The 218,207-nt window shown below is 67.0% G+C and carries 228 protein-coding genes and 3 tRNA genes (1 of these 231 running past the window's edge); 97 read left to right on the top strand and 134 right to left on the bottom strand.

Annotated elements, in window-relative coordinates; translation table 11 throughout:
* Positions 1-38 carry the end of a helix-turn-helix transcriptional regulator gene (locus tag AC3WLD_RS05235; RefSeq protein ID WP_492555874.1) on the top strand. 172 nt of this gene lie to the left of the window's left edge, so only the last 38 of its 210 coding nucleotides appear in the window; the start codon falls outside the window, past its left edge; it ends in the stop codon at positions 36-38.
* On the opposite strand, the gene ruvB is transcribed toward AC3WLD_RS05235, so the two are convergent.
* Both ruvB and AC3WLD_RS05225 read right to left on the bottom strand, forming a co-directional pair.
* The gene (gene ruvB, locus AC3WLD_RS05230) at positions 12-1,040 is read right to left on the bottom strand and encodes a Holliday junction branch migration DNA helicase RuvB (protein WP_492555873.1); all 1,029 of its coding nucleotides are present in this window, start codon (positions 1,038-1,040) and stop codon (positions 12-14) included. The genes AC3WLD_RS05235 and ruvB overlap by 27 nt on opposite strands.
* On the bottom strand, positions 1,037-1,501 hold the full coding sequence (locus AC3WLD_RS05225) for a hypothetical protein (RefSeq protein ID WP_492555872.1): 465 nt from the start codon (positions 1,499-1,501) through the stop codon (positions 1,037-1,039). Before AC3WLD_RS05225 ends, ruvB begins: the two co-directional genes overlap by 4 nt.
* A gap of 158 nt (positions 1,502-1,659) precedes the next feature.
* On the opposite strand from AC3WLD_RS05225, the gene AC3WLD_RS05220 reads away from it, so the two are divergent.
* Positions 1,660-1,995 (top strand): GIY-YIG nuclease family protein, encoded by a 336-nt coding sequence (locus tag AC3WLD_RS05220; RefSeq protein WP_492555871.1) that lies wholly within the window; start codon positions 1,660-1,662, stop codon positions 1,993-1,995.
* A gap of 215 nt (positions 1,996-2,210) precedes the next feature.
* Here AC3WLD_RS05220 and ruvA read toward each other — a convergent pair whose 3' ends face one another.
* The 3 genes from ruvA to AC3WLD_RS05205 all read right to left on the bottom strand — a co-directional run bounded on the left by ruvA (position 2,211) and on the right by AC3WLD_RS05205 (position 4,351).
* Positions 2,211-2,813 (bottom strand): Holliday junction branch migration protein RuvA, encoded by a 603-nt coding sequence (gene ruvA / locus AC3WLD_RS05215; RefSeq protein WP_492555870.1) that lies wholly within the window; start codon positions 2,811-2,813, stop codon positions 2,211-2,213.
* A gap of 179 nt (positions 2,814-2,992) precedes the next feature.
* Positions 2,993-3,469, bottom strand: coding sequence for a crossover junction endodeoxyribonuclease RuvC (gene ruvC, locus AC3WLD_RS05210; RefSeq protein WP_492555869.1), 477 nt, complete (start codon positions 3,467-3,469; stop codon positions 2,993-2,995).
* A gap of 120 nt (positions 3,470-3,589) precedes the next feature.
* Positions 3,590-4,351, bottom strand: coding sequence for a YebC/PmpR family DNA-binding transcriptional regulator (locus AC3WLD_RS05205; RefSeq protein WP_492555868.1), 762 nt, complete (start codon positions 4,349-4,351; stop codon positions 3,590-3,592).
* 119 nt (positions 4,352-4,470) lie between these two features.
* Here AC3WLD_RS05205 and AC3WLD_RS05200 point away from each other — a divergent pair, with 119 nt between their 5' ends.
* Positions 4,471-5,724: an acetyl-CoA C-acetyltransferase gene (locus AC3WLD_RS05200; RefSeq protein WP_492555867.1), complete on the top strand. Its 1,254-nt coding sequence runs from the start codon at positions 4,471-4,473 to the stop codon at positions 5,722-5,724.
* 14 nt (positions 5,725-5,738) lie between these two features.
* Here the strand turns inward: AC3WLD_RS05200 and AC3WLD_RS05195 are convergent, their stop codons facing one another.
* Positions 5,739-6,224 carry an arsinothricin resistance N-acetyltransferase ArsN1 family B gene (locus AC3WLD_RS05195; RefSeq protein ID WP_492555866.1) on the bottom strand — a complete coding sequence of 162 codons (486 nt, stop codon included), beginning with the start codon at positions 6,222-6,224 and terminating at the stop codon, positions 5,739-5,741.
* Between the two features lie 60 nt (positions 6,225-6,284).
* Between AC3WLD_RS05195 and AC3WLD_RS05190 the strand changes: the two genes are divergently transcribed.
* Entirely contained in the window at positions 6,285-7,061 is a 777-nt protein-coding gene (locus AC3WLD_RS05190; RefSeq protein WP_492555865.1) for a CPBP family glutamic-type intramembrane protease, read from the top strand.
* Here the strand turns inward: AC3WLD_RS05190 and AC3WLD_RS05185 are convergent.
* The 4 genes from AC3WLD_RS05185 to AC3WLD_RS05170 form a co-directional block, all read right to left on the bottom strand.
* On the bottom strand, positions 7,058-7,918 hold the full coding sequence (locus tag AC3WLD_RS05185) for an SDR family oxidoreductase (RefSeq protein ID WP_492555864.1): 861 nt from the start codon (positions 7,916-7,918) through the stop codon (positions 7,058-7,060). The two genes, AC3WLD_RS05190 and AC3WLD_RS05185, sit on opposite strands and share 4 nt — an antisense overlap.
* Positions 7,919-7,978: 60 nt before the next feature.
* On the bottom strand, positions 7,979-8,677 hold the full coding sequence (locus AC3WLD_RS05180; RefSeq protein WP_492555863.1) for a hypothetical protein: 699 nt from the start codon (positions 8,675-8,677) through the stop codon (positions 7,979-7,981).
* A gap of 82 nt (positions 8,678-8,759) precedes the next feature.
* The gene (locus AC3WLD_RS05175) at positions 8,760-8,996 is read right to left on the bottom strand and encodes a DUF2312 domain-containing protein (RefSeq protein ID WP_492555862.1); all 237 of its coding nucleotides are present in this window, start codon (positions 8,994-8,996) and stop codon (positions 8,760-8,762) included.
* 175 nt (positions 8,997-9,171) lie between these two features.
* Positions 9,172-9,480, bottom strand: coding sequence for a DUF1244 domain-containing protein (locus tag AC3WLD_RS05170; RefSeq protein ID WP_492555861.1), 309 nt, complete (start codon positions 9,478-9,480; stop codon positions 9,172-9,174).
* 62 nt (positions 9,481-9,542) lie between these two features.
* Between AC3WLD_RS05170 and pyk the strand changes: the two genes are divergently transcribed.
* On the top strand, positions 9,543-11,006 hold the full coding sequence (pyk, locus tag AC3WLD_RS05165; protein ID WP_492555860.1) for a pyruvate kinase: 1,464 nt from the start codon (positions 9,543-9,545) through the stop codon (positions 11,004-11,006).
* Positions 11,007-11,119: 113 nt separating this feature from the next.
* Here the strand turns inward: pyk and AC3WLD_RS05160 are convergent, their stop codons facing one another.
* Complete coding sequence (locus tag AC3WLD_RS05160) at positions 11,120-11,794, bottom strand: YggS family pyridoxal phosphate-dependent enzyme (protein WP_492555859.1); 675 nt, start codon at positions 11,792-11,794, stop codon at positions 11,120-11,122.
* Between AC3WLD_RS05160 and AC3WLD_RS05155 the strand changes: the two genes are divergently transcribed.
* The 3 genes from AC3WLD_RS05155 to AC3WLD_RS05145 all read left to right on the top strand — a co-directional run bounded on the left by AC3WLD_RS05155 (position 11,793) and on the right by AC3WLD_RS05145 (position 15,805).
* The gene (locus tag AC3WLD_RS05155) at positions 11,793-12,317 is read left to right on the top strand and encodes a thiamine phosphate synthase (RefSeq protein ID WP_492555858.1); all 525 of its coding nucleotides are present in this window, start codon (positions 11,793-11,795) and stop codon (positions 12,315-12,317) included. The genes AC3WLD_RS05160 and AC3WLD_RS05155 overlap by 2 nt on opposite strands.
* A 107-nt stretch (positions 12,318-12,424) precedes the next feature.
* On the top strand, positions 12,425-14,767 hold the full coding sequence (locus AC3WLD_RS05150) for an FtsK/SpoIIIE family DNA translocase (protein ID WP_492555857.1): 2,343 nt from the start codon (positions 12,425-12,427) through the stop codon (positions 14,765-14,767).
* Between the two features lie 75 nt (positions 14,768-14,842).
* Entirely contained in the window at positions 14,843-15,805 is a 963-nt protein-coding gene (locus AC3WLD_RS05145; RefSeq protein ID WP_492555856.1) for a hypothetical protein, read from the top strand.
* Between the two features lie 3 nt (positions 15,806-15,808).
* On the opposite strand, the gene AC3WLD_RS05140 is transcribed toward AC3WLD_RS05145, so the two are convergent.
* Together AC3WLD_RS05140 and AC3WLD_RS05135 are read right to left on the bottom strand one after the other, a co-directional pair.
* On the bottom strand, positions 15,809-17,557 hold the full coding sequence (locus AC3WLD_RS05140) for a class I adenylate-forming enzyme family protein (RefSeq protein WP_492555855.1): 1,749 nt from the start codon (positions 17,555-17,557) through the stop codon (positions 15,809-15,811).
* Between the two features lie 78 nt (positions 17,558-17,635).
* A complete protein-coding gene (locus AC3WLD_RS05135; RefSeq protein WP_492555854.1) occupies positions 17,636-18,283 on the bottom strand; it encodes a flavin reductase family protein in 648 nt (215 codons plus the stop codon).
* Between the two features lie 169 nt (positions 18,284-18,452).
* On the opposite strand from AC3WLD_RS05135, the gene AC3WLD_RS05130 reads away from it, so the two are divergent.
* Together AC3WLD_RS05130 and AC3WLD_RS05125 are read left to right on the top strand one after the other, a co-directional pair.
* Positions 18,453-21,233, top strand: a complete 2,781-nt coding sequence (locus tag AC3WLD_RS05130; RefSeq protein WP_492555853.1) for a TonB-dependent receptor plug domain-containing protein — start codon at positions 18,453-18,455, stop codon at positions 21,231-21,233.
* Between the two features lie 102 nt (positions 21,234-21,335).
* A complete protein-coding gene (locus AC3WLD_RS05125) occupies positions 21,336-23,060 on the top strand; it encodes a GGDEF domain-containing protein (protein ID WP_492555852.1) in 1,725 nt (574 codons plus the stop codon).
* Here AC3WLD_RS05125 and AC3WLD_RS05120 read toward each other — a convergent pair whose 3' ends face one another.
* The 3 genes from AC3WLD_RS05120 to AC3WLD_RS05110 are packed head-to-tail and all read right to left on the bottom strand — an operon-like array spanning position 23,061 to position 26,067.
* Positions 23,061-24,101 (bottom strand): AraC family transcriptional regulator ligand-binding domain-containing protein, encoded by a 1,041-nt coding sequence (locus tag AC3WLD_RS05120; protein WP_492555851.1) that lies wholly within the window; start codon positions 24,099-24,101, stop codon positions 23,061-23,063.
* Positions 24,098-24,895, bottom strand: coding sequence for a kinase (locus AC3WLD_RS05115; protein WP_492555971.1), 798 nt, complete (start codon positions 24,893-24,895; stop codon positions 24,098-24,100). Before AC3WLD_RS05115 ends, AC3WLD_RS05120 begins: the two co-directional genes overlap by 4 nt.
* Positions 24,896-24,906: 11 nt before the next feature.
* The gene (locus AC3WLD_RS05110) at positions 24,907-26,067 is read right to left on the bottom strand and encodes an acyl-CoA dehydrogenase family protein (RefSeq protein WP_492555850.1); all 1,161 of its coding nucleotides are present in this window, start codon (positions 26,065-26,067) and stop codon (positions 24,907-24,909) included.
* A 239-nt stretch (positions 26,068-26,306) separates the two neighbouring features.
* On the opposite strand from AC3WLD_RS05110, the gene AC3WLD_RS05105 reads away from it, so the two are divergent.
* A complete protein-coding gene (locus AC3WLD_RS05105) occupies positions 26,307-27,536 on the top strand; it encodes an acyl-CoA dehydrogenase family protein (RefSeq protein WP_492555849.1) in 1,230 nt (409 codons plus the stop codon).
* A gap of 12 nt (positions 27,537-27,548) precedes the next feature.
* Here AC3WLD_RS05105 and AC3WLD_RS05100 read toward each other — a convergent pair whose 3' ends face one another.
* Genes AC3WLD_RS05100 through AC3WLD_RS05085 form a run of 4 tightly spaced genes read right to left on the bottom strand, consistent with a single transcriptional unit; the run spans position 27,549 to position 31,422 of the window.
* Entirely contained in the window at positions 27,549-28,619 is a 1,071-nt protein-coding gene (locus AC3WLD_RS05100; protein WP_492555848.1) for an acyl-CoA dehydrogenase family protein, read from the bottom strand.
* A 47-nt stretch (positions 28,620-28,666) separates the two neighbouring features.
* Complete coding sequence (locus AC3WLD_RS05095; protein ID WP_492555847.1) at positions 28,667-29,299, bottom strand: TetR family transcriptional regulator; 633 nt, start codon at positions 29,297-29,299, stop codon at positions 28,667-28,669.
* A gap of 45 nt (positions 29,300-29,344) precedes the next feature.
* Entirely contained in the window at positions 29,345-30,094 is a 750-nt protein-coding gene (locus AC3WLD_RS05090) for a DUF1365 domain-containing protein (RefSeq protein ID WP_492555846.1), read from the bottom strand.
* Entirely contained in the window at positions 30,091-31,422 is a 1,332-nt protein-coding gene (locus AC3WLD_RS05085; protein ID WP_492555845.1) for an NAD(P)/FAD-dependent oxidoreductase, read from the bottom strand. The genes AC3WLD_RS05090 and AC3WLD_RS05085 overlap by 4 nt, the downstream gene beginning before the upstream one ends.
* A gap of 172 nt (positions 31,423-31,594) precedes the next feature.
* On the opposite strand from AC3WLD_RS05085, the gene AC3WLD_RS05080 reads away from it, so the two are divergent.
* Positions 31,595-32,617, top strand: a complete 1,023-nt coding sequence (locus AC3WLD_RS05080; RefSeq protein ID WP_492555844.1) for an SAM-dependent methyltransferase — start codon at positions 31,595-31,597, stop codon at positions 32,615-32,617.
* A gap of 92 nt (positions 32,618-32,709) precedes the next feature.
* Positions 32,710-33,147 carry a CHRD domain-containing protein gene (locus AC3WLD_RS05075; protein ID WP_492555843.1) on the top strand — a complete coding sequence of 146 codons (438 nt, stop codon included), beginning with the start codon at positions 32,710-32,712 and terminating at the stop codon, positions 33,145-33,147.
* 45 nt (positions 33,148-33,192) lie between these two features.
* Here AC3WLD_RS05075 and AC3WLD_RS05070 read toward each other — a convergent pair whose 3' ends face one another.
* Together AC3WLD_RS05070 and AC3WLD_RS05065 are read right to left on the bottom strand one after the other, a co-directional pair.
* Positions 33,193-35,934 carry a TonB-dependent receptor domain-containing protein gene (locus AC3WLD_RS05070; protein ID WP_492555842.1) on the bottom strand — a complete coding sequence of 914 codons (2,742 nt, stop codon included), beginning with the start codon at positions 35,932-35,934 and terminating at the stop codon, positions 33,193-33,195.
* A gap of 82 nt (positions 35,935-36,016) precedes the next feature.
* A complete protein-coding gene (locus AC3WLD_RS05065) occupies positions 36,017-37,594 on the bottom strand; it encodes a beta-helix domain-containing protein (RefSeq protein WP_492555970.1) in 1,578 nt (525 codons plus the stop codon).
* A 215-nt stretch (positions 37,595-37,809) separates the two neighbouring features.
* Here AC3WLD_RS05065 and AC3WLD_RS05060 point away from each other — a divergent pair, with 215 nt between their 5' ends.
* From AC3WLD_RS05060 to AC3WLD_RS05030, 7 genes are all read left to right on the top strand, one after another.
* Positions 37,810-38,268, top strand: coding sequence for a MarR family winged helix-turn-helix transcriptional regulator (locus AC3WLD_RS05060; protein ID WP_492555841.1), 459 nt, complete (start codon positions 37,810-37,812; stop codon positions 38,266-38,268).
* Positions 38,265-39,323 carry a phosphotransferase family protein gene (locus tag AC3WLD_RS05055; protein ID WP_492555840.1) on the top strand — a complete coding sequence of 353 codons (1,059 nt, stop codon included), beginning with the start codon at positions 38,265-38,267 and terminating at the stop codon, positions 39,321-39,323. Before AC3WLD_RS05060 ends, AC3WLD_RS05055 begins: the two co-directional genes overlap by 4 nt.
* Positions 39,324-39,338: 15 nt before the next feature.
* Positions 39,339-40,625 (top strand): acyl-CoA dehydrogenase family protein, encoded by a 1,287-nt coding sequence (locus AC3WLD_RS05050; protein WP_492555839.1) that lies wholly within the window; start codon positions 39,339-39,341, stop codon positions 40,623-40,625.
* Positions 40,626-40,672: 47 nt separating this feature from the next.
* The gene (locus tag AC3WLD_RS05045) at positions 40,673-41,416 is read left to right on the top strand and encodes an SDR family NAD(P)-dependent oxidoreductase (RefSeq protein WP_492555838.1); all 744 of its coding nucleotides are present in this window, start codon (positions 40,673-40,675) and stop codon (positions 41,414-41,416) included.
* Positions 41,413-42,390: an NADPH:quinone oxidoreductase family protein gene (locus AC3WLD_RS05040; protein WP_492555837.1), complete on the top strand. Its 978-nt coding sequence runs from the start codon at positions 41,413-41,415 to the stop codon at positions 42,388-42,390. The genes AC3WLD_RS05045 and AC3WLD_RS05040 overlap by 4 nt, the downstream gene beginning before the upstream one ends.
* Positions 42,391-42,452: 62 nt before the next feature.
* Positions 42,453-43,274 (top strand): helix-turn-helix domain-containing protein, encoded by an 822-nt coding sequence (locus tag AC3WLD_RS05035; protein WP_492555836.1) that lies wholly within the window; start codon positions 42,453-42,455, stop codon positions 43,272-43,274.
* Between the two features lie 411 nt (positions 43,275-43,685).
* Positions 43,686-44,690: an amidohydrolase family protein gene (locus tag AC3WLD_RS05030; protein WP_492555835.1), complete on the top strand. Its 1,005-nt coding sequence runs from the start codon at positions 43,686-43,688 to the stop codon at positions 44,688-44,690.
* Positions 44,691-44,883: 193 nt separating this feature from the next.
* Here AC3WLD_RS05030 and AC3WLD_RS05025 read toward each other — a convergent pair.
* The 6 genes from AC3WLD_RS05025 to AC3WLD_RS05000 all read right to left on the bottom strand — a co-directional run bounded on the left by AC3WLD_RS05025 (position 44,884) and on the right by AC3WLD_RS05000 (position 49,980).
* A tRNA-Cys gene (locus AC3WLD_RS05025) sits at positions 44,884-44,957 on the bottom strand.
* 81 nt (positions 44,958-45,038) lie between these two features.
* Entirely contained in the window at positions 45,039-46,418 is a 1,380-nt protein-coding gene (locus AC3WLD_RS05020; RefSeq protein WP_492555834.1) for an RNB domain-containing ribonuclease, read from the bottom strand.
* Between the two features lie 19 nt (positions 46,419-46,437).
* Complete coding sequence (locus AC3WLD_RS05015; protein ID WP_492555833.1) at positions 46,438-47,235, bottom strand: crotonase/enoyl-CoA hydratase family protein; 798 nt, start codon at positions 47,233-47,235, stop codon at positions 46,438-46,440.
* Between the two features lie 21 nt (positions 47,236-47,256).
* Positions 47,257-47,868 (bottom strand): winged helix-turn-helix domain-containing protein, encoded by a 612-nt coding sequence (locus AC3WLD_RS05010; RefSeq protein WP_492555832.1) that lies wholly within the window; start codon positions 47,866-47,868, stop codon positions 47,257-47,259.
* Between the two features lie 200 nt (positions 47,869-48,068).
* On the bottom strand, positions 48,069-49,268 hold the full coding sequence (locus AC3WLD_RS05005; protein WP_492555831.1) for an LL-diaminopimelate aminotransferase: 1,200 nt from the start codon (positions 49,266-49,268) through the stop codon (positions 48,069-48,071).
* A gap of 46 nt (positions 49,269-49,314) precedes the next feature.
* Positions 49,315-49,980, bottom strand: coding sequence for a DUF2306 domain-containing protein (locus AC3WLD_RS05000; RefSeq protein WP_492555830.1), 666 nt, complete (start codon positions 49,978-49,980; stop codon positions 49,315-49,317).
* A gap of 67 nt (positions 49,981-50,047) precedes the next feature.
* Between AC3WLD_RS05000 and AC3WLD_RS04995 the strand changes: the two genes are divergently transcribed.
* From AC3WLD_RS04995 to AC3WLD_RS04985, 3 genes are all read left to right on the top strand, one after another.
* Positions 50,048-50,464, top strand: a complete 417-nt coding sequence (locus AC3WLD_RS04995; protein ID WP_492555829.1) for a hypothetical protein — start codon at positions 50,048-50,050, stop codon at positions 50,462-50,464.
* Positions 50,465-50,584: 120 nt separating this feature from the next.
* Entirely contained in the window at positions 50,585-52,456 is a 1,872-nt protein-coding gene (locus AC3WLD_RS04990; protein ID WP_492555828.1) for a PHA/PHB synthase family protein, read from the top strand.
* A 213-nt stretch (positions 52,457-52,669) separates the two neighbouring features.
* Positions 52,670-53,158: an ankyrin repeat domain-containing protein gene (locus AC3WLD_RS04985; protein ID WP_492555827.1), complete on the top strand. Its 489-nt coding sequence runs from the start codon at positions 52,670-52,672 to the stop codon at positions 53,156-53,158.
* Positions 53,159-53,174: 16 nt separating this feature from the next.
* Here the strand turns inward: AC3WLD_RS04985 and AC3WLD_RS04980 are convergent, their stop codons facing one another.
* Positions 53,175-54,731 carry a class I adenylate-forming enzyme family protein gene (locus AC3WLD_RS04980; protein WP_492555826.1) on the bottom strand — a complete coding sequence of 519 codons (1,557 nt, stop codon included), beginning with the start codon at positions 54,729-54,731 and terminating at the stop codon, positions 53,175-53,177.
* Positions 54,732-55,076: 345 nt separating this feature from the next.
* Positions 55,077-56,489 (bottom strand): M20/M25/M40 family metallo-hydrolase, encoded by a 1,413-nt coding sequence (locus AC3WLD_RS04975; RefSeq protein WP_492555825.1) that lies wholly within the window; start codon positions 56,487-56,489, stop codon positions 55,077-55,079.
* A gap of 128 nt (positions 56,490-56,617) precedes the next feature.
* Here AC3WLD_RS04975 and gyrB point away from each other — a divergent pair, with 128 nt between their 5' ends.
* On the top strand, positions 56,618-59,134 hold the full coding sequence (gene gyrB, locus AC3WLD_RS04970) for a DNA topoisomerase (ATP-hydrolyzing) subunit B (protein ID WP_492555824.1): 2,517 nt from the start codon (positions 56,618-56,620) through the stop codon (positions 59,132-59,134).
* Positions 59,135-59,218: 84 nt separating this feature from the next.
* On the top strand, positions 59,219-59,785 hold the full coding sequence (locus tag AC3WLD_RS04965; protein WP_492555823.1) for a VOC family protein: 567 nt from the start codon (positions 59,219-59,221) through the stop codon (positions 59,783-59,785).
* Here AC3WLD_RS04965 and AC3WLD_RS04960 read toward each other — a convergent pair.
* The gene (locus AC3WLD_RS04960; protein WP_492555822.1) at positions 59,782-60,417 is read right to left on the bottom strand and encodes a TetR/AcrR family transcriptional regulator; all 636 of its coding nucleotides are present in this window, start codon (positions 60,415-60,417) and stop codon (positions 59,782-59,784) included. The two genes, AC3WLD_RS04965 and AC3WLD_RS04960, sit on opposite strands and share 4 nt — an antisense overlap.
* 153 nt (positions 60,418-60,570) lie before the next feature.
* Between AC3WLD_RS04960 and AC3WLD_RS04955 the strand changes: the two genes are divergently transcribed.
* On the top strand, positions 60,571-62,382 hold the full coding sequence (locus tag AC3WLD_RS04955; protein WP_492555821.1) for a bifunctional metallophosphatase/5'-nucleotidase: 1,812 nt from the start codon (positions 60,571-60,573) through the stop codon (positions 62,380-62,382).
* A 3-nt stretch (positions 62,383-62,385) separates the two neighbouring features.
* Here the strand turns inward: AC3WLD_RS04955 and AC3WLD_RS04950 are convergent, their stop codons facing one another.
* From AC3WLD_RS04950 to AC3WLD_RS04940, 3 genes are read right to left on the bottom strand one after another with little or no spacing between them, the layout of a single operon-like run.
* Positions 62,386-62,883: a DUF2306 domain-containing protein gene (locus AC3WLD_RS04950; protein WP_492555820.1), complete on the bottom strand. Its 498-nt coding sequence runs from the start codon at positions 62,881-62,883 to the stop codon at positions 62,386-62,388.
* 2 nt (positions 62,884-62,885) lie between these two features.
* On the bottom strand, positions 62,886-63,689 hold the full coding sequence (locus AC3WLD_RS04945; RefSeq protein ID WP_492555819.1) for a DUF1295 domain-containing protein: 804 nt from the start codon (positions 63,687-63,689) through the stop codon (positions 62,886-62,888).
* Positions 63,682-64,398, bottom strand: coding sequence for a lysophospholipid acyltransferase family protein (locus tag AC3WLD_RS04940; RefSeq protein WP_492555818.1), 717 nt, complete (start codon positions 64,396-64,398; stop codon positions 63,682-63,684). The genes AC3WLD_RS04945 and AC3WLD_RS04940 overlap by 8 nt, the downstream gene beginning before the upstream one ends.
* A 45-nt stretch (positions 64,399-64,443) precedes the next feature.
* Here AC3WLD_RS04940 and AC3WLD_RS04935 point away from each other — a divergent pair, with 45 nt between their 5' ends.
* Together AC3WLD_RS04935 and AC3WLD_RS04930 are read left to right on the top strand one after the other, a co-directional pair.
* Entirely contained in the window at positions 64,444-65,208 is a 765-nt protein-coding gene (locus AC3WLD_RS04935) for a histidine phosphatase family protein (RefSeq protein WP_492555817.1), read from the top strand.
* Positions 65,201-66,070 carry an NAD(P)H-hydrate dehydratase gene (locus tag AC3WLD_RS04930; protein WP_492555816.1) on the top strand — a complete coding sequence of 290 codons (870 nt, stop codon included), beginning with the start codon at positions 65,201-65,203 and terminating at the stop codon, positions 66,068-66,070. Before AC3WLD_RS04935 ends, AC3WLD_RS04930 begins: the two co-directional genes overlap by 8 nt.
* 120 nt (positions 66,071-66,190) lie before the next feature.
* Here the strand turns inward: AC3WLD_RS04930 and AC3WLD_RS04925 are convergent, their stop codons facing one another.
* The 6 genes from AC3WLD_RS04925 to AC3WLD_RS04900 all read right to left on the bottom strand — a co-directional run bounded on the left by AC3WLD_RS04925 (position 66,191) and on the right by AC3WLD_RS04900 (position 70,893).
* Complete coding sequence (locus AC3WLD_RS04925) at positions 66,191-66,856, bottom strand: ferritin-like domain-containing protein (RefSeq protein WP_492555815.1); 666 nt, start codon at positions 66,854-66,856, stop codon at positions 66,191-66,193.
* 25 nt (positions 66,857-66,881) lie between these two features.
* A complete protein-coding gene (locus AC3WLD_RS04920) occupies positions 66,882-67,430 on the bottom strand; it encodes a glutathione peroxidase (RefSeq protein WP_492555814.1) in 549 nt (182 codons plus the stop codon).
* 45 nt (positions 67,431-67,475) lie between these two features.
* On the bottom strand, positions 67,476-68,618 hold the full coding sequence (locus AC3WLD_RS04915) for a nitronate monooxygenase (RefSeq protein ID WP_492555813.1): 1,143 nt from the start codon (positions 68,616-68,618) through the stop codon (positions 67,476-67,478).
* A 96-nt stretch (positions 68,619-68,714) separates the two neighbouring features.
* Entirely contained in the window at positions 68,715-69,398 is a 684-nt protein-coding gene (locus tag AC3WLD_RS04910) for a glutathione S-transferase family protein (RefSeq protein ID WP_492555812.1), read from the bottom strand.
* A gap of 125 nt (positions 69,399-69,523) precedes the next feature.
* Positions 69,524-70,183 (bottom strand): 3-oxoacid CoA-transferase subunit B, encoded by a 660-nt coding sequence (locus AC3WLD_RS04905; RefSeq protein WP_492555811.1) that lies wholly within the window; start codon positions 70,181-70,183, stop codon positions 69,524-69,526.
* Positions 70,183-70,893: a CoA transferase subunit A gene (locus AC3WLD_RS04900; protein WP_492555810.1), complete on the bottom strand. Its 711-nt coding sequence runs from the start codon at positions 70,891-70,893 to the stop codon at positions 70,183-70,185. Before AC3WLD_RS04900 ends, AC3WLD_RS04905 begins: the two co-directional genes overlap by 1 nt.
* A 91-nt stretch (positions 70,894-70,984) precedes the next feature.
* On the opposite strand from AC3WLD_RS04900, the gene AC3WLD_RS04895 reads away from it, so the two are divergent.
* Entirely contained in the window at positions 70,985-71,896 is a 912-nt protein-coding gene (locus AC3WLD_RS04895) for a LysR family transcriptional regulator (protein WP_492555809.1), read from the top strand.
* 197 nt (positions 71,897-72,093) lie between these two features.
* On the opposite strand, the gene AC3WLD_RS04890 is transcribed toward AC3WLD_RS04895, so the two are convergent.
* Positions 72,094-72,741 carry an HAD-IA family hydrolase gene (locus AC3WLD_RS04890; protein ID WP_492555808.1) on the bottom strand — a complete coding sequence of 216 codons (648 nt, stop codon included), beginning with the start codon at positions 72,739-72,741 and terminating at the stop codon, positions 72,094-72,096.
* Between the two features lie 152 nt (positions 72,742-72,893).
* Between AC3WLD_RS04890 and AC3WLD_RS04885 the strand changes: the two genes are divergently transcribed.
* From AC3WLD_RS04885 to AC3WLD_RS04870, 4 genes are all read left to right on the top strand, one after another.
* Positions 72,894-73,673 (top strand): universal stress protein, encoded by a 780-nt coding sequence (locus tag AC3WLD_RS04885; RefSeq protein WP_492555807.1) that lies wholly within the window; start codon positions 72,894-72,896, stop codon positions 73,671-73,673.
* Between the two features lie 53 nt (positions 73,674-73,726).
* Positions 73,727-74,188, top strand: coding sequence for a COG3650 family protein (locus tag AC3WLD_RS04880; RefSeq protein WP_492555806.1), 462 nt, complete (start codon positions 73,727-73,729; stop codon positions 74,186-74,188).
* Between the two features lie 23 nt (positions 74,189-74,211).
* Positions 74,212-74,961, top strand: a complete 750-nt coding sequence (locus AC3WLD_RS04875) for a class I SAM-dependent methyltransferase (protein ID WP_492555805.1) — start codon at positions 74,212-74,214, stop codon at positions 74,959-74,961.
* A 314-nt stretch (positions 74,962-75,275) separates the two neighbouring features.
* Complete coding sequence (locus AC3WLD_RS04870) at positions 75,276-77,591, top strand: CDC48 family AAA ATPase (protein WP_492555804.1); 2,316 nt, start codon at positions 75,276-75,278, stop codon at positions 77,589-77,591.
* A 93-nt stretch (positions 77,592-77,684) separates the two neighbouring features.
* Here the strand turns inward: AC3WLD_RS04870 and AC3WLD_RS04865 are convergent, their stop codons facing one another.
* The gene (locus AC3WLD_RS04865; protein WP_492555803.1) at positions 77,685-78,992 is read right to left on the bottom strand and encodes a sensor histidine kinase; all 1,308 of its coding nucleotides are present in this window, start codon (positions 78,990-78,992) and stop codon (positions 77,685-77,687) included.
* A 156-nt stretch (positions 78,993-79,148) separates the two neighbouring features.
* On the opposite strand from AC3WLD_RS04865, the gene rpmH reads away from it, so the two are divergent.
* From rpmH to dapE, 7 genes are all read left to right on the top strand, one after another.
* Positions 79,149-79,283: a 50S ribosomal protein L34 gene (gene rpmH, locus AC3WLD_RS04860; protein ID WP_492555802.1), complete on the top strand. Its 135-nt coding sequence runs from the start codon at positions 79,149-79,151 to the stop codon at positions 79,281-79,283.
* Positions 79,280-79,681 carry a ribonuclease P protein component gene (gene rnpA, locus AC3WLD_RS04855; protein ID WP_492555969.1) on the top strand — a complete coding sequence of 134 codons (402 nt, stop codon included), beginning with the start codon at positions 79,280-79,282 and terminating at the stop codon, positions 79,679-79,681. Before rpmH ends, rnpA begins: the two co-directional genes overlap by 4 nt.
* 138 nt (positions 79,682-79,819) lie before the next feature.
* Positions 79,820-80,029 carry a membrane protein insertion efficiency factor YidD gene (gene yidD / locus AC3WLD_RS04850; protein WP_492555801.1) on the top strand — a complete coding sequence of 70 codons (210 nt, stop codon included), beginning with the start codon at positions 79,820-79,822 and terminating at the stop codon, positions 80,027-80,029.
* Between the two features lie 41 nt (positions 80,030-80,070).
* The gene (gene yidC, locus AC3WLD_RS04845) at positions 80,071-81,828 is read left to right on the top strand and encodes a membrane protein insertase YidC (RefSeq protein ID WP_492555800.1); all 1,758 of its coding nucleotides are present in this window, start codon (positions 80,071-80,073) and stop codon (positions 81,826-81,828) included.
* A gap of 6 nt (positions 81,829-81,834) precedes the next feature.
* A complete protein-coding gene (yihA, locus tag AC3WLD_RS04840; RefSeq protein WP_492555799.1) occupies positions 81,835-82,482 on the top strand; it encodes a ribosome biogenesis GTP-binding protein YihA/YsxC in 648 nt (215 codons plus the stop codon).
* A 280-nt stretch (positions 82,483-82,762) separates the two neighbouring features.
* Entirely contained in the window at positions 82,763-83,428 is a 666-nt protein-coding gene (locus AC3WLD_RS04835; protein ID WP_492555798.1) for a glutathione S-transferase family protein, read from the top strand.
* Positions 83,425-84,552 (top strand): succinyl-diaminopimelate desuccinylase, encoded by a 1,128-nt coding sequence (gene dapE / locus AC3WLD_RS04830; protein WP_492555797.1) that lies wholly within the window; start codon positions 83,425-83,427, stop codon positions 84,550-84,552. Before AC3WLD_RS04835 ends, dapE begins: the two co-directional genes overlap by 4 nt.
* A gap of 101 nt (positions 84,553-84,653) precedes the next feature.
* Here dapE and AC3WLD_RS04825 read toward each other — a convergent pair whose 3' ends face one another.
* The 3 genes from AC3WLD_RS04825 to AC3WLD_RS04815 form a co-directional block, all read right to left on the bottom strand.
* Positions 84,654-85,049, bottom strand: a complete 396-nt coding sequence (locus AC3WLD_RS04825; protein WP_492555796.1) for a Smr/MutS family protein — start codon at positions 85,047-85,049, stop codon at positions 84,654-84,656.
* A 185-nt stretch (positions 85,050-85,234) separates the two neighbouring features.
* Positions 85,235-86,446, bottom strand: coding sequence for a murein transglycosylase A (gene mltA, locus AC3WLD_RS04820; RefSeq protein WP_492555795.1), 1,212 nt, complete (start codon positions 86,444-86,446; stop codon positions 85,235-85,237).
* 10 nt (positions 86,447-86,456) lie between these two features.
* On the bottom strand, positions 86,457-87,110 hold the full coding sequence (locus AC3WLD_RS04815) for a Tim44/TimA family putative adaptor protein (protein ID WP_492555968.1): 654 nt from the start codon (positions 87,108-87,110) through the stop codon (positions 86,457-86,459).
* A 262-nt stretch (positions 87,111-87,372) separates the two neighbouring features.
* On the opposite strand from AC3WLD_RS04815, the gene secB reads away from it, so the two are divergent.
* From secB to AC3WLD_RS04795, 4 genes are all read left to right on the top strand, one after another.
* Entirely contained in the window at positions 87,373-87,891 is a 519-nt protein-coding gene (gene secB, locus AC3WLD_RS04810) for a protein-export chaperone SecB (protein ID WP_492555794.1), read from the top strand.
* A 113-nt stretch (positions 87,892-88,004) separates the two neighbouring features.
* Positions 88,005-89,573 (top strand): murein biosynthesis integral membrane protein MurJ, encoded by a 1,569-nt coding sequence (murJ, locus tag AC3WLD_RS04805; protein WP_492555793.1) that lies wholly within the window; start codon positions 88,005-88,007, stop codon positions 89,571-89,573.
* A gap of 20 nt (positions 89,574-89,593) precedes the next feature.
* Positions 89,594-90,607, top strand: a complete 1,014-nt coding sequence (trpS, locus tag AC3WLD_RS04800; RefSeq protein WP_492555792.1) for a tryptophan--tRNA ligase — start codon at positions 89,594-89,596, stop codon at positions 90,605-90,607.
* 149 nt (positions 90,608-90,756) lie between these two features.
* Positions 90,757-91,449, top strand: coding sequence for a DUF4136 domain-containing protein (locus tag AC3WLD_RS04795; RefSeq protein ID WP_492555791.1), 693 nt, complete (start codon positions 90,757-90,759; stop codon positions 91,447-91,449).
* Positions 91,450-91,744: 295 nt separating this feature from the next.
* Here AC3WLD_RS04795 and dut read toward each other — a convergent pair whose 3' ends face one another.
* A complete protein-coding gene (dut, locus tag AC3WLD_RS04790; RefSeq protein WP_492555790.1) occupies positions 91,745-92,218 on the bottom strand; it encodes a dUTP diphosphatase in 474 nt (157 codons plus the stop codon).
* On the bottom strand, positions 92,205-93,431 hold the full coding sequence (gene coaBC / locus AC3WLD_RS04785) for a bifunctional phosphopantothenoylcysteine decarboxylase/phosphopantothenate--cysteine ligase CoaBC (protein ID WP_492555789.1): 1,227 nt from the start codon (positions 93,429-93,431) through the stop codon (positions 92,205-92,207). The genes dut and coaBC overlap by 14 nt, the downstream gene beginning before the upstream one ends.
* Before the next feature lie 223 nt (positions 93,432-93,654).
* Between coaBC and AC3WLD_RS04780 the strand changes: the two genes are divergently transcribed.
* Positions 93,655-94,059 carry a hypothetical protein gene (locus AC3WLD_RS04780; protein ID WP_492555788.1) on the top strand — a complete coding sequence of 135 codons (405 nt, stop codon included), beginning with the start codon at positions 93,655-93,657 and terminating at the stop codon, positions 94,057-94,059.
* A 153-nt stretch (positions 94,060-94,212) separates the two neighbouring features.
* On the opposite strand, the gene ubiB is transcribed toward AC3WLD_RS04780, so the two are convergent.
* Together ubiB and AC3WLD_RS04770 are read right to left on the bottom strand one after the other, a co-directional pair.
* A complete protein-coding gene (gene ubiB / locus AC3WLD_RS04775; RefSeq protein ID WP_492555787.1) occupies positions 94,213-95,766 on the bottom strand; it encodes a 2-polyprenylphenol 6-hydroxylase in 1,554 nt (517 codons plus the stop codon).
* Between the two features lie 118 nt (positions 95,767-95,884).
* On the bottom strand, positions 95,885-96,619 hold the full coding sequence (locus AC3WLD_RS04770; protein WP_492555786.1) for a class I SAM-dependent methyltransferase: 735 nt from the start codon (positions 96,617-96,619) through the stop codon (positions 95,885-95,887).
* Between the two features lie 58 nt (positions 96,620-96,677).
* Between AC3WLD_RS04770 and mutM the strand changes: the two genes are divergently transcribed.
* The gene (gene mutM / locus AC3WLD_RS04765; protein ID WP_492555785.1) at positions 96,678-97,487 is read left to right on the top strand and encodes a bifunctional DNA-formamidopyrimidine glycosylase/DNA-(apurinic or apyrimidinic site) lyase; all 810 of its coding nucleotides are present in this window, start codon (positions 96,678-96,680) and stop codon (positions 97,485-97,487) included.
* Between the two features lie 125 nt (positions 97,488-97,612).
* Here mutM and AC3WLD_RS04760 read toward each other — a convergent pair.
* From AC3WLD_RS04760 to lgt, 9 genes are all read right to left on the bottom strand, one after another.
* A tRNA-Gly gene (locus AC3WLD_RS04760) sits at positions 97,613-97,686 on the bottom strand.
* Positions 97,687-97,737: 51 nt separating this feature from the next.
* Positions 97,738-98,355, bottom strand: a complete 618-nt coding sequence (locus tag AC3WLD_RS04755; RefSeq protein WP_492555784.1) for a 2-hydroxychromene-2-carboxylate isomerase — start codon at positions 98,353-98,355, stop codon at positions 97,738-97,740.
* Positions 98,352-99,053: a glutathione S-transferase N-terminal domain-containing protein gene (locus tag AC3WLD_RS04750; RefSeq protein ID WP_492555783.1), complete on the bottom strand. Its 702-nt coding sequence runs from the start codon at positions 99,051-99,053 to the stop codon at positions 98,352-98,354. The genes AC3WLD_RS04755 and AC3WLD_RS04750 overlap by 4 nt, the downstream gene beginning before the upstream one ends.
* Positions 99,054-99,120: 67 nt before the next feature.
* Positions 99,121-99,657: an adenine phosphoribosyltransferase gene (locus tag AC3WLD_RS04745; protein WP_492555782.1), complete on the bottom strand. Its 537-nt coding sequence runs from the start codon at positions 99,655-99,657 to the stop codon at positions 99,121-99,123.
* A 224-nt stretch (positions 99,658-99,881) separates the two neighbouring features.
* On the bottom strand, positions 99,882-100,745 hold the full coding sequence (locus AC3WLD_RS04740; RefSeq protein WP_492555781.1) for a cytochrome c1: 864 nt from the start codon (positions 100,743-100,745) through the stop codon (positions 99,882-99,884).
* Positions 100,746-100,772: 27 nt separating this feature from the next.
* Positions 100,773-102,053 carry a cytochrome b gene (locus AC3WLD_RS04735; protein WP_492555780.1) on the bottom strand — a complete coding sequence of 427 codons (1,281 nt, stop codon included), beginning with the start codon at positions 102,051-102,053 and terminating at the stop codon, positions 100,773-100,775.
* A gap of 11 nt (positions 102,054-102,064) precedes the next feature.
* The gene (petA, locus tag AC3WLD_RS04730) at positions 102,065-102,631 is read right to left on the bottom strand and encodes a ubiquinol-cytochrome c reductase iron-sulfur subunit (RefSeq protein WP_492555779.1); all 567 of its coding nucleotides are present in this window, start codon (positions 102,629-102,631) and stop codon (positions 102,065-102,067) included.
* A 277-nt stretch (positions 102,632-102,908) separates the two neighbouring features.
* A complete protein-coding gene (locus AC3WLD_RS04725; protein WP_492555778.1) occupies positions 102,909-103,979 on the bottom strand; it encodes a class I SAM-dependent methyltransferase in 1,071 nt (356 codons plus the stop codon).
* Positions 103,976-104,863 carry a prolipoprotein diacylglyceryl transferase gene (lgt, locus tag AC3WLD_RS04720; RefSeq protein WP_492555777.1) on the bottom strand — a complete coding sequence of 296 codons (888 nt, stop codon included), beginning with the start codon at positions 104,861-104,863 and terminating at the stop codon, positions 103,976-103,978. The genes AC3WLD_RS04725 and lgt overlap by 4 nt, the downstream gene beginning before the upstream one ends.
* 178 nt (positions 104,864-105,041) lie before the next feature.
* Between lgt and AC3WLD_RS04715 the strand changes: the two genes are divergently transcribed.
* The 4 genes from AC3WLD_RS04715 (at position 105,042) to AC3WLD_RS04700 (ending at position 111,160) form a co-directional block, all read left to right on the top strand.
* The gene (locus AC3WLD_RS04715) at positions 105,042-106,748 is read left to right on the top strand and encodes a class I adenylate-forming enzyme family protein (protein WP_492555776.1); all 1,707 of its coding nucleotides are present in this window, start codon (positions 105,042-105,044) and stop codon (positions 106,746-106,748) included.
* Positions 106,749-106,772: 24 nt separating this feature from the next.
* Positions 106,773-109,520, top strand: a complete 2,748-nt coding sequence (locus AC3WLD_RS04710) for a [protein-PII] uridylyltransferase (RefSeq protein WP_492555775.1) — start codon at positions 106,773-106,775, stop codon at positions 109,518-109,520.
* 51 nt (positions 109,521-109,571) lie between these two features.
* Positions 109,572-110,132: a YqgE/AlgH family protein gene (locus AC3WLD_RS04705; RefSeq protein ID WP_492555774.1), complete on the top strand. Its 561-nt coding sequence runs from the start codon at positions 109,572-109,574 to the stop codon at positions 110,130-110,132.
* 200 nt (positions 110,133-110,332) lie between these two features.
* Positions 110,333-111,160 carry a TIGR00266 family protein gene (locus AC3WLD_RS04700; RefSeq protein WP_492555773.1) on the top strand — a complete coding sequence of 276 codons (828 nt, stop codon included), beginning with the start codon at positions 110,333-110,335 and terminating at the stop codon, positions 111,158-111,160.
* Between the two features lie 3 nt (positions 111,161-111,163).
* Here the strand turns inward: AC3WLD_RS04700 and AC3WLD_RS04695 are convergent, their stop codons facing one another.
* Positions 111,164-112,207 carry a potassium channel family protein gene (locus tag AC3WLD_RS04695; RefSeq protein WP_492555772.1) on the bottom strand — a complete coding sequence of 348 codons (1,044 nt, stop codon included), beginning with the start codon at positions 112,205-112,207 and terminating at the stop codon, positions 111,164-111,166.
* A 111-nt stretch (positions 112,208-112,318) separates the two neighbouring features.
* On the opposite strand from AC3WLD_RS04695, the gene AC3WLD_RS04690 reads away from it, so the two are divergent.
* Positions 112,319-113,194 (top strand): MBL fold metallo-hydrolase, encoded by an 876-nt coding sequence (locus AC3WLD_RS04690; RefSeq protein ID WP_492555771.1) that lies wholly within the window; start codon positions 112,319-112,321, stop codon positions 113,192-113,194.
* A 115-nt stretch (positions 113,195-113,309) separates the two neighbouring features.
* Here AC3WLD_RS04690 and gltX read toward each other — a convergent pair whose 3' ends face one another.
* The 3 genes from gltX to AC3WLD_RS04675 form a co-directional block, all read right to left on the bottom strand.
* Complete coding sequence (gene gltX, locus AC3WLD_RS04685; RefSeq protein WP_492555770.1) at positions 113,310-114,653, bottom strand: glutamate--tRNA ligase; 1,344 nt, start codon at positions 114,651-114,653, stop codon at positions 113,310-113,312.
* Positions 114,654-114,684: 31 nt separating this feature from the next.
* Positions 114,685-115,122: a hypothetical protein gene (locus AC3WLD_RS04680; protein WP_492555769.1), complete on the bottom strand. Its 438-nt coding sequence runs from the start codon at positions 115,120-115,122 to the stop codon at positions 114,685-114,687.
* A 120-nt stretch (positions 115,123-115,242) separates the two neighbouring features.
* On the bottom strand, positions 115,243-116,898 hold the full coding sequence (locus AC3WLD_RS04675; protein WP_492555768.1) for an NAD+ synthase: 1,656 nt from the start codon (positions 116,896-116,898) through the stop codon (positions 115,243-115,245).
* Positions 116,899-117,000: 102 nt separating this feature from the next.
* Here AC3WLD_RS04675 and AC3WLD_RS04670 point away from each other — a divergent pair, with 102 nt between their 5' ends.
* Positions 117,001-117,936, top strand: a complete 936-nt coding sequence (locus AC3WLD_RS04670) for a ribose-phosphate pyrophosphokinase (protein WP_492555767.1) — start codon at positions 117,001-117,003, stop codon at positions 117,934-117,936.
* An 8-nt stretch (positions 117,937-117,944) separates the two neighbouring features.
* Here the strand turns inward: AC3WLD_RS04670 and AC3WLD_RS04665 are convergent, their stop codons facing one another.
* Genes AC3WLD_RS04665 through AC3WLD_RS04655 form a run of 3 tightly spaced genes read right to left on the bottom strand, consistent with a single transcriptional unit; the run spans position 117,945 to position 119,576 of the window.
* Positions 117,945-118,712, bottom strand: coding sequence for a sulfite exporter TauE/SafE family protein (locus AC3WLD_RS04665; protein ID WP_492555766.1), 768 nt, complete (start codon positions 118,710-118,712; stop codon positions 117,945-117,947).
* A 4-nt stretch (positions 118,713-118,716) separates the two neighbouring features.
* Positions 118,717-119,247: a rhodanese family protein gene (locus AC3WLD_RS04660; protein WP_492555765.1), complete on the bottom strand. Its 531-nt coding sequence runs from the start codon at positions 119,245-119,247 to the stop codon at positions 118,717-118,719.
* Positions 119,244-119,576: an ArsR/SmtB family transcription factor gene (locus AC3WLD_RS04655; RefSeq protein ID WP_492555764.1), complete on the bottom strand. Its 333-nt coding sequence runs from the start codon at positions 119,574-119,576 to the stop codon at positions 119,244-119,246. Before AC3WLD_RS04655 ends, AC3WLD_RS04660 begins: the two co-directional genes overlap by 4 nt.
* A gap of 66 nt (positions 119,577-119,642) precedes the next feature.
* Between AC3WLD_RS04655 and AC3WLD_RS04650 the strand changes: the two genes are divergently transcribed.
* Positions 119,643-120,509 carry an MBL fold metallo-hydrolase gene (locus tag AC3WLD_RS04650; protein ID WP_492555763.1) on the top strand — a complete coding sequence of 289 codons (867 nt, stop codon included), beginning with the start codon at positions 119,643-119,645 and terminating at the stop codon, positions 120,507-120,509.
* A gap of 12 nt (positions 120,510-120,521) precedes the next feature.
* Here the strand turns inward: AC3WLD_RS04650 and AC3WLD_RS04645 are convergent, their stop codons facing one another.
* The 5 genes from AC3WLD_RS04645 to AC3WLD_RS04625 form a co-directional block, all read right to left on the bottom strand.
* A complete protein-coding gene (locus AC3WLD_RS04645) occupies positions 120,522-121,784 on the bottom strand; it encodes an MFS transporter (protein WP_492555762.1) in 1,263 nt (420 codons plus the stop codon).
* Positions 121,785-121,846: 62 nt separating this feature from the next.
* Positions 121,847-124,009 (bottom strand): TonB-dependent receptor, encoded by a 2,163-nt coding sequence (locus AC3WLD_RS04640; protein ID WP_492555761.1) that lies wholly within the window; start codon positions 124,007-124,009, stop codon positions 121,847-121,849.
* 206 nt (positions 124,010-124,215) lie between these two features.
* A complete protein-coding gene (locus AC3WLD_RS04635; protein WP_492555760.1) occupies positions 124,216-124,803 on the bottom strand; it encodes a hypothetical protein in 588 nt (195 codons plus the stop codon).
* A 100-nt stretch (positions 124,804-124,903) separates the two neighbouring features.
* On the bottom strand, positions 124,904-125,521 hold the full coding sequence (locus tag AC3WLD_RS04630; protein ID WP_492555759.1) for a hypothetical protein: 618 nt from the start codon (positions 125,519-125,521) through the stop codon (positions 124,904-124,906).
* A gap of 23 nt (positions 125,522-125,544) precedes the next feature.
* Positions 125,545-126,489, bottom strand: coding sequence for a helix-turn-helix domain-containing protein (locus AC3WLD_RS04625; protein WP_492555758.1), 945 nt, complete (start codon positions 126,487-126,489; stop codon positions 125,545-125,547).
* 184 nt (positions 126,490-126,673) lie between these two features.
* Here AC3WLD_RS04625 and AC3WLD_RS04620 point away from each other — a divergent pair, with 184 nt between their 5' ends.
* Complete coding sequence (locus AC3WLD_RS04620; RefSeq protein ID WP_492555757.1) at positions 126,674-127,453, top strand: inositol monophosphatase family protein; 780 nt, start codon at positions 126,674-126,676, stop codon at positions 127,451-127,453.
* Between the two features lie 21 nt (positions 127,454-127,474).
* On the opposite strand, the gene AC3WLD_RS04615 is transcribed toward AC3WLD_RS04620, so the two are convergent.
* The 3 genes from AC3WLD_RS04615 to AC3WLD_RS04605 all read right to left on the bottom strand — a co-directional run bounded on the left by AC3WLD_RS04615 (position 127,475) and on the right by AC3WLD_RS04605 (position 128,498).
* The gene (locus AC3WLD_RS04615; protein WP_492555756.1) at positions 127,475-127,765 is read right to left on the bottom strand and encodes an antibiotic biosynthesis monooxygenase; all 291 of its coding nucleotides are present in this window, start codon (positions 127,763-127,765) and stop codon (positions 127,475-127,477) included.
* 4 nt (positions 127,766-127,769) lie between these two features.
* On the bottom strand, positions 127,770-128,249 hold the full coding sequence (gene bfr / locus AC3WLD_RS04610) for a bacterioferritin (protein WP_492555755.1): 480 nt from the start codon (positions 128,247-128,249) through the stop codon (positions 127,770-127,772).
* A 72-nt stretch (positions 128,250-128,321) separates the two neighbouring features.
* Positions 128,322-128,498 (bottom strand): (2Fe-2S)-binding protein, encoded by a 177-nt coding sequence (locus AC3WLD_RS04605; RefSeq protein ID WP_492555967.1) that lies wholly within the window; start codon positions 128,496-128,498, stop codon positions 128,322-128,324.
* Positions 128,499-128,554: 56 nt separating this feature from the next.
* Here AC3WLD_RS04605 and AC3WLD_RS04600 point away from each other — a divergent pair, with 56 nt between their 5' ends.
* Positions 128,555-128,995, top strand: a complete 441-nt coding sequence (locus AC3WLD_RS04600) for a gamma-glutamylcyclotransferase family protein (RefSeq protein WP_492555754.1) — start codon at positions 128,555-128,557, stop codon at positions 128,993-128,995.
* Here AC3WLD_RS04600 and AC3WLD_RS04595 read toward each other — a convergent pair.
* A complete protein-coding gene (locus AC3WLD_RS04595; protein ID WP_492555753.1) occupies positions 128,992-129,591 on the bottom strand; it encodes a DUF805 domain-containing protein in 600 nt (199 codons plus the stop codon). The two genes, AC3WLD_RS04600 and AC3WLD_RS04595, sit on opposite strands and share 4 nt — an antisense overlap.
* Positions 129,592-129,779: 188 nt before the next feature.
* On the opposite strand from AC3WLD_RS04595, the gene rpmI reads away from it, so the two are divergent.
* The 7 genes from rpmI to AC3WLD_RS04560 all read left to right on the top strand — a co-directional run bounded on the left by rpmI (position 129,780) and on the right by AC3WLD_RS04560 (position 136,551).
* Positions 129,780-129,983 carry a 50S ribosomal protein L35 gene (rpmI, locus tag AC3WLD_RS04590; protein WP_492555752.1) on the top strand — a complete coding sequence of 68 codons (204 nt, stop codon included), beginning with the start codon at positions 129,780-129,782 and terminating at the stop codon, positions 129,981-129,983.
* Between the two features lie 13 nt (positions 129,984-129,996).
* A complete protein-coding gene (rplT, locus tag AC3WLD_RS04585; protein ID WP_492555751.1) occupies positions 129,997-130,356 on the top strand; it encodes a 50S ribosomal protein L20 in 360 nt (119 codons plus the stop codon).
* Between the two features lie 165 nt (positions 130,357-130,521).
* Positions 130,522-131,406 (top strand): helix-turn-helix domain-containing protein, encoded by an 885-nt coding sequence (locus tag AC3WLD_RS04580; RefSeq protein WP_492555750.1) that lies wholly within the window; start codon positions 130,522-130,524, stop codon positions 131,404-131,406.
* A 39-nt stretch (positions 131,407-131,445) separates the two neighbouring features.
* Positions 131,446-132,546 (top strand): phenylalanine--tRNA ligase subunit alpha, encoded by a 1,101-nt coding sequence (gene pheS, locus AC3WLD_RS04575; RefSeq protein ID WP_492555749.1) that lies wholly within the window; start codon positions 131,446-131,448, stop codon positions 132,544-132,546.
* On the top strand, positions 132,543-134,918 hold the full coding sequence (gene pheT, locus AC3WLD_RS04570) for a phenylalanine--tRNA ligase subunit beta (protein ID WP_492555748.1): 2,376 nt from the start codon (positions 132,543-132,545) through the stop codon (positions 134,916-134,918). Before pheS ends, pheT begins: the two co-directional genes overlap by 4 nt.
* Positions 134,915-135,811 carry an aldose 1-epimerase family protein gene (locus AC3WLD_RS04565; protein ID WP_492555747.1) on the top strand — a complete coding sequence of 299 codons (897 nt, stop codon included), beginning with the start codon at positions 134,915-134,917 and terminating at the stop codon, positions 135,809-135,811. The genes pheT and AC3WLD_RS04565 overlap by 4 nt, the downstream gene beginning before the upstream one ends.
* Positions 135,808-136,551, top strand: coding sequence for an SDR family NAD(P)-dependent oxidoreductase (locus AC3WLD_RS04560; protein WP_492555746.1), 744 nt, complete (start codon positions 135,808-135,810; stop codon positions 136,549-136,551). Before AC3WLD_RS04565 ends, AC3WLD_RS04560 begins: the two co-directional genes overlap by 4 nt.
* Before the next feature lie 25 nt (positions 136,552-136,576).
* On the opposite strand, the gene AC3WLD_RS04555 is transcribed toward AC3WLD_RS04560, so the two are convergent.
* Positions 136,577-136,885 carry a hypothetical protein gene (locus AC3WLD_RS04555; protein ID WP_492555745.1) on the bottom strand — a complete coding sequence of 103 codons (309 nt, stop codon included), beginning with the start codon at positions 136,883-136,885 and terminating at the stop codon, positions 136,577-136,579.
* An 80-nt stretch (positions 136,886-136,965) separates the two neighbouring features.
* On the opposite strand from AC3WLD_RS04555, the gene AC3WLD_RS04550 reads away from it, so the two are divergent.
* From AC3WLD_RS04550 to AC3WLD_RS04525, 6 genes are all read left to right on the top strand, one after another.
* The gene (locus AC3WLD_RS04550; RefSeq protein WP_492555744.1) at positions 136,966-138,522 is read left to right on the top strand and encodes a peptide chain release factor 3; all 1,557 of its coding nucleotides are present in this window, start codon (positions 136,966-136,968) and stop codon (positions 138,520-138,522) included.
* Positions 138,523-138,569: 47 nt separating this feature from the next.
* The gene (locus tag AC3WLD_RS04545) at positions 138,570-139,439 is read left to right on the top strand and encodes an alpha/beta fold hydrolase (protein WP_492555743.1); all 870 of its coding nucleotides are present in this window, start codon (positions 138,570-138,572) and stop codon (positions 139,437-139,439) included.
* Positions 139,439-139,996, top strand: a complete 558-nt coding sequence (locus AC3WLD_RS04540) for a pyridoxamine 5'-phosphate oxidase family protein (RefSeq protein WP_492555742.1) — start codon at positions 139,439-139,441, stop codon at positions 139,994-139,996. Before AC3WLD_RS04545 ends, AC3WLD_RS04540 begins: the two co-directional genes overlap by 1 nt.
* A gap of 30 nt (positions 139,997-140,026) precedes the next feature.
* Positions 140,027-140,722, top strand: coding sequence for an endonuclease/exonuclease/phosphatase family protein (locus AC3WLD_RS04535; RefSeq protein ID WP_492555741.1), 696 nt, complete (start codon positions 140,027-140,029; stop codon positions 140,720-140,722).
* A 178-nt stretch (positions 140,723-140,900) separates the two neighbouring features.
* A complete protein-coding gene (locus AC3WLD_RS04530) occupies positions 140,901-141,239 on the top strand; it encodes a P-II family nitrogen regulator (RefSeq protein ID WP_492555740.1) in 339 nt (112 codons plus the stop codon).
* A gap of 47 nt (positions 141,240-141,286) precedes the next feature.
* A complete protein-coding gene (locus AC3WLD_RS04525) occupies positions 141,287-142,705 on the top strand; it encodes an ammonium transporter (RefSeq protein ID WP_492555739.1) in 1,419 nt (472 codons plus the stop codon).
* A gap of 178 nt (positions 142,706-142,883) precedes the next feature.
* Here the strand turns inward: AC3WLD_RS04525 and AC3WLD_RS04520 are convergent, their stop codons facing one another.
* The 4 genes from AC3WLD_RS04520 to AC3WLD_RS04505 are packed head-to-tail and all read right to left on the bottom strand — an operon-like array spanning position 142,884 to position 146,190.
* Positions 142,884-144,470 (bottom strand): GMC family oxidoreductase, encoded by a 1,587-nt coding sequence (locus AC3WLD_RS04520; RefSeq protein WP_492555738.1) that lies wholly within the window; start codon positions 144,468-144,470, stop codon positions 142,884-142,886.
* Complete coding sequence (locus AC3WLD_RS04515) at positions 144,463-145,386, bottom strand: sterol desaturase family protein (RefSeq protein WP_492555737.1); 924 nt, start codon at positions 145,384-145,386, stop codon at positions 144,463-144,465. Before AC3WLD_RS04515 ends, AC3WLD_RS04520 begins: the two co-directional genes overlap by 8 nt.
* A gap of 13 nt (positions 145,387-145,399) precedes the next feature.
* Positions 145,400-145,759, bottom strand: coding sequence for a hypothetical protein (locus AC3WLD_RS04510; protein ID WP_492555736.1), 360 nt, complete (start codon positions 145,757-145,759; stop codon positions 145,400-145,402).
* Positions 145,756-146,190 (bottom strand): protein tyrosine phosphatase family protein, encoded by a 435-nt coding sequence (locus tag AC3WLD_RS04505; RefSeq protein WP_492555735.1) that lies wholly within the window; start codon positions 146,188-146,190, stop codon positions 145,756-145,758. Before AC3WLD_RS04505 ends, AC3WLD_RS04510 begins: the two co-directional genes overlap by 4 nt.
* 274 nt (positions 146,191-146,464) lie before the next feature.
* Here AC3WLD_RS04505 and AC3WLD_RS04500 point away from each other — a divergent pair, with 274 nt between their 5' ends.
* The 7 genes from AC3WLD_RS04500 to AC3WLD_RS04470 all read left to right on the top strand — a co-directional run bounded on the left by AC3WLD_RS04500 (position 146,465) and on the right by AC3WLD_RS04470 (position 153,318).
* Positions 146,465-147,256, top strand: a complete 792-nt coding sequence (locus AC3WLD_RS04500; RefSeq protein ID WP_492555734.1) for a cold-shock protein — start codon at positions 146,465-146,467, stop codon at positions 147,254-147,256.
* Positions 147,257-147,401: 145 nt separating this feature from the next.
* Complete coding sequence (locus tag AC3WLD_RS04495) at positions 147,402-148,598, top strand: aspartate aminotransferase family protein (protein WP_492555733.1); 1,197 nt, start codon at positions 147,402-147,404, stop codon at positions 148,596-148,598.
* Positions 148,595-149,521 (top strand): ornithine carbamoyltransferase, encoded by a 927-nt coding sequence (gene argF / locus AC3WLD_RS04490; RefSeq protein ID WP_492555732.1) that lies wholly within the window; start codon positions 148,595-148,597, stop codon positions 149,519-149,521. Before AC3WLD_RS04495 ends, argF begins: the two co-directional genes overlap by 4 nt.
* Positions 149,518-150,423: an Hsp33 family molecular chaperone HslO gene (hslO, locus tag AC3WLD_RS04485; protein WP_492555731.1), complete on the top strand. Its 906-nt coding sequence runs from the start codon at positions 149,518-149,520 to the stop codon at positions 150,421-150,423. Before argF ends, hslO begins: the two co-directional genes overlap by 4 nt.
* Positions 150,424-150,573: 150 nt before the next feature.
* A complete protein-coding gene (locus tag AC3WLD_RS04480) occupies positions 150,574-150,975 on the top strand; it encodes a DUF3617 domain-containing protein (RefSeq protein WP_492555730.1) in 402 nt (133 codons plus the stop codon).
* A gap of 48 nt (positions 150,976-151,023) precedes the next feature.
* Positions 151,024-151,719 carry a 7-cyano-7-deazaguanine synthase QueC gene (gene queC / locus AC3WLD_RS04475; protein WP_492555729.1) on the top strand — a complete coding sequence of 232 codons (696 nt, stop codon included), beginning with the start codon at positions 151,024-151,026 and terminating at the stop codon, positions 151,717-151,719.
* A gap of 27 nt (positions 151,720-151,746) precedes the next feature.
* Positions 151,747-153,318, top strand: a complete 1,572-nt coding sequence (locus tag AC3WLD_RS04470) for an MFS transporter (protein ID WP_492555728.1) — start codon at positions 151,747-151,749, stop codon at positions 153,316-153,318.
* On the opposite strand, the gene AC3WLD_RS04465 is transcribed toward AC3WLD_RS04470, so the two are convergent.
* From AC3WLD_RS04465 to AC3WLD_RS04370, 20 genes are all read right to left on the bottom strand, one after another.
* Complete coding sequence (locus tag AC3WLD_RS04465) at positions 153,315-153,857, bottom strand: superoxide dismutase family protein (RefSeq protein WP_492555727.1); 543 nt, start codon at positions 153,855-153,857, stop codon at positions 153,315-153,317. The two genes, AC3WLD_RS04470 and AC3WLD_RS04465, sit on opposite strands and share 4 nt — an antisense overlap.
* A 107-nt stretch (positions 153,858-153,964) precedes the next feature.
* Positions 153,965-155,080 carry an OmpA family protein gene (locus AC3WLD_RS04460; RefSeq protein ID WP_492555726.1) on the bottom strand — a complete coding sequence of 372 codons (1,116 nt, stop codon included), beginning with the start codon at positions 155,078-155,080 and terminating at the stop codon, positions 153,965-153,967.
* Positions 155,081-155,274: 194 nt separating this feature from the next.
* Entirely contained in the window at positions 155,275-155,727 is a 453-nt protein-coding gene (locus AC3WLD_RS04455) for a DUF2793 domain-containing protein (protein WP_492555725.1), read from the bottom strand.
* 17 nt (positions 155,728-155,744) lie between these two features.
* Entirely contained in the window at positions 155,745-157,934 is a 2,190-nt protein-coding gene (locus AC3WLD_RS04450; RefSeq protein WP_492555724.1) for a phage tail protein, read from the bottom strand.
* Between the two features lie 6 nt (positions 157,935-157,940).
* Entirely contained in the window at positions 157,941-158,336 is a 396-nt protein-coding gene (locus AC3WLD_RS04445) for an NlpC/P60 family protein (protein ID WP_492555723.1), read from the bottom strand.
* Complete coding sequence (locus tag AC3WLD_RS04440) at positions 158,333-159,154, bottom strand: phage/gene transfer agent baseplate hub protein (RefSeq protein WP_492555722.1); 822 nt, start codon at positions 159,152-159,154, stop codon at positions 158,333-158,335. The genes AC3WLD_RS04445 and AC3WLD_RS04440 overlap by 4 nt, the downstream gene beginning before the upstream one ends.
* Complete coding sequence (locus AC3WLD_RS04435; protein WP_492555721.1) at positions 159,151-161,490, bottom strand: DUF2460 domain-containing protein; 2,340 nt, start codon at positions 161,488-161,490, stop codon at positions 159,151-159,153. The genes AC3WLD_RS04440 and AC3WLD_RS04435 overlap by 4 nt, the downstream gene beginning before the upstream one ends.
* A gap of 9 nt (positions 161,491-161,499) precedes the next feature.
* Complete coding sequence (locus tag AC3WLD_RS04430) at positions 161,500-162,081, bottom strand: tail tape measure protein (RefSeq protein WP_492555720.1); 582 nt, start codon at positions 162,079-162,081, stop codon at positions 161,500-161,502.
* Positions 162,074-162,271, bottom strand: a complete 198-nt coding sequence (locus tag AC3WLD_RS04425) for a phage tail assembly chaperone (RefSeq protein WP_492555719.1) — start codon at positions 162,269-162,271, stop codon at positions 162,074-162,076. Before AC3WLD_RS04425 ends, AC3WLD_RS04430 begins: the two co-directional genes overlap by 8 nt.
* Complete coding sequence (locus AC3WLD_RS04420) at positions 162,268-162,579, bottom strand: gene transfer agent family protein (protein WP_492555718.1); 312 nt, start codon at positions 162,577-162,579, stop codon at positions 162,268-162,270. The genes AC3WLD_RS04425 and AC3WLD_RS04420 overlap by 4 nt, the downstream gene beginning before the upstream one ends.
* Complete coding sequence (locus tag AC3WLD_RS04415) at positions 162,576-162,983, bottom strand: phage major tail protein, TP901-1 family (protein WP_492555717.1); 408 nt, start codon at positions 162,981-162,983, stop codon at positions 162,576-162,578. The genes AC3WLD_RS04420 and AC3WLD_RS04415 overlap by 4 nt, the downstream gene beginning before the upstream one ends.
* A gap of 23 nt (positions 162,984-163,006) precedes the next feature.
* On the bottom strand, positions 163,007-163,396 hold the full coding sequence (locus tag AC3WLD_RS04410; RefSeq protein WP_492555716.1) for a DUF3168 domain-containing protein: 390 nt from the start codon (positions 163,394-163,396) through the stop codon (positions 163,007-163,009).
* A gap of 3 nt (positions 163,397-163,399) precedes the next feature.
* Complete coding sequence (locus AC3WLD_RS04405) at positions 163,400-163,561, bottom strand: hypothetical protein (RefSeq protein ID WP_492555715.1); 162 nt, start codon at positions 163,559-163,561, stop codon at positions 163,400-163,402.
* Positions 163,558-164,103: a head-tail connector protein gene (locus tag AC3WLD_RS04400; RefSeq protein ID WP_492555714.1), complete on the bottom strand. Its 546-nt coding sequence runs from the start codon at positions 164,101-164,103 to the stop codon at positions 163,558-163,560. Before AC3WLD_RS04400 ends, AC3WLD_RS04405 begins: the two co-directional genes overlap by 4 nt.
* Before the next feature lie 125 nt (positions 164,104-164,228).
* A complete protein-coding gene (locus tag AC3WLD_RS04395; protein WP_492555713.1) occupies positions 164,229-165,368 on the bottom strand; it encodes a phage major capsid protein in 1,140 nt (379 codons plus the stop codon).
* A gap of 129 nt (positions 165,369-165,497) precedes the next feature.
* Positions 165,498-165,956 (bottom strand): HK97 family phage prohead protease, encoded by a 459-nt coding sequence (locus tag AC3WLD_RS04390; protein ID WP_492555712.1) that lies wholly within the window; start codon positions 165,954-165,956, stop codon positions 165,498-165,500.
* A complete protein-coding gene (locus tag AC3WLD_RS04385; RefSeq protein WP_492555711.1) occupies positions 165,953-166,261 on the bottom strand; it encodes a DUF6127 family protein in 309 nt (102 codons plus the stop codon). The genes AC3WLD_RS04390 and AC3WLD_RS04385 overlap by 4 nt, the downstream gene beginning before the upstream one ends.
* Entirely contained in the window at positions 166,258-167,418 is a 1,161-nt protein-coding gene (locus tag AC3WLD_RS04380; protein ID WP_492555710.1) for a phage portal protein, read from the bottom strand. The genes AC3WLD_RS04385 and AC3WLD_RS04380 overlap by 4 nt, the downstream gene beginning before the upstream one ends.
* A gap of 101 nt (positions 167,419-167,519) precedes the next feature.
* On the bottom strand, positions 167,520-168,869 hold the full coding sequence (locus AC3WLD_RS04375) for a DNA-packaging protein (RefSeq protein WP_492555709.1): 1,350 nt from the start codon (positions 168,867-168,869) through the stop codon (positions 167,520-167,522).
* A complete protein-coding gene (locus AC3WLD_RS04370) occupies positions 168,859-169,362 on the bottom strand; it encodes a hypothetical protein (RefSeq protein WP_492555708.1) in 504 nt (167 codons plus the stop codon). Before AC3WLD_RS04370 ends, AC3WLD_RS04375 begins: the two co-directional genes overlap by 11 nt.
* 209 nt (positions 169,363-169,571) lie before the next feature.
* On the opposite strand from AC3WLD_RS04370, the gene AC3WLD_RS04365 reads away from it, so the two are divergent.
* On the top strand, positions 169,572-170,207 hold the full coding sequence (locus AC3WLD_RS04365) for a YqaA family protein (RefSeq protein ID WP_492555707.1): 636 nt from the start codon (positions 169,572-169,574) through the stop codon (positions 170,205-170,207).
* A 63-nt stretch (positions 170,208-170,270) separates the two neighbouring features.
* Entirely contained in the window at positions 170,271-170,540 is a 270-nt protein-coding gene (locus AC3WLD_RS04360) for an usg protein (protein ID WP_492555706.1), read from the top strand.
* On the opposite strand, the gene AC3WLD_RS04355 is transcribed toward AC3WLD_RS04360, so the two are convergent.
* From AC3WLD_RS04355 to AC3WLD_RS04345, 3 genes are all read right to left on the bottom strand, one after another.
* The gene (locus AC3WLD_RS04355) at positions 170,533-172,134 is read right to left on the bottom strand and encodes a tetratricopeptide repeat protein (RefSeq protein WP_492555705.1); all 1,602 of its coding nucleotides are present in this window, start codon (positions 172,132-172,134) and stop codon (positions 170,533-170,535) included. The two genes, AC3WLD_RS04360 and AC3WLD_RS04355, sit on opposite strands and share 8 nt — an antisense overlap.
* 72 nt (positions 172,135-172,206) lie before the next feature.
* Entirely contained in the window at positions 172,207-173,457 is a 1,251-nt protein-coding gene (gene spt, locus AC3WLD_RS04350) for a serine palmitoyltransferase (protein WP_492555704.1), read from the bottom strand.
* 126 nt (positions 173,458-173,583) lie between these two features.
* On the bottom strand, positions 173,584-173,823 hold the full coding sequence (locus tag AC3WLD_RS04345) for an acyl carrier protein (protein ID WP_492555703.1): 240 nt from the start codon (positions 173,821-173,823) through the stop codon (positions 173,584-173,586).
* A 160-nt stretch (positions 173,824-173,983) separates the two neighbouring features.
* Here AC3WLD_RS04345 and AC3WLD_RS04340 point away from each other — a divergent pair, with 160 nt between their 5' ends.
* Both AC3WLD_RS04340 and AC3WLD_RS04335 read left to right on the top strand, forming a co-directional pair.
* The gene (locus AC3WLD_RS04340; RefSeq protein WP_492555702.1) at positions 173,984-174,574 is read left to right on the top strand and encodes a Pycsar system effector family protein; all 591 of its coding nucleotides are present in this window, start codon (positions 173,984-173,986) and stop codon (positions 174,572-174,574) included.
* Between the two features lie 22 nt (positions 174,575-174,596).
* Positions 174,597-174,905, top strand: a complete 309-nt coding sequence (locus tag AC3WLD_RS04335) for a hypothetical protein (RefSeq protein ID WP_492555701.1) — start codon at positions 174,597-174,599, stop codon at positions 174,903-174,905.
* Positions 174,906-174,957: 52 nt separating this feature from the next.
* On the opposite strand, the gene AC3WLD_RS04330 is transcribed toward AC3WLD_RS04335, so the two are convergent.
* The gene (locus AC3WLD_RS04330) at positions 174,958-175,320 is read right to left on the bottom strand and encodes a response regulator (RefSeq protein WP_492555700.1); all 363 of its coding nucleotides are present in this window, start codon (positions 175,318-175,320) and stop codon (positions 174,958-174,960) included.
* A 51-nt stretch (positions 175,321-175,371) separates the two neighbouring features.
* Here AC3WLD_RS04330 and AC3WLD_RS04325 point away from each other — a divergent pair, with 51 nt between their 5' ends.
* Genes AC3WLD_RS04325 through AC3WLD_RS04305 form a run of 5 tightly spaced genes read left to right on the top strand, consistent with a single transcriptional unit; the run spans position 175,372 to position 178,611 of the window.
* On the top strand, positions 175,372-175,644 hold the full coding sequence (locus AC3WLD_RS04325) for a DUF3572 family protein (protein ID WP_492555966.1): 273 nt from the start codon (positions 175,372-175,374) through the stop codon (positions 175,642-175,644).
* Positions 175,641-176,279 carry an HAD family hydrolase gene (locus tag AC3WLD_RS04320; protein WP_492555699.1) on the top strand — a complete coding sequence of 213 codons (639 nt, stop codon included), beginning with the start codon at positions 175,641-175,643 and terminating at the stop codon, positions 176,277-176,279. The genes AC3WLD_RS04325 and AC3WLD_RS04320 overlap by 4 nt, the downstream gene beginning before the upstream one ends.
* Positions 176,272-176,742 (top strand): RidA family protein, encoded by a 471-nt coding sequence (locus AC3WLD_RS04315; RefSeq protein WP_492555698.1) that lies wholly within the window; start codon positions 176,272-176,274, stop codon positions 176,740-176,742. The genes AC3WLD_RS04320 and AC3WLD_RS04315 overlap by 8 nt, the downstream gene beginning before the upstream one ends.
* On the top strand, positions 176,723-177,487 hold the full coding sequence (locus AC3WLD_RS04310) for a glycerophosphodiester phosphodiesterase family protein (RefSeq protein WP_492555697.1): 765 nt from the start codon (positions 176,723-176,725) through the stop codon (positions 177,485-177,487). Before AC3WLD_RS04315 ends, AC3WLD_RS04310 begins: the two co-directional genes overlap by 20 nt.
* Complete coding sequence (locus AC3WLD_RS04305) at positions 177,484-178,611, top strand: GNAT family N-acetyltransferase (protein ID WP_492555696.1); 1,128 nt, start codon at positions 177,484-177,486, stop codon at positions 178,609-178,611. The genes AC3WLD_RS04310 and AC3WLD_RS04305 overlap by 4 nt, the downstream gene beginning before the upstream one ends.
* Before the next feature lie 431 nt (positions 178,612-179,042).
* Here AC3WLD_RS04305 and AC3WLD_RS04300 read toward each other — a convergent pair whose 3' ends face one another.
* Entirely contained in the window at positions 179,043-179,345 is a 303-nt protein-coding gene (locus AC3WLD_RS04300; RefSeq protein ID WP_492555965.1) for an SEL1-like repeat protein, read from the bottom strand.
* A 332-nt stretch (positions 179,346-179,677) separates the two neighbouring features.
* On the opposite strand from AC3WLD_RS04300, the gene dksA reads away from it, so the two are divergent.
* The 4 genes from dksA (at position 179,678) to AC3WLD_RS04280 (ending at position 182,686) form a co-directional block, all read left to right on the top strand.
* Complete coding sequence (gene dksA, locus AC3WLD_RS04295) at positions 179,678-180,136, top strand: RNA polymerase-binding protein DksA (RefSeq protein ID WP_492555695.1); 459 nt, start codon at positions 179,678-179,680, stop codon at positions 180,134-180,136.
* A gap of 203 nt (positions 180,137-180,339) precedes the next feature.
* The gene (locus AC3WLD_RS04290; protein WP_492555694.1) at positions 180,340-180,702 is read left to right on the top strand and encodes a PilZ domain-containing protein; all 363 of its coding nucleotides are present in this window, start codon (positions 180,340-180,342) and stop codon (positions 180,700-180,702) included.
* 79 nt (positions 180,703-180,781) lie between these two features.
* Positions 180,782-182,263: an ABC transporter substrate-binding protein gene (locus AC3WLD_RS04285; protein WP_492555693.1), complete on the top strand. Its 1,482-nt coding sequence runs from the start codon at positions 180,782-180,784 to the stop codon at positions 182,261-182,263.
* 6 nt (positions 182,264-182,269) lie between these two features.
* Complete coding sequence (locus AC3WLD_RS04280) at positions 182,270-182,686, top strand: DUF4112 domain-containing protein (protein WP_492555692.1); 417 nt, start codon at positions 182,270-182,272, stop codon at positions 182,684-182,686.
* Here the strand turns inward: AC3WLD_RS04280 and AC3WLD_RS04275 are convergent.
* The gene (locus tag AC3WLD_RS04275) at positions 182,683-182,859 is read right to left on the bottom strand and encodes a DUF1674 domain-containing protein (RefSeq protein ID WP_492555691.1); all 177 of its coding nucleotides are present in this window, start codon (positions 182,857-182,859) and stop codon (positions 182,683-182,685) included. The two genes, AC3WLD_RS04280 and AC3WLD_RS04275, sit on opposite strands and share 4 nt — an antisense overlap.
* Positions 182,860-182,930: 71 nt before the next feature.
* On the opposite strand from AC3WLD_RS04275, the gene AC3WLD_RS04270 reads away from it, so the two are divergent.
* Positions 182,931-184,181 (top strand): RsmB/NOP family class I SAM-dependent RNA methyltransferase, encoded by a 1,251-nt coding sequence (locus AC3WLD_RS04270; RefSeq protein WP_492555690.1) that lies wholly within the window; start codon positions 182,931-182,933, stop codon positions 184,179-184,181.
* A 2-nt stretch (positions 184,182-184,183) separates the two neighbouring features.
* On the opposite strand, the gene msrA is transcribed toward AC3WLD_RS04270, so the two are convergent.
* Positions 184,184-184,714, bottom strand: a complete 531-nt coding sequence (msrA, locus tag AC3WLD_RS04265) for a peptide-methionine (S)-S-oxide reductase MsrA (RefSeq protein WP_492555689.1) — start codon at positions 184,712-184,714, stop codon at positions 184,184-184,186.
* A 74-nt stretch (positions 184,715-184,788) separates the two neighbouring features.
* Here msrA and aguB point away from each other — a divergent pair, with 74 nt between their 5' ends.
* The 4 genes from aguB (at position 184,789) to AC3WLD_RS04245 (ending at position 187,119) form a co-directional block, all read left to right on the top strand.
* Positions 184,789-185,649: an N-carbamoylputrescine amidase gene (aguB, locus tag AC3WLD_RS04260; protein ID WP_492555688.1), complete on the top strand. Its 861-nt coding sequence runs from the start codon at positions 184,789-184,791 to the stop codon at positions 185,647-185,649.
* Positions 185,634-186,122, top strand: coding sequence for a 2-amino-4-hydroxy-6-hydroxymethyldihydropteridine diphosphokinase (gene folK / locus AC3WLD_RS04255; protein ID WP_492555964.1), 489 nt, complete (start codon positions 185,634-185,636; stop codon positions 186,120-186,122). Before aguB ends, folK begins: the two co-directional genes overlap by 16 nt.
* 40 nt (positions 186,123-186,162) lie before the next feature.
* The gene (locus AC3WLD_RS04250) at positions 186,163-187,005 is read left to right on the top strand and encodes an SDR family NAD(P)-dependent oxidoreductase (RefSeq protein ID WP_492555687.1); all 843 of its coding nucleotides are present in this window, start codon (positions 186,163-186,165) and stop codon (positions 187,003-187,005) included.
* A 38-nt stretch (positions 187,006-187,043) separates the two neighbouring features.
* A tRNA-Lys gene (locus AC3WLD_RS04245) sits at positions 187,044-187,119 on the top strand.
* 116 nt (positions 187,120-187,235) lie between these two features.
* Here AC3WLD_RS04245 and AC3WLD_RS04240 read toward each other — a convergent pair.
* The 20 genes from AC3WLD_RS04240 to guaA form a co-directional block, all read right to left on the bottom strand.
* Entirely contained in the window at positions 187,236-188,624 is a 1,389-nt protein-coding gene (locus tag AC3WLD_RS04240) for a phage terminase large subunit (RefSeq protein WP_492555686.1), read from the bottom strand.
* Positions 188,621-189,316 (bottom strand): hypothetical protein, encoded by a 696-nt coding sequence (locus tag AC3WLD_RS04235; RefSeq protein WP_492555685.1) that lies wholly within the window; start codon positions 189,314-189,316, stop codon positions 188,621-188,623. Before AC3WLD_RS04235 ends, AC3WLD_RS04240 begins: the two co-directional genes overlap by 4 nt.
* Position 189,317: 1 nt before the next feature.
* Positions 189,318-189,554, bottom strand: a complete 237-nt coding sequence (locus AC3WLD_RS04230) for a hypothetical protein (protein ID WP_492555684.1) — start codon at positions 189,552-189,554, stop codon at positions 189,318-189,320.
* Positions 189,551-189,994 carry a hypothetical protein gene (locus AC3WLD_RS04225; RefSeq protein ID WP_492555683.1) on the bottom strand — a complete coding sequence of 148 codons (444 nt, stop codon included), beginning with the start codon at positions 189,992-189,994 and terminating at the stop codon, positions 189,551-189,553. Before AC3WLD_RS04225 ends, AC3WLD_RS04230 begins: the two co-directional genes overlap by 4 nt.
* On the bottom strand, positions 189,991-190,404 hold the full coding sequence (locus tag AC3WLD_RS04220; protein ID WP_492555682.1) for a hypothetical protein: 414 nt from the start codon (positions 190,402-190,404) through the stop codon (positions 189,991-189,993). Before AC3WLD_RS04220 ends, AC3WLD_RS04225 begins: the two co-directional genes overlap by 4 nt.
* A 26-nt stretch (positions 190,405-190,430) precedes the next feature.
* On the bottom strand, positions 190,431-191,000 hold the full coding sequence (locus tag AC3WLD_RS04215; RefSeq protein WP_492555681.1) for a hypothetical protein: 570 nt from the start codon (positions 190,998-191,000) through the stop codon (positions 190,431-190,433).
* Positions 191,001-191,004: 4 nt separating this feature from the next.
* Positions 191,005-193,047 carry an AAA family ATPase gene (locus AC3WLD_RS04210; RefSeq protein ID WP_492555680.1) on the bottom strand — a complete coding sequence of 681 codons (2,043 nt, stop codon included), beginning with the start codon at positions 193,045-193,047 and terminating at the stop codon, positions 191,005-191,007.
* Positions 193,044-193,289, bottom strand: a complete 246-nt coding sequence (locus AC3WLD_RS04205) for a hypothetical protein (RefSeq protein WP_492555679.1) — start codon at positions 193,287-193,289, stop codon at positions 193,044-193,046. The genes AC3WLD_RS04210 and AC3WLD_RS04205 overlap by 4 nt, the downstream gene beginning before the upstream one ends.
* Positions 193,290-193,296: 7 nt before the next feature.
* Positions 193,297-193,467, bottom strand: a complete 171-nt coding sequence (locus AC3WLD_RS04200; protein WP_492555678.1) for a helix-turn-helix domain-containing protein — start codon at positions 193,465-193,467, stop codon at positions 193,297-193,299.
* Between the two features lie 100 nt (positions 193,468-193,567).
* Positions 193,568-193,957: a hypothetical protein gene (locus tag AC3WLD_RS04195; protein WP_492555677.1), complete on the bottom strand. Its 390-nt coding sequence runs from the start codon at positions 193,955-193,957 to the stop codon at positions 193,568-193,570.
* A gap of 65 nt (positions 193,958-194,022) precedes the next feature.
* Positions 194,023-194,421 (bottom strand): hypothetical protein, encoded by a 399-nt coding sequence (locus AC3WLD_RS04190; protein ID WP_492555676.1) that lies wholly within the window; start codon positions 194,419-194,421, stop codon positions 194,023-194,025.
* Complete coding sequence (locus AC3WLD_RS04185) at positions 194,418-194,615, bottom strand: helix-turn-helix transcriptional regulator (protein ID WP_492555675.1); 198 nt, start codon at positions 194,613-194,615, stop codon at positions 194,418-194,420. Before AC3WLD_RS04185 ends, AC3WLD_RS04190 begins: the two co-directional genes overlap by 4 nt.
* Before the next feature lie 74 nt (positions 194,616-194,689).
* Positions 194,690-195,145, bottom strand: coding sequence for a hypothetical protein (locus tag AC3WLD_RS04180; protein WP_492555674.1), 456 nt, complete (start codon positions 195,143-195,145; stop codon positions 194,690-194,692).
* On the bottom strand, positions 195,142-196,371 hold the full coding sequence (locus AC3WLD_RS04175) for a tyrosine-type recombinase/integrase (RefSeq protein ID WP_492555673.1): 1,230 nt from the start codon (positions 196,369-196,371) through the stop codon (positions 195,142-195,144). Before AC3WLD_RS04175 ends, AC3WLD_RS04180 begins: the two co-directional genes overlap by 4 nt.
* 211 nt (positions 196,372-196,582) lie before the next feature.
* Complete coding sequence (locus AC3WLD_RS04170) at positions 196,583-196,969, bottom strand: DUF1622 domain-containing protein (RefSeq protein WP_492555672.1); 387 nt, start codon at positions 196,967-196,969, stop codon at positions 196,583-196,585.
* 146 nt (positions 196,970-197,115) lie between these two features.
* Positions 197,116-200,340 carry a beta strand repeat-containing protein gene (locus AC3WLD_RS04165; RefSeq protein WP_492555671.1) on the bottom strand — a complete coding sequence of 1,075 codons (3,225 nt, stop codon included), beginning with the start codon at positions 200,338-200,340 and terminating at the stop codon, positions 197,116-197,118.
* Between the two features lie 85 nt (positions 200,341-200,425).
* Positions 200,426-202,744, bottom strand: a complete 2,319-nt coding sequence (locus AC3WLD_RS04160) for a TonB-dependent receptor (protein WP_492555670.1) — start codon at positions 202,742-202,744, stop codon at positions 200,426-200,428.
* Positions 202,745-202,787: 43 nt separating this feature from the next.
* Positions 202,788-203,708, bottom strand: coding sequence for a FecR family protein (locus AC3WLD_RS04155; RefSeq protein ID WP_492555669.1), 921 nt, complete (start codon positions 203,706-203,708; stop codon positions 202,788-202,790).
* A gap of 51 nt (positions 203,709-203,759) precedes the next feature.
* Positions 203,760-204,293, bottom strand: coding sequence for an RNA polymerase sigma factor (locus AC3WLD_RS04150; RefSeq protein ID WP_492555668.1), 534 nt, complete (start codon positions 204,291-204,293; stop codon positions 203,760-203,762).
* A 110-nt stretch (positions 204,294-204,403) separates the two neighbouring features.
* A complete protein-coding gene (gene guaA, locus AC3WLD_RS04145) occupies positions 204,404-205,963 on the bottom strand; it encodes a glutamine-hydrolyzing GMP synthase (RefSeq protein ID WP_492555667.1) in 1,560 nt (519 codons plus the stop codon).
* A gap of 193 nt (positions 205,964-206,156) precedes the next feature.
* Here guaA and AC3WLD_RS04140 point away from each other — a divergent pair, with 193 nt between their 5' ends.
* From AC3WLD_RS04140 to lptG, 4 genes are all read left to right on the top strand, one after another.
* Complete coding sequence (locus tag AC3WLD_RS04140) at positions 206,157-206,960, top strand: phasin family protein (protein WP_492555666.1); 804 nt, start codon at positions 206,157-206,159, stop codon at positions 206,958-206,960.
* A gap of 166 nt (positions 206,961-207,126) precedes the next feature.
* Positions 207,127-207,525, top strand: coding sequence for an ATP-dependent Clp protease adapter ClpS (clpS, locus tag AC3WLD_RS04135; RefSeq protein WP_492555665.1), 399 nt, complete (start codon positions 207,127-207,129; stop codon positions 207,523-207,525).
* An 86-nt stretch (positions 207,526-207,611) separates the two neighbouring features.
* The gene (lptF, locus tag AC3WLD_RS04130; protein ID WP_492555664.1) at positions 207,612-208,859 is read left to right on the top strand and encodes an LPS export ABC transporter permease LptF; all 1,248 of its coding nucleotides are present in this window, start codon (positions 207,612-207,614) and stop codon (positions 208,857-208,859) included.
* Between the two features lie 19 nt (positions 208,860-208,878).
* Positions 208,879-209,949 carry an LPS export ABC transporter permease LptG gene (lptG, locus tag AC3WLD_RS04125; protein WP_492555663.1) on the top strand — a complete coding sequence of 357 codons (1,071 nt, stop codon included), beginning with the start codon at positions 208,879-208,881 and terminating at the stop codon, positions 209,947-209,949.
* A 197-nt stretch (positions 209,950-210,146) separates the two neighbouring features.
* Here lptG and AC3WLD_RS04120 read toward each other — a convergent pair whose 3' ends face one another.
* The 8 genes from AC3WLD_RS04120 to AC3WLD_RS04085 form a co-directional block, all read right to left on the bottom strand.
* Positions 210,147-210,428, bottom strand: a complete 282-nt coding sequence (locus AC3WLD_RS04120) for a helix-turn-helix transcriptional regulator (protein ID WP_492555662.1) — start codon at positions 210,426-210,428, stop codon at positions 210,147-210,149.
* Positions 210,425-210,745, bottom strand: a complete 321-nt coding sequence (locus AC3WLD_RS04115; RefSeq protein WP_492555661.1) for a hypothetical protein — start codon at positions 210,743-210,745, stop codon at positions 210,425-210,427. Before AC3WLD_RS04115 ends, AC3WLD_RS04120 begins: the two co-directional genes overlap by 4 nt.
* A 663-nt stretch (positions 210,746-211,408) precedes the next feature.
* Positions 211,409-212,047 carry an HNH endonuclease gene (locus AC3WLD_RS04110; RefSeq protein WP_492555660.1) on the bottom strand — a complete coding sequence of 213 codons (639 nt, stop codon included), beginning with the start codon at positions 212,045-212,047 and terminating at the stop codon, positions 211,409-211,411.
* Positions 212,044-214,086: an AAA family ATPase gene (locus AC3WLD_RS04105; RefSeq protein ID WP_492555659.1), complete on the bottom strand. Its 2,043-nt coding sequence runs from the start codon at positions 214,084-214,086 to the stop codon at positions 212,044-212,046. The genes AC3WLD_RS04110 and AC3WLD_RS04105 overlap by 4 nt, the downstream gene beginning before the upstream one ends.
* Before the next feature lie 156 nt (positions 214,087-214,242).
* The gene (locus AC3WLD_RS04100; protein WP_492555658.1) at positions 214,243-215,640 is read right to left on the bottom strand and encodes a restriction endonuclease; all 1,398 of its coding nucleotides are present in this window, start codon (positions 215,638-215,640) and stop codon (positions 214,243-214,245) included.
* Positions 215,637-216,686, bottom strand: coding sequence for a DNA cytosine methyltransferase (locus AC3WLD_RS04095; protein ID WP_492555657.1), 1,050 nt, complete (start codon positions 216,684-216,686; stop codon positions 215,637-215,639). The genes AC3WLD_RS04100 and AC3WLD_RS04095 overlap by 4 nt, the downstream gene beginning before the upstream one ends.
* A gap of 7 nt (positions 216,687-216,693) precedes the next feature.
* On the bottom strand, positions 216,694-217,872 hold the full coding sequence (locus AC3WLD_RS04090; protein WP_492555656.1) for a DNA cytosine methyltransferase: 1,179 nt from the start codon (positions 217,870-217,872) through the stop codon (positions 216,694-216,696).
* 2 nt (positions 217,873-217,874) lie between these two features.
* Positions 217,875-218,066 carry a hypothetical protein gene (locus tag AC3WLD_RS04085; protein ID WP_492555655.1) on the bottom strand — a complete coding sequence of 64 codons (192 nt, stop codon included), beginning with the start codon at positions 218,064-218,066 and terminating at the stop codon, positions 217,875-217,877.
* Positions 218,067-218,207: the final 141 nt, after the last annotated feature.

Here is a 218,207-nt window from a genome sequence, read left to right as displayed (position 1 = left end):
CGGTGGAGGTGCTATTCGCCCTGGTCGAACAACCCTGACTGCGATCCCGTCGGCGGAGTCAGGCCGAGGTGCTGCCAGCCCCGGTCGTTGAGGCATCGCCCCCGCGCCGTGCGGGCGATTAGGCCGAGCTGGATCAGGTACGGCTCGACCACGTCCTCGATCGTGTCGCGCGGTTCGGAGAGTCCCGCCGCGAGTGTTTCCACGCCCACCGGGCCGCCCTTGTAGATGTCCGCGATCATGTGGAGATAGCGCCGGTCCTGCGCGTCGAGGCCGAGGCTGTCGACCTCCAGCCGGGTCAGTGCCCCGTCCGCCACGGCGCGGGTGACGGCCGCGTCGCCCTCGACATGGGCGAAGTCGCGCACCCGGCGCAGCAGCCGCCCGGCGACGCGCGGCGTGCCCCGGGCGCGGCGGGCGATCTCGCGCGCGCCTTCGGGCTCCATCCCGATGCCGAGCAGCCCCGCGCCGCGGGTGACCACGCGTTCCAGCTCGGCCACGGTGTAGAACTGCAGCCGCACCGGGATGCCGAAGCGGTCGCGCAAGGGCGTGGTCAGCAACCCCTGCCGGGTCGTCGCGCCGACCAGCGTGAACGGCGGCAGGTCGATCCGCACCGACCGTGCCGAGGGCCCTTCGCCGATGATCAGGTCGAGCGCGCGGTCCTCCATCGCCGGGTAGAGCACCTCCTCGACCTGCGGATTGAGGCGGTGGATCTCGTCGATGAACAGCACGTCGTGCGGTTCGAGATTGGTGAGCAGCGCGGCGAGGTCGCCCGCCTTGGCGATCACCGGGCCGGAGGTGGCGCGAAAGCCCACGCCGAGCTCGCGCGCGACGATCTGCGCCAGCGTGGTCTTGCCGAGCCCCGGGGGCCCGTAGAACAGCACATGGTCCATCGCCTCCCCACGCGACTTCGCGCTCTCGATGAACACGCGAAGGTTGTCCTTCGCCGCCGCCTGCCCGACGAATTCGCCGAGGGTTTTCGGGCGCAGCGCGGCATCGGCGTCGTCCGCCGTGCGCTGGGGGGTGAGGAGGGGGTTATCGGTCATTGGGCCGAATCCCAGCGCACTGGCAGCCATTTGTAGTCACCCTCTGGCCGGGGGATTTGACCCGGAAGTTCGAGGATCATGACAGAGCCGCCAACAACTGGAATACCTTCCACCCAAGCAATCAAATGCCCATCCACGTACTCGTATTTGTCGGACGGGTAGAAGCAAGTGAATTGAAATCGAGAGCGGATCTCGATGGTCCGCGAGGTCAACCGTCCGTCCTTCAGCACCCGTCCTCGCAAGCCGAAATTTTCGCGCTCGAAAGGATAATGCGATTTGGCCCGCTCACTCGGTAGCGCGACTTCCTCCACCGCGATCTGAAAGACGAGCTGCTTGGCGTCGGGCGCAACCGGTGCTCGGGAACGCAGGACAGCATGCTCGCGGGTTGGGTACGAGCAAGCCACTGCTGGCGCGGCAGTTGCGGCGATAAGCATGGCAGCCAGAACCGAAGTGCGGATCATTGCGCGGGGCCCCGGAATTTGAACTGCCGGGATGCTGAAACAAGTTCAGCATGACGGGGTCTGAGTTGGAGAGGTTTGAAAGCAAACTCAACCATTCCCGAACCATCTTCGTCACCCTGAACTTGTTTCAGGGTCCCCTCGCCGCCACCCTCGGCCCCATGCGGGAAGAGCGCCAGCCTTGCGTTTACATCCTCGCGAGCGAGCCGCGCGGCACGCTTTACATCGGCGTCACGTCCAACCTTCCCGTGCGGCTGTGGCAGCACAGCGAGGGCAGGACCGGAGGGTTCACCGCGAAGTACGAAGTCCACCGCCTTGTCTACTTCGAGCGTTTCGGTGAGATGACCTTTGCCATCGCGCGGGAAAAGCAGCTCAAGCGCTGGCACAGGTCGTGGAAGCTCAACCTGATCAAGGCGCTGAATCCGCACTGGGTCGATCTTGCGGTGGGGCTGGGACTCGGCTCCGTCGGGCGGAGGGACGACGCTCCGGGACCCTGAAACGAGTTCAGGGTGACGGTGCCTGTGAGGTCTTACGTCTCGCGCAAAAACCTCGTCATGCTGAACTTGTTTCAGCATTCCGGCGCTGCCTGCTTCGAAACGTGGGACGGGAAACCGCGTCGCGGCGTGCGATTGCGACGGGCAGAGGGTGCCGAGAGGAGACCCTGAAACAAGTTCAGGGTGACGGTGCTTTCGGGGGAGTGCTTGCGCGCCAATCACCCCGCCGCCCTCTTCAGCGCCACCCTCACCAGCTCGTTCAGCCCTGCCCCGGCCCCCAGCTCGTCCAGTGCCGCCGCCACCGCGCTGGTTGCCACGGCGGGCTTGAAGCCGAGGTTCTGCAGGGCCGAAACCGCGTCCGCGCTGGCCGAGCCGGCGGGGGCCGCGGCCACCGCGCCCGCGCCGGGCGAGGTCGCCAACCCGCCGGCCTTGTCGCGCAGTTCGTTGACGATGCGGCTGGCGAGCTTCGGCCCGACGCCCTGCGCCCGCGACACCATCGCCGCGTCGCCGCCGGCGCAGGCGCGTTGCAGTTCCTCGGTCGAAAGCGCCGAGAGGATCGCCAGCGCGACCTTGCTGCCGACGCCCTGGACCTGTGTGAGCAGGCGGAACCAGTCTCGCTCGCTGCCGGAGGCGAAGCCGATCAGGCGCATGTCGTTTTCGGAGACCTGAAGCTCGGTAAACAACACCGCCTTGTCCCCGCGCACGCCGAGGCTGGCGAGCGTCTTGGCCGAGCAGTGGACGAGATAGCCCACGCCGGAAACGTCGATGACGGCCCAGTCGGGTCCGAAATCGTCGAGCAGGCCGGCGAGCTTTGCGATCATGGTTTGTTCCTATGCACCGGCTGGCGGGGCGTAGCAAGGGCAGGGGCTCACTTGCCCACCCCTAACCCCTGTTCGCTACGCGAACGCCTTCGGCTCCCCGCTTGCGGGAGGGGAACCAGACGTTGCGCCTTCACTCCCCTCCCGCAAGCGGGAGGGGTCGGGGGTGGGCCCAGCGCAACCTATCGATGCGCCCCGAGCAGATGCGCATGCGCGATCGCGACCGCCAGCGCGTCGGCCGCGTCCGCCCCGGCGAGCTTCACCCCCGGCAGCAGCACCTTGAGCATGGCCTGGACCTGCGCCTTCTCCGCCCCGCCGGTGCCTACGACGGCTTTCTTGACCAGCCGCGTCGCGTATTCGCTGACCGGCAACCCGCCCCGCGCCGCCGCGAGCAGGCACACGCCGCGGGCCTGGCCGAGCTTGAGCGTGGACTGGGCGTTCTTGTTGACGAACACCTCCTCCACCGCCGCGCAATCCGGGCGGTGGGCGAGAATTACGTCGGTCAGCTCGCGGTCGAGGACGACCAGCCGTTCGGGGAGGCTGGCCGCGGGGTCGGTCTTCACCTGGCCGTTGGCGATGTGGCTGATCCGGTTGCCGGACTTCGCAACGATGCCCCAGCCGGTGCAACTGAGCGAGGGGTCGAGGCCCAATATCAACATACGCGCATCAGCATTTCTCCCCCTCCTGCTCGCGGGAGGGGGCCGGGGGGTGGGCAGGCTCGGCGCGAGTCAGCGACAGGCCCACCCCCAGCCCCTCCCGCAAGCGGGAGGGGAGCGAGATCAACCCAGCTTCTCCATCACCGCGTCGGAGATCTCGTAGTTCCCCCACACGGTCTGGACGTCGTCGTCGTCGTCGAGCACGTCGATCAGCTTGAGCAGGGTCCGCGCGGTGTCCTCGTCGACGTCGGTCTTGAGGCTGGGCCGCCAGGCGAGCTTGACCGCCTCGGCCTCGCCGAGCACGGCTTCGAGCGCCTTGGCGACTTCGTGAAGCGAATCGACGCTGGTCCAGATCTGGTGGCTGCCGGCGTCGTCGTCGGAGGGGGCTTCGCTCTCGACGTCGTCGGCACCGGCCTCGATCGCGGCTTCGAGGACCTTCTCCTCGTCGCCGACCTTGCCCGGATACTCGATCAGGCCGAGCCGCTCGAACCCGTGGCTGACCGCGCCGCTCGCGCCGAGGTTGCCGCCGTTCTTGGCGAAGGCGGTGCGCACGTTGGTGGCGGTGCGGTTGCGGTTGTCGGTCAGCGCCTCGACGATGAGCGCGACGCCGCCCGGGCCATAGCCTTCGTAGCGCACTTCCTCGTAGTTCTCCGCGTCGCCCTTGCTCGCCTTGTCGATCGCGCGCTGGATGTTGTCCTTGGGCATCGACTGCGCCTTGGCGGCGTTGACCGCGGCGCGCAGGCGCGGGTTCATGTCGGGATCGGGCATGCCCATCTTCGCCGCGACGGTGATTTCGCGCGAAAGCTTGGAGAACTGCGCCGAGCGCTTCTTATCCTGCGCCCCCTTGCGGTGCATGATGTTCTTGAATTTGGAATGGCCTGCCATGGTCGCCCTGCAACATTTGTCCGGATGGGGCTTGCGCGGCCCCGAAATGATGGGCAGCGCCCTGCACCGGGCAGCCTGTCGCGGTCAAGCCCGCCAGTGGATTCGAGAGGACGGACAAGATGGGTGACGCCTGGATCGTGGACGCGGTGCGCACGCCGCGCGGCATCGGCAAGCAGGGCAAGGGCGCGCTGGCCCACCTCCACCCGCAGCACCTCGGCGCAACCGTCCTCAATGCGCTGAAGGAGCGCAACGCCATCGACACCGCGAGGGTGGACGACATCGTCTGGTCGACCAGCCAGCAGCGCGGCAAGCAGGGCGGCGACCTCGGCCGGCTGTCCGCGCTCGCCGCCGGATGGGACGTGAAGGCGAGCGGCGTCACGCTCGACCGGTTCTGCGGCGGCGGCATCTCCAGCGTGGCGTTCGCCGCCGGGCAGATCATGGCCGGGTTCGAGGACGTGGTCGTCGCCGGCGGGACCGAGATGATGAGCCACCACGCCGAAGCGGACGCATGGGAGCAGGGCACGCCCTATGCCGCGCTTGGCCGGGCGCGCGGCAACTACAAGCTCTATGAAACGCACCCGATCTCGGCCGTGGGCGTCGCTGCCGATGCGATCGCGGCGATGGAGGGGATCACGCGGGCCGAGCTCGAGGCGCTGGGTGTAGACAGCCAGCGCAAGGCCGCGATGGCGATCGCCGAGGGCCGCTTCGCGAAGAGCGTGGTTCCGGTCCACAACGACGACGGCACGGTCGCGCTCGACCATGACGAATACCCGCGCCCCGAAACCACCGCGGAGACACTCGCCGGGCTCAAGCCCGCGTTCGTGGCGATGGAGAACGTCGCCGCCGCGCCCGACGGCACGACCATGCGCCAGATGATCGAGCGCAAGTATCCCGACCTCCAGTGGGAACCGGTCCACCACGTCGGCACGTCCTCGGGCGTGGTCGACGGGTCCGCCGCGCTGCTGCTCGCCTCGGACGAGGGGCTGGCGGCGAACGGGTGGAAGGCCCGGGCGCGGATCGTCACCGCTGTCAACGCCGGCGACTGCCCGACGCTGATCCTCAACGCCCCGGTCCCGGCCGCGAAGAAGGCGCTGGAGCGCGCTGGCCTGACGGTCGAGGACATCGACGTGTGGGAGATCAACGAGGCGTTCGCGGTGGTCACCGAAAAGGCGATCCGCGACCTCGGCATCGACCGGGCCAGGGTCAACATCAACGGCGGCGCGATCGCGCTGGGCCATCCGATCGGGGCGACCGGCTCGTTCCTGATCGGGACCGCGCTCGACGAATTGGAGCGATCGGGCGGGCGCTATGCGCTGATCACGATGTGCGCGTTCGGCGGGATGGCCCCGGCGGTGATCATCGAGCGGGTCTAGAGCCGCGCGCGGCTCTAAAGCACCCGCTGCCACCAGCCGACGTCGCGCCAGCCGCCCATCTTCCACCCGACTTCGTGGTAGACGCCGACCGGGGTGAAGCCCATCGCCTCGTGCAGGCCGATGCTGGCGGGGTTCGGCAAGGCGATCCCGGCAAAGGCGGCGTGCAGGCCGCGCGCCTTCAGCGCCGGGAGCAGGGCTTCGTAGAGCCTGCGCCCCACCCCCTGCCCGGAAGCGTCGGCCGCGACATAGACCGCGACGTCGCATGAAGTGGCATAGGCCTCGCGGGTGCGGTGCGGCGAGCCATAGGCGTAGCCGATGACCGCGCCGTCCCGCTCCGCCACCAGCCAGGCGTGGCTCTGCGAATAGGCGGCGATGCGCCGCGCCATCTCGGCCTGATCGGGCGGATCGAGCTCAAAGCTGGTCCAGCCGCCCGTCACGTGGGGGCGGTAGATCGCGGCGCACGCGGCGGCGTCATCGGCGGTTGCGGCGCGGATCAGCATCTTGCTTCGTTCCGGCACGCGGTTACCAGTGCGGTAACCTGCCGGCGATAAGGACTGCGCATGACCGAAACCCTTTCCCAGCCGGCAAGCGGCGGAATCGTGCGCCAGGCGCTGGCGTTCATCAAGTCCCCGCACGCGATGCGCCCGGGTCCGCGTGGCCCGACGGCGGGCGAAGTGTTCGGCAGCGAACCGCCGGCGCCGCGCGAGACGCTTTCGCAGCAGCTCGCTCCGCTCCTCAAGCTGTGGCTGCTCAACCTCGGCGTCCTGTTCGCGCTCCTGCCGCTGCTGATGCTGTGGACGCGGGGCATGGGCATCCAACCGCCCAAGATGACGCAGGACATGCCGCAGGGCATCCTCCTCCTGCTCGCGGTCGCGATCCTCCCGCCGCTCGAGGAGATCGTGTTCCGCGGCTGGCTGACCGGCAAGCGCTGGCAGCTCGTACTGCTGGCAGGCCTGGTGCTCGCGCTGGGCGGCCTGCTCATTTCCCAGGCGACCGCGATCAGGGCGCTGGCGATCGCAGGGCTGGGTGCGGCCGTCGCGATGGTCGCCGCCGGGCTGTGGCTGACAAAGGACCGCAACGGAACGCCGGACTGGTTCGTGCGGCAGTTCCGCTGGTGGTTCTGGGCGTCGTGCGTGGTCTTCGCCGCCGCGCATTACAGCAACTACCCGGCCCTGACCCTCGCGCACCTGCCGGTGGTGCTGCCGCAGCTCTGGTCGGGCCTCGTCTTCGGCTTCGTCCGCCTGCGCTTCGGCATCCTGCGCTCGATGACGCTGCACGTCGCCTCGAATGCGTTCGTTCTCGGCGCGTTCTACCTCTTCGGCATTCCCGCCGCCTAGCCGTTGACGATGGTCCCGCCGTTCGGGTGGAGGACCTGCCCCGACATGTAGCTGGAATCGTCGCAGGCGAGGAACAGGAACGCGGGTGCGACCTCGTTGGGCTGGCCGGGGCGGCCCATCGGGGTGTCCTTGCCGAAGTGCGCCAGCTTCTCCGGGCTCGAGCCGCCCATCGGGTTGAGCGGCGTCCAGATCGGCCCCGGCGCGACGGCGTTGACCCGAATGCCCTCGCCGACGAGGTTCTCGCTCAACGAGCGGGTGAATGCGGTGATCGCGCCCTTGGTGCTCGAATAGTCGAGCAGTTCCTTCTCCCCGGTGTACATCGTGATCGACGTGCAATTGACGATCGCCGCGCCCTTCCCGAGGTGCCCGCGCGCTGCCTGGACCATGTAGAACATCGAAAAGATGTTGGTCTGGAAGGTCCGCTGGAGCTGGTCCGCGGTAATGTCGCGGATGTCCTTGTCGGGATGCTGCTCCCCGGCGTTGTTGACCAGCACGTCGAGCCGGCCCCACTCGCCCACCGCCAGTTCGACCAGCGCCCTGGCCGTTCCCGGATCGCCGAGATCGCCGGCAAAGGTCACCGCCTGCGCGCCCTCCGCCTCGCACAGCTCGCGCGTGCGGTTGGCGTCGTCGTGCTCGCAGAGATAGGCGATCGCGACGCTCGCCCCTTCCCGCGCGAACAGCACGGCCACCGCCCGCCCGATCCCGCTGTCGGCCCCGGTGACGATCGCGACCTTGCCCCTGAGACGTCCGGAACCGGGATAGCGCGGCTGCCATTCCGGCTTGGGGCTCAATTGCGATTCGTGGCCGGGCAGGCCGTCCTCGTGAATCGGCGGCTTGACGTCGGCGGCATGGGACATGAGGTAACTCCTTGAATACAAGGAGCGAACCGGTGGCTGGTGGTTAGGTTCCGAGCGACATCAGGCAAAGGCGTCGGCTGGCTCATCGACGCGCTGCGAGAGGACGGCGGCGACGGCGAACGTCACCGGGATCAGGCTTCGCACTGTGCGTTCCACAGCAGCCAGAAGCGTCAGTTGTGTAATCGAAAGGCTCTCGCGAAAGTCACCATAGGCGCCGCCGTTCAGGTATTGCTGGGCGAACAGGAAGGCCACGAAGACCAGGACATAGGCCGCGAACCACGCGGCAAATCCCGGCGAAAGGTCAAGTCTGCCCGGAAACTGCAATCGTCCTGACAGCGCGTATGCGGAAATCGCAGAGAGGATCAGGAATGTCGCGCAGCCTTCGATCATCGCGAACGCGAGCCAATACCATTCGCTCGTCGCCAGGGAACTGTTGGGCCGAACGAGATAGCCCGCGCCGCTGCCGACTAGGGCAATCGCCGCCCAGCTCCCCAGCCCCCATCCTGCAAGCCCGCCGCGCGACAGAGGCCAAGCGCTGGCCCCATCGGATCGCGTCAACCACACGAGAGTCGCGACGCTGACGAGCCACAAGAGAAGTGATGTGGAGAGGATAACCGCGAACGATGCAAAGTAACGTTCGGGCGGAAACACGCTGTCGCCGATCATCTTCAGCTTGATGTCGACAACCATTGCCACGACCATGACCATGAACGCGATCCACGTCGCCGAGCGCGCGAACTGCCGCGCCCAGATCCGCATCGCATCGAAAATCAGTCGCAAAAGCATGGTCCACCCCCGGCCAGACGGTTAGCCAGCAGATGTATCCTGATCAAGCGAGGCCTCAGCCGATCCCCAGCGCCGCTTTGTAGGTATCGAGGATCATTTCCATTTCGCGCCGGTCGTCGGGCTTCATCTTCCGCAGGCGGACGATCTGGCGCATTATCTTGACATCGTAGCCGACCGCCTTGGCCTCGGCATAGACGTCCTTGATGTCGTCGCCGATGCCCTTCTTTTCTTCCTCGAGACGCTCGATGCGTTCGATCAGGAGGCGCAGGCGGTCGTCGGCGGCATCGGCCATCGGGATATCTCCGGTGAAAGCGTGAATCGGTTGCGCGGGCGTTAGCGGGGCGCGTGGATTCGGGCAAAACCGGGGCTGTGGATAGCGGGGGCAACGTCGTCCCGGGCTCGACCCGGGACCGCTGTGAGGCTTGGCGCAAGGCGGCCAGCGGTCCCGGATCAGGTCCGGGACGACGTCAGCCGGCGTTCTTCTTCAGGCTCTCGTCCATCCGGGCGAGCTGTTCGGGTGTCGCCTCGGCCTGGAAGCGCGACTTCCATTCGCCCGCGGGCATCCCGTGGATCGCCTCGCGCGCGGCCGCCTTGTCCAGCGGGGCGCCGGCCTCGACGATCCAGTCGGCGAGGCAATTGCGGCAGAAGCCCGCCAGCCCCATCAGCTCGATGTTCTGTGCGTCGTGGCGGTGGCGCAAGTGGCGCACCAGCTTGCGGAAGGCCGCGGCGGCCACCGCATCGTCGAGGCTGTCCAGCGCGTCGGAATTCGTATCCATTGCAATCGTCCTTGGGTTTGTCGGCCCGCTTTGCCATAGCGGCACCGCGAAAGGGAAGCTGCGTGTCCAGATCAGAAGCGAAAACCCACGATCCCCGCGGCCGCAAGGTCAAGATCCTTGCGACGGTCGGCCCGGCCAGCCGCGAGCCGGAGATGCTCGAGAAGCTTTACCGCGCCGGGGTCGACGCTTTCCGCGTCAACATGAGCCACGGCGACCACGCCACCCACGCCGAAACCATCGCTCGCATCCGCGCACTGGAAAAGGCGGTCGGTCGGCCGATCACGATCCTGTGCGACCTCCAGGGCCCCAAGCTGCGCGTCGGTACATTCAAGGACGGTCGCGCGGTCATCCGCCATTCCGGCCACTTCACGCTCGACCGCAATCCCGAGCCGGGCGACGAAACCCGAGTCTGCCTGCCCCACCCCGAACTGTTCGGGATACTCGAGAAGGGCCAGCGCCTGCTGATCGACGACGGCAAGCTGCGCCTACGTGTGATCCGGGCGGACAAGGACGAGATCTTCTGCTCGGCCGAGGTCGGCGGGGTTATCTCCGACCGCAAGGGGGTCAACGTGCCCGACGCGGTCGTCCCGGTCCCGGCGCTGACCGAGAAGGACCGCCGCGACCTCGCCTTCGCGATCCAGCACCATGCCGACGTCGTCGCGCTGTCGTTCGTCCAGCGCCCCGAAGATGTCGCCGAGGCACGGCGGCTGATGGGCGGGTACGGGATGCTCATCGCCAAGATCGAGAAGCCCGCGGCGATCAGCCGGCTCGACGGGATCCTCGAACTCGCCGACGGCGTGATGGTCGCGCGCGGTGACCTCGGCGTCGAGCTCAATCCCGAGGAAGTGCCGCCGCTTCAGAAGCGCATCGTCGAAAGCGCCCGCCGCCTCGGCAAGCCGGTGATCGTGGCGACGCAGATGCTCGAATCGATGATCGAAAGCCCCGCCCCGACCCGCGCCGAAGTCTCCGACGTCGCCAACGCGGTCTACGACGGGGCCGACGCGGTCATGCTCTCGGCCGAAACCGCCGCGGGCGCGTGGCCCGAAGAGGCGGTGACGATCATGCACCGCATCGCCGCGCAAGTGGAGAACGATCCCGGCTATGCCGCACGCGTCCACTTCACCGAGACCGTGCCCGACGCGACCACCGCCGACGCGCTGTCGCAGGCCTGCGCGAGCATCGCCGAAACGCTGCCGATCGCCGGCATCGTCGTATTTACCGGCTCGGGCTCGACCGCCCGCCGGGTGGCGCGCGAGCGGCCGCGCGTGCCGGTGCTCGTCCTCACCCCGTCGCAGAAGACCGCGCGGCGCATGGGCCTCCTATGGGGCGCGCACGCCGTGAACACCCGCGACATCGGCTCGTTCGAGGAAATGATCGCCAAGGGCAAGCGCATGGCCTTGCGCCACGGCTTCGGCCAGGCCGGCTCGAAGCTGGTCATGCTGGCAGGCGTGCCGTTCGGGACTCCGGGGGCGACGAACCTGCTGCACGTGGTGACGCTGAGCGGGGACGAGCTGAAGGGGCGGTAGTCCGCTTTCAGCAAGGGCGTCCCCGCGAAGGCGGGGACCTCCATCAAACTAGCGGACCGTTAGCTGAACGAGGTCCCCGCCTTCGCGGGGACGCATTTTTTGGGGGATTGGCGCTACCCCCGCGCCCCGAACAGCGCGCTGCCGACCCGCACATGCGTTGCGCCCAGCATCACGGCGGTCTCGAAGTCGTCGCTCATGCCCATGCTGCGCCCCGCCAGCCCGTGATCGGCCGCCAGCTTGTCGAGCAGGGCAAAGAACGGCGCGGGCTCGATTCCTGCCGGCGGCACACACATCAGGCCGACGACTGGCAGCTCCGCGACCCGAGCCTCGCCCAGCAGCGCAGGCAGATCGGAAATCGCGCAGCCGCCCTTCTGCTCTTCCGCGCCGATGTTGACCTGCACGAACAGTTCTGGCCGGCGGCCGGTGCGGTCCATCGCCTTCGCCAGCGCCGCCAATAGCGACGGCCGGTCGAGCGAGTGGATCGCATCGAACAGCCGCACCGCCTCTTCGGCCTTGTTCGACTGGAGCTGGCCGACGAGGTGCAGCGCGACGTCCGGGTATGCCTCGCGCAGCGCCGGCCACTTGGCCTCGCTTTCCTGCACGCGGTTTTCGCCGAACACGCGCTGACCGGCGCGGATCAGCGGTTCGATCGCCTCTGCGGGATGCGTCTTCGACACCGCGACAAGGGTGACGTCCTCGGCCTTGCGCCCGGCGATCTTCGCGGCCTGGGCGATGCGGTCTTGAACGGCGGCGAGGGCGGCGGCTGGATCGGGCGCTGGATCGGGCATGGCGCGGTGCTATAGCGGCGCGGCGATGAAGCGCCACCCTCTCCCGAAGCTCTGGCTCCTGTCCGATGCGCGCAATGACGCGAGGCTGGAGCAGGCGCTGCGCCGCCTGCCGCGCGGGAGCGGGTTCGTGTTCCGGCATTATCACCTGCCGTCCGCCGAGCGCCGCGCCCGCTACGAGACGCTGCGGCGGCTGTGCCGGGCGCGGGGGATCACGGTCGCGCTGGCCGGATCGCCGCGCGAGGCCGGCCGCTGGCGCGCCGCCGCCAGCTATGGCGCACGCGGCACGGTCGCGACCGCCCATTCCCTGCGCGAGCTGCGGCGGGCCGGCGGGGCGAGCGCGGTAATGCTCTCGCCGGTGTACCCAACCCGCACCCATCCCGGCGCGGCGACGCTTGGTGCGGTGCGGTTCCTGTTGCTGGCGAGGCGATCGCCCGTGCCGGTCATCGCGCTCGGCGGCATGACCGCAAAGCGCGCCCGCACGCTCGGCGGCGTTCCGTGGGCGGCCATCGACGGACTTTCTTAGCGGCGAAATCAACCACATGAGTCTTTGGAATCCTTCGGGGAATCACGGGGATTCTTGACGCCGAGTCCGGTCAGGGCGCATTATGCGGCCGGAAGGGAATTCGGGTCATGGCAAGTCGCGCAATCACCTCATCGCGGACCAGCGCGGTCGACTGGCGGGTCGTGATGAAGCGCTCGCTGCGCAGGGCGGGCGAGATCGGCGGCGCGCTGCTGCTTTTCGGCGCGATGCTGTTTCTTACCCTGGCGCTGCTCAGCTACGACCAGACCGACCCCTCGGGCAGCACCGCCGCGGGCGGTCCCGCAACCAACTGGATGGGCGCCCCCGGCGCATGGGCGGCAGAGCGGGCGCTGTTCCTGTTCGGCGTGACCTCGGCCCTGCTGCTGCCGCTGCTCTACGTGCTGGCCCGCCGCCTGTGGGACCTCGCCGACGAAGGCGAGGACCTTGGCACCGTCCACTGGAGCCGCCCGGTGGTCGTGCTGCTGGTCGGCATGGGGCTGACCGGGACGGCCCTGTCGCTGTTCCTGTCGGGCGTGACCGGCCCCCTGCCCGCCGGCACGGGCGGGCTTTTCGGATTGATCGGCGCAACCGCGGTCCGGGCGCTCGCGGCGCTGGTCCCGGCGGCGGAGGGCTGGATCATCGGCGGGCTCGGTCTTGTCGCACTCGTTTGCGGACTGGTCGCGATCGGCCGCGTGTTCATGATCGACTGGCGCGTCCTGCTGAAGCTGCCCCACCTTCTCCTCCGCGAGCCGCGCGCGATTGGCGACGACGGCGCGGTAGCGGAGTTTGTCCCAGCCCAGCGCCGAAAGGCGCGCCGCGACGACAAGATCCAGCCGCTCACCGACACCCCGCGCAAGCCGCCGGAAATCACCGACCCGACCCGCGCCCCTGCTCCCGCGCAGCTGACCGCGAAGAGCCGCCAAGGCGACCTGTTCGACAAGTTCGAGCTGCCGAGCATCGAGCTGCTCGCCGAACCGCCGGCCCACTCCGGCCCGAAGATCGACAAGCTGGCGCTGGAACGCAACGCCCGCCTGCTCGAAACCGTGCTCGACGACTTCAACGTCAAGGGCGAGATCACCGCGGTCCGCACCGGACCCGTCGTGACGATGTACGAGCTCGAGCCCGCGCCCGGCATCAAGGCCAGCCGGGTGATCGGCCTCGCCGACGATATCGCCCGCAACATGAGCGCGGTCTCCGCGCGCGTCTCCTCGATCCCTGGGCGGACGGTCATGGGCATCGAACTGCCCAACGCTGACCGCCAGATGGTCTCGTTCCGCGAGATGGTGGCGAGCGAGACGTTCGTGAACTCGAAGGGCCTGCTGCCGATCATCCTCGGCAAGGACATCGCCGGGGAGCCCATCGTCGCCGACCTCGCGACGATGCCCCACCTGCTGGTCGCGGGCACCACTGGGTCGGGCAAGTCTGTGGGGCTCAACACGATCCTGCTCTCGCTGCTCTACCGCCTGACCCCGGCGCAGTGCCGCCTGATCCTCGTCGATCCCAAGGTGCTCGAGCTCAAGAGCTACGACGACATTCCCCACCTGCTTTCGCCGGTGGTGACCGAGCCGGCAAAGGCCGTTCGCGCCCTGAAGTGGGCGGTCGAGGAAATGGAGCGGCGCTACCGCCAGATGTCCTCGATCTCGGTCCGCAACATCTCCGGCTTCAACGAGAAGGTCCGCGCCGCGCAGGCCAAGGGCAAGCCGCTGGGCCGCCGCATCCAGACCGGGTTCGATCCAGACAGCGGCGAGGAACTGTACGAGGAACAGCAGCTCGACTACCAGGTCCTGCCGCAGATCGTGGTCATCGTCGACGAGCTGGCCGACCTCATGGTCACCGTCGGCAAGGAGATCGAAGTCCTGATCCAGCGCCTCTCCCAGAAGAGCCGCGCCGCCGGCATTCACCTGATCATGGCGACGCAGCGCCCCTCGGTCGACGTCATCACCGGCGTGATCAAGGCCAACCTGCCGACCCGGATCAGCTTTGCCGTGACCAGCCGGATCGACAGCCGCACGATCCTGGGCGAACAGGGCGCGGAGCAGCTCCTGGGCAAGGGCGACATGCTCTACAAGCCCAACACCGACCCGGTGAAGCGCGTCCACGGCCCGTTCGTTTCGGACGAGGAAGTCGAAAAGGTCGCCGATCACTGGCGCGCGCAGGGCTCGCCCGAATACGTCGATTCGGTCACCGAGGAGCCCGAGGATGGCGGGTTTGGTTTCGACGACCTCGACGCCACCGCCTCCGACAATCCCGAGGAGCGCAAGTACCGGCAGGTCTGCCAGCTGGTGTTCGAAAGCCAGAAGGCCAGCGCCAGCTGGGTCCAGCGGCAGATGGGCGTCGGCTACAACACCGCGTCCAAGTGGATCGAGCGGATGGAAGCGGACGGCCTCGTCGGCCCGGCCAACCACGTCGGGCGGCGCGAGATCTACCGCGACAAGGACGGCAACCCGCTCTGACCGGCCTGTGACGCACGTCAACGCACGCCTCCCCAGCCCCTGCTAGACGCGGCGGCGAAGGAGACGAAACGGCAGATGTGTGCAGTGTGCGAAATGCGCAACGTGGCGGCAGGCGGGCTCAGGCGGCTGGGCGTGATACCGATTGTCTTGGCGGTGCTGGCGGCCTTCAGCGTCACGGCCGACCATGCCGAGGCAAAGCCGGTCTCGAAGCATGTCGAAGCGCTCGGCGCGAAGAAGCCGCTCACGATCACGGCCGAAGGTGCCTCGATCGTCCTGACCCCGGCCAAGCGCCCGTGGACCGACGAGGAAACCGGCGAAAAGGACGAGATCGACGCGGTCGATGTCACCGTCACCCTGCCGGGCCTTGCCGCGTACCGGGTCCCCGACGACGAATGGCGGAGCGATGCCTATGGCCATTGGCTGTCGATCGGCCGCCTGTCGACGGGCGGCCCGATGGCAGCGATCATCGAGGGCTATTCGGGCGGAGCGCACTGCTGCGCGACATTCCAGTTGGTGACGGCGATCGGTGGCAGGGCGATCACCCTCACCCTGCCGCCGCAGGACGGCGAGCCGGGCGGGCACTTCCCGGCCGACATCGACAAGGACGGCATGGTCGATTTTTCGCGGCAGGACGATTCCTTCCGCTATGCCTTCGCCAGCGGCGCGGGCAGCTGGAGCCCGCCGCAGATCTGGAACTTGCGCGACGCGGCGATGGTCGACGTGAGCGCAGAGCCGAGATTCGCCAGGGTGTGGCAGGGCTATGCCAGGGTCACGCTCAAGGCCTGCAAGTCGGACAAGTACGAGCGCAACGGTGCCTGCGCCGCTTATGCCGCCGCCATGGCGCGGCTGGGCAAGGCGGAGGAAGGCATCTTGACCGCGAGCAAGCTCGCCGACACCGACCTCATGTTCCTGCCCGAAAGCTGCAAGGTCGCTTACGTCGACGACATGTGCCCCGAAGGCCAGGAGATCACCTTCACCGCCTTCGAACCCGCGCTGCGCTGGTTCCTGGGGGAGAACGGGTACACGCCCAAGCCGTAAGGATCAGTCGAACAGCGCTTTCAGGTCCTTCTTGAGGATCTTGCCGTTGGCGTTCCGCGGCAGGGTCTCGTCCATGAACAGGATCCGCACGGGGACCTTGAACGCCGCCAGCCGCTCGCCCACCCAGGCGCGCAGTTCGGCCTCTTCCACGTTGCTGCCCGGGGCGCAGTGGACCACCGCGGCGGGTTCCTCGCCCAGCGTGCGGTGGGGCACGCCGACCACCGCAGCGTCGGTCACCGCGGGATGTTCGTAGAGCGCGTTCTCGACTTCCGAGGAATAGATGTTCTCCCCGCCGCGGATGACCATGTCCTTGGCCCGGTCGACGATATAGACGAAGCCCTCCTCGTCGAGCCGGGCAAGGTCGCCGGTGCGGACCCAGCCATCGACAAATGTGGCCGCGCTCGCTTCCGGCTTGTTCCAGTATCCCTTCACGATCATCGGCCCGCGCGCCCACAGTTCGCCCACCTCGCCGACGGGTAGCACCGTGACGCCATCGTCGGCACGGATCTCGAGGTCGGCGACGGGGACCGGCGGCCCGGCGCTGGTCGGACGGTTGAGATAGTCCTCGCCCGAATGGGTGGTGACGGTCGCGGTGGTTTCGGTCATCCCCCAGCCGTTGCCGGGGAGCGCGCCGAACACCTCGTAGATCTTCTTCACCAGCTCCGGCGCGGAGGGTGCGCCGCCATAGCCGATCGATTCGAGGCTGGAGAGATCGTACTTCTCGCGGTCGGGATGCTCGATCAGCTGCCAGGCAATGGTCGGTACGCCGCCGGTGGCATGGACCTTCTCGCGCTCGATGATCTCCATCGCGCGCAGGGTGTCCCACTTGCGCATGAAGATCATCCGGTGCCCCGCGACCAGCACCCCCATCAGCGTCGCGCTGAGCGCGGTGGCGTGAAACAGCGGGATCACCGTGAGGATGTTGCGCGGCTCTGGCTCGGGGAGCGGCTCGCCCCGGCGCAGCACCGCGCGGGCCGCAGCATAGGCACCCGAGAAGATGTTGCTGAGGAAGTTGCGGTGCGTGATCAGCGCGCCCTTGGGGTGCCCGGTGGTCCCGCTGGTGTAGAGGATCGCGGCGTCGTCATCGAGGTCGACGGCAACCTCGGGTAACGCGGCATCGGGCAGGTCTGCCCAAGCGGCGGGCTGGCCGATCACGTCCTCCAGCGCGGACAGGCCTTGCGGCAGATCGCCGGGAAACCGCGAGACGATCACCCGCTCCAGCGCCGGGCAGTCCGCGCGGTGCGGCGCGATGCGCTCCAGCCGCTCCGGATCGCAGACCAGCAGCTTCGCGCCGGAGTCGGTCAGGCCATAGCAGAGCTCGGCCCCGGTCCACCACGCGTTGAGCGGCACGCAGATCGCCCCGATCGACACCGCCGCGAAGAAGATCACCGTCCATTCGGGCAGGTTGCGCATGGCCAGCGCGACGCGGTCGCCCTTCCTGATCCCGGCAGCGGTGAAGTGCGCGGCAAGTGCCGCCACGGCCCGGTTCCACGCCTCGTAAGTGACGCGCTCGTTCTCGTAGACGAGGAATTCGCGCTCGCCATGTGCCCGGCTGAGCGCGACCAAAGCGGCCAGATTGGGCGGCGTGTGCTTCCACACGCGGGTCGGGATTCCGCGGATTTGAACCGTTTCGATCTCGAACTTGCTACCGGGTACGCACAGCGCCTCGGCCACCCCGGCGACGCTCAGCGCCGGCCAGCCCTCGGGAAGCGCGGCGACGGCATCGCCCGAAATCGTCTCGGCAGCAGGCATGGTTTCTCCTCTCGGCCGGCCGGTGCTTTTCCGCGCACCGTACCGCCGGGTAGATTGAACCAGCCGCGCCGCTTCGCGTCAACGCCCTGTTTCGGCAGGACCTTCGGCCGGCCATGCCAGCCGCTTGAGATCGAAAGTGTCGTTGACGGTGCGGACGTACTTGCCGGACCCGTGAAGCCGACCGACGAGCTTCATCGCCCCGGTATCGATCCGCAGCTTTTCGGCATCGCTGACGAAGCGATCGGCGATGTGCATGACCTCGACCTTCCCCAGCACGATGCAGCTGCGCGGCGAAGGATCGAGGATCTGCCAGACCTTGCATTCGAAGCTGACCGGGGCCGAGGCGATCAGCGGCGGGGCGACCCGCAGTGACGGCACTGTGGCGACGCCGGCATATTCCAGCTCGTCCACCCCCGGCGGGGCGTTGATCGCGGTGACATTCATCTTCTCCGCGTCGTCCTCGCTGACGAGGCCGACGGTGAACTCGCCGGTCTCGCGGATGATCCGCGCGGTATCCTTGTCGCCCCCGTCGCGGCCGGCGCCCAGCAGGCCGAGCACGACCAGCACCGGGTCGTCCGACAGGGCGTTGAAGAACGAGTGCGGAGCACAGTTGCGCCGGCCCTCGCGGTCCTGTGTCACCGTCCACGCGATGGGGCGGGGCGTCACCGTGTTGACCACGAGCCGGTACCGATCGGCGGGGGAGAGGCCGTCCATGTCGAAGTGCATCACCGGGCGCTAACCCGGCGCGGCGACTTGGGCAAGCTACCATGAGGTAGTGGCAAGATTGCCACAAATTTCCAGCGATTTGCCGCAGCCGCGAGGAAGATTGTTGCTCGGAGACACAAGCGGGCTAGCTTTCGACAATCAATTACAAGACCAAAAAGGGGGTCCCATCATGTCCAAGCTCTCGATGCTTCGCAGCAGCGTCGCCGGTGCCGCGCTGGCGCTGTCTTTCGCCGCCGCGCCGCAGGTTTTTGCGCAAGACGGCGCGCAGGCCGATGAGGCGCCCGCGCCCGACCAGATGATTATCGTTACCGGTACGCGCACCACCTCCCGCACCGTCGAGAATTCCCCGGTCCCGGTCGATGTCCTCACCAGCGAGGCGCTGACCAACGGCGGCCAGATGGAAACCAACAAGATCCTCAACAAGCTGGTCCCCTCGTTCAACTTCCCGCAGCCGGCCATCGCCGACGGCTCCGACGCGCTGCGCCCGGCCACGCTGCGCGGCCTCTCGCCCGACCAGACACTGGTCCTGCTCAACGGCAAGCGCCGCCACGTCTCGGCGCTGCTCAACATCAACGGCACGGTCGGGCGCGGGAGCGCTGCGGTGGACATGAACTCGATCCCGGCACTGGCGATCGAGCGCATCGAAGTCCTGCGCGACGGTGCCTCGTCGCAGTACGGTTCCGACGCCATTGCCGGCGTCATCAACATCCGCCTGAAGACCGCCAGCGAGGGCGGCAAGGCGACCGTCTCCTATGGCAAGTACGTCACCACCATCGACGGCGTCGACAACGTCACCGGGCTGCAGCGTGACGTGAACGGCCAGCCGATCCTCAACCCGGCCGACACCCGCTATTTCCTCCCGACCGTCGACGGCAACCGCAAGGCCCGCGATGGCGAGAGCTACACCGTGGCCACGAACATCGGCCTGCCGTTCTTCGGCGCGGTCGGCGGGTACCTCAACCTGACCGCCGAGTATCGCCGCCGCGGCTACACCAACCGCCAAGGCTTCGACCTGCGGCCGAACTACATCCGCCCTTCGGGCACGACCTTCGATCCGCGCGAACTGACCTTCGACCGGCTCGAGTTCCGCTTCGGCGATCCGAAGTCGGACGATTACACGATCTTCCTCAACACGATGGTCCCGGTCGGCGACTTCGAAGCCTATGCCTTCGCCAGCTTCAACCAGCGCGATTCGCTGTCGGCCGCCAATTACCGCCAGCAGAACGGGTCGGCCAACCGCGACTTCTCGGTCCTTGCGCCGGACACGACCCCGACCAACGCCAACTTCGTGCCGCTGACTCCGGACGGGTTCCTGCCGTTCATCAAGACCGACCTGACCGACTATGCCGCGACCGGTGGGCTGCGCGGGATGATCGGCGGGTGGAATGCCGACTTCTCGGTCGGCTATGGCCACAACTCATTCGATTATCTCATCCAGAATTCGCTCAACACCTCGTTCGGACCGGCCAGCCAGCGCGTGTTCGACGCCGGTGGGCTGCGCTACGCCCAGTGGCTGGTCAACGCCGACTTCACGCATGACTACGAGATCGGCTTCGCCAAGCCGCTGTCGGTGGCGTTCGGCGCGGAATACCGTGACGAGAAGTTCCAGATCCGTCCGGGCGACCTCCAGTCCTATGCCCTCGGCCCTCTGTTCAAGGCGGCACAGGCGACCACCAGCGCCAACTGCGCAGCACAGTCGGGTGTCTACAACGCCGGGACCGGCATCTGCACCTTCCCGGGCCGCCAGGCCGGCGCGGGCGCGCAGGGCTTCCCCGGTATCCCGGCCTCGGCGGCGACCGATGCGGGCCGTCATTCGTACGCCGCCTATGTCGAGTTCGACACCGATCCGGTCGAAGGGCTGACCACCACGCTGGCCGGTCGCTACGAACATTACTCTGATTTCGGCGACACCTTCACCGGCAAGTTTGCTGCCCGGTTCGAGGTCGCGCCCGGCTATGCCCTGCGCGGCTCGATCTCGAACGGCTTCCGTGCGCCCTCGCTGCACCAGCAGTACTTCACGACCACCTCGACCAACTTCATCTCGGGCGTGCCGGTGGACATCAGCACGGTTGCGGTCGGCAGTCCGCTGGCCCGTGCGCTGGGCTCCAAGGACCTCAAGCCCGAAAAGTCGTTCAATCTCTCGGGCGGGTTCACCGCCAACCCGATGTCCGGTCTGACGCTGACGGTCGATTACTATAACATCAAGATCACCGACCGGGTCGTGCTCACCGAAAACCTCGGCGCGTCGGGCAGCGGTACCGCTGCGGTCAACGCCGCGGTCAAGGCGGTGCTCGATGCCAACGGGTTCAACTCGGTCGGTGCGGCGCGGTTCTTCATCAACGGCCTCGACACCCGCACCCAGGGTGTCGATGCGGTGCTGAGCTGGCGCCTCCCGCTGGGCGACGGCATGGGCAAGTGGAACCTCACCGCCGCCTACAACTACAACAAGACCGAAATCCTGAAGTACAAGAACGACCTCGGGCCGCTCGCCACGATTCCGGGGCTGATCCTGTTCGGGCGCACCGAATCGCTGCGCTTCACCAAGGGCCAGCCTCGCGACAAGATCGTGCTGAGCCTCGACGGCGATCTCGGCATGTTCGGCCTGACCGCACGGACCACCCGCTATGGCAAGGTGGTCTCGCCCGGAACCGCCGCGCCGCTCGCGCCCAATGCCGCCAGCCTGACCGCGTTCGGGCCGGACGACATCTTCCTCGGCGCGAAGTGGGTGACGGACCTCGAATTGCGGTTCGATCCGATCGACCGCCTCCACCTCGCGATCGGCGCGGACAACGTGTTCGACGTCTATCCCGACCGCTCGCCGTTCGGCCCGCGCCCGGCGTCGGTCGGCGGGGTCTATCCAGCGAACCAGGAATACATTCCGTTCTCGATCTTCTCGCCGTTCGGCTTCAACGGGCGTTATCTTTACGCCCGGGCGACGTTCGACTTCTGATCGCGGCGGATTGGAAAAAGCGGGGGCGGAACATCATGTTCCGCTCCTTTTTCGTGCCCGGCCTTAACCCTGCATAAGGCATCTCGGGATAGAGCTTGCGCGATGGAGCGGGGGTTCGAACGACTGGCGGCGGTGCTGGCCATGCTGTGGCTGGGCCTGTTCGCGTTGCCGGCGCTGGCCGCGACACCGTTCGAGCCGGGCTCCTCCTGCCACGCCGGCGCCGAACACTTCGAAAGCTACGAGCAGGTTGCCGCCGATCCGGCCCGCTGGACCTGCGACGCGGCCAACTGGCAGGCCTCGCCGGAAAAGACCTTCATCCGCTTCGACCTGCGCGGCGCGGCGGGCGCGGCCCCTACCCGATTCATCACCCGGCTGACGCGCTTCGCCGAGGTGACCCTGCGCGTCACGACGACCGACGGGCACACCGTGACGCGAATTGTCTCCCCGAATGACATGTCGCTCGCCACCGGCGACTGGCTGATGAGCGCCGCGCTGCCGCGAACGGACGAAGCAGTGCGCGATGTGGTCGTGGAAATCCACCGCCCGCGCTTCATCGGCATGCTTTCCGACGCACGGCTGGGCGATGACGCACAGGCGCAAGGCCACGGGACGGACTTCGAGCTGCTGCTCGCCGCGCTGTGCGGGATGCTGTGCATGCCGCTGCTGTTCAACCTCGCCTTCTACCGCGTGCTGCGCGAGCGCTTCCTGCTGTGGCACGCCGTCGCGGTCGCGTTCATGCTGGTGCAGACGCTGGTCACTTCCGGCCTCATCAATCGGCTGCTCACGCTTTCGATCTACGAGTTGTCCATTCTTTCCGCGGCCACGTTCGGCGGGGGCATCTCCGGCGCCCTGCTGTTCCTCGCCGACCTCATCGAGGAGGGCGCCGTCGATGAAATCCATCGCCGCCTCCTGCGCCTCACCGCGCTGGCGTGGATTCCGGCGTGGACGGCGTTCTATCTGTTCAGCAACGATGCCTTCCGGTCTGTCTCGGCGTCGGTCTATTACCTCTCCTGGCTCCCGGTGGTGGCCCTGATGGTCTGGGTGATGGTGACCGCACGGCTCCGAGGCAGCCGCGCGGTCAACTGGCAGATCGCCGCATGGATGCCGTTCATGCTCTCGGGCATGGTCCGCGTCGTATCCGCGCTGGGCGTTACCGAAGCGCCGCTCGAGATGCAGGGCGCGCAGCACCTTTCGCTCGCAATCGAGGTTCTGGTCACCGCACTCGGCGTGGCCGACCGGTTCCTGACCATCAAGCGTCAGCGCGACAGCGCCCTTGCGGAGGCTCGGATGCTGGAGGACCGCATCGAGCGCGATCCGCTGACCGGTCTGCTCAACCGCCACGCCATCGAGACCCGCTTCGCCGCGCTCCATGCCCAGGGATTCCGCACTGTGGCGGTGCTCGATCTCGACCGCTTCAAGGACATCAACGACACTTACGGCCACGGCGTCGGCGACATGGTCCTGCGCGCGGTAGGCAAGGCGCTGATGCCCGACGAGCGGACCATTGCGATCCGCCTCGGCGGTGAGGAATTCATGCTCGTGCTCGCCGGTGCGGATGCCACCGCACAGGCCGAGCGCCGGCGCCAGGCCATCGCGGTGCGCATCGCAGCCGATGTCCCCGGCCTCGACCGGCTGGTGACCGCGAGCATGGGGCTGGTCGAATACGGCGCGGGCACGCGGGTCGAGCCAGACTTCGCAGCCAGCTACCTCCACTGCGACCGCCTGCTCTACGATGCGAAGCGCGCCGGGCGAAACCGGACGATGAAGGAAAAGGTTCGAGGCTTCTCGATGCCGGCGCTGCCGCTGCGGGTGCGCGAGCGCGCCTGATCAGGCGGCGACCAGCGCCGCCTCGCCTTGGGCGGCAAGGTCGCGCAGCCCCATGTTCATCGCCGTGCGCAGGAACCGGCTCGCGGCGCTGGCGTCGCCATAGCCCAGCCTTCGCGCCAGATCCTCGAGCCCGTGGCGGTTGCGGCTCGCGAAATACTCGCGGGCGACCTGCATCCGCACGTCCATCAGGATCTCCGCAAAGGTGGTGCCGTGTTCCCCAAGGCGGCGCTGCAAGGTGCGCGGACTGAGCGCCAAGGTCGCAGCGACCTCCGCGAGCGAGGCTTCCCCGCCGGCGAGCTTCGCCCGAACGCTGCGCGTCACTTGCGCCAGCAGCCCCTCGACCGGGCCGCCGACATTGTCGAGCCGGTTGCTGACCAGCGCCAGCATCGCCGGGTTCGCGTGGGGCGCGCAGCGGTGCATGTCCTCGTGGCGGACGATCAGGGCGTTGCGCCCCGTTCCGAAGGCGATCGGACAGCGGAACAGCCGCCGCACCAGGCTCTGGTCGGCCAGCGGCGGGCCGTCCAGCTCCAACCGGAGCGGAGCCCACTCGCCGCCCAGCAAGCGCCGTGCGACGCGCAGTTGCAGGGTCAGCGTCGCCGACAGGAACTGGCGCCCTCCCTGCCGCGTCGGCACCGTCACGAACTGGCAAAGCGCGACCGCCGGGCCCTCGTCGAGCACTTCGGAGCCGAGCGCCGCCATTTCGAGGTGCATGTAGCGTCGCGAAACCGCCACCGATTCGGCGAGCGAACCGCAGTGATCCCACAGCAGGCTGAGCGGACCGTAGCCGCAAAGGTTGCTCCACGCGGCGAAGGCGAAGCCGAGATCGGGCCGCCCCGCCCGCTCGGCCGCGGCGTCGAGCGCATCGATGACCAGCGCGGCGGGAAGATAGTCGGGCATCGAGCCGCACGAGCGCAGCAGCTCGTCGGGGATCAGCCCGTCGAGAGCGATCCCCTCGCGCCGCGCAAAGCTGCGAATCTGGCGCATCGAGGCGGCGTGGGACGGCGCTTCACCCGCGCCGAACATGTCGTTGCAACCGGTCATCGGACTGCCATCCCGAGAATGGCCCGGTCGGCATCGAGCCGGGCGACAAGATCCGCACGCGCGGGAAGATCGGCCAGAAGGTGGCGGGTGAGCCGCTCGTAATGCGCAATGAACCGCGACAGCGCAGCGTCATCCATCGTCGCTGCACCGGGGCTGGTGGCGGCCAGTTCCCGCTCCTGCTGCCGCCGCCAGCCGAACACCGCTTCGAAACCCGGCGCGGCGAGCATGGCGAGATAGTCGATCCGCGCAAACAGCGTGCGGTAGTCGCGTTCGAGCATGCGGTTGGCATAGCCGCGCCAGCGCAGTTCCGGATCCTCCTCGCGTTCGAGCGCATTGACCGGCTCGGCCAGGGCCGGTGCATCCTGCGGCGCGGCGCCGACGCACCAGCCTTCGAGGATAAGCACCGGGGTGCCTTTCGCGACTTCGCTCCACGCGGCCTCGGGCCGCCGGTCGTCACGGACCTTGTCGAACCGCGGCAGCCGCGCCGCCTCACCGCGCTCCAGCGCCGCGATCGCCGCGAAGGCCAGCGAAAGGTCGTGCGTGCCGGGTACGCCGCGGGTCGCAAACAGCGGATGGACCTCCGCCGCAAGCCGCGCCCGTTCGGCCTGCGTCAGGTAGAGGTCGTCGAGCGAGAGGACTGCCGCCGCAACATCGCGCGCGCCCAGATCCTCGGCCAGGGCCGCCGCCAGCGTCGACTTGCCCGAGCCTTGCGCGCCCGAAATTCCGACGACCAGCGGCCGCCGCCCGCCCCGGTCCAGCCGCGAAAGAATGGCCTCCGCCAAGGTCTTCCGCAGCGCCTCCACGATCAGGCCATCCGGCTCTGGTATTTCTGCGAGAACACCTCGCGCCCGATAATCAGGCGCATGACCTCGCTCGATCCGGCGAGGATGCGGTTGATGCGGGCGTCGGTGAACATCCGGCTGATCGGGTACTCGTCCATGAACCCTGCCCCGCCGTGGAGCTGGACGCCAAGGTCGACCATCTTCCACTCGACTTCCGAGGCCATCATCTTGGCCTTTGCGCCCTGATTCGAGGTCAGCCGCCCGGCGTTGTGTTCGGCGACGAGGTGATCGACATAGACCTCGACCAGCTCGATCTCGCTGTCCATCTCGGCCATGCGGAACTGGGTGTTCTGCTGGTCTGACAGCGGCTTGCCGAAGACGTTGCGCTCCATCACGTAGTCGCGGGTGATGTCGAACGCCTTGCGGGCGTTGGCGACCTGGCCGACTGCGGCGATCAGGCGCTCCTCGGCCAGCCCCTCCATCAGGTAGTAGAACCCCTGCCCTGCCTGGCCGAGCTGGTTGGCCTTGGGCACCTTCACGTCCTTGAAGAACAGTTCGGCGGTATCCTGCGCGGGAAGACCCATCTTCTTGAGGTTCCGGCCGCGTTCGAACCCTTCCATGCCGCGCTCGACGATCAGCAGGACCATCGCGTGCTTCTTGTCCGCCCCGGCGACCTTCGCCGCGACGATCACCACGTCGGCGTTTATGCCGTTGGAGATGTAGGTCTTGGAGCCGTTGAGCAGCCAGTGGTCGCCCATGTCCTGCGCAGCTGTGCGCATGCCCGCAAGGTCCGATCCCGCACCCGGCTCAGTCATCGCGACCGCCAGGATGGTCTCGCCCGACACGCATTTCGGAAGGAAGCGCTGGCGCTGTTCCTCGTTGCCGAAGCGCTGGAAATAGGGACCGACGAGCCGGCTGTGCAGGGTGTTGTACCACTGTTTGCAACCGGCGCGGGCGGTTTCCTCGATGATGATCTGTTCATAGCGGAAGTCGTTGTCGCCCATCCCGCCGTACTTCTCGTCGGGCCAGATCATCAGGAAGCCCATGTCGCCGGCTTTCTTGAAGATGTTGCGATCGACGATGCCCGCCTCGCGCCATTCCTCCATGTGGGGCGCGACCTCGCTCTCGAGGAACTTGCGGTAGGCGTCGCGGAACATGGTCTGGTCTTCGGTAAAATTGCGCATCGGGAATCCTCTGGCCCTCGTCGGGGTGCGGGCGAGACTTTAATCGTGCGATTAAATGCGTCAACTGCCTTTCCGGACGAGCAATGCCGTCGGCCGGGTGGCCAGGGTCTGCTCCGCGCCGACTCCGGCCCACCACCGCACGAACGGAGGATGTTGTCACGGCAAGCCCGGGGTCGCTCCTTGCGCGCGCCCTGACAGTCAGTTATCAGGCCTGATAACATCATGGCTAGGGACAGGGCATGGATCTCGACTGGACAGCCAAAGACCTCGCGTTCGCCGAAGAGGCGCGCCAGTTCTTTGCCGACGCGCTGACGCCTGAACTGCGCGACGCGGGGCGGCTGATGACCAGCGTCTATGCCGACCATGACCTTGGCATGGCATGGCAGGCGAAGCTCCACGAGCGTGGCTGGGCGGCGCCGAACTGGCAGCCCGAACACGGCGGGACCGACTGGACCGACGCCCAGCACTACCTGTTCGAGCGCGAGCGGATTCTCGCTGGGGCGCCGCCGGTTTCGCCCATGGGCGTCCACATGGTCGCCTATGTGATTCAGGCGTTCGGGACCGATGCGCAGAAGGAATTCTTCCTCCCGCGCATTCTCACCGGCGAGGTGTTCTTCTGCCAGGGCTACAGCGAGCCCCAGTCCGGCTCCGATCTCGCCTCGCTGCAGCTGCGCGCCGATGCCGACGGCGACGACTTCGTCCTCAACGGCTCGAAGATCTGGACGACCCACGCGCAGCAGGCCAACTGGATGTTCTGCCTGGTGCGGACCACGCGCGGCTTGCGCCCGCAGCAGGGGATCACGTTCCTCCTCGTCGACATGACCAGCCCCGGCGTGCTGGTCCGCCCGCTGGTGATGACCTCGGGCGAGACGGTCCAGAACCAGGTGTTCTTCACCGACGTCCGGGTGCCCAGGGCCAACGCGGTCGGCGCGGTCGACGATGGCTGGACGGTCGCCAAGTACCTGCTCGAATTCGAGCGCGGCGCGCGCGGCTATTCGGCAGGGCTCAAGGTCCGCGCCGAGGCGCTGCGCGACAACGCCCGCAACACGCCCACCCCCGACGGCGCGCTGCTCGACGACCCGGTCTTCGCGCATCGCCTGGCCCGGCTGATGATGAAGCTCGACGTGCTCGAGGTGCTCGAGTTCAAGCTGCTGTCGGGCGCGAACGACGATGGTTCGGTCGGCGCGCTGTCGTCGATGATGAAGATCCTCGGCACCGAACTGGCGACCGAAATGACCGAGCTGACCTTCCGCGCGGCCGGGACGTCCGGAACACTCTACCAGCCGCACGCCACGCGCCCGGGCGGCGCGGTGCCGAACTACGAGGCGCCGGCCGATGGTTCGACGGTCGGCGAGGTGTGGCAGGCGCTGGCGCCCTTGCGCTACTTCAACGAGCGCGCCGGGCCGATCTATGCCGGCTCCAACGAGATCCAGCGGAACATCCTGGCAAAGCGGGTGCTGGGGCTATAGCGCACCCGAACCTCAAGCAAGCTTGAGATTGCGGTACCGCGCCACGTGCGCGTCGACGTCGCCGAACTGGTTCTCGATCGCGGTGGTGCGGCGGAAGTAGTGACCGACGCGCAGCTCCTCGGTCAGCCCCATCGCCCCGTGGAGCTGGACCGCCTGCTGGCCGACATAGCGCACCGCCTCGCCGACTTGCGCCTTGGCCGCCGAGACCGCCGCCGGATCACCGCCCCGCAGCGCCGCCAGCAGGGCTGCCGCGGCGCTCTGCTCGACGTGGATGCGCATGTCGACCATGCGGTGCTGGAGCACCTGGAACGAGGCCAGCGCCTGCCCGAACTGGGTGCGCTGCTTCGTGTAGTCGATGGTGTCGGCGAGCATCGTCCGCATCAGCCCGACCGCCTCCGAACAGACCGCCGCCGTTGCCGCGTCGACGGCCGCGGAGATCGCGGCGGCGACACCGTTCCCCGCGGCAATCAGCTCGGCGGGAGTATCCGAGAGCACGACATCGGCAGCGGGATGGTCGTCGATCAGTCGATAGGTCCGGAGCGGCACGACACCGGTCAGGCGGAAGACGCCCGGCCCGTCGGGCGTCATCGCGGTCACGAGCACCGAGTCGGCCTCTGCCGCCCAGCGCACGGCGCGTTTGGTACCGGCAAGGCGCCACCCTGACCCGTCAAGGCGCGCCTCGGTGCGGATCGAGAGCGCGTCTCCGCGGCTTTGTTCCTCTTCCCACGCCAGCACGACGACCTTGCCGGCCGCCAGATCGCGCCCCAGCGTTTCCTGGCCGCCGAGACGTTCGAGCAGGGTGCCGGCAGTCACCGGCCCTTCGATGTACGGCGTCGCCGCGAGCGCCCCGCCAAGTGCTTCCATGACGACGAGATGGGCCTCGGCCCCGCGACCGAAGCCGCCCCACGCCTCCGGCAAGCCCGCCCCGGCAAGGCCCATCGCAGCGTTGATCTCGTCCCAGAAGCCGCGCATCGCCGCCCCGCCGCGCTGTTCGCGGCGACGGTCGAACGGAAGATGCTGGGCGAGCCAGCCGGCCGCACTGTCGGCCAGAAGGCGCAGGTCTTCGTCGAGTTCGAGGTTCACCAGTGCTCTCCCGGCCGGTCAGTTATCAGTCCTGATAACAAACGCGTTCAGAGAAGCAAGCCGCGCATCAGCGTATCGACCGTCTGGTCGCGGTACCGGATATGGAGCTGCAGGTCGGCTCCCGGCAAGCCGCCGAACACGGCGGTCATGGTGAAGCGATTGGAATAGAGTCCGTCGGCCGCGCCGATGGTGTTGAAGTAGAACAGCTTGGGGTCGACCCCGCGAAACTGCCCTGCAGCAACCCCCTCTTCGATGATCCGCGCCTGAGCGTCCGCAATCGGGATCAGCAGCTCATCGGCTATGTGGCGCACCCGTTCCGGGTCGGCCTTGCGGACCATGACCTGGATCAGCCGGTTGAGCCAGGGAATGTCGAAATAGGTGTCGAGGATGCCGGTGAGATGGATCCGCATGCGTTCGGTGGGCGTCACCTCCAGCTTGAACAGGCGGTCGAGCTGGCTGATCCGCCGCTCCACCTCGCGGTCGAGCAGGGCGAACAGCAGCCCTTCCTTGCTGCCGAAGAAATAACGGATCATGGCGTGGTTGACCCCCGCGCGCGCGGCGATCTCGACGATACCGATCTCGATCGTGTCCTGCTCGCGCATCAGTGCACTGGCCGCGTCCAGCAGTGCCTCGCGGCTGTTCTCGCGCGGAGCGCGACGGGGAGCGGAGTAATCGGCCACGGCGTGCAATGGACTCGCAAGCGGCGGCAATTGCAAGCAGTCGTGTCAGCTGCGCGCCGCCTTGCGCGGGTGCGGCACGACGGGCACCCGCTTCAGCCACAGCAGAGCCGCCTCCCAAAGGATCGCAGCGACGACCTTGACCGTCACGAACGGCAGCAAAACCGCCGCGCGCACCAGCGCCGCGTCGGTCAGTTCGCGCCGTTCGGCGGTGTGGACCGCGCCGAGCAGGACGCCCTGCCCATCCGACACCTCGATCCCGATCATCAGCCGCTCGCCCGGCGGGACGACACGAAAGCGATACGCCATGTCCATCGCGATGAAGGGCGAGACGTGGAACGCCTTGGCGCAGGACTGCCGGACAGCACCCTCCCCTGCCACGGGAAGCAGGTAGTGATGCCGCTCCCCGAAGGTGTTGTTGACCTCGTACAGGATGGCGCGGAGCGTACCGCCCTCGTCCTCGATGAACCAGGTGGTCAGCGGGTTGAACGCGAAGCCGAATATGCGCGGCATCGTCAGCAGGCGGATGCGGCCGGGCGCGAAGCTCAATCCGGCACCTTCGACCTGCCGCGCAACAAAACCGCGCAAGTCGCCGCTGCCGTCGCCGACGTCCTGTTTCCGGAAGCTCGCCAAGGCGAACCGGCGCAGCGAAAACAGCCGCAGCCGCGCCGCCAGCGCATCGAGTTCGTCGATATCGAGGAGCAGCGAAAAGATCCGGTAGCGCAAGGCGTGCACGCGCGGCCGCAGGCGCCGGTGCATTACCCGGCCAAGGTAGAGCGCGGAGCCGCCGGTGCTCACGCCGGCTCGAGCAGGCGCGGGGCGGCATCGACGTGGATTCGGCCCGATTCTTCTGCCACGTCCCACGGCCGCCGCACCCCGCCCAGCTGCTCGGCCACCGCCAGCCCGGATTGCAGCCCGTCCTCGTGGAAGCCTGCGCCGAAGTGCGCACCGCAGAACCACGTCCGCGCCGCACCCTGGAGCGACCACAGAGCGCGCTGCGCCGCGCCGGCGGCCGCGTCGAACACGGGGTGGTAATAAACCTCCCGCGCATGGACCAGCGCCGGGTCCGGCTCGCGCACCGGGTTGAGGGTGACGAACAGCGGCTGCTCCTCGGGCAAGGACTGCAGCCGGTTCATCCAGTACGTTACCGACAGCCGCCGCGCCGCGTTGCGGCCTTCCGAAGCGTAATTCCAGCTCGACCACACCCGCCGCCTTTGCGGCATCAGCGCCGAGTCGGAGTGGAGCACCGCCTCGTTGCGGCGATAGCCGAAGGCGCCAAGCAGCCGGGTTTCCTCGGCGGACGGGTCGGCGAGCATTGCCAGCGCCTGGTCGGCATGTGCGGCGATGACGACATGGTCGAACCGCTCGGTCCCGGCGGCGCTGACGATCTCGACGTGGTCGGACCGGCGGCGCACGGCCTTGACCCGGCACCCGGTGCGGATGCGATCGGCGTAGGGCGCGGTCAGCCGATCGACATAGGCGCGGCTCCCGCCGCTCACCGTCCGCCAGATCGGCCGGCCGCGCAGCTTAAGCAGACCGTGGTTCTCGCAGAACCTGACGAATGCTGCTGCCGGATGGTGGGGTATGTCGTCCACCGGCGTCGACCAGATCGCCGCCGCCATCGGATAGAGGTGGTCGTCGCGGAACGCCGCCCCGCAGCCGAGCCCGTCGAGATAGTCGCCCAGCCCCTTGTCGCCCATCTCCGGCAGGTCGCGCGGGGCATTGCGATAGAACCGCACGAGGTCGCGCAGCATCGACCAGAACCGGGGCTTCAGCAGGTTGCGGCGCTGCGCGAACAGGCCCGAGAGATTCCCCGAATACTCGAGCCGGCCCCGATCGAGCGAGACGGCGAAGCTCATTTCGGTCGGCTGGGTCGGCACGCCAAGGTGATCGAACAGCGCGGTCAGGTTGGGGTATGTGTCCTGGTTGAAGACGATGAAGCCGGTATCGACCGGGGTTCCGCCGACGACGCGCGTGTTGCTGTGTCCGCCGATCCGCCCGTCCGCCTCGAGCAGGGTCACGCGGTGGCGCTGCGACAACAGCCACGCCGCCGACATTCCGGCGATGCCGCTCCCGACCACCGCGATGTCGAGCCCGCGCGCATCATCACCGACAAAAGCATCCATTGTGGCGAAATTCCCCCCGGAAGTTGCCGATCCGATTCCCGCTCGAGCCGAATTACGCATATATCGCAGCGTTGTATATTGTCGCAGCGCGCGGCGCTGTTCGAAAAATCACAGCAGAGTGGTGGATGAATAGGCAAGGCGGAGCGGTGAACGACGAAGGATCCTTGGCGCGATGAGCCTGTTTTCGGCGGCCACCCGCCTGGCCGAGGCGATGCCCCTGCCCGATCCGCTGGTGCGCACCGCGATCGACCGGTTCTGCGGCAAGCGCGCCCGCTCGTTCTGGGACATCGAGGCGGACGAAGCCGCTTTTGCCAGGAACATGGCGGATTTTCCGATCGCACAGTTCACCGATGAGGCCAACGAGCAGCATTACGAATTGCCGCCGCGTTTCTTCGAGCTGACCCTCGGGCCGCGGCGCAAGTATTCGTGCTGCTGGTACCCGACCGGGCAGGAAACACTCGCCCAGGCGGAGATGCTGGCGCTTGATCAGACGGTCTCCCACGCCGCGCTGGAAGATCACCAGAGAATTCTCGAACTAGGCTGCGGCTGGGGCTCGCTGACCCTCACCATGGCGGAACGGTTCCCCGGCGCTGAGATTGTCGCTGTCTCCAACTCCGCCCCGCAGCGCCAGCATATCGAAGCGGAGGCCAGGGCGCGCGGTTTTAGCAACGTCACGGTCATCACTGCGGACATGAACGCGTTCGAACCCGAGGGCCGCTTCGACCGGGTGGTCTCTGTCGAGATGTTCGAGCACATGGCGAACTGGGCCGAGCTGCTGCGTAGGGTGCGCGGTTGGCTCCATCCGGACGGGCGGCTGTTCCTCCACGTCTTCGCGCACCGCTCCCACCCCTATCGATTCGATCCGGCCGACAGTTCGAACTGGATTGCCCAGCATTTCTTCACCGGCGGGATCATGCCGAGCCATGGCCTCGTCCAGCATTTCCGCGAAAGCTTCGATGTCGAGGAGCAGTGGTGGTGGAACGGCACCCACTACCAGCGCACTGCCCGCCAGTGGCTCGAGAATTTCGACGCCAACCGCCGTGAGATCGATGTCGTGCTGCGCGAGGTCTATGGCCGCGATGCCGCGCTGTGGGGCCGGCGCTGGCGGCTGTTCTACCTCGCTACCGAGGGCCTGTGGGGTCATGCGAGGGGCCGCGAGTGGGGTGTCGGGCACTACCGGCTCGCGCCGACCTGAATCCGCGTTTCAGGAACCCCCGCGTCATCGAACGGTTAGTGCGGCACGGTCGCCGCTTGGGAAACGGGTGGGCTCAAGCAAAGAGCAACACCATGAAAAATCTTCTACTTCTCACCACCGTCGCGCTCGTTGGCGGTTCGCTTGGCGGATGCACCACGGTCCGTGAAACCGTGGTCGAGGCCATCGCCGGAACGCATCGGGCCACGCTCGATGCCTCGCAGGTCGTCGGTGCCAATCGCGATGCCGACGGATATGCCACCGCCGAGCTGACGGTGGCCGACAAGCTCGACCAGATCTGCTATGATATCAACGATCTTCGCAATGTCGGCAGCGTGACCCGCGCGACGATCAATCGCGGCGCCCCCGGCGCGACCGGTCCGGCGGTGCTGACCCTGACCACCTCGGGCGAGGGCGACTACAAGAACTGCGTCAACCGCAGCGAGTGGCTCGAAGACTCGTTCGATCGCAATCCGGGCAGCTACTACGTCCAGATCGACACCACCACGGGTTCGATCCGCGGCCAGTTCTGATCTGACAAGCCTCGCCCCGGTCTTTTTGCCGGGGCGAGGCCCGTTTCAGAACTTCACCGACGCCGACAGGCTGAACGAACGGCCCACGTCGTAGGTGTTGATGGTGATCCGGTTCGCGCCCGACTGCTGGAATTCCTCATGCTTCTGGCCGGTCAGGTTACGCGCCTCGAACTTCAGCTCGACCTCGGTCCCGGCGACCTTGATCCCCTCGCGCGCGACGAAATCGAGGCGCAGGCCGGGCTTTTCGAACACATCGGGCTGCGGCGGTGAGCCGATCACGCCCCGGCTGACCACGCGGTTGCTGGCGTAGGTGAGCAGGATCGTCTGCTGCGACAGCTTGTCCTCGTTCTCCAGCCCGAGCTCCACGTTGACGATATGGTCGGACTGGCCGGTGAGGCTGGCGCCGTCGGTGAAATAGTCGCTCGCCGCGGTCGAGAACGCGCCGAACACCTGCGTCTGATCGCCCGGGCGCACCTTCAGCTTCGACTGGGTGAAGGTGTAGTTGCCGATCACCACCAGCTTGCGCGGCGCGAAGAACCCGGAATCGCCGAGGCTGAAGTTTTTCTGCACTTCCGCTTCCACGCCATAGAGTTCCGCGCGCGGGGCGTTGGCATAGGAAGTGGTGAAGTTGCTGTTGAGGAATGCCTCGATCGGCTTGTCGATCCGCTTGTAGAAGCCCGCGACCGAGAACCGCTGCTGCGGCGCGAAGTACCACTCGAACCGCGCCTCGCCGTTATAGAGCTGGCTGTCGACGAGCAACGGGTTGCCGCGATACTCGCGGTTGCTTTCGGGATCGTAGTACGGCTGGTTGATCAGCTCGCGGAACTGCGGGCGGGCGATGGTCTTGGAGCCCGAGAGGCGGACCTGCATCTGCGGGCGCACTTCCCAGGTCAGCGTGGCGGCCGGCAGCCAGTAGCCCTTGGTCAGCGCGGTCCCGGCGGTCGAGGCACCCGGGACAGTGAAAACCTGGATCGGATCGACCGTCTGGCGCGCCCATTCATAGCGGACGCCGGCATCGAGCGTCACGCCTTCCGCGATCTGCCAGTTGGCCTTGGCATAGCCCGCGGCGTTTTCCAGCTTGGCGAGGAACGCCGGGTTGCCTTCGTCGGATTCGATCAGGCCGATGCCGAAGGTGTTAATGACGCTCGGCGAGAGCAGGTAGTCGGGACGCAGCAGGGTCACGCCCGCAGGCAGACACGACGCCGGGTTCTGCGGCACGCCTTCGCAGATCGCGGGCGCGAGGAACTGGAACTGGCGGCGCGAGCTGGTGCGCGTCGTGTCCGAGTACGCACCGCCGACCGTCACCGACAGCGCCGGGCTGGTCCGCCAGGTGAGGTCGCCGCTGCCCGACCACAGGTCTTCGTTGAGGTCCGAGAACGTCACGCTGGCGTCGCCGCCGTTGCCGTTGTTGAGGCGGTTGACGAAGAACGCGCCGAGCGGATCGGCCGCCGCGTTGCTGCGCAGGTATTCGTAGTAGAGCTCGAACGGGGCCTTGCGCTTGGAGTTGGCGTAGCCTCCGCGCAGGTCGAGGCTGACGTCGGGGGTGATCTTGAACTCGCCGACGATCTGGGTGTCGATCAGCTGGCGTTCGTACCACGCGGTGTTCTGGCGCATGCGGTCGACGGTGGTCTGGTTCGTCTGGCCCAGCGACAACCGCGCGAGCTTGAGCGTGTCGTGGATGTAGAGGTTGGTCCAGCGGATCTTGTTGTCGCCGAACTCGAGCCCGACACCGACCAGGCCGTTGGCAACCACCCGGTTTTCGGTGTTCAGGCCGAGGAAATCGGATTCGATGGTGGAAAGGTCGGCGGTCAGCGAGCGCTGCTGGCGCGGCTGCTTGGTCGACCACTTGTTGCTGAAACCGAACGCGGCGATCAGGCCGAGGTTGGTCGCGCCGATGTCCCACGACTTCGCGCCCGACAGCGAGGCGGAGAAGTTGGCCGGGATGTTGTTCCACCGCTGCAGCGCGGAGTTGCGCCCGGTGACGAGCTGCGCCGCGATCGCCTTGGTATCGACCGTGCCCGACGAGATCCGCTGGCCCGAGGCGAGGAACGCGGCGAGCGCGGGGGGCGTGCTGCGCGGGCCGTTGTCATAGCCGGTCCAGTCGCTGCCGCTGCCATAGTAGGTGTAGCCGAGCTGGCCGGTGGTCTCGGTGTCGCCCGAAACGCCGAACCCGATCGACAGGAACGGATCCTTCGGCACGGCCTTGGTCGTCAGGTTGATGACGCCGCCGCCGAATTCGCCCGGGTAGTTCGCCGAATAACTCTTCTGCACCAGCGACGAGGCGATCACGCTCGACGGGAACAGGTCGAGCGGGACGACGCGCTTCAAGGGCTCGGGACTCGGCAGCGGCGATCCGTTGAGCAGCGCCAGCGAGTAGCGGTCACCCAGCCCGCGGACATAGACGAAGCCCGAGCCGACCACGCTGAGCCCGGTGACGCGGCCGAGCGCGCCGGCGATGTTGCCTTCGCCGGTGCGTGCAATGTCGGCGCTGGAAAGGACACTGATCACTTGCGGGGCGGCCTTGGCGACGTTGCGGTCGCGCTGGCCGGTGACGACGATCTCCGCGCCGGGGGCCGAAACCTCGACCTGTTCCTGCGGCTGCTCGGCGGCCGCCATGTCCTGCGGCGCGGCCTCGCCCTCGGCCGGCGGTTCGGCCTGGTCGGCGGCGACCGTATCGACCGGCTCCGCCGCGGGTTCGTCGCTGACCGGCTGGGCGAAAGCCAGCGCCGGCGAGACGAGCGCGGTGGTCAGGAGCGCGGCGCACAGGATGCGCGGGCGGAAAGTCATCGGATGTCCCCCTCGGGTCTTCATGCAAGGCGGGGCAGCCACGCTGGTGGCTGCCCCGTTGGTGTGGTCAGGCAGCCGCGGCTCAGGTCGTCGGCAGCGAGGTGCAGGCCGTCGAGGTCGAGCCGAAGTTCGCCGTTGCGCTGTTGCAGGTCCAGCCGGCGTACCAGGTGTCCGAAGCGTTCTGGACCGCGCCGACATAAGTCGTGGCAGAGAAGAAGCTCGACAGAGCCGTGACGTTGAAGGCGCTCAGGGCCGTCTCGTTCGCACCGTTGATGAAGAGCCCGGTCAGCGTCGGCGAGAAGGTGTCGCTGTTGCCGTTCGAACCCGCACCGAACGCCGCCTGCACCTGCGCGGCGGTGTAGCTGCCGGTGCCGATGTACTTGGTGCTGTTGCACTGCATGGCGACCGAGCGCGCGGTCAGCGTCGCCGGGGTCGCGCCCGAACCGTTCATGCGGATGCATTCGTTGTTCGGCGCAAGGATTATGCCGTTGGCGAGCGTGACGTCCGAGTTGCCGCGGAACAGCGCCACCGCCTGGTCGTTCGATTCGTTATCGGCGCTGGTCTGCGACTGGATCGCGAGGAAGTTGCTGACCTTGAGGTTGGTGCGCGGGGTATCGGTTTCGGCACCGTTGCTGTCGATCTCGAACAGCGCGTCTCCCTTGGTCGCGCGCGGCAGGAGCATCGCGTACTGCACGTTCATCTGCGCGCCGGTGTCGACGTCCATCGAGTCGTCGTCCGCGCCCGTGGCGATATAGTACTTGAGGTTGACCGAGCCGCCGAAGAACTCGGCGCCGTCGTCCGAGCTGTTGTGCGACTGGATGTGATCGAGCACGGTGCCCGAACCGATGCCTTCGGTGGTCAATGCCTGGAGTTCGCGGCCCGCGCCGAGGACGAAGCCCGAGTAGCGGATCTGGACGAAGCTCATCCGGCCCGAATTGTCGGCCGCGTTGCTGCCGCCGAAGCGGGCGAGGTCGGCCGAACCTTCGGTGTCACGCTCGCAGGTGCCGCCGGCGACGGTGCCGACGTTGCAGTCGGTGACCGGGGCGCGGCCCATCAGCACGACGCCGCCCCACTGGCCCTGCGAGGTGTCGTCGTTGAGGCCGAGGACGTTGTCGCGGCTGGTGAACACGATCGGGGCGGTGGCGGTGCCGACTGCATTGATCTTGTTGCCGCGGTTGACCGCGAGCCACGACTGGCCGGTGTTGCCGAACAGGATCACGCCAGGCTGGATCGTCAGGGTGACGTTGGTGTCGGCGGTCAGCGCGGTGGTGCAGCCGGCGGTGGTCGAGGTCACCGGCGAGCCGGCGGTGGGGGCGTTGAACCCGCCGTCGCAGCCGACGTTGACGCGGCCGTTCATCGAATAGAGCAGGCCGGAGATCTTGGGCAGGCTGATCGAGCTCTTGATCGTGCTCGGCAGCTGGCAGACGCGGTAAGTGCCGGTCGGGCCGGAGATCGTGCCCGCATCGGTCAGGCCCTGCGGGTCGGCGATGGTCGGACAGCCCGAGGCCGGCGTCACGGTCGGGGCCGAAGTGGGCGTGGGAGTCGGCGTAGGAGTCGGCGCGGGATAGTTGATGGTCACGTTGCCGCCGCTGCCCGGCGAGGCGATGTCGCTGGGCCCGCAGCCCGTCAGGGCGAAAGCGGCGCAGCCGGCCAGGATCATGCTCTTGTGGCTAATCACGATAAGTCCCCTTCTTTTCGCCGCCAGGTGTTCGACGATTCGACTTGTGCAGCCGCGAAGTAGGACTTGCCGGTGACAGTTTATTTACATTCAAACTTCTGTTTTGATTGCAGTTTTATTGCATAATCGTGACGGACTTGCGACTTAGCAAGCGAAGACGCGTTGACAGCAGAGTTCCAATTTGACACCGATGTGTCATGATCCGCGAGCTCGACGAATTCTCCCGTTTCGCCGACGAGGTCGCCCGGCTGCGCGGCCGCATCCGCGCGCTGTTCGAGGAGGCGCGGGCGCAAGCCGGCCTCGCCGAGATGGAGCTGACCGTGCTCACCGCCATCGCCAACGCCCAGCGCCCGACCACCGTCGCGCAGATCGGCCGCAGCCTGGGTCACCCACGCCAGGTCGTCCAGCGCGCCGCCAACCGCCTGGTCGAGCTGGGCCTCGCCGAACTCGCCGAAAACCCGGACCACAAGCGCGCCTCGCTGCTCGTGCCGACGGAAACCGGGCGCAGGCTCAAGGCCGCTGACCATCGCCGCTCGGTCGCCGTGAGCGCCGCGCTGCTCGAGCGAATCGAGGCCAGCGCGTTCGCCGATGCAGCCGACCGGCTCCATGCGATCCGCACCGGGATCGAGGCTTTTCTCAAGGAACGGGCATCGTGACCGCAGACGTCGCGCCGATCGAGCCGCTGACCGCGTGGCTCGACGCCCACCTGCCCGACCTTGGCAGCGGCCCTCTCAAGGTCGGCCAGATCCACAACGGCACGTCGAACGTGATCCTCACCCTCAACCGCGGCGAAGGCGACGTGATCCTGCGCCGCCCGCCCGCAGTGCCGCCGCCGGGCAGCGAGAAGACCGTGCTGCGCGAGGCCCGCGTGCTCACCGCGCTGGCCGGCACCGCCGTTCCGCACCCGCACTGCCATGCTGCCTGCGCCGACCCCGCGGTGATCGGCGCGCCGTTCTATGTGATGGAACGCGTCCCTGGCTGGGCCGCCGAACTCACGGACGAGCGCATTTGGCACCGCCCGCCGTTCGACACCGCGCCCAGCGAGTACGGCATCGCCTATGCCATGGTCGACGGTCTCGTCGCGCTCGCCAACGTCGATTACAAGGCCGTCGGACTTGAAGGCTTGGGCAAGCCCGACAATTTCCTCGCCCGTCAGGTCGACCGCTGGGAAGGGCAGATCCGCTCCTATCCCGATCTTTACGGCAGCGAATGGCGCGAGCTTCCGGGCTTTGCCTATGCCCGCGACTGGCTGCGCGCCAATGTTCCCGGCGACTTTCGCGCGGGGATCATGCACGGCGACGTCGGCACCCCCAACGCGCTGTTCGCGTTCGACCGCCCCGCCCGCCTCACCGCCCTGATCGACTGGGAGCTCTCGACCATCGGCGATCCGCTGCTCGACCTCGCGTGGTTCACCGGGCGGCTGCGCGACGAGGACCAGCCGGACGCACGCATAGAGGCCGGGCTCTACAACGTCGCCAACTTCCCGACGCGGCAGGAGCTCGCCCGCTACTACGCCGCCGGCACCGGCCGCGACCTCGCCAGCTTCGACTATTTCTGCGTGCTCGCCGCGTACAAGAGCGGCTGCATCCTCGAATACAAGGTCGCGCAGAGCAGCGTGGGCATGATGTCGCCCGAAACCGGGCGGTTCTTCGACAAGCTGGTCCGCGCCGCGTTCGCGCGGGCCGAGGACATGGCCCGCAAGGCCGGATAATCACGGAGAGAGACGATGTGGGACTTCCAGACCGAACCCGAATTCCAGGACAAGCTCGACTGGATGCTCGACTTCGTGAAGCGCGAGGTCGAACCGCTCGACGTGCGCTTCCCCGGCCACGGCGCGCCCTACGATGTCGCCAATGCGACGAGCCGCGCCGCGATCCGCCCGCTCCAGGACGAGGTCAAGCGCCGGGGCCTGTGGGCCTGCCACCTCGGGCCGCACCTCGGCGGACCCGGATATGGCCAGGTCAAGCTCGCGCTGATGAACGAGATCCTCGGCCGGTCATATTGGGCGCCGACGGTGTTCGGCACCGCCGCACCCGACACCGGCAACGCCGAGATCCTCGCGATGTTCGGGACCGAGGAGCAGAAGGCCCGCTATCTCAAGCCGCTGATGGACGGCGACATCGTCTCGTGCTTCTCGATGACCGAGCCGCAGGCCGGAGCCGATCCCAAGGAGTTCGTCTGCCGCGCCTGGCAGGAAGGCAACGAATGGGTGATCGAGGGCGAGAAGTGGTTCTCCTCCAACGCCCGCTTTGCCGCGTTTCTCATCGTCATGGCGGTCACCAACCCGGACAACCCGCCGCACGGGCGGATGAGCATGTTCATCGTTCCGACCGACACGCCGGGCGTAAACATCCTCCGCAACATCCAGACCATCGGCGACTCGCGCGGCGAGGATGACGGGACGCACGCCTACATCCGCTACGAGAAGGTCCGCGTGCCGCTCGACGCAATGCTCGGCGGCCCCGGCGAAGGTTTCAAGGTCGCCCAGGCGCGTTTAGGTGGCGGCCGGGTCCACCACGCGATGCGCACCGTCGGCAAGTGCCAGCGCGCGCTCGACATGATGGTCGAGCGCGCCAACTCGCGCCGCACCCAAGGCAAGCTGCTGGCCGAGCATCAGTTCGTGCAAGGCATGATCGCAGACAGCTGGATGGAACTCGAGCAATACCGCCTGCTGGTGATGAAGACCGCCTGGACCATCGACCAGGCGGAGGCGGGCCGCTCCACCGCTGTCTCCCCGCGAACGTTGATCGCGATGTGCAAGGTGCAGATGCCCAAGGTCTACCACGACGTGATCCAGCGGGCGATCCACCTCCACGGCAGTCTCGGCGTGACGCTGGAACTGCCGCTGGCGGACTGGTGGGCGGGCGTCCCCAGCCTCGGCCTCGTCGACGGGCCGACCGAGGTTCACAAGGCGCAGGTCGCCAAGGCCCTGCTCAAGCGTGGACCGGAGCAGGCGGGCCTGTTCCCCGGCGAGCACATCCCCACCCGCTTTGCCGCGACGGCCCGGGCTTGACCCGTGGCCGCTCGCAGCCAGACTACCGAAAAGACTTGGAGAGGCAGATGATGGACCCGCTGTTCGATTTCACCGGCAAGGTCGCGCTTGTCACCGGCGGCTCGCGCGGGCTCGGCTACCGCATGGTCAAGGCGCTGGCCGAGAGGGGCGCGGACGTGATCGTCGCCAGCCGCAAGCTCGAGAACTGCGAAGCCGTGGCCGACGAATGCCGGGCGCTGGGCCGCAAGGCGATGGCGTTCTCGATGCACGCAGGTCGCTGGGCCGATTGCGATGCGCTGGTAGAGGCGGCCTATGGCGAGTTCGGCCGGGTCGACATCCTCATCAACAATGCCGGGATGAGCCCGCCCTGCCCGAGCCACGAAATGAGCGAGAGCCTGTTCGATTCGGTGCTCAACCTCAACTTCAAGGGACCGTTTCGCCTCGCCAGCCAGGTCGCGCACCGGATGAGCGAGGGTGACGGCGGCTGCATCATCAACATCTCCTCGTCGGGGGCGCTGATGGCCCTGCCGCAGGTTGTGCCCTATGGCTCGGCCAAGGCCGCACTCAACGCGATGACCGTTTCGCTGTGCCGCGAATACGCGCCGAAAGTGCGCGTCAACACGATCAGCCCCGGCCCGTTCCTCACCGACATTGCCGAGGCGTGGGACCCGAAGAAGCGGGAGAAGCAGCCGGTTGCCCTGGGCCGCCCCGGCTATCCGGAGGAGATCGTCACCGCCGCGCTGATGCTGGCGAGCCCGGCCTCGTCCTATACCACCGGCACGCTGCTGCGGGTGGACGGCGGCCAGCAATGAGCCTTGCGATCGTCGCCGATGCATTCGGGCCGCCCGAAAGCTATGCCTTGCGCGACATGCCTGCGGGGGTCCTCGGTCCCGCCGAGGTCCGCGTCCGGCTGAAAGCCGCGGGTATCAGCTATGTCGATGTGCTCACCGCCGCCGGCCAGTACCAGGTCAAGCCGCCGCTGCCGTTCGTTCCGGGCAGCGAGGGCGCGGGGATCGTCGCCGAGGTCGGCGCCGAGGTTACCGACCTCGCGGTGGGCGACGCTGTCGTCTGCAGCAACTGGGGCGGGCTGTTCGCGGAGGAAATCGTGCTGCCCCGCAAGGGCCTCACCCCCATCCCGGCGGGCCTCGGCCTCGTCGAGGCGGCCGTGCTTCCGGTCAGCTACGCCACCGCATGGCACGCGCTGGTCGATCGGGGCCAGGTCCGCGCGGGCGAAACCGTACTCGTGCTGGGCGCAGGCGGCGCGACCGGTTACGCCGCCGTTCAGGTGGCAAAGCACCTTGGTGCGTTTGTCATCGCCTCGGCCTCTTCCCCCGAAAAGCGCGCGCTGGCGCAGACCGGCGGAGCCGATGCCGCAGTCGATGCCCGCGCCGCCGACTGGCGCGAGGCAGTCAAGGCCGCGAACGGCGGAAAACCGGTCGATGTCGTGTTCGACCCCGTCGGCGGCGAGGCGACCGACCCGGCCTTCCGCTGCCTCGGCTGGGGCGGGCGGCACCTCGTCATCGGGTTTCCCGGCGGCATCGCCGCGCTGCGCACCAACCTGCCGCTGCTCAAGGGCGCAAGCCTCGTCGGCGTGGACATCCGCCAGTTCGGGGTGTTCGAACCCGATAAAAGCGCGGCCAACCGGGCGCGGGTGTTCGAGCTGGCAGCCGCCGGCATCCTCCGCCCCGCGATCGCCCGGGCCTACCCGCTCGCGGACTTCGCCGCCGCGATGGCTGACGCGGCCAGCGGCCGCAGCGCCGGGCGGATTGTCCTGACCATGGACTGACGCGGGCCGGGTACAAGAAATTCGGGATGGACCCATGGCGGCCACTGTGGTGACGTCCGGGCATGTCTGAAACGGCGCTCGAGCCTGCCGCCCTGGCCAACCTGACCGACAAGGAACTCGAGGCGCTGCGCCTGCTTGCCGCCGGGCACACCGCCAAGACGATCGCCGCACAGCTCGGCCGGTCGGAAGCCTCGGTCAACGAGCGCCTGCGCGACGCGCGGCGAAAGACCGGGATCGGCAGCAGCCGCGAACTGGCACGCATCGTCGCGGCCCAAAAAACCTGGGACAGGAATATCGACCTTTCGAAGCCGGACGCGCCCGCCGATGTCCAGCCGCAGCCCGCAACCGGCGGGTCCCATCGCTCGAAAGGAATCGCTGTCATGATCATTGCCGCTTCGGCCGCCGCACTCGGCCTCGCCCTCGCCCAGGCCCCTTCGATGGAAGCCGTCCCCTCTGCCGCAAGCCATGCGGCAACTTCGGGCCCTTCGCCGCTCTCCGGTGAGTGGTCGCTCGACGTCAGCCGCATCCCGGAGGCCGAACGTCCGCGGCAGGTCACCATCGCCTTCCGCGAAGCCGATGATGGAAAGTGGACGACCCGTGTGGCCATCGTCGCGCCGGACGGATCGACCATGCAGGCCGACTCCACCGGTGCGGCCGACGGCACCCCCTTCCGCATCGCGGGCAACATTCCCTCGTTCAACACCGTCGCGCTGCGCCATCCTTCTCCCGACACGCTGGTGATGACGCTGGGCATGGACAATGCGCCGGTTTCGACCCGGGTCTACACGGTGTCGAAAGACCGCAAGTCGATGACCGAAACGATCATCTGGGCTGCGCAAGGCTTGCCGAGGCTCGAAACGACCTATTTCAACCGGATTGGCTGAAGGGGGAATGTGGAGGTGTGGGCAGTCTTTGGCTAACCGGTTTCTGTGTGACCAAGTTGCCTGTTAAACGGGAAATGACTGGGGACTTGGCAGAAAACACCCCAGATTGGCTCTGCCGTATCCGCCCAAGATACTGGACACCTATGGCTTTGTTGATGAAATCCCTAAAAGCCGTAACGGGGAAATGCTCCGGCTTGGACGAAGGAGAGCAGAGCCCAGTGCTGCTGGAAGACCTCACCGAGTACAAGGCCACCTTCGGGCGCGGGGCCGCGACGTGCTGCAAGTGCTCAGCCACGCCAACGCGCACCTACGTGGTCTTCGCGGCGCACCGGGCGTCTAACTCTCCGAGCCCAATCTTGAAAAGGGACGAACCCAATTGACCATAGCCCCAAGTCATGAATCAAGGTTCTGATGGACAACCGTGATCACTGGCGCGCGGCTTGGATCGAGGAAATTCTCGATCCAAGCCGCCCGATCATCGATCCCCACCACCACCTCTGGCCGGGGACCGAGCACTATCAGGAAGGGCCCTACCGCCTCGACGAAATAAGGCGTGATGTGGAGAGCGGACATAATGTCGTTGCGACCGTCTATGTCGACGCCCACGCCAACTATGCCGAGGACGGGCCAGAGGAGTTTCGTCCCGTGGCGGAAACCGCCTACGCTGCAAGCGAGGGAGACGAAGCCGATCGCCAAGGCTGCAGGACTGGCGTGTGCCGAGGTATCATCTCAAATATAGACCTAGCGCATGGCAACGCCGAGGCAGTACTTGACGCACATCTCGCTGCGGCGCGGGGAAGAATGAAGGGTGTCCGCCAACTCGCCTGTACGGACCCGACCTTCATCAGGCGCGGCGATCCTGATCCGCTGATCTACGATCAGCAGCCCTTTCGCCGCGGCTTTCCATTGCTGGCGGCGCGCGGGCTGAGTTTCGACTCCTGCCTCTTCCACTACCAAATTCCCCAACTCGTCCGGCTGGCGCAAGACTTCCCCGAGACAACGATCGTAATGGATCACCTGGGCTCGCCACTGGCGATCGGGCCCTATGCCGGGATGCAGGCCGAGGCGATCGAGGAATGGCGGCCGCTCCTGGCCGAGATCGCCGCCTGCCCTAACGTGGTGGTAAAGCTTGGAGGACAAGGCATGTACCTTGCCGGCTACACCTTCCACGAAAGCCCGCTGCCACCCTCTTCCGACGAGCTGGTCGCCGCATGGGGGCCGCTGATCGAGGAAGCAATTCAACGCTTTGGGCCCGAACGATGCATGTTCGAGAGCAATTTTCCGGTCGATGGCCTGTCCTGCAGCTATCCGGTGCTGTGGAATGCATTCAAGAAGATGGCTCGAAGTTATTCGAACGAGGACAGGCATTCGCTGTTCTTTGGAACTGCCAACCGCATTTACCGACTTGGCCTTTGAGCCCGTAGCTTCCCCTTTCGGCCAATTCCGTCGCTGCTCCTTTGGCCACGGAGACTCTGGGTCATTATCCGCCAATTTCACCGGCAAACAGCGCAAGCGGAGACAGCAGAGACCAGCCGATCATCCGACAAACCCTGCGGAACCGCGCCGCTTCCAGGGTTCAGCTGTCACACATCGTTTTGTCGGAAACGGTTGGAGGCCCGAGCCGGAATCGAACCGGCGTAAACGGATTTGCAGTCCGGTGCGTAACCACTCCGCCATCGGGCCTTCGATCGCGTGGTCGTGCGAGAACGGCGCGGTTAGCCGGGATCGGCGGTTCGGGCAATCCGATTCTTTGGGTGCTCGCGCTCAGGCCGGGGCGAAGTGGAGCGTGCGCTTGTCGGCGTCGGCGCGCTCGAGCCTGACCGAGAGGCGGCTCCCCGGCGCCGCGGGCGCATTGACCCGTGCCACCACCGGCAGGTCGCAGAGCTGGATGCGTGCAGTCTTGCCGTCGCTGTCGGTTACCACCGCGGCGAAGCCCTCGCCTTCGCGGCCGCGCAGCATGACGGTTTCGGCAAGATCGACCACCGCGCGCTCGATCCGCCCGGCGACCGCGTCGGCGCGGGCCATGACTTCGGGCAGGCGCTGGAACGCGTTCGTGACCGCTTCCGGCACCGGCTCGCCGTTCGCCACCGCGAGCACGGCGCGCAGGACAAAGCGGTCGGCCAGCCGGCGCAAGGGTGCGGTGGCGTGGGCATAAGTCCCGGCAATCGCCGCATGCCAGGGCACTTCGCCCGCGCGGAACGGGGCATAGCCCGCGCCTTGCCCCGCCCGCCGGATCGCCAGCATCAGCGCGGCGTGCGCGGGCTGGCGGCGGTCAAGGGTCTGCTCGAAGTCCTTGAGGCCCTTCGCAGCGGGCCAGTCGATCCCGAAGGCGGCGGCGGTCTGGCGCAGGCGTGCGACTCCGGCCGCGTCGGGACCCGCCATCACCCGGAACAGGCCGGTGCTGTGGGAGAACAGCGCCTGCGCGACGGCGAGGTTCGCGGCGAGCGAAAGCGCGGCGTTGCGGTCTTCGGCCACCACGCGCGGGCGGAAGGCGAGCGCGAAGCGGCCGCCGCCGAGGCTCTCCACTTCCTGCTCAGGCGGATCGACACGGGCCGCGCCGCGCCGTTCTTCGGCGGCGGAAACACGGCGAGCGAACTCGGCGAAATGCGGCGGGAGCTCGACCTCGCGAACGCTGGCATAGGCTAGCTTGGCGCGGCTGCGGATCACCGCGCGCTCGGCCCCATCCAGACGCGCCTCGCCATCGGGACCGACCCTCACAGAGAGGATCACCGCGGCGCGCGGCCCCGCTGGCAGCAGGCTCGCCGCGTTTTCGGCCAGGACGGGCGGGTAAAGCCCGGCCTTGCCGTCCGGCAGGTAGAGCGTCTCGCCCCGCGCCCACGCCTCGGTGTCGAGCGCGCCGCCATCGTCGACGAACCAGGCAACGTCGGCGATCGCGTAACGCAGGATCAGGTCCGTGCCGTCCGCGTCGATCATGAAGGCCTGGTCAAGGTCGGTCGAACTCGCCGGGTCGAGCGTGACAAACGGCCAGTCGGTGCGGTCGGCATGCTGTGTGAAGGCGCGCTTAGCGACCGCCTCGGCCTCGGCCAGGACCTGGGGCGGGAAGCCTGAAGGCACCTGGAACTGTTCGCGGATCGCGGCCAGACCGCGCGCGAGCACGCCCTCGGGATCGTGAAGCGCCTTCATTCAGGCGTAACGCGCAAGGTCACGGATCGACGAACTCGCCCTTGCGCTTTTCGAGGCCGGCCTTGACCGCCTCTAGCTGGTTGCGGCTGCCGATCAGCTCGTGCTGCAGGCGGCTTTCGGCGAGCAGCAGCTCGTCCTCGCTGCTGTCGTACCACTTGTTGCTGATCGCCTTGGCGGCGCGGATCGCGAAGGGGTTCTTGCTGGCGATCTCGGCCGCGAGCGACAGCGCGCGCTCGACCGGGTTGGCGTCGACGTGGGTGGCGAAGCCGAAGCGGACCGCTTCCTCACCGTTGAATTCGCGGTGGGTGTAGGTCAGCTCGCGCAGCACGTCGTCGCGCACCGAGCCGCGCCACAGCGGGTATCCGGCCATGTCGGGAACGAGACCCCACTTGCTCTCCATCACCGCCATCCGCACGTCGGGCGCGACGATGCGGATTTCCGGGCCGCTGGCGATCTGCAGCCCGCCGCCGAAGCACACGCCGTGGATCGCCCCGATCACCGGCATCGGCAACTTGCGCCAGATCATCGCGGCATATTGCGGGCGGTTGCAGTTGCCATGCGTGCGCACCGGCAACGGCTGCGCATCATGGCGGCCGACTTTGGCCATCGACGACAGGTCGAGCCCCGCGCAGAACGAACGGCCCACGCCCGACAGCACCGCACAGCGCACCCCGCTCGCTTCGAAGAGCGACTGGCCGGCCTCGATGATCGCCTCGAACATGTCGTCGTCGAGCGCGTTCATCTTGTCCGGTCGGTTGAGCTGGACGTGGGCGACATGGTTTTCGATGGTCACGTCGACGCGGTCGCGAAAATTCATCAGGCAGCCTTTCCTCTCTCTTCACGCCCCTGTTCGCGCAAATGACCGCGCGGGTCCAGCGGCAATCCTGCGGAGCGGCGCTAGCACCGATACCATCCGGTAGCCACCTTCGCGCCCGGTCTCGACAAGACCGCCCGCCCCCGCCGCGGCAAGCTTTCGGCGCAGGCGGCTGACATGGACCTCGACCCGGTTGGTGCCGGGGTCGAACGGCAGCTGCCACACGTCGCGCAGCAGCTCGGCGCGGGGCACGACCCGGCCCGGCTCGCCCGCCAGCCGCCAAAGCAGCGCGAACTCCATCGGATGGAGCGCCAGCCGCCGGCCCTCGCTCCACCCGTCGCGGTGGGCGAGATCGAGCAGGACCGGGCCGGCCCGGCGCAGCAATGCCGCGTCCTCACGCACCCGCAACAGGCGCAGCGCGCGCTGTTCGATTTCGGCGAGGGCGGAATCAGGCGGGAGAACGTCGCCGAAACCGGCCGCAAGCAGCCTTGCGCGCTGGGCTCCGCCTTCGACTCCGAGCCAGAGGACGCGCGCCCGCGTTTCGGCCGCGGCGGCGGTGATGGTCAGGCGCTGGGCGGAGCTGATCCAGAGATGGTCGACAAGAATCGCGCAGCCCTCGGGCGCCGGGCCGGTCAAGTCGGGGTCCGGTGCCCGTCGCCACCCGCTCGGCGCAAGGTCACAGGCGGCCGGGAGGCGGCGGCTCGAATACCAGCAGAACGCAAGCATCCGGCCGCTCCCGTCGCCCGATCAGACCTTGGCGATGGCACGCAGGGGCGAGTCCCGCAAAAGCGAGACTGTTCGGAATCGGAATGAGTATCCTTCCAGACGGGGGAAGGTCATGCCGCCGAGGTGTTGACGCCCATGCTCTGGAGGTAGCGCTTGATGTTTCGCGCGGCCTGGCGGAGACGCTGCTCGTTCTCGACCATCGCGATCCGCACATACCCCTCGCCGTCCTCGCCGTAACCGACGCCCGGTGCAACCGCGACTTCGGCATGGGTCAGGAGCTGCTTGGAAAACTCCAGGCTGCCGAGGTGCATCAGCGCCGGCGGGAGCGGGGCCCAAGCGAACATCGAGGCCTTGGGGCTGGGAATCTCCCACCCGGCACGGCCGAAGCTTTCGACCATCACGTCGCGGCGCTTCTGGTAGAGCTCGCGGTTCTTCTGGACGATGTCCTGCGGGCCATTGAGCGCGGCGCAGGTCGCGGCCTGGATCGGGGTGAAGGCGCCGTAGTCGAGGTACGACTTGACCCGCTTGAGCGCCGCGATCAGCTTGCGATTGCCGACCGCGAAACCGACGCGCCAGCCGGCCATCGAGAAGGTCTTCGACATAGAGGTGAATTCCACCGCGACGTCCTTCGCCCCCGGCACTTCGAGGATCGAGCGGGTCGGGTTGCCGTCGTAGTAGAGCTCGGAATAGGCGAGGTCCGAGAGGATCCAGACCTTGTGCTCCTTCGCCCAGGCCACCAGTCGTTCGTAGAACGCAAGGTCGACCGTCTCGGCGGTCGGATTGCCCGGATAGTTGACGATCAGAACCGAGGGGCGCGGCACCGAATACTTCATCGCCCGCTCGAGCGATTCCCAGTAGCGTTCGTCGGGCGTCGTCGGCACCGAGCGGATCGTCGCCCCGGCGATGATAAAGCCGAAGGTGTGGATCGGATAGCTCGGGTTCGGGGCGAGCACGACGTCGCCGGGCGCGGTGATCGCGGTGGCGAGGCTGGCGAGCCCTTCCTTCGAACCCATCGTCATGACCACCTCGGTCTCGGGATCGAGGTCGACGTTGAAGCGGCGGCCATAGTAGTTCGCCTGCGCCTTGCGCACGCCGGGAATGCCCGAAGAGGCAGAGTAACCGTGGGCGTCCGGCTTCTGCGCCACCTCGCACAGCTTGTCGATCACGTGCTGCGGGGGCGGCAGGTCTGGATTGCCCATGCCGAGGTCGATGATGTCCCTACCGGCGGCGCGTGCTGCTGCCCGCATGCCGTTGACTTCGGCGATGACGTAGGGCGGCAGGCGCTTCATGCGGTAGAATTCTTCGTCCATCAGACCTTTTCCAAGAGTGACGGCCCCACTGCGGAGCCGGCGCGCCTTATCCGCGATCCGGCGCAAATGCGCCAGTCCGTTTGAGAAAAATCGCGGTCCCGGCGAGCGGCAGGGTCCATGCGGCGAAGGCATCGGCAGCATAAAACGCTTCGTAATGGCGAAAGTCGCCCCACAACGCCCACGCGCCCAGGTAGAGGCGGAAGAACACGGCGCCGCTGGTGACGGCGGCCATCATCAGCATGCAGGCGCGGTGCAACCGCACGCGACCGCGGCGGATCGCCAGCACGCCGAGGACGAGCAGCAACAGCCAGGCAAAGCCTTGCGCCGCGAACCCCCAGGCGGAAACCGGTGTGACCGGAGCCATCAGCGCGACCGGGAACGCCGTCACCCCGGCGATGGCGACATCGCCCGCGGCCACATAGCCGGCCCAGCGGTGCCAGCGCCGGGTCCGCGGAGAGATGCGGAGGGCCATGGCCAGCGGGACCAGCACCAGCGCCAGCCCGCCGCTCACCATGTGCAGCGGGAACACCGCCGGGAGGAGTTCCACCTTGACCGCCAGCGCCTCGGGAAAGTCGTCGACGAGGAACGGCGCATGCAGGGCCTTGAAGGCCACGATGCTTACAAGGACCACGATTCCTGCTAGGCTGAGCGCCGCCAGCGCCCGCCCGGCAAGCCGGGCCCACGGATACGCGGCAGAAGCGGAGAGTGCCATGCAGCCATTATCCCATTCCCTCGCGCTCCTGTCGATTGCCGCCGCCTCGCTTGCCTCGGCGCCAGCCTTGTCCGCCCCCGCCGCCAACAGTCCCTATTACGGGCGCTGGACGGTGAGCGAGGACCGGCCCGTTTTCACCGCGCGCGGCCGGGCCTACAAGACCATCGACATCGCCCCATGCGGCAACGATTTCTGCGGCGTGAGCGTCGCCGACAACGGAGCATGCGGCGGAGTTCTGTTCCGCTTCCTCTCGAAGCACGCCGATGGCCAGTCGGTACTTTTCGGACACGGCAAGTGGGGCAAGACCCGCAAGAACGTGCAGATCGCGAATTACGAAGGGTACGTCGAAGGGGGCGGCCCCGGCCCGCGGATGATCGAGCTCTACCTCGGCGACGGTTACGATTTCGGCGGACGTTCCGACAGCATGCCCACGTTCCATGCCGAATATCGCCGGACCGGCGGAGCGACCTGCCGCAGCCGCTGAGCGATTCGCCGCAACCCGGCCGGATGGCAGGACCGAAATCGTGATCGCGCCATGTCAGGGGGGTCACAGGGCGGTCATTGTGTGGTTATATCGGCAGCGAGGGACAACAAGGGACTGACCATGCCAGACCGCCCGGCCGGCGACGCGACCGTTTTCGAAGATCTTGTCCGCCAGCAGATGGACGCCGTGCAGTCGCTGTTCACGCAGGCCGTGCCTGGCACCGAGCTCAAGCTGCCCGACGCATCCGACCTTCAGCACTGGAGCCTCTCGGTCGCCAAGCTGCAGAAGATGTGGCTCGATTTCAGTGCAGAGCAGGCGGCCAAGGCCGAACCGGCAGCCATGAAGCTGATGGACCTCGGCAAATGGGGGACGATGGCCACCGACTGGATGAAGCTGCTGCCGGTCACGCAAGCCGAGACGCAGGTCAAGCTGTGGGAGGAAAGCCTCGCGCTGTGGACCGGGGTGCTGGGGGCCTATGGCATCGGCGGGGCGAAGAAGGAGGGCGAACCCGAGCTACCCCGCTCGGACAAGCGCTTCAAGGACCCGAAGTGGCGCGAGCAGCCGGTCTTCGCGCTGATCCATCAGACCTACCTGCTGCTGGCGGAACGGATCGCCGAGATGGTCGACGAGGTCGAGGGCCTGCCCGAGGACAAGCGCGCCCAGCTCCGCTTCGCGACCAAGACCATCACCGAGGCGCTGAGCCCGGCCAATTTCCCGCTGACCAACCCGGTGGTGCTGGAACGGACGCTGGCGACGAAGGGCGACAACCTCGTCAAGGGCGCGGAGCACCTTCTGGCGGACCTGCGCAAGGGCCAGCTCACCCACACCGATCCCAACGCCTTCGAGCTCGGCCGCAACATCGCGGCGACCCCTGGCAAGGTCGTTCACCAGACCGCGCTCTACCAGATCATCCAGTACTCACCGACCACGCCTGACGTGCTGGCAACGCCGCTGCTGATCTTCCCGCCGTGGATCAACCGCTTCTACATCCTCGACCTCAACCCGAAGAACAGCTTCATCCGCTGGGCGGTCGAGCAGGGGCTGACGGTGTTCGTGACATCGTGGAAGAGCGCCGACGCGAGCATGGCCGACGTCACCTGGGACGATTACATCCTGGGGCAAGTGGCGGCGATCGACTTCGTTCGCGATCGGCTCAAGGTGCGAAACGTCCACACCATCGGCTACTGCGTCGGCGGGACCACGCTGGCGGCGACGCTGGCACTGATGGCCCGGCGCGGACAGGCGGACAAGGTCGCCAGCGCCACCTTCTTCACCGCGCAGGTCGACTTCGAGAAGGCCGGCGATCTCAAGACGTTCCTCAGCGATCCCGCGCAGATCGCGTTTTATGAAAACATGACCAGCGACGGCTATCTCGACGGACGCTACATGGCGGCGACCTTCAACGCCCTGCGCAGCACCGACCTGATCTGGAACTACGTCGTCAACAACTACCTGCTGGGCGAGGACTATCCGGCATTCGACCTGCTCCACTGGAACGGCGACACCACCAACCTGCCGTTCAAGTGGCAGAAGGCGTACCTGCAGGAGCTTTACCGCGACAACCGGCTGGTCATCCCGGATTCGATCGTGATCGACGGCACCCCGATCGACCTCAAGCAGATCGAGACGCCGTGCTACATCCAGGCCGGGATCGACGACCACATCGCGCCCGCCGAAAGCGTGTGGAAACTCACCCGGCACCTGGCCGGCGAATGGAAGTTCATGCTCGCCGGGTCGGGTCACATCGCCGGCGTGGTCAACCCGCCGGCCGCGGGCAAGTACCAGTACTGGCTCAACGATAACGATCCCCAGAGCCTTGCGGAATTCAAGGCCGGCGCGACCGAGACCAAGGGCAGCTGGTGGCCCGACTGGATCGAGTGGATCCGTGCGCGCACGCCCGAAACGGTCAAGGCGACCGGCAAGCGCGCGCCCGGCGGCAAGGGGGACAGGGTGATCGAGGACGCGCCGGGGACGTATGTTAAGACGCGGTAGGGACTGCGCACGCTCATGCTACTCAGGGCATCGCTTCTTTCGCTTCTCACTTTGGTGTTCGCTCCACCGTGCTCGGCGGCAGAGGCGAGCAGGTGCAAGACCTGCAGTGAATTTGAGCCGTTTGTAGAGAGTGCGACTGTTGCGGAATGCCGCGCAACGCATTCGGACGTGCCCCAGAATAAGGCAGATCGGATCGCAGACCTCGCACGCTCAGTGCGTGGTAGTGACCTAGACACCTTTCGTCAGCTCCTCGACGACGGCGCCGATCCGAACGCCTTCCAACCCGGAGGCATTTCTGCAACCATAGCCTCTGCGGGACGGCGCGGTGGTTTTCTCTGCGAAGCGATCAGGCATGGCGGTGACCCTGATATGGCAGACGAGACGGATAATCATTACCCGCTCAGGGAGGCTCTGCGCCTCGGTATCGAGACAAGCGACTGGACCAATTTCTTCATATTGCTGGAAGCGGGCGCGAACGTGAACGCCATTCCTCGGAAAGGCCTGCCCATCGCTGAAGAAGCAGTCGCGCTTGGCAGGCCGGGACTAGCAATCCTGCTGCTTGAGCGCGGTTACAAGACCAACCTGGACGATCTACTCAAAACTTCGAATATTCGCGCCTTTCGTCATGGTTCGCCTGAAGCTTCGGACAACGAGAAGTTACAGGCGATCCTTTCTTCGGAATCGAAAGTGCGGGTTCGCTGATATACGACTCCGCGCGTCACCCCCCAACCATCGCCCGCAATTCCGTTTTCAGCAGCTTGCCGATGTGGCTGCGCGGCATCTCGTCGATGGCGTGGAGCGCTGACACCCGCTGGGTCTTGCCCAGCCGCGCGTTGGCGGTCTGGCGGATGTCCTCGAGCGAGTCCTCGCCCCCATTCTTCAGGACCACGAAGCCGACCGGGGTTTCGCCCCATTGGGGTGAGGGCACGCCGATCACCGCGGCCTCGGCGACGCGCTGGTCCTTGAGCAGTTCGGTTTCGAGGTCGACCGGAAAGATGTTGAACCCGCCGGAGATGATCACGTCTTTGGTTCGCCCGACGAGTTCAACGAACCCATCCGGATCAAGTCGCCCGACGTCGCCCATGCGTTGCCAGGTGAGGCCCCCGGCGCAGGTCCAGTAGCCTTCGCGAGTCTTCTCCGGCTGGTTGTGGTATCCCAGCATCATCACCGACGAGCGGCCGACCAGTTCCCCGGCCTCACCCGGCGGCAGTTCGTTGCCCGCCTCGTCGATCACCTTGAGCTCGTGCCCCGGCGCAGGCTGGCCGACGGTGTGGAGCTTGTCCGGGTGCTCGTGCGCCATCAGCACGCACGACACCCCGCCCTCGGTCATCCCGTAGTATTCGGTCAGCCCGCCCGGCATCCGCGCCAGCACCTGCCGCTTGAGATCGGCGGAGAACGGGGCCGAAGTGCAGAACTTGGCCCGGAGGCTCGACAGGTCGAAGTCGTCAAAGCCGGCGAAGTCCATCAGCCGCTGGTACTGCACCGGGACCAGCATCGCGTGGGTGATCTTGAGGTCCTGCACCCGGCCGAGCCACCCGGCAACGTCGAACTTCCCCATGATCGAAACGAAGCCGCCCGAGTACAGCGTCGGCAGGAAAGTGACGAGAGTGGTGTTCGAATAGAGCGGGGTCGAGAGCAGGGCCCGGGCATCGGTGCCATAGCTCATCGCCGCGCGCGCCCCGACCTGCCGCCAGCGCATCCCGTGCGAGTGGACGATGCCCTTGGGCGTACCGGTGGTGCCGGAGGAATAGATGATGTTGAACCGGTCGTCTTCGCCGGGTTCGAACGGCGGGGCGGCGGTTCCGGGCGAGGCCATGAACGCGTCGAGCTCCGCGTCGAGCACGATCCGCGCGGTGCCGGCCGGAACCGTGAAATCGGGATTGCCCGCCAGTTCCGCGATCTTGGCGCGGTCGATGAACAGGTGGATCGCGCCGCTGTCGGCCAGCATGGCATTCAGCTGCCCGGCGCTGGCGCTGGTGGTGAGCGGCGCGGCGCAGCCGCCCGCGCGGATCGCCGCAAGGTAGACGAGCGCGTAGGCCACGCTGCTCGTGCCAAGGATCGCCACCGCCTGCCCCCGCGCCAGCCCGTCCGCCTGGAGCCGCGCCGCGAGCCGCTCGACCCGGTCGGCAAGCCCGCCCCAGCTCAGCGTCGTCGCTTCGTCATGCAGGGCAGGCTTGCCGGGATGGATCTCCGCCCAGCCAGCGAGCATCGCGGGGAACGACCCCATCGGGTCGGAGAGTCGATCGAGCAGGTCTTCAGCAGCAGGCGTAGTCATCCCCGCTCCTTTCCAGAGGCGTGCGCCAGACGCAATCTCCGGCAATCACGATTGCGATTCCTGCAACTGGCCGAACCTTGTTCGCATTTGCAACATTTCATTGCGCCACTTATTTGCCCGCCAGCACCTCGGTGCGGAGGTCCTGGGGGGGACCCGCCTGCGAAGGCCGAACCTCAAGGGGAGAAAGCCCATGCGCAGCATTGCCAGCATTGTGCTGCCGATCATCATCGCCGCCGGAACCAGCGGCCTGATGTTCACCGCGACGCTCATCTGAGCCGCGGACACGCACAATCCACATGAAGCGGCCGCCGCGCCCGATGGCACGGCGGCCTCTTCACGTCGGCGCTACCTGAGCGCGGCGAGCGCCTTCACGAGGTCGAACAGATAATCGCGCCCATCGTACAGCGAGCGCACGGCGATGCGCTCGTTGAGCCCGTGCGCGCCGTTGCCATCGGGATCGCCCCACATGCCCGGCACGCCGTATGTCGGGATGCCCGCCGCACCGGTATAGACGGCGTCGGTCGCCCCGGTAGACATTGTCGGCACCAGCGGCACGCCGGGGAAATGCTGCGCGAGAAGCTTCTCCGCCGTCCCCACGATCCGTGGATCGAGCGGGGGTGACTTTGCGATCGGCTTGTCCCTGACCGCCGGTTCGATGCGGATCGCCGAATTGCCGATAGCCGCGGCAAGCGCGGCCTGGGTCTCCTCGGCGGTGCGCCCCGGGAACATCCGGCAGTTGACGTTGGCGGTGACCGTTTGCGGCAGGGCGTTGAGCGCGTGCCCGCCGTCGATCAGCGTCGCGACGCAGGTCGTGCGCAGCATCGAGTGCAGCATCTTGTCCTTGTCGACCACCGCCAGCGCAGACGCGTCAGCCGGGTTGGCGGCAAGCGCAACCATCGCCTTGCCCGTCTCGTCGGGCCGCAGTGCGCCGGCCTTGGCGAAGAACGCACGGGTCGTGTCGGTAAACTCGGCCGGGAACTCGTGTTCGCGAATGCGCACGAGCGCATCGGCCATGTCGTAGATCGCATTGGCGCGCACCGGCTGCGAGCTGTGCCCGCCGGGGTTGGTCGCGGTCAGGGTAAAGTCCTGGTAGGCCTTCTCGCCAACCTGCAGCGACTGGACGAGGAGCTTGCCCTTGCCGTCGCTGCGTCCGCCGCCACCTTCGTTGAGCGCGAATTCGGCATCGATCAGGGCGCGCTGGTTCTTCGCCAGCCACTCCGCCCCGTTGAACGCGCCCGAGGTTTCCTCGCCGCAGGTCAGCGCCATCTTCACGGTGCGGCGCGGCTTGTAGCCCGACTGCGCAAAGCGGGAGAGCGTATCGACCCAGACCGATGCCATCGCCTTGTCGTCGATCGCTCCGCGCGCATAGAAATAGCCGTTTTCCTCCACCAGCGTGAACGGGTCGCGGGTCCAGTCCTCGCGTTTGGCCTCGACCACGTCGATGTGCGCGAGCAGCAGGATCGGCTTCGCCTTCCTGGCGGTGCCCGGATATACCGCGACCAGCCCGCCTTCCTTCGGATGCGCCGGATCGGTGAAGATTGTCAGCTGGTCGTCCTTCATCCCCGCCGCCTTGAGCCGCGCCGCCATCCGCCGGGCGGCCAGCGTGCAGTCGCCGGCCGAGAGCGTGGTGTTGGTCTCCACCAGCTCGCGGTACGTCTCGCGGAAGGCTGCCTGGTCGGGCCGCAGCGGGGCGTCGGCGGCGTGGAGCGAGGCGGGAAGCGTGCAGCCCAGGGCGAGGGCGGCGAGGGTCTTGCGCATGCGGGTCTTTCTCCTTGAACCGGCGGCATTTCACCAGCTTTCGCGTACCTTGGAAAGGACCCTCGCCGCCTGTGCAAAAAGCGCCCGTTTCGCTTGGGTTTTGCGCCCGCAGTGCCTATAGGCTCGCTATGTCCGAAACACCCGAAAACACCCCGAACCAGAACGCATACGGCGCGGATTCGATCAAGGTCCTCAAGGGCCTCGACGCGGTCCGCAAGCGCCCCGGCATGTACATTGGCGACACCGACGATGGCTCGGGCCTGCACCACATGGTTTTCGAGGTGTCCGACAACGCCATCGACGAAGCACTGGCCGGGCACTGCGACCTGGTATTGATCGAACTCAACCCCGATGGCTCGGTCTCGGTCGAAGACAACGGCCGCGGCATTCCCACCGGCATCCACGCCGAGGAAGGCGTTTCGGCGGCGGAGGTCATCATGACCCAGCTCCACGCCGGCGGCAAGTTCGAGAACACCAGCGACGACAACGCCTACAAGGTCTCTGGCGGGCTTCACGGCGTCGGCGTCTCGGTGGTCAACGCGCTGTCGGAATGGCTCGAGCTGACCATCTGGCGCGACGGCGAGGAGCACTGGATGAAGTTCGCCCACGGCGACGCGGTGGAATCGCTGCGCGTCGTCGGTCCCGCGCCCGAAGGGAAGAAGGGCACCCGCGTGACCTTCCTCGCCAGCACGGACACATTCAAGAACGTCACCGAGTTCGATTTCGAGAAGCTCGAGCACCGGTACCGCGAGCTCGCCTTCCTCAATTCGGGCGTGCGCATCCTTCTGCGCGACAAGCGTCACGAGGAGATCAAGGAACACGACCTCTACTACGAGGGCGGGATCGCCGCGTTCGTCCGCTACCTCGACCGCAACAAGGTCGCCCTGCTGCCCGATCCGATCGCGATCAGCAGCGAGCGCGACGGCATCGGCATCGACGTCGCGCTCGAATGGAACGACAGCTATTACGAGAACGTCCTGTGCTTCACCAACAACATCCCGCAGCGTGACGGCGGCACCCACCTCGCTGCGTTCCGCGCCGCGCTGACCCGCACGCTCAACAGCTATGCGGAGAAATCGGGCCTGCTGAAGAAGGAAAAGGTCAACCTTTCCGGCGAGGACATGCGCGAAGGCCTGACCGCGATCGTCTCGGTCAAGCTGCCCGATCCCAAGTTCTCGTCGCAGACCAAGGACAAGCTGGTCAGCTCCGAGGTGCGCCAGCCGCTCGAAAGCCTGATGGCCGACCGGATGCTGCAGTGGCTCGAGGAGAACCCGGCCAACGCCAAGCAGGTCATCCAGAAGGTGATCGACGCCGCCGCGGCGCGCGAGGCGGCCCGCCGTGCCCGCGAACTGACCCGGCGCAAGGGGGCGATGGACATCGCCAGCCTGCCCGGCAAGCTCGCCGATTGCCAGGAGCGCGATCCGTCGAAGTGCGAACTGTTCCTGGTCGAGGGCGACTCGGCAGGCGGTTCGGCCAAGCAGGGGCGCGACCGCCATTACCAGGCGATCCTGCCGCTCAAGGGCAAGATCCTCAACGTCGAGCGCGCGCGGTTCGACCGGATCATCGGCTCGAAGGAAGTCGGCACGCTGATCCAGGCCATGGGCACCGGCATCCGCGACGAGTTCAATCTCGACAAGCTGCGCTATCACAAGATCGTCATCATGACCGACGCCGACGTCGACGGCGCGCACATCCGCACCCTGCTGCTGACGTTCTTCCACCGCCAGATGCCCGAGATCATCAAGGCCGGGCACCTCTTCATTGCCCAGCCGCCGCTGTACAAGGTCGCCAAGGGTCGCAGCGAGGTCTACCTTAAGGACAACGACGCGCTCGACCGCTACCTCGTCGAGGCAGGTCTCGCGGGACGGATCCTTGAGACTGCGGGCGGCGCGCGCAGCGGTGCGGACCTGGCCGAACTGGTCGAGCAGGCCCGGCGGATGCGCAGCCTGATGGCTTTTGTCCCCAACCGCTATGACCAGGGCATCGTCGAGGCGCTGGCGCTGGCCGGCGCGCTCGCCCCGGACCTCGACCGCGCCGGACGCGAAGCGGCGCTGGTGCTTTCGACCCAGTGGCTGGACCGCGGCGACCGCGAGGCGAAGTGGACCGCGCAGCTTTCCGAAGATGGCGGCTACCACATCCAGCGGCTGTGGCGCGGGGTCACCGACCACCACATCATCGAGGCCGCGTTCCTCACCAGCGCCGAGGCCCGCAAGCTCGCCCGCCTCTCCGCAGAGGTCGCCGAGGTCTATGCCCAGCCCGCGTTCCTCGTGAAGGGCGGCGCGGCGGCGGCAGAGCCCGAGCCGGCCGAAACCGAGGATGGCGAGGGCGATCTCCCCGCCGAAACCGCCACGCGCCGCGGGCCGGGTAAGGACGGCATCACCCGTCCTTCTCAGTTGCTCGATGCGGTGCTCGCCAGCGGGCGCAAGGGCCTCGCGATCTCGCGCTACAAGGGCCTCGGCGAAATGAACGCGGATCAGCTCTGGGCAACCACACTCGACCCGGAAAACCGCGTCTTCCTTCAGGTCAAGGTCGAGGATGCCGACGTCACCGACGAGATCTTCACCCGCCTGATGGGCGACGTCGTCGAACCGCGCCGCGACTTCATCCAGGAAAACGCGCTGAACGTGGCGAATTTGGACGTGTGATTGTGTCACGCAACCGCAAATTGCGGTTGCGTGACACGCACGATAGGCAGACGATCCGGGCCGTGAGGCAAGGGGAGATGCCGCATGGTCAAACCGGTCAAGTTCGCGCACGTGGTCTACCAGACGCGGCGCTATGACGAGATGATCGCCTGGTACGAGAACGTGTTCGAGGCGCGGGTCGTCCACCGCGATCCGGGGCTGGCGTTCCTCACTTACGACGACGAACACCACCGCTTCGCCTTCGCCAACCTCGACGTGATCAACCCCGGCGGCTCACCCGATGCGCGCGGGGAGATCGGCACCAACCACGTCGCCTACACCTATGCCGATACCGGCGCGCTGCTCGATACCTACGCGCGGCTCAAGGCGGCGGGGGTCGAGCCGTACTGGCGGATCCACCACGGCACCACGCTGTCGCTCTACTACCGCGATCCGGACGGCAACCGGATGGAGTTCCAGGTCGACGCGCTGCCGATGGAGAAGGCGATGCGGTTCATGGAGAGCGAGGCCTTCCACGCCAATCCGGTGGGGGTCGAGTGGGACCCGGAAGCGTGGATCGCCCGGCGTGCCGAAGGTGCGTCAGAGGCCGAACTGCTGGCGCTGCCCCCGGGTCCGCCAAGTCCGATCCCGGTGGCACACGGCTTCGGCTAAGCCGCCCGCAACCCCGCCACGCCCCTGGCCCCGCGGTCCTGCGCGGAAAGGCCGTCGAACACCGCGTCGATGATCCGGGCGAGCTTGTCTTCGTTCAGCTTGGGCATGATGGTCTCCATCGCCCCGATATTGACGTAGACCGAGACCATCTGGTTGACGAGGCTCAACGCCTCGTCGACCTCGAGCCCGGCGAAGTAACCTTCGCCCATCGCCTCGGCGATGATCTCGGACAGGTAATGGTCACCAAGGTCCACATAGGAGCGGACCAGCTCGAAATTCTCACGGCCGAGTTCGGCGTACGTGCCGAACGCGATCGGGTCGCGCTCCCATTCGGCCTTCATCCGGATAAAGCGGCGGGCGAAGAATTCGAACATCTTGCGCCGCGGGGGAAGGTCGCTGGCAATGACCTCTTCCATGATCGCGACCTTCGGCTGGAACCAGTGCTCGGCCACTGCCTCGATCAGATCCTCGCGGCTTTCGAAGTAACGCTGGAGACCGGACACGGCCATGCCGGCGCGGCCGGCGATCTCGGCCATGCTGAGGGCGGAGCTGCCGCGTTCCTCGATCATGGTGACGACGATACTGAGCAGCCGCTGCCGACCGGCTTCGAAATCAGATTGCTCGCGCGTCATGGCGGCGGCGTTCCTCCCTGGGGTTTCGCCAATCTAGGATAGGCTTCGCGCCGCTTCAATGACCGGTGGGCCATGAAGTTTGCCTTCAACTTGCAACCTCGCTCGGCTAGGCGGTTTCAGACGTTACCACTGCCTCGAGAGTCGCTTCCCCGCATGATCCGCACCCCCCGTTTTGCGCGCGCGCTCGCGCTCGCCGCTCCCGTGTTCCTTTCGGCCTGCGCCGCGCCGATGGCGGGCTCCTCCGCGAGCCGCCCGGTCGAAGTGGGAATCGTCGCGCTCAACGACTTTCACGGCGCGCTCGAAGCGCCGAACCAGTCGGTCCCGGCGGTCCAGCCCGACGGGACCGTGGTGCCCGTCCCGGCCGGCGGCGCAGCGTGGCTGGCGAGCGCGGTGGATACGGTACGGGCCAAGTATCCCAACCACGTGACCGTCGCGGCGGGTGACCTGATCGGCGGCTCGCAGCTGACCTCGTCACTGTTCCTCGATGAGCCGGCGGTGAGCGTGATGAGCCGCATCGGGCTCGACTTCAACGCGGTCGGCAACCACGAGTTCGACGCGGGCGTCGACGAGCTGGTCCGCAAGCAGACCGGCGGCTGTACCCAGTACACGATGAAAAAGCCGTGCCAGGTCGAACCGTTCAAGGGTGCGAGCTTCGCGTTCCTCGCCGCCAACGTCGTCAGGAAGGACGGCAGCGGCACCCTCTTCCCCGCGACCGCGCTGAGGAGCTTCGGCACCGGCAGGAACAAGGTCACCGTCGGCCTGATCGGCCTGACCCTCAAGGGCACCGACAGCCTCGTCTCGCCCGATGCGATCGCCAGCGTGCGTTTCGAGGACGAGGCGGCGACGATCAACGCGCTCGTTCCGCAGCTGAAGGCCAAGGGCGCCGACGCGATCGTCCTCCTGATCCACCAGGGCGGCCGCACTACCGGCAAGCCCGACCCATCCGGCTGCGAGGGCCTCAACGGCGATATCCTGCCGATCCTCGACCAGCTCAGCGCGCAAGTCGACGTGGTCGTATCGGGCCACACCCACTGGGCCTATGTCTGCGATTACGGCAAGATCAATCCGGCCAAGCCGTTCCTGCTGACCAGCGCCGGGGTGTTCGGCGAGCTGATCACCGACATCCGCATCGCGATCGATCCCAAGAGCGGCAAGGTCGTCGCCAAGGACGCGCGGCAGGTGATCGTGCAGAGCCCCGGGTATGCCAACGCGCGCGGCGATATCCGCGCCACCGCGCTCTACCCGCAGTTCCAGCCCCGCGCCGACATCGCCGAATACGTCGCCAAGTATAGCGCGGCGGCGAAGGAGTTCACCCAGCGCCCCGTGGGCAAGCTCGCCGGAATCGCCGAGCGCCCGAACGGCGACGCATCGCGCACTGGCGGACCGCTCGGCAACCTGATCGCCGACGCCCAGCTCGCAGCGACGAAATCGGCGGGCGCGCAGATCGCGTTCATGAACCCGTTCGGGATCCGCAGCCCGAGCATCCTGATCCCCGCGCCCGATGGCGGCCTCACCTTCGGCCAGCTCTATGCGATCCAGCCGTTCAACAACACGCTGGTGACCCAGTCGCTGACCGGTGCGGAGATCAAGACGGTGCTCGAGCAGGGGCTCGACGAAAACGGGCCGTTCCAGCTGCTCAGCCCGTCGCAGGGGTTCGCCTACAGCTTCGACGTGACCCGGCCCAAGGGCGAGCGGATCGTGTCGATCACCTTTCTCGGCGCGCCGCTCGACATGGCGAAGACCTACCGCGTCACCACCAACAGCTTCCTCGCCAGTGGTGGTGACAGTTACACCCTGCTCGCGCAGCAGCGGGCCGCCGTGCAGGGTATGCCCGACATCGACGCGCTCGAAGCCTGGCTGAAGGCGGAGCCCGCCCGCGCCGTTCCGATGGAAAACCGGGTAAGCGACCTCAACCCGGCCGCCACCCCGCCCAAGCCGCCGACGATCAACGGCATCATCAAGTAAGTCTTACCCGAACAGCCACCGGCCGAGCAGGCGGTCGAAGGGGAAGGTGAAAAACCCGGCGATCAGCAGCGCGCCGATCACCATGCCGCGCACCGCGCCGCGATGGCGCTTCCAGTCGTGCCGCCGTGCGGCGATGACGATCAGCGGCACTTGGATCAGCGTCCACACCGACAGGATATGGATCACGCTGAACCCGCCGCGCCCGATCAGGCGGATGAACAGGCTGTCGAACGCGGTCAGCGCCATCGCCGTGACCCAGACGTAGCCGAGCTTGCGATGGCGCGGCGTCCCTCGCCGCTGCCACAGCAGCACTGGGGTCAGGACCAGCGCGACGGCGATGGTCGCGAGGTGGAACCACACCACCGGCGGGATCTTCGCCCAATCGGCCGATCCACGGGCGATGGCGGCCAGCATCGCCGCGAGTACCACCAGCGCGCCTGCACCAAGAACGTAGTCGCTCCGCCCCGGCGCGAGAAGCGCGGTCTTCGACGAGTCGTGCATGGTCAGCCCTTCTTCGGCGGCCAGGGAATGAAGCCCGAGGTCCGCGCGACATACTCGGCGTAGCCCGGCCGCGACTTGGCTAGCCCCTTTTCGAGCAGAGGCTTGCCCGACCACTTCGTGAGGGTGAAGGTCAGGAACAGCGGCCCGATCACGCCAACCGCCGCCACCGGCCAGCCGGCATCGGCCGAGGCCATCCAGATCCCCCACCACACGCAGGCATCGCCGAAGTAGTTGGGATGTCGGGTGTAGCGCCACAGCCCCGTGTCGAGCACCTTGCCCTTGCATGCCGGGTCGTTGCGGAACCGGGTCAGCTGCGCATCGCCGACCGTCTCGAACACGATCCCGACGAGCCACAGCGCCCCGCCGGCCCAGGCCAGCGGCCCTAGCGGCGCGGGCGCCGTGCTCGCGAAGATGCCGAGCTGCGCAGGCAGGCAGGTCAGCCACAAGAGCAGCGCCTGCGTCGCGAACACCCCGAACGCCGCGCGGGCATAGCGGCCCTGCGCCTTGGCTTTGCCGAGCATCTTCGCATAGCGCGGGTCCTCACCCGCCTTCCGCCAGCGGATGAACAGGTGGGTGCCGAGCCTGATGCCCCAGATCGCCGCCATCGCCGCGATCACCCCGGCGCGGTGCCCCGGCTGCGGCACGAGGGTCCAGGCGAACAGCGCGGTCGCGGCCATGCCGTATCCCCACACCGCATCGATGAAGCTGACGTCCCTGATCCGCGCCGCGACCAGCCACAGCAGAGTCATGCCGACCGCGACGAACGCCGCGGTCGAGCCAAGCTGGACGAACAGAAGGTCATGCATCGGCGCGTTCTCCCTCGATGAGCTTGTCGAAGTCCTTGATCCCCTTGTCCGGGTGCTTCGGCGTGCAGCTCCGATAGAATTCGGCGATCTTGCGCATGTCGGCGGGGTAATCGCCCGTCGGCATGATCGCCGGCCCGAGCCCGCCGGTCTTGGTGCCGTAATCCATCAGCCCGCAGACCATCGGCACCTTCGCGGCCAGCGCAATGTGGTAGAACCCCGTCCGCCACGTACGCACGGCGCCGCGGGTGCCCTCCGGCGCGATGGTGAGCATGAAGCGCTTCCGGCGGGCGAACTCGTCGACCATCGCCTGGACATAGTTGTGTCCGCCGGAACGGTCGACCGCGACGCCGCCCATGTCGCGCATGAAGCGGCCCATCGGCCAGCGGAACAGGCTTTTCTTGGCCATGAAATGCGCCCGGATGCCGAGCGCGTCGGTCAGTCCGAGGTAGTAGAGGAAATCCCAGTTCGAGGTGTGCGGCGCGGCGATGATCACGCAGCGGCCATCGGCAGGCGGTGCGCCTACCGCCTTCCACCCGCGCGCCCGGTAGAGCCACAGCAGCAGGCGCCGCACCACCAGCGACAGCAGCATGGGCCGGCGGCTTTCCACCAGCGTGCCCGGTCCCGTCTCGGCCTCGTCCATCCCGTTGTCTCCCCGCCGCAATCTCTGCGCGAAGGCGGAGCGGCCCGCAAGTGGAACCGAGCGGCGCACGGCCGGTTGAACTCCAGTTATGCGACGTAATTTCAAGGCACTTCGTTGACCCCCCGCTGGCCCAGCGTGCTGTGGGTCGTGCGCCACGGGCAAAGCGCGGGCAACGTCGCCCGCGACCTCGCGACCGAGGCGGGCGAGCTGCGCATCGACCTGACCCACCGCGACGTCGACGTGCCGCTCTCCCCGCTGGGGCGCGAGCAGGCCGACGCGCTCGGCCGGTGGTTCGCCACCGCGCACGAGGATGGCCGGCCCGAAGTCATGCTTGCCTCGCCCTATGTCCGCGCGGTCGAGACCGCCGAACGCTTCCGCGCGGCCGGCGGGTGCCCGGCGGAGGAACGCATCTGCATCGACGAGCGGCTGCGCGAGAAGGAATTCGGCATCCTCGACGGGTTGACCCCGCAAGGCATCCACGCCCTGCAGCCCGATCAGGCGGCGTTCCGCAAGCTGCTCGGCAAGTTCTACCACCGCCCGCCCGGCGGCGAATCGTGGGCCGACGTGATCTTCCGTCTGCGCGCGCTGCTGGACACGGTTTCGCTCCACTACGGCGGACGGCGCGTGATGATCGTCGCCCACCAGGTCGTCGTATTGTGCCTGCGCTATGTGATCGAGAACCTCTCCGAGTCGGAGATCCTCGCGATCGACCGCGAGGCCGACGTCGCCAACTGCGCAATCACCGAATACCGCTTCGACCCCGCGCACGGCCGCGACGGCGGGCTGGTACTCGCCCGCTACAACATCACCGCCCCGATGGAGCGCGAGGATACCGAAGTCACCCAAGCCCCCGACAAGATGGTTGCCGCGCGTGGCTGAGGCGATTGCCCTCGACAGCGACTGGCTGCGCGAGAACCCGTTGCCCCGTCCCGACAACGGCGCCGACAAGAACGCGCGCGGCCGCGTGCTGGCGATCGGCGGGTGCCGGTTCGTGCCGGGCGGCATCCTCCTCACCGCCGAGGCCGCGCTGCGTGCAGGCGCGGGCAAGGTCCAGGTGGCGACGATCGAAAGCGCGGCAATTCCGGTCGGCATCGCCATGCCCGAGGTCGGGGTGATCGCGCTGGGCGAAAAGGACGGCGAGATCGCCGGAGATGGTTTCGTCGAAGGGCTTGCCCGCTGCGATGCGGTGATCGCCGGACCCGCGATGGGCTGCGCCACGGCGGCGGGGGCGCTCGCCGACATTCTTCTGGCCACCTCGGGCGAGGCCGAACTGGTGCTGGATGCCGCGGCCCTGATGTCCGCCACCGGGCGCCGGGCGGCCATCGCGAACCGCAGGACGCCAGCGGTACTCACGCCCCATGTCGGCGAAATGGCCGCGCTCTTGGGCGAAGACGGCGATGCCATCGAAGCCGACCGGGCCGGCGCGATCACCCGGGCGGCGCGGGATTATGGCGCGATCGTCGTTCTGAAGGGCCCGACCTCGCTGGTCGCCGAGCCCGGCGGGCGGCTGTTCGCCTATGCCGGCGGCGGCGTCGGCCTCGCCACCGGGGGTTCGGGCGACGTTCTCGCCGGGATCGTCGCAGGCCTTGCCGCGCGGGGGGCCGATCCGCTGTGCGCGACGCTGTGGGCGGTGTGGCTCCACGGCGAGGCCGGGCGGCGCTGTTCGGAGCAGATGGGCCCGCTCGGGTTCATGGCGCGCGAACTGCTCGCGCATGTGCCGGGGCTAATGCGGGCGTTTTGATGATTCGCCCACCCCCCGCCCCCTCCCGCAAGCGGGAGGGGGAGATCAGAAAGTGATTTTCAGGTTAGCCCGGCCAGTCCTCCTCCCGCTCGCGGGAGGGGTTAGGGGTGGGCCCGGACACTACGCCGCGTAAGCCGCTTCGTCCTCGTCCGGCCACCGCTCCAGCCGCGGCGCGCCCGCGTGGAGGAACAGCGCCGGAAGCTTTGCCAGCATCAGCGACTTGTGGATGCAGAAGTCGGCCCAGCGCTCCTGCCAGCGCGCGGTGACGCGGCCGTTGGCGGTAAGCCAGGTGTGGTAGGGGATCCAGTGATCGGGTTCATCCTTTTCGACGATCCGGAACAGCCGGGTCATGACCGGGTCGGAGAGGATATGCTTGTTCTTCAGCAGGATCTCGACCTGCGTCATGCCGCGCTGCTCGGTCAGCATGATCACCCGGCAGAGCTTCTCGAACTCGTCGCCGTCGGCAATGATCGCCTGGGTATCGAGGTCCTCGATAGTGCAGTTGAACACCCGCTGGATGAAGTGGTCGATATGCCCGCAGGTGCGATCGACCTTCAGCGGCATGCGCCCCTGTCGCTCGAACCAGCGGCGGAACATCGTGTAGTGCTTGCGCTCGTCACCGCGGTGCTTCTCGACCGCGGCAATGAATTCGTGCTCGTCAGGGCAGCGCGCTCGCACGGCTTCAAGCACCCGGTCGAGCGAGGTGTAGCCCCGGTGCTCGTTGTAGATGTAGATCGACGCGAGCACGTCGAGGAACCGTTCGCGGAACGACGCGATGACTGTCATTCCACGAAATCTGGCACGATTGCGGTTACTTGGCGAGTTCCGTTTCGATCGCCGCCACGAGCTCGGGATCGTCCGGCGTCACCGTCGGCGCGAAACGGGCGGCGACCGAACCGTCCTTCGCAATCAGGAACTTCTCGAAATTCCACAAAACCTCCGGGTCCGGGTTCGGGGTCATCCCGAATCCGCGCAGGCGCTCGCGAAACGCCTCGGGATTGCCGCGCTTGTCTGGCACTGCTGCCGTGAGCGCCGCGTAGAGCGGCTGCTTGCCTTCGCCGACGACGCTCGCCTTGGCGAACAGCGGAAACGAAACGTTGAACCCCGTCTCGCAGAACTTCGCGATCTCCTCGTCGGTTCCCGGCTCCTGCGCGCCGAAGTCGTTCGCGGGGAAGCCGAGCACCTCGAAGCCCTTGTCGCCATAGGTCTTCTGCAGCGATTCCAGCCCCGAGTATTGCGGGGTGAGGCCGCACTGCGAGGCGGTGTTGACCACCAGCAGGACCTTGCCGCGATGCGCGCCGATGCTGTCGGGCGAGCCGTCGTTACGGGTCAGGGCGATGTCGGGAAGCGGCTGGGCCATGGTGTCATCCTCTGAAGACTTGCGATTCGCTTTCGATGATACCGATCAATCGGCGGAAAGCATCGCGACAAGATGGCCCGCCGCGTCGGCGAAGTCCTCGCGGAATTCCTGCACCACCGCCCGGGCCGAGCGGACCTGCTCGACGAGGCCGACGCCCTGCCCGACGAAGTAACTGACCAGCGCCTTTGCCTCCCCGTTCCCGCCGGCCACGGACTTCTCGATCCGGGCGAAGGCGGGCTCGGAGACCATGCCCATCAGCGGCATCGGCAGCGTGCCGGGGCTGTCTGGCCCCTCCCACGCCTCATGCCACGCGGTCCTCAGCTGGCGTGCGGGCTTGCCGGTGCGGCTCTTCGAGCGGACGGTATCGCGCGAGCGGGCGGCGACCATCTTTTCGCGGAAAGTCTCGCTGGTTTCGGCCTCGGTGGTGGCGAGCCAGACCGACCCGGTCCACGCGCCCGCCGCGCCCATCGCCATCATCCCGGCCATCTGGCTCCCGGTCATGATCCCGCCTGCGGCGAGCACCGGGGTGACATAGCCGGCCCCGCGCAGCGCGCGCACGACCTCGGGGATGAGCACAATCGTCGCGACCTCGCCGCAGTGGCCGCCAGCCTCGCCGCCTTGCGCGACAATAATGTCGACCCCCGCTGCGGCCTGGCGCAGCGCGTGCTCCTTGGCCCCGACCAGCGCCGCGACGGGCACGCCGTGCTGGCGGCCCAGCCGGATCATCTCCGGCGGCGCGATGCCGAGCGCGTTGGCAATCAGCCTGATCGGATGGCGGAAGGCCACCTCGAGCAGGGCGAGGCCGTTCTCTGGCGTGATCCCGATTCGCTCGCGCAGCACCTCGGCGGCTTCCGCGTCGTCGGTGGTGACGCCGTACTGCGCGAGGATCCCCGCGGCGAAGTCCCGGTATTCGGGCGCAATCGCGGCCGAGCGGGACCTGTTGTCGGCCAGGTCGGCAACGCGCGGGTCGATGGTTTCTGGCACCAGTACATCGACGCCATAGGGCGCGCCGTCGATGTGTTCGTCGATCCAGGCGAGTTCGACCTCGAGCTGCTCGGGCGTGAATCGGGTCGCGCCGAGCACGCCGAAGCCGCCCGCCTTGCTTACCGCGACCACGACGTCGCGGCAGTGGCTGAACGCGAACAGCGGGAATTCGCAGCCGGTCATCCGGCAGATCGGGTTGTCCATCGCGGGGCTCGTCCTCTCGTCTCGCCGGCCCTCTGTCGGGGCATCGGCATCGGAAGGGATCAAATCATACCTTTGGGTATAATGCCAGCGCGATCGTCACCCGGTGCGGTAGTCCGCGGTGATCCGCCCGGCCGCCGCAAGCTCCTCCTCGTGGCTCGCCTCGCGCCAGGTTTCGGCAAGCGCCTCGGCCTCCCACTGGCGCATCGCCGGGTGATCGAGCACCCGCTCGACCCGAGCCGCGCCGTGGCCGACCTCGAGGCCGTAGGTCCGCACGCGGAACGCCACCGGCGCGAAAAATGCGTCAAGCGCGGTGAATGCCGGCCCTGCCAGCCACGGCCCGCCGAAGCGGGAAAGCCCATCCTCGAACAGCTCGCGCACCCGCGCGACATCGCGCTGCAGCGCCGGGCGCATCGGGTTGGGCGCGACGCGGACGCCGACGTTCATCGTGCAGTCGTTGCGCAAGGCCGAGAACCCGCCGTGCATCTCGGCCACGCCCGACATGGCAAATGCCCGCGCCGCCTCGTCCGCCGGCCACACGCCCGGATGGCGCTCGGCGAGGTAGAGGACGATGCCGAGCGAGTCCCACACGGTGCGCGCCCCATCGAGCAGCACGGGGACCTGGCCTGTCGGCGAGAACTCGCGAAACTCGTCGTAGTTGGTAGGCCTCGTGAACGGCTCGAGCCGGTCGGCGAAGGGGATGCCCAGTGCCTTCATCAGCATCCACGGGCGCAGCGACCAGCTCGAGTAGTTCCGGTTGGCGGTGATCAGGGTGTAGGTCATGCGGCCTCGCCGATGCGAACAAAGACCCTCGCTACTTGCCCACCCCCAGCCCCTCCCGCAAGCGGGAGGGGAGCGAGACTTGCGCTTGCGCAGCAAGCGCTAGTCGCAGCGGGGTGGGTCTGACCCTACTCCACGTAATGCGCAGTCGTCTTCGCGCGGACGTCTTCCGCGGTCACCCCCGGTGCGCATTCGACCAGGCGGAACGGCGAGTCGTGGTCGGGTCGCTGGAACACGGCGAGGTCGGTGATCACCATGTCGACCACGTTGCGCCCGGTCAGCGGCAGGGTGCACGCCGGGATGAACTTGGCCGAGCCGTCCTTGGCGACATGCTCCATCACCACGATGATCTTCTTGACCCCGGCAACGAGGTCCATCGCGCCGCCCATGCCCTTGATCATCTTGCCGGGCACCATCCAGTTGGCGATGTCCCCGGTTTCGGAGACTTCCATTCCGCCGAGCACGGTCAGGTCGATCTTGCCGCCGCGGATCATCGCGAAGCTCTGGGCGCTGTCGAAATAGGCCGAGTGGGGCAGCTGGCTGATCGTCTGCTTGCCGGCGTTGATCAGGTCGGCGTCGATCTCGTCCTCGGTCGGGAACGGGCCGATCCCGAGCATGCCGTTTTCCGACTGGAGCGTGACCATCATCCCCGCCGGGATGTGGTTCGCGACCAGCGTCGGGATGCCGATGCCGAGGTTGACGTAGTATCCGTCGCGCAGCTCCTTCGCGGCGCGCGCGGCCATCTCGTCGCGGGTCCAGCCCGCCTTCAGTCCATCGTGCCTGGTCATCAGCCCATATCCGTCGTGCGAGTGGTGCGGAACTCGATCTTCTTGTCATAGGGCGCGCCCACGATCATCCGGTGGACATAGACGCCCGGCAGGTGGATCGCATCGGCGTCGAGCGCCCCGGCAGGGACGACTTCCTCGACCTCGACCACGCAGACCTTGCCGCAGGTCGCGGCCGGCACGTTGAAATTGCGCGCGGTCTTGCGGAATACGACGTTGCCGGTCTCGTCCGCCTTCCACGCCTTGACCACCGCGAGGTCGGCGACGATCCCGCACTCGAGGATGTACTCCTGCCCGTCGAAGACCTTGCTCTCCTTGCCCTCGGCCACCAGCGTGCCGACGCCGGTCTTGGTATAGAAGCCCGGGATCCCCGCGCCGCCGGCGCGCATCCGTTCGGCCAGGGTGCCCTGCGGACAGAACTCGACTTCAAGCTCGCCGGCAAGGTACTGGCGCTCGAACTCCTTGTTCTCGCCGACGTAGCTGGCGATCATCTTCCTGACCTGCCGGGTTCGCAGCAGCTTCCCGATGCCTTCGTTGTCGATGCCGGCATTGTTCGATGCAAAGGTCAGGTCCTTGACCCCGCTGTCGCGGATTGCGTCGAGCAGGCGCTCGGGGATGCCGCAGAGGCCGAAGCCGCCGCTGGCGATGAGGAGCCCGTCGCGCAGCAGCCCGTCGAGGGCGGCGGCGGCATTCGGGTAGAGCTTGCTGGACATCGGGTCGTGTCTCCCTGTTCGCGCCAAGCCTAGCGTAATCGAGCAATCACGACTAATGATTGTTTTTTGGCTATTTCGATAAGGATTGGTGATGAAACGCATCGCCATCTACCATCTCGAGACGCTCCTCTGGATCGCCAGGCTCGGCACGTTCCGCGCGGCGGCGGAGCGGCTCGGCACGACCCAGCCGGCGATCTCGGCGCGGGTGCGCGAGATCGAGGCGCAGCTGGGGATCGAGGTGTTCCGCAAGGAGGGTCGCCGGATGGTCCTCACCGCGCGCGGGCGCAACCTCGTGCAGGACTGCGAACCGCTGTGGGCGGGCCTCGAAACCGCGCTGCTGCGCGCCGGGGGCTTTGCCGGGGCCAGCGGGGTGGTGCGCATCGCCACCGGGGAAATCGCGGCGGCGAGTTGTCTCCCGCGTTTCGTCGAGGGCGTGGAGCGCGACCTCCCCGGCGTGACCCTGGAAATCGAGCTCGACCTCACCGCACGGATGCTCCAGCAGCTCCTTTCGGCCACTTGCGACATTGCGTTCCTGGCCGGGCCGGTGGCGAGCCCCGGGGTGCGGACAACCGGGATCGGCGCGGTCGAGCTGGTCTGGGTCGCCAGCCGGGAGACCGCCGCGGCAGGCGGCTTCGCCCGGACCTTGCCGGTGTGGTCGATCCCCAGCCATTCGCCGATCCACGGGGCGATGCTCGATTCGCTGGAGAGCGGGGGCATCGCCTCCGGTCCCATCAACACCTGCAACAACGTTCGCACGCTCGTCGAGATCGTCCGCTGCGGCGGCGGCGCGGCCGTGCTGCCCGAGACCATGATCCGCGGCGAACTAGCACGCGGCGAGCTGGTCGAGGTGCTCCCCCGCCCAGCCCGCGCGATCCGCTTCGAAGCCGCGATCCGGGCCAGCGAACGCGACCCGGTGATCCTCGAGCTGTTCCGCCGCGCGGGCGAACTGCGGATCGACGGGGAGCCGCAGCAGCCACCGCCTTACAAAGCGCCGTCACCCTGAACTTGTTTCAGGGTCCCGTTGAGGGCGTCGGCGCGGCTTGAGACTGCGGGCGGCCTTTCGGCACGGTGGCGCCTCGGCTCCAGTTGGCAGGGCAGGTCTTTGAGGCGACCCTGAAACGAGTTCAGGGTGACGGAGGGTGAAAGGGAAACGCGCCTGCCGCTTCACCCGTGGTCCCGGACCCGATCCAGGACTTCGCGTCAGCCCAGCGCCAGCCCTACCGCCTTGCCCAGATCCGCCAGCGCCTGTTCGCCGCTGGTCACCTTGATCGCGTGCATCCCCAGCGCCGCCGCCGGCTTGCAGTTGATGCCGAGGTCGTCGAGGTAGACACAACTCGCCGGTTCCAGCCCCAGCTTCTCGCACATCATCAGGTAGATCCGCGGATCGGGCTTGCGCACCCCGGCTTTGCTCGATTCGATGACGTGCTCGAACCGGGCGAAGATCTGCTCGATTTCGTCGGCGCGGTCGGCGCTGCGGGCCATCCCGGCGCCATGGCCGGCAGGCACGTTGTTGGTGATGCAGCCGAGCCGGTAGCCCGCCGCCTTCAACTGGTCGAGCGCCCGCACCATTGCCGGGCGGACCGCGCCGGCGAGCACCCCCAGCACCGACGCGCCGTCAAGCTCGTGGCCGAGCGCCCGCGCCTCGGCGGCGAACAGTTCGTCGAAACGCGCGGCGTCGATCTCGGACCGTTCGAACAGCGCCCAGGCGTTGCTGTCGGGGTTGGCCGCGTTGATCCGGCGGATGAAGTCGCGCGGCAACCCGCGCTCGGCCTCCAGCCGGTTGAAAGCCTCGAACGGGGACGAGGTGATCACCCCGCCAAAATCGAACACCACCGCCGCGAACGCCATCAGCCTCTCCTTATTTCGGCTCGCCATAGCCGCGCCGCGCCCGTTCGCAACACCAAGGCCGCGAATTGACCTCGATCATTTCGCTTCGGTCCGATCCGGAGGATAACTGCCCTGCCCCCGACGCAAGGGGGCGGCTGATCCAGGAGGCCACGATGCGCTCGATCCTTTGCCCCGCCGATTCGGCCGACAGCTTCGACTGCCGGCTGGAAACCGCGCTCGCGCTTGCCCGCACCACCAGCGGGCACCTTACGCTGCAGATCGCGACGCCGCTCGCCCAGATCGCCGCATGGGAGCCGTTCGGCGGCGCGGCGCTGTCCGCGGCCGCGATCGCCCAGGCCCGCGACGACGACGACAAGCTGGCGGCGTCGCTCAACGCCAGGCTCGCGCCGCAGGACGTGCCGTTCGATGTCCAGCAGGCCGACGAAGGCCGGATCGACGCGCTTGCCAGTGCCTCGCGCCTCGCCGACGTCACGGTGATGAGCATCGCCGACCCGGCGCTCGAGGAAGTCGCGCTGACCGTGCGCTGCCCGGTCCTCGCCGTGCCGGGGGACCGGCCGATGACCGACTTCACCGGGCCGGCGCTGGTGGCGTGGGACGGCGGGCACGAATCCGCCAACGCCCTGCGCGCGGCGCTGCCGCTGCTCCGCCTCGCCCGCCCGGTCCATGTCCTGACCGTGCGCGAGAAAGCCAGCGACTTCCCGCCGACCGAGGCGCTGCGCTACCTCTCGCGCCACGAGGTTCACGCCGAATTGCACGAGGTTCCGGCGAACGGACCGATCTCCGCCACGATTGCCGAGACCGCCCAGCGTCTGGGCGCGGGGCTGATCGTGATGGGGGTGTTCGGGCACAGCCGCCTGCGCGAACTGCTGCTCGGCGGCGTCTCGCGCGAACTGCTCGAGCGAAGCAAGGTGCCGCTGCTGCTGGCGCATTGAGCAAGGCGGCGCTAGACCGCGTTCCCGAACACAGGGGCAAGGAAAGGCGTCGCATGAAACCGATCACCCCGCTCGTCCTTATTGCGCTGGCGCTGGCCGGCTGCTCGCGCGAACCCGCGCCGGAGCCCCTCCCCAGCGACAGCGCGGTCGAAGCGCCACCCGCCATGGCCTCGGCCCTGCCCTCTGAAACGCCGGAAAGCGCTCCGCCGCAAATCGCGGCGCCCAAGCTGCCGGAAAAGTTCCGCGCCACCGGGACTGAGCCGTTCTGGGGCGCCGAAGTCGCCGGAAGCACCTTGCGCTACAGTACGCCCGAGTTTCCGGAAGGCACGCCGGTCCCGGTCACCCGCAACGTGAAGGACGGCGCAGTGGTGTTTTCGGGCACGATCGACGGCAAGCCGATCGAACTCGCCGTTACCGCCGGTCCGTGCAGCGACGGGATGAGCGACACGATCTATCCGTGGAGCGCCTCGCGCACCATCGGCCCGGACATCGAACGCGGCTGCGCCCGCGAATGACAAACATCAAAAGGGGAGAGACCATGAAGAACGCCATCTTCGCCGCGCTGCTGCTGGCCTCGGCCGCAAGCCAGCCACTCGCGGCCAAGCCCGCCGACTACGCCGCGGTCGTCGCCGACCCGGCTCGGGGCAAGGCGAATATCGCGATGGACGAGGGGCGGATGCCCGCTGCGGTGCTTGACTTCGCCGGGTTCAAACGCGGCGACGTGGTGGCCGACTTCCAGGCCGGCGGCGGGTACTACACCGAACTCCTCTCGCGCGTGGTCGGGACCAGGGGCCGGGTCTACGCCATGAGCCAGCCCAACTTCTGGGAGGCGGAGACCTGGAACCCGCTCCTTGCCAGCCATCGCAATGTCACCCCGCTGGTCGCAGCGGGCGACGCGCTGCAGCTTGCCCCGGGCAGCGTCGACGGGATCTTCGCGCACCTCGTCTTCCACGATCTCTACTGGGTTTCGGAGAAGTACCAGCACCCCCGGCTCGACGTGAACGAGGTCGTCCGCGGCTGGTTCGCGGCAGTGCGACCCGGCGGGCGGGTGGTGATCGTCGACCATGCCGCCGATGCGGGCAGCAATCCGTGGGAGTCGGTCGACAAGCTGCACCGCATCGACCCGGCCGTGGTCCGCGCCGATCTTGAGCGCGCGGGTTTCGTGCTCGAGGCACAGAGCGACGTGTTGCACCGCAGCAGCGATGACCACAGCAAGGGTGTTTTTGACCAATCAGTTAGAGGTAAAACCGACCGGTTCATGATGCGATTCCGCAAACCTGTCCAGTAATTGCGGGGTTTTGCGACTTTGATTGCAAAATTTGCAACTCGGATTCCTCATTTCGCACTTGCACAAAAATCCGAGTCGGATCATAAAGAACCTGCCTTTCAGGCATCCTCTCCCAAAACTTCCAGGCCCGGACGGCAACGTCCGGGCCTTTTTTTGTCCATGATCCGAAGCGGTTACGCCTGAAACCAGACAGGCCGGACATTCGCGCGAATCGCAGCGGCTCCGATTTGCCGGCTCCTCGCCGTTTGTAATCGGGAACCGCCATCCCTAACTTTCATTCCGTCGGGATCATCCACGAAAAGGAATTACCCAGCATGGCGGACGCAGGCGCAGCGGCCGAAGCACGCACCACGGTGCGGCTCCAGGTCGCCGGATCGCGGCAGGAAGAGAGCGGCCACGGGATCGCCCGGATCGGTCGCGACGTGATGGCCCAGCTCGGCATCACCGAGGGCGACGTGATCGAGATCGTCGGCAAGCGCTCGACCCCCGCGCGCGCGGTCCAGCCCTATCCCGAGGACGAAGGCCTCCAGCTGATCCGCCTCGACGGGCTCCAGCGCGCCAACGCCGAAGTCGGCTCAGGCGAGCATGTCGAAGTGCGCAAGGCCGAATCGCGCCCCGCGCAGCGCGTGGTCTTCGCCCCCGCCCAGAAGGACCTGCGCCTGCAGGGCCCGGCCAATGCGCTGAAGCGCAACTTCGCCGGCCGCCCGCTGGTGACCGGCGACCTCGTCGCCACCGCCGGCCAGCAACAGGTCAGCCGCGACAACATGCCGCCGCAGCTCCAGCGGATGCTGAGCGCCCCGGCCTTCGCGCTCACGCAAATCCGCCTCTCGGTGGTGTCGACCAATCCCAAGGGCATCGTCCACATCGACGAGAACACCGAGGTCGAGCTGCGCGCCGAATACGAGGAGCCACGCGACTCGCGGGCCGAGATCAACTACGACGACGTCGGCGGAATGGGCGACACCATCAAGGCCCTGCGCGAGATGGTCGAGTTGCCGCTGCGCTATCCAGAACTGTTCACGCGCCTCGGTGTAGATCCGCCGAAGGGCGTGCTGCTCCATGGCCCGCCGGGCACCGGCAAGACCCGTCTCGCCCGCGCCGTCGCCAACGAAAGCGATGCCGAGTTCTTCTCGATCAACGGCCCGGAAATCATGGGCTCCGCTTATGGCGAGAGCGAGAAGCGCCTGCGCGAGGTGTTCGAGGAAGCGACCAAGGCCGCGCCTGCGATCATCTTCATCGACGAGATCGATTCGATCGCGCCCAAGCGGGACCAGGTCCACGGCGAGGCGGAAAAGCGCCTCGTCGCCCAGCTCCTGACCCTGATGGACGGCCTCCATGGCCGCTCCAACCTGGTCGTCATCGCCGCGACCAACCGGCCCGACGCGATTGACGAGGCGCTGCGCCGTCCCGGCCGCTTCGACCGCGAGATCATCGTCGGCGTGCCCGACGAGCCCGGCCGCCGCGAGATCATCGGCATCCACACCCGCGGCATGCCGCTGGGCGAGGGCGTCGACCTGGGTGAGCTGGCGCGGATCACCCACGGCTTCGTCGGCGCGGACCTGGCAGCCCTCGCCCGCGAGGCCGCGATTGAGGCGGTGCGGCGGATCATGCCGCACATCGACTTCGACCAGCAGACGATTCCCGCCGAAGTGCTCGATGACCTGCGCGTCGAACGCGACGACTTCTTCGAGGCCCTGAAGCGGGTCCAGCCAAGCGCGATGCGCGAGGTCATGGTCCAGGCCCCGACGGTCAGCTGGGGCGACGTCGGCGGGCTCGACGAGGCGCAGGAGAAGCTGCGCGAAGGCGTCGAACTGCCGCTCAAGAACCCCGAGGCGTTCCATCGGCTCGGCATCCGCCCGGCCAAGGGATTCCTGCTCTATGGGCCGCCGGGTACCGGCAAGACCCTGCTCGCGAAGGCCGTGGCCAAGGAGGCCGAGGCGAACTTCATCGCGATCAAGTCGAGCGACCTCCTGTCCAAGTGGTACGGCGAGAGCGAGCAGCAGATCGCGCGGCTGTTCGCCCGCGCCCGCCAGGTCGCGCCCTGCGTCGTGTTCATCGACGAGATCGACAGTCTCGTCCCCGCGCGCGGGTCGGGCGTCGGCGAACCGCAGGTCACGGCGCGGGTGGTCAACACCATCCTCGCCGAGATGGACGGGCTCGAGGAACTGCAGTCGGTCGTGCTGATCGGCGCGACCAACCGCCCGAACCTGGTCGACCCGGCGCTGCTGCGCCCCGGCCGGTTCGACGAGCTGGTCTATGTCGGCACTCCCAGCCGCGCGGGGCGCGAGCACATCCTCGGCATCCACACCAAGGCGATGCCGCTGGCGAGCGACGTCGACCTCGGCCGGATCGCCGCGGAGACCGACCGCTTCACCGGTGCCGATCTCGAGGACGTGGTGCGCCGCGCCGGGCTCAACGCGATTCGCCGCGCCGGCGGCGATGTCCGCGAGGTGACCGGGGCGGACTTCACGCAGGCCCTCGCCGATTCGCGGGCGACGGTGACGCCGGAGATGGAGGAAGAATACGGGCGGATGATGGGCGAGCTCAAGAAGCGCGCGATGGAACCGGGTCCGCTCGGATTCATCGTTCCGGGAATGGTGAGCTCGACCCGCGAACGGAAGCACGATTGATTGATGACGTCGTCCCGGGCTCGACCCGGGACCGCTGTGAGTCTCGACTTGAGGCCGCGAGCGGTCCCGGATCAAGTCCGGGACGACGTTTAGTCAGGCGCCCGTCCCCACCGGAAAGTCCATTCGCACCACGATCCCCTGCCCGCCGAACTCCCTAGTGATCGTGCCTTCGAGCTGCCGCGCTGCGCTTTCGATCAGCGCCGAGCCGAATCCGGTGCGCCCCGGCTCCCCGGCCGGCGCGCCGCCGGCTTCGGTCCATTCGAGCCGTACCCGGCCTTCCTCGAGCGTCCAGCGCACTGTCACCGTCCCGCCGGGCTGCGCCCAGGCGCCATACTTGACTGCGTTGGTCACCAGCTCGTGCATGACGAGGCCGATCGGCACCGCGTGCTCTTCGGGCAAAGTCAGGTCCGGCCCGTCGATGACGCAGGCCTCGCTCGCCGACAGGTACGGTGCCACCGCGGTCGAGACGAGGTCGCGCAGCGGAACCAGCGCGCGGCCGGTGTGACCCTGGCTGACTTCGTGCGCCCGGACCAGAGCGTGGATCCGGGCGGAAATGCGGTCGATCACCGGCTTGGCCTCGGGTGCGTCCTTGCCGGTCATGCGGACGATCGCGAGCGTGACCGCGAACAGGTTCTTGACCCGGTGGTTGAGCTCGCGCGCGAGCAGGTCGGCGCGGTCGCGGGCCTCGGCAATGGCGGAAGCGCCTGCCGCCTCGGCCTCGAACCGGGCGCTGCGCACGACCTGCCACAGCCCCAGCCCCAAAGCGCCGAGCAGGATCGCGAACAGCGCCAGCAGCGCCGGACCGATGCGCCGCTCTGCCGCCGCCGTGCGCGCCTCTGCTTGCGCGAGCTCGCCGCGCTCAATGGTCTCCAGCTCGCCGATCGCGCGGCGCAGCTTCATCATCGCCTCCTGCCCTTCGTCGGAGAGGATTCGATTGTGCGCGGCGGGAATGTCGCGCTGGTCGACGAGCGCGACGGTGTCGCTCATCTCAGTCCACTTGGCATCGGACAGGCGCGCGATCTCCGCCACCAGTTCGCGCTGGCGCGGGGTCGCCTGCTCGCCGAGCAGGTCCTTGAGCTTCGCCAGCGCCTTCGGATACTGCCGCTGGCCGACGACATAGGGCGCGAGATACCGCTGGTCATTGGTGATGAAATAGCCGCGCTGGCCATTCTCGCCGTTAACCGCAGCGCGCTCGATCTCGCCCATCGCCAGGAGGATCTCGTTGGTACGGGCGACGCGGGCGCGCTGGACACGTTCGGTCTCGACGGTCGAGAACAGCAGGAACACGGTGCCAAGCAATGCCGCCGCGACCACGCCGAACAGCAGCATGCTGATCCGCCCCGGGGTGCGGGCGAGGCGGCGGGGACGCCGGGGACTGTCCGATGAGGTTGCGACCTGCATCGCGGGGCTTCTAGTAAGTCCATGGTTTCGCGGCAAGTCGCGCGGCGGACGCGGCTCGCGGGTTGACGGCGGCGGCACTCTCCCCTATCGGCGGCCCCCTGATTCCATGCCCGTCGCTTGCGGCGGCATCTGCCATTTAGAAAAAGAGCTGTTCCGATGAAGCGCACCTTCCAGCCCAGCAACCTCGTCCGGGCCCGCCGCCACGGCTTCCGCGCCCGCACGGCGACCGCCGGTGGCCGAAAGGTGCTGCGCGCCCGCCGCGCCCGCGGCCGCAAGAACCTCTCGGCCTGAGCCTGACCGGCGCCGCTGCGCCCGGGTCGTCGCTCCAGACGATCCGCAAGCGCGCCGATTTCCTCGCCGCAAACCACGGGATCCGGGTCGCAAGGCCCGGATTCGTGCTGTTGGTGAACCGAGACGCCGCGCCTGGGGGCGAGATCCGCTTCGGCGTGACCGTCACCAAGAAGATCGGCAACGCCGTCGTTCGCAACCGGATGAAGCGGCGTTTTCGCGAACTGCTTCGCGCCGCGCTGCCGGGTGAAGGCATCCCCGGCGCCGACCATGTCCTGATCGGCCGCGAAGGTGGGATTGAACGGGACTTCGCCGCGCTGCGCAGCGAGCTGTCCGCAGCCCTCGCCCGCGCCGCTGCCGGCAAGGGTGATCCTCCACGCGGGGGGAGACGGAAGCGATGAACGCCTCGACAGCCAGCCCAATCGCCGTCATTGCGACCCCCGCGCAGGCGGGGGGAAGCAATCCAGCGGCGTGGCGCAACACCCTGGATTGCCGCGCGACTTCGTCGCTCGCAATGACGGGCGCATGAAGGCGCGACCATGAAACGCCTGCTCATCCTTATCGCCCGCGGCTGGCAGCTCGGTCCCTCGCGGATCCTGCCGCCGTCGTGCCGCTACGCCCCGTCGTGCTCGCAGTATGCGATCGAGGCGCTCGAAAAGCATGGTGCGATTAAGGGTGGCTGGCTGGCGGTGAAGCGGCTATTGCGCTGCCACCCGTGGGGTGGGCACGGCTACGACCCGGTGCCCTGAACGGATTTCCCGGCAAGAACGACGAAACGGACGCGCGACACGTGAACAATCAGCGGAACCTGATCCTGGCGGTGGTGCTCACCGGCCTGCTCCTCGTCGGCTGGGAAGCCGGGATGCGCTGGTTCTACCCGCAACCGGCCACGCCTGTTGCCACGCAGACCGCGGCGCCCGCCGCGTCCTCCTCGGCCAAGCCGACCCGCGAAGGCGGCCTGACCGATCCCGCTGCGATCGCGCTGGAGCAGAGGGACCTTGCCCAGGAACTCGCCGCGCCCGGCCGCGTCAAGATCGACGCGCCCGCCGTGAAGGGCTCCATCAACCTCGTCGGCGGGCTCATCGACGACCTCACGCTCAACCGCCACACCGCCACGGTCGAGAAGAACAGCGGCCCCGTGCGCCTGTTCTCCCCCGCCGGAACGCCGGCGCAGTACTACGCCCAGTTCGGCTGGGTCGGCGAGGGCGTCCAGGCGCCTGACGCGAAGAGCGTATGGCAGGCCGACGGCCAGGTCCTGACGCCGAAGACCCCGGTCACGCTGACCTGGGCCAATCCCACCGGACAGGTCTTCGCGATCCGCTATGCGATCGACGACAACTACCTGATCACCGCCACCCAGACCGTCGCCAACCGCGGCGGCGCGCCGGTCATCGTCACCCCGTTCGGGCTGCTCAACCGCACCAGCGCGACCGCCAGCCTCGATACGTGGAACGTCCACTCGGGCCCGATCGGTGCGTTCGACGGGTCGGTCGACTTCGGCAACAACTATTCCGACATCGACGAGGCCAGCGGCAAGCTCGTCAGCCCTGCGGGACAGACCAACTGGATCGGCTTCACCGACATCTACTGGCTGGCGACGCTGGTCCCCGATGCCGCTGGCCAGGGCAAGGGCGAGTTCCGCAACACCGCCGACAAGCAGTACCGGGCCGACCTGATCTATGCCGCCAAGCCGGTACAGCCGGGTCAGAGCCTGACCCGCACCACCCGCCTGTTTGCCGGCGCGAAGGAAAACAACGTGCTCGAAGCCTATGAGGCTTCGGGCATCCCGAACTTCTCGCTGTCGATCGACTGGGGCTGGTTCCGCTGGTTCGAGAAGCCGATCTTCTGGCTGCTCGACGCGCTGTTCCGCACCGTCGGCAACTTCGGCGTGGCAATCATCCTCCTGACCTTCGTCGTGCGCGGAATCATGTTCCCGATCGCCCAGCGCCAGTTCGCCTCGATGGCGGCGATGCGCGCGATCCAGCCGAAGATGAAGGCGCTGCAGGAGCGGTACAAGGACGACCGCCAGAAGCAGCAGGAAGAGATCATGGCGCTCTACAAGAAGGAAGGCGTCAACCCGCTCGCGGGCTGCCTGCCGATCTTCCTGCAGATCCCGGTGTTCTTCGCGCTGTACAAGGTGCTGGTCCTTGCGATCGAGATGCGCCACCAGCCGTTTGCGCTGTGGATCACCGACCTGTCCGCTCCCGATCCGCTGCACATCCTCAACCTGTTCGGTCTGCTCCCCTTCACCCCGCCGAGCTTCCTCGGGATCGGCATCCTGGCGATCCTGCTGGGCATCACCATGCACTTCCAGTTCAAGCTGAACCCGGCGCAGATGGACCCGATCCAGCAGCAGATGTTCGCGTTGATGCCGTGGATCATGATGTTCGTGATGGCGCCGTTCGCGGCCGGCCTGCTGCTGTACTGGATCACCTCGAACCTGCTCACCATTGCCCAGCAGAAGTACCTCTATTCGAAGCATCCGCAGCTTGCGGCCCAGGCCGAGAAGGAGGCGCAGGACAAGGATCGTGCGAAAGCGCGGAGCTGAAACCTGATGACCGACGACGCCGACATCGCAGAGCTCACTGAACGCGCCCGCAAACTGTTTGCGGGCCGCGTCGAATTCCTGCTGTCCGCGCCGCAGCTCAAGTTTCTGCCCGATCCGACGGTGCCGGAGATCGCCTTCGCCGGGCGCTCCAACGTCGGCAAGTCGTCGCTGCTCAACGCGCTCACCGGTCGCAAGTCGATCGCCCGCGCTTCGGTTACCCCGGGCCGCACGCAGGAGCTGAACTTCTTCGAAGTGGGCGAGCCGACCAGGCTGCGCCTTGTCGACATGCCCGGCTACGGCTTCGCCAAGGCCCCGTTGGCTGTGGTCGAGAAGTGGAAGCGGCTGGTCCGCGAATTCCTGCGCGGCCGCGTGGTGCTCAAGCGCACGCTCGTCCTGATCGACGCCCGCCACGGGATCAAGCCGGTCGACGAGGACATGATGAAGATGCTCGACGAGGCGGCGGTCGGCTATCGCATCGTCCTGACCAAGGCCGACAAGATCAAGGCCAGCGACCTCGAAAAGGTCGTCGCCGCGACCGAGGCCGCCGCCCGCAAGCGTACCGCCGCCTTCCCGCAGGTCCACGTCACCTCGGCCGAACTGAAGATGGGCATCGAGGAACTGCGCGCCGCGGTGCTTTCCGACAGCGAAACCTGAGCGGGGGCACACGCCCGTTTGCCTCATCCCGTCACCCTGAACTTGTTTCAGGGTCCAGCTGGCATGCGTCGGCAAAGCGTGGTGTCGCGCGCGAGCTATCGACACGGTGGCGCGACATCTCCACTCGCTCGGGGGAACCGGGCTGGACCCTGAAACGAGTTCAGGGTGACGTGGGTTTTAATTGAGAGTCCTGCTCAGGCCATTCACCCCGTTCAGTCTCGACACGCTCTGGCTGAATGCCTAGAGCCGAGCCGGGGACCACGCAGGGGCGTATGCGCGCATGAAGCTGATCATCGGCAACAAGAATTACTCAAGCTGGTCACTGCGCGGCTGGCTGGCCTGCAAGCAGTCCGGCATCGGCTTCGAGGAAATCCAGGTCCCGCTCTATGGCGAGGACTGGGATGAGGCCAGGAAGGCCGACGACCTCGCGCCCTCCTCGGGCAAGGTGCCGATCCTGTGGGACGGCGACACCGTGGTGTGGGACAGCCTCGCGATCATCGACTGGCTGGCCGACAAGGTCGGACGCGACCGCTTCTGGCCTAAGGACGAAACCGCGCGCGGCATGGCCCGCTCGATGGTCGCGGAAATGCACTCGAGCTACATCGCGCTGCGCCGCGAGCATTCGATGAACATCCGCGCCCGCTACACCGACGTGCCGGTGAGCGACGAGGCCCGCGCCGACGTGGTGCGCATCCTCACCCTGTGGGCCGAGGCCCGCGCCCGCTTCGGGCAGGGCGGGCCCTACCTGTTCGGCACGTTCGGCGCGGCGGACATCATCTATGCCCCCGTGGTCACCCGCTTCCTCACCTACGGGTTCCGCGTGCCGGGCTTCGCCGAGGCCTACATGGACGCGGTGTGGGAGCACGAGTGGATGCAGCAATGGATCCGCGCCGCCGAGGACGAGGACTGGGTGATCGAGAAGTTCGAAGGGCCGCAACAGGGATGAGCCTCGATCCGCTGGATCTCGCCGAACGGCTGATCGCATGCCCGAGCGTCACCCCGGCGGCGGGGCTGGTGTTCGACGCGCTCCAAGCCATGCTCGAACCGCTGGGTTTCTCCGTTCACCGCTTCGTCGCGGGTGAGGCGCCGGACGGGCCGGTCGAGAACCTCTTCGCCATCCGCCAGGGGCCGGAAGGCTCGCGCCACTTCGCCTTTGCCGGCCACGTCGACGTCGTCCCGCCCGGCGAAGGCTGGACCAGCGCGCCCTTCGCGCCCGAGCGGCGCGGCGAGCTGCTCTTTGGCCGCGGTGCGGTCGACATGAAGGGCGCAATCGCGGCGATGGTCGCGGCGGTGGCGGAGATTCCCGCCGAGGCCGGTACGATCAGCTTCATCATCACCGGCGACGAGGAAGGCCCGGCGCGCTTCGGCACGGTCAGCCTGATCGAGCACATGGGGAGCGTCGGCGCGCAGCCCGACCTGTGCCTCGTCGGCGAGCCGACCTCGGTCCACCGGCTGGGCGACATGGTCAAGATCGGGCGGCGCGGGTCGGTCAACATGTGGCTGACCGTGAGCGGGAGCCAGGGCCACGTCGCCTACCCCCACCTTGCGGACAACCCCTGCACAAAGCTGGTCGCGCTGCTCGGCGAACTCGACGCGCTGGTGCTCGACCAGGGCAGCGAGTGGTTCCAGGCCTCGAACCTCGAGATCACCGACATTTCGGTCGGCAACCCGGCCACGAACGTCATCCCGGCAGAGGCCCGGGCGCGCATCTCGATCCGCTTCAACGACCTCCACACCGGCAAGGGGCTGGTCGAAATGGTCGAGGCGATTGCGGCCAGGCATGACGGCAGCGTGCGCGCCGTGATCTCGGGCGAGAGCTTCGTGACGCTCCCCGGCGCGTTCTCCGACATGGTCAGCGCGGCGATTGTCGCCGAGACCGGGGTGACCCCTGAGCTCTCGACCACCGGCGGCACCTCTGACGCCCGGTTCCTGCGCGCCGTTTGCCCGGTGATCGAGTTCGGCCTGTCGAACGCTACCATGCACAAGACTGACGAGGCGGTGGCGATCCCCGACCTTGCGGTGCTGGCGCGGATTTACCGGCGCGTGGCGGAGGCAGCGCTGCGTTCCTGACAGGCCGCCCCCCGACCCCCCTCCCGCAAGCGGGAGGGGAGAGGAAGTGGCGCAACGTGGTTCCCCTCCCGCAAGCGGGAGGGGTCAGGGGTGGGCCCGAACTATCGTCCCTTCCTGAGCACGATATAGACCGCCCCCGCCCCTCCATGCCGCTGCTGCGCCGGGCGCACCGCGGCGATACTCGAGGCGTGCGGGCTCGCGGCCAGCCAGTCGAGCAGCTTCGCCCGGATCGCGCCGCGGCGTTCGCCCCGCTGGTCGTGGTGATCATGCGGGCGGTGCTTGCCGGCGATCAGCAGCACGACCCGCGCGCCCATCGCCAGCGCCTGCCCGATCCCGCCGACCAGACGCGCATAGGCGGCATCGAGCGTCATGCCGTGGAGGTCTATGGTGATATCCGGCGCGATCGCCCCGCGCGCGAGCTTGCGGTCCCACGAACCGTCGAGGTTCTGCCGCGAGAGATTCCCCTCCCGCTCGCGGGAAGGGTTAGGGGAGGGCATGTTAGCGGCGGGGCGAGGCTTGGGCGGGAACGCTATGGTTTCAACAGGCCCACCCCCGGCCCCTCCCGCAGGCGGGAGGGGAGAAGCGCGCTTCACCGGATGCAGTGGCACCACCGTGTCCGCGACCTTGCGCCACAGCGCGGCCTCCTCGGTCGACAACCCGTGTGGCGGCCTTCTGGGCGGCCTCATTGGACGCCGAGCCGCGCCAGCGTACCCTTGGGCAGAAGGACCAGCGCCTTGCCGCGCCCGGTCATCCCCCCGGCGATGCGGCGAGCCTCGTCGCCGGCGCCCCAGAAGCTGTCGAAGCGGTTGGCGCCCTTGATTGCCCCGCCGGTGTCCTGTGCGACCCACAGCCCGGTTGCCTCGGGCCGGTCGAGCCGCAGGAAAACCGGCGCGCCGAGCGGGACGAACGCCGGGTCGGCGGCCACTGTAGCACGGCCGCGCACGGGCACGTTGAGCGCACCCACGGGACCATCGCCGGTGATCTCGCGGAAGAACACGTAGCTGCGGTTCTGCCGCATCAGCGCCCGGCCTTCCTCGGGATGCTCGCGCAGGTAGCGCATCATGCCCTGCATCGAGCCGGGATACTGGCCGGGTCCGCTGCCGATCAAGCCCCGCTCCCGCATCAGCGAGCCGATCCCGGTGTACTCGAAACCGTTCTGCCCGGCGAAGCCGATGCGGATGACGCTGCCGTCTGGGGCGCGGAGGCGGCCCGAGCCCTGGATCTGGAGGAAAAAGAATTCGACCGGATCCGCCGCCCAGGCAATCTCCAGCCCCTTGCCGGCGAGCGCCCCGTCCTCAATCGCGGCGCGGTCGTAATAGCGCTGGAAGCGGCCCTGCTCATCGTAGCGGCCAAGCGGCTGGGCGCCATCGTCGTTAGGCGGGGCATCGCCCGGCGCGGCGCGGACGAGGTCGGCGGGCTTGGCATAGACCGGGACCGCAAAACCGTCGCGACGGGTGCGCACGCCCGCGATTTCCGGCTCGTAGTATCCGGTGACGAAAGCCTGCCCGTCGCCGACCTCGGCGGTTTCGAACCACGCGGCGAAGAAGTTCGCGGCATCGTCGGCCGGCCAGGTCCTGGCCGCGGTGCAGGCCGCCTGCCAGTCCTCGGGCCGGGTCAGGCCGCTGCCGTCGTTGCGCTTGGTCAGGCGCGGACAGCTGGTGACAAAAGCGCTCAGCGCGTTGGCGGCGTTGCTCTGGCTGAAGCCCAGTCCGGCCACCGGCCCGGCGCGCTTCACGCCGGTGAGCGCGGCGGTCTGCGGCGGCTGATACGTAGGCGATGGGGCAGGACGCGGCGCATGCCCGGTGGTCGGCCGGCCCGGCGGGATGATCTGGACGCAGGCACTCAGCAGCACCGATGCGACAAGCAGCGCCGTCCCGCGCCAGGCCCCCCGCACCGGACGGACCTTACGCTTCGTCGGTTTCGTCGAGCAGCCAGTCCGGATCGCGCGCGGTCAGGTCGCGCGAGAACGTCCACAGGTCGCGGCTCTCGACCGCGTCGTCGAGCGAACCGGCGATCACGTTGCCGTCGGCATCGCGGGTCACGGTGGCGACATCGGCAACGAAGCGAACGGTGATCCGCGCTATCGGAGCGTTGTACGAGGCCGATACGATGGTCGCCTCCTCGATCCGGATCAGGCGGTTGTCGAGCGTTTCGCCCGCGGCGGCACGGGCGTCGATCGCCGAGGCGAAACCTTCGTAGACGTCGCGGTCGCACAGCTGGCCCAGTTCGTCCTTGTCCCCGCGCCAGTAGGCCTCGAGGATCATGCCATAGGCGCCGCGCGCGCCGGCAAGGAACTGGGCGATGTCGAAGCGGCGGTCGGCGGCGACGATGGCCTGGATGCCGCCCTGCGCGCCGGGTGCGAAAGCGGGGTTCTGGACAGGCGCGGCATCGCGCAGGCGCGGGGCCGGGGCACCCTGCTCATCTGAGCGCGGGGCGGCCGGGCGAGCCGGACGCAGCGGATCGGGCTGTTCGACGCGCCGGGCTAGCGGTTCCTCGTTCTGTTCCGGACGGCGCCCGAGAACCGAGTAGAGCCGCAGGCCAAGGAAGGCCGCAATCATCGCGAGGATCACGATTTCGACAATTTCACCAGTCACGCCAGCAGTCCCGATGCTCCGGCACCGGCAGACTCGCGGCTGCGGGCCTGCCCATGCGCTGCAATACCGTGCCTCAAATAGGTACGATTGACAAATGAACAACCGATGGACGACGAGCCGGGTCCGGCTCGCGCCGTAATTTTTCGCTTCCAGTTGCGCGATTGCCGCACGCGCGGCGGGGTGCTAGGCGCGCGCCACGCGAAACCGTCACGAAAGCAGTCCGACAATGGCCGACGAAGGCAACATCGTTACCGACCTCAACCTCGACAGCCCCGCCCCCAACGGTGCCGACACCGCGCCCGCAATCGGGATCATCTCGCAGTACGTGAAGGACTTGTCGGTCGAGAACCCCAACGCCCCCGCCGTGTATCAGTGGCAGGACGCGCCTCAGGTCAGCGTCGACTTCAACATCGCCGCGCAGAGCGTCGGGCCGGACGTCCACGAGATCGAGCTGAAGATCAACGTCTCGAGCCGCGGCGAGGCCGGTGTCGCCTATGCGATCGAGCTTGCCTACTGCGGCCTGATCGGCATGCGCCATGTCCCCGACGACCAGGCCCACGCCTTCCTCTTCGCCGAGGGTCCGCGCATCCTGTTCCCGTTCGCCCGCCGGATCATCGCCGACGCCGTGCGCGACGCCGGGTTCCCGCCGCTGATGCTCGAGCCGATCGACTTCAACGGGCTTTATTTCCAGCAGCTCGCCCAGCGCCAGGCCGAACAGGGCGACGCGCCCGTCGGCCAGGCCTGAGCCTCGCCCAACACCGCTCGTGCTGAGCTTGTCGAAGCACCGCCCTTCTTCGCAAGGAAAAGCGGCCCTTCGACAGGCTCAGGGCGAACGTATCCCGGTTGGGGAGGTATGACATGAACCTCCTCAAGGCCACCGGCACGATCGGCGGGCTGACCCTGCTCAGCCGCGTGCTGGGGCTTGTCCGCGACAGCCTTTTTGCCCGCTACATCGGCGCGAGTTTCGCGTCGGACGCGTTCCTCGTCGCTTTCCGCCTGCCCAACATGTTCCGCGCGCTGTTCGCCGAAGGAGCGTTCTCGGCCGCGTTCATCCCGATGTTCAACCGCAAGGTCTCCGATCCCGAAGGACAGGGGCTGAAGGACGGGCTGGATTTCGCCGAGGCCGCGCTGTCCGTGCTGCTGCCGGTGCTGTTCGTGATGACCGTGATCCTCGAGGTCTTCGCCTGGCCGGTGACCTTCGCGCTGTCGGGCAAGTTCAACGGGGTCAGCCAGGAGCAGTTCGCCTTCGCGGTCGAACTCTCGCGGATCACCATCCCCTACCTCATGCTGATCAGCCTCGTTTCGCTGTTCGGCGGTATCCTCAATTCGCTGCACAAGTTCTGGGTCAACGCCGCCGCGCCGATCCTGCTGAACCTGACGCTGATCGCGGCGCTGCTGCTGTTCCATTCCGACGACCCGCTGATCACCGCGCGCAACCAGGCGATCGCGGTTTCGGTCTCGGGCCTGCTTCAGCTGATCTGGGTCGCCTGGGCCTGCCGCCGCAACGGGGTGAGCCTCCGCTTGCGCCGCCCGCGCCTTTCGCCCGAGGTCAAGCGCCTGCTCGCCCTGATCTGGCCGGCGGCGGCGGGCGCGGGGGCGGTGCAGATCAACCTCGTGATCTCGACCGCGCTCGCCGCCTCGCTGCTGGCGCACGGCAGCGTGACCTACATCTACATGGCCGACCGGCTGAACCAGCTGCCTTTGGGCCTCATCGGCATCGGCCTCGGCACCGTGCTGCTTCCGACGATCTCGCGCCAGCTCGGTGCGGGTGAGGACGCGGCAGCGATGGAGACGCAGAACCGCGGGATGGAGCTGGCCCTTCTGCTGACCCTTCCCGCCACGGTCGCGCTGGTGCTGTGCGGCGAGCCGATCGCTGCGGCGCTGTTCGGCTATGGCAAGTTTACGGCGGAAGACACCCACTACACCGCGCAGGCGCTTGCGGCGTTCTCGGTCGGACTGCCGAGCTACATCCTCGTCAAGGTGCTGACCCCCGGATTCTACGCGCGGCAGGATACCAAGACCCCGGTGCGCTACGCGACGATCTCGATGGTGGTGAACCTCGTCCTCAACCTCGCGCTGATCTTTCCGCTCGAGCACATGGGCCCGCCGCTGGCGACTGCGATCGCCTCGACCGTCAACGTCTGGCTGCTGTACCGGACGCTCGCCAGGCGCGGGCACTTCGTCGCCGATGCGCGACTGAAGCGGCGGTCGCTGCGGCTCGCGCTGGCGGCGCTGCTGATGGGCGTGGCGCTGTGGTTCGCACAAGGACTGCTCATGCCCTATGTCCACGGCACTTGGCTGGTCCGGATTGGCGCGATGGCGGCGCTGGTCACCTCCGGCGCGCTGGTCTATGGGCTCGCCACCCTGCTGATGGGCGCGTTCACCCGCGACGACATCCGGGTGTTCTTCCGGCGCAGGCGCGCCTGACCACACTGAAGAGAGCTTCCATGCGTATCGTTTCCGGCATCCAGCCCACCGGCAATCTCCACCTCGGCAACTACCTGGGGGCGATCCGCAACTGGGTGAAGATGCAGGACGAGCACGCCGCGGGGGAATGCCTCTATTTCCTTGCCGACCTTCACGCGATCTCGATGCCGCACGTGCCGGCGGACCTTTCGGGCAACACCCGCGAAATGGTCGCAGCGCTCGTCGCCTGCGGAATCGATCCCGACAAGTCGGTCCTGTTCAACCAGGCCCAGGTCCCGGCGCACGCCGAGCTGCAATGGCTGCTGAACGGCACCGCGCGGATGGGATGGCTCAACCGGATGACGCAGTTCAAGGACAAGTCGGGCAAGAACCGCGAGGGCGCCTCGATCGCGCTGTTCACCTATCCCGTGCTCCAGGCTGCCGACGTCCTGCTTTACCAGGCGACCCACGTCCCGGTGGGCGACGACCAGAAGCAGCACCTCGAACTCGCCCGCGACATCGCGCAGAAGTTCAACAACGACTTCGCCAGCGAAGCGGAACCGGTGTTCACCCTGCCCGACCCGATGATCCCGCCCGAAGCAGCGCGGATCATGTCCCTGCGCGACGGCAGTGCCAAGATGAGCAAGTCCGACCCCTCGGACATGAGCCGCATCAACCTGACCGACGACGCCGACACGATCATGCAGAAGGTCAAGAAGGCCAAGACCGATCCCGAGCCGCTGCCGTCGGACGCCGCCGGGCTCGCCGGACGGCCCGAAGCCGCCAACCTGGTCGGCGTCTATGCGGCGATGGCGGGTAGCAGTGTCGAAGCGGTGCTGGCCGAGTTCGGGGGCCACGGGTTCGGCAAGTTCAAGCCCGCGCTGGGCGAACTGCTGGTGGAAAGCCTCGCCCCGATCAACGCCCGCTTCGTTGAGCTTAGGCAAGACCGCACCGCGCTCGACGCGATCCTGCGCAAGGGTGCGGAAAAGGCGCGGGGGTTGGCGCAGCCGACACTGGAGAAAGCCTACGCGGCACTGGGGCTGGTGCGGGGCTGACAAGACACTGAATTGCAACGAAAAGCGTGAAAACGGTTCGTCGTCATTCACACTCAATTCAGCGACTCTTGCTTAGATCGGTTCCATGTTAAGACGCGTGCCACGTCCGCCGATCGGGGCGGGCTGGGACCGTCGCCAGGAGTCGCCGCATGAGTTCCGTCAACACTTCCAAGCGTAGCCGCCGCCTTTCGATGGTCGCCGTGCCGTTGCTGCTGGCGAGCCTTGCCGCCTGCGCGCCGTCTCTCACCGCCAACGTCTCGCGGTTCCAGAGCCAGTTGCCGGCCCCGCAGGGCCAGACGTTCGCCGTCGTCGCGGAAGACCCGCGCGATGCCGGGGGTCTCGAGTTCAGCCAGTACGCCGGCTACGTCCAGAGCCAGATGAGCAGGCTCGGCTACACCCCGGCCGCGCCCGAGGCGGCGGACCTGATCGTCCGCTTCGACTACGGCGTCGATCAGGGCCGCGACCGCGTCCGCTCGACCGGCTTCCGCGATCCGTTCTGGGATCCGTGGTACGGCCCGCGCGGGTTCGGGTACTGGGGCCGACCCTACGGGTTCCGCCACGGCGGCGCCTGGGGATATGGCTGGAACGATCCGTTCTTCTATGACAACGGGGTCGAGGTTACGACCGTCTACACCAGCGGTATCGACCTCAAGATCGACCGCCGCGCCGACGGCCAGCGCCTGTTCGAGGGCAAGGCCGAAGCGGCCTCATCGTCGAACCGCCTCCCTTACCTCGTCCCCAACCTGGTCGAAGCGATGTTCACCGACTTCCCCGGGAACTCGGGCGAGACCGTGCGCATTACCGTGGCACCAGAGAAAAAGACCGTTCGCCGCGCCGACTGAGTGGACTCGGTGCGGAGACGAAGGCGGGCCGGAAACGGCCCGCCTTTTGTTTTGCTGAACAGATGGGGCGGACCCGAAACGGCCTGCCTTTTGCGTGGCCCCGCGAAGGCGGGGATCTCCATCGTCCAGGCAAATTCCTGAAATCCTGCCCACCCCGCTGCGACTAAGCCGCTGCGCGGCCAAGTCTCGCGCCCCTCCCGCAAGCGGGAGGGGGTGTCCCTTCTTCTCCCCTCCCGCTTGCGGGGAGCCGCAGGCGTTCGCGCAGCGAACAGCGGTCGGGGGTGGGCCTGTCGGACTAGTTCCCCAGAGGCGTGACGAATCCGCCAGTCGACCCGAACCCGCCAGCGCCGCGTGCGGTGTCGTCGAGTTCTTCCACCTCCAGCCACCCGGCCCGCGTTACCGGGGCGAGCACCAGCTGCGCGACGCGGTCGCCGCGGCGGATCTGGAAGGGTTCGCCGCCGTGATTGATCAGGATGACCTTCAATTCGCCGCGGTAATCCGAATCGATCGTCCCCGGCGTGTTGGGCACAGTGATGCCGTGCTTCAGGGCAAGGCCCGAGCGGGGGCGGACCTGGATTTCGAATCCCGCGGGGATCGCCAGCGCAAGGCCCGTCGCCACCGCATGGCGCGCACCGGGAGCCAGCGTCACGTCCTCGGCCGAGACCACGTCCATCCCTGCCGCGCCGTCGGTCGCATAGGCGGGCAGCGGCAGGTCGTCGTTCCCTTCCAGCCGCTTGACGAGGACCGGAACGGGTTCAGGCGAGTGCATCGGCAATCCTTGTGGCTAGCGCCCGCGCAACCGCGCCCTTGGGCATTTCGGGGAGGCTTTCGACGCCCGCGGCGGTGACGATGTGCACCGCGTTCATCGTGCCCCCCATCACGTCACCCGAGACGTCGTTGGCGACGATCCAGTCCGCCCCCTTGCGCGCCAGCTTGGCGCGGGCATGGTCGACGACCTTTTCGGTCTCGGCCGCAAACCCGACCAGCAGGCGCGGCCTGTTCGCGGAATGGCCGAGCGTGGCGAGGATGTCGGGATTCTCGGTAAGGGCCAGCGCAGGCGGGCGGCCCGAACCGTCCTTCTTCATCTTCTGCCCGGCCGCATCCTCGGTGCGCCAGTCGGCCACCGCCGCGACCATCACCGCCGCATCGGCCGGCAGCGCGGCATCGACCGCCGCCGCCATCTCGCGCGCGGTCTCGACGTCGACGCGCTCGACCCCGGCGGGCGTCGGCAGCTGGACCGGCCCCGCGACCAGCGTCACCCGCGCGCCGAGCTCGGCGAGCGCCCCAGCGATAGCGAAACCCTGCTTCCCGCTCGAGCGGTTCGCGATGTAGCGGACCGGGTCGATCGGCTCGTGCGTCGGCCCGGCGGTGACCAGCACGTGCCTGCCATAGAGCCGGCGGTGCTGCGGCTCGGCAAAGTCCGGCTGCGCGGCGAGCGGATTGCCGCCGGTCATCCGCGCAATCGCTGCCCACACCGCCTCCGGTTCAGGCAGCCGGCCCGGGCCGTACTCGCCGCAGGCCATCGCGCCTTCGTCGGGATCGAGCACCGTCACGCCCGATGCGCGCAAAGTGGCGACGTTGCGCCGGGTCGCGGCGTGCTGCCACATCCGCACGTTCATCGCCGGCACGGCCAGGACCGGCTTGTCGGTGGCGAGCAGCAGCGTCGCCGCGAGGTCATCGGCGATCCCTGCTGCCATCCGCGCCATGAGGTCGGCCGTCGCCGGGCAGACCACCACGAGGTCGGCCTGCCGCGAGAGCTGGATATGGCCCATCTCGACCTCGTTCTTGAGGTCCCAGAGCGTGGTATGGACGGGGTTCTCGCTGAGCGCGGCGAGCGTCATCGCGGTGACGAAATGGCTGCCGCCCTCGGTCAGCACGCAGGTAACCTCGCCGCCGTTCTTGCGGATCAGGCGCACAAGTTCGCACGCCTTGTAGGCCGCGATCCCGCCGCCGACGATCAGGAGGATTCTGGGCCCGGCCATGCCGGAGGCTTGTGCAACGGGCGGGGGCGCGGCGCAAGGGGTGCGGGGTGGCCCACCCCGCTGCGACTAGCCTCGCTGCGCTCGGACAAGTCTCGCGGCCCTGCCGCATGCGGGAGGGCAAATCGTGACTCATTCTCCCCTCCCGCATGCGGGAGGGGTCGGGGGCGGGCCTGTTCATCCTCCAGCTTTGCGCTACACTCCTGCCAAACGGAGGGGAAAACCGATGCTGCGACTGATCCTGACTGCGCTGATCTTCCTGACGGGGCTGTTCGACCTGTTCATGGGCCTGAGCTTCTTCATCGACCCGCAGACCGCTGCCGCCGGGGCGGGCTTCTCGATCGAGCCGATCAACCTTACCGGACTCGCCACGATCCGCGCCGACATGACCGCGTTCTTCGTGGTCTCGGGCCTCGCGATGATGTGGGGGGCGTGGCGGCGCAACGCCGACCTGCTGATCGTCCCCGCCGCGCTGTTCGGCACCGCGATGGTCATCCGCAGCTTTACCGCGCTGACCGTGGGCCACGGGCCCGACTTCCTCATGCCGATCGTGGTCGAGGCGATCCACTTCGTGCTGCTGATGGCGGCGTGGAAGCTGCTCCCGCACCACAAGCTGCAAGAGATGGGGTAACCGACCGTCGCCAATCCACACTCGTCACCCTGAACTTGTTTCAGGGTCCCCCCTCGGTTGCCTCGGCCCTCACCGGAATGCTCCGGAGCTGAGGATAAAGTGGATGCTGAAACAAGTTCAGCATGACGAGTAACTGGCGCGCAGGCGGTTAGCCTACCACCACCCCGCCGCGTGGCTCGCCACCGCGAGCGCGCCGCCGAGTGCCAGGGTCAGCGCATGGCCCCACCAGGGCGCGCCTTTGCGCTCCTTGCGCTCCCACACCAGCCGCACGTCCTCGAGCGGCGGCGGTTCGGGGGCGCCGCCCTTGGGGGGGAAGCGGTCCTCGATCCGGCGGATGAGTTCGGGCAGGCGCAGCAGCGTGTCGGTGTCGCGCTTGATCCGGTCGGCGATCGCCGCCTCCGGCCCCAGCTCGTCGCGGATCCACCCGCGCACGAACGGCGCGGCGGTGTCCCACATGTTGATCTCGGGATCGAGCGCCTGGGCGATGCCCTCGACCATCACCATGGTCTTCTGCAGCAGCAGCAGGTGCGGCTGGGTCTGCATGTCGAAATCGCGGGTGATCGCGAACAGCCCATCGAGCATCTGCCCAACGGACAGCTCGCTCACCGGCTTGCCGCGCATCGGCTCGCCCACCGCGCGCAGTGCCGTCGCGAATTCATCGACCGAGTGGTAGCTGGGCACGTACTGCGCCTCGAAATGGATCTCGGCGACGCGGCGGTAATTGCCGGTGGTCAGGCCATAGAGGATCTCGGCCAGCCACAGCCGCGCCCGCCGGTCGATCCGCCCCATGATTCCGAAGTCGATTGCTGCAATCGTCCCGTCCGCTTCCACGAACAGGTTGCCCTGATGCATGTCGGCGTGGAAGTACCCGTGGCTGATCGCCTGGGTGAGGAAGGCGATGACAAGCCGCTCGGCCAGCTTCTTGCGGTCGTGCCCGGCCGCCTCAAGCGCGGCGGTGTCGCTGATCTTGACGCCGTCGATCCAGTCGAGCGTCATCACCTTGCCGTTGGTGCGGTCCCAGTCGATCCCGGGCACGCGGTACCCGGCAAACGCATGCATCGCCTCGGACAGCTCGCTGGCAGAGGCCGCCTCGCGCCGTAGGTCGAGCTCGCGCGCGGTCCAGCGCTTGAAGTTGGCGATGATCAGGCGCGGCCGCAGCCGCGCCGCCTCCCCGCCCATCGCCTCGACGTGGGCGGCGGCCCATTCGTAGGTCTCGATGTCGCGGGCGAACTTCTCGCGCACCCCGGGGCGCAGCACCTTGACCGCGACCTTGCGGCCCTCGGCTGTCACCGCACGGTGGACCTGCGCGATCGAGGCGGCGCCGACCGGCTCTTCCTCGAACGAGGCGTAGAGCGCGGAGAGCGGGCGTTCGAAGGTTGACTCGATCTGCTCGCGAATCGCGGCGAAAGGAACGGGGGGCAGACTGTCCTGCAGGGTCAGCAGGTTGTTCGCCGCCTCCGGCCCGACGAGGTCGGGCCGCGTCGCCAGCGTCTGGCCGAGCTTGATCGCCGCCGGGCCGATCGCGGTGAACGCGCCAGCATAGTCGGGAACGCGCGGCTGGCTTGTTCCGAACCGCGCGATCCGCACCAGCCGGCGCACCGGCGGCGGGGTGTTGAGATCGCGCTCGATCCCGCGGAGCGCGCCGTGCCGGGCGAGCGTGCGCCCCCAGCGCAGCAGGCGCAGGATGTGGGTGGCGTTGGTGGTCACCAGTTCCCCTCCTGCAGGCGGGAGGGGTTAGGGGTGGGCATGAATGCGGGAGCAGCCTTTGACATGACAGGCCCACCCCCGGCCCCTCCCGCATGCGGGAGGGGGGACGAAAGGGTTCTCACACCTTCCACCCCGAATGGATCGCGACCAGCCCGCCGAGGATCGGCTCGACCCGGGTGTTGGCGAAGCCGGCGTCGCGAATCATGCCCTCGAACTGCTTCATGGGCGGGAAGCGGCGGATCGATTCGATCAGGTAGCGGTACGATTCCGCGTCCCCGGCAATCGCCTGGCCAATTCGCGGGACCAGCTTGTGCGAATAGAAGTCATAGGCCTGGCTGAACCCCGGCCACTCGGTGGTCGAGAATTCGAGGCAGAAGAACCGCCCGCCGAACTTGAGCACCCGGTGCGCCTCGCGCAGCGCCCTGGGGATGTCGGTCACGTTGCGGATGCCGAAGGCGATTGTATAGGCGTCGAAGGTGCGGTCGGGGAACGCCAGTTCCTCGGCGTTCTGGCGCGACCAGACGAGGCCGTCGATCCCGCGCTCCATCGCCCGCTCGACGCCGACGTCGAGCATGTCCTGGTTGATGTCGGACACCGTGATCTCTGCGCCCGACGGGGCCATGCGGAAGGCGATGTCGCCGGTCCCGCCGGCCATGTCGAGGATCGCCTCGCCGGGCTGGGGGCGGACCTTGCGGACGAAGTGATCCTTCCACACCCGGTGCAGCCCGCCGCTCATCGCGTCGTTCATCACGTCGTACTTTTTCGCGACGCTGGAGAACACCGCGCCGACGCGCGCGGTCTTTTCCTCGGCCGGAATGTCCTCGTACCCGAAGGAGACGGTTTCTTGGCTCATGGCCGCGGCTTTAGTGGGGAATTGCGGGCGGCGCAAAGGCTGATAGGGGTGGCGGGCCATGCCCGAGCTTCCCGAAGTCGAAACCACCGTCCGCGGCCTCGCCACCGTCCTCGACGGAGAGCGGATCGAGCGCGTGAAGATCAACCGCGCCGACCTGCGCCGGCCCTTTCCCGAGGGGCTCGGCCAGGCGCTCACCGGGGCGCAGGTGACGGGACTCGGGCGGCGGGCCAAGTACGGCCTCGTCCATACGGACCGCGGGCAGACGATGGTGTTTCACCTCGGCATGTCGGGGCGCTGGCGGATCGATCCCGGGCAAATCGAAAAGCACGACCACCTGGTGCTGGAGACGGCCGGCCACGTCCTCGCGCTCAACGACGCGCGGCGGTTCGGCTCGGTCGACCTCGTCGAGACGGACAAGCTGGAAGCGTGGCCCGCCTTCGCCGCGCTCGGGCCGGAACCGCTCGGCGACGCGCTCACCCCCGCCCACCTTGCCGCCGCGTTCAGGGACCGCATCGCCGCGGTCAAGCTGCTGCTGCTCGACCAGCGGATCGTCGCGGGCCTCGGCAATATCTACGTCTGCGAGGCGCTCTTCCGCGCCCGGATCGATCCGCGCAAGGACGGCGGCAAGGTTTCCCAGGCGGCAATCAGGCGTCTGGTTCCGGCAATCCGCGATGTCCTGTGCGAATCGATCCTGGCGGGCGGTTCGACCTTGCGCGACTACGCCCGGCCCGATGGCGAACTCGGCTATTTCGCCAAGGACTTCGACGTCTACGGCCGCGAGGGCGAGCCCTGCAAATGCGGCGGCACCGTGCAGCGCATCGTCCAGGGCGGCCGCTCGACGTGGTTCTGCCCGAAGTGCCAGAAGTAAGCACAACACCCCACCGATCGTCATTGCGAGGCCGAAGGCCGCGGCAATCCGGGGCAACCGCGCGCTGCTGGATTGCTTCGTCGCTGCGCTCCTCGCAACGACGAGGGCTTGGGAAGGTTGGGGATTGGAGCGGGTAAGGGGAATCGAACCCCTCTAGCTAGCTTGGAAGGCTAGAGCATTACCACTATGCTATACCCGCCCAAGCGTGCCTGAGCGCGGAGCGGCGCTTGCCACGGACGGGGCGCTGCCGTCAACCGGGGATCATCTCCATCAGCTTCTGGCGAACCAGCGGAAGCTGGTCGTTGCCGAAGTACATCCGGTCGCCCACGAACAGCGTGGGCGAGCCGAACGCGCCCCGCGCGATCGCCTCGTCGGTGTTGGTGCGCAGCCGGTCCTTGACCTCCGGCGTCATCGAGCGGGCAACGAGGGCCGCCCCGTCCATGCCGATCTCGTCCGCGATGGCGGCGAGCACCGCCGGATCGTCGATGTTGCGCGCCGCGCCGAAATAGGCTTCGAACGCCGCCTCGGCGAAGCGGAACAGTGCGCCCTGGTCGTCCTCGAGGGCGCAGCAGCAGCGCATCGCCGCCACCGACTTCACCGGGTGGAATTCGCTGGGAAAGTTCATCGCCACCCCGGCGAGCCGCGCCCATTCCTTCAGCCATTCAAAGCTGCGCTTCATCGCCCTCTGCTCCGGGTCCGCACGCAATTCGTAGACCCGCGGGTTGACTGCGTTGAAAACCCCGCCGACGAGGAACGGCCGCCACCGCACCCCGGCCCCCGTCTCTGCCAGGATTGGCTGGACATTGTGGAACGCGAGCCGTGTCCAAGGCGAGGACAGGTCGAAAAAGAAGTCGACGGTCACGCTCATGCGAGGCCCTTTCCCGAGATGCCGAACAGGGTCCTCGCCGTGTCCGCATCGTCCTGCGGGCGGCGGTTGACGCGCTCCGCGCCGAGTGACACCCCGCGCCGCAGCCCGTCGCGCGCCTTCAGCGCGTCGTACCAGCGGCGGACATTCGGAAAGTCTTCGAGCGGGATTCCTTGCGCCTTCCACGTGCGGATCCACGGCCAGCAGGCCATGTCGGCGATGGTGTATTCGCCCGCCGCGATGAACTCCCGCCCCTCCAGCCGGCGGTCGAGCACGCCGTAGAGCCGCAGCGTCTCGCGCCGGTAGCGCTCCGTGGGGTACTCGAGCCGCTCGGGCGCATAGAGCGCGAAGTGCCCGTGCTGGCCGAGCATCGGCCCGAGCCCGGCGACCTGCCAGGCGAGCCACTCGTTCACCTCGGTCCGCCCGCGCAGGTCGGCGGGGTAGAACCGCCCGGCCTTGTCGCCGAGGTACATCAGGATCGCGGCGGTCTCGAACACCGAGACCGGCGCGCCGCCGCCTGCGGGTTGGGTGTCGACGATCGCCGGGATGCGGTTGTTGGGACTGATCGCGAGGAAATGGTCCGCGAACTGCTCGCCCGCGCCGATGTTTACCCAGCGCACCTCGTACGGCAGGCCGCACTCCTCGAGCATGATCGAGACCTTCCAGCCGTTCGGCGTGGGCGCGGTATGCAGTTCGATCATCGTGCGGCTCTCCCGGTCCCCATGTCAGCATGGAGCGTGGCCGAGGGCAAGGCGGTGGCGCGGACCGTCAGTGCCCCGGAAAGTCCATCAGCGCTTCCACGGTCAGCCCCGCCCCGCGCAGCCGTTCGGCCCCGTGGAGGTCGGGCAGGTCGATGACGAACAGCGCATGCTCGACCCGGGCTCCGGCCTGGCGGAGCAGTTCCGCAGCGGCCAGCGCGGTGCCTCCGGTGGCGATGAGATCGTCGATGATCACCACGCGCTGGCCGGGGTGGACCGCTTGCGGATCGATCTCCAGCCGGTCGCGCCCGTATTCGAGCGCGTAGTCGATGCCGATGGTCGGCACCGGCAGCTTGCCGGGCTTGCGCACAGGGACGAAGCCGAGCTCCATCTGCGCCGCGACCGCCGCACCGAAGATGAACCCGCGCGCCTCCATTCCCGCGATCGCCTCTGCCCCGGCGGTGCGGGCGCGGTCGGCCAAGTGGCGGACGCTCGCGGCGAGGCCTTCGCCGTGGCTGATCAGCGTGGTGATGTCGCGGAACAGGATGCCGGGCGAGGGAAAGTCCGGCACGGTGCGGACGAGCGCCTTGAGGTCGTCGGGGGTCATGCCCTTGGTTGTGCCGTGACGCGGGGCGCGGGGGAAGCATTTTCAGGCCAAGAAGGAACAGCCCACCCCTGCCCCCTCCCGCTTGCGGGAGGGGAATGACAGTGCTGCGCCAGACTCCCCTCCCGCATGCGGGAGGGGTTGGGGGTGGGCCTGTTTCAAAAGCAAAAGAAAAAGGCCGCCGTCACCGGCGACCTTGATCTTGTCCGAGAGCGGAAGCCTTCGCCTTACAGCGCCGACTTTTCGCCCTTGTCCTTCTTGCCGGCCCAGACCGTCTGCTTCGCAAGGTACGCGAGTACCGTGGCGAAGAGCAGGAAGCCGAGCACCGGCCAGCCCGTCTGCTTGCGCTTCTCGAGCTTCGGCTCGGCGGTCCAGGTCAGGAACGCGGCGACGTCGGTGGCCATCTGGTCGACGGTCGCCTTGGTGCCGTCGCCATAGGTCACCTGGCCTTCGCTGGTCAGCGGCGGGGCCATCGCGAGGTTCAGGTTGGCGAAGTACGGGTTGTAGTGAAGGCCCTTCGGCGTCTTCGCATCCGGGAACTTCTGGACCAGCTCGGCCGGCTGGTCGCGGAAGCCGGTGAGCAGCGAGTACACGTACTCCGGCCCTTCGTGGCGCGCCTTGGTCATCAGCGACAGGTCCGGCGGGATCGCGTTGTTGTTCGCGGCGCGCGCGGCGATGTCGTTGGCGTAGGGCTTGGGGAAGTAGTCGGTCGGCAGACCCGGGCGGGTGTTCGACTCACCGGTGTTCGGATCGACGCCGGGGACCTGGAAGCCCTTGGCGATCGCCTTCACTTCGGCTTCCGAGTAGCCGAGCTGGGCAAGGTCGCGGAAGGCGACGAGGCGCAGCGAGTGGCAGGCCGAGCAGACTTCCTTGTAGACCTGGAAGCCGCGCTGCAGCTGCTGCTTGTCGAACTTCCCGAACGGACCCTGGAAGCTGAATTCGTGCGCCGGCTCCTTGGGCAGCAGGTGGAACTCGTGCTCGGCGGTGACCGGCGCGGGTTCGGTGATCTGCTGGTAGGCGCCGTTGGCGAACGACCACAGCAGCGCGACCGCGAAGAAGAGGCCGACTAGGGGACCAAAAAGACGGACCATGGGTTCTCTCGTTCTATCCGGTTGCGCTTAGTTGGCCGGAGCCGCGGCCTTGTCGTCCGCGCCCAGCACGGCTTCGGTGATCGAGAACGGAAGCGGTTCCGGCTTCTCGATCGACGAGACGATCGGGAGAATGACAAGGAAGTGGAGGAAGTAGTAGGCCGAAGCCAGCTGGCTGATCATCACGAACGGCTCCGCCGCCGGCGCCCCGCCGCAGTACCCGAGGATCAGGGTGCAGGGGATCAGGCCGAACCAGAAGAACTTCCGGAACAGCGGACGGTAGTGGCCCGAACGGACCGGCGAGGTGTCGAGCCAGGGCAGGAAGAACCAGCACAGGATCGCGCTGAACATCGCGAGGACGCCCATCAGCTTCGCCGGAATGAACAGGAAGTCGAAGGTGAAGGCGCGCAGGATCGCGTAGAACGGCCAGAAGTACCATTCGGGGACGATGTGCGCCGGGGTCGAAAGCGGGTTCGCCGGGATGTAGTTGTCCGGGTGACCGAGGCTGTTCGGGAAGAAGAACAGCACCGCGCAGTAGAGGAACAGGAACACGCCCAGCCCGAAGCCGTCCTTCGCCGTGTAGTACGGGTGGAACGGCACGGTGTCGCTCTCAGCCTTGACCTCGACGCCGGTCGGGTTCGAGGAGCCCGGGATGTGCAGCGCCCAGATGTGCAGGATCACGACCGCCGCGATCACGAACGGCAGCAGGAAGTGCAGGCTGAAGAAGCGGTTGAGCGCGGCATTGTCGGGCGAGAAGCCGCCGAGCAGCCACTGCTGGATCGGCTCGCCGACCAGCGGGATCGCGCCGAACAGGCCGGTGATGACCTTGGCGCCCCAGAAGCTCATCTGCCCCCAGGGGAGCACGTAGCCCATGAACGCGGTCGCCATCATCAGCAGGAAGATGACCACGCCGAGCAGCCAGATCATCTCGCGCGGGGCCTTGTACGAACCGTAGAAGAAGCCGCGGAAGATGTGGGTGTAGACCACCACGAAGAACGCGCTGGCGCCGTTGGCGTGCGCATAGCGCAACAGCCAGCCCCAGTTGACGTCGCGCATGATGTGCTCGGTCGAATCGAAGGCGACCTGCGCGTTGGCGGCATAATGCATCGCCAGGACCACGCCGGTAACGATCTGCAGCACGAGGCAGAAGCCGGCGAGGACGCCGAAGTTCCACATGTAGCTGAGGTTGCGCGGCACCGGATAGCCGGCACCGACCGCGTTGTAGACGAAGCGCGGCAGAGGCAGCTTCTCGTCGACCCACTGCATCAGCGGGTGGGTCGGCTTGTATTCATTCGCCCAGGGGAAGCTCATCGGTTTTGCCCTCAGCCGATCTTGACGACAGTGTCGGAAGTGAACGCGTATTCCGGCACTTCCAGGTTCTTGGGCGCCGGGCCTTTGCGGATGCGCGCGGCGGTATCATAGGAAGAGCCGTGGCACGGGCAGAAATAGCCGCCGAACTCGCCCTTCACCTCGCCCTCGCCCGCGCCCAGCGGCACGCAGCCGAGGTGGGTGCAGACGCCCATGGTGATGAGCCAGTTCTTCTTGCCTTCCTTGGTCCGTTCCGCGAGCGTCTGCGGATCGCGCAGCGAGTTCACGTCGACCTTGTCCGCCGCGGCGATTTCCGCCGGGGTCAGGTTGCGGATGAACAGCGGCTGCTTGCGGAACACCGCCTTGATCGCCTGGCCCGGCTGGATCGCGCTGACATCGACCTCGGTCGAGCTTTCGGCGAGAACGTCGGCCGACGCGCTCATCTGCGAGATCAGCGGGTACAGCGTGGCGAGGCCGCCGATGCCGGCAAAGCTTACCGCCGCGATGTTGATAAAGTCACGCCGCCGCACGCCCTCCCCGGATTCGTCCGTCGGAGTGTCGATGCTCGGTTCGTCAGCCATGTGAAGTCCCTGCTTGCTGCCGCAGGAGGCCGGGAAAACCGCGCCCCCATGGAAATTTAGACCTGCCCCGCCCATGTCGGGACCGCTTGCTCGAGAAGCGCCCCCGCACGGCCCCTGTAACCGGGGAGCGGCGCGCGCCGAAACGCATGGTGCCGGACCCCACTTGGCGCGCCTGATAGACGCAAACCCGCCGCTTTGCCAACAGGCAATTTGGCGGCAATTTTTCGCCGGAATTGCGGGGCTTTCGGCGGGGAATCGGGGGAGCGGCGCGCCGCTTTCAGAATCCTGCGCCGTCGGGCCACGACGGTCCGGCGAGTCCCATCACCTTGAACAGCGCGCCCATCTGCCCCTCGCCGATCAGGCGGTCCTTCGCGGCGTGGATCGCCTCGGCATGGGCGGGTGAATAGGCGGAAAGCGCCTCGGCCCGTGCCTCGATCCCCAGCGCGCGCAGCCAGCGACCCTGCTCGGTGATCCCCAACACCCTCGCCTCGCGCGAGCGGGCGATCTGGGCGAGCGCAGCAAAATCGACGTGGGCGGTGAGGTCGGCCTCGCCCGGCATCGCGAAAGGATCGACCTTGCGGTGGCCGCGCACCGCCTGGAGCGTGCTGCCGAGCCGCGGCTCGGCGTGGCCGTAATCGAAGAACAGCGCCGCCCCGCCCTGCGCGGCGAGCCGCCCGGCGACCTCGAACAGCACCGCCGCCTGCGCCGGGCTGGTCTCGACGATCGCGCCTTCGGGTGCGGCGGCGAAGCCGGCCGGGACCGCCGCGTCCATCGGGTGCGATCCGGCGACCGGGGCGAGCCGGCCCTCCACCAGCCCCACCATCCGTTCGCGCCAGCCTGCCGCGGTGCGCACCAGCTGGCGCACCGGCAGCGCATCGAGAAATTCGTTGGCGACGATCAGCAGCGCCCCGTCCTGCGGCAGCGTCGACAGGTCGGCGTGCCACATCGCGGTGGGGTGACGGTCGAGCTGGACCGCCTTCAGCGCCGTACTGGTCTCGACGAAGTGCGGGCGCAGGTCGAGGCCATAGCGCCGCGCCGCGGTGAGCGCGTCGTGCGCGAGCGTCCCCCGCCCGGGCCCCAGTTCGACATAGTGGACCCGGTCGCTGCGCCCGGCGCGGATCCACATGTCGGTCAGCCACAGCCCGATCAGCTCGCCGAACATCTGGCTGATCTCGGGCGCGGTGACGAAGTCCCCGTCCGTGCCCAGCGGATCGCGGCTGTCGTAATAACGCGCGTTCGATTCGGCGAAATAATGGGCGAGGCTGATCGGCCCGGTGTTGCGGATCAGCCGTTCGAAGACTTTGTAATGCGCCGAGAAGGCCCCGTCCGCGTTCGCCTCTTCGCTCATGCCGGAGCGGGGCGACCCGCGAACAGGCCGGGGCGCATCAGCGCACGCAGGAAGAAGAACAGGCCGATCGCGATCAGCGGCATCGTCAGCCACTGGCCCATCGAGAACCCGGTCGCCGCGGCGAACTCCTTGAGCTGTTCGTCGGGCTCGCGGAAATACTCGACGGTGAAGCGCGACAGGCCATAGCCGAGCGTGAACAGCCCGACGAGCAGGCCCGGCCGCCAGCGCGCCTTCGTCTTCCAGAAGGTCACCAGCAGCACGATCAGCAGCACCAGCCCTTCGAGCAGCGCTTCATAGAGCTGGCTGGGGTGGCGCGGCGCGGGTCCGCCGCCCGGGAAAACCATGGCCCACGGCACGTTGCCTTCCGCCACGCGGCCCCACAGCTCGCCGTTCACGAAGTTGGCGAGGCGGCCGAACAGCAGCCCGAAGGGCACGCAAACCGCGATGTAGTCGCAGGTCCTGAGGAACGAGACCTGCCCGCGCCAAGCCACCCAGGCGATGGCGAGCACGGTGCCGATGAGCCCGCCATGGAAGCTCATGCCCCCTTCCCACAGCTTGAAGATCTCGAGCGGATGCGAGGCGAACTGCGCGGGATTGTAGAACAGGACGTAGCCGATCCGCCCGCCGAGGATGATTCCCAGCGTCGCATAGAAGAACAGGTCGTCGGCATGGCGCTGGGCGAGCGGGCTGCCGGGCGCCTTGATCATCCGGCTCAGGTGCCAGTAGCCGAGCAGGATCCCGGCGAGGTAGGCCAGCGAATACCACTTGAGCGTGAAGAACCCGAGATCGAGCGCGATCGGCGAGAGGCCGAGGTCCGTAAAGTAGAGCGGCCGCGAAACGTCTGCAGCGGCAGCGGCAAGGACATCGGGCAATAGTGACAGCAACGCGCTTACTCCCTAGTATCCGTCGAAACGGACGGTGCGGGTTCTGCTTGTCCCCTGCGCGGCGGCTTTTGGCATAGCCCGCCGCGCAAGCAAACCCGAAATGCCCCGGCGGCGTCCGTACCCTATCGAGCCCGGCAAACCGGGCCGCGCCAAGACCCTTTCGGGAGAGACGAAAGACATGCTGACCCAGCTCGACCGCGACATGAAACGGATCATGGATGCCCTCACCTCGCCCGGCGGGATGATGGAAACCGTGCCCGTCCGCGTCGACCGCTTCGGCCGCGACCTGCCGATGATCAAGGCCGCGCCGACCAACCTTGCCGACTACTTCGCCGCATTCTGCGCGCAGCAGGGCGACGCGACTTTCATCGTCGACGGCGACCAGCGCCTGTCGTTCAAGGACATCTACGCTGCCGCCCGAGTCGTCGCCGGCGGGCTGGTCGAAGGACACGGCGTGCAGAAGGGCGACCGCGTCGGCATCGCCGCGCGCAATTCGGCGAGCTGGGTCGTCGCCTACATGGCGGTGCTGATGGCCGGCGGCTGCGCCACGCTCATCAACGGCTGGTGGCAGGGCGAGGAGATGGCCGAGGGGATCTGCCTCGTCGGCTGCAAGCTGGTCATTGCCGACGCCGCCCGCGCCGCGCGGCTCGAAGGCCACGAGCAGTGTGCCGAGATCCTGCCGATGCTGCACGACTGCCCGCCGCTGCAAGGGCTGGCTGCGCTGACCGCGAAGGGCGGCGGCGCGGACACGCCGCTGCCGCAGCTCGCCGGCGAGGATCTTGCGACGATCCTCTACACCTCGGGCTCTACGGGCCGCTCAAAGGGCGCCTATTCGGACCACCGCGGGGTCGTCCAGGGCACCTTCAACTACCTCGCGCAGAGCCTGATGGCGCTGGGCCTTGCCACCGAGAAGGGCGAGCTGACCGGGATGCAGCCGACGACCATCGTCAACGTGCCGCTGTTCCACGTGACCGGCGAGGTCCCGGTGCTGCTCCAGAGCTTTGCGCTGGGGCGCAAGCTGGTGCTGATGCCCAAGTGGGACGCGGAAGAGGCGATGCGCCTGATCGAGCGCGAGAAGGTCACGTATTTCGTCGGCGTGCCGCTGATGAGCTTCGAGATCGCCACGCACCCGAACCGTGACAAATACGACCTGTCGAGCTGCGTGACGTTTGCGGCCGGCGGCGCGCCCCGCCCGGTCGAGCATGTCGACCGCATCCACGAGGCGCTGCCCCAAGGCTTTCCGATCATCGGCTATGGCCTGACCGAAACCAACGGCGTCGGCTGCGGCAACTTCAACGAAAACTACATCGCCAAGCCGAACAGCACCGGACCCGGCAGCCGCCCCCTGGTCGACCTCGCGATCCTCGACGACGACGGCAAGCCGCTCCCCGCAAATACTGTCGGCGAGGTCTCGATCCGCTCGATCGCCAACTTCCTCGGCTACTGGGACAATGACAAGGCGACCCGCGAGGCGATCATGCCCGACGGGTACTTCCGCAGCGGCGACCTCGGCTACCTCGACGACGAGGGCTACCTGTTCATCGTCGACCGCAAGAAGGACATCATCATCCGCGGCGGCGAGAACATCAGCTGCATCGAGGTCGAGGGCGCGATCTACGCCAACCCCAAGATCGCCGAAGCGAGCGTGTTCGGCCTGCCAGACGAAAAGTTCGGCGAAGTCCCGGCAGCGGTGTTCCTGGTGAATGAGGGCGAAACCCTGTCGCCGGCCGAGCTGCGCGCCTTCCTGTCGGAGCACCTCGCCCCGTTCAAGATTCCCGTCGCCTATTTCGAGGTTCACGAAGCGCTGCCCAGGCTCGGCACCGAGAAGGTCGACAAGCGATCGCTGCGCGAGAAATATACGAAGGAATGGGCCGCGACGGCGTAACCCTTTTCGGTTAAGGGCCGGGCGATGACGATCAACCGGATCACCAACCAGCGCGCCATCATCGACCGCCGCGCGCTCGCCGACGCCGTTGCCGCCGCCGTTGCCGACAAGGGCGCGGCGGCCGCGCGCCCGGTCGTGGTCGACCTGCTGCGCACCGCGCTCGCCGAAGGCCGCGCCGAGATCGCCCGCCGGCTCGAAGCCAGGCCCGCGGCAGGGCACGACTGCGCCGAGGCACAGGCCTTTCTTGTCGACCAGCTCGTCAGAGTGATCCACGACCATGTCGTCGGCGACGTCTATCGCTCGTCCAACCGCTCGACCGGCGAACGCCTCGCGGTCATGGCGGTCGGAGGCTACGGCCGAGGCGAGATGGCGCCGCATTCAGACGTCGATATCGCCTTCATCACCCCGATCAAGCAGACCCCGTGGTGCGAACAGGTCATTGAGGCGATGCTCTATTTCCTGTGGGACCTCAGCCTGAAGGTCGGGCAGTCGAGCCGTTCGCTCGACGAGGTCGTGCGCATGGCGAAGAGCGACCTGACGATCCGCACCGCGCTGCTCGAAGGGCGCTATGTATGGGGCGACCGCGATCTTTATGACGAGGCCAGCCGCCGTTTCTTCGCCGAAGTCGTCGCCGGGACCGAGCGCCAGTTCGTGGCCGAAAAGCTCGAGGAGCGCAACGAACGGCACAAGCGGCTGGGCGACAGCCGCTATGTCGTCGAGCCCAACGTCAAGGAGGGCAAGGGGGGCCTTCGCGACCTCCACACGCTCTACTGGATCGGCAAGTACATCCACAAGGTCCGCACCCCCGCCGAGCTGGTCGATGTCGGCCTGCTGACGCCGGTCGAGTACCGCGCCTTCCGCCGCGCCGAGAACTTCTTCTGGGCGGTGCGCTGCCACCTCCACACCATCACCCGGCGGGCGGAAGACCGCCTGACCTTCGACCTCCAGCGCGAGGTCGCGGCGCGGATGAACTTCTCCGACCGCCCCGGCCGCAGCGCGGTCGAGCGGTTCATGCAGTACTTCTTCCTCCAGGCGAAGCAGGTCGGCTCACTCACCGGCGTGTTCCTCGCCGGGCTCGACGAGCAGATGGCCAAGCAGAAGCGCGGCTTCCTCGCGACCTTCCGCAACCGCAAGCGCAAGGTGGGGGACTTCATCGTCGATTCGGGCAAGCTGACGGTCGCCGGCGACGATTTCTTCGCGAAGGACCCGGTGCGGCTGGTCGAGCTGTTCGCCGTTGCCGGGCGCGAAGGGCTGGAGATCCACCCCGAGGCGCTTCGCCTCGCCCGCCGCGACGCCGCCCTGATCGACGGCGCGGTGCGCAAGGACCCGCGCGCCAACGCACTGTTCCTCGAGGTGCTCACCGACAGGCGCGATCCCGAGCCGGTCCTGCGCTGGATGGGCGAGGCCGGCGTGTTCGGCCGCTTCGTACCCGACTTCGCCCGCGTCGTCGCGCAGATGCAGTTCGACATGTACCACCACTACACGGTCGACGAGCACACCATCCGCGCGATCGGCCTGCTCTCCCAGATCGACCGCGGCGAGAAGAAGGAGGATCACCCGCTCGCCAGCGAGGTCATGCCCAAGGTCGCCTCGCGCCGGGTGCTCTACGTCGCGACGATGCTCCACGACATCGCCAAGGGCCGCGGCGGAGACCATTCCGTGCTCGGCGCGGAAGTGGCGATCAAGCTGTGTCCGAGGCTGGGCCTGTCACCGGCGGAGACCGAGCTGGTCGCCTGGCTGGTCCGCTACCACCTGCTGATGAGCGCGACCGCGTTCAAGCGCGACCTCGCCGACTACAAGACCATCGCCGACTTCGCCGCGCAGGTGCAGTCGGTCGAGCGGCTGCGGCTGCTGCTGGTCCTGACCATCGTCGATATCCGCGCGGTCGGTCCGGGCGTGTGGAACTCGTGGAAGCGCCAGCTGCTGGGCGACCTGTTCATCGCCACCGAGGAAATGCTGCGGCTCGGCCACAAGGCGCGCGGCCGGCCCGAACGCATTGCCGCCAAGAAGAAGGCGGTCGCGGAGATCCTGCAGGAACGCGACGTCCTGATCGGCACGGTCGGCCGCCAGCTTGGCGACGCCTACTGGATCGCCGAGCCCGAGGACATCATCGCGCTGAACCTCCAGCAGATGGACCGGGCGCTGGGCGAGCCGCTGACCGTGGACGCGCAATGGTACCCGGCGCGCGGGGCGACGCTGGTGACGGTGCTCGCCGCCGACCATCCGGGGCTGTTCTACCGCATCGCCGGGGGCATTCACCTGGCCGGCGGCAACATCATCGATGCCCGCATCCACACCGCGCGCAACGGCATGGCGGTCGACAACTTCCTGGTGCAGGACCCCTTGGGCCGCCCCCTCAACGAAGCGAGCCAGATCGCACGGCTCAAGGCCGCGATCGGCGACGCGCTGGCCAACCGGGTCAAACTGGTGCCCCAGCTCGCCGCCCGCCCGCTCGCTCGCCCGCGCGCCGACGCGTTCGACGTGCGCCCGATCGTGATCTTCGACAACAAGGCCTCGAACCGCTTCACCGTGATCGAGGTCGGCGCGCGCGACCGCCCGGCGCTGCTCAACCGGCTCGCGCGAGCGCTGTTCGAGGCCCAGCTGATCGTCCATTCCGCTCACATCGCCACGTATGGCGAGCGCGCGGTCGACACGTTCTATGTCACCGACGTGCTGGGCGAGAAGATCCAGACCGAAAGCCGGATGCGCGCGATCGAGAAGCGCCTGCTTGACGCGGCAGAGGATCGCGGGACGAAGAAGGCCGCGGCGTAAGAGCGCGTCGAGCGGATTGCGCAGAGCGCCCCAGCCCCTATCTCTGAGGCGATGACCGACGCCCAGTACCTGTCCGGCCGCCTGCTGCTCGCCATGCCGGGCATGGGCGATCCCCGCTTCGATCACGCGACCATCGCGATGTGCGTGCATGACGAGAACGGCGCGCTCGGCATCGGGATCGGGCACTTGCGCGATGGCATCACGCTCCACCCGATGCTGGAGGAACTGGGGATCGACCCGGGCCAGGCGCCCGACTGCCCGATCCACAACGGCGGTCCGGTCGAACCGTCGCGCGGGTTCGTGCTTCACTCCAATGACTGGGGCGGCACCGGGACCATTGCGGTCGAACCGCTCGGCGCGCTGTCGGCCTCGCTCGACATTCTCAAAGCCATTGCCGACGGCCGAGGGCCGAGCCGCTTCCTGATCGCGCTCGGCTATGCCGGATGGGGCCCCGGCCAGCTCGACGGCGAGATGCGCCACCACGGCTGGTTTGCCGCAACCGGCCGTTCGTCGATCCTCTTCGACATCCCCGCCGAAAAGCGCTGGACTGCGGCGTGGCAGGCGGAAGGGATCGACCCCGCCCAGCTCGTCGGCCAGACCGGGCGGGCGTGATGAACGGACGAACGTAACGAGCGCTCCGGATTACCGCGCGACTTTCGTCGGTCGCAATGACGAAGCAAATGTGGAGCTTACCACCACCCCAAATCTCGTCATTGCGAGCGAAGCGAAGCAATCCAGTCTTGCACGCGGGCACAGGGATTGCTTCGCTACGCTCGCAATGACGTTGAATTCTTGAAAGGAGCCTGATTCCGATGCCCAGCCCATGGAGCCACCAGCGCAGCAGCGGCCTTGCCGACGACATCGACTTCGATATCAAGGGCCAGGAACTCCAGTTCCTCGAAATCGAGCTCGACCCCGGCGAGAGCGCCGTTGCCGAAGCCGGCGCGATGGTGTGGAAGGATGCAGCGGTCGGCATGACCACCGTGTTCGGCGACGGCAGCGGCGATTCCGGCGGCGGGTTCATGGGCAAGCTGCTCGGCGCAGGCAAGCGGCTGGTCACCGGCGAGAGCCTGTTCACCACCGTGTTCACCCACAACGGCCAGGGCAAGGCCCGCGTAGCCTTCTCCGCCCCCGTCCCCGGCGCGATCCTGCCGATCAAGCTCGACAGCGTCGGCGGCACGCTGATCTGCCAGAAGGACAGCTTCCTCGCCGCGGCCAAGGGCGTGGCGATCGGCATCGCCTTCCAGCGGCGGGTGATGACCGGGCTGTTCGGCGGCGAGGGCTTCATCATGCAGAAGCTCGACGGCGACGGCTGGGTCTTCGTCCAGATGGGCGGCACCATCGTCGAGAAGGATCTGCGCCCCGGCGAAGAGCTTCACGTCGATACGGGCTGCCTTGCCGCATACACCCCCTCGGTCGATTTCGATCTCGTCACCGCTGGCGGGGTGAAATCGATGCTGTTCGGCGGCGAGGGCGTGTTCTTCGCCCGGCTGCGCGGGCCCGGCAAGGTGTGGATCCAGTCGCTGCCGTTCGCCCGCCTCGCCGGCCGGGTGGTGGCCACCGCGGGCAGCGTCGGCGGCCAGAACCGCGGCGAGGGCTCGCTCCTCGGCGGGCTCGGCAACCTCCTCGACGGAGACTGAGGCTCAGGGCGCGCCGGGCGGCACGATCTCGAGAATGATGTCGCCCGGCTGCACTCGCTCGTCCTGCCCGTCGCCATGGAGGACGGGGGCGCCTGCGCGGAGCAGGCGCACCGCGTTGCCGCTGGCGATCCTGCCGAGCGGCTGGCCTATGTCCTCCGCCCGCGCCTCCCGCTGGCGCAGCAGCACGTCACCCCCGGCGGAGCTCAGGTCGGCGATGTATTCCACCGCGTAGTGCTGCTGCCCGGCGCGCGCCAGCAGGTGCCCGCCGATCCGCACGGGATTGAGCACGAAGCTGGCCCCCGCCTGGGTCAGCAGGTCCTCGTTCTCCTGCGCCCGCGCCGTCACGCTGATCGGGACCGCATGGTTGAGCTGGCGCGCCGAGAGTACGACCAGCGCCGCGGTATCGTCGCGGTTCGTCGAAATCAGCACCGCCCCGGCCGTTTCGATTCGCGCCGCCTTGAGCACCTCGTTCTGGGTCGCGTCTCCCGCGATCCCGAGCATTCCCGATGCCACCGCGCAATCGATCCGCGCCTGGTCGGGGTCGATCACGACGATCGATCCGGGGCTCGCGCCGCCGTCGACCAGTTCGCGCGCGGCAAATTCGCCCTTGGCCCCATAGCCGCAGATGACGGTGTGGCCAGACAGTCTGTTTCCGATCATGGCGGTGCGGATCCGTTGGAAGGTTCGCTTGAGAAGGAAGTCATAGGCGGTGCCAAGGAACAGCAGCCAGACAAAGATGCGGATGGGAGTAACAACGAACGTATCGAACATTCGCGCATGGTCGGACACCGGAATGATATCGCCATAGCCGACGGTGGTGACCGTGATCGCGGTAAAATAGACGACATCGCTGAACGAGATCGCGCCGTCGACGTTGTCGCGCAGGCCATCGCGGTCGAGCCAGTGCCCCGCCAGCGCCACACCGACCAGTGCCGCCACCAGCCCCGCGCGCAGCAGCAGCGATTGCCACACCGAGAGCGCCGAACGCCGCTGGAGCGGATGGAAACTGTCCGCCGGCGAGCGGTTCGGCGTTGCGGGGCGGATCATCGCGAGGAGCCTACAGGGCATCGACCGGGCGAGGCAATGCCAGGCCAGGGGAAATCCCCTTTCCCTCGTCCGCGCTTGCTGCTTCTATGCGGCAAAACAGGGGAGAGATGGATGGCGGAAGATCAGCAGTTCCTGTCGTGGCAAGTCGGTGCGGTCAAAGTAACCCGCATCGTCGAGATGGCGCTGCCGCTGAAGCTCGACGCGGAGAGGGGCTTCCTGCCCCAGGCGACGGCCGAGGAATTGCGCCGCCACCCGTGGCTCTACCCGCACTTCGTCACCGAGGCGGACGAGCTGGTCCTGTCGATCCACGCGCTGCTGGTGGAAACGCCGAGTTGCCGGCTTGTCGTCGACACCTGCGTCGGCAACGACAAGCCGCGCGCATTCACCCGCGGCGTGGCGCTCGCCACCCCGTTCCTCGCGCACATGGCGCAGGCGGGCTGGAGCCGCGAGAGCGTTGATGCCGTAGTCTGCACCCACCTCCACGTCGACCACGTCGGCTGGAACACGATGAAGGACGGCGACCGCTGGGTCCCGACCTTCCCCAATGCCCGCTACCTGATCGGACGGATCGAGCACGCCCATTGGTCGGCCGAGGAGGACGAGGGCCAGCAGCAGATCCTCGCCGATTCGGTCCAGCCGGTGTTCGATGCCGGCCTCGCCGAGCTGGTCGAGCTCGACCACGTGATTTGCCCCGAGGTGCGACTGGTGCCGACTACCGGCCACACTCCGGGCCACGTCAGCGTCGCGATCGAATCGGAAGGCCAGCGCGCGGTGATCACCGGCGACATGAGCCACCACCCCTGCCAGATGGCGCACCCCGAATGGTCGCCCAGCTTCGACAGCGACCCGGTCGCCGCCTCCGCCACCCGCGCCCGCATGTTCGGCGAATGGGCCGACGACGGACTGCTGGTGATCGGCACGCACTATGCCGGGCCGACGGCGGGGCGGATCAGGCGTGAGGGCGGAGCCTACCGGTTCGAGGTTTGAGCGAGACCGGACTCTTCGGGGGTCGTCATTGCGAGCGACGAAGTCGCGCGGCAATCCAGTGCACGGCGCGCCACCCTGGATTGCTTCGCTACGCTCGCAATTATGAGTTAAATTCTTAGTGGGAGCCGGCCGCCGCCTCTAGCCGCCGCAGCGCCTCGTCCCGCCCGATCAGCGGCAAGAGCGCGGCCATGTCGGGCCCGTGGTCCTTGCCGGTCAGCGCCTGCCGCAGCGGCAGGAACAGAGCCTTGCCCTTGCGCCCGGTCCGCTCCTTGAGCGCGCCGGTCAGCGCCCGCCACGGTTCCTCCGCCCAGTCGATCGCCGCGGCGGCCGTAACCGCTTCGGCGAGGTAAGGGGTCGTTTCGGCATCGAACGCCGGCGCCTCGACAGGGCCGGTGACCACCCGCCACCACGCCTGCACTTCGTCGATATGAGCGAGGTTCGGGCGGATCGCTTCCCACGCGGCCTCGCCCATGCCTTCCGGCAGGAGGTGCGAAACCCGCGCGAACGGCAGGCGGTGGACAATGGCGGCGTTAACCCGGTGCAGCTCCGCCTCGTCGAAGCGGGCCGGCGCGCGGCCGAAGTGGGACAGGTCGAAGGCCGCCGCCAGCGCTTTGGCATCCAGCGCCGGGTCGACCGGCTGCGACGTGCCCAGCCGCGCCAGCAGCGCGACCACCGCCTCGGGCTCGATCCCTGCCTCGCGCAGCTCCGCCATGCCGAGCGAGCCGAGCCGCTTCGACAGCTTGCCCTCGCTCCCCGTCAGCAGCGCCTCGTGCGCAAAGCGCGGCGGCTGGCTGCCGAGCGCGGTGAACATCTGCAGCTGCGATGCCGTGTTCGAGACATGGTCCTCGCCGCGCAGCACGTCGGTCACGCCCATCGCGATATCGTCGATCGCGCTCGGCAGCATGTAGAGCCACGAGCCGTCGGCGCGGCGGATGACGGGGTCGGAGAGCTGCGCCGGGTCGAAGTGCTGGCGGCCGCGGATGGCGTCTTGCCACTCGATCGCCTCGTCGCGGTCCAGCAGGAAGCGCCAGTGCGGCTTGTCCCCGGCCGCCGCGTTCGCGGCATGGTCGGCCTCGGTCAGCGAGACCGCGGCGCGGTCGTAGATCGGCGGCAAGCCGCGCCCGAGCAGGACCTTGCGCTTCAGCTCCAGTTCCTGCGGCGTTTCATAGCAGCGATAGACCCTGCCCGCCGCGACCAGCCGCTGGAACTCCCGCTCGTACAGATCGAAGCGCGCCGACTGCCGCTCCTCGCCGTCGGGATGCAAACCGAGCCAGGCAAGATCGGCGCGGATCGCGTCCACGTACTCCTCGCGGCTGCGCGCCGCATCGGTATCGTCGATCCGCAGCAGGAAGCGCCCGCCCTGCTGCTTCGCCAGCAACCAGTTATGCAGGGCGGTGCGGACGTTGCCGATATGGAGCCGCCCGGTGGGCGACGGGGCAAAGCGGGTCACGACGGTCATGCGCGCCCTATAGCGGCTGCGGCGCGGTGCGCTAGGCGTTCGCCGCCTCGAGCAAGGCCACGGCGCGAACGCTGGCGTCGTAGAGCCCTTCATGCCGCTCCGCGCGGACGAAGCCAGCGAGCGCCGAACCGAAGCCATCGCGGTCGCCCCGCCCTGCGGTGCGCAGCATCGCGGCCAGCGTCGCCTCGTCCGGGCTGAGCGCGAGGCAGCAGGGCCGGCTGGTGACGAACGGTTCTGGCCAGGCCCGGGTCACCGCGCGGACAAGGTCGAGCACCGCCTCCGCCGCCTCGAACGAGCGGAACCGCTGGGCGAGTTCGGCCAGCGGCTCGCGCTGGGCATGGTCGAACAGCGCGCACAGCCGCACCGCCATGACCCCGTGCAATGTCGCCAGGTTGAGCGCGCGCAGGTCCGGCCGGCGGGCGAGACCGGCGATCGTCGCGGCAAAGACGGGATTGGCGATAGAGGACATGATCGCTCCTTGTTGCGAATTATTCGCAACAAGGAGTAGCGCGGCGGACAAAGGAGTCAATGCGAATGATTCGCAATAAGCCGTGATTTCACCCCGCCCGGGCGACAGGCCCGCTCGCGCTCACGCCGTGCGGAAGCCGTGGGTAATCGGATAACGCCGGTCTCGGCCGAAGTTGCGCATGCCGAGCTTGACCCCCGGCGGGGCCTGGCGGCGCTTGTACTCGGCAATGTGGAGCAGCCGTTCGATCCGCATCACCGTCTCCCGCTCGAACCCCTGCGCGACGATCTGGTCGACGCTCTGCTCGTGTTCGACCAGCCCCATCAGGATCGCATCGAGCACCTCGTAGGGCGGCAGCGAGTCCGAATCCTTCTGGTCCGGGCGCAGTTCGGCGCTGGGCGGCTTGGTGATGATCCGTTCGGGCATGACCGGCCCGTCCGGCCCCAGCCCGATCTTCGGGCGCTTGAGGTTGCGCCACTTCGATACCGCGAAGACAGTCGTCTTGTAGGCATCCTTGAGCGGGTTGTAGCCGCCGTTCATGTCGCCATAGATCGTCGCGTAGCCGACGCTCATCTCGCTCTTGTTGCCGGTGGTGACCAGCATCGGCCCGAACTTGTTCGACAGCGCCATCAGCGTGGTCCCGCGGATGCGCGACTGGAGGTTCTCCTCGGTGATGTCGACCTCGCGGTCGGCAAAGGTGCCCGAGAGCATCGCATCGAAGCCTTCGACCGCCGGATTGATAGGGATCGTATCGAGCCGAACCCCCAACATCCGCGCGCATTCGGCGGCGTCGTCGAGGCTTTCCTGGCTGGTGAAGCGGCTGGGCATCATCACGCACCACACCCGCTCCGGCCCCAGCGCATCGACCGCGATCGCCGCGCAGATCGCCGAGTCGATCCCGCCCGACAGGCCCAGCACCACGCCGGGGAAGCGGTTCTTGTTCACGTAATCGCGCAGCGCCATGACCATCGCGCAGTAGATGTCCTCGGGATGCTCGGCGAGGTCCGCCACATCGCCGGGATTGCAGCGCCACATCCCGTTGGCATGGGTCCACACGGTATCGATCACCGCCTCTTCCCAGTCGGGCAGCTGGACCCACAGCGCGCCCTCGCGGCCAACGACGAAGCTGGCTCCGTCGAACACGATCTCGTCCTGCCCGCCGACGCGGTTGAGGTAGGCGAGCGGGATCCCGGTATCGATCGCCCGGCGCTTGGCGACACCGTCGATGCGCAGCTGGTCCTTGTCGATCTCGTAGGGGCTGCCGTTCACGCAGATGAAGATTTCCGCGCCCATTTCGGCGAGGTGGCGGCAGACGTCGGGCTGCCAGATGTCCTCGCAGATCGGCAGGCCGATCATCGCGCCCTTGAACAGAACCGGTTCGGGCAGCGGGCCGGGGAGGAAATAGCGCTTCTCGTCGAAGGTGCCGTAGTTGGGCAGCTCGAACTTGAAGCGGGTCGCGGCGATCCGCCCGCCCTCGAGCAGCGCCACCCCGTTGTGCAGCGCGCCGTCGCGGACGAACACCGAGCCGACCAGCATCGCCGGACCGCCGTCCGCCGTTACCGCCGCCATCCGTTCCAGCTCGGCCTGCGCGCGCTCGACCAGCGCCGGCTTCTGGATCAGGTCTTCGGGCGGATAGCCGATCAGCTGCATTTCCGGAAAGACGATCAGATCCGCGTGCATCCGGGCAATGCGCACCGCCAGCATCGCTTCGGCATTGGCGGCGAGGTTGCCGACGTTCTGGTTGAGCTGGGCGAGGGTGATGATGAGTTTGTCGGCCATGGACCCGGTCTAGGCTGGGGACGGACCGTGCCGCAAGCGTTGCAATCGCGGACAAGCGCACTAGAGGCGCAATTCGGAGCTTTCGAGGGAAGGGCGATTCCGATGAAGATCATGGCCGGCAACAGCAACCTGCCGCTTGCACGGGCGATCGCCGCCTATCTCGAACAGCCGCTGACTGACGCCAGCGTCCGCCGCTTCGCCGACGAGGAGGTCTTCGTCGAAATCCACGAGAACGTCCGCGGCGAGGACGTGTTCGTCATGCAGTCGACCGCCTTCCCGGCCAACGACAACCTGATGGAACTGCTGATCTGCATCGACGCGCTGCGCCGCGCCTCGGCCAAGCGGATCACCGCGGTGGTGCCCTACTTCGGCTACGCCCGACAAGACCGCAAGCCCGGGCCGCGCACCCCGATCTCGGCCAAGCTGGTCGCCAACCTGATCACCGAAGCCGGGGCCGACCGGGTGCTTTCGGTCGATCTCCACGCCGGGCAGATCCAGGGCTTCTTCGACATCCCGACCGACAACCTGTTTGCCGCGCCGGTTATGGCCGCGGACATCCAGACCCGGTACGGCACGCAGGAGCTGATGGTCGTGTCCCCCGACGTCGGCGGCGTGGTCCGCGCCCGCGCGCTCGCCAAGCGGCTTAACAACGCCCCGCTCGCCATCGTTGACAAGCGCCGCGACAAGCCGGGGCAGAGCGAGGTCATGAACATCATCGGCGACGTGAAGGGCCGGATGTGCATCCTGATCGACGACATCATCGATTCGGGCGGCACCTTGTGCAACGCCGCGCAGGCCCTGCTCGACGCCGGTGCGGCAGGGGTTTCCGCCTATATCACCCACGGCGTCCTCTCGGGCGGCGCGGTCGCCCGCGTGGCGAGCTCGGCGCTCAAGGAGCTGGTGATCACCGACACGATCATGCCAAACGAGGCGACCGCCACCTGCGACCGCATCCGCGTGCTGACGATCGCCCCGCTGATCGGCGAGGCGGTGCGCCGGATCGCGGATGAGAGTTCGGTCTCATCGCTGTTCGACTGAGGCGGGGCTCAGGCCTTCGCGAGCAGGATATAAAGCGCCACTGCGATCACCATGACCGCGAAGCCGCTGCGGGCAGCGCGCGGGTTGGCGGCGAGGCGCGGCGAGAGCGGGCGGGCGACCAGCGTGCCGATCGCACCCCCTGCCACCAGCGCGGCGAACAGCGGCCACAGCACCTGGCCCGACAGCGCGTAGGACGCGCTCGTCGCCGAGCCGAACAGGGCGACCGAGACGAGTGACGAAGCGCTCGCATTGGCCAGCGTCATGCCGGTCGCAGCCATCAGCCCCGGCGCGATCAGGAAGCCGCCGCCGATCCCGAAGAACCCGGCGGCGAGCCCGGTAATCAGCCCCACCGGCGCAAGCTTGAGCACCATGCCGGGCTGAAGGTGCACCGCCGGATCGCCCTCGCTGCGCCGGGGGAGCAGCATCGACACCGCGATCGCGATCATCGCAAAGGCGAACCAGCTCAATAGCGCGTGGCCGTCGATCTGCTTGGCGAAGTGCGCGCCTGTGAGCGCGCCGGCGAGGCCGGAGAGTGCGAAAACGACCGCGCAGGGCCACTTGACCTGCCCCGCCCGGGCCTGCGCCGCCAGCCCGGTCGCGGCGTTGACCGCGACCGCGGCGGCGGAGGTAGCGATAGCGACGTGGGTGTCGGCAACGCCCACGACATAGATCAGCCACGGCGTCGCCAGCACCGATCCGCCGCCGCCGAACAGGGTGAGCAGCAGGCCGACAATGGCGCCGCCAAGCAGCGCGAGCAGGAGCGCCGAGGTGGCCACGCCCTCAGGCCGCTTGCCGGTTCCACGGGGCCAGCATCAGCAGCCGCGCCATCGCGCAGGTCCCGGACACGCCGGCGAAAGTCAGCCCCGCGCCGACGAAGGCGGAGAGAACGAACCACGCCGGGGCAACCGCGAAGCCGAGGATCACCCCGGCCAGGATCATCAGGCCGGCGGTGATCTGGACCTGGCGGTTGAGCTCCATCGGCGCCTTGCGGTCCTCCGTGACGGGCAGGCCCGCCTTGGTCCAGCCATCGAGCCCGCCATCGAGGACGAACCCCTCTCCGTTCACCCGCGCGGCGAGCCGGTCGCAGGCCCCGGCGGTGCGCATGCCGGAACGGCAGGTGAACACCACGGCGGTGTCGGGATCGACCGCAAGGTGCGCCGCCTCGAACTTCGAGAGCGGCATCGACAGCGCGCCGGGGACGTGGGCGCGGGCGAATTCGTCCGCCTCGCGGATGTCGACGAGCACGGCCTGGCGGGCTTTCAGGCGCGCCGCGACTTCGGCCGGGGGCAGCTTGGTGAGCGTGGCAGTCATCGGTTCAGTCCTTGTTCGGGCGGGCAGAACAGCTCCGCCAGGGTCTGGATCACACGCAGCGCCGCGGGATCGGCGATGCGGTAGTGGATGGTCTGCCCCTCCCGCCGGGTGGCGACGATGCCGTGTTCGCGCAGCAGCGCGAGGTGCTGCGACAGAGCGGACTGCGACAGGCCGATCCGCGACTGGATCGCGCTGACAGAAAGCTCGCCATCGGCGAGCTGGCACAGCACCATCAGCCGCTTTTCGTTGCCGAGCAGCCGCAGGAGCGCGGCGGCGCGGCCAGCACTGTCCTCGAACAGGGCGAGGTCGAAACGGGAGAGATCGAACATGAGGTCAATATATTCATTGATTCTAATTTAGCAATGCCTAATATAGTGAGCAGAGGAGATTCCCCCATGCCGACCCGGCCCCACGTCCAGTCGTTCTTCGATCCGGCCACGTTCACCGTAACCTATGTCGTCCACGATCCCGCAACGAAGCAGGCGGCGGTGATCGACCCGGTGCTCGACTTCACCCCGCGCAACGCCCGCACCTCCACGCGCTCTGCCGACGCGGTGCTCGAATACGTCGCGCGCGAGGGGCTTACCCTTGCCTGGCTGCTGGAAACGCACGCCCATGCCGATCACCTTTCCGCCGCGCACTATATGCGCGAGAAGACCGGCGCGCCGGTGGTGATCGGCGGCGACATCGTGGCGGTGCAGCAGCACTTCGCCGCGCTTTTCGAAGCGGACGACGTGATCCCCGACGGCAGCCAGTTCGACCGGCTGGTTGCGGAGGACGACCGGCTGCCGCTCGGCGAACTGGAGATCGCGGTGCTCCACACCCCCGGCCACACCCCGGCCTGCGTGACCTATGTGATCGGCGACGCCGCGTTCGTCGGCGATACCCTGTTCATGCCGGACTACGGCACCGCCCGCAGCGACTTCCCCGGCGGCAGCGCGTCGAGCCTCTACCGCTCGATCCGCAGGATCCTGAGCCTGCCGGACGAAACCCGGATGTTCGTCGGCCACGACTACCTGCCCGATGGCCGGACCAGCTATGCCTGGGAAACCAGCGTCGCCGCCCAGCGCGCGGGCAACGTCCACATCCATGACGGCGTCAGCGAGGCCGAATTCGTCGCGCTGCGGCAGGCGCGCGACGCGAAGCTCGAGGCCCCGGTGCTGATCCTGCCTTCGCTGCAGGTCAACATCCGCGCCGGCGCACTACCCCCGCCGAGCGAGGGCGGGCACGTCTATCTGCGGCTGCCGGTGAATGCGATTTGAGGGGAGCGCCCGTCAGGTCGAACCGGACGTGGCGTGTACCGCACTGCGCATCGGTGCAAAGCCCGCCCGAAGGAAGAGCATCAGAATCGGCACCACGACGGCAAATGTCAGCGCCATGGCTCTGCCGATGTCCTGCCCGGCGAACAGCTCGCGCGATACCAGCGCGACGACGGCAGGCCCCAGGCCGAACCCGACGAGATTGTACACCATCAGGAATGTTGCGGATACGAGACCGCGACGCTCGGCCGGCGTGCCAAGTTGCAGGGCCGCGGCGGCGACGGCGATGAACGGAGAGCCAAGACCGAGGAGGGCCAAGCCGGCCAGCGTCGGGACGATCCCGAGCGACGAATAGGCCAGAATACCAGCTCCGGCCATCACCGGGGCGGCGAAGACATAAAGCCGCAAATGGGCGTCATGATAACCGCGCTTGAACAACCAGTCTGCGAGTGCCCCGCTTCCCAGCATTCCCAGGCCGCCACCGACGAGGCTGAACAGGGCAAGGACCCCGCCGATCTCCTGAACCTTCCAGCCGTAGGCGCGGCCGATGTACGTTGCAGACCACGCCTGACTCGCCGCCGAGACGAGGCAGAGCATGCTGAACCCGGCGATGTGAAACAGGTAGAAACGCCAGTGTCGCAGAAAATGCCCGGCATCCTCCGAGGGGACCCCCGCGACCGGCTGACTGCGGCGGCGCGGCGGTTCGGGCAAGGTAAATACGACGAGCGCCAGCGGTAGGCCGACTGCGCCGACGCAGAGAAACACCAGCTGCCAGGCACGGACCGCGCCAATGACGGGAAGGGCGATTCCGTCGAACTGACTGGCGAGCGCGACGATTGCTCCGCCAAGCCCGTAGGATAGCGAGCTGCCGATGATCGCGCCGAGCGAAAATACGGCCATGGCCTTGCCCAGCCGCGATTTCTCGACCGTGTCGCTGATCATGGAATAAGCTGCCGGCAGCAGCGCAGCTTCCCCCGCGCCGACTCCGAAACGTGCGAACAGGAGTTCGTGGTACGTGTCCGCCAGTCCTCCCGCCGCGGTAAACAGCGACCAGACCGATACGCCGCCCCAGATGATGAGACGCCGCGGATAGCGATCGACCATCCACCCCAGCAGCGGACCACACAACGCGAAGAACAGGACAAAGCCCAGTCCCTGCAGGAAACCCATATCGACGTCAGAGGCACCAAGATCGCGACCGATCGGGTCGATCAGTAGGGTGATGACCTGCCGGTCGAGGTATGCCAGCGCATAAAGCGCCAGCAAGACGAAAATCATCCGGCGCTCCGGCCCGAGGGCACGGGGAAGCGCCGGATCATTCTGCACGGGATGCGTCCGGCTCAGAAGCTGACCTGCGCGCTGACCCCGTAAGTTGCCGGACGGGCATAGGCGACGGAGTCGCCCGCAGCCGATTCCGTCTTGTAGATCGCGTAAAGTTCGTCCGCGAGATTCCGGCCCCAGACCGCGACGCGCAGCTGCTTGCCGGGAAATTCATAGGCAATTTCTGCGTTGAGCAGGATATAGGGCTCCTCGCGCAGGCGATTGTTCGGATCCCAGTAGAACGCGGCCGAGTAGTAGCCGTTGCCTGAAAGCTCGATCGCTCCGCCACTGGCCAGTTCGTGACGGTAACTGGCGGCCAGCGACGCGGTGAACTCCGGTGTCCGGATCAACTCGTTGCCGGTCGCACCGTCGGTATTGATTGTCCCGCGGCAGGGGTTGAGGACACCCAGCCCGATGTTGGCGTTTCCATAGGCCGGCGGCCCCTTCGGACAGAACACGGATGCGCCGGGGAAGTCCTTGTACTTGCTGTGGGTGTAAGCCGCCGTCGCACGCAGGGTGAGGCCCTGCACCGGCTCGATCGAGCCTTCGATTTCGCCGCCATAGATTTCCGCGGCGGCGGCGTTGAACACTTGGGTCAGCCCTCCGGCGTTCGGGTTGAAAGCCTGAAACTGGATGTTCGAGTAGTCATAGTAATAGCCGGATACAGACAGGCTGGTACCGCCGCGACCATACTTGTAGCCGACCTCCCAGGCGTCGACCTTTTCCGGGAAGATCGGGCTGACCACGAGCGCGCCCGACGCGAGTATTCCGTCGAACCCGCCGCTCTTGAAGCCCTTGCTGTACGTTGCATACACCATCGACGCGGGCGAGAGCTTGTAGCGAAGGCCCAGCCGCGGCGTGAAGGTCTTATAGGTAATGTCGCGAACCACCGAGGCCGCGCCGCGAACGATCGAGTAGTCCTTCTTCTCGATGTTGTAGCGCGCGCCGGCGATCAAGGTCAGGTCGCCGATGCTGTAGTTCACTTCGCCAAACGGAGCAAAGGCCTCGGTCCTGAGGGTGATGACGTTGAACACCGGGCCGAGGTTGACCTGTGTGAAGTTCGATGAATCGTCATGGTAGTAGAACCCGCCAAGGAACCACTTGAACTGATTGTTGCCTTGCGAAACGAGGTTCAGTTCCTGTGTCCAGGTCCGCTCCTTGCCGGGAATGTCGGCACGGCCAAGTGCAAGGTTGGTCCTGTCCGTGTCGGTCAACAAGAAGGTCTTGATGTCGGAAAAACTGGTGATCGAGGACAACTCGGCGAACCCGAGGTCGGCCTTGCCGGTCAGGCTCACCTGGTCGGTGTTAATGGTGATATAGGGGTCGAAGGTCAGGGAAACCTCGCGCGGACCGGTGGCCGGGATCGATCCCGGCAGGCGCAGCGAGGTGCTGTTGCCGTTCAGCACGCCGAGCGTGAATGCCGGGTTGCTGGTCCGCTCGCTGTGGCTCGCGGCAAGAGTGAACTCGATCGCGTCGCTCGCCTGCCACAGCGCCTTGCCGCGGACAGAAACCAGGTTGGCATCCGCCACCTTGTTGCCGGTGCCGAGGTTGCGGACATAGCCGTTGTCGTCGGCGTAGAGGAAGGCAAAGCTCACCGCGAGCTTGTCGGAGATCGGGCTGGTCCCATAAGCGGACAGGCGAACCTCGTCGAATCGGCCATAGGAGGCCGAGAGTCGCGCGGATGGTGTCCAGGACGGTGCCTTCGTCGTGACCCGTATCGCGCCGCCGGTCGCGTTCCGGCCGAAGAGTGTGCCCTGCGGGCCCTTAAGCACTTCGACCTGCTGGATGTCGGCGAGATCGGTGAAGTTGCCGACCTGGTTGGGCTGGTACACCCCATCGACATAGATCGCGACGTTGGCGTCGGCACCTGCCGCGGTGACGGTCGTGCCGATGCCGCGGATGGTCGGCTGGGCGAACGCCCCGTTGGTGGCGAAGTTCAGGCCGGGAACCGACGCGGTGAGATCCTCGGTCGAGCGGATGCCGCTCTTCTCGAGCGCGTCGCCCGAAAGCGCGGTGATCGAGATCGGAACGTCGGCAAGACGCTCGGAACGACGCTGCGCCGTCACGACGATCTCGCCCGACGCCGGTGCGGCATCCGGTGCTACTCCGTCCTCCGCTTGCGCGAAGACCGGAGTTGATAGCAGGCTCCCCATGCTCGCGAGCAAAATTATCCGTACAGACATCCAACCCTCCCGGCTTATCGTCCGGTAGAAGGATCATAATCATATATCTACGTCAACTGTATCCTGAGAAATGTCGCGATTTTGCGGAGGAACAGCCGAAGGATTCGTCGCGGCCTGGGAGAGTAATCGATTGCAGGAGGGGGTAGGGTTTCGGCGCGCTTATGCTCCTCGCCCTGCCAGCCACACGATCGGCTTACGTACGAGCCCTACGGCATAATCTGCACGATCGGCGTCGGATAGAACCTTGGCCCGTGCGCCGGGCCGGGGTCGAGGCCCGGGGTGTAGTCGGTCCGCCCTAGCGCCATAGTGCCGAATTCGAGGTCCTTGCTCGTCGCCGCGACCGGCACTTTGACCACGCCGATCGTCGTATCCTCGGTCAGCGCGCGGTGGCCCTTGCACAGGGCGCGGGTGTCGTCGGGCACGCGGTCGCGGCATTGCTCCGAATTGTCGCCATAGATCACCGGGCGCACGCCCGCGTTGAATGCCGTGTAGGATACCTGGACCTTGCGCCGCGGGCCCTGCTGGGTGTCGACGCAGATGAAGGCGTGGAGCAGTTTCAGCCGGTCGGCGGTGACAATGTAGACGGCGAGCGGACGCAGTTCGTCCGGCTGTTGGGGCGAAGGCTCCATCGTGTTGCCGGGGAGCGCGAGGCACGCCGCCTCGGCGATCTGGCGATAGTCCTCGCGCGTCTTCGCCGGCGCCCGGCTTTTCGCGTCGGCAGCGCCGGCGAGCGAAAGACTGGCGGCGGCCAGCGCCATTCCCAGCCGCGCGGTGGTTGTCCTGATCTGTCCCATGGCGTGCCCCCCTTTGTCCCCGCTGGCCAGGTTGGCGCAGCCGGGGCAGGCTGCAAAGCGGAACATGGACCGCTGCGGAGGGATTGCCTCGCAGCGGTGCTCACATCCCGCCGGCGCGGGCCTTGTTTTGGGGGATGACGCTGGCGGAGAGGCTTTCGGGGGCGAAGATGTCGCCCGGGGGCAGGGTCTTTTCGAGTGCGATGGTGGTCAGTTCCAGCAACGGCGGGGCGCCGGCTGCGGCGGGGGCGATGGTCTGGCCGACGATGACCCCGGCCGCGGTGACCTCGTACGTCCGGCGGTTGCTCGCATCGACCAGTTCGATCCGGTCGACCTTACCGAAGGAGCCGGTCGCCTGCCCGAGGTAGCGCGCCCAGATCAGGCGCGCCGTGCGGTCAATCCCGCAAGCGCTGGCGGCGGCGTTCGCCTCTGCCCGGACTTCGCCGGTCGTCGCCAGCCAGCGGAAGCCGGCCCCGCCCTTGCAGTCGGCAACCATGCGCATGTCCGGCGTGTCGACGCGGTGCTTGTCGCCCTCGTGGAACTCGGCGGTCACGAACGTCCGTTTGTCCGACGGCAGGTGCAGGACGATGCGGGTGTAGACGGCGTACGTCTGGCGCGTGGTCGCCGTCCGCTCGATGACCGCAATGGCGCGCGGATCGAGCGCTGGCGGCGGGTCGGCGGCGGTGGCAGGGGCGAGGAACACGACCAACAGCATCGCCATTGCGACTGCTGTCGGTCGAGCCTTCATTCCCACGGCCGGACTTCACCGGGCGCCAGCCGTTCGATCATCTCGAGCCGGCGGGCCTGGCGGGTCTCCAGCGACAGGGTCATCAGCGGCTGCGGCATCTCCACGAACTGGCGCGGACTCATCCCGAAGTAGTGGGCAAAGTCGCGGATCAGGTGGCTCTGGTCGTAATAGCGCAGCGCCAGCTCCTCCGCCTCGTCCTGGTCGGCGACCCCGCGCAGGTGGCTCGCCATGTCGAGCGCGCGGGCACGGCGCAGGACCTGCTTGGGCGGCAAGCCGAAGTCGCGGCGGACGATCCGTTCGAGCCGGCGCTGCTCGATCCCGCAATCGTCGGCGAAGCGGGCCACGCTGATCGTCGGATCGACATGGGCGACCGCCTCGAACCGGCGCGAGACCGGATCGGGCTCTCCGCCCCCGGCCTGCTCGACCATCTGGCGCACTCCGTCCTCGATGGCGAGGCACCATTCTTCGGGCGAGGCGTCAGGATCGAAGCGGGAGAGCCACCGGGCGCTGTCTCCGCCAAAGGTGTCGAGCGGGGTCAGCCGGTCCAGCCACTCGCCGATCTTCGGTCCGCGAAGGGCGTGGCATGCCCCGGGATTGAAGGCGAGCCCGGCACTGATGAACGGTCCGGTCACTGTGATCGGCATGCGGCGAGACTGGGGTCCGAAGAACAGAGCGCTGTTCCCCTTGGTGATCCTGCCGCTGGCGGTGTCAGCAACCCACTCGCCCCGGAGCTGTACGCGCAGCAAGGCGGTATCGTTGAGCAGTCCGCACTGGAGGACGTGGTCGTCGGGCGCGGCGACCTTGGTCACGTAGATCCGCCCCACCCACGGCGCGAGGTCGGCTGCGGGAGCGCGGTTATAAGAGAGCGGCTGGCCGTCGCGCGTTGCCCCGGCCATCGAAGCGATTGTCGGGTCCCTGCCCGGGCGGATCGGCCGGCTCATCTATGCTCCCCGTTCGGCATCATTGTGCCGGTCCCTAGCCCTCACCAGTTACCGTGCATGTGCGCTATGTCACGTCGGCAGTATCATGGCGAAGGCGCGAATTCAAAATGTTACGGGGGCAGTTCCGTCGACCACGGAGCAATCCGGTTGACCCGTCCACCACAGCGCGGGCAGAGGGCGACGGATGAACCTCGATAACGACATTGCCCTCGCCCTACGCCTCGCCGACGCTGCCGGCGCCGCGATCCGCCCGCATTTCCGCACCGTGACTGCCGAGCGCAAGGGCGATGCGACGCCGGTCACCCTGGCGGACCGCGCGGCGGAGGAAGCGATGCGCCGGATCCTTGCGGCAGAGGTGCCGCGCGACACGGTGATCGGGGAGGAATTCGGCACGGCCGCAGGGTCCTCGGGCCGGTCGTGGGTGCTCGATCCGATCGACGGGACGGCCGGGTTCCTCGCCGGGCGGGCGATGTTCGGGACGCTGATCGCGCTGGTCGTCGAAGGCTGGCCGGTGCTGGGGATCATCGACCAGCCGATCAGCGGCGAACGCTGGGTCGGCGCGAGCGGGCGCAGGACGACGCTCAATGGTGCCGAAGTGCGGACACGGGCGTGCCGGGAACTGTCCGACGCGACGCTGGCCACCACCGGCCCGCACTATTTCGACGACCACCAGGGCGCCCACTTCATGTCCCTCGCCGCGAAGACCGACCACAGGCGCATGGTCATGGGCGGCGATTGCTACAACTACGCGATGCTCGCCACCGGCCAGCTCGACGTGGTCTGCGAAGCGGGGCTCAAGCTCCACGACTGGGCGGCGCTGGTGCCGGTGGTCGAGGGCGCCGGGGGAACGATGGCGGACTGGAACGGCGACCCGCTCCATGCCGGCTCCGACGGACATGTAATTGCGCTGGGTGACCCGGCGCGGCTCGACGACGTGGTCGAGGCGCTGGCCTGCGGGCACTGAGCGAACGCGCGCCCGGGCGCGCTATTCCGCCAGCCGGTCGTAACCCGCCATCTGAATCGGCCCGCCGACGCTCGCCATCAGCCGGCCCATGACGTCCTTGGGAAGCTGCGAGCCGGCGGCATTCCGCGCGGCCTCGTCGGTCCAGAACTCGAGGAACTGGAATTTGGCGGAGTCCTTGCGGTCGCGCAGGACCATGGTCCCTTCCGAGCCGGCGATCCCTTTCACGGCCGCGCCGAGATCGCGCAGGGCCTGCTCCAGGTCGGCCCCGCTGCCGTCGCGTGCGGTCAGGACATAGCTGTGAACAAGGCCCATTGCGTCAGTCCTTCACCGCCTCGCTGTTGAGCTGGATGTAGTTCTGCAGCCCCATCCGGGCGATCATGTCGAACTGCTTCTCGAGCACGTCGACATGTTCCTCCTCGTTCTCGAGAATGCGCTCGAAGATCTCCCGGCTGACATAGTCGCGCGCGGTCTCGCAATGGGCGATCGCGTCGCGCAGCAGGGGGATCGCTTCGTGTTCCAGCGCCAGGTCGGCCTTGAGGATTTCCTCGACGTTCTCGCCAATCCGCAGCCGCCCGAGCGCCTGGAAGTTGGGCAACCCGTCGAGGAACAGGATGCGTTCCGCCAGCACGTCGGCGTGTTTCATCTCGTCGATCGATTCGTGGCGCTCGAATTCGGCCAGCTTCTTGACGCCCCAGTTGTCGAGCATCCGGTAGTGGAGCCAGTACTGGTTCACCGCCGTCAGTTCGTTGGACAGCGCCTTGTTGAGGAAATCGATGACTTGCGGATCGCCCTTCATGTCGCTGCTCCTTGCCGGCTGGGGCCCTGATCATGGACCCGCCGCGCGGACCGGGCAAGCGTTGCGGACGCGCTAGTGCACCAGAGCGGCGCGTTCCTCGCTGACGATGTCCTCGGCCTCGTCGAGGCACTGGCGGCACTGCGGCTCCTTGCCCATCGCCCGGTAGAGCGCCTCGGCCGAGCCGGCACCGCAGCGCGCGGCGCTGCGCAGGTCGCTTTCGCGGATGGCGTTGCAGATGCAGATGTACATGAGGCACACGACTCGCTGTTGCCTCACCTTCTTATTGCGAATGGGTTGCATTAGCAATGGGTCATCTGTTCTTTTACGGCACGCTTGCGCCCGAGCTTGGCGGTCCGTTGTTCAGCGCGCTTGAATCTAAAGTAGGGCCGGGGCGACAGGGCTTCGTGAAAGGCCGACTGCTGGCCATTGGCACGAACGAAGGGTGGTATCCTGGTCTCATCCCCGGAAACGGCCGGGTCGAAGGCTGGCTCTATCGGTGCAATGAGAGCTTCGATCGGGCGACGCTCAGGGCGCTGGACGAGTACGAAGACTTCAACCCGCACCAGATGCGGCGGTCGGAGTACCTGCGCCGCACGATGCCGGTCACCCTCGCAAGTGGCGGAACCGTGCGAGCGCAAGTGTACGTTTGGAACCGCCATCCCAGACACGCATCGCAGGAGATCGTCTCGGGAAGCTTCGGCCGGTTTATCGCGGAGACAGGACTGTTGCCGTATAGGCCGGCTTAAGGGCCAATCGATTCAGGACCATACCGGTTTTCACCTGGTGTCCCGCGACGAACGAGCAAGTAGATCAGCGCGCCGAGGCTCGCGAGATAGGCTAGGTTGACAGCGAAAATCCGGATGAATTCGGAGAAATCGGGCTCGGTCGCTCCGGAAGCGGTAACCGCCGCAAAGAGCCCGCTCATCAAGTGCAGGCCCATGAGCAGCAAGGTTAGCGGAACCAGGGCCACCCAGCCTCGCACGTTGCTGTCGTGCAACCGGCGGGTCACCGCCGCGGCCAACAAAAGGGCGAGGACAAGGACGATAAGCGTCATGGCCTGCAGCAGAAAGGTGAAGTCCGGCAACAGCTCCGGGTGAGAGCCGCGTACTTCAACGGAGTAATGGCCAGGGCCCTGAGATATGATCACGTCTTCCGGATGCTCGGCAGCGATGCGCTCTATTCGTCCGGACATGCCGACGATGGCCGATGCGAACACCACCATCCATGCCAGCATGCTCCCGCCGAGCAGCACACCGGCGTATGGCCAGAACAGGCCCGGCCGGTCTCGCCCGGAGAAGCGCAGAAGCCCACCAAAGCCATTCGCCAGCGATCGACCGAACATTGGCACTCCCTTTCGCTTGCCGAAGCTGCACGGCCATGTCGGTCGGTGCAACCCTTGCTGTGCGTACCCTTGCCTTCCCGGGCGTTTGCGACTAGGGGCGCGCACTTCCATCGACACGGATTCGAGGATCGGCCTGGCCAACTAGGGCTGCCACGGCAGATCGGACGTGTCTCAAACAGGAGACGAAAATGCCCAAGATGAAGACCAAGAGCGGCGTCAAGAAGCGCTTCAAGCTCACCGCCACCGGCAAGGTCAAGCATGGTGTGGTCGGCAAGCGCCACCGCCTCATCAGCCACAATGCCAAGTACATCCGCCAGAACCGCGGCACCGACGTGATCTCCGACGCTGATGCGAAGGTGATCAAGAAGTGGGCGCCCTACGGGCTGAACTGAGGAGTACTGAAGCATGTCCCGTGTCAAAAGGGGTGTAACCACCCGCGCCAAGCACAAGCGCATTCTGGAACAGGCCAAGGGCTACCGCGGCCGCCGCAAGAACACGATTCGCGTTGCGCGCCAGGCCGTCGAAAAGGCCGGCCAGTACGCCTACCGCGACCGCAAGGTGAAGAAGCGGACCTTCCGCGCCCTGTGGATCCAGCGCATCAATGCCGCCGTGCGCGAAGCCGGCATGACCTATTCGCAGTTCATCCACGGTGCCAAGCTCGCCGGGATCAGCCTCGACCGCAAGGTCATGGCCGACCTCGCGATGAACGAAGGTGCTGCGTTCTCGGCGGTCATCGCCCAGGCGAAGGCCGCGCTCCCGGCGTAAGCCGATCGCTGCATGGCCGAACACGAAAAGGCGCCGGGTCCACCCGGCGCCTTTTTGGCTTTCTGCGCCCCGGAACGAGGAAACGATTGCAGCGCCCGCTCGTTCATGGCTAGTTCTCCGCAATTGCTTTGCCGCAGGCAAAAAAAGCAGAATCAGGGGCGCACGTTGTCGGGCGAATGCACGGTCCAAGTCCGTTTCCATAAGCCGTCCCCGGCACTCTCGCGCTATTTCACCTCATTCTACCTGACCCGGATCGACGTCGCCGGCGGGGGCCGGGTGGAGGATCTCCTCCATCCCGAATGGGCCGGGATCCGCATGATTCGCGGTGCCACCTCCGAAACCCAGCAGCTTGGCCGCGAGGTCGTGTCGGGCATCGCCAATGTCGCCATGGCTCCCACCGCCAATTCGGTGCGCTTCACGATCGGCAGCAGCCGGATCTGGGGCATCGGCCTGCTTCCCGCAGGTTGGGCCAAGTTCGTCGGCATGCCGGCCAACCGCCTGGTCGGGGAGGTCCACGACATGACCACCCATCCCGCCTATGCCCGGGTGCGCGGGCTGGTCGCGGCCACCTATGCCGGCGAGAGCGACGAGGCGGCAGAGCTTGCCCGGATCGACCGGTTCTTTCTTGACCTCCTGGGCGAACCCTCGCCCGACGAGGAACGCATCGTCGCGATCCATTCGGCGCTGATCGATCCCGACGTCGGCACCGTCCACGACATGGTCGACGCCTGCCGGATCAAGCCCCACACCCTTGAACGGCTCTGCCGCCGCCACTTCGGTTTCGCACCCAGCCTGCTGCTGCGGCGCCAGCGGTTCATGCGCAGCCTCGCCGAATACATGCTGGACCCCTCGCTCCGCTGGATCGGAGCAATCGACGCGCATTACCACGACCAGGCGCAGTTCGTGCGCGACTTCCACCGCTTCATGGGGATGAGCCCGTCGGAATATGCGGCGAGGCCTCATCCGATCCTCGATGCCGTCATGCACGCCCGGGCCGCAGCCGCGGGCGCGGCGGTGCAGGCCCTGCATCCGCCGACGGCCGCAGCGTGACACTTTCATCGCGGGGCGAATCCCGCTAGCGGGCGGGCCATGAACAACCTCGACACCAAACAGGACGAGACGCTGGCCGCCATCGTCGCGGCGAAGACCGCCGATGCCGTGGAAGCGATCCGCGTCGCGGCACTCGGCAAGCAGGGCTGGGTCTCGGCGCTGCTCAAGACGCTCGGCACGATGACGCCCGAGCAGCGGCAGAGCGAAGGCCCGCGCATCCACGCCGCGCGCGAGCAGGTCACCGCCGCGCTGGCCGAGCGCAAGAGCGCGCTGGAGAACGCCGCGCTCGAAGCCCGCCTCGCCGTCGAAACGATCGACCTCTCGCTGCCCGCCGCCGCCATCCCGCGCGGCACCGTCCACCCGGTCAGCCAGGTCATGGACGAACTTGCGGAGATCTTCGCCGACATGGGCTTCGCGGTCGCGAGCGGCCCGGAGATCGAGGACGACTGGCACAACTTCACCGCGCTCAACATGCCGGAAACCCATCCGGCGCGGGCGATGCATGACACCTTCTATTTCCCCGAGCGCAATGCCGAGGGCCGCGAGATGCTGCTGCGCACGCACACCTCGCCGGTGCAGATCCGCTCGATGCTGGAACAAGGTGCGCCGCTGCGGATCATCGCGCCGGGGCGCGTCTATCGCTCCGACAGCGACGCCACGCACACCCCGATGTTCCATCAGATCGAGGGCCTCGTCATCGACAAGGGCATCCATCTCGGCCACCTCAAGTGGACGCTGGAGACCTTCCTCAAGGCGTTCTTCGAGCGCGACGACATCGTCCTGCGCCTGCGCCCGAGCTACTTCCCGTTCACCGAGCCGTCGGTCGAGGTCGATGTCGGCTACACGCTGGTGAACGGCAAACGGGTGATCGGCGGCGGCGGAGACGTCGAGGGTGGCGGCTGGATGGAGGTGCTCGGTTCGGGCATGGTCAACCGCAAGGTCATCGAGTTCGGCGGGCTCGACCCCGACCAGTGGTCGGGCTTCGCCTTCGGCACCGGCGTCGACCGGCTCGCCATGCTGAAATACGGGATGGACGACCTGCGGGCGTTCTTCGACGGCGATATCCGCTGGCTGCAGCATTACGGCTTCGCGGCGCTCGATGTGCCCACCCTCTCCGGCGGCGTGGGAGCACGCGCATGAAGTTCTCTTTGTCGTGGCTGAAGGACCACCTGGATACCGACGCTGACGCGGCGACGATCGCGGCGAAGCTGACCTCGCTCGGGCTCGAGATCGAGGGCGTGGAAGACGCCTCGGCGGCGCTCGGCAAGTTCCGCATCGCCCGCGTCCTCACCGCCGAACGCCATCCGCAGGCGGACAAGCTGCAGGTGCTGTCGGTCGATACCGGCGACGGCGCGCCCTTGCAGGTCGTGTGCGGCGCGCCCAACGCGCGGGCCGGGCTTGTCGGCGTGCTCGGCCTGCCGGGTGCGGTGGTGCCGGCCAACGGCATGGAGCTGCGCAAGAGCGCGATCCGCGGCGTCGAATCCAACGGCATGATGTGCTCGACCCGCGAACTCGGCCTCGGCGAGGATCACGAAGGCATCATCGAGCTGCCCGAGGGCGCGCCGGTCGGCACGAGCTATGCCGACTACATTGGTTCCGACCCGGTGTTCGACGTGGCGATCACCCCGAACCGGCCTGACTGCATGGGGGTTTACGGCATCGCCCGCGACCTCGCGGCGGCGGGACTCGGAACGCTCAAGGACATTGCCACCGGCGGCACCGCGGGCAGTTTCCCCTGCCCGGTCGAAATCCGCACCGATGACCCGGAAGGCTGCCCGGCGTTCCATGGCCGGGTCATCCGCGGGGTGCGCAACGGCGCCTCGCCCGACTGGATGCAGGCCCGGCTGAAGAGCGCGGGCCAGCGGCCGATCTCAGCGCTGGTCGACATCACCAACTACGTGATGCTCGCCTATGGCCGCCCGGCGCACGCCTATGACGTTGCCAGGCTGACCGGCGCGGTGGTCGCCCGCAAGGCCGTCGATGGCGAAGGCGTGACTGCGCTCAACGGCAAGCACTATGTGCTCGACAGCGGGATGACCGTGATCGCCGACGACAACGGCGTTCACGACATCGCCGGGATCATGGGCGGCGAGCATTCGGGCTGCTCGGAGACAACCACCGACGTCCTGCTCGAGGTCGCGTACTTCAATCCGGCGTCGATCGCCCGGACAGGACAGGCGCTGGCCCTGAGCTCCGACGCGCGCACCCGGTTCGAGCGCGGGGTCGACCCGGCGTTCCTCGATACCGGGCTCGACCTGCTCACCCGCCTGATCCTCGAGATCTGCGGCGGCGAGGCGAGCGAGGTCATCCGCGCCGGCACGCCGCCTTCGGCCCAGAAAGTCGTAGCCTACGACCCCGCGCTGGCCGGTCAGCTTGGCGGCGTCGACGTGAGCCACGGCGAGCAGCAGCGCATCCTCGCCGCGCTCGGCTTCTCGGCGGTCGATACCGGCGAGCACTGGGCCGTCTCTGTCCCGACCTGGCGGCCCGACATCGACGCCGCGCCCGACATCGTCGAGGAAGTGATCCGCGTCCACGGGCTGGACAAGGTGCCCTCCACCCCGCTGCCCCGCGCAGACGGCGTGGCCAAGCCGACGGCAACCGCGGCGCAGGCTCAGGAACGCAAGGTCCGTCGCACCGCCGCGGCGCTGGGGCTGAACGAGGCGGTGACCTGGTCGTTCATCTCCGAGGCGGAAGCGGCAGCGGTCGGCGGCGGGCACTGGAGCCTCGCCAACCCGATCAGCGAAGACCTCAAGGTCATGCGTCCATCGCTGCTGCCGGGGCTGCTCTCGGCGGTGCGCCGCAACCTCGATCGCGGGGCGACTTCGGTGCGCCTGTTCGAGATCGGGCGGCGCTACCTCGAGGACGGCGAGCACCCGACCCTGGTCCTCGTCCTCGCCGGCGAACGCACACCGCGCGGCTGGCAGTCGGGCAAGGCGCAGCCGTTCGACGCGTTCAACGCCAAGGCACTGTGCCTCGAACTGCTCGCCGCGGCGGGTGCGCCGGTTGAGAACCTGCAGGTCATGGGCGATGCCGGATGGGTGTTCCATCCTGGCCAGTCGGCCACCTTGCGGCTCGGGCCCAAGAACCAGCTCGCGAGCTTCGGGATGCTGCATCCCCGGACGCTGAAGGCATTCGACATCGACGTTCCGGTGGCGGTCGCGGGGATCCACCTCGACGCGATCCCGGCACGCAAGGCCAGCGGCTTCGCCCGTGCGGCGTTCGCTCCGCCCGCGCTGCAGGCGGTGACGCGCGACTTCGCGTTCCTCGTGCCGCTGGCGACACCAGCGGGCGACCTTGTCCGCGCGGTCAAGGGCGCGGACAAGGCCAACATCGTCGCAGTGCGGCTGTTCGACGACTTCCGCGGGGCCGGCGTGCCGGAAGGGCAGAAGTCGCTCGCGGTGGAGGTCACGCTCCAGCCGACCGACAAGAGCTATGACGAGGCCGCGCTCAAGGCGATTTTGGACAAGGTCGTGGCAGCGGCAGCGAAGCTCGGCGGAACACTGCGCGGGTGAGCGCGCTCGTCGTCATCGGCGGCGATGCGCTGACGGCGCGGATCAATCCCCTCGGGGCCGAATTGTGGTCGCTCGTCGATGCCGGCGGGGCGGAGTGGATGACCGATGCCGACCCGGCGTTCTGGGGCGGTCATGCGCCGCTGCTGTTCCCGATCGTCGGCTCGCTGGCGGGTGACGCACTGCGGGTGGACGGCACGGGCTATCCCCTTCCCCGCCACGGCTTCGCCCGGCGCAGCCCGTTCACGCTGGTCGAGCAGGGCACCGACATCGCGCTGTTCCGGCTGGCCGACAGTGCCGAGACGTGGGCGGTCTATCCCTTCGCGTTCGAACTCGACATGGCGTTCCGGGTCGACGGCCTGACGCTGGCGATGACCGCCAAGGTCCGCAATCCGGGAGCCGAAGCGCTGCCGTTCTCGCTGGGCTATCACCCTGCCTTCGCCTGGCCGCTGCCCGGCGGCGCGGACAAGGCCGCGCACCGGCTGGTGTTCGAACAGGGCGAGCCGCAGCCGATCCGCCGCGTCGACAAGGCGAGCGGGCTGCTGCTGGCGCAAGGCGAGCCGACGCCGGTCAAGGACCACGAACTGGCCCTGACAGAAGACTTGTTCCGCGCCGACGCGGTGATCTGGGACCATCTGGCCAGCCGCGCGGTGTCCTACGGCGCGCCCGGCGGCGGCTGGATCGACCTCGCCTTCCCCGACACCCCTATGCTGGGCCTGTGGCAGGTCCCCGGCGCGCGCTACATCTGCATCGAGCCGTGGCAGGGCCATGCCGATCCGCAAGGCTTCACCGGCGATTTCCGCGACAAGCCCGGCGTGGTCCTGCTTCCGCCCGGCGAAAGCCGCGCTTTCCGCCTCTCCGTCACCCTCCGCCCCGCACAAGGAGCCTCCGCATGAAGACCGCCCTCGTCACCGGCGCGACCTCGGGTATCGGCGAGGCCTGCGCCCGCGCCTTCGTCGCCGCTGGCTGGCGGGTGGTGGGGACCGGGCGGCGTCAGGAGCGGCTCGACGCGCTCTCGGCCGAACTGGGCGATGGCTTCCACGGCGCGGTCTTCGATGTCCGTGACGAGGCCGCCCGTGACGCCGCGCTCGCCGCCTTGCCCGACGCCTTCGCCGGGATCGACTGTCTCGTGAACAACGCCGGCCTCGCGCTCGGCACCGCGCCCGCGCAGACGGCCGATCTCGCGCAGTGGAAGACAATGGTCGACACCAACATCACCGCGCTGATCAGCCTGACGCACAAGCTCCTGCCCGCGCTGATCGAGCGCAAGGCGGGGATCGTCAACATCTCCTCGGTCGCGGCGACGTATCCCTATACCGGCGGCAACGTCTATGGCGGGACCAAGGCGTTCGTGCACCAGTTCAGCCTGGGCCTGCGCTCGGACCTCGCCGGGACCGGGGTGCGGGTCACCTCGATCGAACCGGGCATGGTCGAGACCGAGTTCACCCTCGTCCGCACCGGCGGCAACCGGCAGGCGCACGATGCGCTCTATGGCGGTGCGACCCCGATGACGGCGGAAGACATCGCCGCGACCGTGCTGTGGATCGCCACACTGCCGCCGCACCTCAACATCAACACCCTGGAATTGATGCCGGTCAGCCAGAGCTTCGCCGGCTTTCAGGTGGCCAGAGGCTGAGCTCCAACCTCGCCGAAGCGAAAGGTCATTGCCACCTCTCGCGACTTTCCTCTCGCTGCTTCTCGTATCGCTCGCTGTCGTGGTTCGGATTCACCTCGGCTTCCGAGGAGAAGCCGTCGCCCGTATCTCTTACGGTATCTTGCCTGATCTTTTCCGCCTGGCTGTCCTCGAAAGTGCGAACCGTTTCCTCGACCTCTTCATCCGAAGGCAACATGCCGTCGCAACCTGCCAGCACCAGCAGAACGGGAACGACGATCAGAGCACGGTTCGGGGTTGCTCTGCCAAAAACCTTCCCGGCACTGCCAACCAAATTCTTTGCGCAAGTGTGACGCATTGCCGACCTCCTCGGATGCAGCGTGGCAGCATTTCGTGAATTTGCCGTAAACCGGCCTGTCCGCCGACGGCTGGACGCAGATGCTTAAGGCAGCTAACCGCGCCCGCATGACCGCCGTTTCCTCCACCCGCCGCACCTTCGCGATCATTTCCCACCCCGACGCGGGCAAGACCACGTTGACCGAGAAGCTCCTCCTGCAGGGCGGGGCGATCCACCTTGCCGGCGAGGTCAAGGCGCGCGGCCAGGCGCGGCGGGCGCGGTCGGACTGGATGAAGATCGAGCAGCAGCGCGGGATCTCGGTCACCTCGTCGGTGATGACCTTCCAGAAGGACGGGATCGTCTTCAACCTGCTCGACACCCCGGGCCACGAGGACTTCTCGGAAGACACCTACCGCACGCTCACCGCGGTCGATTCCGCGATCATGGTGATCGACGCCGCCAAGGGCATCGAGCCGCAGACCCGCAAGCTGTTCGAGGTTTGCCGCCTGCGCTCGGTCCCGATTATCACCTTCGTCAACAAGGTCGACCGCGAGGGCCGCTCGCCGTTCGAGACATTGGACGAGGTCGCCGATGCGCTGGCGCTCGACGTCGTGCCGATGAGCTGGCCGGTCGGACTTGGCGGCCAGTTCCAGGGCGTGCTCGATTTCGCCAGCGGCATGGTCAGCAAGCCGCAGGGCGACAGCCGCGAGTTCCTCGGCCTCGTCGAGGAGATGGAACTCCCCGACGACATCGCCGACGAAGTCGAACTGGCGCAGGGCGGCTATCCCGAATTCGACATCGAGGCCTATCGCCACGGCGACCTGACCCCGGTCTATTTCGGCTCGGCGCTGAAGAACTTCGGGGTGGCCGAACTGATCGACGCGATCGCCAGGTTCGCACCGCCGCCGCGCCCCCAGCCGAGCGAGCAGGGCACGATCGAACCCGGCAACAGCGAGGTCACCGGCTTCGTGTTCAAGGTCCAGGCCAACATGGACCCGCAGCACCGCGACCGGATCGCCTTCATGCGGATGGTCTCAGGCACCTTCAAGCGCGGCATGAAGCTGACGCCCTCGGGCCTCGGCAAGCCGGTGGCGATCCATTCGCCGATCCTGTTCTTCGCGCAGGACCGCGAGATCGCCGACACCGCCGAGGCCGGCGACATCATCGGCATCCCCAACCACGGCACCCTTCGGGTCGGCGATACCCTGTCGGAAACCAACAAGGTCCGCTTCACCGGCCTGCCCAACTTCGCGCCGGAAATCCTGCGCCGGGTCGCGCTCAAGGACCCGACCAAGACCAAGCAGCTGAGGAAGGCGCTCGACGACCTGTCCGAAGAGGGCGTGATCCAGGTTTTCTACCCGGAGATCGGCGGGCAGTGGATCGTCGGCGTGGTCGGCCAGCTCCAGCTCGACGTGCTGATCTCGCGGCTCGAGGCCGAGTACAAGGTCGCCGCGGTGCTCGAAGCCTCGCCCTTCGACACCGCCCGCTGGCTCAAGGGCAGCGACGCCGCGCTGAAGGCGTTTGCCGACTTCAACCTGTCGAACCTCGCCAAGGACCGTGACGGCGACCCGGTGTTCATGGCCCGCTCGTCGTGGGACGTCGGCTACCAGCAGGACAAGAACCCCGACCTCGTATTCAGCGCCACCAAGGAGCGTTGACACCGACAGGGCTTGCATCGCCGGGGCTGCCGCGCAAGGGTCGGGCCATGACCCTTCTCGGCCCCACGTCCCGCAGCTTCATCTCCCAGCGCATGCGCCTGCACTATGTCGACTGGGGCAATGCGGACAAACCGCTGCTCCTGCTGATCCACGGCGGGCGCGATCATTGCCGCAGCTGGGACTGGACCGCCGAGGCGCTGCGGGACGACTGGCATGTCGTAGCCATGGATCACCGCGGACACGGTGACAGCGAATGGGTGTCGGACGGCAACTATGTCGCGACCGACATGATCTACGACGTGGTCCAGCTGATCCGCCAGTTCGACGAGAAGCCGGTGACCATCGTCTCGCACTCGATGGGCGGGCAGGTCTGCCTGCGGCTCGCCGCGACTTACCCGGACCTCGTCCGCAAGCTCGTGGCGATCGAGGGCCTGGGCCCTTCGCCCCAGGTCCAGGCGGAGGTTGAGGCAACGCCCTATCCCCAGCGCCTGCGCGAATGGATGGACCAGAAGCACCGCTCGTCGGGCCGGATGCCTCGGCGCTACGCCAGCATCGAGGATGCACTGGCTCGGATGCGCGAGGAAAACAGCTACCTGACCGAAGAGCAGGCCCACCATCTGACGATCCACGGCGTCAACCGGAACGAGGACGGCACCTATTCCTGGAAGTTCGACCCGCACCTGAACAACTGGAAGCCGCACGACGGCGAAATGGCCAAGGTCGAGGAGCTGTGGGGCGCGATCGAGTGCCCGGTGCTGATGCTCTATGGCGCCGACAGCTGGGCTTCCAATCCGGAAAAGGACGGGCGGATCGCGCCGTTCAGGACTGCTAGCGTCATGGAGTTCGAGAATGCCGGCCACTGGCTCCACCACGACCAGTTCGACCGCTTCATCGCGACCTTGAAGGACTTCCTCTGATGGCCACGTTCCACGACCGCATCCTGCCCGAGCACGAGGAAACGATCGGGCGGCAGTCGGTGTTCTTCGTGGCGACGGCGGCGGCCGAGGGGCGGATCAACCTTTCGCCCAAGGGCTATGACTGCTTCCGCGTGCTCGGGCCGAACCGGGTCGCGTGGCTCGATCTGGCCGGGTCGGGCAACGAGACTCACGCGCACCTCGTCGCCGACGGGCGGATCACCGTGATGATGACCAATTTCCAGCAGCCCGCGCTGATCCTGCGCCTTTATGGCCGTGGCCGCCCGGTGCTGCCCGCAGATCCCGAATGGGCGGAGCTCGCCGCGCACTTCACCCTGCTACCCGGCACCCGCCAGATCTTCGACGTCACGGTCGACAGCGTCCAGACCAGCTGCGGCTGGGGGGTCCCGCTGATGACCGTCGAGAAGGAGCGGGAAACGCTGATCAAATACCACCGGCAGGCCGATCCGGAGGCTTGGATGGTCAAGACGGCCGGTCGTGACCGCAGTATCGACGGCCTGCCGACGCGCCCGACCGACCGCTATATCCGCGGGAACTGAAGCGGCCCGGCAGCGCTTGGACCGGCGACGATGCAGCTGACCTTCGCCAGCTACAACATCCACAAGGGAGTCGGTCTCGACCGGCGCCGCGATCCCGACCGCATCCTCAGCGTGCTTCGCGAGATCGACGCCGACGTGATCGCCCTGCAGGAAGCCGACCAGCGCTTCGGGGAGCGTCACTCTGTCCTACCGCGGCAGGCGATCGACGATCACAGCCCATGGAAGGTCGTGCCTGTCGGCATGCGTCCCCTGAGCATGGGCTGGCACGGCAACGCGCTGCTGGTGCGGCGGGAGATCGAGGTGCTCGATGCCCGTGCGGTGCCGCTGCCGACGATCGAACCGCGCGGCGCGGTGGCGGCAGACCTGGCGATCGCCGGCCGGCGCTTCCGCGTCGTCGGGATGCACCTCGACCTGTCGGGCCTGCGCCGCCGCCATCAGGTCCGCGCGGTGTGCGATCACCTCGCCGGCGGCGACGGACCCGCCGTCCTGATGGGCGACCTCAACGAATGGTCGGTGCAAGGCGGAGCCCTGCGCGCGTTCGATGCATGCTTTTCGGTGCTGTCGCCAGGCCGCAGCTTCCCCTCGCGCCGGCCGCTCGCCCAGCTCGACCGGATCGTGGTCAGCGACCACTGGTCGGTCGAGGCGACGGGGGTCCATCACAGCGCCCTCGCCGCGGTCGGTTCGGACCACCTGCCGGTCTGGGCGCGGCTGCAAGTTCGCGGATAACCTGCCCAAATTTTAGGCAGTCATACCGCACTGCACAAGAATCGGGCGCACCTAAACGCGCATCCGGAAGGCTGGTTCCGCAGAAACGACTGATCCGGCAAGATTCTGCCGTTTGGCACGCCTCTTGCCTCCTTGGTTTAGCCGGGTCGTTCCGGCCAAAGCCGCAAAGGGGGCATGAATGAAATTCATCATCGCCATCATCAAGCCGTTCAAGCTCGACGAGGTGCGCGAGGCGCTCTCGGGGCTGGGCGTTGCCGGGATGACGGTTTCCGAGGTCAAGGGTTTCGGACGCCAGAAGGGCCAGACCGAGATTTACCGCGGGGCCGAATATTCGACCAACATGCTGCCGAAGGTGAAGATCGAGATCGCCGCGAGCGACGATCTTGCACCGCAGATCGTCGAGACGATCCAGCAAACCGCCAGCACCGAGGCCATCGGTGACGGCAAGGTCTTCGTCCTCGACCTCGCCGAAGCGGTCCGCATCCGCACCGGCGAAGCCGGAGACACCGCGCTGTGAGCGGTCCCAGCCACAACCCTTCCAAGCTTGAGACAGGGGGAAACACCATGATCCGTAAGCTGATCGGCGGCATGGCCGGCGTGGGAGCCTCGCTCTTCGCCACCACCGCCGCCTTTGCCCAGACCGCGATGGTCAAGGCGCCCGATGCCGCCGCCCAGGCCACGATGGTCAACAAGGGCGACACCGTGTGGATGCTGCTCTCCAGCACCCTCGTCCTGATGATGAGCGTGCCTGCGCTCGCATTGTTCTACGGCGGCCTCGTCCGCACCAAGAACATGCTGTCGGTGCTGATGCAGGTCTTCATGATCGTCTCGATCGCCGCACTCGTGTGGGTCAGCTGGGGCTATACGATGGCCTTCACCAGCGGGAACGCCTTCTTCGGCGGCTTCTCGAAGCTGTTCCTCGAGGGGGTCAGCGCGTCGACCTACGCCGCGACGTTCTCGAACAACGTCTACATCCCGGAATTCACCTTCGTGGTGTTCCAGATGACCTTCGCCTGCATCACCCCGGCCCTCATCGTCGGTGCGTTCGCAGAGCGCGTGAGGTTCACTCCGCTGATGATCTTCATGGTCCTGTGGCTGACGGTGATCTACTTCCCGATGGCGCACATGGTCTGGTACTGGGCCGGCCCGGACTTCCTGGTCGATGCTCCCACCGACTATGGCCTGCTGTGGGGCTGGGGCGCGCTGGACTTCGCCGGCGGCACCGTCGTCCACATCAACGCCGGTATCGCGGGCCTCGTCGGCTGCCTCATGATCGGCAAGCGCGTCGGCTTCGGCAAGGAAGCCACCCCGCCGCACTCGCTGACCATGACCATGATCGGCGCCTCGCTGCTGTGGGTGGGCTGGTTCGGCTTCAACGCCGGCTCCAACCTTGAAGCCAACGGCGTCGCCGCGGTCGCCTTCATCAACACCTTCGTCGCCACTGCCGCCGCCGCCGTTTCCTGGGCGATCGTCGAGCAGTTCCACCACGGCAAGCCGTCGATGCTGGGGGCCGCCACCGGTGCGGTCGCGGGTCTCGTCGCGATCACCCCGGCTTCGGGCTTCGGTGCACCGATGACCTCGATCGTCCTCGGTCTCGTCGTCTCGCCGATCTGCTACCTGTTCGTCAGCACGATCAAGAACAAGCTGAAGTACGACGACACGCTCGACGTCTTCGGCGTCCACTGCATCGGCGGCATCGTCGGCGCGATCGCGACGGGCATTGTCGCGGCTCCTTCGCTCGGCGGCCAGGGCGTGTTCGACTACACCGTGTTCCCGGCCGGGTTCGACGCGGCGAGCTACGACATGGGCAAGCAGGTCTTCATCCAGATCAAGGCTGTCCTGTTCACCCTACTCTTCTCGGGTATCGGCTCCGCGATCCTCTACTTCATCGTCGACAAGACCATCGGTCTCCGTCCGACCGAGGAAGCCGAGCGCGAGGGTCTCGATCTCTCCGAGCACGGCGAACGCGCCTACAACTACTAAGTCTCACAAGTTTGGCGGGCCGGGGGTTCATCCTCTCCCTCACATCTCCCGGTCCGCCACCCGATGTTCCTCCTGCGAACAGACTCAGGCCGGAGCTTTAGAGCTCCGGCCCTTTTTTTATGCGAAGCGCCCCCGCGCAGGCGGGGGTCTCATGCGTTTTACGGAACGGTCCGGGAGCCTATTGCAGCGCCTGCCGGACCCACTCGCCGCAGCGCCCGCCGATCATGATGCTGGGCGCATTGGTGTTGCCCGAAACCAGCCGCGGCATGATCGAGGCGTCGGCGACCCACAGCCCCTCGACCCCGCGAACTTTCAGCCGGGGGTCGACCACGTCGCTTTCGTCCGGCCCCATCCGGCAGGTGCCGACCGGGTGATAGATCGTGTCCGACACCTCGCGGATGCGGCGGTCGAGATCGTCATCGTCGTCGTAATTCGGGGCGAAACGCTCCTTCGCACCCATGTCCGACAGCGGCGGCGTGCTCGCGATCCGGTGCATCAGCCGCGCCCCGGCACGCATCAGCTCGAGGTCGCGCGGGTCCGACAGGAAGTTCGGGTTGATCGCGGGTGCCATCGCCGGATCGGGGCTCTTGAGCCTGACCCAGCCCCGGCTTTCCGGGCGCAGCACGCAGACATGGAGCGAGAACCCGTGCACGGCGAGCTTGTCGCGCCCGTGGTTCTGGATGATCGCGCGGATGAAATGGTACTGGACGTCCGGTGCGGGCGCATCGGGGCGGATCGTCACGAACCCGCCGCTTTCAGCAAAATTGGTGGTGAGCATCCCGGTGCGCTTGCGGCGGTGTTCGAGAAACGACTTCGCCACCTGCCAGATGCCCCGCAGCGAGCCGCCGAACAGGGTCAGGTCGTCGAGCTCGTAGCCGGCGAGGAAGTCGCAGTGGTCCTGCAGGTCGCCGCCGACCGCCGCGCAGTCACGCACCACGTCGATGCCCATTTCGGCGAGATGCGCGCCCGGCCCGATGCCCGACAGCATCATCACCTGCGGCGAGCCGAACGCGCCGGCGGAAAGGATCACCCCGCCGCGCGCCTTGAGCGCTTCGCTCTGCCCGCCGCGGCGGATCTGGACGCCGGTGGCACGGCCGTTCTCGATGACGATCCGTTCGACCAGCGCCCCGGTTTCGACATGGACGTTGGGCTTGCCCGTAAGCGGCTCGACGAACGCGCGCGCCGCGGACCACCTCTCGCCGCCGCGCTGGGTGACCTGGTACAGCCCGAAGCCTTCCTGCCGCGCGCCGTTGAAGTCGTCGTTGTGCGGGATCTGCAAGGCATTGGCGGCATCGACGAAGGCGCGCGCGACCGGGCTCGGCGCGATCTGCTCGCTGACCGTCAGCGGGCCATCGCCGCCGTGGAATTCGTCGCCCCCGCGCTGGTTGCCCTCCTGCTTGCGGAACACGGGAAGGACGTCGTCATAAGACCATCCGGTGCAGCCGAGCGCCGCCCAGTTGTCATAATCCCAGCGGTTGCCGCGGATATAGACCATGCCGTTGATCGCGCTGGACCCGCCGAGCCCGCGCCCGCGCGGCTGGTAGCCGACCCGCCCGCCCAGGGCCTCCATCGGCTCGGTATCGTAGGCCCAGTTCGTGGCCTTGGGGAGCATCGCCAGAAGCCCCGGGGTCTTGACGAAAACGTTGTCGTTGGTGCCGCCGGCCTCGAGCAGGCAGACCGACAGTCCGGGGTTCGCCGCCACTTCGGCTGTCGCGGCGCTGCCGGCGCTGCCGCCGCCGATCACGATGACGTCGAACTCACGCATTGACCTGGTGCTCCCCCACGCGGCGCGCTTCGCGCTCCGCCCATTTTCGTTTGATCGCGCCGCTGGAATCGCGGCTGTTGTCGTGGCTCCAGCCGGGCTCGCGCCACAGGTAGCCGCTCTTCGAGCCCCAAGGCGCGCTCCACACGTCGCGGGCGATGCCGATCCATTCGTGGAAGGCCGCCCACAGCAGGTTGAAGCTGCCGAGCTGCTTGACGATCCCATAGCGGATCGGGTCGCGGTCGTCCTCCGGCACGAAGGTGCCGAACATCCGGTCCCACACGATGAACACCCCGGCATAGTTGGAATCGAGGTAGCGCGGGTTGGTAGCGTGGTGGACGCGGTGGTGCGATGGCGTGTTCATCACTGCCTCGAACCAGCCGGGCATCCGCCGGACCAGCTCGGTGTGGATCCAGAACTGGTAGATCAGGTTGATCCCGCCGACGAACAGCACGAGTCCCGGGGGGAAGCCGATCAGCACCAGCGGCAGGCGGAACAGCACGCCGAAGGTGAAGAACCCGGTCCAGGTCTGCCGCAGCGCAGTCGACAGGTTATAGTGCTGGCTCGAGTGGTGGATGACATGCGCCGCCCAGAACCAGCGGCTGCGATGGCCGATGCGGTGGTACCAGTAATACGCCAGGTCGTCGGCAACGAAGGCCAGCACGAAGGCCCACCAGGCATAGCCAATCTCGAACAGGTGGAACTGATAGCCCCAGACCAGCAGCGCGACCGTCGCCGCGCCGAACAGCGCGCCCGCCACGGTGCTGCCGAGGCCGAGGAGCAGGGAGGTCAGCGTGTCGCGCGCCTCGTAACCCGCCGTCCCGGCCCGCCCGCGGATGCGATAGGCGACGATCTCGGCCAGCATGAGCAGCACGAACGCGGGCACCGCGTAGTCCACGGGGTTGGGCAGGTCATCCATCTCGGCGATGGACTTACAGCAATGTCAGCAGCCTGTCATTGACGATCCGCGTCAAACCGAAGCGGCGCTCTCCGGCATCGACGACGACGACGTCTCCATCCACGACCAGCGCCGGCCGGGACGCAAAACGGCGCGCGACCGGGTGGAGGCCCTGGATGCGCAGCACCGCCCAGCTGCCATCGCGCCCTCGCACCAGTGCGCTGCGGCCCTCGGCGTCGGAGAAGGCTTCGTCCGCCTCGAAATCCGGGAGCAGGTCTTCGGCCAGGGCCAGCGCGTCGTCGATTCGCCCGGCGCGGCCAAGCCCGAGCCATGCGACGATCCCGGCCGTTGCCAGGACTGCCACCAGCGAGCCGACCAGGAGCGGCAGGTTCACCGCGCCCCGGCGCTCAGCGAATCGAGCAGGGCGCGGATCGGCGAGAGATCGTATCCGCCCTGCGCGGCCGCAGCGGCCAGATCATCGGGATTGCGCCCTGCCTGCGCCTCCGCCAGCGACCACAGCAAGGTGGAGCGGGTGCCTGACCGGCAATAGGCGAGGACCGGCCGGTCGCCGGCCTTGTCCAGCGCCGCGCGCATCGCCGCGACCTGCGGACCGGAAAAGCCTGCGTGCGTGACGGGGATCGCGACGTATTCGATCCCGGCGGCGCGGGCGGCCGCCTCGATCGCGTCCCCGGGGGTCTGGTCGTCGGACTCGCCCTCGGGCCGGTTGTTGACGATCAGCGCGACGCCGAGCGCCTTCGCCTCGGCCACCTCGTCCACGGTGATCTGCGGGCTGGCGTAAAGCGTAGGCGTGATCTTGCGGAACATGATACGAGTCCTCGATGTGTCGATCGCTGCGTTTCTGCACAAGGACTTGGCCTGACGCAACTCGGCCAGGCGGCAGAAATGTCACAGCGGCAAGCGCGCTATCCCCGCTTTTCCGGAATCCGTTCGCCTTGCCCCTTTTTATGGTCTATACCCCGCGGCGCAATGGACAAAGCCGGCTTCGATCCGGATGATTCCTTGCCGTGCCTTCCGGTCTCCCGCGTCCGGCCGAAGGTGCGGACAAGATGTGGAGCGGATGTAAGGTTTACTGGTTTCTATGGGTTTTGACAGAGGGCGGCGGGGACGCGGACGCGACAAGCGGGACGGTTTCGGCGAAGAAGGCGGCGGTTTTGATCCGTACGGCGGCGGTGGTTTCGGCGGTGGTGACCGCGGCGGCTACGGCGGTGGCGGGTTTGGCGGCGGTGATCGCGGCGGCTACAGCGGTGGCGGCGGTGGTCGCGGCGGCTTCGGCGGCGGCGGCGACCGTGGCGGCTTCGGTGGCGGCGGTGGCGGCGGTGGCCGCTTCGGCGGCGGCGGCGGCGGCGGCGGTTTCCGCGGCGGCGGTGGCGGCGGCATGCCCGCCCAGGTCGTCGGCACCGGCAAGGGCGTCGTCAAGTTCTTCAACGGCCAGAAGGGCTTCGGCTTCATCCAGCGCGAAGACGGCGGCGAAGACGTGTTCGTCCACATCAGCGCGGTTGAGCGTGCCGGCCTCGAAGGCCTGGCCGAGGGCCAGCAGCTCGAGTTCAACCTTGTCGATCGCGGCGGGAAGATCTCGGCGGCCGACCTCCAGGTCGTCGGCGACGTCATCCCCGTGGCGGCCAAGCCCGCTGCCCCGCAGCGCGAGCTGACCGGCGAGAAGGCGACCGGCACGGTCAAGTTCTTCAACGCGATGAAGGGCTTCGGCTTCATCACGCGTGACGACGGCCAGCCGGACGCGTTCGTCCACATCAGCGCGGTCGAGCGTTCGGGCATGCGTGAGCTGAACGAAGGCGACAAGCTGGAATTCGACCTCGAAGTCGATCGACGAGGCAAGTACTCGGCGGTCAACCTCGTTCCGCGTCAGGGTTGACTTCAGCGCTTCGGCCCCCGGTTTGACCGGGTGCCGGCCACAGTCTAAAGACGCACGGATGGCGGCTCCTTTGGGAGCCGCCATTTCTCGTTTGCGTCGCGCTTTTCCGAAATACCCCGGATTTTTTCTGCAGAGGAGCAAGCCAATGTCGATCACCCCGCTGATGCCCGTGTACCCCCGGTGCGACGTGCGTCCGGTGCGAGGCGAGCATTGCCACCTGATCTCCGAAGACGGCCGTCGCTTTCTCGACTTTGCCAGCGGCATTGCCGTGAACCTGCTCGGTCACTCGCATCCCGGCCTGATCGGCGCGATCCAGAAGCAGGCGGAGACGCTGATGCATGTCTCCAACCTCTATGGCAGCCCGCAGGGCGAGGCGCTGGCGCAGCGGCTGGTCGACCTGACCTTTGCCGACACCGTGTTCTTCACCAACTCCGGCGCGGAAGCGGTGGAGTGCGCGATCAAGACCGCTCGTGCCTATCACCAGCACGCCGGCAACGATCACAAGTTCGAGCTGATCACCTTCAAGAACGCGTTCCACGGCCGGACGATGGCGACGATCAGCGCCTCGAACCAGGAGAAGATGCACAAGGGCTTTGCCCCGCTCCTGCCCGGCTTCAAGTACGTCGAATTCGACGATCTCGAAGGCGCGAAGGCGGCAATGGGCCCGAACACCGCGGGCTTCCTCGTCGAGCCGATCCAGGGCGAAGGCGGCATTCGTCCCGCCTCGGACGCGTTCATGAAGGGCCTGCGCGAGCTTTGCGACCAGAACGACCTGATGCTGATCCTCGACGAGGTCCAGTGCGGCGTCGCCCGCGCCGGTACGCTCTATGCCTATGAGCAGTACGGGATCGAGCCGGACATCCTCGCCACCGCCAAGGGCATCGGCGGCGGCTTCCCGGTCGGTGCCTGCCTCGCAACGGAGAAGGCGGCGCGCGGAATGGGCTTCGGCACCCACGGCTCGACCTATGGCGGCAACCCGCTGGCGATGGCCGCAGGCATGGCGGTGCTCGACGTGGTCGCCGACCCGGCGTTCCTCGCCGACGTGCGCGACAAGGGCGAACGCCTGCGGGGACGGCTCGAGCAGTTCATCGGCAATTACCCCGACCTGTTCGAACTCGTCCGGGGTCGCGGCTTGATGATCGGCGTCAAGATGAAGTCGGAAAGCCGCCCGTTCGTCGCGCACCTGCGCGATAACCATCACCTGCTCACCGTGGCGGCGGGCGACAACACCGTGCGGGTCATCCCCCCGCTGGTGATCGACGACAGCCACATCGAGGAGTTCATGGAGAAGCTTTCGGCCGCCGCCGCGAGCTACAAGATCGAGGAGCCCGCGGCCTCATGACCCGGCACTTCCTGAACCTGTCCGATGCCGGCGGCAATGCCGTCGCCGCGATGATCAATGACGCGATCGACCGGAAGGCGGCGCGGAAGGGCCTACCCAAGGGCAGCGCCGATCGCGATGCTCCGCTCGCCGGGCATGTCCTGGCCATGGTGTTCGAGAAGAACTCGACCCGCACCCGCGTCTCGTTCGACGTGGCGATGCGCCAGCTCGGCGGGTCGGCGCTGATCCTCGATGCGGGGACGACTCAGCTCGGTCGGGGCGAAACCATCGCCGATACCGCGCGCGTACTCAGCCGCATGGCCGATGCCATCATGCTGCGCACCGATGACCATGCCAAGGTCGAGGAACTGGCACACTATGCCGACGTTCCGGTGATCAATGGGCTTACCGACCTCTCCCACCCGTGCCAGATCATGGCCGACCTCCTGACCGTGATCGAGCATGGCAAGGCGCTGCCCGGCCTGGAAGTCGCGTGGCTGGGAGACGGCAACAATGTGCTCAACTCGATCGTCGAAGCGGCGGGGCTGATGAAGTTCAACGTCCGCGTCGGCGTGCCTGAGGGCTACGAGAGCGACGCTTCGTTCATCGAGGCGGCGCGCGCCGGCGGGGCCGGCATCTCGGTCACGCGCGACGCAGCCGAAGCAGTACGCGGCGCGGACGTGGTGGTAACGGACACGTGGATCTCGATGGGCCAGACCCATGCCGAGGCCAAGCTCGCCGCGATGGCGCCGTATCAGGTCAACGAAGCCCTGATCGCGCAGGCGAAACCCGACGCACTGTTCCTCCACTGCCTGCCCGCGCACCGTAACGAGGAAGTGACGGACGGGGTGATCGACGGTCCGCACTCCGTTGTATGGGACGAGGCGGAAAACCGCATCCATGCACAAAAGTCGGTCCTTCGCTGGGTGTTCGGTCAACTGTGAGCGAAGCGCAGAGAACCGACGGAGAGCACGGCTTCGACCAGCCGCTCTACTTCACGCTGCCCGACCGCGATGCGCGCGGCCGGGTGGTGCGGCTTGGCCCCGTCCTCGATGAAATCCTCTCGGCGCACGACTACCCGGTCCCGGTCAAGCATATCCTGGCGGAGGCGCTGACGATCACCGCGTTGCTCGGGACCTTGCTCAAGGACGACGCCGGCCAGTTGACTCTCCAGGCGCAGACGCAGGACGGCGTCATCGATCTCCTCGTCTGCGACTACCGTGGCGGCGAGCTGCGCGGCTACGTCCGCCACAACCGTTCGCGCCTCGACGAGCTTGGTCCGGTCCCGTCGCTGTTCTCACTGTTCGGCGACGGCTATCTGGCGATCACCTTCGACCTCGCGACGACCGGCCAGCGGTATCAGGGGATCGTTCCGCTTGAGGGCAATTCGCTGGCGGAGGCCTGCGAAAGCTATTTCTTCCAGTCCGAACAGGTGCCCACGCTGATTCGGGTCGGCGTGAGCAGCACCCGCGACGAATGCGTGGCTGGGGGATTGCTTGTCCAGCATCTGCCCGAAGGCGAGGAAGGGCGTGAGCGGCTCCACGCGCGGCTCGATCATCCGGAGTGGGAACACGTCTCCGCACTGGCTGGAAGCATGCGCCCCGAGGAACTGGTGGATCCGGCCTTGAGCCTCGAAGCGCTGGTCTGGCGCCTGTTTCACGAGGAACGGGAAGTGCGCGTCGAACCCGGCAGGCCGCTGGTCAAGGGTTGCCGCTGCAGCATCGCCCACTACCGCGAGCTTCTGGGACGGTTTTCGGAAGAAGATCGAGCGGAAATGCGCGATGATTCAGGGGCAATCGTGATCGACTGCGCCTTCTGCTCGCACGAGTTCGTGATCCACGACTGATCCAATTTCGAACGCTTCATCTACGCTATAGGGCGTTTCGTCGCAGCAGAAAATCTGCTATGAACTATGCGCCCGACCACATCGAGCATCCCGGACGGGCGCTAGGTGGCGAATATGCAAGTGAAAGCGGATAACCTGCCGACGAAGCGCATGGTCAGGCGCGTACTGTGGATCGCCGGCATCCTCGCGGCGGGAATTACTGCAGGTACCACGCTCGCCCAAGGCCCCGCCCTTGCGATGCTCGACAGGCTCCAGCCCGGACAGTGGGAGCTGCGTGACCGGAGCGGAAGCGATGTGCGTCGCTTGTGCGTGAGCTCGGGCCGCAAGCTGATCCAGGTCCGCCACTTCGGGGAGACCTGTCAGTCGTTCATCGTCCAGGACACGCCCGGCGAGGTGACGGTGCAATACACCTGCCCTGGTACAGGAAACGGCCGGACCCGCATCCGGTTCGAGAATCAGGCTCTCGCTCAGGTCGAGTCGCAAGGGATCGCTCGCGGCTTGCCATTCGAATTCGTGGCAGAAGCCCGCCGCGTCGGCGACTGCGGGCGTTGACGCCGCTTTCGTTTGCCTCGGCAACCTCGGCAAGCTAGCTCTGGGAGGATGGTTTCTCCCGATACGACCGACAGTTCCTCCGCCGCAGTCGTCCTCCTGTCGGGCGGGCTCGATTCAATGGTTTGTGCCGGACTGGCGCGCGAGCAGGGTTTCCGCATCCTGGCGCTGACCATCGATTACAACCAGCGCCACCGGGTGGAACTCGACCATGCGCGGCGAATTGCAGAGCGCATCGGGGTGGACCGCCACGTTGTGCTCCCGCTCGACCTCAGGCAGTTCGGCGGTTCCGCGCTGACCTCGGACCTCGCGGTTCCAAAAGACGGCCTTGGCCCGGATATCCCCGTGACCTACGTCCCGGCGCGAAACCTCGTATTTCTCTCGCTCGCACTGGCTTGGGGCGAAGCAGTCGGGGCCAGCGATCTGTTCATCGGGGTCAATGCGCTCGACTACTCGGGTTATCCGGACTGCCGGCCCGAATTCGTTTCGGGGTTTGAGCATCTTGCAAGGGTCGCGACCAAGTTCGGGAGCGGAGGCGGCACTGTCCGCATTCACGCGCCTTTGCAGAACCTGACGAAGGCTCAAATCGCCCGAGAAGCCCACCGGCTGGGGCTTGATCCGGGGGAGAGCTGGTCGTGCTACGATCCGCGGGTGGACGGTCGACCTTGCGGCCTTTGCGACTCTTGCCGGTTGCGAAAAGCGGGGTTCGCGGAAGCCGGGCTGCCCGATGGCAGCAACTACGCCTGACAACCAGATATAACCGGAGAGACCTGAATGACCCCCGATCAGCCCACCGAGGAGCGGATTCCGCCGTATAGCTGGTACGTCCTCGGCGTCCTGGTCGTGGTCTACATCCTCAATTTCATCGACCGGCAGATCCTCTCGATCCTCGCCAATGACATCAAGGCGGACCTCGACCTCACCGACGCGGATCTCGGGTTCCTGTACGGCACGGCGTTCGCGGTGTTCTACGCGTTGTTCGGTATCCCCCTCGGACGCCTCGCGGACAGCTGGCACCGGGTGAAGCTGATGAGCGCAGGACTTGCCTTGTGGTCGGTCATGACCGCCGCGTCCGGCTTCGCCCGAAACGGGGCGATGCTGACCGGCGCGCGGATCGGTGTGGGCGTGGGTGAAGCGACGGCCAGTCCGGCGGCCTACTCGCTGATTTCGGACTTGTTCCCCAAGCGGCTGCGCGCGACCGCGCTGGCGATCTACTCGTCCGGCCTGTATCTCGGCGGTGGTCTGTCGCTGCTGATCGGCGGGCTGATCGTTGAGCGATGGAACGCGGCTTATCCCGGTGGAGGACCGCTCGGCCTGGCCGGGTGGCAGGCAGCCTTCATGGCCGTCGGCATTCCCGGCATCCTTCTCGCGTTGTGGGTTGCGACGATCCGGGAGCCGATACGGGGCGCGATCGACGGCTTCCCGACTCCGCCAGATCCCCAGCCGTTCAAGGGCTTCTTCAACGAGTTGCTCGACGTGATTCCGCCCTTCACGCTGATCGGTGCCCTGCGTCGGGGCCCAATGGCGCTGGTTCTCAACCTTGTCGTGGCCGCCTTGATCGCATTGGCCGTCAAGCTGGCGACCTGGCTCGCGGGCGCATCGACCTTGCAGCAATGGCTGTTCGTCGGAGTGGGCGTCTATGCCGTGTACTGCTGGGCCGCTGCCCTTCGCTCTCGTGACCTGCCGACGTTCCGGCTGATCTGGGGTTCGCCCGCCTTCCTGTGCACCACGCTGGGTTATGGAATGGTGGCGTTCGTGTCGTACGCAGGATCCTACTGGGGCGCGCCCTATGCCGAGCGGACATTCGACATCGACAAGGCGGATCTCGGATGGCTGATCGGCGCCCCGGGCGCATTGGCCGGATTCCTTGGCGTGATTCTGGGGGGAAGAGTCGCCGATGCGTTGCAGGAACGATATCCGGCCGGGCGGATCATGGTTGTGCTCTTCGGATTGCTGGCACCAGTACCGGCGGTCTTCGGCGCATACACCACTGACTCGTTCGCGGTGTTCGTCGTCCTGAACTTCGCAGGGATCGCCCTGTCATCGTCCGCGCTCGGCGCAGCGGCGGCAGCGAGCCAATCGCTCGTCCTGCCGAGAATGCGCGGGACCGCCACGGCCTCGTTCTTCCTGGCGACGACGCTCGTCGCCTTGGCGCTGGGGCCATTCATGGCCGGCTATGTCTCGGCCCGCAACAACGACGACCTCGGGCTTGGCGTGCTCTCGACCCTCGCAGTTGTTCCGATCGGAACAGTGCTGCTGCTCCTGGCGATCAAGCTCGTTCCCGCAGCAGCCGCGACCGTTGCGGGTCGAGCGCATGCTGCGGGAGAAGCAGCGGTTTTCAGCTAGACCGCACGACGAAGCACGCCGCAGGCGACCCGGCCGCCACTGTTGCCTGACGGATCTGTGCGGTAATCGTCGGCCCCGGCATGGATGACGATGGCGGTTCCGTCAGCGTCGAAGAGTTGTGCCATGTCCAGGGTGGAAGACAGCGGCAGCGACACGCTGGCGGTCCCGTCCGCCCCGACCTCAAGGTTGGGTATGTCGCCCTGATGCATCCCGGCTGGATTGGCCGAGCCATGCTGGCGGCCATCGGGATTCAGGTGGCCTTTCGCCGACGCAAAGTCCGGCGCATCGCATGCGCCAACCGTGTGCAGATGGATGCCATGCGCACCCGAGGTCTGCCCCGACACGCCGATTGCAATCGACCATCCAGCCGCCTGGCGGAGTTCCGCCTTGCCGACCTCATGGCCAGCCACATCGCGCAGGGTAGCTGTCGCGACGATGGTTGTGGCGGCGGTCCTGGCCGGTTCGGCTGACGTCATCGCGCAGCCAGAAACGAAAATCAGAACTGAAACGGCGATGCAGGCTGTCTTGAAGGGTGTCACGTTACTCTCCGGCACTCCCCGTCCGGCGAGCATGGTAACGCCATCACGACAAAGAAAAAGGGGCCGGATTTCTCCGACCCCTCTTTCTGATTGGCGTGAGCCTTGGCTTACATGCCCGAGCCCGGACCGTAGGTGATTTCCACACGACGGTTCTGGGGTTCGCGCACGCCGTCCGCGGTCGGGACGCGCGGGTTGCTTTCGCCGAACGCCTGGCTGCTGATCGCACCATCCGGCACGCCATGCGTGGTCAGGTACGAACGGACCGAAGCGTTGCGGCGCTCCGACAGGCCCTGGTTGTACGTCACGGTACCCGAACGGTCAGTGTAACCGGCGAGCATGATCGGCACGCGGGCGCAGTTGCCGTAGGCGGTAACCGCGTTGTCGAGAACCGTCGCAGCTTCCGGCGTGATGTTCGACTTATCCCAGTCGAAGAACACGATGTACGGACCCTTGTTGCAGACCGGCGCAGGCTTGGGAGCCGGCGGCGGGGGCGGCGGGGGCGGCGGCGGGGGCGGCGGCGGCGGCAGAGCTTCCTCGACCGGGGCGGCGCCACCGAAGTTGTAGGTCAGCGTGCCGAGGATCGAGTGCGAGCGGAAACGGGTTTCCACGTCGCGGCCGGCGCTGTCGATCAGGTTGACGTTGTCGGCGTTGAAGAAGCGATACTTCAGGCCCACGTCCCAGTGATCGTCGATCGGAGCGCGGATGCCGGCGATCGCCTGCCAGGCGAAACCGGTGTCCGAATCGTCGAGGAACGGGACGGTCTGGTTCAGAGCGCCTTCGATGTTGACGCGGGCAACGCCCGCACCGCCGCCGACGAAGCCCTGGACGCCATCGTCAGGACCGAAGTCCAGCATGCCGTTCAGCATGAAGCTGAGCGCGTCGGCGTGGCCAGTCACGGCATCGATGTCGCGGTTGAAGAAGGTCGGATTCGCAAGATTGCCGATCGCGCTCCGGGTGTAGATCGAGTCGTTGCGAGCACGACGGTAGCTGGTTTCAGCTTCGAGGCGGAAGCCGCCGAAGTCGTAACCGACAATGCCACCGACGTCGAAACCGCCATCATAGTCAATGGAGGTGGCGTCGTTGACCGCGCCCACATCGAAATCCTGATCCTGGACAAGCATGGCACCGCCGTCGAGTTCGACATACCACGAATCGTCGCGGGCCACAGCCGGGGCTGCCAAGGCCGTCGAGGCCAGGGCCATCCCAATGACCAATTTCCGCATTATAGTTTCCCCTTTTTGCGATAGGTGCCACTTCGTGGCGAAGGTCTATCTTTTTAGTTGGTCACGTGCAAGCGGGCAAAATCGCCATGTGTTGCCGAAAAGCCACGGAATTTGGCCGGAAATCTGCAACAAATGAAGCGGAAACTACCCTCATGTGCCGGGGAAATGCCTTGTGGCGGGATCGGTTCCCGGTCCTATGTGAAAATACCGGCAGAGCGAAGCGCCGCGATCAGGCCAGACAGGCATGCCCGTGCCTCCACGTCGATGACCGCTCCGCCGCTGGCTTCCGTGGGTGAGACGATGACTCGCCACTCCCCGTCGTAGAGAAGAAACGCACCTCTCGCCCGGTCCAGCAGCCTCATGCCGAACTGTGGAGCGATGAATCGCCAGCCTCCCTCGCTCCAGCCGGCAAGCTTTCCGTCCTGACCCGCCCACGCACCCTGTGGCGAAGATGCCACTAGCCAGAGCGCGCCCACGTCCGGGTCGGCAGGCGGTGTCGCCAGTTCTGTCTCGATGGCCCCGTGGAGCAGGAAGTCTGCGCGCAGAAGCGCCTCGTTGACCGTGACCTCTTTCTGCGCCTGCCCGGCATAAAGCAGGGGCAAGGCAAGTCTTGGGGTGGTACCGGGGAAGGACAAGGGATCAGGCATGAGAGGTTCCAGTCAGGTTAGCCAGGCAGGCCAAAAACGAGGGGAAGCGAAAGCGCACTTCGCCCGACTTGCCGCACTTCGATGGTGGCGCCGATTGCAGCGGCTGCGACGTCTGCTGCAGGCAGGGTCAGGTTCGGCGATGTCGGCTGCCAGGACGAAAGCAGCTGGCCGGAAGAGATCAGCCGGACGTCCCAAAGCTCCGTTTCTTCGTTGAGCGGCACTTCGATCTGGTCAGGCCAGGTCCACGCTCCCCGCGCTCGCCGGATCCATTTAAGTTCGAGTCCACCATCGGAACGAACGACCAGCGATCCATGGACCGGCGACAGCGGACGAAGAGTTGCGCCTGCCGAGGTAATGGCCGCCATTGCCGGCGTCGGGTCTCCGACACCGCTCGCAAGCACCGTGGCGTGACCCGCGTCACCCACTGCCTGGGCTTCAATCGGAACGAGCGCATCGTCGAGCAAGACAAACGTCTCGCCCGGTTGGTGCGCCGCGATGGCATGTTCAGTTCCACCGCGACCGCGCAGAAGTCCGGACAGGATCCAGCGCCCGCCGCCCATTGGTTCGGCCTGGCCGAACTGCACGATCTCCTCTCCGACGAGCGCCTTGTTGCTGCCCGCGAAGAGCTGGGCGATATCCGCTTCGCCAAGCGACTGGTCTTGGCCGACCAGCTGGATATCGATGGCGGAGCGCAAGTCGAGAAAATGCGAACTGGCCGCTCCAAGGGGAGCCGCCGCAGTGCCGATGACGGCGCGGCGCCTTCCCGTCCCGCCGAGAGATACCAAGACCCCGCCAGGACGCTCGACCAGAAGCGCCGCGCCGCTCCAGCCCGCGCTTGCCGACGAAGCCGCTGCGAAGATCGCGGGTTCGCTCCCGCTGCCGCTCCCGTCCCAAGGCAACTCGAACGCCGCGAGGCGGGTCGCCCCGGCCACGAGATCCAGCGGCATATTGGCCCTGCCAGGGTCCGCCGCTCCAGCGGTGAATGCCGGCCGGGGCGGTAGGCGGGTCAGGCGCAGATCGACCCCGTCTGCTTGCCACTCCCACTGTTCGACCCGCCAGGCCCCCGGTCTCGAGGGCATCGCCACGATCGACCCAGGCGCGAACCGGCGGTCGATCGTCGCGATCCGGTACTGCGCCCCTTCACGGGCATCCGCAGTCCGGCGGCTCGCACCGTCGGCCAGTTCACGGGCGACTTCGGAAGACAGCGCGGCTGGCAAGTCGGTGACCGCAATGTCGCCGGGCGAAGCACGCCCCCTGCCCCGCTGCAGGCTCGGCTGATAATCGCGGCCCGTGTCGTAGTAACGCAGGGCACAGACCCGGGCCTTCGGGCGGGCGGCCCGTTTGCCGCTGGTCCCGGCAAAATGGCCGGGTTCGGAATCGTCGCGTGAACGCGCCGGCTCCGGCAGCATCGGCAAGACCCCCGCAGGGTGCACCTCGCCGCCAGAGATGGCGAAGTCTTCGCCCCAGGCATTGCACGACAGCGGGAAGGCCTGGGCCAAGGTGGCAATACTGTCGCCGACTGTGCCGCGATCGACCGTGAAACCCGTCATCGCCATCTCGAGCCCGTCCACCGAAACCTCGGGTGCGAGCGCATGGATCACGTCGGCCACGCTTGATCCGGCCGGATCCGCAAAAACCTCGAAGGTCAGCGAAGGTATGCGATTGCCGAATTCGGCGAGTTCGAGGTCCTCGAAGACGGCATAGGCCGTCCCGCGAAAGGCCGGGCAAAGCGTTGCCCCCTCTGCCTGGACGATGATCGGATCGGCAGCCTGGTCGCCAAAACCGGAGTGGAAACGCAGCACACCGCCGACCTTGAGGTCGCCGGCCGTCCCCCTCAGGAGGTTGCCGTCTGCCCAGACCCGGCCGATCGCACCGATCGGCCGGCTGCCCAAGGCAACCGCGAAAGATGCCGTATAGGTGTAGCTCGTGACCGACGGCCTCCCCTTGCCGCCACCCTGCTTCTTGCGGTGCTCGACCAGGTCGGTCGCCCAGATCACCGAGCCGGCGGTGCGCATGGTGCCGAAGTGAAGGGGAAGCGCCGAACCATAGCTGGAGGTCTGGACGCCCAGTTCCTTGAGCCGAGGCCCGTCCACGTTGCGTCCGCCAAAGATCGCCGCATCGACCTGACGGCCGACAAGCGCGCCGATTGCGCCGCCCAAAGGTCCACCGAAAACTGTTCCGACGGCGGTAAGGAGTAGCGTAGCCATGAAGCATCAGTCCTTGGAAGTCGCCAGCCGCCATTGCCGCAGCACCGGCCAAGGCAACGGTTCGGGCAGGAACGTCACCCGGCCGAGGGTGGCATGGGCGTGGACGTAGCCACCGGTGACGCGCACGAGCAGGTGCGGCTGGAGCGCGTGGACCGCGACCAGCACGATGTCTCCGTGGCTCACGGCCGGCTCGAGACCACTGGCGGCTGCAGCACCGAGGAATTGCTCGATCCGCGTGGTCCGCATCGAGTAGCCGCGCGGCGGGTGGACCGTCCTGCCGGTCATTTCGAGCGCGGCCGCGACCAATCCCACGCAATCGATACCGCTTTCCGGATCGCGCCCATGCAGCCGAAACGGCGAGCCGACGAGCGACACGGCCGCTTCGGCCAAGGTCATGCTCATGGCTGCGGAGACGGATAACGTGTCAGCAGGTCGTTGCCCGGCAGGAAGGGCTCGCCCTGGAAGTTGATGGCATTGCCGAAACGCCCGCTGCAGGTCTGCAGCGTATGGTCGCAACCTTCGCGCAGTTCCGCACGGGCGCCGGCTTGGATCGCGAGATCGATCTCGCGCTCGATCGACAGCCATTCGCCCGCGGCCCCTTCGATCCGCAGCGGGACGCCAGCGTCCGGTCCGTCGAGCCAACGCAAGGTCCCGTCTACGGCTTGCGAAGCCGCCACCGGCGATGAAAGCCTGAGCGACGCACGATCATCGGAAACCTCGAGAACCTCGACCTCATGGCTGAAGCGAGATGCCGACAACGTGCATCCCGGCCCGCAGAACTCGGCGCGGCAGGTGGGAGCCGTCCGGGCGACCGGTTCATGGTCGAGCAGGGCCTTGAGCGATTCCAGCTCGGCCGAGAAGCCGTTCCCGTCGCGGCTGACCGCGCCGATCGTGCCGGAATAGATCGTCTCGTGTTCGAGCGTCTCCCAGTCGACCAGTCCGGTCGCCACGCGCGCGCCATCGAAGCGGCCGCACGACAGTTCGTCCTCGCGGATCGCGTCATGAGACAGGCTGCCGCTGATTTCCGCGCTGTCAGGCTCGAGATCGGCCGACATCCGGATCGCCGACGGAACCATGCCCGGTGCCGAGCGATGGACCACGCCGGCGAAGGCGAGATCACGGTCGTGGCTGACAAAGCCCATCGCGACACCATCGGTCCGCTCGATCCGCCACCATGTCGCAACCGTCTCCAGCGAGCTGGCGAACCACGCGCGGGTCATGCGTCTTCCCTGATTTCGACGAGCATAACGCTGGGGGCTTCACCGGCAGCGAATGCGGCGCTGGAAATGTCGAGACGATCGTCGGCAAAGCGGACAGGTACGTCGAATTCGAAGCCGGCCCGGACTATGGCGCCGGCGGGCGGTGCGGTTTCGAGCCGGATCGTGCCGAGGGACTCCAGCGAGAAGGCGGTTGTCTCGACGCCGTCCACACTGACCCGGATCGTCCCGGCCCGCGGCCTCGTGATCCGCCGCGGCTGCGCATCCTCGCCCGCGCCGTAGGCTTTCACCAGCTCGAACCAAGCCCGTGCGCCGTCTCCGGTGCCCAGCACCTGATCCAGCGCGGACGGCGTCCCGGTCATGCCCGCTGAACTGAAGTCCGAAGGGTCAGCGAGCCGGAAGCCCCGCGCCATGCCGCGGCGAGCGCGGAAGAAAGCGACCAGCGTACCCAGTTCGGATTCCGAGCGGATGCCCGGCCCGACGTCGAAGCGAAGGCGGGCATTCGACCACAGGCTGTTGCGCCGTTCATGGCCCGACGCGGTGAGCATGACCTGGGTGGAGAATTCGGGCGCGATGGTCGTTCCCCGACCCAGCGGCAGGGGATAGGAAAGATCGTCGAAAGCTTGCATCTCGTCGTCCTCGGGAAGGTCGGGCAGGCGGGTAAAGCCGTCGCGGCAGACCTGTGGCAGCGCCCAGACGAACGTCTCGACCACGCCGAGGTCGCGGGCTTCGCTCGCGGCCCTGTCGATCGCCGCCCACTGCGCTTCGTCGGCGGGATCGAGGACAAAACCGGACAGGTAGTGCTGCCTGTTTCGGGGATACCCCAGCCGCGCCTCGGCGATCGCCCGGCCCTGTTCGTGCAAGGCCTCGAACTGACCGGTCACCCAGTCGTAGTCCTCGATCTGGAGGACGTCGAACGCGGGCGAAGCCCAGCCAGCCGGAAGGTTCGCCCGCCGCGCCTCCGGCATGGCTGGATCCAGCACGGTCGGCAGGTAAGCGAGCAGCAAGGCCTCGGCCGGTGCCGGGGCCGGTACGGCGCGCACCGCGGCGACAAGCGCAGCCGTCGATTGGGCAAGCAGCGAACCGGCCTCATCGAGCAGCGCGAGTTGCGCCGAGGAGAGCGAAGCATCGCGCAAGTCTGCAATTGCAGGCGGCGATCCCCCGAACGCGGACTTTGCCGCGTCGTCATAGAGCGCGATCCGCCCGTCGGATGCAGTCCACCACCACGGCTCGCCGACCTGGTATCGTACCGGCAAGCCCGCAGCCTTGAGCATGGCCGCCAGCGCGACCGCCACCTTGGCAAGCCATGCTTGCGCGGCGCTGTTGGCCGGGGAAAGCAGGGCCGAAGGCGGCACCCAGCCCGTGCGCGCCGGCGTTCCGTCCACGTAGCGCTGCTGCCACGCCGCCGGACAGTTCTGCGCCAGCACCTCGTACGACTGAGAGCCGATGACCGTATGTCCACGAGCCTTTGCGAGCCGGAAGAACTCGTCGTGCCAGGCCTCGGCTGCCGCGTTGAATGCCGGTAGAGCGGGATCGACGACGAACCCTCCCGCACCGTCCGGCGACAGGCGGTAGAAATGGCTCATGCCGATGTAGTGGTTGATCGACCCGCGATAGCCGAGCCCGCGGATCGTCCGCAGCAGCCGTGCCGGGGTCTGGTTATAGGCGTCGTCGTAGCCGGTGCAGATCGACAGGCCGTGCGGCGGGACCATGACGTCGCCGATGGCAAGCATCGGCTCGTGTCCCTGGCAGGACATCTCGCTGAGTTCCGCCCAGCCCACTGCGGCGACGGCGAACGGCGTCGGACTGGCCGGATCATAGCCCGGGGAAACCAGAGAGACGAACAGCCGGTCGATGTCGGCAGGGTGGACCGGGTCGGCTTCGCCAGGATGCAGGAAGCCGCCAGCGAGATCCGAGAACGGCAAAGTCACCCGCGCGTCGGTCGGCGAGCCCTCGGCATAGTTCCACAGCCGCACGTACCACGTCCGCGCCGCACCGGCGGCGTCGCGTCCCTCGATCGTCAGCGTGGGGCCGTTGACGGAATCGAGCGGGATCAGGCCTGCCGAACGCCAGCGAAACGACAGGGTCAGGCGCGAATAGTCGCTCCGCGTTTCGTAGGCGAGAAGCGGGTGATCCCACTTGTCCTCGCTTTCCCAGATGACCCCGACGAGGTCGTCGCTCTTCTGGAATACCGCGTCGATCCGCAGGGTGTCCGGAGCCGGCGTGGTGACCGCCGCAATGGCCGGACGCGGGAAGTTCACCGTCCAGAAGCGCGGGTCGAAGCGCTGGATGAAGTCCGCCTGCTGCACCGTGCGGCGCTTGGCGAGCCAGTAGGTCATCGGATTCCCTCAGTATTCGGAGAGCGCGCGCTTGACCGCCTGGGCGACCTGGCGGCTCGATCGGCGGAGGCTTTCCGGCGCGGAACTGCCTTGCGGCGAAACCACGCGGATCGAGACGTTGACGTCGCGCGCGCCGCCCGTTCCCGCGTTGGGCACCACCCGGCCGGACGACGTCGGGACAAACAGTTCCGGTCCACGCTCGCCGACGAGGTAGCCGCGGCCCGGTGCAACCGGCCCGCCGGTGGCCCGGCCGGGCAAGCCGAAGATCGAGCCGATCAGGCCGCCAAGGTTGAGTACCCCGCCAAGACCGCCGCCGCCGCTTCCACCGCCAAGTCCGATCGAACCGAGGCCGATCTGCAGCGCCTGTGCCGCGATCTCGTCGAGCGTGTTCAGGGCAATGCGCTTGAGGTCGTCGAAGCCGAGGCTGCCACGCCGGATCGCACCCAGAAGGCCGCGCTCGAGCGTATCCCCTGCGCGGGTAAACCCGTCGACCAGGATCGAATCGAAGCTGCTGCGCATCTGCGCGATGTCATTGGTGAAGCCGGACGTGCTGGCCCGCACCTCGACCACCAGTTGGGACAAGTCATCCATCGCGTTCGCGCTCCATCAGGGCATCGAGGGTCCGCCGGTCGAGACCGTCGCCGGCGGGCGGGGATAGGGCAGCGAGGACGGCGGCGAGCTCTGCCGGCGTCGCGGCCCAGAACAGAGGCGGCGTCCAGCCGAGCAGGATCGCCGCCTGGCCGGACAGCCGCGTCGCCGCCGTGCCGAACCGCTCGCTCATCCGCCGCCTTGGAGGATCTGGACGAGCACCGCACGCAGCGGCGCGGTGCAGCGGGCCAGCCCGGCGGCCGCCACCGCCTCGGCAAACGCCTCGCGGGTCATGTTCTCGCGGTCGCGCAGGCAGTGCCAGAACAGGGCGACCAGTTCGGAAAGGCGGAGCTGGCCCGCGCTGGCCCGTTCGACGAGCGCGAACAGCGGGCCCAGTTCCTCCTCGGCGGCGACAAGGGCCGCGAAAGTCGGCCGCAGGACGTGGCTCGTGCCGGCCAGGACCAGCACGGCCTCGCCGCGATGCGGGTTGGCTCCGCTCACGCCGGCGCCACCACGCCCGAGCTTTCGAGGGTCAGCGCGTAGTTGCGCTCGCCGTTGAAGTCGCCGGAGTAGTCGAGCCGCTGGATCAGGAACTGGCCGCGCAGCTTTTCGCCATCTTCGAACGACAGCTCGTAATTGTCGATGGTACCCGATAGCGCGTTGGACCGGATCTGCCCTTCTGCCGCACTGCCAAGAAAAATTCCCGCCGCGCTCACGGAGACCGAGCGGGTGCCTGCACCCGTCAGCAGCTCGCGCCAGCCGCCGGAATCCTTGGTCGTGATGACCACGGCCTCGCCGTTGATCGACATCTGGGTGGTGCGCAGCCCCGCCACGGTCGAAAAGACCGGCGGGGTCGCGCCGTCACTGATCTTGAGCAGGAAGGCGCTGCCTTTCTGGGCTGCCATAGGTGATTCTCCTTTGTGGAAGGTCAGGCCGCGAGGACGCGCGCCCGGTATTCGAGGACAAGCGCGCGGCGCGCTTCGCCGCGCTGCTCGGCGCGGGCGCGCAGGAAGGTGAGGCTGGCGATGCGGAAGCCGTCATGCGCCATCGGCAGGCTCTCGACCCGCCGCTCGACCGCACCGACGAGCGCCGCTTCCGACAGGGGATCGTCGCCGCGGTAGTTGAGTTCGAGCGCGACCCGGACCTCGCGGCCCGCGATATCCTTGGCGCTCCAGTCCGCACTGGCGCTCGCGGTCAGCGCCAGCCACGGCAAGGCCGTGCGCGAAGGCGCTTCCTCGACGATGGCATTGAGCGAGCCCGAAAGTGCAGGATCGGCGGCAAGCCACGCCAGCAGCGCGGCCCGAAAGACGAGTTCCATCGGTCACTCCAGTCCGAACAGCGGCCACAGCAGGCCGGGTGAGCGCCAGCGGCGGGCATCGCGGCGACGGCTCATCAGCACGGCGCGGGCACGGGCGAGTTCGCCCGCCTTCGCCGTCAGCCGTGCCGCTAGCGTCCCGAAATCGACGGCGGTCTCGATCATCATGCGAGGCGCATCCGCCGCCATGGCCGCCATAGCGCGGAGACGGCAGCCGGCATGCCGGTCGCGGCCTCGCTCTCGCGGGCGCGGTGCTGGAACGCGGCGAGCCGGATCAGTCCATGCCGCAGGGCTTCGGGAAGGTCGGTCCAGTCTGTGGCAAGGCCGGCCGTGAACCGGACCGCGATCCGGCCGGCCAGGTCCCCGCGCAGCAGCCGGACCCGTCCGGTCCCGTCGCGCAGCAGGTCGATCTCGTAATCGGCAGCGGCGAGCAGCACGCGCGCGCCGGTGAGGCCGACGCTCTCGACCGAAGTGATCGCCTGGACGGGCCTCGCCTGGAGGTCCTGCCACTCGCTCGACGGCGCGAGCAGTTCCTCGCATCCGGCCTGCAGCGGCAGGGTCCCGGTGAAACCCTCGCACAGCTCCAGCGCAGTGCCGAGCAGGCGGGTCAGTTCGGCGTCGTCGCGACTCGTCGAAATTCCAAGCCACGCCTTGAGTTCGGCCAGCGCCGCCGGGGACAGCGTTGGCGGTACGACAATTGCCCGCTTCATGGCAATCTCCGGTCAAAGGGAAGGGAAAGGGTGCCCGCGGCAGGCAAAGGGGGAGCCTGCCGCGGGCCGCGCCCGGGGGTCGCCCAGGGAGGGGCGGCGGACCGCGCCGGGCGCAAAGCGGGCTATCAGGTCGAGATTTTCAGGAGCTTGATCGCATCGCTGTCGAGCACCTGGCCGCCGATCCGCTTGGTCGCGTAGAAGTGGACGAACGGCTTGTTGGTGAACGGATCGCGCAGGATCGTGGTCGCGGAACGCTCGGCGATCAGGTAGCCGTTGCGGAAGTTGCCGAACGCGATGGGGAAGGCGTTCGCGGCGATGTCCGGCATGTCCTCAGCCTCGATCACCGGGTATCCGAGCAGCCGGTCGGGCTGGCCTTCGACCAGGCCCGGCTGCCAGATGAACGCGCCGTCGGCGGTCTTGAACTTGCGGACCTGGGCGAGGGTGGCCGAGTTCATCACCCAGCTCGCGCCCTGGCGATGCGCCGCGTTCATGGTGTGGACGAGGTCGATCAGCTTGGCGTCGGGGTTGGCGTCGAAGCCCGTCGCATTGCCGGAGCCGACGAACTGCAGCGTGCCGAAGGCACGGACGCTATCGCCGGTGCTGGCGACCGGCGCGCCGAGGAAGCCCTTGGGCTGGTTGACGCCGGTGCCGCTGATGAAGGCGGCCCCTTCGGCGCGGGCGAACTCGGTCGCGATCTCGCCGGCGAGCCACGCTTCGAGGTCGAACGCGGCGTCGTCGAGCATCGCCTGGCTGGCCGCCGGGTTGGCATAGAGCTCACCGGTCGGCGGGGCGATCTCGGCGAACTTGGGCGAGGCGGTTTCCGGGCGCGCGGCGGTTTCGCTGACCCAGCCCGAGGCGGTGCCGCCGGTCGAGACGAGCTTGCGATAGCCAGCCGAGCCGACCTGGACGACCTGGGCGATCGAGCGGATCGGGCTGATTTCGAGCAGGCGGCGGCCAATCATCGCGTCGATCTCGCGCGGCACGGCATAGCCGCCGTCGGCCGGGACGCTGCCCGACAGCGATTTCAGCTCGGTCTCGCGGCCCGTGCGAAGGTAGCCGTCGACGAAGCCCTTGAGTTCGGGGCTCGGCTGGCCGGCGGCCCCGGCAAGCGGCGGACGGGCCGCGGCACGGCTGACGCGGTCGAGCCGGCCCTTGACCTCGTCCACGTCGGACTTGATCGCAGCGATCGCGTTGTCCTGCGCGTCCTGGCGGGCGACGATGTCGAACGAAGCCGCGAGCGGCTCGGCGGGGATGAAATTATCCATGTGTGGGTTGGTCCTTTTCAGTGGGCATGCGGACACACCGCGCCCCCGCCAGAACGAGGGCCTCGGTCGGCTTTGCGCCCCGCTGGTGGCAGGGCAGGTGAGGCCCCCGCTTTCGCGGGGGCGCGGTCTTCAGGCGATCAGGTGGACCCGGGCGAGCGGCTGCATCGGGTGTGTGACCAGGCTGACCTCGAACAGGTCGACCTGGCGCAGCTCGCGGGTCCGGCCGTTCTGGACGGCCTCGGTGGCGCGGTAGCCGAAGCTGATCCCGCTGACCGCGCCGTCCTTCAGCGCTTTGGCGGCGGGGTGCTCGGGATTGTCGAACCGGCCGATCACGCGCAGGCCCTTTTCGTCTTCGGCGATGTAGTCGACCCAGCCGATCCGGCGGTCGGGGCGGTGCTGCCAGAACAGCGGGAACGGCTCGCCGCTCGCCGCGCGCTGGGCAAGCGCATGGGCGAAGGCGCCGCGGCGGATCACGTCGCCGCCGGCGTCGCGCTTGTCGAACAGCGCGGCATAGCCGGCAAAGCGCACCGGCGCGGCATCGGGACCGGCCACCGGCTGGTCGGAAACTCGGGTAAAGACAGGGTTCATCGCAGCATCTCCACCGCGCCGAAGCGCACGGCCATGGTCACCAGCAGCAGCGCGAGAATGCCCCGCACCGCCCATTCGATCGCCGCCTTCCACGCGCTCGCCTTGGCATCGCGCCACGCCTGGAGCAGTTCGCGCAGTTCGGAGAGGTCGTCCTTGGCGCCCGCATCCGACAGCCCCATCCGGGCAAGGACGCGGGCCGCGCCGAGGTCGCTGGCTTCCTCGACGACCGCCCGAAGCGTAACGAGATCGCCGCCTTCCGACTGGGCCTGCGCGATCAGACGGGCGAGCATGTCCTCGCGGGTCATGGCGTCACCTCGCCGATGCCAAGAAGCGCGCGCTTTTCATCGGCGGAGAGGAAGTCGGCGGCAGAAACCTGCGCCCACAGTCTTTCGCGGTCTTCGGCCAGCGCCGGCACCCGGTCGAGGTCCACGGCCAGCGAAGCCTGCGGGAACCATGGGGCGAGCCCCTCAGCAAGCGCCGAGAGGATCTTGCCCGACAGCGGCAGCAGGGTCAGCCGCCAGAGCGCGCGGTTGGCCTCGCGGTAGTTGGCATACGTCGCGTCCCCGGGCAGCCCCAGCAGCATTGGCGGCACCCCGAAGGCGAGCGCGATGTCGCGCGCGGCGGCGGCCTTGAGCGTGGCGAAGTCCATGTCCGCCGGGGTCAGCGCCATCGCCTGCCACTTGAGCCCGCCCTCGAGCAGCATCGGCCGCCCGGCGTTGGCCTGCCCGGCATAGGCGGCGGTGAGCTCGCCCTTGACCCGCTCGAATTGCTCGGTCGTCAGCGTCGCCCCGGCGTCGCCCGGGTCATAGACCAGCGCGCCGGAGGGCCGCGCCGCGTTTTCCAGCAGTGCGCGGTTCCACATCGAGGCCGCATTGTGGATCGCCACCGCCTCGTCGGCGGCGTCGAGGCAGCCCGCGCCGTAGTGGTCGTCCGATGGGTGGTAGCCCTTGATGTGAATGAGGTTGGGCTCGCCCATCTCATCCACCGCGTCGATCGTCAGGCCCTTCTCACCGACCTTGTAGGCGAAGGCGGCCGGCCAGCCGTCGGCATCGGGAAGGATCGTCACCCGCTCGGGTCGCAGCGCGAACAGCTCGACCGGCTTGCCGTCCGCGTCCCGCAGCACCTGGACATAGCCGTTGCCGTGCAGAAGAAGCTGCGCGGCGAGAGTTTCGATCAGCGATTGCCCGGCGCTCGTCGCCGAAACCAGGGCGAGCAGCTTGTCGTCCGACGATGCCAGCGGCGCGCCGCCGACACCTTCCGCCACCAGCCGAACCGCGCGCTGCGCCACGGGGTTGCGCAAATACCCCTCGCGCACCGCCGCGCCATAGTTGAACGGCAAGGGGGCTTGGCCGGAGCGCCAGTCGGCGGACAGCCAGGGCGAGACGAAACTGCGTCCCAGCGGCGGACGCTGTGGCGCCTCGCCGCCCTTGAACGCGGCGGCGAGCGATTGGAGGAAGGACATGTGCATCCTTTCGATGTGAAATCGTCGTCCCGGGCTCGACCCGGGACCGAAAGCAAAGTCGCGCCGGCGGCCAGCGGTCCCGAATCAGGTCCGGGATGACATCAGTCGAACCACACGCGCGGTTCGCCCGCGCGGCCGAGCATCAGCTCGGTGAGGGCCCAGACGCAGGCATCGGCCCGGTCCGGCGACCGGCCGGGGCCGTGGTACGATCCGCCCGGGAGCAGTCCGCACAGCTCGTCCTCGAGCCGCGCGAACAACCCCGAATGGCGCACCCGGCCCGCTTCATAGAGCGCCGCGACCGGCTCGGCCCGGGCGACCTTGCCGCGGCTGGCATGGACCAGCCGCAGCGGCAGCGCGGCGTCGGCGGCACGCAGCACCGCCTCGACCATTGCCCCGCCCTGGTTGGCTTCGGCGACGACCCGGTCGGCCTGCCAGCACCGCGCCGCCTCGGCGACGGCGCGGGCCCAGCGCTCCGGGCTCGGCTTCTCGACCGAGGCGTCCGCGAGCACGCGGGCATGACCGTCTTCGCCCAGCCCGCAGACCACGATGCCGCAGGCGTCACCCGCCGCGCTGGCCGGCGGATCGACCCCGACCACGACCCGCCGCATCGGCGGCGGGGCCGGTTCGCGGCATCGCTCGATCAATGCCCGCGTCCACAGCGCGCCGGGCAGGTCCTCGATCATCTCGCCGTCGAGCTCCTGCCGACCAAGCGTGGTTGCCCCGAAATTCTTGCGCATGGCCGCGATAAAGCGCGCCGGCAGATGAGCGGCGTTGTCGTAAGTCGATCCCCGGGTGACCACGACGCTTCCGTCCTTCGCCTCACGGAGCAATCGCGCGACCAGCGCTACGGCGCGCGGCGTCGTTGTCGCCAGCACGCGCGGGTCGTCGCCAAGCCGCAGGCCCATCTGCAGATTGTCCCATGCGGCGAGCGCCTTGCCGTTGGAGTTGTCCCATTTGGCAATCTCGTCGCACCAGGCATGACTGTGTTGCGGTCCGCGCAGGGCTTCGGGTTCGCCGGCCGAATAAAGGAAGGCCTGCGCCCCGTTCGGCCAGACCAGTCGCCGCAGCGACGGTTCGAAGTCGGGACACCGCCAGGGAGCCGAAGCGGTCAGAATACCGCTTTCACCCTCGACCATGACCGCACGGGCTTCGCCCAGGTTTCCGGCCACCAATGCGATCCGCGCTGCGGGATCCGCTTCCGCGATGCATTGCACCCACTGCGCTCCGGCCCGGGTCTTGCCGAACCCGCGACCCGCCATAAGCAGCCACACGCGCCAATCGCCCGGCGGATGCACCTGGGCATCACGACCCCAGAGCTTCCAGCTGAAGTGAAACTCGCGGTTCTCGGCCGGCTCGAACAGCTTGAGCAAATCTTCCTTTTCGCCCTCGTTCATCAAGGCAAACCAGCCGAGCGGATCGCCTTCGATCTCCCAGTGCTGGTCATCCGCCATTGGCAATGCCCTGCTGTGAGGCCGCCTCGGCTGCGCGCCGGGCCATGACCTGGGCCTTGATCTGCGCGATCTTGCGATCGATCGAGGCACGGACGGCCTCGACGTCCTCATGTTCGCGCATCGCCCGCTCGCGGACCACGATCTCGCGGTGCTGGGCAAGCAGGCGCATGGCCGTGGCATTGTCGAATTTGCGGTCTGCATCCTTGGGCTCGCCGAACCGCAGCCGATGAAGGACCTCCATCTCAAGGTTATCATAACCTTCGATCAGCGCGCCCAGCCAATCGCGGGCGAAGTCGGGCTCCAGCCGCTTGACCTTGTAGGCACGACTGGGGTGAATGCCTGCCGCCTGCGCCGCCGCAGTCACGTTCGATGTCTCGGCCAGCGCCGAGATAAATTCGCTACGCCAATGGCGGTTGCTCTTGGTCTCCTCGCTCGCAAGTTTGGCGCTGATCTTCGTCCGGCGCTTGCCGGGCGTCGATGATGGCATGGCCATGCAAGGTTTGTCCTAGTTCTGGGAAACGCTGCCGGAGCCGCAAAGGCGACTCGGTCTATCGCGATGTTCCGCTTCTCTAACCAAACAGCGTGACGATGTCAATGATAAAGTGCCTATTTGGTTAAACGACTTTTCGCGGGTGCAGCAATTGGGTTGCTGACAGACTGCCGAAGCGCCGCTAGTCACTGGCGCAAACGACGGGAGTTCCCATGCTGCGCCGCCTTTACGACTGGACCATGGCCAAGGCCGCCCACCCCCATGCCGAATGGTGGCTGGCGCTGTTCAGCTTCATGGAAGCGAGCTTCTTCCCGATACCGCCGCATCCGCTGCTCGGCCTGATGTGCCTGGCCGAACCGAAGAAGGCGATCCGCTTTGCCGCGGTCGCCACGCTGGCCTCCGTCGCCGGCGGCCTGCTCGGCTACGCCATCGGGCATTTCCTCTACGACACGATCGGCACCCAGCTGCTCGCCCTGCTCGGCCTGACCGAAAGCTTCCCCAAGGCGGCCTGCTACCTGCGCGAGTACGGGGCCGAGATCATCATGATCAAGGGTGCGACCCCGATCCCGTTCAAGCTGCTGACGATCACCGCCGGGTTCATCGCGATGCCGCTGGGCACCTTCATCCTCGCGAGCATCGTCTCCCGCTCGATCAGCTTCATGATCGTGGGCGTGCTGTTCCGCCTGTTCGGGGCGCCGATCAAGCGCTTCATCGACAAGTACCTCGGCCTCGTCACCGCCGCGTTCGTGGTCCTGGTGATCGGCGGGTTCATCGCCGCGACGATGCTGTCGGGCGGAAGCAGCAGCACCAGCAGCAAGTGCGAGGCGGTCGCCCACGCCGCCCCTTGACGGCGAGTCCGCTTTGGCAAATCATCCGGTCGGACATGGCTTTCACCCGAACGGAGGAGGACTATGGCGAACGGCGATTTCCTGATGCAGATGAAGGGCTACGGCCTCTCGACCGTGGAAATCCACTACTACATGCCCGATCACCCCAACCTGCTGCAGATGTTCCTCTGGCAGCAGTACGACGTGGCCCCGCGCTTCCCCCGGCTCGAGCGGTTCCTCGACCATTGGCGGCGCGAGATCGAGGCCGCGATCCATTCGGTCCGCGTCGCCCACAACCACCTGATCGGCCCGCAGGAATGGCGCGCGGTCGACGGGGTGATCCGGATCAATTGAGCCGGGACTGAAGCTCCAGGGCCACGGGATCCTTCGGCCGCAGCTTCAGCGAGGCTTCGACCGCTCGCCTCGCGCCATCGCGGTCCCCGGCCGCCAGCAGGGCCGCCGCCTCGTCGCGCCGGACCGGGTACCAGAAGGCGGGCGGGTCGGAGAATTGCGAGAAGTCCGGCGTCTCCTCGATCTCGGCCCCCCTGGCGAAGTCCTTTGCGGCATCCGCAGGGCGACCTTCGATCATCGCGATCCGGCCCGAAAGGACGGAGCGGACGATGCCGATCATCTGCTCTGGCGCGCGGTGGGCACGGTCCGGTTCGCCAGTCACGGCAGTTTCCGGAATTGCTGCCAGTTCGGCTTTCACCCCTGCCGCGTCGCCCTTGCGCGCCAGAGCCTCGCCGCGGGCATAGTGCCATGCCGCCCGGTAATAGGGCAGCTTCGGCTCGGGGAGCGCCATGATCTCCGCTTCGCCGGCAAAGCGGCCAAGCGCCCAGTAGCCCGCGGAAGCAAGGAGTTGGCGGATCGGTCCGCCTTCCTCGTCTGTCCCGGCGCGCTCGGCGAGCGGCCGGCCGAGTTCGAGCGCGATGTCGGCGTTCCCTGCCATCAGGGCGCCGCCCAGTCCGAAGATCACGTTGTGCGCATGGTACGGCAGGTCCCACACCCCGGTCGGGTCGGACAAGCCGAGCCTCCGGGCATTGGCCTTGCCGATCTCGACTGCGGCACGGTTGGTCTGCGCCGCATCCTCGTACCGTCCCAGCCAATACCAGGTGTGCGAGGGCATGTGGACGAGGTGGCTCGCGTTGGGGGCGAGCCGGGCGAGCCTGTCGGCATAGGGCTCGGCCTTGGCGTTGGCTTCCAGGACCTCCTCGGCGTGGATGTAGAAATGGATCGCCGGGGTGTGATCGGGGGCGCGGGCCAGCACGGCCTCGAGCAGTCGCTCGGCATCGGCCATCAGCGGTTTCTCGTAGCCCTCGCCCTGGTACTGGAATGATGCGACCATCAGCGCGTCCGCCGCCAGCACCGCGATCTCGTTGTCGGTCGGATACTTCGCGGCGAGGTCGCGCATCACGAGCGCATAGGCGCGGTCGGCTTTGACCGGATCGCCGTGGTAGCGCTTGTCCAGCGCGGCGATGAGAACGCGCTCGCGAGGGGTGCCGGATTTCTTCGCCAGCTTCTTCGCCCGCCTGACCAGCGCAGCGAGCGGCTTGCGCTCGGCCTTGTCCTTGCCGAAGTTGATCGTCGGCCCCTTCACCAGCGCCTCGCCCCACAGGCACATGGCGCATGCCGGGTCGAGCCGCACCGCCTCTTCCATCGCCTCGCCGGCGGCGGTGTGGGCAAAGGCCGCGCCCAGTTCCAACCCGTTGGAAAAGAACGCCTGCGCCTGCGGCACCGACGTGGTGATCGCAAACCCGCCGTCACCATAGCCGGTGAGCAGCGTCGCCACCCTGGGCGCGATCATGTCCCCATGGTTATGGTCGTCGCCGTGCCCCGCGGCGGCATGGTCGACATGCTCGGGCATCGGCACCGGCGCCGCGTCCTGCGCCAACGCGGCGAATGGCAGGACGGCGCCGGCCAGTAACGGCAGCACACGGTGCAGGTTCATCGCTGGTACCCCCCGACCAAAAAACTCCGGGGCGAGGATGACAGATTGCGCTGAGCGCGCAACCGGCCGGGATCAGATGATCCCCACGGCCTTCCCCGCCCGCTCGAACATGCCGATGATCGTCTGGACCTGCTCCGCCGTATGCTCCGCGCAGAGCGAGCAGCGCAGCAGGGTCATGTTGGCCGGCGTGGCCGGGGGCCGGGCGAGGTTGACGTAGAGGCCCTCCTTGAGCAGCGCCTCCCACATGCCTGCGCCGCGCTCGAGGTCGGGCATGATGACCGAGATGATCGCGCTCTGCGGGGTTTCGGTGCCGAGCTGGAAGCCGCGGTCCTTGAGCCCCTTGTGCAGGGTCCTTGAATTCTCCCACAGGTGGGCGCGCTTGTTCTGGCCGTGCATCAGCTTGCGGATCGAGGTCGCCGCAGTGTGGACGACGCTCGGCGGGAGCGAGGCGGTGAAGACATAGGGCCGACAAACCAGCCGCAGGATCTCGAACTTCGGGTGGTTCGAAACGCAGAAGCCGCCGACCGTGCCGACAGACTTGGAAAACGTGCCGATCACGAAGTCGACCTGGTCGAGCACGCCCTGGTCTTCCGCCACGCCGCGCCCGTTGGGGCCGATGAAGCCCATCGAGTGCGCCTCGTCGACCAGCACCATTGCGCCATGCTTCCTGGCGACGGCGATCATCTCCTTGAGCGGGGCGATGTCGCCCAGCATCGAGTAGACGCCTTCGAGGATCACCAGCTTGCCCGCGCCCTCGGGAATGCGGCGCAGGCGCTTCTCCATGGCCTCGATGTCGTTATGCTTGAACGGCACGACTTCGGCATCGCCCAGCTTGCAGCCGTCCCAGATCGAGGCGTGGCTGTCGATGTCGAGGACGATGTAGTCGCCCTTGCCCGCCATCGTCGAGATGATCCCGAGGTTGGCCTGGTACCCGGTGGAGAACACCATGGCATGATCCATGCCATAGAACTCCTTGAGCGCCTCCTCGACCGCGCGGTGGCCAGCATAGGTTCCGTTGAGCACGCGGCTGCCGGTCGTGCCCGAACCGAAGTCCTCGAGCGCCTGCTTGCCGGCAGCGACCACGTCCGGGTCGAAAGTCATGCCCATGTAGTTGTAGGTGCCGAGCAGGATCGTCTCGCGCCCGTTGCACACTGCCACGGTCGGCGAGAGCACGCGCTCCATCACCAGGTTGAACGGATCCTCGACCCCGGTCGCGAGAAGCGCGCGGCGCTGCTCGATCAGGGGATCGAACTTCGCGAACAGATCAGGCGCGCCGCCGGTCACGGGCTGCGGGCGGTCGGCTTCGTCGATGCCTTCGGTCATGGTCTTCCTGCCGGTTGTTTCGTTACGCCATCATTGCGAGCGCAGCGAAGCAGTCCACAGCGGCGCGCTGGATTGCCGCGGCCCTGCGGACCTCGCAATGACGATTGAAGAGGGGCATGGCAGGGCTCACCCCTGCAGCTTCACCACCGCGTCGACGAGCTGGCCATAGTTCTCGATCTCGGCCTGCTGGTTCATGCTGATGATGATGTCGAACTCGTCCTCGATCGCCGCGACGAAGTCCATCACGGTCAGGCTGTCCCATTCGAGGTCGCCGGCAAAGGTCGTGGCGTCGGTGATGGCAACGCCCTTCTTGTTGAAGGGGCCGATCAGCTCGGCGATCTTTTCGGCGGTAGCGGCGCGATCCATCGTGTTCTCCATGCGGTCCTTTAGACAGAACGCGCGGGTGGAAGCGCGCCCTGCCAGACGATTGCGGCTGAAAAGCGGCCAGCGCGCGTCCTTGTCAACCGTTACGGTTCTGTGTCATCCCCTTGACCCGAAGCGAAAAGCGGGAAAACGGGGGAATATCATGGCGGATGCAGGCTCTGGCCCGGGCACGGATGCACCCAAGCCGGTGGCGGCGCCCTCGATGCCCAGCCCCAGCGGCTATTCGAACCACGCGATCCACCTCGTCCGCACCTCGCAGCAGATCAACCTGACGCTGAGCCAGATGGCCGATGCGAAAGCCTCGCTGCTGATGGGCGCGACGTTCCTCGTCTTCACCATCTCGATCGGCCAGGCCAAGAACGGCTCGATGCCGTGGTCGCTCTCGGTGCTCGCGCTCTTCGCATTCCTCTCGGCGATGAGCGCGGTCTATGCGGTGCTCCCCTCGGTCAGCCGCCCCGGCGCGAAGAACGTCGCGGGTTCCACGCCGAACAAGCTCTTCTTCGGCTATTTCACGCACATGGACGAGAACGAGTGGGTCGGCTCGATCCTCGACGAGCTGAAGGCCGACGAGACCATTTTCCGCACGATGCTCCACGACATCTACCAGAACGGCCAGGTCCTCCAGCGCAAGAAATACAAGTACCTCGCCTATGCCTACAAGCTGTTCATGACGGGACTGTGCCTGACGGTGGTGACGTTTGTGCTGGAGCATGCGCTGCCGTTGATGGGGTGACGCGTAAAGGTGCAATCACCAGATGGTCGATATCCTTGTCTCTGTGATTGTAACGGCCATTGAGATTATCGTTGTTGAATATGTGATGCCGGCGCAAACCCGCATCCAGTACCGGCACTTGACGGGGATCGACCTTCCGAAAGTAAAAATCCTTCACGAAGCGTTGTGGACCTATACGTTTATATTTCCACTATACGGCGTTTTGTTGTTCCTGTCTCACGGGACGGTAATTGGAAACGAAGCGCAGGCGGTAGCCTTGGGAGTGACCCTGCTCATTTATTCTATATATTGCGGTTACGTGAAGTCGGTTAAGTTTTTCAGGTGGAAGTGAAGCGCACTGATCCAGCGCCCCCGATGCACACCGCCGATCTACGGATGTATCCTCAAACCAGCCGGTTCACCGCCGCCATGAACGGCCCGATCGACACCGGCTTGGCGAGGTACCCCTCCGCGCCTGCATCGCGGATCCGCTCCTCGTCGCCCTTGCCGGCATAGGCGGTCACCGCCAGCACGGGAATCGCGCGCAGGTCCTTGTCCTTCTTCATCGCCTCGATCAGGTCGAGCCCCGAAACCTCGGGCATCTGGATGTCCATGATGACGAGGTTGGGGACGAAATCGCGGGCGCGGTCCAGCGCCTCGCGGCCGTCGGCCAGCGGATCCACGACGAAGCCGTTCGCCTTCAGGAGGTCACAGAACAGCTTGCGATTGAGGTCGTTGTCCTCGACAACCAATATTCTCTTTGCCACTGAGCCATCCTACATCCGCCCCATGCCGCCCGCTACCCGCAAAAGGCCCCCATCCTGATCCGCGCTCCTGCCCCTTCCGCAGATTCCCACGCCATCGCGCTCTCCGCGCTCGGCTGGGTGCTGTCCGATGGCCAGCGGGCCGACCGGCTGCTGGCGCTGACCGGCCTCACGCCGGACGCCCTGCGCGCCGGGCTCGGCGATTCCGCGGTGCTGGGGGCGGTCATCGAATTCCTCTGCGCCAACGAGGCCGATCTCGTCGCCGCGGCGGAGGCCCTCGCCATCTCGCCGCAGCAGCTCGCCGCGGTCCAAGGAGACCTTTCATGAGCGAGCGCCCGCTCGTCATCAGCGATTGCGACGAAGTGCTGCTGCACATGGTCGCGCCGTTCCGCGACTTCCTGAGCGAGGCGCACGACGTCGAATTCTCGATGGTCGGGGCGGACTTCGGCAATGCGCTGCGCTGGCGATCGAACGGAGAGCTGGTTTCGGGCCCGGACGTCTGGCGCCTGCTCAACCTGTTCTTCGACACAGAGATGCACCGGCAGAAGCCGATCGCCGGGGCGGTCGAGGGGGTCAACACGCTCGGCCGGCACGCGGACGTGGTGATCCTCACCAACCTCACCGACCACCGCGCCGAGCATCGGGCGGAACAGCTCCGCAACGTCGGGATTGAGGCGCGGGTGTTCACCAACCAGGGGCCGAAGGGCCCGGCGCTGAAGGCGATCCTCGACGAGTACGGCCACGGCCGGCGGACGTTCTTCATCGACGACCTGCCCCAGCACCACGGCTCGGTCGCGGAGGTGACGCCCCATGTCACCCGCCTCCACCTCTGCGGCGAGCCGATGCTTGCCCCGCACATCGACTGCGCGCACAAGGCCGGCCACGCCCATGCGCGGATCGACGACTGGGCCACCGCGCTGCCGTGGCTGCTCGAACGGATACACGGAGAAAACGATGACTGACGCCGTCACGGCCAAGCTTGCCGAACTCGGCCTGACCCTTCCTGAAGCTGCCGCGCCGGTCGCCGCCTATGTGCCGGTGGTCGAGGTCGGCGGCCTGCTCCATGTGTCGGGACAGCTCCCGTTCGTGGACGGCAAGCTGGTGCGCGGGCGGCTGGGTGAGGACGTTTCGCTGGAGGACGGGCAGAAGGCGGCGCAGGCCTGCGCGCTTATGATACTGGCGCAGGTCAAGGCCGCGCTCGGCGGCTCGCTCGACAGGGTCGAGCGGATCGTCAAGCTCGGCGCGTTTATCAGCTCGACCGGCGATTTCACCGACCAGCCCAAGGTTGCGAACGGCGCGTCCGAGCTGATGGTTTCGGTGCTGGGCGAAGCGGGCAAGCACGCCCGCAGCGCGGTCGGCGTGCCCGTGCTCCCGCTCGGCGCGGCGGTGGAGGTCGACGCGATTGTTGCCGTTCGCGCTGCTTGACCGCTGGCTGAGCCCGGCCCCGCAGGAGGCGGAGGTCGGCTGGCTGCGCGGGGTGACCTATGCCCACCGCGGACTGCATGGAGCCGGCGTGCCGGAGAATTCCCCGGCCGCCTTCGCCGCGGCGATCGAGCACGGCTACGGCATCGAATGCGACGTCCAGCGATCGAGCGACGGGCAGGCGATGGTGTTCCACGACTGGACGCTCGAGCGGCTGACCGGCGAGGACGGCGCGGTGATCGAGCGCAGCGCGCCGCAGCTCGGCAAGATCGTGCTCAAGGGCGGCAGCGACACGATCCCGACGCTGCGCCAGTTGCTCGACCAGATCGCCGGGCGGGTTCCGCTATTGGTCGAGGTCAAGTCGAAGCGCGACTTGCGGGTGGCCCCGCTGTGCCTCGCGGTGCGGCGCGTGCTTGAAGGCTATCGCGGGCCGGTCGCGGTGATGAGCTTCGACCCCCGCGTGTCGCGCTGGTTCCATCGCTATTCGCCGCGGATCGTCCACGGGCTGGTGGTCACCGAGGACGGCAAGCGGACCGTGCTGGCGCAGGCGAAGCGGCACTGGTCGCTGTGGCTGGGGAAGCCGCAGTTCCTCGCCTATGACGTCCGCGACCTGCCGAGCCGGTTCGCTTCCGCCCAGCGCAGGCGCGGGCTGCCGGTGCTGACCTGGACCGTCCGCGATGCCGAGCTGGCTAGCCGCGCCGCCGCCCACGCCGACGCGCCGATCGCCGAGGGCGCGGGTATCGCGTGAGCCTCGTCGCGCGCATCCACAAGGCGGTGAAGGAGGTCCCGCCGGCGGACTGGGACCGCCTCGCCGGCAGCGGCAACCCGTTCGTCTCTCACGATTTCCTCGCTTTGCTCGAAGACTCGGGAAGCGTCGGCGGGCGCAGCGGGTGGAGCCCGCTGCCGATCGTGATCGAGGACGAAGCCGGTGCTCCCGCCGCCGCGCTCCCCGCCTATCTCAAGTCACACAGCCAGGGCGAATACGTGTTCGACCATAGCTGGGCCGACGCATGGCACCGCGCGGGCGGCAATTACTATCCCAAGCTCCAGATCAGCGCGCCGTTCACCCCGGCCACCGGACCGCGCCTGCTGCTGGGCGGGCGCGAGGATCTGGCCCTGCCCCTGCTCCGCGCGGCCGAGCAGCTGTGCGAAAGCAACGGCCTGTCATCCGCCCACGCGACCTTCATCGAGCCGGCGCAACTCCCCTACTTCGAGGAGGCTGGCTGGCTCCTGCGCAGCGACATCCAGTTCCACTGGGAGAATCGCAGTTACGCCACTTTCGATGATTTCCTCGCCGCGCTGTCGTCGGAAAAGCGCAAGAACCTGCGCAAGGAGCGCAGCAGGGCGCAGGACGGTGTCGAGATTCGCCGCCTGACCGGCGCGGACATCCAGCCCGAGCACTGGGACGCGTTCTGGGAATTCTACCAGGACACGGGCGCACGCAAGTGGGGCCGCCCTTACCTGACCCGCGCCGCGTTCGACCTGATCGGCGAGCGGATGGCGGACAAGGTCCTGCTGGTCCTCGCCTTCGACGGCGACATGCCGATCGCCGGCGCGCTCAATTTCATCGGGGAGCAGGCGCTCTACGGCCGATATTGGGGCTCGGTGGTGGACAAGCCCTTCCTCCACTTCGAGCTGTGCTATTACCAGGCGATCGACGCGGCCATCGAACTGGGGCTGCCGCGGGTCGAAGCCGGGGCGCAGGGCGGGCACAAGCTGGCGCGGGGCTATGAACCCGTCGAAACCTGGTCGGCCCACTTCATCGCCGACCCGAACTTCCGCGCCGCCGTCGCCGATTTCCTCGAGCGTGAGCGGGCAGGAGTCGCGCAGGACCGGCTCTATCTGGCCGGGCGCGCGCCGTTCAGGAAGTAGTAAGGAATTGACTCCGGGCGATCGGGCGCAATGATGATTTGGTGACAGTCGACCGACCAGCCAGCTACGATGCAGCTCAGATCGGGCACCTTCGTGCCGTAGAAAAGGAATTTGGGGTAACTCTCGACTACACTGAAGCCGGAGACTGGGCCACAGTAGGTGACGTTTACGAGGCCCTGCTAGGACAACTTCCGCAAGCCGATCTCGGCACGCCAGACATTTGGAACCGGTTCAGGCTAGCAATTAGCTGCGACACCGGAATTCCGTGCTCTGAACTCAAACCGCATACCGGCCTCGTGGCTGAGGATGGTGATTGGGTTCACGTGGGCAGTGCATGGGATTTAGCGGTACCGCTAATCGGCTTGACTGGCGTTGCGTACATGGTCGTTTCGAAGCTGTTTTAGCTCGAAAGCCTTCGTAGCTGCACGCCCTCAAGCAGCCCGGCGGGTTTCGGCGCGCAGCCATTCGCGGGCGCGGCGCTGGGCTTCGGCGATCTCGCGGGCGGTCATTTCCTCGGCCACGTCGTGGCGGCACATCGCGGCGTCTTCGTGGCCGGCGACGGCGGCGAGGTTGAACCACTTGTGCGCCTCGACCAGGTCGCAATCGACTCCGTGGCTGCCGGTCGAATAGGCGACGCCGAGGTCGAAATAGGCGGAATGGTCCCCCTGCGCCGCCGCGGCGAGGCAGGTGGCGACGAGCATGTCGCCGCCCGAAAGGTGATCGCCGTCGATCATCGAGAACGTGGCGGGCTGGCTCGGAACGAGGTGGATGGAACCCTGCTGCATCGGACTTACCCCCGGTCAGGCCATCCCCCTGTGGCGGCCTGGTAAAGCGAAGGTCACCGATCACGGTCAACAAATGGTTAACGGCGAAACCGGATTCGGTCCGCAATGCAAGGAATCGTGCGGTGCACCCGTTCTGCCGCGCTTCATCTTTCTCCACCTAAGAGGCACGGCGACGGCTTGTGCCTCTCAGGGCCCGCCCTTATAGGCGCGGCCAACGAGTTCCGCCCGGCCAGGTGGCAAGGGCGGACCAGCGCAGAGGAACGGACCACGTGGAGGGCCCGGTGACAACGATGTTGAGCGACGAGATCGACGTTCTGGCGAAGGCGAAACGCGCGATCGCCAGCGATTACCAACCCAGCGACAACGAACCCTACATGTCAGAGGCACAGCAGGATTACTTCCGCCGCCTGCTGCTTGAGTGGAAGAAGTCGATTCTCTCTGCGGCGGCGGGCACCCTCGCCTCGCTGCAGGATGGCCCGATCCGCGAGCCCGACCTCAACGACCGCGCCTCGAGCGAGACCGACTGGGGCATCGAACTTCGCACCCGCGACCGCCAGCGCAAGCTGATCGCCAAGATCGACGCGGCCATCCGCCGGATCGACGAGGGCGAGTATGGTTATTGCGAAGTGACGGGCGAACCGATCGGCCTTGGCCGCCTCATTGCCCGCCCGATCGCGACGATGACGGTCGAAGCACAGCAGGCCCACGAGCGCCGCGAGAAGATTTCCCGCGACATGTAAGGCGCTTGGCCGGGTCCGCCGGCCAGCGCCCGCCGGATGCCGCGCGCGCCGCGACACCGTTAATCGCCGCCTGCCTTAAGCGTTTGTTTGCCAATTGCGTTTAGCGAAAGGCCAGACACTTTTGCGAATCTTGCGGTCGATCCGGAGTTCCCCGCGCGCGAGGGCTTCCGGTCCGGCCAATCGAGGACAGCGGACAACTACAGGTGAACGAACTCGACCATCGGCAACTGGGGCGGGACAGCTTCTTCCTGATGGCCGACGTGCGCCTTGATGGCTCAGCCGAGGAGTTCCGCGTCAAGGTCCGCAATCTCTCCGCCGGCGGGATGATGGCCGAAGGCCCGGTGCGGGTGCTGCGCGGGACGCCGCTCAAGATCAATATCCGCAACATCGGCTGGATCGAGGGTGTCGTCGCCTGGATCCAGGACAACCGGTTCGGGGTCGCGTTCCTCGAAGACATCGACCCCCAGGGAGCCCGCGCCCAGCAGATTGCCGGCGAATCGGCCCCGCGCTTCGTCCGCCCGCCTATCGCCGCGCCGGAAGAGCCGCGCCAGGTCCGCAAGATCTGATCCCCGGCGAAGCCGCGATCCACATTTCTCCGCCGCGTGAACGCTGACCCGGCGCTCGCGATCTGCTAGCGCTCGGCCAATGGCCCGTGCGCTTCGCCAAGCCTGCCTATTCCTGCTGGCCGCAGCGGCGACCGCCAGCCTCGCCGCGTGCGGCAGCAGCAGCGACGGCACGGTCCGCATTTCCATCGTCGGCAGCGAATCCGCGACCCGTGAAAGCGGGGCGCGGCTCTCGTCCGCAGCCCGGGTGCTGCGCGCCGCGACGGTCGAGGGGCTGGTCGGCTTCGACGAAGAAGGTCGCGTGATCCCGGCACTGGCCGACCGCTGGATCGTCACCGACGACGGCCGCAGCTACATCTTCCGCCTGCGCGACGCGAACTGGGCCGACGGCAGTCCGATCACCGGCGAAGTGGCCGCCGCCACGCTCCGCCGCACCATCGCGGGGCTGCGCGGCACGGCGCTCGCGCTCGACCTCGCCGAAATCGACGAGATCCGCGCAATGGCGGGCCGCGTCGTCGAAGTCAGGCTGCGCAGCCCCGTGCCCGACCTCCTCACCCTGCTCGCCCAGCCCGAACTGGGCATCGCCTTCAAGCAGCGGGGCACCGGGCCGATGGCAATGCAGCGCGAGGGACAGGAACTGGCGCTCCGCCTGATCCCGCCCGAGCAGATGGGCCTGCCTGCGATCCGCGATTTCAAGGACCGCTCGCTGGTCGTGCGCGTGCGGCTGGAGGACGCGGCCGGTGCGGTCGAGCGGTTCAACAACGGCGACAGCGACGCGGTGGTCGGCGGCCGGATCGATTCGCTTCCGCTTGCCGGCGCGAGCGGCCTGATCCGCGGCAATGTCAGGCTCGATCCGGTGATCGGCCTGTTCGGCCTCTCGGTGGAACGGGGCGACGGCTTCCTCGCCAATCCGGCCAACCGTGAAGCGCTCGCCATGGCGATTGACCGTGACGGCCTGCTCGGGGCGTTCAACATCTCCGGCTGGCAGCCGACCACCCGCATCGTCTCGCCTGATGTGGAGGACGACCTCGGCACCGTCGGCGAACGGTGGACCGGAATGAGCCTCGACGAGCGCAGGTCCGACGCCGTGGCCCGGGTTGCGCGGTGGAAGGCTGGGGGCAACGCCGGTCCGGTGCTGCGCCTCGCCCTGCCCCAGGGGCCCGGCAGCCGAATCATCCTCGATCACCTTTCCGCCGACTTCGCCGCGATCGGCGTGACCGTGCGGGCGGTGGGCGAGAATGCCCCGGCAGAACTCCGGCTCGTCGATGTCGTCGCCCGCTACGGCCGCGCCACCTGGTTCCTCAACCAGCTGAGCTGCGCCGCCGGGCGCGCCGTCTGCAGCGAGATTGCGGATGCCCGCCTGCTCGAAGCGCGCGCCGCGACCGATCCGGAACAGCGCTCCGCCCTTCTGGCCGAGGCGGAGGCCGAACTGACCTCGACCAACAGCTTCATCCCGTTCGCCCGGCCGCTGCGCTGGTCGCTGGTCCGCAGCTCGGTTTCCGGGTTCGCGCCCAGCCCGTGGGGCTGGCATCCCTTGCCGCCGATGGCACTGCTTCCCAGATAAGGGAGCATGGACAGCACCGGCAGCGGTTTCGACCGCACGAACATACCTGGCTTCGGCCGCGATCCCGCCTCGGTCCGCCAGCGGATCGAGGCCATGGAGCGGATCCTGGAGCGCAGCATCACGATCCCGGGGATTAACCGACAGGTCGGGCTAGACGCCATCGGCGGGCTGGTTCCGGTGTTCGGCGATGTCATGACCGCCGCCCTGGGCGCTTGGCTGGTGTGGGAGGCGAAGAACCTCGGCTTGCCCAAGTGGAAGCTGTGGCGGATGGGCGGCAATGTCGGCTTCGACATGCTCTTGGGCTTCATCCCGTTCGTGGGCGACGCAGCGGACTTCCTGTTCCGCTCGAACACGCGGAACCTCAGGATTATCCGCCAGCACCTCGACAAGCATCACCCGGAAACGCGGGTGATCGACCTCTAGAAATCGATGGCGATACCCTTGAGGGTCCAGTCGCCGAACCGGGTCGGATCGACCTCCTCGGGATCGCCGTCGGTCCGGATCGGTTCCGGTTGCGGCGCCGGATCGTTGGTCCAGTGATCAGGACGGCGGAATTCAGCCGGGCGGCGGGTCGCGCGTTCGAAGGGCTTGGTCATGCCCGACATGATGGTGGTTCGAGAATGCTCTGGCAATTGCCAACTGGGCTGCAAGTCCCGATAGGCGGATAATGCCCGCTCCCGAAGAGACCGCCGGCCACGCCACCCGCAAGGTGGCGCTTCGCCTGATCGATGCCGTGCTCAACCGCGGCGAGCCGCTCGACCAGGTCGCCCCGCCGCAACTGCGCGCGCTCGAGCGCGGCGACGATCGCGCGCTGGCGGTCGCGATCGCGAGCGAAGTGCTGCGCCGCCTGCCCGATCTCGATACGCTGATCGACTCGGCAACGCGCCAGCCGCTTCCGGCAGACGCCAAGGCGCGCAGCGTGCTGCGGTTGATGCTGGTCCAGGCGCTGCGGCTGGGCCTGCCGCCGCACGCGGTGATCGCGACCGGCCTGCCGCTGCTGATGGGCGGACCGCGGCGGCTGGCGCACGGCGTGTTTTCGGCCCTCCTGAAGCGCCAGCCGGAGCTGCCTGCTATTCCCACCCTGCCCGCCCCGGTATCAGCCAGATGGGACATCTCCTGGCCCGGGCGCACCGCGATGATCGCCGCCGGGATCGCCGAGCCGCCGCCGCTCGACCTCGCGCTGCGCGACCCGGCCTCCACGGCGGAGTGGGCCGAGCGGCTGGGCGGAAGCTCGCTGCTGCCGGGTCATGTCCGGTTGGCCCGCGCCGGCTCCGTCGAGGCGCTGCCGGGCTTCGGCGAGGGCGCGTGGTGGGTGCAGGATCTCGCCGCCAGCCTGCCGGCCCGACTCCTCGGCCAGGGCGAGGGCCGCCGCGCGCTCGATCTCTGCGCCGCGCCGGGGGGCAAGACGATGCAGCTCGCCGCCGCTGGGTGGGCCGTGACCGCGCTCGACAAGTCCGCGCGCCGGCTCGAGCGGCTCTCGGCCAACCTCGTCCGCACCGGGCTCTCCGCCGAAATCGTCGCCGCCGATGCCTTGACCTGGGAGCCCGACGCGCCGTTCGACGCGGTCCTGCTCGATGCGCCGTGCAGCGCCACCGGCACCTGCCGCCGCCACCCGGACGTGCTCCACCGCATTCCCGACCTCGCCGGACTGGCCGAACTGCAAGGCAGGATGCTTGAGCGGGCCGCCGGCTGGCTCGCACCCGGCGGGCGGCTGGTCTACGCGGTGTGTTCGCTGGAACGCGAGGAAGGAGAGGACCGGGCGGGCGTCCCGAACGGCCTCGAACCCGACCCGATCGGCACCGAAGAGCTGCCTCAGGGCATCGAACCGACCCCGGAAGGGTGGCTTCGCACCGATCCGGGGATGCTCGCCGACGCGGGCGGGCTCGACGGCTTCTTTGCGGCGCGGTTTCGGCGCTAGCCTTACGCCTTTACCTTTGCGGCAAAGCTCTTGCGCAGCTTGGCCAGCTTGGGCGGGATCACCGCGAGGCAGTAGGGATTCCGCTGGCCTTCGCCTTCCCAGTACTCCTGGTGATAGTCCTCGGCCGGATACCAGGTCGCCGGACCCTCGATCGTGGTGACCGCGGTTTGCCCCGGGTGCTCGGCGTTCCACCGCGCGATCGCCGCTTCGGCCTCGGCCCGCTGGGCGTCGTCCAGCGGGAAGATCGCCGAACGGTACTGCGTGCCGATGTCTCCGCCCTGGCGGTTGAGCTGCGTCGGATCGTGCGTCCCCATGAACACGTCGAGCAGGTCGCCAAGCGAGATCGCGTCCGGATCGAAGCCCACGCGGATGGCCTCTGCATGGCCGGTATTTCCCGAGCACACCTGCTTGTAGGTCGGGTTCGGCACGCTGCCGCCGATGTATCCGCTTTCGACCGAGCTCACCCCGATCACGTCGCGGAACACCGCCTCCACGCACCAGAAGCAACCGCCCGCGAAAATCGCCTGTTCCATCGTATCATCCTGCAATAGCTGGACTGGAAAGATAGGGTGGCCCCCGCCATCTGTCATCGGCTAGGAGGCCAGCCATGCCAACTGACCGTAAAATCACCGTCGCCGCGCTTCAGCTGGCCCTGGGCGATGCCGACCCGGCGGCCAACATCGCCGCGGTCGCCGCTCTGGTCGAGGAAGCGGCAGGCCAAGGCGCGCAGGTGATCCTGCCGCCCGAACTCTTTGCCGGCCCCTATTTCTGCAAGGTCGAGGAAGAAGCCCTGTTCGCCCTCGCCGCCCCGCTGGCCGAGGATGCCTCGGTGCGCGAGATGCAGCGGCTGGCGAAGTCGCTGAAGGTCGCGATCCCGACCAGCTTCTTCGAGCGCGACGGGCAGCATTACTACAACACCCTCGCAATGATCGGCCCCGACGGCGAGATCATGGGCACTTACCGCAAGAGCCACATTCCCGACGGGCCGGGATACGAGGAGAAGTACTACTTCCGCCCCGGCAACTCGGGGTTCAAGGTGTGGGATGTCTTCGGCACCCGCATCGGCGTCGGCGTCTGCTGGGACCAGTGGTATCCCGAATGCGCGCGGGTCATGGCGCTGATGGGGGCAGAGCTGCTGTTCTATCCCACCGCGATCGGCTCCGAGCCCTATGACGCCGATCTCGACACCAGCCGGATGTGGCGGCGGGCGATGCTGGGCCATGCGGTGTCGAACTGCATGCCGGTGATCGCCGCCAACCGGATCGATACCGAGGACGGCCAGCGCTTCTATGGCCACAGCTTCATCACCGACGAATGGGGCGACTATCTCGCCGAGTTCGGCGGCGCTGAGACCGGCGTGCTGGTTCAGACGCTCGACCTTGCCCGCGCCGCAACCCACCGCGCCGGGATGGGCTTCTTCCGAGACCGCCGGCCGCAGCTTTACGGCCGGATCTGCGAGGACGTCTGAGCCGCCACCGCTACCTCGTCGCGCTCGGTTCGAACCAGCGGCATCCGCGCTGGGGTGACCCGCGGCGGGTCCTCGGCGCCAGTCTCGAGCGGCTGGCGGCAGAGGTCACGATCCTCGCGGTCGCCCCGGTGATTGCGAGCGCACCGCTTGGCCACTCGCTGCGCCGCTACGCCAACACCGCCGCCGTGATCGAGAGCGAGCGCGAGCCGGAGGCGATGCTTGCCCTGCTCCACGCCATCGAGGACGCCTTCGGCCGCCAGCGCCGCGGCCGGGCGTGGAGTGCGCGCACGCTGGATCTCGACATCGTGCTGTGGAGCGGCGGGGCTTTCACCGCAGACCGGCTCGTCATCCCCCACCCGCATTTCCGCACGCGCGACTTCGTACTGGGACCGGCCACGCGCATCGCCGCGACCTGGCGCGACCCCCTGACCAGCCTGACGATCCGTCAACTTTTTTTCCGCCTGCGCCGCTGAACCCCTTTCCGACTCGCCCGCCGCGTGGTCCAATGCCCGCATGGCAAGGATCTGGATGATATCGGGCGTCGGCAGCGGACTGGGCAAGGCCGTCGCCGACGCGGTGCTCGACAGCGGCGATACCGTGTTCGGGCTGCTCAGGCGGGAAGCCGCGGCGCGCGAATTCGAGGCCCATCCGTCGGGCCGCGCGCACGCGTGCCTTGCTGACGTGACCGACCGCGACGCGGTGTTCGCCGCCGTCGCCCGGGCCGAGGCGGCCGGGGGAATCGACATCCTCGTCAACAACGCCGGCAACGCGCTCGAAGGCTATGTCGAGCACGTTTCGCCGGAGGCGGTGCGCGCGGTGATGGAGAGCAACCTCATAGGTCCGCTTCACGCCATCCAGGCGGTGCTTCCGCACATGCGGGCGCGCGGTCGCGGGCGGATCCTGAACGTCAGTTCCGGCGGCGGGATCCTGGGGGTGCCATGGGTCGGCCTCTACAGCGCCAGCAAGTTCGCGCTCGAAGGCATGAGCGAGGCGCTGGCAGGGGAGGTCGGCCCGCTTGGCATCGGAGTGACGATCGTCGAGCCCGGTGCATTCCGGACCGCGCTGCTCACCCGCGACCACCCGGCCAGCACCGCGCCCGATCCCGCCTATGACGAGAGCGCCGGCGGCATCCGCCGCAAGCAGATCAGCGCGATGGGCGGCAAGGAGCCGGGCGACCCGGCAAAGTTCGCACAGGCCTTGCTCAAGATCGCCGCGATGGACCCGGCCCCGCTGCGCGCGCCGCTCGGCGATGACGCGCTGTTCATGGCGAATGCCAAGGCCGAAAGCCTGCGCACCGACGTCGAGGCCTTGCGCGCGATCGGCAGCGGACTGTCGTTCGCACCCGCCGACGCTTGACCACCCCCGCCCCGCCCCCTAGGTGACGCGCCTTGGTCGGGCCCGTAGCTCAGTAGGTAGAGCAGCTGACTTTTAATCAGCGGGTCACAGGTTCGAATCCTGTCGGGCTCACCATAACTCCCTGATTTTGCTGAATTATTTGGAGCCGCAAAGGGAGGGATTTGGCCGCTCGCGCACCCGAGTTAACATCCTGTCTAACTCGAAAATAATTTTGCGACCCCGGCTTTTTGCTACCAGCCGCCCAGCTTCATCCGCTTGATTCCGTAGTCGCGGCGCAGACAGCCGTAGCGAACCGCGTCCGCGCCATGGTCCGGACCGGATGAATCCACGTCCTCCACCCGCTTCTGGTCGCGAGCGAGGTAAGGCACGGTGGCCCAGAAATATTCGCACGTCCGCGCGATGTAGAGCCCCGGCACGTCCGGCTTGCCCGCGTCGGACAGCAGCCGGCGCATGATGTTCCACCCGGTCAGCCGATCGGCCTTTTGCGCCGGGTGGAAATGGACCCCCGCCCGCATGAATTCCGCGGCGATGCTCCCCGCCCCGCTGCCGGTGTTCGCAAAGATCGCGTCGTCCGCCACGCCGCGCGCTGCCACACCCCAGCGCTTGCACATGGCGACGATTTCCTCGGAGAGAATCGGGACAGTCCATCCCAAGCCCTCGTTCATCCGGTCGCGCTTGTTGGTCGCCAGCTCGTCCAACAGGATCAGGCTGTCGCGAGGGTAAAATTTGCCGTCCGGACCTTCGGCGCCGGGTGACAGCGCGACAAGATAGGTCACGCTCGGGGCGCTGCTTCCGAAGTCGTGCGCGAGGTAGGTTGTCCAGGAGCGACCTGGCCCATAGCCGGCCAAAACTCGGGGGACCGCTTGCCATGGATCGACCGCGTTGCGCGCTTCGTCCAGAACGCTCGCGAAGTAGGCCCCGCGCGCAATGGCCCAATCGCCATGAACCCATGCGCGGAGCAATTCGGGATCGTCGGGACAGCTCGACCGCAATTGCTCCCCATACTGGTCGCGATCGATGAATTGGTTCCCCTCGTATGTGGAAGGGCAGTAGGCCCACAGGCGTCCCGATTTCTCCTCCGTGAAGGGCGTCCAGGGCGCGGACTTGAACACGTAGCGTTTGGCAAGCCAGTGGTGACCAACGCCGCCCGGGTTCGCCGCGACGATCATCCGGATCGGCACGTCCTTTGGACCGCGCAAGTTCGATCGGAGAATGTCGAGCAAGCCGGGATCTGGATATTGGCCGGCTTCGTCCACCATGAGGAGCGTGAAGGTCCGGCCTTGATACTTGGTATAATCCGCAGCCGTCTCGAGCTGCCCGAATTCCATGTAGCCGCCGTTGGGGAAGCGCCACACATGCTCCGAAGCGTTGTAGCGCGCCGCGCCGCCATAGACGGTCCCGAACAGGTCGCGGGCGATCAATTCGAAGTCGCCAAGCCCCTTATAGGTCCGGCGAATGTAGAGGATGCGCGCCGCGTTCCCGTATTGCTCGACGTGGCGGAGCGCGAGGAGGGCAAGGGCGTATGACTTGCCGCCGCCTCGCCCGCCCCCGAGAAAGGCGTCAACCTCCTCGGGCAACTCCATCGCGCGAATCTGGAATTCGTTGAAGTCCAGCGTCATTGCTGCAGGGACTGGTTGAACCCTTCCCCAGCCTCATTCGCTGCGGCCGCGCTGGCCTCGATCGCCGCGAGCTTGCCCGGATCGGTCATCTCGCGGACCAATCTGCTTGCCGCGCGGGTCGCCACGGAAACCGCGTCGTAGATTTCCGCGATATGATCGATTTCTTGCATCTCCGCCTCAGCGTGCTTCGAGACGATCGCCTTCTCGAAATTGGCAAGCTGTTCCTTCGACAGCCCGGTCAATGAGGGCGGAGCCTTCACGATCGCGGCCAGTTCCGGCCCCCGGTTTTCGTCAATGAGGCGCGCGATCTCCTTGATCCTTGCAGTGCCATTCATCGCCCGAAACGCGGTCCGGATTTCCTGCGCGAAAGCGTCGGGGCGAAGGTTGATCTTGTCCTCAATCCGGCGCTGCGTATCGGCGTAGGCGTCCGCCCAGGTCTTTGTCGCGCGATTCAACGCCGCCGTATTCTCTTCACCCAGCTTGCGCGCCATCTTGGCGACCTTCATCGCGTGCGCCGCCTCGGTATCGAGCGGGCTGCGGTTTGCCCGCACCCGGTCAAGCGCCTCCGCAGCCTGTCGGAGCCGGTGGACCTCGCCACGCATTTTTACCGTGGCAGGGTGATCGCCGCCCATGCGTTCGACGATCGCTTCCATGGCCTTCACCATGGGGTCGCGGGTGTCCGGCTTCGCCATCTCACCAGCCCTCCGTCATGAGCCGCAAGGCCGGCGCGCGCATGGCTTCCAGTGAGGCAGCAAGCCCATCGTGCCCGATGCCGCGGAGCCGCGCGCACTCGCCTCTCAGGCACGAATCGAAGTGCTCGGCATGCGTAGAGCTGGGATGGTTCGCCACGTCCGCGCGGACGCATTCGGCGATGCTGCCGGCGATATTGGCGAGGGCTTCGCCAAGGATTCGAAGGGTGTCGTTGCTCATTTCTTGGACTCCTGGACTGCCGTTGCGATCACGTTGTCGAATTGCAGGAGGGTCAGACCGACCATCCCCTCAGGCGCTTGCCGCGACCATCCCTCCTCCAGCCGTTGCGCGTATGGGAGGTTGTTCGCGATGAAGTAGGTTTTGCCCGCCGCTTCCTCGGGGATCGCGGCCTGAATCGTGGCGATCGTGTGCCCGCCGCTCGGGTCGATATTCGGGACGATTCCCTCGGGCTTCTCCCCGATGCCTAAGCGCCAGTTGGCCCGAAAATGGCCCCCAACATAGCCCTTGGGGGGAGGATGCTTCCAATAGTCGCCATCGCCCACCGGGCTGCGGAGGATGACGGATTCCGCCATCTTGAACACGGTGAGCGCCACCACGTCGTCAAGCTGTTCCTTCGTCTTGTCGGCGAACGCCTTTAGCTGCGCCTCGAAACTGCTCATTGCCCGCCCTCTTTGCCCGCGCCGTTGAATTGCTGCAGCGTCATCGCGCCGGGCAGGGCGATCGTGACATTCACCCGGTTGCCGTGCTCGCTCTGGTCGCCCTCGCGGTAGCCGTGGCGGGCTTTGAGGAGGAACATGGCCGCAGGGGCGTTGTCCTTCTCCATGGCCAGCCGAAAGAGCTTGTTGTGCAGGGCGCGGCGCTCGATCTCGCGGCCCTGATCGAACGCCTCTTTGAGCGCCGGGTCGCGGTCCATCCATGCCGCTAGCTGGTCCTTCCCGATGCCAAGCGAGAAGGCGACGCCCACCATTGAAAAGCCATCGCCCGCGAGGGCGCGAATGCGGTCCGGCATTGCGACCGGGATCATGGCCGCGACCTCGGGGGCGGGCTTGGGCTTGCGCCCGCGCTTCATGAGCGGCCTGTGCGTGATCGGCGCTGTCATGGCCGCTGCGTAACGGAGCGGGATCGATCGGCAGAAATTCGGCAAGTGACTGCGAATGCCTCGGGCAGCGCATACCAGTGCGAGCCCTGCCGATAGAAGCCAGCGCGCCCTTGCGTCGCACCGCTCATGATCCTGTAGCGCGCCGTTCGCTCCGGCACTCCGAACGCCGCCGCGAGCTGTCTGGCATTGCGGGCCTCGGCCGGCACCGCTGATGATTGATCAGCGGGGGAAGGCTGCGAAACGGCGGAATTTCGTTGTTCAATCCGACGCGAGCCTTCGCTGTCTAACTCCACGTCAACAGGATCAGGCAATTCGAGCGGTTCGCCATCATAGGAGCGCGCAACTGCCAGCCTAATCCGCAGCAAGCGAAGGCGCTGCAGCCGGTCCAATTCGTCCAGGCCCCGCATGATCGCAGTCCGCCGCGCGCTGTCCGCGATCGAATGATACTGGCCTCGCGCCTCCTCGCTGTCCGATCGGCGCGCGCGCTCCTCGCAATCGTCCGCGAGTTGCCGCAGCCTGTCCGCAGCGACGCCCTTTTTAGCGAGCGTCAAAATCGGGGTGGCCACCCTCTCACTCATAAGGCGCGTCGGCCCCAAGGGACGCGCCTTCTGGATACGTAGTATCTAGGGTGTGTGTGGTGCGGGGTTGTGCCGGGGGTTGTGCGCCGTTGTGCGAGTGTGTTGTGCTGCCGTTGTGCGCTGCGTTGTGCAAGGGCTCCACGGCTTCCACGATGATGATTTTGTCGCGGTTGGCCTTGCGATCTCGGAGTGTTGCGGAGCGGATTGCGCCGATCGCAAAGAGGCGTTCCATCGCGCGTTTCAGCGCCGGTTTGCGATAGCCCTTGGCTTCGGCCATGCCCTCGAATTGTGCGGGTGCGTAGTTGGGCCCCGGCGAAGGTCCGACTTCTCGGCCATCCCCCTGCGACGCGCGGGCGCGAAGGCAGGCGAGGAACGCGGCGTTCTCCCCGTTCGCAACCGACACCTCCCGGAGTTGGCGAGCGGTGTCGGCGGACAAGTCCTGATCTCGAACGAATGCGCCCTCGTGCCAGCGGAATGCAATCTGGTTGCCGGTCTGGCTATAGTTCGCCTTGGGGTTCTCGATGATCCGCGCATCGGGGTCGCCGCCATCCGGACGCTTGATAATGAGGCGTGATCGAACCTTGTTGTGCCACCCGATCGAACCCAGCCAATCGTCGCCGTTCTTGTTCGGATGGTGCAGGATCATGGAAACGCCGTCGCGATCGATAGCGAAGCCGGTGAGCAGGTTCACGAAGCCCGCGACCTGGTGAACGTCATTGTGCTCGCCGGCCATCATATCGGTGGCATTGTCGAAAGCGCCGAAACGGATGTTTTCCGCCTCCGCGACCTCGCGGACCTGTTGCCAACGGTCCGTGACCTTCATGCGGCCGTCATGGTCGAAGCTGGCTAGAGCGGTCTCGGCTTCACCCGCGAGCGAAACGAGATGCAGCCGGCCCGAAAGCGACTGCAAGGGAACGCCCAGCGACAAGCAAATTGAGTGCTGTCGCCGCCACAGCTCCTCCGCGTCGTCCTCTGCGGTGACGTAGAGCGCGTTCATGCCGCGCGTATCCATCCCCAGGAATGGGCGGCCGATCGCAATGCACGTCGAAAGCATCTGGGTGAGAAGCGATTTCCCCGTCCCGCCTGAGCCGGTGAGCATTGTGGTTTGCCGCAGGGGAAGCCAGTCACCCCAGGCAGATTCCCGCGCCGGCGGCGGTCCGCCCCAGTGGGCGAAGTCGATGACCGGCAAGCGTGATCGCGCGCTCGCCTCGCGGTCTGCAAGCCGTTGCAGATCCTCCAGCGTGCCGGCCCAGTCGAGAATATCCTCGCCCTCTCCAAGCCCGGGCAACTCGATCCTGTGTGCCTTCCCGCCTGCGGTTTCGACGCCCTCCTGTGCGCGTCGCGCTTGCTGATCGCCTGTCGTGTCATTGTCGGGCAGGATGAAAACCGTCCGCCCGCGGACGTAGCCGCTAAACTCGAACCCCTTCCAATCTTTGAGCGAAGTCGCGAGAAGCCCCCAACTGGCGAGCTTGTCCGCCTTGCGCTCACCTTCGGCCATGAACAGCGGAACGTCCTTTGGCGCGGACGCAAGATCGCGAAGGCGATAGGGGACGGCCTCTCCTCCGGTGCCGGGGAGCCATGAGCCAGCACCATTTGGCCGATCGAACCTGAAGCTCTTGCTTCGTCCGTCCTCACCCGGCTCAATACGGTGCTTGCGGTAGAGCAGCCGCCCGTCGCCGTCCTCATAGAGAAAGGTCGCGACAATGCGCTGCCCGGTCTCGAGCCTCACCGCGTGCCGTTCGGCAGGGCGCGTCTCTGCAGCCACAGGACCGGACCACACTGGCCTGCCGTTGTGTTCGCGATCAGGAAGGAAGCCGTCGCGGCGAAGCATGTCCTTCACCGCGAGGGCGTCCGCCTCAGTGCCATTGTGGCAGTGAATCAACACACCATCCGGCGCGCCGGCCTTGAGAGTTATCGATGTTCCAAGGTCGCGCTTGCCGTGCCCAGGCGTCGGGATGTTGCATTGGCCGCCGTGCGACTTGCCGCCGTAGTGAGCGGCGACCTGCCTAAGATCGATGACGGTTTGCGCGTTCATGCGGCGCGCCCCCGCCCGCGCGGATCGTCCGCCTGGACAATCACAGGCAAGCCGAAGTGCGCCGGGTGCTCGCGCGCGTTCCGAATGGCCCAATAGCGGAAATTGGGGGGGATTTCGGGCGCGTCTCCCTCGAAATCATCGAACGGGCCAAAGTAGTCGGCGCGCCAAAGGTCTGCGCTGCCGATCGGGCTGACGTGCCAGAATCGCAATGGGGATGCCGGAAAGGGGACGATCTCGCCCATGGGAGAATCATGCCCCCAGTTCGTCGATGAATTTCCGCAGTGACGCGGTGAGCACGAGACGACGCCTGCCAGCCTTGCGGGTTTCGAGCCGGCCATCGGCCATCGCTTGGCGCAGGAAGGTCCGCGAAAGCCCCGAGATTTTGCCGGCCTCTTCGAATGAAATGGTAATCGGTTCCATAGTGCCTACTCCGACCGCACGGCGGTATCGCCGGTGCGCGTGGAAGGGTTTAGCGAGCGTGTCGCGGCCCGATGATTGGCGTTAAGCGAGGGCGCGAATGTCAGCAGTCGAGCCCTGCAGTCCCTTCGCCCTGGTCCTCGATGCCGAAGTCCGGATCGGCGATCGGGCAACCCGGCCCATAGCCAGCCAGCGCCCATCGCTCGGTGTTGACGCCATCCTCGTCTGATACGCCGGAAGGATCGTCCTCCTCGTCGTCCTCATGCGCTGGCCCCCAGCCATTGACCGCTCCAAGTGACGCATGCCCCGCACGGCGGCCGGCAGCGGGAAGCGTATGCCATTCCGGCCAAGCCTGATCGCCGCGCTCGTCTCCGTCGCTGTCCTCTTCGGTCCCGTCCGGCTCCGCGTCGGGATCTCCTCCCATGAGGTCCAACAGGTCCATCAGAATCTCCACCGCATCGGCGATCTCGCGCGGACTGTGCTTGTTCAGCATCCGGGCCGCGATCAGTGCAGCCGCAGCGGGTGGAAATTGCGAGGGGGTTATGGGCGCAGTCGCCATCACGCGCCCCCCAGGAAGCGGCGATAGTCCGCAACGGCCTGTGCGATGAATTCAGCGGACCATGCGCCCGTCGCGCCCTTGCCTTCGTCGTTGAGCAGAAAGTCGAGCTTCCACCGGACAGCCGCAGCGGGCATGGCCATGAGCGCCGCAGCAAGCTCCCCTGCAGCTTCGATCGTGTCGTCGCTGGCTTCGTTTGCCGGAGTGGCCTCAACAGCCTCCAGACCGGCTAGCAGGGCATCCCAGCGCCCTTGCTCCGCGTCCGGCGCGGACGGACTTGCCGAAGCGCCGTCAAAGCGCTGCAGGAGGGCGGACAGCGCCGCCCCTTCGGCATGGCGGGCGCGGACCATATCCTCGATGACGGTCCGATCCAGCGCGACCAATTGCGCGCGCGGGCTCATTGCGACGCGTCCCGGCTGGCGGCGCGATCGGCGAGCCACTTATCGACCTCGTGCGCGAGGTGGCCCACGGCCCTGCCGCCGTTCGGATTGAGGAGGAAGCGCTTGGGGAAAAGTCCCTGCGCTTCAAGGTCGCGAAGTTGGCGATCGCAAAGACCGACCTTCGCCGCAGTCTCACTTGGCCGTAATATCTGCATGAGTGCCTCCAATGTTTGCCGGAGAACACTCGCCGCTGCCGCTCACTCGCGCACGGTAAGCGGATCGGATTTGCTTACAGCTTCAACCGCCTGAACCTGCGGCGCGGTCCGCGCGGGTCGAAAATGCCCGGTTTCGTCCGCCGGAACGCATTGTTCAGCTCGTCCTCCGTCACCTGCAAGCCGTAATGCTCGGCGAGGAAGTCGAGCGCCTCGCGGTCGCTGATTCCGTCAAGTGCGCCATAGATCGTGTGATCGTCCGCCTCCTCCCCGAATTGGCGCATGGCAAGGTGCAGCTTCGCGCCATGGACACGAAACAGGAGCAGCCTGTCAGCCTCGCGGACCTCCAGGCTCCCGCTCCGTTGCCGGCGAAAGCGCTTGTCCGGAGCCCGCTCGATTTCATCCGCGATGTAGTCCCGGGTCTGCTTCGTAAGCGGGTCGCCCGAGCGGAGAAGCTCGATCAACGGCCGCAAGTTACCGTGCAAGGCTTGCTCGATCTGCGACCATTGCTCGAAGTCGGAAAGGTCCGTCATCGCGCCGCCGCCATCTGCACCACGTTCGCCGGGTCGCCCTGCAGAATGCGCTCCACAAGCGCCGCCAGAGCCGCGAGGGCTGCGCCCTTCTCCTCCCGGTAGTCGTGGCGGTCATAGACGCCCTCAACGCCCTGTATGACGTGCCCTAGCGCCCTCTCGGCCACGTCGGAACGAACCCCGGCGCGCGCCATGAGCGAGCGCGCCGTCCGCCGCAGGTCATGGACTACCCAAGCGGCGATCGGAGCCTTTTCGGCCAGCAGCTCTTTGCCATCGGAGAAGCTGTTGAACGCCTTCTTGCCGCGACCGGCGAACACAAAGGGATTGCCGTCAATCCGCGGTTGCGCCTCGATGATCGCCAGCGCCAGCTTCGGCAGCTTCAATTCGCCGGCGTTTACCTTCTCGCGCGCCTCGGCGGGGATCTTCCAAATCCCGTTCTCGATATCCTCCCAGCGCATTGCCGCGACCTTGGCACGGCGCTGGCCAGTGAGAAGCGCGACCTTCACGAAGGCTCCGAACGTGCCTGCCTGATCGCATGCGGTCCACACGGCGCGGATTTCCTCGTCGGACAGGATGCGCTTGCGAGCGCGGTCCTTAGCTTGACTGACACGCATGCCGCGCACGATCGGCGACGAATATTCCTCGTCGCGGACCTCATACCAGTTGAACAGCTTCCGAAGCGTCGCGAGGACTCGATCGGCCATGACCGGCCCGCCCATGTCGCCTGTCGCGCCCGCCTTGCGGTCCTCGATCCTGTCGAGCAGTTCGATAACGCGCGCCCGGCGGATCGATGCGAAAGGCAGTTCGCCCCATTCCGGATAGACATAGGATTCGAGCTGACGCTCAATCTCCGCCTTGGACCGCAGCTCGCGCTTTTCGACGTGGCGCTCGACAAAGCGCTCGGCAACCGCCTTGAACGTCTCAGGAGCGACCTCAGGAAGCGCAGGGGGCAGCAGCGGGGCAACGCCCGCCTTCACGCGCGCAACGACCTGTGCGGCCTCTGTGCGGGCCTCTGCGACTCCCATGAGCGCCGGGTCGCCAATGCGCTTCCACACTTGCTTGCCCGAGGGGTCGCGGGCGACGATCGAAAACGACTTCTTGCCCTTCGGCGAAACGATCAGGGCAAGGCCGGTTGTCGCCTCGTCAAAGATGACCTGGCGCTTCGCTGTCGGCTTGGCTTTATCGACCGCGCGCTCGAAGCCTTTCAGGAGGGCCGCTGGCTTGGGCATCTGTCCGCCTTTCGTCTAACATTGGTCTAACCAGCGGAGTTCCTGTTGCGTTAGCTAGGTTCCGCTCTGTTCCACACAATGCTAGCATTTCTGCGGGTTTGCAACCCCTCCCCTCCTGATAGTTCCCCTTGGTTCCGGCTGGCAATGCTGACTTTTAATCAGCGGGTCACAGGTTCGAATCCTGTCGGGCTCACCATTTCCACCAGATACGTCAGCGTTCGGATGGGCCCGATGCTCTTCCCGAACCGTCGGCGCGCCGTCGCTGCCATGGCCAGCAGCCTTCGATCTCGGTTTCCAGCGAAAAGCTCAGTAATGTCCGGATAAGCACGATGACCGCCAGCAGACCCACGCTCGAAAACGTCAGCGGGGCGGTGATGGTGCCGATGATGTCGGCGCCGACCAGCAGTTCCAGACCAAGCAGGATGCCGCGGCCAAGGTTTGCCCGGTAAGTTTCGTAAGCAAGCCGCCAGTCGCGGGTGCGACGCCCTTGGGCCATGAACCATCCGGTCGCGAAGATCACTCCGCCGAGGATGATCGCGACGCCGGCAATCTCAAGCAGCTTGGCGAGTTGCTCGATCACGACATGAACCTGTTCCATAGGGCCGCAACCCAGCCGGGCGCGGGCTGTTCCGTTGTGGCCGATGGGATTAACCCCGCGCCCGGGGGATTGGGGTTCCGGGGTTTCCGGGCGCGGGGCGGTGCCGGCTGCTTCTTGCGGCAGCCTTGGCAGGGGGTTTCACAAACTCAGAACGGCATCCGGATCGTGCCGCGCAGCGAGAGGCCGACGCGGCCGTTCTGGTCTTCGGCACCGAATTCACCGCCCAGCTGGAAGCCGCTGCTGCCGCCCAGCGCGCGCAGGCGGGCGTACCAGCCGCTGTCGATCTGTTCGGCGGCGAGGGTGAACGGCGTGCCGTTGCCGAACCGGGCGGTCGTCGCGCCGATCTGCCCGTCGACGATCTCGCGCCAGCCGCCTTCGGCCTCGACGCGGAACCAGTTTTCGTCGCGCTTGGCTGTGCCGGTGAAGTCGATGCCTAGCGTCAGCCCGCCTTCGACCGCGACTTCCTTGCTAGTCCGTTCGGCCACGGTGAGGTTGAGCGCGGTGCCGCCGCCGGTTTCGGTGTAGCCGTCTTCCTTGAGGCGGGTATAGTCGAGCGAGACTGCCGGGCGGAAAAACAGGTAGCGCCCGCCGCCTTCGTATGCCGCGCCGGCGGTGAAGGTGGTCAGCGTGCCGTTCCACTTGCCGACGGTGGTGCGCTCGACCCGCGTGCCGGCGTTCATGCCGGTGAACACCCGCTTGCCCTCGAAGTTGCTGCGCCCGATCGAGCCGCGCGCGAAACCCGAGAAGCCGCCCCACTTGCCCCGCCAGAACCCGGCGAGCTCGTAGGTATTCGAAATGACCGAACTGTCGTCCGAACCGTTCGAGTTGCTCTCGTTCCAGATCCACGAAGCGGTCGCGCCGAAGCTGCCCAGCCCGGTCTCGATCTCCGCCGAGGCCGAGGCACCGAGGCCGTTCACGTCATAAGCGGCGCTGGTCCCGCGCGGCTTGGTCGTGCCCCAGCCCGCGGCGGAGAGGAACACGCGCAGGTTACCGGCCATCGCGATCGGCCCGGTCGGCTCCTCGACCTGCCGTGCCAGGGTGCGGCTGCCGAGGCTGATACCGCGGAAAGTGCCGCCGGCATGGTCAGGCAGGACCTGGTCGAGGGCGCTGCGGAACGCATCGCCGCCGGTCAGGCCGAGGAACACGCCCGCAATCGCCTGGTCGGTGCCGAGCGCGGTAACGAAGGCGTTGTAGGCGCTCGCCTGGCTGGTGTTGAGGCCGAGCTCGGTGGTCGACTTGCGGGCAATGTCGATGGCGAGCGTGCCCGTCGGAGCGTTGGTCGCCAGCGCCGCCTTGTACATGAACGGGATCAGGTCGGTCTTGGTGGTGATCCCCGACGCGCCCTGCAGCGAGCCCGCCGTGAGGATCGTGTAACGCCCTTCGGCGCTGGTCACGTCGGCAAGCTTGACCTGAAGTACGGACCCGCTGGCGAACGCCGCAGTCCCGCCGACGGTGATCGCCGTGCCCTGCCCGGCGTCCTTGTCGAGCGTGACGAGCAGCGTGCTGCCCGAAGCCATGCTCAGTGAGCCGATCGTCGTCGGTGCGGACAGGTCGAGCGTGCCGCCGTTCACCGCCACCGCCAGCGCGCCGGCATTGGCGAGCGTGCCGGAAAAGCGCGCGGTGCCGCCCAGCGTCAGGGTATCAACGCCGCCACCCGCGAAGTCGGCGGTTCCGTTGAACACCGAGGATCCGGCCAGCGTCAGCGCATCGTCTCCCGCGCCGAAGAAGGCCTTGCCGGTGTGAACCGCGTCGCCCAAGAGCTGGAGCCGGTCGTTGCCCGCGCCGAGATAGGCATCGCCGGTCAGCGTGCCGTCGGCGAGGTCGAGCAGGTCGTTGCCGCTGCCGGTGCGGATGTCGCCGGTGATCTCGGGCGCGGTCACGCCGCTGGCGACGGCGATCTGCTTGACGGTGACGCCCGCGGTGTTGGCCGAGAGGTCGATGGCGATGTTGCGTCCCGAACCGGCGGTCGCGCCGCTGGCGGTGATCTTGCCGCTGTTCTCGACCAGCGACACCCCGCCCGAGGAATCGCGGATGGCGATCGCGGTGCCGGTGCCGGCGACTGCCGAAGCCTTGACCGTCCCGCTGTTGCGGATCGTCGCGACGCTGGCGCCGCTGTCCACGAGGATGCCGGTGGCGCTCGTCCCTGCCGGCGAGGCCCCCGTGGCGGCGACGGTTCCGGAGACGCGGATTTCGGGAACGGTCGCGCCCGCGCCGATGCGCAGGGCGGTGGCATTCGCGTCCCTGGAGGTCGCGCCGACCGTGCCGGAAATACCGATGCCGCCGGCGATGCTCACCGCGCCGCCGCGTCCGCCGACCTGGAGGCCGTTGGCGGCGACCCCGGCGTACACCCCGTTGCCGTTGACCGCGCCGTCGATCTGCAGCCCGAAGCCGGTGCCGCTGCCCGCGATCGCGCCGATGGTCACGGTGCGGTCGGCCGCGCCGATCACCATTGCGGGGGCCGCCCCGAACGAGGTGATGCTGGCCGAGCCTTCCTTGTCGTCGGGAATGCCGTCCTTGTCCTCGTCGTTGTCGGTCGTGCTGGCGTCCTTGGGCGGCACGGCGAGCACGATCCCGCCGCTGACGTTACCCTCGATGACCAGCGCCGAGCCGCCCTGGAGGAGGTCGTCGGCGTCGAGCTTCGAGGCATCGCTCGGGAGCGTGGTCGAGCGGTAGCCGGTGCTGGTGATCGTGCCCTGCACGACCATCGCGCCGGTGATGTCGCCGGTGAAGCGTGCCGCGACGGCGTCCTTGCCGACCGCGCTGACCTGTCCGGCGAGACGGACATTGCCGGTGATCGAACCCGCCTGCACGCCGACCGCGCGGTCGCCGAGCACGGTGATCTTGCCGTCCTGGACGAAGTTGCCGGTCAGCGGACCGCCCAGCACGATGCCTGCGCTGTCGTTGCCTTCGATGGTGATCGTCCCGCTGTTCTGGACCTTGCCGGTGTGCGCGCCGAGCGTGCGGATGCCGGTGCGGTTCGATCCGGTGGCGAACGGCCCGTCGAGGTCGCCGTCGTTGTCGATGTCGGTCGCGGTGTAGGTTTCGTCGATGGTGATCGTGCCGGTCGCGGCATTGACGATGTCGCCGCTGGTCCCGGCATTGGCGACGATGCCCGCCGCCCCATTCGAGTTGGTGACAACGATCTTGCCCTCGTTGGTCACCGAGTTGTTGCTGTCGATCGTGATCGCGACGCCCGACGTCGGCTCGACAGACCCGGCGCTCGAGATCGTGATGTTGTCGGCCGCGCCGGCCTTGATCGTCGAAGTGCGGACGTTGTCGGTGCGCTTGGTGGCGATCGTCTCGGCCGCGGCGGGCAGTGCGATCAGCGTGGAAGTGACAAGCGCGGTGGTAACCAGGAGGCGTCGCTGCATGGGGATATGGCTCTCGTTCTTGCAGGGTTGTCGACCTGCATGACGGAGCGGTGCGCGAGGAGCCTTGGCGGCGAGCGCGATTTTTTCAGAACGAGGCGTCGAAGCCCAAGCGCACGGTCAGCGGGCGCAGCGGCGTCACCTGGTCGCGGCCCACCGCGAACGGGGTGCCCAGCGCGAAGCGATTGCCGGCGGTATCCGCGAGGTTGGTCACCCCTAGCGTTACGCCCATACGCTCGCGCCCGAGCCGCGCGGTCAACCCGCTGTCGACGTAGTCACCCTGGAGTTCGCCAAGTTCCGGCCCGACTCCAAGCCGCGACTTGCCGACATAGCGGACATAGCCCTGGACCTTCAGCTCGAGCCCTGCGCCAACCGGGTGCTGCCAGTCGAACCCGGCCCGCGCCGCGACCTTGGCGACGTTGGGCACCTCGCTGATCGGCACCAGCGAGGCGAGGCGCATCAGGAGGTTGGGGCGGCTAATTCGGCTGTGGTTATAGACCAGCCCGGCGTCGAAGCGCAGCGAAGGCGTTGCGGCGACACTGCCGGCGAGCGAGAAAGTCCAGATCTTGCCATCGCCGACATTCGCAGTGGTCGGCAGGCCCGCCCCGTCGATGAAATCCGCCTGGATGTCGCGCCAGTCGGTGTACGACACGCTCCCCGCGATATCCCACGGCCCGCGCCCCGGCCGCCCGTGTCGCCCGCCCAGCTCGAAGGTCCGGATGCGGTCGTTGCGGAAGCGGCGCACGAAGTCGCCGTCGATGGCGAGGCCGCCCGGACGGAAGCCTTCCTGATAGCGCAGGTACAGCGTGCTCGCCGGGGCGAAGGTCGCGGTCAGCGAAGCGGAGGGCAGGAACATCGTCTCGCGGCGGCTGGCGGTGACGTCGGCGCGGGCGAGCGCGATCGAGGGCAGAACGTCCTGCCCCTCGCCGCCGATGCCGGAGCGGGTGAAGCGGCCGCCGAGGGTCCCGATCAGTCCCGGCACGATCCGCACCGAGCCCTCGCCGTAGACCGTGAGCTCGTCGATCACGTTGCGCACGCCGGTGGTCTTGGCCGGCATGTCCGGCAGACCGAGCGCGCGGGTCAGCGTCGTGCGATTGTGGGTATAGCTGACGCCTGCAACCCATCCGAACCGGTCGCCGAGCGGCATCCACGCCCGCGTCTCGTTGGCAAGCATCCGGGTGCGGTTGGCCTGCGTGAACAGGCGCGGATCGCCGCCGGGCAGCGTGGCGTCATAGCGCTCGGTCAGTTCCTGCCAGGCGATCCCGGTCGAGGATTTGACGCTGACCGCGCCGATTTCCCCGGTCACCACGAACTGTCCGAGCGCATAGTCCGCGCGGTAGCCTTCCGTCACCCGGCTCATCCGCACCAGCGGCGGACCATCGCGGTCGGCGTACTGGCTGTCGCGCCCGTCGGTGCGCTGGGCGACGCCGATGAGGTCGAGTGTCCACCCTCCGCCCGCATCCCAGCGCAAGGCCGCGCGTCCCCCGCCGATCTCGCTCCGGTTGACGTCGCGCCGACCGAGCAGCGGCTTGTCGATATAGCCGCCGGCAATCTCGCCATCGGCGGAAAGGCGCAGGGCCACGTTGCCCGAAAGCGGCGCGTTGAGCGAGAACGAGCCGTCGACCCCCGGCTTGCCATGCGCGGTCGCGCTGCCGCCGACCTGGCCACTGGCCACGAACGCGGACGTGTCGGGTGCATTGGGCACCAGCCGGATGATCCCGCCGAGCGCGCCCGCGCCGTACAGCGTCCCCTGCGGGCCCTCCAGCACCTCGACCGAGGCGAGGTCCGAGAGGCGCAGGTCCGGGTCCGGCGCATTGTAACTCAGCCGCAGGTCGCCGAGGTACAGCCCGACGGTCGACTGGGTCGGGCCGGTGAAGCTCGAATCGGCGATGCCGCGGATGAACAGCTTGTTGCGCCCGCTGCCGAGGTGGGTGGTGGTCAGGCTGGCGATCCGCGCCGCGACCCGGTCGGTCCCGCCGACCCCGCCGAAGGTCAGGTCCGCACCGTCCACGCGGTTGAAGCCACCAGGGAAGTCTCGCAGCCGCAGGTCCTGCTTGGAACCGACGATCACGATGTCCTGCGTCGCCACCATTTCCGGCGGCGGAGCTACAGGCTCCGGCTGGCGCGGCGGCCGGGCCGAGGGCCTGGGCCTTCGCGGCGCATCGACCAGCCGCCAAGCATTCGGTCCGGCCTCGACCAGTCTCGCGTCGGCGGCGCGGGCCAGCGCTTCTGCAGCGGAACGCGGGGAGTGCCGCCCCCGGATCGGTCCTATGCGCCGGATCGCCACCACAGGATCGGCGATGACGATGCTCGCCCCCGTCGCCCGCGCCACGGCCACCGCGCTGTCGGCTGCGCGCCCCGCAGGCACGTCGAGCCGCGCCTCGCCGGCCAGGGCCGGGGACGCCACCAGAGCCGTGGCGGCAAGGAGGGGGCGCAGGCGCGGCATGGGTTCAGGGTTCGATCGTCCAGTCCTTTCCGGAGCCCCTGACCGTCACGCCGAGCAGCGCGCCGAGCGAGGCCGGGTCTTTGCGGATGGGATCCAGCGCCACGCTGCCGGAGATGGTCCGGCCCGCCGCGCCGGGTGCAACCCGGTACGAGACACCCGTTGCACGCGACAGGTCGGCGGCGACATCGCCGAGCGTTGCCTCGCGGAACGTCAGCCGCCCCTCACGCCATTCGCCGACCAGCGCCGCGGGGCTTTCGCTCAAGTCGATCCTGCTGCCGCGCACCACCAGCTTGCGGCCGGGATCGACCCGCACCGCCTCGGCGTCGGGATTGAACATCACCGCACCTTCGGACACCGTGACGCTCATGGCGGCGGAATCCTTGCGCACTTCGAAGACCGTGCCGATGTCGACCAGCGTATCGTCGCCGACCCGGACCGCGAACTCGCGCGATTCGTCATGGCGGACGGTGAACAATGCCTGCCCCTCGACAAGCTCGACATGGCGGTGGTCGGGATCGACCGAAAGCACGCTCGCCCCGGCCATCGCCACCGTCGTACCGTCGGCCAGGGCCAGCTCGCGCATCTCGCCCGGTGCGGTGCGCCAGGTGACCGGTGCCTCGCGCATCTGCCACAGACCGAACGTGAGCGCGCCAGCAAGACACGCGGCGACCGCCCCACCGATCCACATCCCGGGGCGGCGGCGCAAGGGGACGACGTCGTCCTCGATTTCGAACATCGGCGCGAGCTCGGGCAAGCCGGCCCCGGCGACCTCGTCCACCGCCGCCATGACCCGGTCATAGGCTTCGGCGCGGGCGGGATGGCCTTCGAGCCAGGCGGTAAAGCCGTCCCAGTCGGCGAACGCGGGATCGCTCGTGCGCGCGGCCCACAGCGCGGCTTCGTCCAGCATTGTCCGGTCGATCGCCATCAACGGCCTCCTGATCGCAAGACGGAGCCGCCACGCGCCAGCCTTGGCAATTCATGCGTCATCGCCGTCCTCCCGCATTTCGGCGATCGCCCGGTAGGCGACCCGAAGGTCGGCCTCGACGGTGCTGAGGCTCACGCCCTCCTCCGCCGCGACCTCGCGCTGGGGCACCCCGTCGATACGGTGGCGACGGAACACCCGGTCGATCCGCGGACCCAGCGCAGCGAGCCGCTGCGCCACTCGCGCCAGCTGGTCACGGCCGATCAGCACGCGCTCGGCCGAGGGGGCATCAGAGGCTTCCGGATCCGCGCCGCCGCCGGCTTCGACCCAGTCCTGCTCGCGCTGCGCGGCCTGCCGGAGCGAGCGGTAGCGGTCGATCATCAGCCGGTTGGCGACGGCATGAAGATAGGCGAGCGGATTGCCGACCGGCCCGCTCGGCGCACCGGCGATCTTGAGCCAGATTTCCTGCAACAGGTCTTCCGCCGCGTCGCCCGCGCCGCGCGCGCCAAGGAAACGCAGCAGCGTCTCGCGATTTGCGAGGAACGCGGCTTCGAGGCCGGTCGGGGGCGAGGACGGGGCGGGGCTCACGGGCGATCCGGTTTCTGGGACCGCGGCGCTTTAGTGGAGATTGCAACCAAATGGAATGACGCGGCGCACATCGGCACGCCGCCGGTCGGGCGGCCGGCGCCGCCCGTCGATCATTCCCACTCGATCGTGCCGGGCGGCTTCGAGGTATAGTCGTAGACGACCCGGTTGATGCCCTTGACCTCGTTGACGATCCGCGTGGCGACGCGAGAGAGGAACCCGGCATCGAAGGGATAGACGTCTGCCGTCATCCCGTCGGTCGAGGTCACGGCGCGCAGGGCGCAGACCGAATCGTAGGTCCGCCCGTCGCCCATCACGCCCACGGTCTTGACCGGCAGCAGCACCGCGAATGCCTGCCAGATTGCGTCGTAGAGGCCCGCATTGCGAATCTCCTCGAGGTAGATCGCGTCGGCCTTGCGGAGGATGTCGCAGCGTTCGCGGGTGACCTCGCCGGGGATACGGATGGCAAGGCCCGGCCCTGGGAACGGATGGCGGCCGACGAACACGTCAGGCAGGCCGAGTTCGCGGCCCAGGGCCCGGACCTCGTCCTTGAACAGTTCGCGCAAAGGCTCGACCAGCTTCATGTTCATGCGTTCGGGAAGGCCGCCGACGTTGTGGTGGCTCTTGATCGTCACCGAGGGTCCGCCGGTGAAGCTGACGCTCTCGATCACGTCGGGATAAAGCGTCCCCTGGGCGAGGAAGTCTGCCCCGCCGACCTGCTTGGCCTCGGCCTCGAACACGTCGATGAAGGTCTTGCCGATGAACTTGCGCTTGGCCTCGGGATCGGTGACCCCGGCGAGACCGCCGAGGAACAGCGCCGAAACGTCCTTGTGGACCAGCGGGATGTTGTAGTGGCCGCGGAACAGGCTGACGACCTGCTCGGCCTCGCCCATCCGCATCAGACCGTGGTCGACGAACACGCAGGTCAGCTGGTCGCCGATCGCTTCATGGATCAGCACCGCCGCGACCGCCGAGTCGACTCCGCCCGAAAGACCACAGATCACCCGGCTGTCGCCGACCTGCTCGCGGATTTCGGCAATCTTGGTGCGGCGGAACTCGGCCATCGTCCAGTCTCCGGCACAGCCGCAGACATGGCGGACGAAGTTGGCGATCAGCTTGCCGCCGTCGGGGGTGTGGACCACCTCGGGATGGAACTGGGTGCCGTAGTACTTGCGCTCGTCGTCGGCGATCAGTGCGAACGGCGCGCCGTCGGACACTGCGACGATGCGGAAGCCGGGGGCGAACTGGGTGACCTTGTCGCCGTGGCTCATCCACACCTGGTGGCGCTCGCCGACCGACCAGAGGCCGTCGAACAGCACGCAGGGCTCGGTGACGGTGAGGAAGGCGCGGCCGAACTCGCCGGAATCGCCGGGCTCGACCTTGCCGCCGAGCTGCTCGCTCATCACCTGCTGGCCATAGCAGATGCCGAGGATCGGCAGGCCGCTGTCGAACAGGACCTGCGGCGCGCGCGGGCTGCCGTCCGCCGGGACGCTCGCCGGCGAGCCGGACAGGATGATGCCCTTCGGCTTCATCCGGTGGAACGCGGCTTCGGCCTGGGTGAAGGGGGCAATCTCGGAGTAGACCCCGGCTTCGCGCACGCGGCGGGCGATCAGCTGGGTCACCTGGCTGCCGAAATCGACAATCAGGATCGATTCTGAGGGCTGGATGCTCATGCGCCGCCGTTAGGGACGCGAGCCGCGCAACGCAAGGCTGGCCGGGGAATTCTCCCCTTCGGACAACTCCGGGATGTCACTTATGTTGCACTGCACAAAAATCGGTTGACTTCGCATCCGCACACACTATTTGTGCACTGCAGCAAAAGTGGACGAAGTCGAATCGTCCGCTGTCAGTTGGATACGATACACGATGATGGCCGATACCGAGCAAGATCCTGTGCCCACCGCCGAAATGGAAACGGTCGCCGACGCGCCCGTCGCCGAGCCGGTGGTCGAGCCTGCGGCAGAGCTCACCGCCGCCCCGGAAGCGCCGGTGGCGAAAGCCCCCGCCAAGATCCGCAAGCCGCGGACTCCCAAGGCGAAGGCCCCGGTGGTGACGGAAGTCGCGGTCAAGGTCCGCAAGCCGCGGACCGTCAAGGCCAAGCCGCCCGTCGCGGCCGAAGCCCCGGCCAAGGCCAAGTTCGAACCGATCAAGAAGAAGAGTGCCAAGCTCACCGTGAAACGCGCCGCTGCGCCCAAGGCGCCGGCTCCGCAGAAGGAAACCGTCAAGATGGCTACCAAGACCAAGACGCCGGAAATCACCGCCAAGATCCAGGAAACGTTCAAGGACGCCTCGGAGAAGGCCAAGGCCGCTTTCGAGAAGAGCCAGGCCGCGTTCGGCGATGCCGGCGAGTTCGCCAAGGGCAACGTCGAAGCGATGGTCGCGTCGACCAAGATTCTCGCCTCGGGCATGAAGACCATGGGCGAGACCTATGTCGCCGAAACCAAGTCGGCTTACGAGACGATGACCGCCGACATCAAGGAACTCGCGGCCGTCAAGTCGCCGACCGAGTTCTTCGAAGTGCAGTCGAAGCTGTTCCGCAAGAACTTCGACGCCGCGGTCGCCTCGTCGTCGAAGAAGAGCGAAGAGATGCTGAAGCTCGCCAACGAGGCGTTTCAGCCGCTGTCGACCCGCGTCAGCCTCGCGGTCGAGAAGTTCAAGAAGGCCGCCTGAGCCTTTGACCGGGCGGTCTGGAGCCGCCCGGACAGGTACTGGCGATCCGCGACGGGCCGGACGGCGAAAGCTGTCCGGCCCGTTTGCTGTCCGCCGTTTGCGTTCGAACCGAGGGGGAGCCCCCACCCCTTGTGCCCGCGGCCCCGCGATGCGATATTGGCGATCGATGTCCCTTCGCAGTGAAACCCATCCCGGATTCGCGTCCGGCCCGCTTCCCGTTGTGCCGCGACTTGCGGGCGACGACGAACGCGGCCCCGGCAACGGCGGCGAGGACCAGGTCGGGGTCGCCACCAAGACCCGGGCCAAGCCCAAGAAGCCCAGCATGTTCAAGGTGCTGATGCTCAACGATGACTACACCCCGATGGAATTCGTGGTGATGGTCCTCAAGCGCTTCTTCAACATGGACCTCGAACAGGCCACCCGCGTGATGCTCCACGTCCACCAGAAGGGCGTCGGCGTGTGCGGCATATTCCCCTACGAAATCGCCGAGACCAAGGTGAACCAGGTGATGGATTTCGCCCGGCAGAACCAGCACCCGCTCCAGTGCACGCTGGAAAAGGCCTGATCCCTCCCTTTGCTTTCCGCCTTTCCCCGCGCCCGCAGCTTGGCTAAAGCCCTGTCCTTGCAAGCCGCGCGCAGGGCGATACTTCGTTGAAATTCCTCACCGCCATCGACCGTTACATCGCCCGGCTGGTGTTCATGCCGATGATCGCGGTGTTCGTGCTGGCGGCGTCGCTGCTCATCCTCGACAAGATGCTCAAGCTGTTCGAGTTCGTTGGCAGCGAGGGCGGACCGGTCAGCGTCGTGTTCAAGATGCTGGCGAACCTGCTGCCCGAATACGCCAGCCTCGCCATCCCGCTCGGGCTGATGCTCGGCATCCTTTTCGCGTTCCGCAAGCTGGCGACATCGAGCGAGCTCGACGTCATGCGCGGCGTCGGGCTGTCGTACACCCGGCTTCTGCGCGTGCCCTACATCTTCGCGATCGCGCTCGCCGCGCTCAACCTCGTGATCGTCGGCTACCTCCAGCCGCTGTCGCGCTATTATTACGAGCAGCTCCAGTTCGAATTGCGCTCGGGCGCGCTCGGCGCGTCGATCAAGGTCGGCGAATTCACCACGCTGCAGGACAAGACCGCGCTGCGGATCGAAGCGAGCAAGGACGAGGGCCGCCAGCTGCAGGGCATTTTCGCCCGCGTTGCCAACGACAAGGGCATGAACCTGGCGATCTCGGCCCGTGAAGGCCGCTTCTTCGCCAATCGCGAGAACCCGGACACGATCATCCTGCGCCTGACCGACGGGCAGATCGTCCAGGATGGCCCCGGCATCCGCAGTCCCCGCGTCCTCAGCTTCGCCACCCACGACCTGCCGATCGACCTGCCCAAGGTCGAGCAGTTCCGCCGCCGCGGCGGGATGGAGCGCGAATACCTTCTTCCCGAGCTGCTCCGCATCGGCTGGAACGACCGCTATTCCGAAGCCGTGCGCAACGAAAGCAAGGCCAGCCTCAACTATCGCCTCGTCGAGGTCGTCATGATGCTGCTGCTGCCCCTGCTGGCGGTGGCGCTGGCGGTCCCGCCCAAGCGCTCGACCTCGGCGCTCGGCGTGTTCCTCTCGATCGTCATGGTCGTCGCCTACCACAAGGTGAACCAGTACGGGCAGGACGTCGCCGCGCTTGGCCGGATCGATCCGACGCTGGCGCTGTGGGGGCCATTCGCGATCTTCGCTGCGCTGATCCTGTGGATGTACTACCAGCTCGCCTACGTCCCCGGCGGGCAGCCGATCGGCGGGCTCGAGCGCGTCTTCGTCAAGGCGACGGCGCTGTTCCGCCGAACCTTCGGTCGCAAGCGCCTGCGCGACGAACCGGCCCCCGCCGAAGAACCGGAGGCGACGCTTGGTACAGCTTGAGTTCTTTCCCTCGCGAACGATGACAATCTACATCGCCAAGATGTTCGCGGTGCGGATCGTCGCGGTCCTGCTGATGCTGGTGCTCATCCTCCAGATGCTCGACCTGCTCGGCCAGAGCGGCAAGATCCTTGGCGCACCGGGCAACGGGCAGGCCCAGCTGCTGACGTACGTGTCCTTGCGCATCCCTCAGCTGGTCAGCCAGTTCCTGCCGTACTCGGTGCTGCTGGCGACGATCATCACCCTGGTGACGCTGAACCAGAACAGCGAGGTCATCGCGATGAAGGCCGCCGGCCTCTCGGCGCACCAGGTGCTCGCCCCGCTGTTCCTCGTCGCCGGCGCGGTCGCGCTGCTCAACTTCGGGTTCAACGAGCGGATCGTCACCCGTTCCAACTCGACGCTGAAGGCGTGGCAGGCGGTCAACTACGGTCCGATCCCGAAGGAGAGCGGCACCCGCGCCAACGTCTGGCTGCAGGATGGCGGCAACGTCCTGTTCGCCCGCACCATCACCGGCGATGGCGCGGCGATGAAGCTCGGCGACGTCTCGTGGTATCGGCGCGACCCGCGGATGATGGTGACCGAAGTCGTCCGGGCCGATTTTGCCACGTGGGCCAATCCCGGCTGGCGCTTCGCGAACGCCGTCAGCTTCGACGTGCAGAGCGCGCGCAAGACGCCGCTCCAGGGCACCCCGGTCTTCGCGACCTCGATCAACCCGTCGAAGGTCACGGTCGCCAAGGTCGATCCCGACGCGCAGTCCCTGTGGGAGCTGTCCGGCTCGATCGAGGCGATGAAGGTCGCCGGCAAGCGCACCAGCACCGAAGAAGGCAAGTGGTGGCACAAGATTTCGGGACCGCTTTCGGCCCTGCTGATGCCCCTCCTCGGCGCGGTCGCCGCGTTCGGGCTCGCCCGCTCTGGCCAGCTGCTGATCCGCGCGGTCGCCGGCATGGCGCTGGGCTTCGCCTATTTCGTGGTCGACAACGCCGCGCTGGCGATGGGCAACTTCGGCGGCTACCCCCCGATCCTCGCGGCATGGGCGCCGTTCGTCCTGTTCGCCCTGATCGGCGAAACCGTGCTGGTCCGCACCGAGGAGTAGAGCACCCCGAACGGGGTAGATGCTTGTTTCGGAGAGAAAAATGGTGCCAGAAGAGGGACCGTGACGTGCACACAAGGCTTTATATCACAATGCTTTGTTGCCCTGACTCGCTGATTCGATACCGTCAAAAATACCGTATCGCGCTTTGGCTTGGTCCTCAATGAGGACTCAAATCGCTGCCCGCAGTGTTTTGATGCTCAGCGGCCTCCCTTATAGCTGTCGGCCCGTGCCTTGGCCAGAAGGGCTTTGAGCGCATCGACCGTCACCAGGGTGCACCTGCCGATCTTGATCGTCTCCAGGTCGCCCGAGGCGATCAACTCGTAGAGCTTCGACCGGCCTATTCCGGTCATCCGCACCGCATCGGGGATCCGGACGGCGAGCGGCTCCGCGCCGTTGGTTCGGATCGCCTTGGGGCTACGATCGAACGGGAGCGCGAACTGTTCGTCGCTGGCAGGCGACTTGGCTTCCCGGCGCTTCATTCTCCCTGCTCCTGCGCAAGCTTGTCGAGCTGCCGTTTATGCGCTTCGTGGACTTTAGTCCTGAGCGTGGCATCCGGATGGGCAAGCAGAAGGCCATCGAGAGCGCACATGATGAAGATCAGCCGGCGCTTGATGAACTCTGCGTTCTGCCGCGCTTCCTCGCGCAGTTCCTGGCCCTGGAACAGATCAGTGACGATGGCCCCGATCCACTGGCTGCGGCTCTGTTTGGCGCGGGTGGCTTCATCCTGCACCCATGCAGCGACATGCCGGGGCAGGTAGGTCTGGATGGAAACATTTCGTGTCATGCTGGACTCCATGGTGATGGAGCCTGGAACACACTGCGAAAGGCAAGTTTGTTCTACTTATGTTCTGAGGGGCTGTCAAGCCTGCTGAAGATGCCGCATTTCCTCGGCTTTCGAGCTGATGTGATTTGCGGGAGTGCCGAACACTGATGGCAAGTCAGATTTGACGGAGAAGCTGCCATTTTCTCACAATCCTGACAAGCTGATGATATAATTATGTTTTAAGCCGGATTTCACCTGCGATTTGTCGCGTACGGTGTGCCCTACACTGTACCCAATCGCGGAGATTGGACCGGCCTTGTTCGCCTATTCTGAGATGTTGTCCTTACCGCCATTGCGGTTGGAGGGCGCAAGCGCCGGCGGTGACTGAGCCAGCCTTCGATCCACAATGCCCAGTCTCAAGGGTGTAGCAGTACGCGCTTCCGGCAAGAATTTTGACCACTTCAGAGGGGCCCCCTTGGGTGAACAATTCGCACAACGAACCGCGCAAGCGGCGACTGCCATGGCACCCTTGCACCCTGTTCGCGGTCATCGCGATGTTTCTTGCCATCATCCCGAAAGCTGAGATCCATCCGATCATCACTGAGAACCAGAAATGTTGGATGACTAGAACTACTCCTTTCGTGGAGACCAATTAAAATCGCGGAACTTCCAGAGTGCAAACCGACCGGTAACCACTTAGTTTGGCAGATTGTCGATATAGACCTTCAGGCTCGCTAACACGGCATTTCCTTCGAGCTTGGTATTGGTGGTAATTAGCTTGCCAACAAGCTCATCGAAGCGCCGATCATTGACGTCAGTATCGAGCCCAGCATAGTCCGCAGCGAATCGCATCAACCCGCAAACCTCGATAGTTTTTGCGCCTTTCGACGAATTGCGCGGTGCGCACACCTGGCCAAACCAGCGGATATGCGCATCATAATCGTCGAAATGAGGATGCACGATCAGATAGTCGCTCGATTTCACTGGAAACGTCTTGCGCTTGGGATTTTTCAAGACGTTCTTGTTTGATTTCTCGCCGTTGCATCCACGGCAGCAGATCGCCAAATTCCGCGGCTCGAACATAAATTGGGCGTGAGTATCTCGAGCAATTACATGATCCCCTTGCCAGTCTCCTTTGTTTTTGGACAGAACCTGACGCCGGCAGTAACAGCAGCGAAAATCCTGCTCCGCGATGTAATGATTCTTGATTGCATCGCGAGCCGTCTTGGTCTCGTCCTCCGACCAATATGACGATTTCTTTTCATCAAAAGGCAGTGCGTTGAAGGCGTCCACTACAGCTTTGGCCGGCGCGACATAGGATATGGCTTGCATCATTCTGTCTCGGAAAGAGCGTCTGTCGCCGCTTCGGACAAGCCTTGGACAACGGTGCGTATGCCATTCTCGTCCGGCAAATCCTTGGTCAGCCTTGCCAAATGGTTCACGCTGTCTCGAAACTCTTGTGTGGCAGCCTTGCCGTCGGCCGCGTCACGCAAAGCCTGAACCAGCAGGTCGCGAACATGCAAATTGCTGTTGGAGATCATCTGGAATGCTTCAGCCAAAAGAACATCTGCCGACTGGCCAGCAAGTTCAGTCGTTGGAGGAGAATCGGGGTTATCCAAGGCAACAAGTGTCGCGTGCGGAGGCAGTTCCGATATTACGAGCGGCGAATGTGTCGCGATGACGAAATGGCAGCCCTCGTAGGCTTCGAAGGTCTCCAGAAGGAGCCCTATGTACTTTACCTGCCATTCGGGGTGCAAGCTGATCTCTGGCTCATCGATAAGGACGAGGCTGCCGTCCTGGATCTCGGACGCGAGCGAGAGCAGCGCGGTCGCCATACCGAGTTGGCCCGAACTGGCTCGTTTCAAATCCGTAACGACCCCGCCGTTTTGCTGCACTTCGACCGCGCGCAGTTGGAGGAAACCGGACCTGCGCAATCCTTGAAACGCCGCGAACAAATTGTCTACTAAGCCAGATTCGCCGAAATCCGCCGTCAAGCGGATGAAGCCGCGATCGGAACGTTCCCTAACCTGTGTAATTGCGTGAGATAATTCCTGTTCCGAGAATTCCCCAGACTTCACCAACTCACTGGCACGATGGAAGATATTTCGATCTTTTATTACGCCTTCGGCTAATATGTCCGCGCCTTTGGCGGCAGATGCGGCAACGTCCTTTGAAATTTTTATTCTGTATACAACAGTAATCTTAGGCTCGAGGTCGAGAAACTCGAAGACCCGACTTATTCGCGCCCGCTTAACGGCCGGATTGCTAGATGTCTCAAACAAGCTGTTCAATGAGCGAAAAAGCAAGTTCTCAATTGAAGCTTTATTCGTTCGATCGCGCAAGCCCAGATAACGGTAGCGAGATTGCTGCGCGGCATCGATCGAATATGACGACAATTTTGGAACATGAAACTTATCGAAGGGCGTGATTGTTAAAGCGACGACCCTTTGGGGCAGCGGCACATCGCCAAGGTCGACCCGCGTATTGTTAACCGTGGCCTCGCAGTCACCATTGGCCTTCCGCGTTAGTTCGCACGTCTTGTCGCCAATTCTGTATCGAAGCCGCTGAAGCGGCATCTCGCGAAGCCGGTTGCGACGGCGCGAGGCGACAAGTTCGAGCCCGACAAAAGTATCCACTATCGCGCTCAGCAGATGGCTCTTGCCTGTGCCGTTTCGACCAATCATCGCGGTTAGATGGTCACCGTTCGCTGGCGCGGCGGAGGTTGGTCGATGGTCGAGCTTGATCTGCGGGTGCAGCCACACCGGATCTTTTCGCCACAAAGTGCCGATGTTGACGGATGCAGCCTCGACATGAAGCAATTCGAAGTCGATCCCATTGGCCACTTCGACATTATCGCTGTCATTGCCGTCAGAGAGGTCGGCAACTCCAGAATGAACCGCTTGGTGCAGCAGAATATAGTCGGCGAGTTTGTCGCCGCGGACGGCGACCGCAATTTCCAAATTGGACTTTTGCTGAGCCGCAAAACCCCGCGCCGCACCTAGGGCCATCGTTGCCTCGCCGATCTGGATCGACGGCGACGAACCGAGCAAACCCTCATGATAGGCGATGTCGAAACCGGCGAACACTTTGTAGGCTTCGCTCCACCCTAGAATAAGGGTGATGCCCTCTGGCTCCCTTTCAAAGGTATCAATGCCGCTGGTGATCTGTATTCTGAATTCATCGACGCTCCGCGATGCGCCTCCATGCGTCGTGTTCCAAATATAAGCCCGCACCCGCACATGAGTGCCGGCCTGCTCAATCTCGAAACGAAAAGGGTGAGCGCCACCCGGCGAGATCGCGGTGATCGTCCATCCAGAATGCTCAAGCGAGCTTACGATGATGTCCAGCAATCTCTGCTTGGAGAGTCGAGCCATTCAAGAACATCCTGGTCGCGGTTACTAGGCATTCGCGATTAGCGCACCGCGTCCACCTCAAGAGGATGGATGCCAGATCGGGCGGCACGTTGCCAATAGAGATCGAGTTGTACTGATAATCATCAGTGGCCGGGCCAACACGATGAGCCACTGCCTTCAAGCTTCCGCCTCGGGCGCGGTCGGTTGACTGCGTTTCTGCGCCATCACGCTGGCGGCATTTTTGGCGACATAATCGAGCAGCACACCAGCGCCTTTGTCGAGATAACTGCGCACGATCGCACCATTCACCAACAGGAACTGGAGATGCGTCGCCTGCGTGATCTCGCGGGCATAGGCGACCGCCTCACTAGAAAAGTCGCTGGTCGTCACCACCGCCACGACATGCGCCTTTGAATAGATGGCGAGGCCGACTTCCTTGGCGACATCGCCAAGGCTGACCCGCCCACCGACGCATTTGCACTGAAAGTTCCAGCGCGAAAAGAGCAGGTTCTTGCCCTCGGCGGTCAGGTCCACCTCGGCAAAGGCCGTGTCGCGGCTGCGCAGGCGGAACGAACGGGGCTCGAGCCCGATGTCGAGGATCATCTTGAGCGCGAGCAGTTCAAGGCCAAGACCGCGCTCATAGCTCTGATCGCTTGCCAGCAGCCGTTTGACCTCGGCGGCAGGCAAATCAATCTTGGCGCGTAGATCTGACGGGATCACCTGATCAAAATCGGGCAGCACGGCTTGGATCGGGATGCCAAGCAATTTGGCCGAGGGCGTGATTGGGCCACTTTTGCCACCGCGCCCGCTGCTCGTCGTCGCGGGCAGGTCAATCCAGCCGGCATCAGCCAACGGTTTGATGACCTTCGCGCGGATCTGATCCTCGTCGAATCGGGCGCGATGATCGCGAAGACACTCGTCGATGATCTGCTTGGCCGCAATCTCGCCGCCACCGTTGCTTTCGGTAACTCGCCGCAGCACCTGCAGGAAAATCTGCTGGTTGAGCGGGAGGTCAGCAAAGCTCGAGCGTTCCGACGCCGAAATGCCAAGCACGGCTTTCATGACCGCTTCATCGGGCTGCGGATTGGCATTGCCGCTGCGCTCAAACAATTTGGCCTCGATCATCCAGTTGAGCAACGTCGTGTGGTCGGTGGTGGCGTTCGACAGTCCTTCGATTCCGATGATCTCCAGTTCGCGCTTGAGGCTGTCCTTGCTCAACTTCTCTCCGCGCGTGTTGAGCGAGCGCACCGCGTCGATGATCGCCATGCCGTTACTCGTATCGACGATATGCCGAGCCATGAGCTGGGCGGCTGTGACCGCGTCTGGTGCAGCAAGGATCACCTTGCCCGCCTCGGTGAGACCCGGCGGCGTCCGGGTCAACAGCCCGAGGCTGGTCAGGGTCGCCGGGATATTTGTGCTGGCGCGCTTGTTACCGGCACTCTTGAAAAAGACGCGGTCCCATTCCGCGACGATCGCGGAGAAATCTGGCGCCAGCGTATCAAGGATGCGTAGCGGCTCGCGCACATCGCCAATGATGCCCGGCGAGAAATCATTGAACGAAGGCAGGCGCCTCATGCGGCGTCACGCAACTTGGCGCCGATCGCCTCCGCAACGCTGCGGCCGACCGCCGCCGCCAGCATCGGTGGCACTGCATTGCCGATCTGGCGCCATTGCTGCTCGATCGTGCCGGCCAACTCGAACGCGTCCGGAAAAGTCTGCAGCCGCTTGATCTCGCTGATCCGCAAGATGCGGTTGCGCCAATGGAACGGCCCCATGTTGTTCGAGCGGCGTGCTTGAATCGTCCAGGACGGCATGTCCGGGCTTAGTTTTAGCAGGAACGACCAGTAGCGCCCGCGCCATTTGAAGCGTGGTGAGGGGTGGCCGCGCTTTTCGGTGAAATAGAGGTAATTGTCGCCCGGCGGCACCTGACGCAGCAGATCATGATGCTGACCACCGGCGAAGTGGCCCTCGTCGCAGGCATTTTCCTCGGTATCCAGATCGTGCAGCACCTCGCCGGTGTTCACCCAGGGTAGAAGCCCTGACGTTGGTTCGCGGCTATGGGTCGGGTGGGGCAGCGTAACCTTGGCATCGAGCGATCCGACGACGAAGCAACGCTCGCGTATCTGCGGCACCCCAAAATCGGCGGCGTTGAGCACATCCGTGCTGACCTTATAACCAAGCTTCTCTGCCCGATCGATGATTGTCTCGAGCGCGTCGGCATGGACCTTGTATGCGAGCCCCTTAACATTCTCGAGAATGAAGGCGCGCGGACGCACCCAATCGAGCATGCTGAGATAACCGTTGATCGTCTCCCAGCCATTGGGATCCTCAAGCGCGCGCGGCTTCTCCTTGCGGTAGAACCGGCTCTTGGAGAAGGGCGGGCACGGCGGACCGCCTGCAACCAGGTCGATCTCGCCAATCTTGCCGCCGAGCGCGGCGATGATCTCGGCACGGGTTAACGCGCCGATCCGGTCGACCAGGAAAGGCGTCGACGGCATCGATTGCCGCCACGTGTCGGCGCAGAGCTTTTCTGAGTCCGAGGCCAGGACCGTGTTGAACCCTGCCTTGTGCAAACCGAGGTCGAGGCCACCACAGCCGCTGAACAAGCTGATGCTACGCATGTATGGCTTACCTCTCTACCGTTTCAAGGACCGCTTCAACCATGCGGCACGCAAGCGGCGGTGGAACGGCATTGCCAAGTTGGCGCACCCGTTCACGTCGGCTGCCAACCAGATTATAGCCGTCCGGGAAGCCCTGCAGCGCGGCCATCTCGACCGTGCGAAGCCGGCGATTTGCCCAGTGGAAGGGTCCGGTCCAAGGACCAGGCGACGCGGCAATGGTCCATGACGGGCGATCCGGCGAGAGTTTGAGCAGGAAGTTCCAGAAGCGGGTCTCAGCTTCAAAGGTCGGATTGGGGTGGCCGGCCCAGGCGGTGTGCGCCTTGTAGTTTGAGCCCGGTGGAACGGTTCGCAGATGCTCGGCCCAACGCCCCGCGACCAACTCCTCCGGCTCGAAATACTCCGGGCGATCAAACCCTGCCAGCGCCTCGCCCGCAGTTATCGCTGCCTTGCGGCCCAATTCGTTCTTGAGCGTATGGCTTGCCTCGGGCGCAGCTGGTGTGCCGCGCTTTGCGCCGAGTAGGAACACGCGCTCGCGGGTCTGTGCGACACCATATTCCGCAGCATTGGCGGTGATCTGCGTCACATTATAGCCGGCGGCTTCGGCTGCGTGGCGAAAGCCATCGAGTACGGGCTTGTTGCGCGGATGCTTGATGCTCGGAACATTCTCGAAAACGAAACCGTCGGCATTTGATTCAAAGATCAGCCGCCAAAATTCCTCGACCAGGGTTCGACGCGCATCGGCGCGAGCCTCAGTCGGCGCTGCAGGCCTTTCCATCGGGATGCCAGCGGCGCGGGCGCGGCGATAGCGCGATTCTTCGCCTTCCTCGACCCAATAGGCCGCTTTGGAAAACGGCTGGCACGGCGCTCCGCCAACGACGATCAGTGGATCGCCGGGCGTAAGCCCGGCCGCCTGGCGCAGATCGAGGCCGGTAATCGACGCAACATCGGCTTCCAGCACGGCACCGTGATAGGACGCATTGGCACGCAGGGTCTTGCAAGCTATCGGATCAATTTCAACGCACGCACGGACCTCACAGCCGGCATTAGTCGCGCCGATACTGAGACCACCGGCGCCTGCGAACAAATCAATGACTGGCAGCTTGGCCCGCACAGATCGCGCAATCGGCGTGGACTCGCCTGCTATGGTCGCATCCCAAGGCGAAGACGAACGGTCGAGCAGCGCCATGATCAATTGCGGCGACCAAAGTCGAGTGGCAACTGTGCCTCGCGACCCTGCTCCACGAGTTGGTCGACCGCATAACGCACCAGCCAAGCAACGCTAACTTTATGCCGTGAGGCCAGCTGCTTCAGCGCCGCTTCCTGTCCCCGACTTAGCGATGCGGTTACGCGAACCACGCCATCTTCCGCGATCACTGCCATTGCGCCTACCTCCGCTGCACTCTGCAGCAAATCACTGCACGAAGACTCATGATGATGCAATAGGAGTGTCAATCGGCGTGCAAACGGGACCCCCTATCGGCGCGCAAAAGGGACCCCCTTTCACGATGGCGCAAGGTTGAT

Source organism: Novosphingobium sp. FW305-C-111, from assembly GCF_058783565.1.
The sequence above is the reverse complement of the archived record's forward strand: the minus strand, read 5'-3'. Positions and strand labels throughout refer to the sequence as shown.

Excerpts from the sequence above, each read along its gene's own strand:
- ruvB (WP_492555873.1), bottom strand. The coding sequence starts at position 1,040 with ATGACCGATAACCCCCTCCTCACCCCCCAGCGCACGGCGGACGACGCC.
- AC3WLD_RS05225 (WP_492555872.1), bottom strand. The coding sequence starts at position 1,501 with ATGATCCGCACTTCGGTTCTGGCTGCCATGCTTATCGCCGCAACTGCC.
- AC3WLD_RS05220 (WP_492555871.1), top strand. The coding sequence starts at position 1,660 with ATGCGGGAAGAGCGCCAGCCTTGCGTTTACATCCTCGCGAGCGAGCCG.
- ruvA (WP_492555870.1), bottom strand. The coding sequence starts at position 2,813 with ATGATCGCAAAGCTCGCCGGCCTGCTCGACGATTTCGGACCCGACTGG.
- ruvC (WP_492555869.1), bottom strand. The coding sequence starts at position 3,469 with ATGTTGATATTGGGCCTCGACCCCTCGCTCAGTTGCACCGGCTGGGGC.
- AC3WLD_RS05205 (WP_492555868.1), bottom strand. The coding sequence starts at position 4,351 with ATGGCAGGCCATTCCAAATTCAAGAACATCATGCACCGCAAGGGGGCG.
- AC3WLD_RS05200 (WP_492555867.1), top strand. The coding sequence starts at position 4,471 with ATGGGTGACGCCTGGATCGTGGACGCGGTGCGCACGCCGCGCGGCATC.
- AC3WLD_RS05195 (WP_492555866.1), bottom strand. The coding sequence starts at position 6,224 with ATGCTGATCCGCGCCGCAACCGCCGATGACGCCGCCGCGTGCGCCGCG.
- AC3WLD_RS05190 (WP_492555865.1), top strand. The coding sequence starts at position 6,285 with ATGACCGAAACCCTTTCCCAGCCGGCAAGCGGCGGAATCGTGCGCCAG.
- AC3WLD_RS05185 (WP_492555864.1), bottom strand. The coding sequence starts at position 7,918 with ATGTCCCATGCCGCCGACGTCAAGCCGCCGATTCACGAGGACGGCCTG.
- AC3WLD_RS05180 (WP_492555863.1), bottom strand. The coding sequence starts at position 8,677 with ATGCGGATCTGGGCGCGGCAGTTCGCGCGCTCGGCGACGTGGATCGCG.
- AC3WLD_RS05175 (WP_492555862.1), bottom strand. The coding sequence starts at position 8,996 with ATGGCCGATGCCGCCGACGACCGCCTGCGCCTCCTGATCGAACGCATC.
- AC3WLD_RS05170 (WP_492555861.1), bottom strand. The coding sequence starts at position 9,480 with ATGGATACGAATTCCGACGCGCTGGACAGCCTCGACGATGCGGTGGCC.
- AC3WLD_RS05155 (WP_492555858.1), top strand. The coding sequence starts at position 11,793 with ATGGCGCGGTGCTATAGCGGCGCGGCGATGAAGCGCCACCCTCTCCCG.
- AC3WLD_RS05160 (WP_492555859.1), bottom strand. The coding sequence starts at position 11,794 with ATGCCCGATCCAGCGCCCGATCCAGCCGCCGCCCTCGCCGCCGTTCAA.
- AC3WLD_RS05150 (WP_492555857.1), top strand. The coding sequence starts at position 12,425 with ATGGCAAGTCGCGCAATCACCTCATCGCGGACCAGCGCGGTCGACTGG.
- AC3WLD_RS05145 (WP_492555856.1), top strand. The coding sequence starts at position 14,843 with ATGTGTGCAGTGTGCGAAATGCGCAACGTGGCGGCAGGCGGGCTCAGG.
- AC3WLD_RS05140 (WP_492555855.1), bottom strand. The coding sequence starts at position 17,557 with ATGCCTGCTGCCGAGACGATTTCGGGCGATGCCGTCGCCGCGCTTCCC.
- AC3WLD_RS05135 (WP_492555854.1), bottom strand. The coding sequence starts at position 18,283 with ATGCACTTCGACATGGACGGCCTCTCCCCCGCCGATCGGTACCGGCTC.
- AC3WLD_RS05130 (WP_492555853.1), top strand. The coding sequence starts at position 18,453 with ATGTCCAAGCTCTCGATGCTTCGCAGCAGCGTCGCCGGTGCCGCGCTG.
- AC3WLD_RS05125 (WP_492555852.1), top strand. The coding sequence starts at position 21,336 with ATGGAGCGGGGGTTCGAACGACTGGCGGCGGTGCTGGCCATGCTGTGG.
- AC3WLD_RS05120 (WP_492555851.1), bottom strand. The coding sequence starts at position 24,101 with ATGACCGGTTGCAACGACATGTTCGGCGCGGGTGAAGCGCCGTCCCAC.
- AC3WLD_RS05110 (WP_492555850.1), bottom strand. The coding sequence starts at position 26,067 with ATGCGCAATTTTACCGAAGACCAGACCATGTTCCGCGACGCCTACCGC.
- AC3WLD_RS05105 (WP_492555849.1), top strand. The coding sequence starts at position 26,307 with ATGGATCTCGACTGGACAGCCAAAGACCTCGCGTTCGCCGAAGAGGCG.
- AC3WLD_RS05085 (WP_492555845.1), bottom strand. The coding sequence starts at position 31,422 with ATGGATGCTTTTGTCGGTGATGATGCGCGCGGGCTCGACATCGCGGTG.
- AC3WLD_RS05080 (WP_492555844.1), top strand. The coding sequence starts at position 31,595 with ATGAGCCTGTTTTCGGCGGCCACCCGCCTGGCCGAGGCGATGCCCCTG.
- AC3WLD_RS05075 (WP_492555843.1), top strand. The coding sequence starts at position 32,710 with ATGAAAAATCTTCTACTTCTCACCACCGTCGCGCTCGTTGGCGGTTCG.
- AC3WLD_RS05070 (WP_492555842.1), bottom strand. The coding sequence starts at position 35,934 with ATGACTTTCCGCCCGCGCATCCTGTGCGCCGCGCTCCTGACCACCGCG.
- AC3WLD_RS05065 (WP_492555970.1), bottom strand. The coding sequence starts at position 37,594 with ATGATCCTGGCCGGCTGCGCCGCTTTCGCCCTGACGGGCTGCGGGCCC.
- AC3WLD_RS05060 (WP_492555841.1), top strand. The coding sequence starts at position 37,810 with ATGATCCGCGAGCTCGACGAATTCTCCCGTTTCGCCGACGAGGTCGCC.
- AC3WLD_RS05050 (WP_492555839.1), top strand. The coding sequence starts at position 39,339 with ATGTGGGACTTCCAGACCGAACCCGAATTCCAGGACAAGCTCGACTGG.
- AC3WLD_RS05045 (WP_492555838.1), top strand. The coding sequence starts at position 40,673 with ATGATGGACCCGCTGTTCGATTTCACCGGCAAGGTCGCGCTTGTCACC.
- AC3WLD_RS05040 (WP_492555837.1), top strand. The coding sequence starts at position 41,413 with ATGAGCCTTGCGATCGTCGCCGATGCATTCGGGCCGCCCGAAAGCTAT.
- AC3WLD_RS05035 (WP_492555836.1), top strand. The coding sequence starts at position 42,453 with ATGTCTGAAACGGCGCTCGAGCCTGCCGCCCTGGCCAACCTGACCGAC.
- AC3WLD_RS05030 (WP_492555835.1), top strand. The coding sequence starts at position 43,686 with ATGGACAACCGTGATCACTGGCGCGCGGCTTGGATCGAGGAAATTCTC.
- AC3WLD_RS05020 (WP_492555834.1), bottom strand. The coding sequence starts at position 46,418 with ATGAAGGCGCTTCACGATCCCGAGGGCGTGCTCGCGCGCGGTCTGGCC.
- AC3WLD_RS05015 (WP_492555833.1), bottom strand. The coding sequence starts at position 47,235 with ATGAATTTTCGCGACCGCGTCGACGTGACCATCGAAAACCATGTCGCC.
- AC3WLD_RS05005 (WP_492555831.1), bottom strand. The coding sequence starts at position 49,268 with ATGGACGAAGAATTCTACCGCATGAAGCGCCTGCCGCCCTACGTCATC.
- AC3WLD_RS05000 (WP_492555830.1), bottom strand. The coding sequence starts at position 49,980 with ATGGCACTCTCCGCTTCTGCCGCGTATCCGTGGGCCCGGCTTGCCGGG.
- AC3WLD_RS04990 (WP_492555828.1), top strand. The coding sequence starts at position 50,585 with ATGCCAGACCGCCCGGCCGGCGACGCGACCGTTTTCGAAGATCTTGTC.
- AC3WLD_RS04980 (WP_492555826.1), bottom strand. The coding sequence starts at position 54,731 with ATGACTACGCCTGCTGCTGAAGACCTGCTCGATCGACTCTCCGACCCG.
- AC3WLD_RS04975 (WP_492555825.1), bottom strand. The coding sequence starts at position 56,489 with ATGCGCAAGACCCTCGCCGCCCTCGCCCTGGGCTGCACGCTTCCCGCC.
- gyrB (WP_492555824.1), top strand. The coding sequence starts at position 56,618 with ATGTCCGAAACACCCGAAAACACCCCGAACCAGAACGCATACGGCGCG.
- AC3WLD_RS04965 (WP_492555823.1), top strand. The coding sequence starts at position 59,219 with ATGGTCAAACCGGTCAAGTTCGCGCACGTGGTCTACCAGACGCGGCGC.
- AC3WLD_RS04960 (WP_492555822.1), bottom strand. The coding sequence starts at position 60,417 with ATGACGCGCGAGCAATCTGATTTCGAAGCCGGTCGGCAGCGGCTGCTC.
- AC3WLD_RS04955 (WP_492555821.1), top strand. The coding sequence starts at position 60,571 with ATGATCCGCACCCCCCGTTTTGCGCGCGCGCTCGCGCTCGCCGCTCCC.
- AC3WLD_RS04950 (WP_492555820.1), bottom strand. The coding sequence starts at position 62,883 with ATGCACGACTCGTCGAAGACCGCGCTTCTCGCGCCGGGGCGGAGCGAC.
- AC3WLD_RS04945 (WP_492555819.1), bottom strand. The coding sequence starts at position 63,689 with ATGCATGACCTTCTGTTCGTCCAGCTTGGCTCGACCGCGGCGTTCGTC.
- AC3WLD_RS04925 (WP_492555815.1), bottom strand. The coding sequence starts at position 66,856 with ATGACAGTCATCGCGTCGTTCCGCGAACGGTTCCTCGACGTGCTCGCG.
- AC3WLD_RS04920 (WP_492555814.1), bottom strand. The coding sequence starts at position 67,430 with ATGGCCCAGCCGCTTCCCGACATCGCCCTGACCCGTAACGACGGCTCG.
- AC3WLD_RS04915 (WP_492555813.1), bottom strand. The coding sequence starts at position 68,618 with ATGGACAACCCGATCTGCCGGATGACCGGCTGCGAATTCCCGCTGTTC.
- AC3WLD_RS04910 (WP_492555812.1), bottom strand. The coding sequence starts at position 69,398 with ATGACCTACACCCTGATCACCGCCAACCGGAACTACTCGAGCTGGTCG.
- AC3WLD_RS04905 (WP_492555811.1), bottom strand. The coding sequence starts at position 70,183 with ATGACCAGGCACGATGGACTGAAGGCGGGCTGGACCCGCGACGAGATG.
- AC3WLD_RS04900 (WP_492555810.1), bottom strand. The coding sequence starts at position 70,893 with ATGTCCAGCAAGCTCTACCCGAATGCCGCCGCCGCCCTCGACGGGCTG.
- AC3WLD_RS04895 (WP_492555809.1), top strand. The coding sequence starts at position 70,985 with ATGAAACGCATCGCCATCTACCATCTCGAGACGCTCCTCTGGATCGCC.
- AC3WLD_RS04890 (WP_492555808.1), bottom strand. The coding sequence starts at position 72,741 with ATGGCGTTCGCGGCGGTGGTGTTCGATTTTGGCGGGGTGATCACCTCG.
- AC3WLD_RS04885 (WP_492555807.1), top strand. The coding sequence starts at position 72,894 with ATGCGCTCGATCCTTTGCCCCGCCGATTCGGCCGACAGCTTCGACTGC.
- AC3WLD_RS04880 (WP_492555806.1), top strand. The coding sequence starts at position 73,727 with ATGAAACCGATCACCCCGCTCGTCCTTATTGCGCTGGCGCTGGCCGGC.
- AC3WLD_RS04875 (WP_492555805.1), top strand. The coding sequence starts at position 74,212 with ATGAAGAACGCCATCTTCGCCGCGCTGCTGCTGGCCTCGGCCGCAAGC.
- AC3WLD_RS04870 (WP_492555804.1), top strand. The coding sequence starts at position 75,276 with ATGGCGGACGCAGGCGCAGCGGCCGAAGCACGCACCACGGTGCGGCTC.
- AC3WLD_RS04865 (WP_492555803.1), bottom strand. The coding sequence starts at position 78,992 with ATGCAGGTCGCAACCTCATCGGACAGTCCCCGGCGTCCCCGCCGCCTC.
- rpmH (WP_492555802.1), top strand. The coding sequence starts at position 79,149 with ATGAAGCGCACCTTCCAGCCCAGCAACCTCGTCCGGGCCCGCCGCCAC.
- yidD (WP_492555801.1), top strand. The coding sequence starts at position 79,820 with ATGAAACGCCTGCTCATCCTTATCGCCCGCGGCTGGCAGCTCGGTCCC.
- yihA (WP_492555799.1), top strand. The coding sequence starts at position 81,835 with ATGACCGACGACGCCGACATCGCAGAGCTCACTGAACGCGCCCGCAAA.
- AC3WLD_RS04835 (WP_492555798.1), top strand. The coding sequence starts at position 82,763 with ATGAAGCTGATCATCGGCAACAAGAATTACTCAAGCTGGTCACTGCGC.
- dapE (WP_492555797.1), top strand. The coding sequence starts at position 83,425 with ATGAGCCTCGATCCGCTGGATCTCGCCGAACGGCTGATCGCATGCCCG.
- AC3WLD_RS04825 (WP_492555796.1), bottom strand. The coding sequence starts at position 85,049 with ATGCCCTCCCCTAACCCTTCCCGCGAGCGGGAGGGGAATCTCTCGCGG.
- AC3WLD_RS04815 (WP_492555968.1), bottom strand. The coding sequence starts at position 87,110 with ATGATTGCGGCCTTCCTTGGCCTGCGGCTCTACTCGGTTCTCGGGCGC.
- secB (WP_492555794.1), top strand. The coding sequence starts at position 87,373 with ATGGCCGACGAAGGCAACATCGTTACCGACCTCAACCTCGACAGCCCC.
- murJ (WP_492555793.1), top strand. The coding sequence starts at position 88,005 with ATGAACCTCCTCAAGGCCACCGGCACGATCGGCGGGCTGACCCTGCTC.
- trpS (WP_492555792.1), top strand. The coding sequence starts at position 89,594 with ATGCGTATCGTTTCCGGCATCCAGCCCACCGGCAATCTCCACCTCGGC.
- AC3WLD_RS04795 (WP_492555791.1), top strand. The coding sequence starts at position 90,757 with ATGAGTTCCGTCAACACTTCCAAGCGTAGCCGCCGCCTTTCGATGGTC.
- dut (WP_492555790.1), bottom strand. The coding sequence starts at position 92,218 with ATGCACTCGCCTGAACCCGTTCCGGTCCTCGTCAAGCGGCTGGAAGGG.
- coaBC (WP_492555789.1), bottom strand. The coding sequence starts at position 93,431 with ATGGCCGGGCCCAGAATCCTCCTGATCGTCGGCGGCGGGATCGCGGCC.
- AC3WLD_RS04780 (WP_492555788.1), top strand. The coding sequence starts at position 93,655 with ATGCTGCGACTGATCCTGACTGCGCTGATCTTCCTGACGGGGCTGTTC.
- AC3WLD_RS04770 (WP_492555786.1), bottom strand. The coding sequence starts at position 96,619 with ATGAGCCAAGAAACCGTCTCCTTCGGGTACGAGGACATTCCGGCCGAG.
- mutM (WP_492555785.1), top strand. The coding sequence starts at position 96,678 with ATGCCCGAGCTTCCCGAAGTCGAAACCACCGTCCGCGGCCTCGCCACC.
- AC3WLD_RS04755 (WP_492555784.1), bottom strand. The coding sequence starts at position 98,355 with ATGAGCGTGACCGTCGACTTCTTTTTCGACCTGTCCTCGCCTTGGACA.
- AC3WLD_RS04750 (WP_492555783.1), bottom strand. The coding sequence starts at position 99,053 with ATGATCGAACTGCATACCGCGCCCACGCCGAACGGCTGGAAGGTCTCG.
- AC3WLD_RS04745 (WP_492555782.1), bottom strand. The coding sequence starts at position 99,657 with ATGACCCCCGACGACCTCAAGGCGCTCGTCCGCACCGTGCCGGACTTT.
- AC3WLD_RS04740 (WP_492555781.1), bottom strand. The coding sequence starts at position 100,745 with ATGGTCCGTCTTTTTGGTCCCCTAGTCGGCCTCTTCTTCGCGGTCGCG.
- AC3WLD_RS04735 (WP_492555780.1), bottom strand. The coding sequence starts at position 102,053 with ATGAGCTTCCCCTGGGCGAATGAATACAAGCCGACCCACCCGCTGATG.
- petA (WP_492555779.1), bottom strand. The coding sequence starts at position 102,631 with ATGGCTGACGAACCGAGCATCGACACTCCGACGGACGAATCCGGGGAG.
- AC3WLD_RS04725 (WP_492555778.1), bottom strand. The coding sequence starts at position 103,979 with ATGAGCGAAGAGGCGAACGCGGACGGGGCCTTCTCGGCGCATTACAAA.
- AC3WLD_RS04715 (WP_492555776.1), top strand. The coding sequence starts at position 105,042 with ATGCTGACCCAGCTCGACCGCGACATGAAACGGATCATGGATGCCCTC.
- AC3WLD_RS04710 (WP_492555775.1), top strand. The coding sequence starts at position 106,773 with ATGACGATCAACCGGATCACCAACCAGCGCGCCATCATCGACCGCCGC.
- AC3WLD_RS04705 (WP_492555774.1), top strand. The coding sequence starts at position 109,572 with ATGACCGACGCCCAGTACCTGTCCGGCCGCCTGCTGCTCGCCATGCCG.
- AC3WLD_RS04700 (WP_492555773.1), top strand. The coding sequence starts at position 110,333 with ATGCCCAGCCCATGGAGCCACCAGCGCAGCAGCGGCCTTGCCGACGAC.
- AC3WLD_RS04695 (WP_492555772.1), bottom strand. The coding sequence starts at position 112,207 with ATGATCCGCCCCGCAACGCCGAACCGCTCGCCGGCGGACAGTTTCCAT.
- AC3WLD_RS04690 (WP_492555771.1), top strand. The coding sequence starts at position 112,319 with ATGGCGGAAGATCAGCAGTTCCTGTCGTGGCAAGTCGGTGCGGTCAAA.
- gltX (WP_492555770.1), bottom strand. The coding sequence starts at position 114,653 with ATGACCGTCGTGACCCGCTTTGCCCCGTCGCCCACCGGGCGGCTCCAT.
- AC3WLD_RS04680 (WP_492555769.1), bottom strand. The coding sequence starts at position 115,122 with ATGTCCTCTATCGCCAATCCCGTCTTTGCCGCGACGATCGCCGGTCTC.
- AC3WLD_RS04675 (WP_492555768.1), bottom strand. The coding sequence starts at position 116,898 with ATGGCCGACAAACTCATCATCACCCTCGCCCAGCTCAACCAGAACGTC.
- AC3WLD_RS04670 (WP_492555767.1), top strand. The coding sequence starts at position 117,001 with ATGAAGATCATGGCCGGCAACAGCAACCTGCCGCTTGCACGGGCGATC.
- AC3WLD_RS04660 (WP_492555765.1), bottom strand. The coding sequence starts at position 119,247 with ATGACTGCCACGCTCACCAAGCTGCCCCCGGCCGAAGTCGCGGCGCGC.
- AC3WLD_RS04655 (WP_492555764.1), bottom strand. The coding sequence starts at position 119,576 with ATGTTCGATCTCTCCCGTTTCGACCTCGCCCTGTTCGAGGACAGTGCT.
- AC3WLD_RS04650 (WP_492555763.1), top strand. The coding sequence starts at position 119,643 with ATGCCGACCCGGCCCCACGTCCAGTCGTTCTTCGATCCGGCCACGTTC.
- AC3WLD_RS04645 (WP_492555762.1), bottom strand. The coding sequence starts at position 121,784 with ATGATTTTCGTCTTGCTGGCGCTTTATGCGCTGGCATACCTCGACCGG.
- AC3WLD_RS04640 (WP_492555761.1), bottom strand. The coding sequence starts at position 124,009 with ATGTCTGTACGGATAATTTTGCTCGCGAGCATGGGGAGCCTGCTATCA.
- AC3WLD_RS04635 (WP_492555760.1), bottom strand. The coding sequence starts at position 124,803 with ATGGGACAGATCAGGACAACCACCGCGCGGCTGGGAATGGCGCTGGCC.
- AC3WLD_RS04630 (WP_492555759.1), bottom strand. The coding sequence starts at position 125,521 with ATGGCGATGCTGTTGGTCGTGTTCCTCGCCCCTGCCACCGCCGCCGAC.
- AC3WLD_RS04625 (WP_492555758.1), bottom strand. The coding sequence starts at position 126,489 with ATGAGCCGGCCGATCCGCCCGGGCAGGGACCCGACAATCGCTTCGATG.
- AC3WLD_RS04620 (WP_492555757.1), top strand. The coding sequence starts at position 126,674 with ATGAACCTCGATAACGACATTGCCCTCGCCCTACGCCTCGCCGACGCT.
- AC3WLD_RS04615 (WP_492555756.1), bottom strand. The coding sequence starts at position 127,765 with ATGGGCCTTGTTCACAGCTATGTCCTGACCGCACGCGACGGCAGCGGG.
- bfr (WP_492555755.1), bottom strand. The coding sequence starts at position 128,249 with ATGAAGGGCGATCCGCAAGTCATCGATTTCCTCAACAAGGCGCTGTCC.
- AC3WLD_RS04605 (WP_492555967.1), bottom strand. The coding sequence starts at position 128,498 with ATGTACATCTGCATCTGCAACGCCATCCGCGAAAGCGACCTGCGCAGC.
- AC3WLD_RS04600 (WP_492555754.1), top strand. The coding sequence starts at position 128,555 with ATGGGTCATCTGTTCTTTTACGGCACGCTTGCGCCCGAGCTTGGCGGT.
- AC3WLD_RS04595 (WP_492555753.1), bottom strand. The coding sequence starts at position 129,591 with ATGTTCGGTCGATCGCTGGCGAATGGCTTTGGTGGGCTTCTGCGCTTC.
- rpmI (WP_492555752.1), top strand. The coding sequence starts at position 129,780 with ATGCCCAAGATGAAGACCAAGAGCGGCGTCAAGAAGCGCTTCAAGCTC.
- rplT (WP_492555751.1), top strand. The coding sequence starts at position 129,997 with ATGTCCCGTGTCAAAAGGGGTGTAACCACCCGCGCCAAGCACAAGCGC.
- pheS (WP_492555749.1), top strand. The coding sequence starts at position 131,446 with ATGAACAACCTCGACACCAAACAGGACGAGACGCTGGCCGCCATCGTC.
- pheT (WP_492555748.1), top strand. The coding sequence starts at position 132,543 with ATGAAGTTCTCTTTGTCGTGGCTGAAGGACCACCTGGATACCGACGCT.
- AC3WLD_RS04560 (WP_492555746.1), top strand. The coding sequence starts at position 135,808 with ATGAAGACCGCCCTCGTCACCGGCGCGACCTCGGGTATCGGCGAGGCC.
- AC3WLD_RS04555 (WP_492555745.1), bottom strand. The coding sequence starts at position 136,885 with ATGCGTCACACTTGCGCAAAGAATTTGGTTGGCAGTGCCGGGAAGGTT.
- AC3WLD_RS04550 (WP_492555744.1), top strand. The coding sequence starts at position 136,966 with ATGCTTAAGGCAGCTAACCGCGCCCGCATGACCGCCGTTTCCTCCACC.
- AC3WLD_RS04545 (WP_492555743.1), top strand. The coding sequence starts at position 138,570 with ATGACCCTTCTCGGCCCCACGTCCCGCAGCTTCATCTCCCAGCGCATG.
- AC3WLD_RS04540 (WP_492555742.1), top strand. The coding sequence starts at position 139,439 with ATGGCCACGTTCCACGACCGCATCCTGCCCGAGCACGAGGAAACGATC.
- AC3WLD_RS04535 (WP_492555741.1), top strand. The coding sequence starts at position 140,027 with ATGCAGCTGACCTTCGCCAGCTACAACATCCACAAGGGAGTCGGTCTC.
- AC3WLD_RS04530 (WP_492555740.1), top strand. The coding sequence starts at position 140,901 with ATGAAATTCATCATCGCCATCATCAAGCCGTTCAAGCTCGACGAGGTG.
- AC3WLD_RS04525 (WP_492555739.1), top strand. The coding sequence starts at position 141,287 with ATGATCCGTAAGCTGATCGGCGGCATGGCCGGCGTGGGAGCCTCGCTC.
- AC3WLD_RS04520 (WP_492555738.1), bottom strand. The coding sequence starts at position 144,470 with ATGCGTGAGTTCGACGTCATCGTGATCGGCGGCGGCAGCGCCGGCAGC.
- AC3WLD_RS04515 (WP_492555737.1), bottom strand. The coding sequence starts at position 145,386 with ATGGATGACCTGCCCAACCCCGTGGACTACGCGGTGCCCGCGTTCGTG.
- AC3WLD_RS04505 (WP_492555735.1), bottom strand. The coding sequence starts at position 146,190 with ATGTTCCGCAAGATCACGCCTACGCTTTACGCCAGCCCGCAGATCACC.
- AC3WLD_RS04500 (WP_492555734.1), top strand. The coding sequence starts at position 146,465 with ATGGGTTTTGACAGAGGGCGGCGGGGACGCGGACGCGACAAGCGGGAC.
- AC3WLD_RS04495 (WP_492555733.1), top strand. The coding sequence starts at position 147,402 with ATGTCGATCACCCCGCTGATGCCCGTGTACCCCCGGTGCGACGTGCGT.
- argF (WP_492555732.1), top strand. The coding sequence starts at position 148,595 with ATGACCCGGCACTTCCTGAACCTGTCCGATGCCGGCGGCAATGCCGTC.
- AC3WLD_RS04480 (WP_492555730.1), top strand. The coding sequence starts at position 150,574 with ATGGTCAGGCGCGTACTGTGGATCGCCGGCATCCTCGCGGCGGGAATT.
- queC (WP_492555729.1), top strand. The coding sequence starts at position 151,024 with ATGGTTTCTCCCGATACGACCGACAGTTCCTCCGCCGCAGTCGTCCTC.
- AC3WLD_RS04470 (WP_492555728.1), top strand. The coding sequence starts at position 151,747 with ATGACCCCCGATCAGCCCACCGAGGAGCGGATTCCGCCGTATAGCTGG.
- AC3WLD_RS04460 (WP_492555726.1), bottom strand. The coding sequence starts at position 155,080 with ATGCGGAAATTGGTCATTGGGATGGCCCTGGCCTCGACGGCCTTGGCA.
- AC3WLD_RS04455 (WP_492555725.1), bottom strand. The coding sequence starts at position 155,727 with ATGCCTGATCCCTTGTCCTTCCCCGGTACCACCCCAAGACTTGCCTTG.
- AC3WLD_RS04450 (WP_492555724.1), bottom strand. The coding sequence starts at position 157,934 with ATGGCTACGCTACTCCTTACCGCCGTCGGAACAGTTTTCGGTGGACCT.
- AC3WLD_RS04445 (WP_492555723.1), bottom strand. The coding sequence starts at position 158,336 with ATGAGCATGACCTTGGCCGAAGCGGCCGTGTCGCTCGTCGGCTCGCCG.
- AC3WLD_RS04440 (WP_492555722.1), bottom strand. The coding sequence starts at position 159,154 with ATGACCCGCGCGTGGTTCGCCAGCTCGCTGGAGACGGTTGCGACATGG.
- AC3WLD_RS04435 (WP_492555721.1), bottom strand. The coding sequence starts at position 161,490 with ATGACCTACTGGCTCGCCAAGCGCCGCACGGTGCAGCAGGCGGACTTC.
- AC3WLD_RS04430 (WP_492555720.1), bottom strand. The coding sequence starts at position 162,081 with ATGGATGACTTGTCCCAACTGGTGGTCGAGGTGCGGGCCAGCACGTCC.
- AC3WLD_RS04425 (WP_492555719.1), bottom strand. The coding sequence starts at position 162,271 with ATGAGCGAGCGGTTCGGCACGGCGGCGACGCGGCTGTCCGGCCAGGCG.
- AC3WLD_RS04415 (WP_492555717.1), bottom strand. The coding sequence starts at position 162,983 with ATGGCAGCCCAGAAAGGCAGCGCCTTCCTGCTCAAGATCAGTGACGGC.
- AC3WLD_RS04410 (WP_492555716.1), bottom strand. The coding sequence starts at position 163,396 with ATGGAACTCGTCTTTCGGGCCGCGCTGCTGGCGTGGCTTGCCGCCGAT.
- AC3WLD_RS04405 (WP_492555715.1), bottom strand. The coding sequence starts at position 163,561 with ATGATGATCGAGACCGCCGTCGATTTCGGGACGCTAGCGGCACGGCTG.
- AC3WLD_RS04400 (WP_492555714.1), bottom strand. The coding sequence starts at position 164,103 with ATGAAGCGGGCAATTGTCGTACCGCCAACGCTGTCCCCGGCGGCGCTG.
- AC3WLD_RS04395 (WP_492555713.1), bottom strand. The coding sequence starts at position 165,368 with ATGGATAATTTCATCCCCGCCGAGCCGCTCGCGGCTTCGTTCGACATC.
- AC3WLD_RS04390 (WP_492555712.1), bottom strand. The coding sequence starts at position 165,956 with ATGAACCCTGTCTTTACCCGAGTTTCCGACCAGCCGGTGGCCGGTCCC.
- AC3WLD_RS04385 (WP_492555711.1), bottom strand. The coding sequence starts at position 166,261 with ATGACCCGCGAGGACATGCTCGCCCGTCTGATCGCGCAGGCCCAGTCG.
- AC3WLD_RS04380 (WP_492555710.1), bottom strand. The coding sequence starts at position 167,418 with ATGTCCTTCCTCCAATCGCTCGCCGCCGCGTTCAAGGGCGGCGAGGCG.
- AC3WLD_RS04375 (WP_492555709.1), bottom strand. The coding sequence starts at position 168,869 with ATGGCGGATGACCAGCACTGGGAGATCGAAGGCGATCCGCTCGGCTGG.
- AC3WLD_RS04370 (WP_492555708.1), bottom strand. The coding sequence starts at position 169,362 with ATGGCCATGCCATCATCGACGCCCGGCAAGCGCCGGACGAAGATCAGC.
- AC3WLD_RS04365 (WP_492555707.1), top strand. The coding sequence starts at position 169,572 with ATGCTGCGCCGCCTTTACGACTGGACCATGGCCAAGGCCGCCCACCCC.
- AC3WLD_RS04360 (WP_492555706.1), top strand. The coding sequence starts at position 170,271 with ATGGCGAACGGCGATTTCCTGATGCAGATGAAGGGCTACGGCCTCTCG.
- AC3WLD_RS04355 (WP_492555705.1), bottom strand. The coding sequence starts at position 172,134 with ATGAACCTGCACCGTGTGCTGCCGTTACTGGCCGGCGCCGTCCTGCCA.
- spt (WP_492555704.1), bottom strand. The coding sequence starts at position 173,457 with ATGACCGAAGGCATCGACGAAGCCGACCGCCCGCAGCCCGTGACCGGC.
- AC3WLD_RS04345 (WP_492555703.1), bottom strand. The coding sequence starts at position 173,823 with ATGGATCGCGCCGCTACCGCCGAAAAGATCGCCGAGCTGATCGGCCCC.
- AC3WLD_RS04340 (WP_492555702.1), top strand. The coding sequence starts at position 173,984 with ATGGCGGATGCAGGCTCTGGCCCGGGCACGGATGCACCCAAGCCGGTG.
- AC3WLD_RS04335 (WP_492555701.1), top strand. The coding sequence starts at position 174,597 with ATGGTCGATATCCTTGTCTCTGTGATTGTAACGGCCATTGAGATTATC.
- AC3WLD_RS04320 (WP_492555699.1), top strand. The coding sequence starts at position 175,641 with ATGAGCGAGCGCCCGCTCGTCATCAGCGATTGCGACGAAGTGCTGCTG.
- AC3WLD_RS04315 (WP_492555698.1), top strand. The coding sequence starts at position 176,272 with ATGACTGACGCCGTCACGGCCAAGCTTGCCGAACTCGGCCTGACCCTT.
- AC3WLD_RS04300 (WP_492555965.1), bottom strand. The coding sequence starts at position 179,345 with ATGATCGACGGCGATCACCTTTCGGGCGGCGACATGCTCGTCGCCACC.
- AC3WLD_RS04285 (WP_492555693.1), top strand. The coding sequence starts at position 180,782 with ATGGCCCGTGCGCTTCGCCAAGCCTGCCTATTCCTGCTGGCCGCAGCG.
- AC3WLD_RS04280 (WP_492555692.1), top strand. The coding sequence starts at position 182,270 with ATGGACAGCACCGGCAGCGGTTTCGACCGCACGAACATACCTGGCTTC.
- AC3WLD_RS04275 (WP_492555691.1), bottom strand. The coding sequence starts at position 182,859 with ATGACCAAGCCCTTCGAACGCGCGACCCGCCGCCCGGCTGAATTCCGC.
- AC3WLD_RS04270 (WP_492555690.1), top strand. The coding sequence starts at position 182,931 with ATGCCCGCTCCCGAAGAGACCGCCGGCCACGCCACCCGCAAGGTGGCG.
- msrA (WP_492555689.1), bottom strand. The coding sequence starts at position 184,714 with ATGGAACAGGCGATTTTCGCGGGCGGTTGCTTCTGGTGCGTGGAGGCG.
- aguB (WP_492555688.1), top strand. The coding sequence starts at position 184,789 with ATGCCAACTGACCGTAAAATCACCGTCGCCGCGCTTCAGCTGGCCCTG.
- AC3WLD_RS04250 (WP_492555687.1), top strand. The coding sequence starts at position 186,163 with ATGGCAAGGATCTGGATGATATCGGGCGTCGGCAGCGGACTGGGCAAG.
- AC3WLD_RS04240 (WP_492555686.1), bottom strand. The coding sequence starts at position 188,624 with ATGACGCTGGACTTCAACGAATTCCAGATTCGCGCGATGGAGTTGCCC.
- AC3WLD_RS04235 (WP_492555685.1), bottom strand. The coding sequence starts at position 189,316 with ATGGCGAAGCCGGACACCCGCGACCCCATGGTGAAGGCCATGGAAGCG.
- AC3WLD_RS04230 (WP_492555684.1), bottom strand. The coding sequence starts at position 189,554 with ATGAGCAACGACACCCTTCGAATCCTTGGCGAAGCCCTCGCCAATATC.
- AC3WLD_RS04225 (WP_492555683.1), bottom strand. The coding sequence starts at position 189,994 with ATGAGCAGTTTCGAGGCGCAGCTAAAGGCGTTCGCCGACAAGACGAAG.
- AC3WLD_RS04220 (WP_492555682.1), bottom strand. The coding sequence starts at position 190,404 with ATGAAGCGCGGGCGCAAGCCCAAGCCCGCCCCCGAGGTCGCGGCCATG.
- AC3WLD_RS04210 (WP_492555680.1), bottom strand. The coding sequence starts at position 193,047 with ATGAACGCGCAAACCGTCATCGATCTTAGGCAGGTCGCCGCTCACTAC.
- AC3WLD_RS04205 (WP_492555679.1), bottom strand. The coding sequence starts at position 193,289 with ATGGGCGAGATCGTCCCCTTTCCGGCATCCCCATTGCGATTCTGGCAC.
- AC3WLD_RS04200 (WP_492555678.1), bottom strand. The coding sequence starts at position 193,467 with ATGGAACCGATTACCATTTCATTCGAAGAGGCCGGCAAAATCTCGGGG.
- AC3WLD_RS04195 (WP_492555677.1), bottom strand. The coding sequence starts at position 193,957 with ATGCTGAACAAGCACAGTCCGCGCGAGATCGCCGATGCGGTGGAGATT.
- AC3WLD_RS04190 (WP_492555676.1), bottom strand. The coding sequence starts at position 194,421 with ATGAGCCCGCGCGCGCAATTGGTCGCGCTGGATCGGACCGTCATCGAG.
- AC3WLD_RS04185 (WP_492555675.1), bottom strand. The coding sequence starts at position 194,615 with ATGCAGATATTACGGCCAAGTGAGACTGCGGCGAAGGTCGGTCTTTGC.
- AC3WLD_RS04180 (WP_492555674.1), bottom strand. The coding sequence starts at position 195,145 with ATGACGGACCTTTCCGACTTCGAGCAATGGTCGCAGATCGAGCAAGCC.
- AC3WLD_RS04175 (WP_492555673.1), bottom strand. The coding sequence starts at position 196,371 with ATGCCCAAGCCAGCGGCCCTCCTGAAAGGCTTCGAGCGCGCGGTCGAT.
- AC3WLD_RS04170 (WP_492555672.1), bottom strand. The coding sequence starts at position 196,969 with ATGGAACAGGTTCATGTCGTGATCGAGCAACTCGCCAAGCTGCTTGAG.
- AC3WLD_RS04165 (WP_492555671.1), bottom strand. The coding sequence starts at position 200,340 with ATGCAGCGACGCCTCCTGGTTACCACCGCGCTTGTCACTTCCACGCTG.
- AC3WLD_RS04155 (WP_492555669.1), bottom strand. The coding sequence starts at position 203,708 with ATGGCGATCGACCGGACAATGCTGGACGAAGCCGCGCTGTGGGCCGCG.
- guaA (WP_492555667.1), bottom strand. The coding sequence starts at position 205,963 with ATGAGCATCCAGCCCTCAGAATCGATCCTGATTGTCGATTTCGGCAGC.
- AC3WLD_RS04140 (WP_492555666.1), top strand. The coding sequence starts at position 206,157 with ATGATGGCCGATACCGAGCAAGATCCTGTGCCCACCGCCGAAATGGAA.
- clpS (WP_492555665.1), top strand. The coding sequence starts at position 207,127 with ATGTCCCTTCGCAGTGAAACCCATCCCGGATTCGCGTCCGGCCCGCTT.
- lptG (WP_492555663.1), top strand. The coding sequence starts at position 208,879 with ATGACAATCTACATCGCCAAGATGTTCGCGGTGCGGATCGTCGCGGTC.
- AC3WLD_RS04120 (WP_492555662.1), bottom strand. The coding sequence starts at position 210,428 with ATGAAGCGCCGGGAAGCCAAGTCGCCTGCCAGCGACGAACAGTTCGCG.
- AC3WLD_RS04115 (WP_492555661.1), bottom strand. The coding sequence starts at position 210,745 with ATGGAGTCCAGCATGACACGAAATGTTTCCATCCAGACCTACCTGCCC.
- AC3WLD_RS04110 (WP_492555660.1), bottom strand. The coding sequence starts at position 212,047 with ATGATGCAAGCCATATCCTATGTCGCGCCGGCCAAAGCTGTAGTGGAC.
- AC3WLD_RS04105 (WP_492555659.1), bottom strand. The coding sequence starts at position 214,086 with ATGGCTCGACTCTCCAAGCAGAGATTGCTGGACATCATCGTAAGCTCG.
- AC3WLD_RS04100 (WP_492555658.1), bottom strand. The coding sequence starts at position 215,640 with ATGAGGCGCCTGCCTTCGTTCAATGATTTCTCGCCGGGCATCATTGGC.
- AC3WLD_RS04095 (WP_492555657.1), bottom strand. The coding sequence starts at position 216,686 with ATGCGTAGCATCAGCTTGTTCAGCGGCTGTGGTGGCCTCGACCTCGGT.
- AC3WLD_RS04090 (WP_492555656.1), bottom strand. The coding sequence starts at position 217,872 with ATGGCGCTGCTCGACCGTTCGTCTTCGCCTTGGGATGCGACCATAGCA.
- AC3WLD_RS04085 (WP_492555655.1), bottom strand. The coding sequence starts at position 218,066 with ATGGCAGTGATCGCGGAAGATGGCGTGGTTCGCGTAACCGCATCGCTA.